Genomic DNA, 230,686 nt, shown 5'->3' with positions numbered 1-230,686 from the left:
AATTCCTCGCCCAGCCCAACTACGCCACGATCAGCTCACTGCGCCCGGACGGTCATCCGGTGTCCGTTCCGACCTGGTACGTCTTCGAGGACGGCCGCATCCTCGTCAACATGGACTCCACCCGCAAGCGCCTCGAATACCTGCGGAACGATCCGCGGGTGAGCCTGTCGGCGATGGATCCGCAGGACTGGGTCACGCACGTGAGCCTCCAGGGACGGGTCGTCGAACTCGCCGACGATCCGTCCCTGGAGGACATCGATCGGATCGCTCGCCACTACACGGGCAAGCCGTACCACGCGCGTGACGGCAAGCGCGTGAACGCGTGGATCGAGATCGATCGCTGGCACGCATGGGGTCGTCTGCGCAACGCCTGAGATCGATCGGGGAGAAGACCGGCGGTCAGATGACGCCGGCCTTCTTCGCCGCGCTGCGCGCTTGGAACGCCAGGATGATGAGCAGCACGCCGAACAGGATCGCGTAGATGCCGAGCAGCACGATCAGGCTCAGGATGCCCTCGCCGGGGAAGATCAGCAGCACGATGCCGAACAGGACGGCGACGACGCCCGCGAGCACCGACCACACCCATCCGGACTCGGGGACCTTCCGGAAGCGGATACCGCCGACGATGCCGGTGATACCGAACAGGATGGCGTAGAACGCGATCACGTACAGCAGTGCCAGTGCGGTGATGCCGGGCCAGAACAGCGCGACGAGACCGGCGAGGACGGAGACGACACCCATGGCGAGCCACCAGCCCCAGCCCTCGGGCTTGTCTCGGACCGACTGGACGACCAGCACGATGCCGTCGATGATCGCGTAGGCCGCGAAGACGACCACCAGAGCCCAGACGGTGATGCCGGGCCAGACGAGTGCGACGACACCGAAGAGGACGGCGAGGATGCCGCGCAGCAGCACCACCCACCAGATCTGCTTCAGCAGTGATCGGAACGGATCGTTGGAAGAAACCGAGCTCGTGGACATGACGGCTCCTGGCGTGTGATGTGATCTTGTAGCCCAGAGGATAAGCGCGGTTGTGGTGCTGCGCGTGCCGAATCGAAGCCGAGGTTACGCTCGGAAACGTGGCCGCGGCGAGGATCGGGATATCGGGATGGCGCTATCCGGGCTGGCGCGGAGACTTCTACCCGGAAGGACTCGTCCAGCGCCGGGAGCTCGAATACGCCGCCCAGCGGTTCGGATCGATCGAAATCAACGGCTCGTTCTACTCGCTGCAGCGCCCGAGCAGTTATCTCGCGTGGCGGGACGCCGCACCCGACGACTTCGTCTACGCCGTCAAGGGCGGGCGGTTCGTCACCCATATGAAGCGGCTCGCGGGTGTCGACGACGCCCTCGCCAATTTCTTCGCCTCCGGCGTACTCGCGCTCGGCCCGAAGCTCGGTCCGGTGCTGTGGCAGCTCCCGCCGACCCTCGGTTTCGAGGAGGCCAGGTTCGCGGAGTTCTTCGACCGGTTGCCCCGCACGACGACGGCCGCCGGCGAACTCGCCCGCCGGCAGACCGACAAGCTCGCCGACGACCGGGTGTGGGTGGAGGTGGACGCCGAGCGTCCGTTGCGTCACGCCGTCGAGGTGCGGCATCCCGACCTCGCGAGCCCGGAGGCCGTGGAGTTGCTGCGCGCGCACGACATCGCGCTCGTCGTCGCCGACACGGCCGGAAAGTTCCCGTTCCTCACCGACGTCACGAGTGATTTCGTCTACGTGCGGATGCACGGCGACAAGGAGCTGTACGCGAGTGGATACACCGCCGAGGTCCTCGACGTGTGGGCCGAGCGGATCCGCGGATGGCTCGGCGACGGCAGGGACGTCTACGTGTACTTCGACAACGACATGAAAGGCTATGCACCGCACGACGCGCTCGCATTGCAGGAACGTCTGTGACCGGGCGTCCGGAGGAAGGACAGGAGATCGCTGTGTGGCCCGACCACTGGCCGAGAACGCCGCGGGAGATCGCGACGGCCACCGCCGATGCGCTCGCCGCTGCCCGCAGCGAGTCGGCCGAGCCCTTCGGCGAGGCGGTCGCGGTACTGGTCGACCTGCCTTACGAGCAGGTCACAGCCGTGCACGCGGGCATGGTCCGGGAGTTGCTCGAGGAACTGCATCCCGACGGACTCGCCGGTGAGGACGTACAGGCCGTGCTCGAACGCTCGGTCCGCTCCGGGCTGCGATGGTTGCCGTCACTCGAGCCCGACGCCGTCGTCGCCGTGCTCACCGGTGCACTCGGTGTGTCCGATCCCGACGCCGAACGCCCGAGAATCCGTCCCGAGCAGTATCTGGCCGCGGGTCTGCTCGTCGTCGACGATCTCGTCGCTGCGCGCCGCGTGGCTCCCGAGGCGTATCTGCGCCGCGCCGTGAGCGAGATCGAACGGGCCGAGACGCAGGAGATGCCCTGACCTGTTCCGGGGATCAGGCCGGATAGTGGTTCTCGACGTTGCGGACGACCTTGCGCAACAGGTCGGACAGGACCTGCACTTCGTCGTCGTCGAGTCCGTCGAGCATCTGCCGCTCGCGTGCCAGGCGTCGCGGGAATTCCTTCTCGACGAGTGCGCGCCCGTCGTCGGTGAGGGTGAGCAGCACGACGCGGCCGTCGCGTTCGAGTCGTTTGCGTTCGACGAGACCGAGTTTGGCGAGTCGCTCGGTGTGCTTCGTGGTCGACGCGCCGGAGATGCCCGTGATCGAGGTGACCTCGCTGGCGCGTAACGGATGGTCGCTGCGGGCGAGCGCGCTGAGGACCTCGAACTCGCTGCGGCTGATGCCGCTCGCTTCGAGTTCCCGATCGAAGTAGGTGAGCGCGAGCGACCCGATGCGGGTGATGCGGCCGATCACGTCGATGGGGCGGAGGTCGAGGTCGGGGTAGTGAGCGGTCCATCCGAGACGTACGCGATCGACGTAATCGGGCTGGGGTGTCTCGGAGGGCATGTGGCAAGTCTAACGGCAGCGGACGAACAATTTCATAGATATTTTACCAGTGAAGTAATATGGTGGACGGATGCTGGACCGCCGACTCGACGACCGCCCTCAGCTCCGTCACACCCGGGGAGCGCTCGCGCATCCGCTGTCGGCGAGCGCGTGGAAGGACGCCCTCGAAGTGCGGCGCGGCGACCCGACCGTGGCCGTGGCGCTGCGTGTGGGGTTCGCGACGATGCTCGCTCTCGTCGGCGGCGGTCTGCTCGGTTACGGACAGGTGGCCGGCTTCGCCGCCCTCGGCGCACTCACCAGTGCCTTCCTGCGATACGAGCCGTATCCGCGTCTGGCCGTGCGCCTTCCGTGGGTAGGCCTCGGCATCGCCGGTTACACCGCCTTCGGGGCTGCACTCGGCGCCATGGGCGCCCCGCTGTGGGTGCAGATCGTCGTGCTCTCGTTGGGTTCGGCCGTCGCGTACTGGGTGTTCACGGCCTTCTCACTCATTGGCCCCGGCCCGGTGATCCTCATCTTCGCGGCCGCGGGCGCCGCCGGTTTCTCCGACACATGGGGAGACGCGGGCCTGGTCACCGCCGCGGCGACCATCGGTGCGCTGCTCGGTTATGTCATTGCGATGCTGCCTGCACTCTCCCATCCCCACACGCCCGCCCGTCTGGCGGTCGCGCGTGCCCTCGCGGCGGTCTCCGCCGTCGAAATCCACGGTGCGGACGCCGTTCCCGCTGCGCGACAGAGCATCCGTAGGGCGCGTGAGACCGTCGCGCTGAACGCCCCGCGACGTCCGGGCGCCCATGTCCACGAATTGGCCGCCCTGCTCGATGCGGCCGAGACGGTGCTCGACAGCGGGGCGCACGACACCTCCCGCACCCGCCGCGACGATTTCGCCCGATTCGAGAAGGAACTTCGGAAGGCGCGGCGCGACATCGAGATTCCGCGTGTCGATGCCGAGGGACAGCCGGTGCTACCGACGCCGCCCGGCTTCGTCCGCGAAGGATGCGGTCGTCTGCTCGACCGTCTCGTGCTGATCGGAGCGGCCCGGATCTTCGTGGCGTCGTTGCTCGCCGCGTCGTTCGCCGCACTGATCGGGCTCGACCATCCGCTGTGGGCTGCGATGGGTGCCATGGCTGCGCTGCAAGGATTGAACTACCGCAACACCGTTCAGCGCGGCATCCAGCGGCTGATCGGAAATGTCGGCGGCGCGATGATCGCTGCCGTGCTGCTCGCGCTCGACCTGGGCTACTGGCCGGTGGTCGCGGCCGCCGCGCTGTTCCAGACGCTCACCGAACTCACGGTGACCCGGAACTACGGGCTCGCCTCGGTCGGGGTGACGACGATGGCGTTGCTGCTCACCGGTCTCGGGCAGCACGCGGGTCCGGGTCTCGCCGTCAACCGGGTCGCCGACACCGTCATCGGCGTGGTCGTGGGCGTGATCGTCGCTGCGGTGACCATCCGACGCGACGACCGGCACCATCTCGTCGCGTGACGAGGCGGCACCGGTCGTCGGTGGCGTTCATGGCCTGCCGCGGAGGCGGCGGGGTGATGCTCAGGAGTGAGCGGCTTCGAACCGCTCGAGGATGTGCCGCGGGATCCGGCCGCGCGAGCTGACGTCGTAACCCTTGTTACGGGCCCAGTGTCGGATCGCGGCCAGTTGCTCCGGCGATCGGGTGGGCGGAATCGCCTTGTGGGTTCCCGCCGTCCGTGTGCGGGCCTTTGCCACCGTCTGCTTCGGCGTGATGGTGCGGGTGCTCGATGCGGGCTTCTCGGGTGCCTTCTCGTGCAGCCACGGGCGGAGTACCGCCAGGAACTTGTCTGCGTTCGCCGGCCGCAGGTCGATTTCGTACTCGTCGTCGTCGACCGTGATGCGGAACGACTGTGCCAGACCGTCCATGATCGGTTGGCCGTCGATATCGTCGAAATATTGGACGCGCACTTTCTGTGCCACGTTTATCTCCTTGTCCCCGAACTGTGCGCTGTCGACGCTAGTTCTTACTCGGGGGTAGGTTCAAGTCGCGAATGTACGATCCCACCCGCTCGACGAAATGATCGAAGAACTCTGCCGGACGGGTGCCCGCCACGATATCCGCGTTCGGCGTCCTCTGCCACATACCGGACAGATCGGCGACCGTCGTTCCCCGGGTGAGCCGTCCGTCCAGTTCGACGTCGACCGCCGCGGGCCGGGAGGTGTAGGGAACCGTGCCCAGCGCGACCGCTGCGGCGAACGGGTCGTGCACGTGCGCGAGGAAGCCCAGGCCCTGGTCACGGTGGAATTCCATGTAGAAGCGCAATGCATCGGAGATGTGGCGGACGAGAGGGACATCGGCCGTCGATCGCGTACCGCGCGGGGCGTCCGGGCAGAGCTCCCCGGAGCGAGGCACACCGACGACGTCCCCGATCCGCGCGACATGCTCGGGATGCATCTCGATCGACTCCGTGACGTCGAGCGGGCACACGATCGGCCGCCGGTCCGGAGGGACGATCGAGAACGCGTCGAACACGACCTTGGCGGCCTCCGGATCCACCGCGACGTTCCATTCCGAGGTCGGCGTCGTATTACCCGGATGATGGAAACACCCACCCATGATCACGAGGCGACGCAACCGCGACGGCAGTTCCGGATCGATGCGCAGGGCGAGGGCGAGGTTGGTGAGTGGGCCGGTGACGAGCCCGGTGAGCTCTCCCGGATGCTCGCGGGTGAGATCGACCCACGCCTGCGCGGCCGATCGCGACGACCGCGACCGCGACGCGGCGGGGAGTTCCGCATACCCGATCCCCTGTGGACCGTGGGTGTCCTCGGTGGTCATCAGCGGCGCGACCAGCGGAACCTGCGATCCGGCAGCCACTTCGATATCGGGCCGACCGCACACCTCGAGCCACGACAGCGTGTTGGCGGTGACCTGGTCCACCGGTACGTTCCCCGCCGTGCACAGGGCGGCGACGATCTCTGCTTCCGGACTCGCGACGAGATAGAGCAGGGCGAGAGCGTCGTCGATGCCGGTGTCGACGTCGACGTCGACGATCAGGCGGGTACGGGCGGCCGGAACATCGGGTTCGTGTACGTGCACGATCCCATCTTGGGGCATCCCGATGAGCGCGCCGCGGCCGGTGCTGGGAGAATTCCCGAATGCACGAGCGCAAGAACCGCGGTTATTTCACCGAGGACGACGGTGTCTACCTGCCCACGAAGTACGCGTCCAGCCCGTGGTCGGACACGATGCTCAACGGGCCGTGTGTGAGCGGTCTGGTCGCACGCGAGCTCGAGATCCACCATGCCGTCGAGGGTTTCGTCCCGTCCCGGTTCACGCTCGATCTCTTCAGGCCGGTCCGCAACGAACCGATCACCTTCACCACCACCCGGGTGCGCGACGGCAACCGCATCCGCGTCGCCGACGCGAACCTGATGCAGGGTGGCGAGGTGTCGGCGCGCGCGACGCTCACCTTCCTCCGCAAGTCGGCACCGCCGCCCGGATCGGTGTGGATGCGTGGTGAGTCCCCGACCCCGCCTCCCGGTTCCCTGGAGACGCAGCCCGGACCGCTCGAGCACTCGTCCTGGTACGGCAGCGACGGCCCGGGGTGGACGCGGGTGCGGTCGGAGCACCAGAACTCCGATCGCAAGCGGTTGTGGTCGCGGCAGCTGCCGATCATCGTCGGCGAGGAACTGTCGCCGTTCGTCAACACCGCGACCGTCGGTGAGGGCACGTCGTTCGTCACCAACTGGTCGGACAAGGGCGTTGGCTACATCAATTCCGATGTCACCCTGGCGCTGTCCCGCCTGCCGGAGGGACCGGAGGTCGGTATCGAGGCCGACAACCACATCAGCAGCGAGGGTATTGCGGTCGGGACGGCGGTGCTGTTCGACCGTCTCGGTGCGTTCGGCACCGGTGTGGTCACCGCGCTCGCGAATGCACAGCGGCAGGTCGATTTCGGCTGACCCGAACAGGAGTGATGGCATGCGCGTACGACGGATCGTCGACCTGACCCACGTCGTCTCCCCGGACATCCAGGTCTATCCCGGGGATCCGGCACCGACCTTCACTCCGCACGCCACCGTCGAGACCGACGGTTTCGACCTGATGCGCATCGACATGGGTTCGCAGACCGGCACCCACGTCGACGCGCCGCGACACGTGCGCAGCGGTGGCACCGCGATCGATGCGGTGCCACCGGAAAACTTCGTCGGACGCGGGGTGGTGCTCGACGTGCGCGCCCGCGTCGACGCCGGTGCGCTCGTCACCGCCGACATGTGGGGTGAGCCCGCGATCGGTCCCGGCGACATCGCGCTCGTCCTGACCGGCTGGTCGCAGTATTTCGGCACCGGCCGCTATTTCGAGCATCCGGCCCTGAGCGTCGACGCGTGCCGGTGGTTGCTCGACCGCGGCGTCCGCACGGTCGGAATCGACGCGCCGAGCGTGGATCCCACGGGCGACGAGACGCTCGCAGCGCACCACGTGCTCGCCGACGCGGGCACGATCATCTGCGAGAACCTGCGCAATCTCGACGCGATCGACTTCGCGGATCCGCTCGTGTCCTTGCTGCCGATCCCGTTCGCGGGCGTCGACGGGGCCCCGGTGAGGGCAGTCGCGATGCAGATCGAGAAGTGACCGTCCCGCACCCGGGAGGTCGAGAACCGTCCGCAGAGAACCGGCCCGGCTATCGGCCGAGTGCCGTCGTGAGCGAGGACAAGTGGTCGCGGGTGACGGCGGCGGCGGTCACCCCGTCACGGTCCGCGATGGCGTCGTAGATGCGTCGGTGGGTATCGTGGTCGGCGTCGTCCCCGTGGGTGCCGCGCGTGCGGAGCATTTCGATCATGGCGTGACGGTTACGGGGTGTGAAGCCGTCGAACAGGTCGAGAAGGATCGGGTTGTGTGCGGCGACCACGATGGTGCGGTGGAAGACGATGTCGGTGTCGACGTGTTCCTCGATGGCCGTGCGATGGGTTTCGCGTTCCCGCAGTGACTTCTTCAATGCCCGCAGTTCGGCGGGGGTGCGGCGCGCGGCGGCAAGCGCCGAGGCCTCGACCTCGACGGCGATGCGGGCCTCGATCACGGCGAGGATGTCGGCGCGCGCGACCGTGCGCGTCCAGTCCTCGGGTGCGTCGAGAGCGGTGACGAACACGCCGGCGCCCTGCCGGGTGGTCAGGATGCCGCGTCCGGCGAGCTGACGGATCGCTTCGCGGACGGTGGAGCGGCCGACGCCGAGCTGCGGAGCCAGCGTCGTCTCGCCGGGCAGCTTGGCGCCGAGCGGCCATTCTCCGGATCGGATGCGCTCGAGGAGCAGTTCGGCGGCCTGGTCGGCGAGAGGCTCGCGGCGGACGACGGTCATGGTTCCATCATCGCAGAGTCGCCTACTCCTCTACTTGTCTGAGGAGTTATGTTAGCCTTCGGGGCATGCGCTCCTTCGCGTTCCTTCTCCTTCGCCGCCACGGCGGGGCCTAGCCGGACCGGCTCCCCGTCGTGGAGTCGAACACGCGCCGGTCCCTCGTAACGACGATCGACGAAGGACTTCTCCGATGAGCACCAGCACGTTCCCGCGTATCTCCACTCCTGCCGGTCCGGTTCCTGCCGACGCCCCCGTCTGGAACAGGCAGCGGCACTCCGCCATGTCCTCACATCGCTACCGCGATGTGTACTCCCGCGTGGAGGTTCCACTGACGCAACGGAACTGGCCCACACAACGCCTGACCGCGGCCCCGCTGTGGGTGCCGGTGGACCTGCGCGACGGCAACCAGGCACTGGCCGAACCGATGGATCCCGGCCGCAAACGCCGCTTCTTCGAACTGATGGTCGCGATGGGGTACAAGGAGATCGAGGTCGGTTACCCGTCCGCCTCGCAGACCGACTTCGACTTCGTGCGCCTGATCGTCGAGACCGACATCGCGCCGCCGGACGTCACCATCGTGGTGTTCACCCCGGCACGTCGCGACCTCATCGAGCGGACGGTGGAATCCGTCCGGGGTGTCCGCAACGAGGTCGTCGTCCACATGTACACCGCGACCGCTCCCACCTGGCGCGAGGTCGTCCTCGACCGCGACCGTACCGCGCTGACGGAACTGATCGTCGCCGGTGGCCGCGACGTCCTGGAACTGGCCGGCGACCTGCCGAACGTGCGGTTCGAGTTCTCACCCGAGGTCTTCAACCTCACCGAACCCGACTACGCGCTCGAGGTGTGCGACGCGATCACCGAGTTGTGGGACGCGACCCCCGAACGGCCGGTGATCGTGAATCTTCCGGCCACCGTCGAGATCGCGACCCCGAACGTCTATGCCGACCAGATCGAGTACATGCACACCAACCTGGCGCGACGCGACGCGGTGATCCTGTCCGTGCACCCGCACAACGATCGCGGCACAGGTATCGCGTGCGCCGAACTCGCCGTCCTCGCCGGGGCGCAGCGGGTCGAAGGGTGCGTGTTCGGCAACGGGGAACGCACCGGCAACGTCGACATTGCGACACTCGCACTGAACCTCCACGCACAGGGCATCGATCCGATGATCGATTTCTCCGACATCGACGAGATCCGCCGCACCGTCGAATACTGCAATCGCATCGAGATCCACCCGAGGCACCCGTATGTCGGCGACCTGGTGCACACCGCCTTCAGCGGCACTCATCAGGACGCGATCAGGAAAGGGTTCGCCGAGCACCGGGCACGCGCCGTCGCCGAGGGCCGTTCCGAGTCCGAGATCGATTGGCGAGTACCGTATCTGCCGATCGATCCCGCCGACATAGGACGTACCTACGACGCGGTGATCCGTGTCAATTCGCAATCCGGTAAGGGCGGGGTCGCCTACCTGCTCGAGAGCGAATACGGCATCGAAATTCCGCGTCGGCTCCAGATCGACTTCACTCGCCACGTGCAAGACCACACCGACACCAGCGGCGGGGAGGTCACTGCGACCGAACTGTGGGAGATCTTCGACACCGCATATCTCGCACGGCCGGACGTCCCGGGTGCACCGGTGCTGCGCGCCTTCGACGTGACCGACGCGGGCACCACGATCACGCTGGGTATCGGCGGCACCGAACACCGCAGTGTCCACGAGGGCGTGGGTCCCGTCGAAGCATCGACCGACGCTCTCGCCCGTCTCGGCATCGATATCGAGGTGCTCGGCCTCCATCAGAGCAGCGTCGGCACCGACGCACTCACCCTGATCGAATTCCGCAGCGGCGACGACACACGGTGGGCAGCGGGGCGTCACCGCTCCGTGCTCACCGCGAGCCTGCACGCGGTCGTCCGTGCTGCCGCCTGCATCCCGAGGCCACTCAGGACAGTTGGGTCACCACGATCCGTGTGACGCCGTAGAAGGCGGTACCCGCCGTGACGATCGCGAACAGCGCGATCCATACGGCCGCCGGAACGCGGGTCAGTCCGCGCAACTGGTCGGCGTCCGAACCCCGGCCACGACCGCGCGAATGGGTGCGGGCGAGTTCGAGGACCGGGCGGGTCGCGCCGAGGAGCAAGACCCATGTGATCAGGTACGCCGCGGTGTACCGGACGATCGGGTCCCCGAGATAGGCGGCCGCACCGACGAGCGCACCCGCGATCACCACCGAGACGAATCCGTACAGATTGCGGATCAGCAGCAACAGGACGGCGAGCGCGGCGAGGATCGACCACAGCACCGCGGCGGGCCGATCCAGGGTCAGCAGCGTCGCCGCCGCGAATCCCAGCACGGCCGGACCGGTGTACCCGGCGAAGGTGGTCGCGACCATGCCGGGGCCTCGCGGGTTGCCGGACGACACCATCACCCCCGAGGTGTCGCTGTGCAGACGGATGCCCGACAGCTTTCGGCCCACGAGCGCCGCGACCAGCGCGTGCGACCCCTCGTGCGCCTGCGTGACGACATGGCGGGTCTTCAGCCACAGCGGCCGAACGGTGACGAGCACGAGTGCGACGATCGCCGTTCCGACGACGACCATCGTCGGAGCGGGCTGGTCGACGGTCGACACGGCCTGCCAGGCGGAGGACACGACCTCCGTGAACGAGGTGGACACAGATCACCTTCCTCCGGGCCGGGCGCCGAGACTTCCGGCCCGGCGATAGCCTGATGAGCATGCCCGACCGTCGTACCCTCGAGATCCGCGCGGGTATCAAGGACTCCTGGGCCGTCGGGCTGGGACTGATCCCGCTGGGGCTCGCGTTCGGTGTGGTTCTCACCCAGGGCGGGTTCGAATGGTGGTGGGCGCCGATCTTCTCCACCGTCATCTACGCGGGGTCGATGGAGTTCCTCGCGATCGGTCTGATCGCGGCGGTCACGCCGCTCGCCTCGGTCGCCGCGGCGACGCTGCTGGTGAACTTCCGGCACGTCTTCTACGGCCTGTCGTTCCCGCTGCACCGCATCCGCAGCCGGCTCGGGCGTCTCTACGGCGTCTATGCGCTCACCGACGAGTCGTACGCGATCGTCGCCCCCAAGGCACGTGAGCCGCTCTCGGGTACCCGCATCCTCACGGTCCAGGTGCTCTGCCAGCTGATGTGGGTCGTGTCGGGCACGATCGGCGCGTTGATCGGGGCAGTGCTCCCCGACGGGCTCGCCGGACTCGAGTTTGCCCTCACGGCACTGTTCGCGGTGCTTGCGATCGATGCCTTCCGCGCTAACCGCGACGTGCCGGCGCCGGTGCTCGCGCTGGTCTGCGGTCTCGTCGCATTGCTGGTCGCGAAAAGCCAGATGCTCGTCGTCGGGCTCGGGTTGTTCGTGGTGTGCCTGTTCGTGCGGTTCGTCTACCGGAACAAGGTGGCCCGTGCCTGAGTCGGTGCCCGGCGCCGGATATGTCCTCGGCGCTCTGGCGGTGATGTTCGTCGTGACGGTCGCGTTGCGCGCGGCGCCGTTCCTCGCGTTGTCGGCGCTGAAGAACTCCGCCTTCGTCGATTTCCTGGGCCGTACGATGCCCGCGGGCGTCATGGTGATCCTGGTGATGTACACACTGCGTGACGTGGGGGAGTCGACCTGGCTACCCGCGACCGTCGGTCTCGCGGGCACGATCGCGGTGCATCTGTGGCGACGCAACGCCGCGCTGAGCACCGTTGTCGGGACGGGTCTCTATCTCGTCGCGTCGGCGTTCTGGACCTGAGCCGGCGCGGCGACGGTCTCCTCGCGCTCGACGGCGTTCTCGGCACCGGGGCGACGATGGCGCGCGGCGACCATCGCGGCGACGAAGACTGCGATCGCGGCCAGGCACTGCGAGGTCCCGAGGACTTCGAGGAGCAACTGCTCGACCCAGCCGCCGGAGGACGCCTCACGCAGCAGGTGGTTGGGTCCGATGAGGAAGACCACGGTGGCGGGCCCCAGCACGGGCCACCAGCGGCGGTAGGCCGGCGCGACGAGCAGCGGCACGAGGAACAGCGCGTACACCCAGTGGTGGGTGACGGCGATCGGAGCGGCGAGCAGCGACGCCAGGCCCACCAGGGCCACCGCGACCACGGGCTCGTCGGCACGCAGGAAGCGGTAGGCGGCCCACGCGGTACCGGCCACGACGACCAGGGCGCCGGCCAGCCACAGCGCCTTGGCGGTGCCGTCGGAGAAGTCGAAACGGGCGATGAGACCGGTGAGCGCCTGGTTGCGGAAGAACGACGGGTCGCCGGCGCGGTCGGTCGCGAAGAACTCCGTGGTCCAGAAGTAGACGGTCGAATCGGGGCGTAACCAGTAGCCGAACGCGACGGTCGCGGCAAAGGCGCCCAGCGCGCGGAATGCCGACGGCCAGTCGCGGCGCAGCAGGAAGATCAGGCCGAAGGCGGCCGGGGTCACCTTGATGGCGGCGGCCAGTGCGATGCCGACACCGCGGAAGCGCTTCGGGATCACACCGAGCAGGTCGGCGACCACCAGTGCCATGAGCACGATGTTGATCTGGCCGAACGTGAAGTTGGAGCGGAACGGCTCGAGCCACAGCACCGGTCCGAGCGACGCGGCTGCGATCAGGCTCGGGTGCGACATGTCGAGTCGCTGGTAGACGACCTTGAGCACCCACCACACGAGAGCGATGAGTCCGATCGTCCACAACACCTGCAGGGCGGTGCTGCCCACCAACGCCATCGGGGCGAAGAGGAACGCCGCGAAGGGTGGGTAGATGAACCGGAAACCGGAATGGCTGAAGAACCCCTCGGTGTACAGCGGGGTGTGGTGCAGGAAGGCCCAGCCGGCATCGCGGAAGACGTCGAGATCCATGAGGTACTCGTTCAGCGCGTCGCGCAGGTATCCCGCGACTGCCAGCGCCGAGACCGTCAGACCGATGGCGATCAACAAGGATCGAACAGGTCGGGTACGGACTTCGGTCAACAGCACGGGCGGTACCTCCCGGTAGGAAACAGGTGCGTCGCCACGTTACACAATCGTTGTCTTCGGGATCAGGCGACGAGAGTATCGCCTCCCCAACCGTTTTGGTCGGGATATCCGTTTCGCGAACTTGAAGAGTGAGGCGGATCACGTTGCGGAAGGATTTCGACCGGCCGGATGTGAGGGGACTATTCGGCTTTCTAGCTCCACAGCTAGAAAGCCGAATACTCCGGTAGCGGGGTCAGGCGACGCCGCTGATCTCGTTCGGGGTGTGCGGCAGTTCGGCAGAGCGGATCTCACCCGAGGTCACGTCCACCGCGTACAGGGAATCGGTGGCGGGATCGGTGACGAACGCCGTATCGCCCCGCACCTCGAGTGCGGGCCGAGGTGCCTGCCACTCGTCGGGCTCGGTCCACGGCTCGAGCACCTCGATCCGCCGGACGATCTCGCCGGAGTCGGGATCGATCACGTGGAGGTTGCCGTCGGTGCCGAGAACGAGTGCTTCCCCTGCCGGTCCGCGACCGAGGGAGCGGAAGGTGTAACTCGTACCGAGGTCGACGAGACGCACCGACGCCGTGCGGGTGTCCACGAGCGCGACGCGCTCGGGACGCTCGAGCTCGGCGTCGGGATCGGTCTTGTAGTCGCCGAGGACGACGGGCGAGTCCTCGCTGCCGGCCTGGTTTCCGATCCGGCCGTAGGGGTCGGGCACCGGCGCCTTTGTGAACGTTCCGTCGCGGAAGATCACCATGCCGTCCTCGCATCCGAAGGCGACGACCCCGTCGGCCGCGACCGTCTCACCGTGCACACCCGGGCATTGTTCGGTGCGCGTGATCTCGGTGCCGTTCTCGTCGAGCAGCGCTACACCGGTCCGATCCTCGGAATCGCCGAGGGTGACGAGCATGCCGCCGTCGGGCATCGGGACGGCCACGCCGTGGTGGGCCTCGGGGAGCGCGCGACTGTCGAGATCCGGCAGGTCGGTCGCCGAGGCGAGATCGGCGGGGTCGAACACGTCGATGCGTCCGGTGGCGTCGTCGAACAGGGCGGTGACCCCGGCGTGCGGCACGACGTGTCCGGGCTTCTCGGCGGCGAACGTCAGGTCGGTGAGCGTGGGTGCGCCGGCGTAGTGGTGACCGTGGTCGCCGTGGGCTTCCGTCCAGCTGCCGGTGTCGAGCACGCGGAATCCGCCTTCGGTGGAGATCAGCACGTGGCGTCCGTCGCCGGCAGGGGAGAGGCGGTTGAAACCGTCGAGTGCGAAGTCGTCGACGACGGTGAGTTCTCCTTCCTCGACGACGAGGACGCCGCCGTCGTAGGTCAGGGCGAGGCGCGGCTGCGCCGTCGCCACTTCGGAAGCGGCGGCGGAGGTCGTCGTCTCGGGGGTGTCGGCCGCAGTGGTGTCGGCCTCGGTCGTACCGCCGCAGGCGGCGGCGAAGGTCGCAGCGACGACGGTGAGGGCGGCGCCGCCGTAGCGGGAGAGCGTTGTCATGGGGAAAGAAATAGCCACTATCGAAAATGAATGTCAAAGTCTGAAATGCGCATGCGTGCATGTCGCTCCGGGCGGCCGAGGTTGCAGTTGTTGTCGAGAAATCGCCGAAATGTCGACAACAACTGCGGTTTCGAGCTCGGACATACGCGAATACGGCCGTCTACGACACGCACTAGATGAGCTCAGAATCCGATGAGTTCGCCGTTAGCATCGACGGATGGATCCTGTCCGCAACCCGTACGCCCCGGGCGCGGGACAGCGCCCGCCCGAGCTCGCCGGCCGCGAGAAGCAACTCACCGCGTTCGAGGTGGTCCTCGAACGGATCGCCCGGGAACGACCCGAACGCAGCGTCGTCCTCACCGGCCTCCGCGGTGTCGGCAAGACCGTCCTTCTCAACCATCTGCGCTCCGCCGCCATCGCGAAGAGCTGGGGCACCGGCAAGATCGAGGCCCGTCCCGATCAAGGACTGCGACGCCCCCTGTCGTCGGCGCTGCACATGGCGGTCCGCGAGATCGCGGCCGCGCATCCGGATCCGGAATCGGTGGAGTACTTCCTCGGGGTGCTCAAGTCGTTCGCGCTGCGGGCTACCGCCGACAAGGGCATGCGCGAACGCTGGCAACCCGGCATCGATGCTCCGGCCGTGAAAGGGCGGGCCGACTCGGGCGACATCGAGATCGACCTCGTCGAACTGCTTGTCGACGCAGCAGGACTCGCACGCGACGTGGGCGTGGGCATCGCGTTGTTCATCGACGAGATGCAGGACCTCGGCTCCGACGACGTCTCAGCGATCTGCGGGGCCTGCCACGAGCTGAGCCAGGACGCCGCGCCGCTCATCGTCGTCGGGGCCGGTCTGCCGCACCTGCCCGCGGTGCTGTCGGCGTCGAAGTCCTACTCCGAGCGGCTGTTCACCTACCACCGCATCGACCGGCTCGACCGTGCGGCAGCGGATCTCGCGCTCATCGCGCCTGCGGCACGAGAGGACGTCGAGTTCACGCAGGACGCCCTCGACCTGCTGTACGAAACCGCCGACGGCTACCCGTATTTCGTGCAGGCCTACGGCAAGGCGACCTGGGACGTCGCGGCGGATTCGCCGATCACCGCCGACGACGTGCGGGTCGCGGCACCCACGGCGGAAGAGGAACTCGCCGTCGGCTTCTTCGGCTCCCGCTACGAACGGGCGACCCCCGCCGAACGCGAATACATGCGGGCCATGGCGGATCTGTCGGGCGACGACGGGCCGGTCGCGACCTCGAAGATCGCCGTCGAACTCGGACGGAAGCCGGCCTCCCTGTCACCCGCGCGCGACGGACTGATAAAGAAGGGCCTGATCTACTCCGCCGAGCGCGGGTTCATCGGGTTCACCGTTCCGCACTTCGGGCGCTATCTGCGCGCCCAGAACGACTGACCCAGCCGGGGCAACCGAAAGTTCAGTCGACCCACTCGACGGTCTCGTCGAGCGACGCGCGATCGGTGCGACACGCATTGGCCGGGTGCGCCTGGTCGGCGTAACCGAACGAGATGGCGCAGACGATGTCGCGGTCGTCGCCGATGTTCAGTTCGCGTCGCAGCGCGGTGGCCGTCATCGCGACGGCGGCCTGCGGGACGGCGGCGATGCCGAGCGACTCGGCGGCGAGCAGCAGCGTCGAGACGTAACCACCGCAGTCGACGGCGCCGTACACGCCGAGGGCCTTGTCGGAGGTGATGATCGCGACGTGCGGTGCGCCGAAGAAGCGGTAGTTCTCGAGCATCTGCTCGGTGCGGCGCTGGTAATCGTCGCGCGCGATGCCCAGCGCGTTGTACAGGGCGTAGCCGGCGCCGCGGCGACGCTCGGCGTAGGCACCGCGGTATTCGGCCGGTCCCGGGATGTCGGGATCCATGTTCCCCGAGGTGGCCTGCGCGTAGACGGCGTCGCGCAGGCGGTCGGTGGCGTCGCCGCTGACGATGTGCACCTGCCAGGGCTGCGAGTTGCACCAGGACGCGGTGCGCTGACCCATCTGCAGCATGCGTTCGATGTCCTCGCGCGGGACCTGCTTGGTCAGGAACGCGCGGCAGCTGAAACGGGTGTCGAGCAGGGACGACAGCGTGTCGGCGGCAGAAGTCATGCCACCACGATGGCACATCACTTCACCGAGCGTTCGTTCAGCCGGTCGCGAGCACACGACAGATCAATATTCGGCTTTCTACGATTCTCCCGAGAAAGCGGTAGAGAAAGTCAGACGATGTCCTTCTCGTCGCCGGGCGTGACGCGGCGCAGTCCCCGATAGGCGTCGGTGGGGGTGCTCTTCCCGGTCACCACGGCCGCGACCTCGGCGGCGATCGGCATCTCCACCCCGTACTCGCGGGCGAGTTCCATGACCGTCGGCGCGGTCTTCACCCCTTCGGCGACCTGCCCCAGTGCCTCGACGGCCTCATCGATGCTGAGCCCGCGCGCCAGCGCCTCACCGACCCGGCGATTCCTCGAGGACGGGCTCGTGCACGTCGCAATGAGATCACCCATCCCCGTGAGGCCCGCGAACGTCCGCGGATCCGCGCCCATGGCCTCACCGAGACGCGTCATCTCCGCCAGCCCGCGGGAGAGGACCATCGCGCGGGTGTTGTCGCCGACGCTGAGCCCCTCGGCCATGCCGGCCGCGATCGCCACGATGTTCTTGAGGATCCCGCCCAATTCGCAGCCGAGCACGTCGGTGTTGCGATAGACGCGGAACAACGACGTGGCGAACAGCGGTTGCAACGCCGCGCTCACCGCTTCGTCCTGCATCGCGACCACCGACGCGGCGGCCATGCCGTCGGCGATCTCCCCGGCGATGTTCGGACCCGCGAGCAACCCGACGGGGTGCCCCGGAAGGCATTCGGCGATCACCTCGGTGGGCCGGAGGCGGGTGCCCGGTTCGAGGCCCTTCACGAGCGAGACGACCGGAACCCACGCGCGGATCTCGTCGACGACCTGCTCGAGTGTCTTGCGCACTGCATGCGACGGCACACCGACCACCAGGACGTCGGCTTCGCGGGCGGCCTCTTCGAGATCGGAGGTCGCGCGCAGGCCCTGCGGCAGTGGCCGTTCGCCGAGATATCGACGGTTGCGGTGCTCGGTGTCGATCTCACGCGCGATGTCGTCGTTGCGGGCCCACAACGTCGTCGGGGTGTTGCGTGCGGCCAACGACGCGATCGTGGTTCCCCACGATCCCGATCCGAGAACGACGACGCGAACCGCACGAGCCATCGGTGACCTTTCGTCCGTACGAGCAGGTATCGACAGAGTGTCAGTTTTCCGGGCCCGGCGGGTCCGGTTTGTGGTCCCGGGATCCTCGCGGGGCGGATGTGCTGTGGAGGCGCACGACGACAGGATCGAGGCGGCGCATCGTGGCACGATCGGACCCGTGCCCGGTAAACCCGTCACCGATCAGCGCCTGCGCGACCTCGCGTTGCTGCGCCGCGTCCGCGACCGCATCGACCGCGAGTACGCCCAGCCCCTCGACGTCGAGGCCCTCGCCCGCGGCGTGAACATGTCCGCCGGCCATCTCAGCCGCCAGTTCAGGCTCGCGTACGGCGAGTCGCCCTATTCGTATCTCATGACCCGGCGCATCGAGCGGGCCATGACGTTGCTGCGACGCGGTGACCTCACCGTCACCGAGGTGTGCTTCGAGGTGGGCTGTTCGTCGCTCGGCACCTTCAGTACCCGGTTCACGGAACTCGTCGGTGTGCCCCCGAGCGTGTACCGCAAGCAGGCGGCCGAGGAGACGAACGGCATCCCGTCGTGCGTGGCGAAGAATGTCACCAGACCGATCAGGAATCGAGAAGCGCGGACGGGTCCGCCGGTCATACCGTGATCGGCATGGACATCACCATTCACCAGACATTCCTTCCGCACACCGATCCCGAGGCGTCCCTCGCGTTCTACCGCGACACCCTCGGCTTCGAGGTCCTCAACGATGTCGGTTACGCCGGGAAGCGCTGGATCACCCTCGGCCGCAGCGACACTCCGGGTACGTCCCTGGTGCTGTACCGGCCGGACGCCGACCCCGGCATCACGGAGGAGGAGAACGCCACCATCGCCGAGATGATGGCCAAGGGCACCTTCGCGTCGATCATCCTTGCGACGAAGGATCTCGACGGGGCGTTCGAGCAACTGCAGGCCGGCGACACCGAGATCGTCCAGGAACCCACCGACCAGCCGTACGGCGTCCGCGACTGCGCCCTCCGTGACCCCGCGGGCAACATGGTCCGCATCCAGCAATTGCGCTGACCGATCCCACGATCGGCCTTACTCTCCGATCGTCGCACCCGTTCCGCCCGCATCCATACGACCACTGGAGTCTTCGAACATGACCTCGACGAAGGACACACCGGCACACGCAGCGCACGTCGCCGACAACCACGACGCGATCCGGGTTCACGGAGCGCGCGTGAACAACCTCCGCGACATCAGCGTGGAGATCCCCAAGCGGCGATTGACGGTGTTCACCGGTGTGTCCGGCTCGGGCAAGAGTTCGCTCGTGTTCAGCACGATCGCCGCCGAGTCGCAGCGTCTGATCAACGAGACGTACAGCGCGTTCGTGCAGGGATTCATGCCGACCCTGGCCCGCCCGGACGTCGACGTGCTCGACGGCATCACCGCGGCGATCATCGTCGGCCAGGAACGGATGGGGTCGAACCCGCGCTCGACGGTGGGCACCGCCACCGATGCCAACGCGATGCTCCGCATCCTGTTCAGCCGGGTTGCGGAGCCGCACATCGGTCCGCCCAACGCCTACTCGTTCAACGTACCGTCGGTGCGGGCCAGCGGTGCGGTGACGGTGGACAGGGGCGCGGGGAAAACCCAGGCCGAGAAGGTGACCTTCAACCGGCTCGGTGGCATGTGCCCGCGATGTGAGGGCAAGGGATCGGTCTCCGATTTCGACCTGACCGTGCTCTACGACGACGGTCTCTCGCTCAACGAGGGTGCCCTGAAGATCCCCGGTTACAGCATGGACGGCTGGTACGGCCGGATCTACCGCGGCTGTGGCTTCTTCGATCCCGACAAGCCGATCGCGAAGTTCACCAAGCGGCAACTCCACGACCTGCTCTACAAGGAACCCACCAAGATCAAGGTCGAGGGCGTCAACGTCACCTTCGAGGGTCTGATCCCGAAGATCCAGAAGTCGTTCCTGTCCAAGGATCTCGACGCGATGCAACCCCACATCCGCGCGTTCGTCGAGAAGGCCGTCGTCTTCTCCACGTGCCCGGACTGTGAAGGGACGCGTCTCGCTCCTGAAGCACGGTCGTCGAAGATCGACGGCAGGAGCATCGCGGACGTGTGCGCGATGCAGATCAGCGATCTCGCCGAATGGGTTCGCGGACTGGATCTTCCGCAGGTCGCTCCGCTGCTGAAGAACCTCCGGCATCTGCTCGACTCCTTCGCGGACATCGGCCTGGGATATCTGTCGCTGGATCGCCCCACCGGCACCCTGTCCGGCGGAGAATCGCAGCGCATCAAGATGATCCGCCATCTCGGATCGTCGCTGACCGATATCACCTACGTGTTCGACGAACCGACGATCGGCATGCACCCGCACGACATCGCGCGGATGAACAACCTGCTGCTGCAGTTGCGCGACAAGGGCAACACCGTGCTCGTCGTCGAACACAAACCCGAGGCCATCGCGATCGCCGACCACATCGTCGATCTCGGCCCGCGCGCCGGCACCGAGGGCGGGCAGGTGGTCTTCGAGGGCACCGTCGACGAACTGCGGTGCGCCGACACCCTCACCGGTCGCCACCTCGACGACCGGGCGGCGCTGAAACCGGCGGTGCGCACCCCGAACGGTGCCCTGGAGATCCGCGGCGCCGACACGCACAACCTGCAGAACGTCGACGTCGACATCCCGCTCGGCGTGCTCGTCGTGGTGACCGGCGTGGCCGGTTCGGGCAAGAGCTCGCTGATCCACGGCTCGGTGGCCGACCGCGACGGCGTGGTCACGATCGACCAGAGCCCCATCAAGGGCTCGCGTCGCAGCAACCCCGCGACCTATACGGGTCTTCTCGAACCGATCCGCAAGGCGTTCGCGAAGGCCAACGGCGTCAAGCCGGCCCTGTTCAGTTCCAACTCCGAGGGCGCCTGCCCGACCTGCAACGGTGCCGGCGTCGTCTACACCGACCTCGGGGTGATGGCCACCGTCGAATCGGTCTGCGAGGACTGCGAGGGCAAGCGCTTCCAGACCGCCGTGCTCGAGTACACCCTGGCGGGGAAGAACATCGCCGAGGTGCTCGGCATGTCCGTCGCGCAGGCCCAGGAGTACTTCGCCGACGGCGAGGCACGCACCCCGGCGGCGTCGAAGATCCTGCAGCGACTGTCCGACGTGGGCCTCGGCTATCTGCGGCTCGGCCAGCCCCTGACCACCCTCTCGGGTGGTGAGCGGCAGCGGCTCAAGCTCGCCACCGCGATGGCCGAGAAGGGGGAGACCTACATCCTCGACGAACCCACCACGGGCCTGCACCTCGCCGACGTCGAACTGCTGCTCGGTCTGCTCGACCGACTCGTCGAGTCCGGCAAGTCGGTGATCGTCATCGAACACCACCAGGCCGTGATGGCCCACGCCGACTGGATCATCGACCTCGGTCCCGGCGCCGGCCACGACGGCGGACGCATCGTCTTCGAGGGCACCCCCAGCGAACTGGTGGAGCAGCGGTCGACGCTCACCGGCGAGCACCTCGCCGAGTACGTCGGGGTCGGTGTCAGCGGCTGAAGTCCGGACGCTCCATCAGCCACGACACGGCCACACCCGCGACGAGCCCCCAGAATGCCGCGCCGATATTCCAGACGGTGATGTTCGAGGCGGTGACCACGAATGCAACGAGCGCACCCATGGTGTGTTTGCTCGCGAACCCGGCCACGAAGGCGCCCTGCAACGCCTTGAGCATCGCCAGGCCGCCGAGGGTCGCGACGAAGGAGGCGGGCGCGGCGATCATCCACCGGACGAACAGCGGTGCGAACAGTCCGAAGACGATCGCCAGCGTCCCGCACGTGATCGCCGCGGTGTACTGACGGGACCGTTCGCCCGACGACACGAGCAGCGCGTTGGTCGGTCCGGTCAGGCAGGTCGACACGGCGCCGACGCATGCGGCAGGGAAGGACCACAGTCCGCACGCGATCGCCGAGACGTTGACGGGCGGGTTGTGGCCGGTTGAGCGCAGCACCGCGATGCCCTGCCCGTTCTGCACGACCAGCACGGTGATCGCGAGCGGCACGACGAGTTCGAGGATCGCCGACCACGTGAACTGCGGAGCGGTGAACACCGGTGCGGCGAAGACCGCGCTGTCGGTCCCGGACGGTGAGAACCGGCCCGACAGCGCGACCGCACCCACGCCGGCGAGCAGGGCACCGAGGATGGGTGGCATCCACTTACCGAGGACCGCAACGGAACTGAGCAGGAGGAAGACGATCACCATCGGTGCGGCGATCGCGACGTCGGAACCGAGTGCCGAAACCAGATCGATGCCGAACTTCAGGAACACCCCGGCGACCATCGCCATGACGATGGGCATGGGCAGCGCTTCCATCACCCGCCGCACCAGTCCCGAGGCTCCCAGCACCGTCACCAGCGCCGCGGTCACGAAGAACGCGCCGACCACCTCCGCCCAGCTCAGATGGGTGAGCGACCCGCCCACCAGCACGGTGCCGGGGATGGTCCAGAAGAACCCGAGCGGTTGCCGGTAGGCGACGCTCATCACGATGGTGAGCAGCCCGTTGAGGACGAACACCCCGAAGATCCACGACGCCAACTGCGGTGCGCTCAGCCCGCCCGCAGCGCCGGCGGCGAGTATCACCGCGACCGGTCCGGTGCACGAGAAGATGAGTCCGATCAGACCGTTCGCGGCGTATCGCGGGCCGAGATCCCGGAGTATTCCGCGCGGTCCGACGACGGGACGCACGGGGCGTTCGAACAGATCGGTCTCGGCGGTGGGGCGATCGTCCACGGCGGTCAATGGTCAACCTCGATCCTGTTGTCGGAACTTCGCGGCGAGCTCGCTGCGCGAGCGGATGCCGAACTTCGAGTACACGCGGGTCAGGTGGTATTGCACGGTCTTGACGGACAGGAACAGCTCACCGGCGACCTCCTTGTTGGTGCGGCCCGACGCGACGAGTGTGGCCACGGCGCGTTCCTGCGGAGTGAGGGTCGTGAAATCCGAACGCGGGGTCTCGGTCTCGCCGTCGCCGGTGCGAAGACCACCGGCCTTGAGTTCCCGGTCGCAACGTTCGACGTACGAGACGGCGCCGAGCGACGAGTACAACTCGCGGGCGGTGCGGATCACCGCGTCGGCGTCGCGGCGACGCCCCGCGCGGCGCATCGTCTGGCCGTACGCGAAGTTGATGCGTGCACGGTCGTAGGGCAGTGGCAGCGTGTCGATCTCGTCGAGTGCGCGTTCGAAAGCGTCGCGGGCGGCGTCGATGTCGCCGCGGGCTCCGAGGATCCGACCGCGCACGTAACCGAGGCGGGCCTTGGCGGAGCGGTGACCGCGTTCGGCGGCGAGTTCCTCGTGAGGCCGCAGGAATTCGTCCGCTTCGTCGACGCGTCCGGTGATCACGAGGGCGTTGCCGTAGAGATCCGGCCACGGCCAGTGGCCGGGTTCGTCGACCGCGCCCCGCTCGCGCATGGTGACGATCGGTTGCAGATAGCGCAACACGCTCGTGTAGTCGGAGACCACCTCGGCGCACTGCGCCAGGCACAGGCAGGCCGGTACGAGCATGAGCGGGTAGTCGTTGTTCCCGGCGCGGGCACGGTGAGCGTGTTCCCGTGCCGCGGTCCAGTTCCCGCGCAAAGCCTGGACCTGGGCGCCGGTCCAGTGGACGAGCGGTCGGAGCAGATCGAGTTGCGTTGCGTCGAGTTGTGCCGCCGCGCGATCGACGGTGCGCAGCGCGTCGGACCACGCACCGAGCGCGAATTGTGTTCGTGCGAGCCACGCCTGCGCCCACAGCGAGATACGCAGCGACCCGCCGCGGAAGGTGGTGGGCTCGGCCGTCTCGAGTTCGGTCCGTGCGAGATCGGGCCGGTCGAGCACCAGCGCGAGCCACCCCTCGGCCATGCGGATGCGCTGGCTCTGCGCCCCAAGCCGGATGCCATCGGACAGGGCCGAATACGATTCGACCGCCTCGTCGACGCGACCGGTCATCGCCAGCCCGAGTCCGCGGATGGCCCGCGACTCGACGACGGGTGGAGCCGTCTCGGGGAGGGTGTCCGCCGCGCGATCGGCCCACAGGACGAGATCGTCGCCGCGCAGCCGCGCCAGCGAGTGCAGCACCATGCGCTGGGAGATCGTCGCGGCGAGTTCGGGTTCGGATTGCGGATCGTCGAGCATCGACCACGCTTCGGTGAGCAGGTGGTGCGCTTCTGCGGCCCGCCCCCGCTGGATGGCGAGATAGCCCAGCACGGCGTTGCGCATCGGTCCGCTCGGCACGCTCTCGATCTCGGGCACGAACGTCTGGGCCTGGGGGAGGTCCGCGGCGCCGGTCAGCGCGTCGACACCGCGGATCATCCTGCGGGTCCGCAGTTCTCGGTCCAGGGTGATGCGGCTCGCGGTGATGAGCGCTTCGGCGGCCTGGGACCACGCGCCGTCGGCGGCGCACCGCCGGGCGTAGGCGTCGAGGTCGGCAGCGAGTTCCTCGTTTCCGGTCGGTGTCGCGGACACCAAGTGGAACAGCCGGGCACCCTCGTCGTCGACGAGCGAAGCGGCCCGCGCGTGCAGGCTGTGCCAGCGCGCCGGGCCGATCTCGTCGGCCACGGCGGCGCGGGTCATGGGATCGGGGAACGACAACGACACCACACCCCGTTGCTCACGCATCGTGAGCAGACCGAGCCGGTGTGCCTCGTCGAGCGGTCCGGTCGTGTCGCCGACCTCGGCGAGTTCGGCGACGAGCGCGAGGGATTCGGTGGCTCCCCGTGTCGCGGCGGTGTCCAGGACGGCGACCGATTCGACGAGCGCGCGCGTGTCCGGTGAGCACCGGTCGAGGATGCGACCCACCTTCCCCGCGTGTTGTCTCGGTGCCGGGAAACGTGCCTGCCAGCGGTGCCATTCGTCGCGGGGGATCTCGTCGAGGAGCTGCAGGATCGAGCGGGTGTTCCCGAGGGTGTGTTCCTGCAGGCGACGTGCCGTCCACGCGGACAGGGCGACGCCGATGCGATGCAGTGCGAGTTGCGCGACGTCGGGTGGCGCCAGCGCGCCGACGTGGAGGGTGTCCACGCGGTGGCTGTTCGAGAGGAGGTCGGCGGTCGCCGGGGCGACATCGTCGGGAAGCACGTCGGGCACGATCCAGATCATGAGCAGGGGACGTCCGTGCGCTCGCCTCAGCGACGACGACAGCGACTGCAACGACTCGACATCCGCGTAGTGCGCGTCGTCGACGACGATCACCGTCGCGTCGTCGATCCGGTCGAGGAGCGTGTGTGCCGCCTCCACCGGGTCGCCGGCCGTGACGGTGTCACCGAGCAGTTGTTCGAGCACGGACCAGGGATGGCCGGCCTCCCAGCGGGCGCCGGTGGCGTCGTGTACGGCGAGGTCGTCGTGGCGTGCGACGAAATACGAAACGAGGGAGGATTTTCCGACACCGGGCGCCCCCTCGACGAGGACCAGCGAGGGAACACCCGCGCGGGCTTCGTCGAGGAGGCGTTCGAGTTGCATCAACTCGGAGTTCCGGCCGATCAGCACAGCGTTGTCCGTCACACATCCACGGTAGTCGGCACGGGGCGATCGGAACCGCGGACCGGCGAGACGGACTGGACCGGGCGGGGCACGAACCACGTGACCAGACCACCGGCGAGCGCGATACCCGCGAAGATGTAGAAGTTCACGTTGTTCGCGAAGCCCGCGCCGATGAGCAGACCGCCGATGACCGGGCCGACGATGCCGCCGAGGCGACCGAAGCCGGCGCACCACGCCACGCCCGCGGCGCGGGCGGGGGTGTCGTAGTAGTTGGACACGAACCCGTAGATGAGCACCTGGGTGCCGATCGTGCCCGTACCGGCGATCGCGACGGCGGTGAGCAGCACCGGCAGCGGGAAACCGAGCGTGAGCAGCACGAGGGCCACGGCCGCGAGGAAGAAGGTGGTGACGATGACGGACTGCGGTCCGCGGCCGTCGGCGACCTTCGAGGCGAGCAGGCCGCCGATGATGGCGCCGCCGTTGAGGACGAGCAGGAAGGCGAGCGAGCCGTTGGCGTTGTAGCCGGCGTCGGCCATGATCTTCGGCAGCCAGGTGTTGAGGCCGTAGGTGAGCAGCAGACCGGCGAAGCTCATCATGCCGAGCAGTCCCGTACCGAGGGCGTACTTGCGGGTCGCGAGTGCCGCGAAACCGATCTTCTCGGTTGAGGCGACAGGTGCTGCGGACGGCAGCGGGAAACCGAACTTCTCGCACACCTGCTGCGCCTCGTCGGAGCGTCCCCGCGACTGCAGCCAGGCCGGCGACTCGGGAAGTTTGACCAGCGCGAGCGGGAGCAGGACGATCAGCGGCAACGCGCCGATGAGGAACAGACCGCGCCAGCCGATCGTGTCGCGCAGCAGGATCGCGAGCAGCGAGGCCATCACACCGCCGGCGGGGACACCGCTGTAGACGATGGCGTTGAACAGGTTGCGTTTGCCGGGCGGAGCGAACTCGGCGACCACGGCTCCGGCGGTGGCGACGAGACCGCCGACGCCGATGCCGGTGAAGAAGCGGAGCGCACCGAACATCGTGATGCTCGTGGAGAAGGCCGCCGCACCCATGCCGACGGAGAACCAGACGATGTTGATCAACATCATCTTCCGGCGGCCGACGCGGTCGCCGAACGCACCGGTCAGCAGCGCGCCGACCATGACGCCGATGAGCGCGTAGGAGCCGAGGGCGCCACCCTGCTGGGCGGAGATCTCCCCGAGCTGGGTCGGATCGGCCATCAGGGTGGGGAGGACGGTGCCGTACACGACGAGGTCGTAGCCGTCGAAGATGATCGCGAGGGTGGCGAGCGCGACGATCCAGACGACGCTGCGCCGATGTTGTGGACTGGCCCAGGTCTGCGTGGCGTGGGTCATGCGTTGCTCCGGTCTGTGAGGGGAGTCACAAGCGAATTCGGGGAGAAAAGTGGCCTCACCGGAGGGACTGGCGCCTCCGGTGAGGCCGAGCGAGGGGCGGTCAGCCCAGATCGCCGCCGGCGACGGGAAGAACCGTGCCGGTGATGTAGGAGGCCTCCTCGGAGGCCAGGAAACAGATCGCGGCGGCCTGCTCGTCGAGCGTGCCGTACCGCTTGAGCAGGGAAGAATCGACGGTCTGGTCCACGATCTGCTGGTACCAGGCCTTCTCCTGCTCGGACTGCGGCGAGGGACCGCGCGCGATCCGCCGCTCCGGGGCGACGGTGCCGCCCGGGGCGGTCGCCACCACGCGGACCCCGTAGGGGGCGAGTTCGAGGGCCAGCGACGCGGTGATCGCGTTGACCCCACCCTTCGCCGCCGAATACGGCACGCGGTTGACGCCGCGGGTCGCGACCGACGAGACGTTCACGATCGTGCCGGCGCGTCGTTCGATCAGATGGGGAGCGGCGGCGCGGCACGTCCACAGGGTGGGGAACAGCGACCGCCGGATCTCCTTCTCGATCTCCTCCGGCGCGTAGTGCTCGTACGGTTTGGCCCAGATCGTGCCACCGACGACGTTGATCAACACATCGATGCGACCGGTGGTGCGGACCGCGTGGGAGATCGCCTCCTCCGCGCCCTCGAAGGTCTCGAGATCCGCCGTCACCGAATGCGCCTTGCCGCCGGCCTCGCGCAGCTGCTCGGCCACCTCGTGGACGAGATCCGCGCGGTCGACGAGCACGACCTCACCGCCCTCGGCGGCGATGCGTGTCGCCACCGTGAGGCCGATGCCCTGCGCGGCGCCGGTGATCGTCAGACACCGGCCGTCGAACCGGCCCGGGAAGATCTTCGTCTCGGTCATGAGGAGGCACCTGCCGGGGCACCGCTGGCGATGGCGCGGCGCATCGTCTCCTTGGCGTGCTGGGAGTGGACGACGATCAGGTCGCGCGCGGCGGCCTTGTCGCCCTTCTCGAACGCCTCGACCAGCTGGAGGTGCTCGTCGACGATGTGCTCCTCGATCCACTGCGCGTCGCGCAGGACCTGCTTCATGAGGCGGGTGACCTCGAGCTTGTTGTAGGCCTCGAGCAGCACCGGGTTGGTGTAGCAGCGGAAGAGGAATTCGTGGAAGGCCGCATTGGTGTCGGTGAACGCTGCGGCGTCGGTGAAGTGGTCGCCTTCGACCGAGGCGCCGGACGCCTCGGCAAGGATGCGGAACTCGACGAGCTGCTCCGGCGTGAGCCGGCCGATCGTGAGTTCGACGACGCCGAGTTCGAGGGCCATGCGGGCGTCGAACTGCTCGTCCGATTCGGCGACGGGCGGATGCTCCTCGCCGATCTCGTAGTTGCCGGGCTCGGGGTTCTCGAGCACCACGGGACGACCGGTCTCGGCGGCAGCCTTCTCCGCTGCGGCCTTCTCGGCGTCGGTGGCAGCGGGTGCGGTGGCCCCACCCGGGGTTGCCGAGGTGTTGAACTTCTCGAAGTAGAAGTTCGTCGGCTCGATGCCGTTCTCGGACAGGTGGTTACGCACTGCCTCCACCATGGGCGGCGGACCGCACAGGTAGATGTCCACATCACCGTCGTTGAGATGCGATGGCTCGAACAGACCCGTCACGTATCCCTTGTTCGGGGCGGACGACGCCTCGTCGGCGACGCAGTAGTCGAACGTGAAGTTCGGCAGCCGCTTCGTGTACTCCTCGAGCGCGTCGAGTTCGACGAGATCGTGATCGAAGGTGACGCCGTAGATCAGGTGCACCGGCTGCTCCGAGCCGTCGGCCTCGATCTTCGACAGGATCGACAGCAGCGGCGCCAGGCCGGTACCGCCGGCGAGCAGCAGCGACGGGCGCTTGCGCTCGCGCAGGAAGAAGCTGCCGAACGGGCCGGTGAACTCGAGGGTGTCGCCGACCTGCGCGCGGTCGCGCAGGTACTCGGACATCAGACCGCCCTCGGTGATCTTCACCAGGAACGCGAGCGAATTCTCGTGCGGGCCGGTGCTGAACGAGTACGAGCGGGTCGCGGCCTTGCCGGTGCCGTCGTCGCTGCCGGGCACGCCGATGTTGACGTACTGACCGGGCAGGAACACCAGATCGTCACGGTTGTCGATCTCGACGGTGAACCCGACGACGCTCTCGGAGTAGCGGCGCAGATCCGTGATGGTCGCGCTGTACGAGGCGGCCGCGGTCTTCGCGACATCGGAGGTGCTCGCGATCTGCACCACCAGATCGGATTCCGGCATCATCTGGCACGGCAGGCAGTAACCCTGTTCGGCCTCTTCGTCGGTGAGGGCGTCCTCGATGTAGTCGCCGCCGTCGTAGCTGCCCGATTCGCAGAAGGCCTTGCAGGTTCCGCACGCGCCGTCACGGCAGTCGAGCGGAATGTTGATGCGTGCCTTGTACGAGGCGTCGGCGACGGTCTCGTTCGGGTTGACCTTGATGAAGCGGGTGACCCCGTCCTCGAAGCTCAATGCCACCTGGTAAGCCATGGCACGTGCCTCCTTTCGTGATCGGGGTGGAACTAGACGACGTAGACGTCGACGATGTGGTGGATGTAGTCGTTCTTCAGGACGATCTTCTTCTTCTTGATAACCGGCTGTGCGCCCGAGACGTCGAGGGTGAGGAAGGTGGTCCCGAAGTAGGTGTCGGTGGTGTTGTAGCGGAAGTACAACGAGAACCAGTTGTGTCGCAGGTCGATCTCGGTGCCGCGACGCTCGAGGATCTCGACGTTGGTGATGTTGTGCCCCGTGCGGGGTTCGGGCAGCGAGGTCGCCGACGAACGGTCGGTGCGGATGCGGAACACCCGGTCCTCGAGGCCACCGCGGTTCGGGTAGTAGATCAGCGAGATCTCGGTCTGCGGGTTCTCGGTGAGACCACCGTCGTCGTCCCAGGCCGGCATCCAGTACTCGGCGTCGGGGTGGTAGCACTCGAGCCACTGCTCGAACTCGCGGTCGTCGAGCAGCCGGGCCTCACGGTAGAGGAACTGTTCGATGTCGGTCTGCGTGAATTCGTGTACGGCAGTCATGATTCCGGTTCCTCTCAGAGCGCGGACGGGTCGGCGGCGGAGCTCTCGGTGGCGATGGCCTCGCGCATCGTTTCGAGCCAGTAGCCGTGCTGGATCGGGTACAGGCCTTCGTCCTCGGTCTTCACACCGCTCGACAGCACCTTCGTCATGCCGAGATCCTGTGCGACCTCGTCGGGTCCGTTGAGGATGTGGGTTGCACCGCGGCTCATGTCGTTCCAGGGCGCAGCCGATGCGAGGTAGGTCTTCTGGCAGGAGCGGAACTCCTCGAGATCGTCCGGGGTGGCCATGCCGGTCGCGTTGAAGAAGTCCTCGTACTGACGGATCCGGTTGGCGCGGGACTCGGCGCTCTCACCCTTCGGTGCGATGCAGTAGATCGTCACCTCGGTCTTGTCCACGGAGATCGGGCGGAAGTGCCGGATCTGCGAGGAGAACTGGTCCATGATGTACACGTTCGGGTACAGGCACAGGTTGCGCGACGCCCCGACCATGAACTCGGCCTTCTTCTCGCCGAACTCCTTCGCCAACTCGTCCTTGCGCGGGTACAGCGGACGGTCCTCGGGGTTGCCCCACCACATCCACAGCAGCAGGTGGCCGTGGTCGAACGAGTAGTAGCCGCCGCCCTGCTTGCCCCAGGTGCCGGCGTCCATCGCCTTGGTCTCGTTGCTGGACTCACCGGCGGTGCGACGCGCGGTGGTCGCCGCGTAGTTCCAGTGGGTGGCCGAGACGTGGTAGCCGTCGGCACCGTTCTCCGCCTGCAGCTTCCAGTTGCCGTCGTAGGTGTAGGTGGACGAACCGCGCAGCACCTCGAGGCCCTCGGGTGACTGGTCGACCAGCATGTCGATCATCTTCGTGGTGTCGCCGAGGTGATCCTCGAGCGACTTGACGTCGGGATTGAGGCTGCCGAACAGGAAACCGCGGTAGCTCTCGAAACGAGCGACCTTCCGCAGGTCGTGGCTGCCGTCGGTGTTGAACTGCTCGGGGTAGCCGGCGTCGCGGGGATCCTTGACCTTCAGCAGCTTTCCGTTGTTGCGGAACGTCCAGCCGTGGAAGGGGCACGTAAAGGTGGTGCGGTTGTCGGTCTTGCGACGGCACAGCATCGCGCCGCGGTGGCTGCACGCGTTGATCAGGCAGTGCAGCTCGCCTTCCTTGTCGCGGCTGATGACGACGGGCTGGCGGCCGATGTACGTGGTGAAGTAGTCACCGACGTTCGGGACCTGGCTCTCGTGGGCGAGGTACACCCAGTTGCCCTCGAAGATGTGCTTCATCTCGAGTTCGAAGATCTCCTCGTCGGTGAAGACGTCACGGCGGATCTGGTACCGCCCGGTGCTCGGGTCTTCGACGAGTGCGCCGTCGAGGCGAGTGCGCACGTGCTCCACGATGTCGGTCATGGGATCCTCCAGGTATCGGCTTCGTTCCCGGGACGGACGGGGCGGTGTCCGACGCGGCCGAGCCTGTACTGAAGATTCGTGGTGACCGGGTTCTTCCGGTCCGGCTCGACGCGATGTGTCCGGCGATATCTCCACGATGACAGCCTGTGGCTACGGTCACACCAGGCAAATGCCTAGGGATACCTAGGACCCCTGGGCGGAGGGCCGAAAGGCACTCGGAGTCCGGAGGCGGAAAGACCCCTCGACACGGCCGTACCGCTCGTGCGCATCGCGGTGCCGGAGCAACGCGGGCGCACGAGCGGTACGAGGAGACGTATTCAGCCGGCCGGGGTGAACCGTTCGCGCCGGATGCGTCGCGGCGACATGCGGCGACGCTTGAACGCCTTCACCGACGCCTCCACGAACGCGTCCGATCCGCAGATGTAGCCGGTGAACTCCTTCGCGGACGCGACGTCCTCGAGGAAGGCATCGGTGACGTAACCCTCGCGGTCTCCGCCGCTCTCCCTGCTCACACAGGTGGTGTAGCGGAAGCCGGGATGGCGGGTCTCCAGTTCGCGGAGGAAGTCGACGTCGTACAGGTCCGCGCAGGTACGGACCCCGTGGTAGAGCAGGATCTGCCGGTCGGGGACGAGGGAGAGCGCCTGCCGGACGATCGCCTCGAGCGGGGCGAGGCCCGTCCCACCGCCGAGCAGGACGATCGGGCCGGTGCCCTCCGGATCGAAGGTGAAGTCGCCGTACGGGCCGGTGACGGCGACTCGTTCACCCACCTCGATGCGCTCGAAGACCCATTCGCTCGCGACTCCACCGGGTTGCCGGCGGATGTGCAGTTCGAACTGCTTGGCCTCGGAGGGCGGATTCGCGAGCGAATACTGCCGGCGGATCTCGGTCCCGGGAACCGTCACCTCCACGTACTGCCCGGCCGAGAACTCGAGCGGTTCGTCGGCGGTGAGCAACACCTTGCGCGTGTCGGCAGCGATGTCGCGCACCTCGGCGACCGTGGCGACGACGTCGCGCAGCACATGCGTGCCGGCGGATTCCTCCGTTGCGGGGGTCTCGAAGACGACGTCGCCGCGCGGGGTGGCCTGGCACGCGAGGACGAATCCGGCCGCGAGTTCGTCGGCGGTGAGCGTCTCCTCCGGCGAGTTCCGATGCTCGAGTTCGCCGTCGAGGACCTTGATCTTGCAGGTGCCGCAGGTGCCCTGGTTGCAGGAGTTGGGCATCCAGTTGCCGTTGCGCAGGAACGCTTCCAGCACCGTCCGGCCGGGTTCGCAGGGAACGACGCCGGTGCCCGCGGTCAGTGTGTACGACATGGTCAGATCTCCCACCGGGCGTGCAGGGTCTTCGGGCCGCGGAAACCCCAGCCCCAGAACTCGACGTCCTCGGAGGTGTCCCGTTCGAGATTGGGGATGGTCTCGAGCAGTTCTTCGAGACCGATGCGGCTCACGTTGTTCGCGAAGTAGATTCCCGCGCAGGCATGCTTGCCGGCACCGAAGGCGAGGTGGGGGAGCGGCGGGCGGGTCAGGTCGTAGCGGCTGGGGGCGTCGAACACGTCGATGTCGTGGTTCGCCGACCCGTAGGACAGCATGACCACCGATCCTTCGCTGATCTCGATTCCCGACACGACGGTGTCGCGCTTGGCGATACGTGCGGTGCCGGACCAGATCGGGGAGGTCCAGCGCATCCCTTCGGCGATCGCGCGGGGGATGAGCCCCGGTTCGTCCACCACGGCCTCGAACTGTTCGGGGCGGGTGAACAGGCCGGCCAGGGTGGAACTCATCGCGTGTCCCGGTTCCTGCATGGCGCCGAGGAGGAAGACGTACAGCGTCGGGTAGATGTAGTCGCGATCCCGCGTCTGTCCTTCGGGCATCCCGTCGTGCAGCCAGTGCGAGATGGCGCTGTCGTCGGGATGCTCGATCCAGTGGTCGATCAGCGGATCGACGACGGAACGGATCTCCTCCTTGGCGCGGTCGCCCTCGTCGAAACGTTCCTGGTTCAGAAAGTTTCCGTCCTCGTCCATCGCTGCGTTGGTGAACGAATCCGACAGTTTGTGGAACCATTCGCGCAGTGTGTCCGAACTGACGTCCTTCAGTCCGAGGAGATCTCCGAGCGACCGCACACTCACCGGCTCGCAGAACTGGGCTACGAGATCGGCTTTGCCGTCGGCTTCGAACGCCTCGACGTAGCGTCGTGCGATCGGACGGACGAGATCCTCGATCCAGCGGTCCACCTCGGCGGGCTGGAGGGCGGGTTCGACCATCGACCGCAGGTCGCGGTGGATGTCGCCGTTGACGCCGATGATCGCGGGATGACCGAAGGTGCGGCCACCGGCGGGGGTGATGATGCCGTCGAAGTCGTCGCCGGCCGCGACCGCACGGCACGCCTCGGTCGTGGACGCCACGTAGGCGCCGAGGACGGGTACGAAGGCGATCGGAGCTTCGGCGCGCAAGCGCTCGTAGACCGGGTACGGATTGCGCTCGAGTTCTTCCATGGTGATCTCGTCGAGCCACGAAAGGGTGCTGGTCATCGGTGTACCTCCGGGTCGGGAGCCGTCCGGCGACGGCCGGACCGTTGTTGGCGTGGCCAGGACCATACGAGTCGGCCGACCGGCCGGTCGATGCACATTGCGCGGTCCCTGGACGGATCACGCGACTATGTGATCCAGGTCTCGGCAGCGGTTAGTCTCGAAGGCGTGAGTGTGCCCGAGATCGAGGACTGGGACGATGCCTCGCGCGTCGTGGCGGACGTGTACTTCCCTCACCGGCTGACGGACCTCGGAAAGGTGGATCGTCCTGAGCTCGAACTGGTCTCGGCCGATCTCGGAGGCGTCACGATCGGCCGGATGAGCTGGGGAGCAGATGTCGCGATCGAATGCGACTATCCCGGTGCCTACGAGGTGAACATTCCGCTGAGCGGGCGGCTCGAATCGCAGGGGCGCTCGGGCACCGTCGTCTCCGAACCCGGCTCGGCGACGGTCTTCCGCGCGGACACCCCGTCGCTCATCACACGGTGGGACGCCGAATGTTCGGTCCTCGGAATCAAGTTCGATCGAGATCATCTCGAACGCGAAGCGGACCGCATCCTCGGTGGTCCGTTGCGGTCGCGCCTCGAACTCCCCGACCGCCTCGATCTGCGGGGGTCGGCGCAGGAATGGCACCGCCTCGTGGCATCGCTGAGCGAGCAGCTCGCCGGGCCGACCCGGGTGCTCACGAATCCTCTCGTGTCGGCCCAGCTCGGCGGTGCGGTCACCACGGCCTTCGTCCTGGCGGTCGCGCCGGCCGACGAAGTGTCACCGGCACCCCGCCCGGGCATGGTCCGGCGGGTGTTGAACGCTCTGCAGGAGGATCCGGGTCGTGTCTGGACGGCAGCCGACATGGCGGAGATCGCCGGAACCAGTGTGCGCAGGTTGCAGGAGGCGTTCTCCGAGTACGTGGGCAGCAGTCCGTCCGCGTGTCTGCGCGACATCCGGCTCGATCGCGCCCACGCGGATCTCGCTGCTGGGGGAATCACGGTGGCAGATGTAGCTTTTCGGTGGGGTTTCAGCCATCCGGGACGTTTCGCCGCCGCCTTCCGGAAGCGGTACGGCGTCACCCCCACGGAAGTCCTGAGGGGTTGAGCGCGTGCGGACACGGACGCACGGAGGCGGGTGACGACTCGTGGTCGTCACCCGCTCGTGCGTCCTCCCCGGACGGCCCAGCCGAGCCCGAGGGATCGGCCGAATTGATCAGCCGAACCAGAGGATCGGTGTGGGCCGATCGAACGACAACTCGGGGAAGTCGTCGTCCGCGACCGGCGTCCGCAGCCGCCGCTCGACGTAGTCCAGACCGTTGCTGCGCATGTACTCGATGCAGGACACCGTGTACCCGACGGGGTCCGTGCGCGTACCGACGATGGGGCGGAACAGATTCGGGAAGCCGTGCACCGTCAGGGCATCGCGCTCGAGCGCAGCGCCGTCTCGGCCCTGCAGTGTGAGGCCGCCGTGCCCGTCGACGACGAACTTCGCCCGGCCGACGACGGTGCCGCCGATGAGGATCTCCCACCGATGGTCGATGTCGTCGTAGCGGACGGCGCTCGCGGTGCCGATCTCGTGGACCGCCAGCCGTAGTTCGTCGCGCAACCGGGCCGAGACCCGCTGGGAGGCGAAGGAGCGTCCGAGGACCACTGCGTCGAATTCCGGTGCAGGGGGATGGGACACGGAGGTCGAAGCGGTCGTGGTCATCTCGGACGCTCCTTCGCGGTGGGTGGATGTTGGGGGCCGCGCGCGGACGGGCAGGGGAACGGAGATCATCCGCCCGCGCGCGGGAGTCGGTTACTTGTAGAACGCGCTGACGTCGGAGTTGCCGATCATGTCGGGCACTGTCCAGCCGTCGAGGTCGTACTCGCTCATGAACTGTTCCGCGAAGCCCTTCATGGAGGCGACGTCACCGCGACCCTCGGCCGCGAAGAGGAGCTCGGCCTTGACGTTCTCGTGGTTGCCGGCGTAGTTCCGCTCGTAGAGTTCGTGGCGGCCACCGAACTCGGAGCCGATCGAATCCCACAGTGCCTTCATGACCTTCACGCGATCGACGGCCTGGATGCCGTCCGAGCCGCGGACGTACTTGTCGAGGTACGGGCGCACGTCGGGGTTCTTGAAGTCGGCGGCGGACGAGGGCAGGTAGATCAGGCCCGAGGCGACGTCCTGTTCGATGATCTCCTTGATGCGCGGGTAGCCCTGCATCGCGAACATGCGGTAGGTGAGGCCGTATTCGAGCTTGGGAATGACGGTGCCGTCGATCCACTGCTCGGGGTTGTTGACCATGGCGTCGGAGAGCGACCAGAACAGGTTGCGCCATCCGATGACCTCACCGACGCGGGTCTGCACGCCGCGGAATCCGCCGGCGCCGGTGGCGTCGAGGGCCTTCATGAGCAGACCGGCGATGAAATCGAGCTTGACCGCGAGTCGCGTGCAGCCCTGCAGCGTGAAGCGCTGGAGGAAGCCGGAACCACCGAGGAAGTTGTTGATCTTGTCGACGTCCCCGTACATGAAGACGTTCTCCCAGGGCACGAGGACCTTGTCGAAGATGAAGATCGCGTCGTTCTCGTCCAGTCGCGAGGACAGGGGGTAGTCGAACGGGGAGCCGGCGACGTTGGCGTTCTGCGAGTAGGAGGCGCGCGAGATCAGCTTGATGCCGGGTGCGTCCATCGGCACCGTGCAGATCAGCGCGAATTCCTTCTTCTTGATCGGCAGACCGTAGTGGGCGATGAAGTTGTAGTTGGTGATCGCCGAGCCGGTGGCGACGACCTTGGCGCCGGAGACGATGAGGCCGGCGTCGGTCTCCTTCTCGACCTTCATGAACACGTCGCCGACCTGGTCCGGCGGCAGCGAGCGGTCGACCGGCGGGTTGATGATCGCGTGGTTCCAGTACAGGACCTTCTCCTGCGACTCGCGGTACCAGCGCTTCGCGTTGTCCTGGAAGGGGGAGTAGAACTCGTCGTTCGCGCCGAGGGTGCCGAGGAAGGAGGCCTTGTAGTCGGGGCTGCGGCCCATCCAGCCGTAGGTCATGCGGGCCCAGGCGGCGATGGCGTCGCGGTCGGCGCGCAGGTCGTCGGCGGACTTCGGGGTGCGGAAGAACGGCATGGTCACGCCGCCGTTGCCCGTGTCGGTGGGGGTGGTGAGGGTGTTGACGTGCTCACCGGTGTGGAGGGCGTCGTAGAGGCGCGCCGTCATCCGGATGGAGTTGCGGAAGGCCGGATGGTTGGTGAAGTCCTTGACTCGCTCACCGTGCAGGTAGATCTCGCGGCCGTCGTCGATGGAGGCGATGTACTCGTCGCCGGTCATCGGGCGGGAGGCGAAGTTCTTCTGCTGGTTGGCCGGGTGGTCTGCGGCGACGTTGACCTTGGAGCGGTCGACGGTTTCCGTGGGCCGGGGCTCGGTGGTGGTCATGGAGTTTCTCCTTGTCCGGTGGGGATGAAGAGGGTTCGGGCGGGCTGTGTCTCGGGCGCGGACCGGGCTCAAACGTGAGCCGGGGCGAGTTCGAACGGCACGAAGCGGGTCTGGGAGTCGAACCATCCGCTGTGCGGGTCGTCCAGCGAGCCGTTCCACGCGGTGGACGTGCTCGGGGCGCCGAGATCGTGGAAAGTGCTGCGGTAGAACAGGAGCGGGTCTACCGTTTCGTCGAAGGTGGCGTCGACGATCTCGCCGATGTAGATGATGTGGTCGCCGCCGTCGTATTCGCGCCAGGGCGTGCACGACAGTGTCGCGGCGGTGCCGGCGAGGATCGGGGCGGTGGGGCCCTGCTCCCAGACCGGTTCGGGCGACTGGGGGCGTCCTGCGAAGTGCAGTGCGGTGTCGAGCTGGTTTGCGGCGAGGATGTTGACCGCGAACGGCGCGTCGGACAGGAACCGGCAGGCCTTGGAGGTGCGGGTCAGGGTGACCTGGCACAGGCGGGGTTCGAGCGAGACGGCGGTGAAGGCGGTGACGGTCGCGCCGTGGGGCTCTCCGTCGCTGTTCGCGCAGGTGATGACGGTGACGCCGCTGGCGAACTGTCCGAAGATGTTGCGGAGTGTGCGCTGATCCATGTCTGCGTCCTCCTGTCCGGTGCGGGTTGTGGTGGACTTCGATTCGATGTGACACAGACCATATGGACGTCGTGGAGCTTGTGCGATCCAGTGAGCGCGGTCACTATCCACCTAGCGCGGTGGGTGGGCCGAAGGGCCCTGTTTGCCTGGGACCGTGTTCCGCATCACACTGGATCGCACGCGCTCGAACCACACGGATGCGCAGGTCGGAGCGCCGACGACGAGTTGGAAACGAAGGTGAGGGGCCGATGGCAATGGAGCCGACTCCGGGGCCGGTCGATTGGGAAGAGGTGGAAGAGGTTGTCTCGAATGCCTATTTCGAGCACGAACTGACGCCGCTCGACGACGTCGCGCCCTCGCTCCGGCTCCGCACGCTGCCGCTCGGGCCGATCCGTCTCGCACGCATCGGCTGGGGAGCGGCGGTGTCGATCCGCAGCGAACATCCCGGGGCGTACGCGGTGAACATTCCGATCGCCGGTCGGATCGCCGCCGGCAACGGGTTGGTGTCGGAGGTCGGGCACGCCGCCGTCTTCCGTCCCGACACCGCAGCTCCGGAGCAGAAGTGGACGAACGACTGCGAGATCGTCGGGATCAAGCTCGAACGCGACTATCTGCAGCGCGAGATGTCGCGCATTCTCGCCCGTCCCGACCTGCAGCTCCCGAATCGGGTGGATCTGACGACGCAGGCGGGGCAGAGCTGGATGACGCTGTTGCGCTCGGTCGTGGAACAGCTCAAAGCGGACGAATCGCTCTGGCGGAATCCGCTTGTCGCGGAGCAGTTGTCGGGCGCTCTGACCACCTCGTTCATCCTCGCGGTCATGCCGGAGGACGCGGATCCGACCGGCGGTGCGCGTCCGCGCATCATCAAGCGTGTCCTCGACCGGTTGCACGAGGATCCCGCCTCGGCGTGGACCACCGCGGAGATGGCCGAGGTGGCCGGTGTCAGTGTGCGGCGCCTGCAGGAGGGCTTCCGCGAATATCTCGGGGTGTGCCCGCGCGACTACCTGCTCGACCTGCGTCTCGAGCGCATCCACGAGGAACTCGCGGTGGGCGATGCGGCGGAGCTGTCGGTCACCGATGTGGCTCTGAAGTGGGGTATCACCCATACCGGCCGGTTCGCGGCGGCCTACAAGCGCAAGTACGGGGTGGCACCGTCGGTCACGCTGCGTGGGTGATCGAGGGCCGTCAGTTGTGGCGGTAGCCGAGCTCGCTGCTGAGCCTTTCGGCGCAGTTCACGACCCTTTTCGCAGCGAGATCACGGAACGAGTCGAGGGTGTGCCGGCCGGTCGACGTCGAGCACGCGAGCACTCCCACGGCATAGCCGGAGGGGTCGAAGACGGGAGCGGCGATCGTGATGAGCCCTTCCTCGAGCTCGGCGGAGGTGATCGCGTAGCCGCGGTTGCGCACGTGGGCCAGTTCGGCGCGCAGATCGTCCGGGTTGTCGATCGTTGCGCTCGTGAGTCGCTCGAACTGCGTCCGGTCGAGTACGTGATCGACCAGTTCACGTGGTGACCAGGCCAGGAGTGCCCGGCCCATCGACGTGGCGTAGGCGGGGACGCGGGTGCCGACGGAGACGTTGATGCTCATGATCCGGCGGACCGGGACGCGTGCGGCGTAGACGACCTCGGTGCCGTCGAGCACGCCGAGCGACGCCGATTCGTTGGTGTGTTCGGCGATCTCGACCAGTTTCGGTAGCGCCGAGTCCACGAGGGCGTGGGAGGCGGTGTAGTGCTGACCGATGCTGAGCACGCGCGGAGTGAGCGACCACCGCGTCCCCTGCGAGGTGACGTACCCGAGCTTCTGCAGGGTCAGCAGGATACGTCGAACCGCAGGCCGGGACAGGTGGGTCTTGGTGGCGAGTTCGGCAAGGGTGGGATTGGGGTCCTTGTCGTCGAAGGCGTGCAATACCGCAAAACCGCGTTCGATGCTCTGGATGAAGTCCCGTTCGTTGCTAGGACCATTACCTAGGTCGATGCTCGGCATCCTGCCTCCTACCTGCGTACTTGTTGATACTGCCCGATCCGGTGTTGACAAGCTGTGTGACACCACGCACAGTATGTGTTGTACGCACTGCGATACACAAGTACGCACAGCGTACTGACCGGTGATCACCGCAGCCCCCGTGTCGCACCGGCCCCACACTTCCCGATAGTTCAGTCCCCACGAGGAGAGCCATGACCACCATGGAGAACCCCACCGCCCACGGGTCCGGCAACGCTGCGACCGACAAGTTCAAGTCCGAGCGGGTCACGTCCGACACCTCGGTCGAGCGCGCGTCGGCGATCTACCAGGACGTGATCGGGGCTTTTGCCGACATCATTCAGAAGCACCAGGTCACCTACGACGAGTACCGCGTGCTCAAGCAGTGGCTGATCGACGTGGGTGAGTACGGCGAGTGGCCGCTGTGGCTGGACGTCTTCGTCGAGCACGAGATCGAGAAGGTGCACTACAACCGCAAGGGCTTCTCCGGCACCAAGGGCTCCATCGAAGGCCCCTACTACGTGCCGAACAGCCCGAAGCTCCCGGCCAAGTGCACGATGCCGATGCGCGAGAAGGACAAGGTCGCCCCGCCGCTGGTCTTCAAGGGGCAGGTCACCGACCTCGAGGGCAACGGCCTGCCCGGCGCCACCGTCGAGCTGTGGCACGCCGACGAAGAGGGCTTCTACTCGCAGTTCGCCCCCGGCATCCCCGAGTGGAACCTGCGCGGCACCGTCGAGGTCGACGAGAACGGCAACTTCGAGATCACCACGCTCAAGCCGGCTCCCTACAAGATCCCGGCCGACGGACCGACCGGCTGGTTCATCAGCTCCTACGGCGGACACCCCTGGCGCCCGGCCCACCTGCACCTCATGGTGAAGGCTCCCGGCAAGCGTGCCATCACCACCCAGCTGTACTTCAAGGGCGGCGAATGGGTCGAGGACGACGTCGCCACGGCCGTCAAGCCCGAGCTCATCCTGGATCCGCAGCCCAACGCCGACGGCATCGACGAAGTGACCTACAACTTCGTGCTCGACCCCGAAGCGTGATCCGCACCGCGGAAACCGCCCGATCCGGCCCCCGCGCGCGAGTCGGTTCTGCGTAACGAATGCCGGTGCCCCACTGGGGTACCGGCATTCGTGCTGAATGCAGGGTCGACGTATTCCCCGTCACACCCCGATCCGATTGTGAGCAATTCCGATGTCCGACCCCGATCTGAAGATCGCCTCCGTCACCACGACGATCATCGACGTACCGCTGATCCGACCCCACAAGTTCGCCACCACCACCGCCGAAGCGCAGCCGATCCTGCTCGTCGCGGTGACCACCGAGGGCGGCGTCACCGGTTACGGTGAAGGCGTCGTGCCGGGCGGGCCGTGGTGGGGTGGCGAATCGGTCGAGACGATGCAGCAGATCGTCGATCGCTACATCGGGCCCTACATCATCGGACGCGGAGTCGACGAGATCAGCGGCGTGATGGTCGATATCGAGCGCATCGTCGCCAACGCGCGATTCGCGAAGGCCGCCGTCGACGTCGCGATGCACGACGCGTGGGGACGCGCGCTGGGTGTGCCGGTCGCGTCGCTGCTCGGCGGTGCCTTCCGGACCGGCGTCGACGTGCGGTGGGCGCTCGGCGCCGCGCCGCTCGAAGAGATCGTCGAGGAGGTCACCCACAAGCGTGAGCAGCGCCTGAACTACTCCTTCAAGCTCAAGATGGGTGCGCTCGACCCGGCAGTCGACACCGATCGTGTCGTCAAGATCGTCGAGGCGTTCGGCGGCGAGGTCGGATTCAGCATCGACGTCAACGCCCGCTGGGACCGCTTCACCGCGCTGCGCCACGTCCCGCAGCTCGTCGACGGTGGAGTCGAACTCATCGAACAGCCCACTCCCGCAGATCAACTCGACGTGCTCGCCGAGATCAACCGACGCGTCTCGGCGCCGGTGATGGCCGACGAGTCCGTGCAGACCCCGCACGACGCGTACGAGGTGGCCAAGCTGGGCGCCGCCGACGTCGTCGCGCTCAAGACCACCAAGTGCGGCGGACTGCAGCGCAGCAAGCAGGTCGTCGCCGTCGCGAAGGCGGCAGGCCTGCGCTGCCATGGTGCGACCTCCATCGAAGGTCCCATCGGGACCGCCGCGTCCGTCCACTTCGCGTGCGCCGAACCGGGGATCGATTACGGCACCGAACTGTTCGGTCCGCAGCTGTTCGCCGTCGAATTGCTGCAGAAGCCGCTCGACTACTCCGAGGGCCAGGTGCACCTGCCCGAGGGACCGGGACTCGGCGTCGACCTCGACATGGATGTCGTGAACAAGTACGCGCGCTCCTGATCCGCATTTTTCGTCAGAACAGAAGAAGGAGAAACATCATGGCACTGTTCCACGTTCGGATGGACGTCGACATCCCCCGTGATCTCGACCCCGACGTGCGCGCCGAGACCGTCGCCAAGGAGAAGGCCTACAGTCAGGATCTGCAGCGCCAGGGCAAGTGGCGTGAGATCTGGCGGATCGTCGGTCAGTACAGCAACATCTCGATCTTCGACGTCGAGTCGGCGGATGAGCTGCACGAGATCCTGTGGAACCTGCCGCTGTTCCCCTACATGAACATCGAGGTCATGCCGCTGACGAAGCACGGCTCCGATATCAAGTGACCCTCGGCGCCGGCGAGTAGCTCATACTCGGGTTATGAGCCTGCCGCTGCGCGACGTCTACGCCGAGCCGACCCTCGCCGACCTGATGCCGTCGGTGCTCTCGTCCGCGGGGGTCGCCGGTGAGACCAACCGACTCGATCTCACCCCCGTCGATCACACCGTCGTCCTGCTCGTCGACGGAATGGGGTGGGAACTGCTGCAGCGCAACGCGAAAGCAGCCCCGTATCTGACACAGGCACCGGGGAGCCCGATGCGTGCCGGCTTCCCGACGACCACGGCCGTCAGCCTCGCCTCCCTCGGGACGGGGTTGCCGTCCGGCCTCCACGGCATCACCGGTTACCAGTCGTACGTCGACGAGATCGAGGCCCCGGTCAACTGGCTCCGCTGGACCCTCGCCGGAACCGCGATCGACCAGCGCGACGATCTCGTCCCCGAGACCGTGCAGCCTCACCCGACGGTGTTCGAACGCGGCCGCGAGGCGGGCCTGACCGTCACCACCGTCGTGCCGAAGGCCTTCGAAGGGAGCGGCCTGACCCGGGCCGTGCTGCGCGGTGGCAACTTCGTCGGGGTCTCCGCGTACGGCGATCTGCTCGCCCAGGTCGTCGCCGCGGTGAGCGCCGGCGACCGCAGCCTCGTCTACTGCTACATCGGCGAGGTCGACACCCTCGGGCACGTCTACGGGCCGGAGTCCGCGGCGTGGCTCGCGCAGCTCACGGTGGTCGATCGTTTCGTCGAGCAACTCGCCGGCGCGCTGCCGGCCGGCACCCGCTTGCTCGTCACCGCCGATCACGGCATGGTCGACGCCTCGCGGGGTCGCCGCATCGACTTCGACCACACCCCGGGTCTCGGTGAGGACGTCACCGTCATCGCGGGGGAACCGCGGTGCCGTCACATCTACACCGACCACGTCGACCGGGTTCTCGAACGCTGGCGCAATGAACTCGGCGACCACGCGTGGGTCGGCACCCGCGACGACGCGTTCGCGGCGTGCCTGTTCGGATCCGATCCCGATCCGGCGTTGACCAAGCGGATCGGCGACATCGTGGCCGTCGGCCGTGGCGAATCGACGGTGATCCGCAGCGACGGCGAGCAGGTCATGTCGAACCTTCCCGGACAACACGGGGCGTTGACCGATGAGGAACTGCTCGTGCCGCTGCTGCAGATCGGGTGACACGATCGAGGTCCGGGGCCGCCGGGTGTCGAAACTCTCGATGCCCGAAACGTATCGGTCACATAGTGTGTGCACATGCGTACCGATGCGGTGACCTGGCACGACCGCAGCAGTAGGGTCGCGCTGATCCTCCTGTGGGTGGTCCGGATCCTCTTCAAGCCGATTCTGAGTCTCTGGCCGAGCAACGACTTCGGCATCGCCGTGCTCGGCCGGCTGTCGTGGGTGGTCGACAGGATCACGCCCACGCCGCGCGCCGTGCACGTCACGCAGACCGAACTCGGCGGAGTGCCCGGTGAGCGGATCATCTCCCCGAAGCCGGTCGACGACCCGCTCGACGACGCCACGATCCTCTACTTCCACGGCGGCGGCTTCATCTTCTGCGGCCCGTCCACCCACCGTCAGCTGTGCGTGCAGCTCGCGCTCGATTCCGGCGCCCCGGTGTACTCGATGGACTACCGGCAGGTGCCCGCGGTGCCGATCGCCGGTTCGGTGCAGGACGCGATGAACGCGTACACGGCTCTGCTCGAGGTGGCCGACGACCCGACCCGCATCGTCGTCGGCGGCGACTCGGCCGGCGGTTATCTCGCGGCGAAGGTCGCCGAACTCGCCGCGCGTCGCGGCATCCAGCGACCGGCCGCTGTGATCGGCTACTCGCCGCTGCTCAACCTCGACCTCGACAAGCACGACCCGAAGTACATGGCGAGAGACGCCTACCTGCCCATCAAGGCACTCGGGAAGATCAGTCCGCGCTGGTTCGCCGGGGAAGAGGCGATCGAGGGCGAGAGGAACCCCGTCGACGCCGATCCGGCGCTGTTCCCTCCGATGTTCATGTGCGCCGCCGAATACGAGCTGACCAGGCCGGACGTCGAGATCATGACCGAACGACTCGCGTCGGCGGGACGCACCGTGGAGACACATCTGTGGCGCGGGCAGATCCACGCGTGGCCGGTCCTGGCCCGCGCGATCCCCGAGGCCATGGAACTGATCGGGCTCAGCACCCGGTTCGCGCGACGCGCGATCGTCGCAGTGGACGACGCTGCCTGAGCGCTCACAGGTTGGTGTCGGGCGGTTCCGGGCTCTCGGGCAGTCCGGCGCCGTGGCCGTCCCCGTCGCGCGGCGGACAGTTCCCGCCGACGGCGTACGACGTCATCGACAGCGATCCGTACTCGACACCGTCGACGAGGGTCTCCGGTTGCTCCCCGGACTCGGCGGCCAGACCCGCGACGTACAGCAACGGCAGGAAATGATCGGGGGTCGGCACCGCGTGGCGGTAATCGGGGTGCTCACCCAGCGCCGCGGCATCACCGGGACGGTCGCGCAGGACGGCGAAGGCGTCCTCGTCGAACCGATGTGCCCAGTCGAACCCCGCGCCCGGGCGTCGCGGATCCATCGCGCCGAGGTTGTGGACCACGTTGCCGCTCGCGACGATCAACACCCCACGGTCGCGGAGTCCGGCGAGACGGGCCCCGAGATCGACGTGATAGTCGAGCGACTTGTAGGCGTTGAGGCTGAGCTGCACCACCGGGACATCCGCCTCCGGGAAGGCGTGGGTGAGCACCGACCAGGTGCCGTGGTCGATACCCCACGAGTCGACGTCGGCACCCACCCATGTCGGATGGACGAGGTCGGCGATCTCCTCCGCCAGTTCCGGAGCACCCGGCGCCGGATACTCGACGTCGAACAACTCCTGCGGGAACCCGAAGAAGTCGTGGATCGTGCGCGGTGACCGCATCGCGGTCACCGCGGTGGCATTGATGAACCAGTGGGCGGAGATCGCCAGGATCGCGCGGGGCGTCGGCACGGATCGTCCGAACGCCGCCCAGGCCTGCGTGTACCGATTCGATTCGAGCGCGTTGAGCGGACTGCCGTGGCCGACGAACGCGACCGGCATGCGTGACGACACGACCCCTCCTCCCGGTTGTCGAGCCTCAGTTGTCGAGTCGTGCCTTCAACCAGGCCGTCAGGTCGTCGAGCACGCGGTCCTTCTCCGGTTCGTTGAACACCTCGTGGTACAGCCCGTCGTACAACTTCAACGTCAGGTCCTTCGAACCCGCACGATCGGCGATGAGCTGCGCCCCGGCCGGATCGGCGAGAGCATCGGCGGTTCCGTGCATGACGAGCAACGGCAACGTCAGGTTCGGGAGACGCCGCTCGAGGCTTTGCTCGTTGAGCACCAGCACCCGCGCGAGCCCGGCGGGCACGAGACCGTGGTGCACGAGCGGATCGGCGTCGTACGCCGCGACCACTGCAGGATCGCGCGAGACCGCCTTGCTGTCGAGCTTCTGCACCGGCACACCCGGCAGGAAACGCCCGATCAGCTTGCCGATCTCCACGACCGGTTTCGGCGTGCCCGACGTGACGATCACCGCCGGCCCCGACAACACGAGCGCGTCGAGCCGGTCCTGATGATCGAGCGCGTAGGCCAGAGCGATCGCACCGCCCATCGAGTGACCGAGCATGAAGACCGGCAGGCCGGGATGCGCATGGGTCGCCAGATCGATCAGGCTGTCCAGGTCGTCGGTGAACTCGCGCATCTCCTGGGCGCGCACACGCTTGCCGCCCGACCGTCCGTGACCGCGGTGGTCGGGGGAGTACACGACGAGGCCGAGATCGGTGAGCCGCGCGACGACGTGGTCGTAGCGACGTGCGTGCTCACCCAGCCCGTGGCTGAGGATCAGCACGCCGGTAGGGGCCTCCGGCGACCACACGTCGTACACGATCGGGATCGCGCCGACGCCGGTGAACGACGATTCGGTGTGCTCCATGAGCGCCTCCTGCGGCCTCGTCGACAGCTGTTCCTCGCATCCTCGCACGACTACGGGTTCGGAGGCTTGTGTCCGGCCGGAGACGGGAGCACGCTCGAAAGAAGGGGGGTGCGACCGAGGAGACCTGTGATGGAAACCGAGATCACCGAGATCGCTCCGGATGTCTACCGCGTGTCCACATTTCTCGACGCGGCGAATCTGACGATGAACCAGTTCCTCGTGGACGGTGACGAGCCTCTGCTGTTCCATACCGGTTACCGCGCGCTGTTCCCATCGGTGTCGGAGGCGGTGGCACGGTTGATACCGCTGGATCGGTTGCGGTGGATCACCTTCGGACACGTCGAGGCCGACGAGTGCGGCTCGATGAACTCCTGGCTCGAGGTGGCGCCGGCAGCCGAGGTCGCCCACGGCGCGATGGGCTGTTTCGTCCAGGTCGCCGATCTTGCGGATCGTCCACCGCATCCTCTGCAGGACGGGGACGTCCTGGATACCGGGCGTCGTCGGGTGCGGCACATCGATACCCCGCACGTTCCGCACGGATGGGATGCGGGTCTGATGTTCGAGGAGACGACATCCACCCTGCTGTGCGGTGATCTGTTCACGGCGTTCGGCAGGTATTCGGCACGGACGACGAGCGAGATCGTCGGCCCCGCTCTGCAGGCGGAGGACCTGGGTCGTGCAACGTGCCTGACCCCCGAACTCGGACCCACCATCCGCGCACTTGCGGACCTGCACCCGAGCACTCTCGCGCCCATGCACGCCCCGGCCTACGACGGTGATTGCGCCGCGACCCTCGAGGAACTCGCTGCGGCCTACGAGGAACGGTTCGCCGCCGAGGCGGACATGCGCCGTGGCCGAGGGCCGAAATTCGATTGACGGTGGTCGGGCGCTCGGTACCCTGGAGATCATGATCCAGGCGCTCTACTTCCACTGACGACACCCCCTCCGCGACTCGGGACGTACTCCGAGGTCGCGGTTCGAGCCGTACCCGAATACGGCCGAGTGTCCGGCCGTTCGTCAGCGAGCGCATCCTCCCACCCGTGATCCCGGGACGAGTGTGCCTCCGCACGGAGGAAACCACATGACCATCAGCATCACCCTGCCCCGGCGCTCCCGCGCCCAACTCGGCGCCGTCGACGTCCACCTCGCGCGGGACGGCCATCCCGTCCTGCGCGGCGTCGACCTCGCGGTCACGCCGGGGTCCCGGCTCGGCGTCGTCGGAGAGAACGGCCGCGGCAAATCCACGCTGCTGCACGTCCTTGCCGGTCGCCTCGAACCGGACTCGGGGACGGTGCGCCGGTTCGGTTCGTTCGGTATCGCCGAGCAGGAGATGACCGTCGCGCAGGGGCGCACCGTCGGTGATCTCGTCGATATCGAGCTGGCGCACGTCCGCGCCGTGCTGCGGGCGCTCGACGAGAGCACCGCAGCGCTCGCCGACGAGCGTCCGGGCGCCGCCGACGCGTACGCCGACGCCCTCGAGATCGCCGAGCAACTCGACGCGTGGGACGCCGACCGTCGCGTCGACACCGCCCTCGAAGCGCTCGGTGCCGTCACCGACCGTTCGCGACCGCTGGCGGAGATGTCGGTCGGGCAGCGCTACCGCGTGCGCCTGGCCGCACTGCTCGGCGCCGAACACGATTTCCTGTTGCTCGACGAGCCGACCAACCATCTCGACGCGTCGGGGCTCGACTATCTCACCGAACGCCTGCAGCAGACCCGCAGCGGCGTGGTCCTCGTCAGCCACGACCGCGCCCTGCTGACCGACGTCGCCACGTCGATTCTCGACCTGAACCCGAGTCGCGACGGACGTCCGCGCCTGTACGGCGGGGGATACGCCGGCTTCCGGACGGGACGCGAGGCCGAATACGCCCGCTGGGTCAGCGAATACGCCCGCGAGCAGGCCGAGCGGGCCCGGTTGGAGTCAAATCTCGAATCCGCTCAGGATCGGCTCGTCACCGGCTGGCGACCGGAGAAGGGCACCGGCAAGCATCAACGAGCCACCCGTGCGCCGGCGCTCGTCCAGTCGGTGCACCGTCGTCAGGAAGCGCTGGACGATCATGCGGTGGCGGTACCGGTACCGCCGCTCCAGTTCTCGATGCCGGCGCTCGGCGCGGAGGCCGACGGGATCGACCCGGACACACCCTTGGTGCGCGTCGAGGACGTCATGGTGCGCGGCCGGCTCGACCGTCCGGTCAGCCTGGCCGTCCTCGCCGGTTCGCGGCTCGTCATCACCGGACCCAACGGCGCCGGCAAGTCGACGCTGCTTGCAGTACTGGCCGGCGAGGTCGAACCGACGGCGGGAACCCGCGAGAGTGATCCCGTCGTGCGGATCGGGCGGCTCGCCCAGGAGTCGCCGGCACCGTCGGCGGCGCGGGTGCAGCAGGTCTACGACGCGCACGTCGGCGAACTGATCGTCGCCGGCCTCGTCCCCGACCAGGGAGCCGTCGATCTCGACGAACTCGGACTGTTCACCGAACGCGACCTCGGCAAGCGGGTGCGTGACCTGTCGATGGGACAGCAGCGACGCCTCGACCTGGCGATGGTGCTCGCCGCGCGACCGCATGTGCTGCTGCTCGACGAGCCCACCAACCACCTGTCGATCACGCTGGTGGACGAGTTGACCGACGCCCTGGGCGCGACCGACGCCGCGGTCGCCGTGGCCACCCACGACCGCCAGATGCGACGCGACATCGCCCACTGGCCGCACCTGGCGTTGGGGCTCGCCCCGAAGGAATGCACCCGGAAAGGACCGAAGCCATGAACGTTCGGGTGCGCGCGTTGGCACCCCTGCGGCACCGCGACTACCGCCTGCTGATCGGCGCCGTCGCGGCGGAGTTGTTCGCGGCCGGGATGTGGACGGTCGTGATGGTCTTCCAGGTGATCGCCATCCGCGACACCCCGACCGCCCTGTCGATGGTCGCGGCGTGCCTGAGCGCCGGCCTGCTCGCGTTCGCGCTCGTGGGCGGGATCGCGGCCGACCGGTTGCCGAAACGGGCCGTGCTGGTCGCGGTACAAGCGGTGAACCTCGTAACCGTTTCTCTCGTGACCGCGCTGGCGTTCTCCGACGCGATCGCGCTCTGGCACATGGCGGTTGCGTCGGCGGTGCTGGGTGCGGGTACGGCGTTCTTCTTCCCCACCTACACCGCGCTGGTGCCGAACGTGCTGCCCGCGGAGGAACTTCTCGCCGCGAACGGGCTGGAAGGAGCACTGCGGCCGACCCTCCAGCAGGGCGCCGGACCGGCCGTCGCCGGAATGGTGGTCGGGGCGTTCATTCCTGCGACGGGCGCGTTCGTCGTCGCCGCCTTCCACGCGTGTGCGCTCGTCCTGTTGTTGTGCGTGCGCGTCCCCCGAGAACCGGCGGAAGAGACGGAGTCCCACGAGAAGACGAGTGTGCTCGCCGATCTGAAGGAAGGTATCTCCTTCACGATCACCACACCGTGGCTGCTGTGGACCCTGATCGCCGCGTGCGTCATGACCTTCGTCGTCATGGGGCCGGTCGAGGTGTTGCTGCCGTTCATCACCCGCGAGTTGTTCGACAACGGGGAGCAGCGGTTCGGCACGATCCTCGCGGCGTTCGGTGTGGGCGGAGCCCTGGGCTCGTTGGCGGTGTCGTCGCGACCTCTGCCGCGTCGCTACCTGACCGTCATGCTGATGTGCTGGGGTGTAGGGACTCTGCCGTTGGCCGTCTTCGCCTTCACGACGTCGTTCACGGTCATGATCGTCGCGACGTTCGTCATCGGATTCGCCGACGCCGCGGGCATGGTCCTGTGGGGGACCCTGCTGCAGAGGCGCGTGCCGCTCGGCATGATCGGCCGGGTGGCGAGCCTGGACTTCTTCGTCTCGCTCGCCCTCATGCCGGTGTCGATCGCGGTGACGGGACCGTTGTCCACGGTGGTGCCGCGGTGGGTGTTGTTCACGGTGGCCGGCGTGGCACCGCTGGTGCTGATGCTGATCGCTCTCGTCGCCGGCCGGATGTTCGCGGATGAGATCGCGAACCCCCTGGACACCGGCAACGAGCGCGTCGACATCGTGGTGGAATCAGCTCAGCGTGCCGGGTCGGTGGAGACGGCGGCAGGCACCGGCTCGGACGAGGCGTCCGCCGAGCGTGCCGGGCGCAGCGCGAACAGTGCCACCGCGGCGAGCACGACCACGCCGGCCACTCCGAAGTAGAGCTGTTCGGGCGTCCATCCCGCATCGAGGAGCACACCGGCCGCGGTCGGTGCGAGGATGGCACCCGCTCGGCCGATACCGATGGCGGAACCGACACCGGTGGCCCGCACCTGCGGTCCGTAGAGGGACGGCGCGAGGGTGTACAGGCCGGCGATGCACCCGTTGATGAGTCCGCCGATCAGGATGCCGAGCGCGAACGCCAGCGTCAGGGTCGAGATCGACATGATGAAGACGGTCATGGTCGCGGCGGCGGCGATGGTGAAGGTGAGCAGGACCGATCGGGTGGCCCAGCGGCTGGCGAACACTCCGAAGAGCACCGAACCGACGGTGCCGCCGAGGGTGAGCATCATGCCCGCCGTGGCGCTCTGGTCCTTCGTGAGACCGGCGGTCTCGAGCAGCGACGGCGTCCACGAGTTGACGAAGTAGAAGCCGAACATGGTGGCGAAGAAGGCCGCCCAGAGCAGGACTGTCGAGCGGGTGTTGCTTCCGGAGAACAGGTCCGAGATCCGTCCTGCCCGCGTCGCCGCCTTGTCACCGGAGCGGGTGAGCTCGGAGACGGGGTTCTGGCCGATGCGTCGCGCGATGGTGTTGATCCGGTCGAGATCGCCTGTGCGTCCCCGGCTGGTGAGGAAGTCCAGGGATTCGGGCAGCAGGACGACGAGGAGGGCGAGCACCAGACCGGTGAGGCCGGCACCGGTGACGAAGACTGCACGCCAACCGTATTCGCTCTGCAGACCGACGGCGGCCATACCGCCGATCGTGGCACCCACACCGTATCCGGCGGTGTAGATGCTGATCGCCAGACCACGCCAGCGGGCCGACGAGTATTCGCTCGCGATGACGGTGGTGCAGGCAAGGACGCCGCCGATGCCGAGTCCGGTGAGGACCCGCCAGATACCGAGTTCCCACGCCGATCCGGCGCTCGCGGACAGCCCCATCCCGGCGGTGGCGAGCGCGACCGACATGAGGATCAGAGGCCGTCGGCCGATCCGGTCGGCCATCGGAGCGAGAGCGAGAGCACCGACAGCCATGCCGATCAGACCCGCGCTGAGCAGCACGCCGAGTTCCGATCCGCCGAGGCCGAAGTCGCTGCCGATGCTCTTGGCGGTGAACGCCAGGGCCATGACGTCGAACCCGTCGAGGATGTTCAGCACGACGCACAGGGCGACGACCATCCATTGGTAGGGATGCATCGGCGAGGCGTCGATGCGTGCGCGAAGATCCATCGTGTTTCCTCGTGGTGTGAAATGCGCGGTGGTCTAGGGAAGGTCGAGCGTGACGACACCCGTCGTCGAACGGGGCGACGCCGAATCGCGCACCACGCGTGACACGCAGGCGCACATCCGACGCGAGGAGCGCTTCTGCTCCTCGCTGAAGAAGACATCGCGGTGGTCGACGCGACCGTCGAGCGAGGCGACGGAGACCTCGCACAGGCCGCATTCGCCCTTGCGGCAGTCGAACATCATGTCGACACCGGCACGCCGGAGGGCGTCGAGCATCGATTCGTCGGAGCCGACGGTGGTGGTGACGTCGAGTTCGGGCACGGTGACCGTGAACTCCTCGGCGTCGAACCACCCACTGTTGCCGAAGGTCTCGTAGCGGAGGTTCGGCATCGGCAGGTCGCGGTCGTGCCACCGGCGCCGCACGGCGTCCATGAGGCGGATCGGACCGCACATGTACAGCTCGGTGCCGTGATCGACGCCGTCGACGAGCGCGGTGACGTCCAATCCCGTTCCTTCGTCGTCGATGTGGACGTCGATACGGTCGCCGTGGAGAGCTTCGAGCTCGGACAGGAAGGCCATCGCGGAACGGCTGCGACCGACGTACACGAAGCGGTAGTCGGCACCGAGGCGGCGGAGCACGGCCCCCATTGCGCGGACCGCGGTGATGCCGATGCCACCGGCGAGCAGGACGTAGCGCGGTGCGCCGACCCGCAGCGGGAAGTTCTGGAGCGGCTCGGTGATCTCGAGTTCGTCGCCGGGACGCAGCGAGTGCATGTATTCGGAGCCGCCGCGCGAGGTGGGGGAGCGGTGGACGCCGAGTGTGAGGCGACCGTCCGGACCACCCGCGGCGAGGGAGTACGAACGCGTGTCGCCAGAGGGGAGACGCACGTCGATGTGGGCGCCGGGTTCGACGCGGTGGGCGGTGTCGGCGGCGAGGGTGATCTCGGCGATCGAATCGGCGGCCCGCTCGACACTCACGACTCGGGCCCGCTGCCAACGGATCTGGTTGTTGCTCATGTCAGTGGGCTCCCTCGGGAACGGCAGGGGCCGAGGCAAGGTTCCGCTCCGCTTCGACCATGCGCTGGATCAGGCGTCGCACCCACATGCCGCCGGCGTCGATGTTGAGGTTGTAGAACTCGTGATCCGGGTTCGCCTCGATGGCCTTCTGTTGCGCGGTGAGCATCGCCTCGTCCTCACCGAACACGCCGTGCACGCCGTCGCGCAGCTGCGTGGTGATGAGCTGGCTGTCGAGGCGGTAGTTGCGCATGAACGCCCAGAAGTACAGCGCGGTGCTCTCGTCGACGGGCGAGATGGTGTTCATGACGAAACCGTTGACGCCCTGGCTGCGGTCGCCCTCGGGGGCACCGGTTCCGGCCTTGGCCACACCCACGTCGATGCGGATCGTGGACGGTGCCTGGAATTCGATGATCTGCCAGCGGTCGACCTTGCCCTCGAAGCCGGGGAACTTGTCGCGCATGTTCTTCAACCAGAACGGCGGTGCATCGATGTCGCGCATCCAGCGGGTGACGGTGACGGTGCGGTCGTCGTGGGTGACGACGAAGTCGGACTCGCTCAGTTCGTCCTGGCCGATGGACGACGAGTGCACGAACTCCTCGTGGGTGAGGTCCATGAGGTTGTCGAGGACGAGCTGGTAGTTGGCCTGCACGTCGATCGTGCGTCCGTCGCCCGCCCAGTCGGGGGAGTCCATCTGGAACATGTCCGGGACGAGATCGGGATCGGCCTGCGTCGGGTCGCCCGGCCAGACCCACACGAAGCGGTGCCGCTCGACGACGGGATACGACGCCACCATCGCGGACGGATTGATCGTCTGCTGGGCGGGCATGTGCGTGCAGCGACCTGCGGAGTTGTACTGCAGACCGTGGTAGGGGCACTGGATGCCCTCGCTACCGATGAGCTTGCCCATCGACAACGGCGCCAGGCGGTGCCAGCAGGCATCGGCGAGGGCGACGGGACGGCCCTCCTCGGTGCGGTAGAGGGCCATCGGCTTGCCGGCGATGGTGCGGGCGAGGATCTCGCGGCGACCCACCTCGTGATCCCAGGCGACGACGTACCAGGCGTCGAGCGGGTAGGCCATGTTCTTCGCGGTCGCCCCGGTGGGGCCGAGATCGGTCATGTCGGATCCTCCGAACACTGAGGGTGAAATAACTATCTACATAGATAGTTGGTGAGCTGGGGCACACACTATCTATCGATATAGTTATTCGCAAGAGTGGAATACTCGCCCGGGGAAAGGTGGTGGTCCATGAGCCTGCGATACGCGCTGCTCGCATTGCTCACCGCCGAGCCTCTGACCGGCTACGACGCGGCGAAACGGTTCGGCGGGTCGGTCGGGCACGTCTGGCATGCACCCGACTCGCAGATCTACCCCGAACTACGCCGGATGGAGCGCGAGGGCCTCGTCGAAGGAGAGCAGGTGCGTTGGGGGCCCAACAGCACCAAGACCCGGTACTCGATCACGGACGAGGGCATCCGGGCCTTCCGCGAGTGGATGTCCACTCCGCTGGACTACGCCCCGGTGCGCGACGCCGCCCACATGCGCGCGGCCTACTTCGAATGGACCGACCCGGACAGCGCTCGCGAGTGCCTGCAGCGGCACATCGACCACTACGCCGAGCAGATCGCCCAGTGGGCCACGGTGCGCGACGCGATCCTCGACCTCAGCAACGCGACCATCGCACGACGCGCGCAGAAGTATCCGGCCGAGGACCACGAGCGGATCATCGCGTTCAAGGCGTTCGCGTACGACGGTCTCATCGGCCGGGGCGAAGCCGAGATCGCGTGGGCACGTCAGGGCCTCGAACTCCTCGACAAGCTGTCGCCGCGCGACTGAGCCGCCCGGGACCGCTGCAGCGACGCGCGAAGTGGTCAGCGGAGCGCGGAACTGCGCACACCGATGACCGTTTCGCGCTCCGATGTCGGCGGTCGGATCACGGCGTGCTGTCCGTCGGCGGAACGATCGAATGCGCGAGCGCCCGCATGAGGAACTCGAGTTCGGGATTGGGTGTCGCGTTGCTCCGCACCACCCCGCACACCGGCACCTGCAGCCGGTGCTGGATCTCGCGCATGAACTTCAGTCCCTTGCGGGGTGTGTCGGCCGCGGTGCCGGCGTAGAGCACGGTCCACGCCCTCGGGTTGGTGAGCACCTCGAGAGTCGCGGTGTGGTCGCTCGCGATCGGGGGTCCGAGGCGCACGCGACGACCGACCTCGACGAAGGCGTCCTCGACCACACGATGCAACAGCACCTGGTTGCCGCGCGGCGGCAGCAGCAGCGGATAGTGGGCGAGATCGCCGAGGTCGACGGTGGAGAACGCCGACAGCGGGTGCTCGCTCGACGTGACGATGACGAGTTCTTCGATGCCGAGACGGATCGCCTCCAGGCCCGGGCGGTCGACGTCGCCGCGGATCAGTGCGAGATCGGCATCCCCGGACGCGACGGCGTTGACGCGGTCGGTGAAGTCCTTGATGACGAACTCCACGTCGATCTTGGGGTGACGCTCGCGGACGCTGGAGATCGCGTCGAGGCTCTGCGACGCGAAGCTCATGTTCGCCGTGATGCGGATGCTCTCCCGCGGTTCGTGGCCCACTTCCAGGGCCTTCGCCTCGAGGCTGAGCACCTCGGCGGCGATCGGTATCAGGCGTCGGCCTGCCGAGGTGAGCTTGACCGAACGGGTGGTGCGGTCGAACAGGGTGGTGCCCAGTTCGTGTTCGAGCTTCGCGATCTGATGGCTGATCGCCGACTGCGAGATGAAGCAGCGCTGGGCAGCGCGGGAGAAGCTGCCCTCCTCGCCGACGGCGAAGAAGTAGCGCAGCTGACGGAAATCCATGGCTCCTCCCGGGAATGTGTCATCTGCATTTATGAGCGAAACAGATAACAGTTTTTCGAATGTCCCAGGTTAGTGGATAACAAGGGTCCTTCGTACCTACCTTGGGAGTCATACATCAACGGAGATGACAAGTACGTGGAGGTTTACGACAGCATGGACGATGCGGACACAGTGACCCTGGTCGATCGGACAGATGTAGTCATCGTGGGTTCCGGCTTCGGAGCGTTGGCCACCGCCAAGAAGCTCGCCAAGGCCGGCACGCCCTTCGTTCTCATCTCGGAGACCACCGAGCATCTTTTCCAGCCTCTGCTCTACCAGGTCGCGACCGGTGTCCTCTCGCCCGGTGAGATCGCCCCCTCCGTGCGCGCGATCCTGGCCGAGTACCCCAATGCCGACGTCCGCCTGGGCCGCGTCGTCGACGTGCTCCCCGAGGAGAACACGGTCGTCTACGAGGCCGGCGGTCAGCGTCTGCGCCTCGGCTTCAAGTACCTCGTCGCCGCGACCGGCGCGCGCCAGGCGTACTTCGGACGCGACGAGTTCGCCGACCTGACGTACGCGCTCAAGACGGTCGAGGACGCCGAAAAGCTGCGTCGCCAGATCGTGCGCTGCTTCGAGGAAGCACACGTCACCACCGATGCGGAGCGTCGGAAGAATCTTCTCAGCTTCATCGTCGTGGGTGCCGGCCCGACGGGCGTCGAGCTCGCGGGACAGATCAAGGAACTCGCGCAGCGCTACTTCGCCGAGAACATCGGCAACATCCGCGCCGACGACGTCACCGTCACACTCGTCGAGGGCGCCGACAAGGTGCTGCCCCCGTTCGGCGGCAAGCTCAGCGAGTACTCCAAGGAGTCGCTCGAGAAGAGCGGTGTCGACGTCGTCCTCGGGACGATGGTCACCGACATCGACGAGCACGGTGCCACGCTCACCACGCCCACGACCGAGGAGACCCGCCGCCTCACCGCGGAGACCATCATCTGGTCGGCCGGGATCCAGGCCAACGACTTCGCCGACGTGCTCGCCGAGCGCACCGGCTGCGAGACGGTCCGCGGCGGACGCCTGCTCGTCGACCCCGACTTCACCGTCGGCCGCAGCGACAACATCTTCGCCATCGGCGACATGGTCACCCTCGACAACCTGCCGGCGCAGTCGCCGTTCGCCATGCAGGGTGGCCGCCACGTCGCGAAGATGATCACCGGCAAGGTCGCGATGGGCACCCCGTTCCAGTACAAGGACAAGGGCAGCATGGCGATCATCAACCGGTTCCGTGCCATCACGCGGGTCGGGAAAATCGAGCTCACCGGCTTCATCGCGTGGGTGCTGTGGCTCGCCGTCCACCTCGTCTACCTGGTCGGCTTCCGCAACCGGTACATCGCGGTCATGTCGTGGTGCGGTTCCTTCCTCGGAAGCCGCCGCCCGCACTTCTACTACGCGCAGGACACCGTCCCGGTGCCCGCCGCGGAGAAGGAGGAGCCGGCCACGAAGGACGAGCCGGAGAGCGACAAGGAACCCGTGCGGACGTCCGCATAACTACAGACCCCCGAAAGGCTCCGACCACCCGGTCGGGGCCTTTCGTCGTTCGCGCGCCGAACCGGGATGGACGCGGCGTGTTGCGGTAGCGAGCCCCGGTTCACCGCGCGAACTGCCGCGACCGGCGGGTGAAAGTCGGGGTGATTTCCGGGATGTCCTGCGAGCCAGGACCGTTCGAGTGGTGTACATCGACCGACCTGCGGCTAGCGTGTGCAGCGCATCCCGAGGAGTGACCCATGAACGATGGCAGCGGCCCCCGCGTCGCGACGACACGTGTCGGCTGCGATGTCGTCACCGTCCGCGACATCGCGTCGAGCATCGATCGCTTCGGCGACCGCTACCTGCAGCGCGTGTTCACCCCACACGAGCTGGAGATATGCACCGGACCGGGTCGCGCCCAACGCCTCGCGGCGCGCTTCGCCGCGAAGGAAGCCGTCATGAAGGTCCTGCGTCCACGCGAGCACGCGGTTCCCTGGCGGGCCATCGAGATCCGCCGCGCGGACTGGGGCGGATGCACTGTCGTACTGGCCGGTAACGCGGCCACCCGGGCGCGAGATGAACAGGTGACCGACATTCAGGTCTCGATTTCTCACGAGCCCGAATACGCCATCGCGACGGTCGTGGCGACCCGCGTCGACGAAGCAGAAACTGGAGAACATCCATGACGGAGCAGGTGATCCGCAAGGTCCTCGGTGAGCACGCGAAGCTGTCGGTCGACAGCACTGCGCTCGATCCCGCCGCCGACCTCTACGAGCTCGGCCTGACATCGCACGCCAGCGTGAACGTGATGCTCGCCCTCGAGGACGCCTTCGACGTCGAATTCCCCGATGAACTGCTGCGCAAGAGCACCTTCGCGAGCGTCGGCGCCATCAGGTCGGCGTTGACGGAACTGGGCGTCGCGTGACATCCACGTCCGCGCCCCTGGCCGTCGCGGAGAACGCCGGGCTGTCACTGCTCGCCCGTGCCGAACTCGTCGGACGCGAGAGCGCCGGCCCCGCGGCCGCCGAGGTGGATCGTGAGGGACGCTTTCCGCACGAGGCCGTCGACGCGCTGCGCGCCCACAAGCTGCTGAACTGCGCCGTCCCCGTCGATCAGGGTGGGGAGGGAGCGTCCCTCGGTGAGCTGTGCGCCGTCGCCCGCATCCTCGGCCGGTACTGCGCCTCCACCGCGATGATCTTCGCGATGCACCAGACGCAGATCCTGTCGCTGGTGCATCACTCCACCCCGGGTGTGGCCGCCTTCGTCGCCGAAGCGGTGGCGAACGACTACCTGATCGCTTCGGCGACCACCGAACTCGGCACCGGCGGCGACGTGCGCAGCAGCGTCTGCGCCGTCGCCCGCGACGGTGACACCGTCACGCTGACGAAGAACGCACCGGTCATCTCGTACGGGGAGTACGCCGACGCGATCCTGGTGACTGCGCGTCGCACCGCCGACAGCCCGCCCAGCGACCAGGTGCTCGTCGTGTGCCGGCGCGACGACGTGACCCTCGAGCCCACCGGGAACTGGGACACCCTCGGCCTGCGCGGAACCTGCAGTCCCGGCTTCCTTCTCACCGCCACGACGTCCGCCGATCTCGTCGTCGGTACGGCCTACGCCGAGATCTCGTCGCGCACCATGCTTCCCGTCTCGCACAGTGTGTGGTCGGCGGTATGGCTCGGAATCGCCGACGCGGCGATGGAGAAGGCCCGCTCGTTCGTGCGGTCGGCGGCCCGCCGCAGCCCGGGCGTCACGCCGCCCGGTGCGCTGCGACTTGCCGAAGCAGCCGCCGTGCACCAGCAGTTCTCCGATCTCGTCGCCGCGTCCGCCGCCCGGTTCGACGCCGCGTCGGCGCAGGAGGAATCGGTGTCGGGCATGGGTTTCTCGCTCGCCATGAACAACCTCAAGGTCACCGCGTCCACGCTCGTCGTCGATCTGGTGAACCGCGCGATGCTCATCTGCGGGATCGCCGGATACCGCGAGGATTCGCAGTACTCGCTCGGCCGCCACCTGCGCGACGCGCACGGTGCCGCCGTGATGGTCAACAACGACCGCATCATGAACAACTCGGCCCAGTTGTCGATCGCCTACCGGGGGACGCTGTGACAAGTACAGCCATTACCAGCATCGCAACCGACGAGCTGTCCGAGCTCGAGCGCGCCCGCCTCGACTTTCAGCAGCAGCTGCTCGAGGCCGAACTGCTCGTGGAGACCGGTGTTCCCGGCCTCTACGGACGGTCGGGTGTTTTCGAGGACATCGTCGACGGCATCGACCGCGTGGTGGTCGCGGCGGGTCCGGGCCGGGCCGCGACGCGTCTGCGCTTCCCTCCGGTCTTCCCGCGGACGAGTTTCGAGCGCACCGACTACATCGCCTCGTTCCCGCACCTGACCGGAGCGGTGAACACCTTCGCGGGCAGCAACGCCGAGCACGCCGAACTGCTCGCCGCGCGGTCGCGGGGCGAGGCGTGGGATCCGTGGCTCGAACCCGCCGACACCGTGCTCGTCTCCGCCGCATGTCATCCCGCCTACTCGCGGTACACCGGCACCCTGCACGAGGGTGGCGAACTGCTCGACGTCCTCGGCTACTGCTTCCGGCACGAACCGGCCGTCGACCCCGCCCGCATGCAGGCCTTCCGAATGCACGAGTTCGTGCGCATCGGCACCGAGAACGACGCTGCCCAGCATCGTGATTCCTGGGTGGAGCGAGGACTCGAGGTGCTCGGCTCGCTGGGTCTCGACGCGACCGCCGTGCCCGCCAACGACCCCTTCTTCGGGCGGGCCGGACGCATGCTGGCCGTCAACCAGCGCACCGAGAACCTCAAGACCGAACTGACCGTCCGGCTCTACGGCGACCTCGACGACGGCACCGCTGTGGTCTCGTGCAACTGCCACCGCGAGCACTTCGGCGAGACCTTCGAGATCCGCACCGCCGACGGCGAAGTCGCGCACAGCGCGTGCGTCGGATTCGGCATGGAGCGGATCGCCCTGGCGCTGTTGCGGACCCACGGACTCGACGTCGACCGCTGGCCCGCTGCGGTACGCGACAGGATGTTCCCGTGAACGATCGGCTCATCGACGTCCGCGTCGACGGGTACTCACGGCACTTCGTGCACGCTGCCGACCGGATCTGGACCGAGACCAACTGCTACGTCGACCTGTGGGTCGAGGTACTGCATTCGCTCGGCCACGACCCGGTCCCCGCGGCGGCGTGCGCGTTCTCGGCCCGGTTCGACGGCGCCCAGTGGACCTTCCTCAAGTTCCGCCCCGAGGATCTGTTCGCGCTCTACGGGATCGACGTCGCGGAGATGAACGTCTGGCGCCGCCCGGTGGACCACCTCGAGGACAACGCAGCCGCCGGCCTGCTGTCGACGATCGAGGTGGACGCCTTCTGGCTGCCCGACACCGAGGGCACCGGATACCGGGAGAGTCGTTCGAAGACGACGATCGTGCCCAATCTCATCGACCGCGACACCGAGACGCTCGAATACTTCCACAACAGCGGCTATCACGTCCTCACCGGTGAGGACTTCCGCGGCGTGTTCGGCCTCGACGAGCCGGTACCCACCTGGCCTCCCTATCTCGAACAGGTGCACCTCGATGTGGCGCAACCGCAGTGCGATGCCTTCGACACGGTGGTGCTCCGTCACCTGCGCATGCGTGCGGGCTCGAATCCGGTGCGCGAGCTCGGCAAGCAGGTGCTCGCCGACATCGATCCGATCCGCACCGGCGGGATGGACGTCTTCCATCCGTGGACGTTCGGGGTGCTCCGTCAGTGCGGTGCCACCGCCGAACTCGCCGCGGACGTGAGCGTCTACATGAACGGTCGCGGATATCCCGGCGCGGCTGCCGCGGCCGACGGATTCCGCGCAGTCGCCGAGGGCGCGAAGAGCGTGCAGTTCCGGATGGCACGTGCGGCACGCGGTCGCAGCGTCGACCCCGGCGACCAGCTGACCGCGATGGCCGACGCCTGGGACGACGCCATGGCGACCGTCGTCCGCACCGCCGGGGTGCGGTGACGGGACTCGACGCACATGGATCTCCTGCATGATGCGCGATGGCGTTGTCTCCGTGCCGCTCCCGGGGCAGTCGAGCATCCCGGTGACCTTCCGGAGGATGGCCCTTGGCTGCCGGTCCGCATACCTGGGACGGCGGCAGGCGCGATCTGGGAGGCCGACGGAGTCGCGGGGGCCCGGGCGTCGTCACCCGACAGCGACGACTGGTGGTTCGTCACCGACGTCGAGGTGTCCGGCGTCGGACCGTGGCATCTGACCTTCGACGGGCTCGCGACCCTCGCGGAGGTGTGGGTCTACGGCACGCTCGTCGCGACGTCGGAGTCGATGTTCGTGCCGCTGACCGTCGTCCTCGACCACCTGCCGTCGACGACACGGATCGCGATCCGGTGCGCCTCGCTCGACGCCGCGCTCCGCAAGCGTCGGCCGCGCGGACGGTGGCGCTCGTCGCTCGTGTCGGCTCAGGGATTGCGGTGGTTCCGCACCACGATGCTCGGGCGCGCCCCGGTCTACGCGGGAGCTCCGGCGCCGGTCGGTCCGTGGCGTCCCGTGCGTCTCGTCGATTCCGGTGAACCCGTCGTGCTGGAACGTGAGATACGAACGCATGTGCGCGGATCCGATGGCATGGTCGACGTCGACCTCGTGTTGGCCGGCGCTGCCGTCTCCGAGGTCGCTGTGGAGATCGGCGGGTCGACGGCCCACGCCCGGCCCGAATACGGAGCCGACGGGACAGCACGCGTGCGGATGCAGGTGACGCTCCCCGAGGCGCAGCGGTGGTGGCCACATACCTACGGCCACCCGAACCTCTATGCGGCACAACTGATTCTGGATGAACATCGGATGGAATTGGGCACCATCGGTTTCCGATCGGTGGAGCAGATTTCGGGCGACGGATTCGGCCTGCGGATCAACGACGTCGACGTCTTCTGCCGCGGACTGGTGTGGACACCGGCCGATCCGGTCGCGCTGAACGACCCGGCCGGAACGCGGCGCATTCTCGAACGCTGTGTGTCGGCGGGCGTGGACACGATCCGTATCCCTGGCACGATGGTCTACGAGGACGACGAGTTCTACTCGGCGTGTGCCGAACTGGGCATCATGGTGTGGCAGGACGTCATGCTCGCCACCACCGATCCACCCGACGACCCGCAGTTCCGCTCGCTGCTCGAGGATGAGGTCCGTGCGCTGGCGCGCCGATGGGGCGGGAACCCGGCACCCGTCGTGATGTGCGGGGGCAGCGAGACCGAGCAGCAACCGGCCATGCTCGGTCTGACGGAGGCATCCATCCCGGCACTCGACGACTGGTTGCCCGCGATCGTCGACCGCGAGTTACCGGGCACGGTGTGGGTGTCGTCGTCACCGTCCGCACCCCCGGGTAGCGACGCACTGCCGATCGCGGTGGGTTCGGGTGTGGCGCACTACTTCGGCGTCGGGGGTTACCGCCGTTCTCTCGCCGACGTGCGTGCCGCCGGCGTGCGCTTCGCCGCCGAATGCCTTGCGTTCTCGATTCCGCCCTCCGCCACGGCGATCGAGGCCGAGTTCGGCAGTGTGAATGTTGCCGGTCACCATCCGCGGTGGAAGTCGGCTGTGCCGCGCGACAACGGCGCGTCGTGGGACTTCGAGGATGTACGAGACCATTATGTGCGCACGATCTTCGGGGTCGACCCCGTCGAGGTGCGGTGGTCCGACCCCGCGCGGTACCTCGCGCTCGGGCGGGCGGCGATCTGCGAAGCGTTCACCGAGGTGCTGCAGTACTGGCGACGATCCGGATCCGGATGTCGGGGTGCCCTGGTCCTGTCCGCCCGCGACCTGCAGCCGGGTGCCGGATGGGGCGTGCTCGACGCCGACGGGAACCCGAAGGCTCCGTGGTGGGTGCTGGCACGGGTGTTCGCGCCCGTCACCGTCCTCCTCACCGACGACGGCCTCGACGGCCTGCGTGTGGACGCGATCAACGACACCGCCGACGGTCTCGACGTCACGCTGCAGTTGCAGGCCCACACCCCGTCGGGTGCGGTACCGGTGGACGCGTCCGTGCCGCTGCATCTCGACCCGCACGAGATCCGGGTGTTCTCGTGGGCATCGGTGACGGGCGGTTTCACCGATGTCAATTTTGCGTATCGATTCGGGCCGCGCACTTTCGACACCGCGACCGCCCGGTTGGTGGATCACACCGGTGCGGTGCTGGCGGAGTCGGTGTATCTCGTCGGTGGTCCGGCGCGGCCCGTCGAGCGCGGAATCGGTCTCGCGGCGACCGCTCGACCCGTCTCGGGCGGGTGGAGTGTGGAGGTGCGAACCGAGGGCGCGGCGCAGTACGTGCACCTCGACGTCACCGGCGGTGACCTGCAGGATTCCTTGTTCCACCTGCCTCCCGGAGGTTCTCGCACGATCGCCGTGCACGCCTGTGATCCGGCCGCGACGCTGAGCGGTCGGGTGGGGGCATTGAACTCGGCCACGAGCGCGCCCATCCGGGTGCTTCCCGCCTCCGACGGCCACGAGGTCGACGGGTAGCTTCCCGGGACTGCCGGCTGGGCGGTGTGCGGCGCGCCGAAATCGACAGGTGCATATCGGGCATCGACGGGGTATATGTATCTCCCAAGGGGTCGCTCACCCGATTTGCACCTTCTGTACGGTGCCGGTGGCCACCTCTCCCCGCCTTCCGAGAGGAGATCGACATGGCGATCCGCTCCACGTCGCAGATGGGTGCCTCGCGCACCGCTTCGTCCACTCGCCGTCCTGCCCGGGTGGAGCAGGACGGACCGTCCTTCACCGAGGTCATCCACTCGCAGCTGTTCTCGAACTACCAGGTGCCTCGCGGACAGGTACAGCGCAGCGCCTGATCGGGAGCGTCTCCGGCCCGACATCGTGCCTGTCGGTGCCCGCGCACGGCGTTTAGGACACCTGCGTGTGCGGCACACTGTCGGCATGAGTGAAGCCACGACGAGTCAGAGCACCCGCATCGTTCTCGCGTCGCGCCCGGAGGGGGCGCCCACTTCCGACAACTTCCGATTCGAGACGGTGGATCTGCCGGAGGTCGGCGACGGCCAGATCCTCCTGCGCGTCGTCTACCTGTCCCTCGACCCGTACATGCGCGGTCGGATGAGCACCGCGAAGTCGTATGCCGCGCACGTCGAACTCGGGGACGTGATGGTCGCCGGAACGGTGGGCCAGGTCGTCGAATCGCGGTACGAGGGTCTCGAGCCGGGCGACTACGTGCTGGCCGGAGCCGGCTGGCAGTCGCACGCCGTCCTCGACGGCTCCACCGTCCGCAAGCTCGATCCGCAGGCCGCACCGATCTCCACCGCGGTGGGCGTGCTCGGAATGCCCGGCTTCACAGCCTATTCCGGGCTCCTGAAGATCGGACAGCCGAAGGAGGGCGAGACCGTCGTCGTCGCTGCCGCCACCGGGCCGGTGGGATCGGCCGTCGGGCAGATCGCAAAGCTGAAGGGCGCCCGCGCGGTCGGTATCGCCGGCGGACCGGAGAAGTGCCGCGCACTGATCGAGGAGTTCGGTTTCGACGCGGCGATCGACCACCGCGACCCGGACTTCCCCGACAAGCTGGCGGAGGCCGTGCCCGACGGCATCGACGTGTACTTCGAGAACGTCGGCGGCCCCGTGCAGGAAGCGGTGTGGCCGTTGCTCAACACTTATGCGCGAATCCCGGTGTGCGGTCTGGTCGCGCAGTACAACGGTGCGGACCTGAACCGCAAGGACCGCCTTCCTGGACTGTTCAATTCGATTCTTACCAAGAGCCTCACGATCCGCGGCTTCATCCAGAGCGAGTTCGTGAAGGAGATGTACGGCGACTTCCTGCGCGAGGCCTCGGCATGGGTCCGCGACGGAAAGCTCGCGTACCGCGAGGACATCGTCGACGGACTCGAGAACGCCCCGGAGGCGTTCATCGGCATGCTCGAAGGGAAGAACTTCGGGAAGATGCTCGTGCGGGTCGCGCCGGAGTGACGGACACCGGTCCGCCCTCCGACGCCGGCCGCGTCAGCGTCGGGGGATTCCGGTGGACCACAGGGCCCACAGGATGAGCACGGGCTGGAAGAACAAGCGGATCAGGCGCTTACGGTCGGTGTCGAGACCGAAGGCGCTGCGCTTGCCGAGATACTGGGCGATGTTGCCCGGGAAGACGGCGGCGAAGAACAGTGCCGCCAGGCGGCCGACACGGACGCGGTCGCGGTTCGCCACGGCGAGTCCGGCGCCGAGCATGATCTCGACGCCGCCGGATGCCATGACCACGCCGTCCTTGTCCATCGGCACCCAGTCGGGCACCTGGGCCTGGAAGTCCTTGCGGGCCCAGAAGAGATGGCTGAGCCCGGCGAAGACGAGTGAGGCGGCCAGGAGATAACGCGCGAGGGTCCGGGCTCGTGTCGTGGGAGGAGCAGGGGCTTCGGTGGGTGGAGTTACCTGTACATCGCTCATGATCACGAGCGTACGGACTGTACGGTGCTCGCGACGAGGGATCGCGTCGCGAGCACCGTAGGTCACATCAGACGATGCGTTCGAACGGCGTCGGTCGCCGTCAGGCGATGCGCTCGAATACCGCAGCGAGCCCCTGGCCGCCGCCGATGCACATCGTCTCGAGCCCGTAGCGACCCTCACGGCGGTCGAGTTCGCGCAGCAGTGTGGCGAGAATACGTCCGCCGGTCGCGCCCACCGGGTGTCCGAGCGAGATGCCGGAGCCGTTGGGGTTCAGGCGCAGGTCGTCGGCCTCGATGCCCCACGAGCGGGTGACCGCGAGAGCCTGGGCGGCGAACGCCTCGTTGAGTTCGATGACGTCCATATCGGCGAGGGTCAGTCCGAGTCGGCCGAGGGCCTTCTCGCTGGCGGGCACCGGGCCGATGCCCATGGTGCGCGGCGGCACACCGGCCACGGCCCAGCTTGCGAGACGGGCGAGCGGACGCAGACCGAGCTTCGCCGCCTTCTCGGCGGTGGTGACGATCGCGAGGGCGGCACCGTCGTTCTGTCCGCTGGCGTTGCCGGCGGTGACGGTCGACTCGGGATCGATCTTGCCGCGGATCGGGCGCAGCTTGGCGAGGGTCTCCATCGAGGTGTCGGCGCGGGGGTGCTCGTCGGTGTCGACGACGAGCGGATCGCCCTTGCGCTGCGGCACGGTGACGGGCACGATCTCCTGCGCGAAGACGCCGTTCTTCTGGGCGGCGACGGCGCGCTGGTGCGACTGCACGGCCAGGGCGTCCTGGTCCTCGCGGCTGATGGAGAACTCGGCGCGCAGGTTCTCGGCGGTCTCGATCATGCCGCCCGGCACGGGGAAGTCGCGGCCACCGGCGGTGACGCGGGCACGGGCGAGGCGATCGGACAGGGCGACGGCTTCGCCCTTGACGCCCCAGCGCATGCCGGTGGCGTAGAACTCGGCCTGGCTCATCGACTCGGCGCCGCCGGCGAGGATCAGGTCGCTCGCGCCGGTCTGCACCTGCATGACGGCCTGCACGATCGCCTGCAGACCCGAGCCGCAGCGGCGGTCGACCTGCAGGCCCGGAACGTCCACGCCGAGACCGGCGTTGAGGGCGGCGACGCGGCCGAGGGCGGGGGCCTCACCGTTGGGGGAGGCCTGGCCGAGGAAGACGTCATCGATGTCGGAGCCGGCGATGCCGGTGCGTGCGACGAGCTCGCGGATGAGGGTGGCCGCGAGATCCTCGGGGGCGATGTCCTTCAGGACACCGCCGAACCGGCCTACCGGGGTGCGCAGGGGTTCGCAGATCACTACGTCGGTCATGATGTACCTCGATCGGGGTTGTTCACTGGTGGGTCTGGGTGCGGGCGAGATCCGTGGAGATCGCCTCGGCGGTAGCGAGCAGCGCCGGAACGAGCTCGTCGTGCACGGTCTCCATCCGGTAGCGCGCCGCGTGGGTCGACAGGTTCACCGACGCCACAACGGTTCCCGACGCGTCGCGGATCGGTGCGGCAAGTGATCGCAGGCCTTCTTCGAGTTCCTGGTCGACCACGCAGTATCCGTTGCGTCGTACCGTGGCGATCTCGGCGCGCAGCTCCCCGGCGGTGGTGACGGTGTTGCCGGTGATGGGTGCGAGATCGGCCCGGGCGAGATAGGCCTCGAACTCGTCGTCGGTCAGGCCGGCGAGCAGCACTCGTCCCATGGAGGTCGCGTAGGCGGGGAAGCGGGTACCGAGTGTGATGGTGACGGTCATGATGCGACTGACAGGGACTCGCGCGACGTAGACGACGTCGTCTCCGTCGAGCACCGACACCGAGGTCGATTCCTTGACCTTCTCGGCGAGCGCTTCGAGATGCGGCCGCGCTACCTCAGGAAGCGTCAGCGCGGACAGATAGCTGTATCCGAGTTCGAGCACCCGTGGGGTGAGCCAGAACTGGGAACCGTCGGTGCGGACGTAGCCGAGTTCGATGAGCGTCAACAGGAATCGGCGGGCGGTGGCGCGGGTGAGGCCGGTCGCGCGAGCGACGTCCGAGAGCGACTGCCGGGGGGTGTGCACACCGAAGGCCTTGATGACCGACAGGCCGCGGGCCAGCGACTGCACGTAATCGGGCGACGCCCCGGGGTTCTCGCGTGCGACCTCCGGCGCAGTGACATCGGGAGTGGTCACGACCCGGTGCCCCCTTCGGTGTCGGCGAGTGCCTGCTTGCCGAGCGCGAACGCTCGGTTGCTGTTGGGGACACCCGCGTAGACCGCGGTGTGCAGGAACACCTCGACGAGGTCGTCGGGGTCGATCCCGGCACGCAGGGCGGCGCGGATGTGCATGTCGAGTTCGTGTTCGTTGCCGACCGCGGTGAGGATCGCGAGGGTCAGCAGCCGGCGGGTGCGATGGTCCAGGCCCGGACGCGCCCAGATGTCGCCCCATGCGGTGCGGGTGATGAAGTCCTGGAAGGGGCGGGTGAATTCGGTGGCCGATTCGATGGACCGGTCGACGTGGGCATCGCCGAGGACGGAGCGGCGCACCCGCAAGCCCTCCTCGAACACCGCGGTGCGGTGCGCGGCGGACGGAGTGGCGCGCGCGATGTGGTCACGAATGAGCTTCGTGATCCGTCCCGCCTGTTCCACATTGGCGAGGTGGGCGCCGGGGGAGACGACGTGGAGGGCCGAGTCGGCGATCCCGTCGGCCAGTTGCTGCATCGTCGACGGCGGGGTGGCCGGATCCCGCTCACCGGCGATCACCAGCGTGGGCGCGACGATCCGGGCGAGGTCGGGACGACCGTCCCAGGTCGCCAGTGCCTCGCAGCATGCGGCGTAGCCCTCGTCGGTGGTGCCCTTCACCATCTCGACGTGGCGGGCGACGAGCTCCGGATCGTGTTCGGCCAGTTCGGGAGTGAACCACCGCGAGACGATCGAATCGGCGATCGAGGCCAGGCCGTCGTTGCGGACGGATGCGGCCCGGTCGTACCAGGGCTGGGCAGGCTGGAAGGCCGGCGAGGTGCACAGCAGCGTCAACGTGCGCACGCGTTCGGGGTGATGCGCGGCGAGCCATTGCCCGACGGCACCGCCGAGCGAGAGTCCGACGTAGTGCACGGCGTCGAGTCCGAGAGAGTCGAGCAGAGCGACGACGTCGCCGGCGAGTTCTTCGATCGTGTAGGGACCGGACGGCGCGGGCGAGGCGCCGTGTCCGCGGTGATCGACAGCGACGACGCTCCAGTCGGTCGACAGAGCGTGGATCTGCGGCGTCCACATCGACAGGTCCGAACCCAGCGAACCGAGGAACAGGACGGTCGGCTTCGTGGGGTCGCCGTACTGTTCGTAGTTGAGCGTGACGGTCATCGGGCATCTCCTGTGGTTCGGTTCGTGCTGTCGTGACGGGCGAGAACGCGATCGACGATGTCTGCGGCATGGCCGAGATAGCGCGTGGGATCGAGAAGTTCGCGCACGTCCTGCGGGTCGAGATGTGCGGTGATGGCGGGATCCTCGTCGAGCGACCTACCGGCGACCGCCGCATCGGTGACGATCGAGCGGGCGTCGTCGGTGTGTTCGGCGAGTGCGGCCGTGACCTTCTCGGCGAGGATCGCCCCTCCGGTGAGCGCGAGATTGCGGTCGAGCGCGTCGGTGTGGACGTGCAGACCGTTCAGGCTCGTCGAGAGTTGGTGCGCGGCACCGCCGGTGAGGCGCAGGATATCGGCGAGGGTCTCCCATTCGGCGTGCCAGGCGCCGGCGGCGCGCTGGAACTCGTGGTCGGTCGACGACAGGATCGTCGAGACGAGACCGGGAACGCGCCGGGCAGCAGCACGAGCGGTGATCGCCGCGACCGGATTGCGCTTGTGCGGCATGGCCGACGACCCGCCGGGCGCATCCTCGCTCACCTCACCGAACTCGGTGCTCGCCATGAGTACGACGTCGGTGGCGGGCTTCGCGACCGCGCCGGCGGCGACACCGAGCGTGCTCGCGAGGATCGTGATGGGAGTGCGGGCGGTGTGCCACGGGGCGACGGGGCGCGCGAGTCCGAGCATGTCGGCGACGGTGTCGGCGAACGCGAAGCCGTCGGGATGGACGGCGGCGAGCGTGCCGGCGGCCCCGCCGTACTGGGCGGGCAGGACGGATAGGACGCGCTCGAGTTCGGTGGCGGCGTCGTCGAGGGACAGGAGCCAGCCGGCCGCGAGTGCGCCGAAGGTGGTGGGCAGCGCCTGCTGGCCGAGCGTGCGCGCGACCATCGGTGTCTCACGATGGGCGGCAGCGAGACGCGCTGCGCCGTCGGCTGCGGAGCGCAGGTTCGCCAGGGCGATCCCGCCCGCGCGACGGGCGAGCAGCATCAGAGCGGTGTCGAGCACGTCCTGGCTGGTCGCGCCGACGTGCACGGCCCGCGCGGGAGTGTCGGCGCGCTCGCGCAGCAGGGAGACCAGGGGGATGACGGCATTGCCGCCCGCCGCGGACCATCGACCGAGGTCGGCGGGATCGAGTTCCTCGGCGAGGGAGGTCGCGGCTGTCGCGACGGCGTCGGCGTGGGTGTTCTCGACGCGGCCGAGTGCGGCGGCCGCGCGCGTCAGCGCGACCTCCACGTCGAGCAGGGCACCGATCCACGCGCGATCCGACAGGGCGACGCCGAGTTCGTCCGCGCCGAAGACGGGATCGAACAGCAGGCCCCGATATCCGGCGTCGGGGGATGAGGGAGACACGGACCTCCGATCCGAAACGTTCGCTATGTGGACGGATGGACGCTATGCGAACAGGCTAGTGCGACCGTTCTGTGCTCGCAACGATCCTACGCGGATTTGTTCGCATTGCGGACGGGAGTTCACATGACGTACACCTGAGGGTATCGTGGCACACATGGACAAAGTCGTTGCCTCCGCCGCCGAGGCCGTAGCCGACATCCCCGACGGCGTCACGATCGCCGTCGGAGGGTTCGGCCTGGTCGGCATCCCCGAGATCCTCATCAACGCGTTGCTCGAACAGGGCGCCACCGACCTCGAAACCGTCAGCAACAACTGCGGTACCGACGGCTTCGGGCTCGGTCTGCTGCTCGAGAAGGGCCGCATCCGCCGCACCATCTCGTCGTACGTCGGCTCCAACAAGGAGTTCGCGCGCCAGTACCTCGCCGGCGAACTCGAAGTCGAGCTCACCCCGCAGGGCACGCTCGCCGAGCGCCTGCGTGCCGGTGGCGCGGGCATCCCCGCCTTCTTCACTCCCGCCGGCGTCGGCACGGCCGTCGAGGAAGGCGGACTCCCGCTGCGCTACGACGGGCACGGTGGCATCGCCCTCGCGTCGCAGCCGAAGGAGACCCGGGAGTTCGACGGCGAGACCTACGTGCTCGAACGCGGCATCGTCGCCGACTACGCGCTCGTGCACGCCTGGAAGGGCGACCGCCACGGCAACCTCGTCTACCGCGCGAGCGCCCGCAACTTCAACCCGCCGGCCGCCGCCTCGGGTCGCATCACGATCGCGCAGGTCGAGCACCTCGTCGAACCCGGCGAACTCGACCCCAACGAAATCCACACGCCCGGCATCCACGTGCAGCGTGTCGTACACGTCGGCCCCGTCGAGGTCGGCATCGAGAACCGGACGGTGCGCTCATGACACAGGCAACGAAGAAGGGGCTGACCCGCGAGGAGATGGCGGCACGCGTCGCCAAGGAACTCGAGGACGGCCAGTACGTCAACCTCGGAATCGGCATGCCCACCCTCGTGCCGAACTACCTCGAGCCCGGCGTCGAGGTCATCCTGCACTCCGAGAACGGTGTGCTCGGCGTCGGTCCGTACCCGACCGAGGACGAACTCGACCCCGAGCTCATCAACGCCGGCAAGGAGACGATCACCGCGATCCCCGGTGCGTCGTACTTCGACTCGGCACAGTCGTTCGGCATGATCCGCGGCGGTCAGATCGACGTCGCCGTCCTCGGCGCGATGCAGGTCTCCGCCAAGGGCGACATCGCCAACTGGATGGTGCCCGGCGCGATGGTCAAGGGCATGGGCGGCGCGATGGACCTCGTCCACGGCGCCAAGCGCGTCATCGTGATGATGGATCACGTCACCAAGAAGGGTGATCCGAAGATCCTCGAGGAGTGCGCGCTGCCGCTCACCGGTCGTGGATGCGTGCAGCGCATCATCACCGACCTCGCGGTCATCGACGTCACCGACGAGGGTCTGAAGCTCGTCGAGACGGCGCCCGGTGTGACCACCGAGGACGTCGTCGCTGCGACGGCGGCGAAGCTGATCGTCTGATCGGACGACGACGGGGCCGGGCACGAGGAGATCTCGTGCCCGGCCTCTCGTCTCTCAGTCGTAGTCGTCGTTGTCGGCCGTGAGCTCGGGAGCGTCGGGTTCCGGTTCCTCCCCACCCACCTCAGGGATCAGTTCGTAGCGGTGCCCGAACGACTCGGCGAGCGCCTGCAGGATCGCCACCACCGGCACGGACACCAGCGCCCCGACCGGGCCGAACAGGGTGGCACCGACGATCACCGAACCGAACGCCACCGCCGGGTGGATCGACACCGTGCGGGCCGTGATGCGCGGGTGGAGCACGTAGTTCTCGACCTGCTGGTAGACCGTGCCGAAGGCGATCACCCACACGCCGTCGAGCGGGTGCTGCACCGCGGCGATGAGCGCGGGGAGGCCGATCGCCAGATAGGTACCGAGGGTCGGGATGAACTGCGAGACCACCCCGGTCCAGATCGCGAGGGGCAGCCAGTACGGAACCCCGATGATGAGGAAGAAGATTCCGGTGAAGATCGACGCCGCGGCGGCGAGGATCAACCGGGAGACGACATAGCCGCCGGCCTTCTCCACCGAGGTCTCCCACACGTTCGCGATCAGCTGCTGCTGCCGGGCCGGGAACCAGCTCGCGATCGTCCGGCGCATCTTCGGCCCCTCGGCCGACATGTAGAAGACGAACAGCAGCATCGTCAGGATCTGGAACAGGGCACCGACCAGAGTGCTGAGGACGCCGAGGACGCCGGGCGTGAACCGTTGCGCTAGATCTCGAACCGTATCGGGCGTGATCTTGAACAGTTCGTCCCCGGTCTTGAAGTTGGTGTCGAAGGTGCGGTTCGCCCAATCGGTGATGCGTGTGAGCGCATCCGGAAGTGTGGTGAGCAACTGGGCGATCTGGTCGAACAGGAGCGTGCCGAACACCGCGAAGAACCCGATGGTGAGTGCGATCAGGGAGAACAGCACGAGGCCGGTGCCGGCACCGCGACGCATCCCGAACCGTTCGAGGCGGTCGACGATCGGTTCGATCGTGATGCTGAACAACCACGCCAGGAACAGCAGGCCGAGGAAGCCCTTCAGATTGTGGAAGAGCCAGCCCGACATCTGATAGAAGGCGACGGCCAGCAGAACACCGACGATCGTGGGCCGGAGCCAGCGGGGAGTTCGTGGACGATCGGCGACGGTTGCGCGCTTGGCCATCACACCCTCCCGCTCTGCAGAGACTCTGCCGCGAAATCTACTCGGTGAGCGCGGCCGGGGGAGCCGTACCGAGGCCGAGGAGCATTCACAGAAGAACCGGCCCGGACTCGTGTGAGTCCGGGCCGGTCGGTGGTAGCGGGGACAGGATTCGAACCTGCGACCTCTGGGTTATGAGCCCAGCGAGCTACCGAGCTGCTCCACCCCGCGTTGCATGTCCAACCATACACGACTTCCGAGGGTGCTCTGACCACCCCTCGTCCGGGCCACCGAATCCAGGGGGAGGTTGTGCGCGAATTTCGCGGGCGGTTTCGGCGCACACAACCTCCCCTCGTTTCGACTCCCGAAGCTTTCCCTTGTGCCCGTTGATCTCGATCAGCGGGACCTGCAGGGTGTGCCGCGTCACAGACCCATAGGTTCGGTCGGTATTCAGGCGGCCGTGGCACGGCCGCCTCGAAATCGTTCTGCACGAATATTTTCGAGAGAGGGGGCGGCATGACTGTTGCGTCGAGAAGGTCGCCGATCCGTTTGTGGGGTGCTGTGATCGGGACCTGCGCGATACTGCTCACCGCGTGTGGGTCGACTCCCCCCGAGAACTCCGCATTCGGTGATCCTGCAATTCCGCTGCACTATGCCACCGTCTTCGGCGTCTCGTCGTTCGATCCGCACAAGACGCGAATCACCAGTGACGCCACCATGCTCAACATGGTCTACGACCGCCTCGTCCACCGTGACGCAGCCGGCCAACCGATTCCAGGGCTCGCCGAGTCGTGGGAGATCGATGACACCACCCTGACACTCCACCTGCGTGACGGTCTGACTTTCTCCAGTGGCGCCGCCCTCGATGCCGATGCTGTGGTCGCCAACCTCCGACGTGCTCTCGAGCCGGACTCGATCACGGCACCGATGCTCGCCGGCATCGTCGGGGTCGACGCAGCGGACGATCGCACGGTCGTGCTGACCTTCGACGGTCCGGGCGCACAGTACGTGCTCGCGTTGTCCGATCTCGCCGGAATGATCGTCGACCCCGCCGCATTCGGAAGTCCGGAGAAGGACGCCCAGCTCACACTCGCGCCCGCCGGTGCGGGACGTTACGTCCTCGCGGCGTCCCGACCGGGTGCCGAGTACGAGTTCACTGCCAGAGCGGACTATTGGGACCCGGATGCGATCGGCACCGAAACCTTCGTCTGGACGGTGATGACCGATCCGCAGGCGCGTCTGAGTGCCGTGTCGGCAGGGGACATCGATGTCGCCATCACCACGCCACTGACGATCGACGCAGCCGAACAGCAGGGTCTTCGGGTGGAGACAGCGCTTCGACTCGACCACATGGCGCTCAACTTCAACCGGAACCGTAGCGAGTTCGGCAACCTCGACGTGCGCAAGGCCATTGCTCACGCGATCGACCGACAGGCCATCGCGGACACAGCGATGGAGGGTCACGCCGAAGCTGCGACGCAGAACTTCCCGAAGGACTACTTCGCGTACGACCCGGATCTCGCCGACGACTATCCGTACGATCCCGAACGGGCACGGCAGTTGCTGTCCGATGCAGGGCTGCCGGAAGGGTTCTCGTTCACGGCCATCCTGTTGAATCTGCCCGAGAACGTGCAGGTGGCGCAGATCGTGCAGCAACAACTGGCGCAGGTCGGCATCGAGATGAAACTCGAACCGTTGCCTCCGTCGGATGCGTCACCGACCTTCTACCGGGGGGACGCCGACGCATTCCTCACGACCTTCACGGGACGCTCCGATCCCGCGCTGTTGCTGTCCGCTCTCTACGGTGAGAATTCGCCCCAGAACCCCTCCCGTACCACTGCGCCGGGATTCCAAGAGGCACTCGACTCCGCGAACCGTGAGACCGACCTGCAGGCCCGTGGGGACAAGCTCGGAGAAGTATCGAAGACCGTAACGGACAACGTTCTCGCCGTGCCCTTGGTCTTCTTCGAACTCGGCTCGACGCTCACCGACCAGGTCGTCGGATACGAGACGAACCTGTTGATCGACGAATGGCGCGGCGTCGGCATCGCCGCCTCCTGACCGGACGACCGCCCAGAAACGAAGGAATTCCATGTCCCGTAAGTCGTTGACCTCGGTTGTCGCTGCCGTCGCGACCGCACTGCTTCTCGCCGGCTGTGGAACGTCGGCCGCAACCGACAGCACTGCAGAGATCGATCCGCAGGCGACCCTGCGTTATGCCACAACGTATGGCGCGTCGTCCTTCGACCCCCACAAGACCCGGATCACCAGTGACTCGACGATGCTGAATCTCGTCTACGACCGACTGGTACACCGTGATCGGAATGCAGATCCGGTGCCCGGGCTTGCCGAATCCTGGGAGTTCTCCGAGGACGGATCGACTCTGACGTTGAACTTGCGCCAGGATGTCACCTTCTCGGACGGCACGCCGCTCGACGCATCCGCCGTGGTGGCGAACCTTCGCCGCGCACTCGAACCCGACTCGATCACGGCTGCGATGCTCGACGGTGTCGAATCGGTGGAGGCGACCGACTCGCACACCGTGGTGCTCCGCCTGAAGGGCCCCGGCGGGCAACTCGTCCTCACGCTGTCGGATCTTCCGGGAATGATCGTCAACCCCAACGCTTTCGGAGACCCGGACAAGGACGCCGCACTCGTGCTCGACCCGGCAGGGGCCGGCCGGTACACGGTGGTCGAATCTCAGCCGGGGGCTCAGTACCGTTTCGCTGCGCGCGACGACTACTGGGACCCGGAAGCGGTGCAGGCCGAGGGATTCGAGTGGGTCGTCATGACAGATCCGCAGACGCGCGTCAACGCCGTCGCCTCCGCTCAGCTCGATGCCGCGATGGCGACGCCGATGTCGCTCGACCCCGCCGAGCAGCAGGGCCTGCAGACGTATGTCCAGACGAGCCTCAACAACTACGTCCTCAATCTGAACCGAACCCGGAGCGAGTTCGGCAAGCTCGAAGTGCGGCAGGCGCTTGCTCACGCAGTGGACCGCGAGTCGGTGGTGGAGACGGCGCTCGAGGGACACGGTGAGCCCGCGAGCCAGAATTTCCCCGTGGGCTACTTCGCCTACAACGAGGTCCTCGACGGTCAGTACGCCTTCGATCCCGACAAAGCGAAGCAATTGCTCGGTGAGGCAGGCGTGCCGGACGGATTCTCCTTCGTGGCCGGCGTTTCCAACCTTCCCGAGAATCAGGTGATCGGTCAGATCCTGCAGGAACAGCTCGCACGTGTCGGCATCACCATGGAGATCCGCTCCATGACACCGACGGACCTCAATCCCGCGTTCAATCGCGGCGAACTCGATGCCATCCTCACCACGCTCGTCGGCCGTGCGGATCCTTCCCTGCTGTTGACCTCGTTCTACGGCCAGGAATCTCCTCAGAACCCCTCCCATGACGCGATCCCCGGCTTCCGGGAAGCCATGGAAGCGGCCAACCGCGCCACCGACCCGGATGAACGCGCTGTGCTGCTCGGCGAGGTGAACGCCGTGGTGATGAACCACGCGGCGATGCTGCCGATCGCCTTCGCCGAACTCGGTGCCGTTGCCTCGGACCGGTTGGTGGGTTACGAGCCCAATCGGGTGGTCGACGAATGGCGCGGTGTCGGCGTGGCCGCCCCGTGACGTACCGCCCGACGGACAGCCTCGCGGCCGTGATCACACACGGATCGTGAATCGAAGGAGCACAGAATGTTTCGACTCATCGGACAGCGGCTGCTGGCGGTCGTCCCGTTGCTGATGATCGCCACGGCCATCACCTTCGGTCTGATCTTCCTGATTCCCGGCGATCCGGCACACCGGATCGCCGGGGAGTCGGCGACACCTCAGCAGATCGAGACGGTCCGTGAGGAGCTCGGCCTCGACCAGCCGGTCCTCGTGCAGTACTTCGACTTCCTGTTCGGACTGGTGCGCGGCGATCTCGGTACGAGTTTCACGTACCAGGCCCCAGTGCTGGAGATGATCGTCGATCGTCTCCCCGTGACGTTCTCGTTGGCGATGGTGGCCGTGGTCGTGGCGCTTCTCGTGGGTATTCCGGCAGGAATCATCGGAGGAAGCAGGCCCGGAAGTTGGCAGGACCGTGCCACCGGCGTGGGGTCGACACTCGGCGTCGCTACACCCAACTTCGTCCTGGGTCTGCTCCTCGTGCTCGTCTTCTCCCTGACGCTGCGGGTTCTTCCCGCCACCGGATACACCCCGCTCGCGAAGGGGTTGTGGCCGTGGCTCAGCCACCTGCTGTTGCCGGCGATCGCCCTGGGGTTGGCCGCGGCCGCCGAGATCGCACGCCAGCTACGCAGTTCCATGATCGAAGTGATGCAGCAGGACTACGTTCGCACCGCCACCGCCAAGGGCCTGAGTCGTCGCAGTGTCCTGTGGAAGCACGCCTTGAAGAATGCCTTCATTCCGACGGCGACGGTCCTGGGCATGCAGATCGCGTTCCTGCTCGGCGGCACGGCCGTCATCGAGTCCGTCTTCGGCCTGAAAGGTCTCGGAGATTTCGCGGTGCAATCGGTGCTCTCGGGAGACCTTCCCGCCATCCAAGGAGTCGTGATCTTCGGCGTGTTCGCCACTGTGATCATGAGTCTGCTCGTCGACATCTCCTACGGCTACCTCAATCCGAGAACAAGGAGCGCCGCATGAGCGACATCACCGTCTCGACGAAGCCGGTAGACGACAGGATCGTAGCCGTCGGCGAATCCCCACGTCACAGGTTCTTTCGCCGATTCCGGAACCGTCCGGGAGCCGTAGTCGCTGCCGTCTTTCTCGTCCTCATCGCGGTTCTCGGACTACTTGCGCCTCTGATTGCTCCGCACGACCCGATCGTGCAAGAGCTGACCGCACGTCGGCTGCCTCCGCTGTCCGACGGATATCTGCTCGGCACCGACAATCTGGGTCGTGACACGCTGTCCCGGTTGCTCTACGGTGCGCGTGTCGCAGTCTCGGCGGCGCTCATCTCGGTGTCGGTCGGACTGCTCATCGGTGTCGTGCCTGCCCTGATCGCCGGGTTCCTCGGTGGCTGGTGGGACACGATCCTCTCTCGGGTCGCCGATGCATTTCTCAGCTTCCCCCCATTGCTGCTGGCGATGGCCATTGTCGGCGTGATGGGCACCAACCTCACCAACGCGATGATTGCGATCGGTATCGTCTTCGGCCCCAGATTCTTCCGCGTGGTACGCGGCGCCGTGATCGGAGTGCGCGAGAGCACCTTCATCGAGGCCTCACGCAGTATCGGCACTCCGACAGCGCGGATCGTGCGCATGCATGTATTGCCTCACACTCTGTCTCCCCTGATCGTCCAGATCAGTCTGGCATGCGGTTTCGCGTTGCTCGCCGAGTCGTCGCTCAGCTTCCTGGGGTTGGGTGTTCAACCGCCCGAGGCTAGTTGGGGCCGCATGCTCGCAGAGGGACGCGAAGCGTGGAACTACACGGCGTGGCCGGTGGTGATTCCTGCCCTGACGATCATCCTGGCCGTACTGGCCTGCAACACCCTCGGCGACGGCATCCGTGATTCGGTGGGCCGCGAGAACCGGAGCGGACAATGAGCGAACCCCTGTTGAGTGTCGACAATCTCGGCGTCGAGTTCGCGACCGGATCCGGCTGGATGTCGGTCCTGCAGGACGTCTCCTTCGACGTGGCGGCCGGTGAACTCGTCGGTCTGGTCGGCGAATCCGGCTCCGGCAAGTCCGTCACGTGTTCGTCGGTCCTGCGACTGCTGCCGGCGAACCAGTCCCGTACCGTCTCCGGAAGCATCCGGTTCCGAGGCCGCGATCTGCTGGGGATGCCGGATCGCGAACTGGCGGACGTACGCGGCAACGACATCGCGATGATCTTTCAGGAACCGATGACGAGTCTGAACCCGGTCTTCACGGTCGGGGACCAGATCTCCGAAGTAGTGCGGCGACACCGAGGCGTGAACCGGAAGGCGGCACTGGCGCGCGCCGTAGAGGTGCTCGACCTCGTCGGTATCCCGAATGCGACCCGCCGAGTGCGTCAGTACCCGCACGAATTCTCGGGCGGTATGCGCCAGAGGGTCATGATCGCGATGGCGCTCGCGTGTGAACCGTCTCTTCTCATCGCGGACGAACCTACGACGGCACTCGACGTCACCATTCAGGCTCAGGTGCTCGACCTGATCAGAGACATGGCAGAACGGTTCGAGATGGGCGTGCTGTTCGTGACACACGATCTCGGGGTGGTGGCCGACCTGTGCACCGAGGTGGTCGTCATGTACGCCGGGCAGGTGGTCGAGAAGGCCCGCACCGAGGAACTCTTCGCGACGCCGAAACACCCGTACACACAAGGTCTGCTGCGGTCGGTCCCGACCATCGACGGTCGCAGCGATCTGCACACCATTCCCGGTTCGCCACCCGTACCGGGGTCGATGCCGATGGGCTGCCGCTTCGGGCCGCGTTGTGAGCACCGTCGCAACGAATGCGACACGGTGATACCGCTCCACCCGCTGGAGAACGAGCGCGTCTCGCGCTGCGCGCGGGTGACCGATCTGATGTTGGAGGGAACCCGATGACCGCAGAACTCGCCGACATCGGCACCAGGAAGCCGCTGCTGACAGTGCGTGGGTTGCGCGTGGAGTTTCCCGTGGGCCGGCGGATGTCGCGTCGTAAGCAGTTGGTGCGCGCGGTGGACGAGGTGGACTTCGATATCTTCCCCGGTGAGACGTTCGCCCTGGTCGGTGAATCAGGTTCGGGCAAGTCGACCACGGCACGGGGAATTCTACGGCTCGTCGATGTTGCCGAGGGGACGGTCGTTCTCGACGGAGTCGATGTGACCGCGCTGAGCAGAAGTGATCTGCGCAGCGCGAGACGCCATATGCAGATGGTGTTCCAGGATCCCTATTCCTCGTTGGATCCCTCGCACACGGTCGGGGATGCGATCGCCGAGCCCCTGCAGGTACATACCGACCTCACCGAGGACGAACGACGACGGAAGGTCGGTCGGTTGCTCGAGCAGGTCGGGTTGCGCGCCGAGCACGCCGATCGGTATCCCTACGAGTTCTCCGGCGGGCAGCGTCAGCGCATCGCCATTGCACGGGCCATCGCCGTGGAACCGAAGTTGGTGATCGCGGACGAGGCCGTCAGCGCGCTCGACGTCTCGACGCAGAATCAGGTCGTTGCGCTGCTCGAGCAACTGTCCGCGGAGCTGGGCATCGCCTACCTGTTCATCGCACATGATCTGGCGGTGGTGCGTCACATCGCCCACACCACAGCGGTGATGTATCTCGGGCGAATCGTCGAATGGGGACCGACGGAACGTCTGTTCACCGAACCGGCGCATCCGTACACGCAAGCATTGCTGTCCGCGGTCCCCGTCCCGGACCCGGCACGGCAACGCCGCCGAGAGCGCATTCGCCTGAGCGGAGAACTGCCCGATCCGGCGAACCCGCCGGCTGGGTGCGCCTTCAGCACCCGTTGCCCACTGGTCATGCCGGTGTGCCGGGAGAGTCGACCGGCTGTCACAGAAGTGGCAGGAGGGGGACAGGTCGCCTGCCACTTGCACCCATCAGAACAACGGCCCGCCTCCGAAGATGTCCCGGTGTGAATCGGGTTGGTTGCCTTCGACGTCCGCGATGCCGTAGTCGAGTGCGGTCTCGGCGGTGATGAGGGTGCGACCGCTGCGCGCGTTCACCTCGGGATCGGCCGCGAGCGCGACGATCACCCGTCCGATGAACTCCGGTGTCTCGGCGTTGGCCAACGAGAAGCCCTCGAAGTTGTCGATGCCGCGGGCGAGCATGGCCTCGTTCTTCACCAGTCCCGGCCACAGCGACAGGGTGGTCACCCCGGTGCCCCGGAGTTCGACGGCCATGTCGGCGGCCATCTTGTCCAGGCCCGCCTTCGACATGCCGTACAGCACCGAATGCAGGTAACCGCGGGTGCCGAACGACGAGATGTTGACGATCATCCCGCTGCTGCGCGGCACCATCAGTTGCGCGGCTTCGACGGAGGCGACGTAGTGCGCGCGGAGGCCGACGCCGATCAGGCTGTCCCAGTCGCTGATCGGGCGCTTCCAGAACGGCTCGGAGAATCCGGCGAACCCCGGCGGTGATGCCCACACGTTGTTGACGAGCAGGTCGAGGCGGGAGTCCTGCTCGTCGGCGATCCGGCCGAACAGTTCGTGGATCTGTGCGTCGTCGCGGTGGTCGCACTGCACCGCGATGCCGTGCCCGCCGCGTTCGGTGACCTCCGCCGCGGTGCGGTCGAGTGGTCCGTCGACGCCGACGGGCCCGCGGGCGGTGACGTAGACGGTCCAGCCGTCGGAGCCGAGCGCGCATGCGATGCCCTTGCCGACGCTGCGACTCGCGCCCGTGACCAGCGCGACCTTTGCTTCTGCCATTACTGCACCACTTCCACGTCGTCGGTGAGAGCCCGCTGGATCGACCACAGCACCTTCACGTGGCAGCGGGAGATCTTCCATTCGTCGTTCTCGACCACGTAGTCGTCGTCGTAGTCGAGTCCGGTGACCCGTTCGGTACGGGCACGCAGATCCACCTGCCGGAATCGCAGCGTCCAGGCGCCGGTCGCGGTGTCGGGCCCGGTCAGGTGGATACTCGGATGCATGCCGTGATGCATGTCGAGCACGACGTAGCGGTCGTCGACCCGTTCGAGAGCGATCCGGGAGTAGATGTCGACCAAGGCGTCGGCGTCGTCGAAACTACCCAGCGCCGGTCCGTAGTAGATGTCGGCTCCGTGCGCGACGAAGCACCTACGCATCGCCTCCGGATCCTTGGCGTCGCACGCCCGGAAGTAACGATGCTTGAGCATCCTGATCTCTTCGAGAGCTTCGAGCCGGGCCAACCGTTGTTCGACGGTGTCCATCGGGGTGCCTTCCGGTCGGGGACGAACGGTGTCCCGGACCCTAGCCCGCAACCACGAGAACGGAAGAGCGATATTCCCACTCACCGGGCGGACGCACGCGTCTCAGCCCTTCAGCTTCCATTCCGCGAGATCGACTGCGGTGGAGATCGCTTCGAGCAGCACGGCCATGCGTTCGGCCGGACCCGGTGCGGCGAGAACCGCGTACCGGTCCGCTTCGCCCATCGGTACGTACCGGGCGAGCGCGAACAGTCGTGCCCCAGGATCCTCCGGTAGTTCGGTGGTGGCGGGAGGCAACGGAGCCCGGCCACCCGTGAGGCGGTCGAGCACCCCGTACAACCGGCCCATCGGTCCGGTGACCGCGGCGAAATCCACCGGCCCCGAATCGGTGTCGGGCCAGGGCTCCACCTCGGCGATGGGGTAGGGATCGTCGGGCAACCATCGGGTGACGCGAATGCGTTCCTCCGCAATGCATTCGAGTTCGCGGCGACCTGCACCGACCTCGGCGTCGACCATGATCCGCGCGACGGTGCCGACGTCGTGTCGCTGCTCGCCTCCGCCCACCTCGTGTCCCCGGGCGATGAGGACGACTCCGAAGCGGGGGCCGTCCGGCGATGCCGTGCAGTCCTGGACGAGTTGCTGGTATCTCGGCTCGAAGATGCGCAACGGCAGGTCGGACCCGGGAAGCAGTGCGGTGCCGAGCGGGAACATGGGAAGTGTCGGCATCAGGGCATCCTCAGGCGCGGGGTCGGGGGAGCGGGGATCGGTTCGTCGCGAGCGATCTCGGTGAGCAGATGATCGGCCCAACTCGCCAGGCCGTCGATGTCGAGTCGGTACGGCGGTTCGTCCTCGTAGTGCCGCACCCGTGTCTGTCCCTGCTTCAACAGCGATGCCGCGCCGGTGGGGTTGCCCCGGAGCAGGTGGGTCAGCCCCACGGCGAGCTGGGCGAGGCCCTGCCACAGGGGACGTTCCTCGGGTGGCGCCTTCTTCCACATCGCTTCGAAGACCTCGTGGGCGTGGAACGGATAACCGTGGTCGAGGAGACGCTGACCTTCGGCGATGGTCTCCTCGACATCCAGATCGAGGTCTTCGGGAACACGTTCGACGCCTTCTTCGCCCGGCGGCAACGGACGCCCCAAGGCGTCGCGCGGACGCGCGTTCTGCGGCCTGCCGTCGGGTGTGCGGTCCCGGTCCGTCATGTCGCCAGCCTAGACGAACGGCCGCTTCGGGAAGGGATCACTGGCGTCGCAGAACGCCGCTCCGACCCTCGTGCGAGGGCCTGCGCATCCGGGACAGTTGCGCCGACAGTTCCCGGACGAATGCGTCGACGGTGCCCGGTGCGACGCGGAGGTCGGGACCGGGGACGAAGAGGTACCGGCCGTCGCCCACGACGTCGAACCAGCCGATGTCGGCGACGGGCGTGTACCCCGGATTCGAGTACCGCAGGACGCGGATACTGCCGGTGGCCGAGCGTTCGCGACGCAGCAACCGGCGCAACGACTCTGCGTGCGTGCCACCCGCAGGGCGGCGGACCGTGCCGAACTCGGATGGCTCGAGCACGTCGCGGCTCGAGGCGGTGCGTGCGTGTTCGCGGCCCGCTGCCACAACCGGAAGGTGCCCGAGGATCGCACCCGCGAGGTCGGTGGTCGTGGTGATGCGAATGTCGCCTGCGGCAGGCGCCTGACGGGCGAGGACGGCCTGCTCGCCGGTCGCGGCGGCACGGACGAAGACCTCGCAGGCCGGGTCGGTGGAGCGGCCGTAGACCTCCACCGCGACCTCCCCGATCAGCAGGATCCGCATCGCGTCGTCGAGGGCAGGGTCGGGTCTCTTGTGCAGCCACGCGCGAGCGGCCTGCAGGTTCGCGGCGTGCTCGTCTTCCCACATCGCCGAGGTGCGATAACGCAGGGGGAAGGGGAACTCGTCGCCACCCGCGGCGGTCCACGACGCCAGGAATCGGTCGGGTGTCAGATGCCGGTCCACAGTGCTCAGGCCCCCAGAACCGGCGGGGCGGTGTCGGGCAGCGACCCGATCAGTTCGTTCCCGTTCTCGCCGGTGACGAGATAGCCGGCCGCGCGTTTGTCCTGTTCGTCGCCGCGGGAGGAGGCGGGTGCCATGCCGGGCATCATGCCGAACGGGCGCACACCGGCACCGCGAGTCGCGGCGGCACCGGGCTGACCGGCAGCGCCGCCGGTGGGTGCGACTCCCGCGACGAGCGGAGCGGGTCCCGCCGCGGGCGATGCGCCACCGGCCGACCCGACGCCACCGGCGCCCGGTAGGCCACCTCCGAAACCCGCCCCCGCTCCGGAGGACGGTGAGCTATACGACTGACCGGTCGGGCTTCCCAGGGCGCCGCTCGCTGCCGGGGAGGTGGATGCAGGAGTGGTCGCCGCAGGATCGTTCGGGACCGCCCTACCTGCCGAATCCGATCCTTCCGACCGGCCGTCCGGGCCTTCACCGGACGTCGATGCGTTCGTACGGTTCTCCGCCTCCGTGGCGGTCTGCCCACCCGGACGTTCTCCGTCCCCGTTCGGGATTCCCGTCGGGTCGCCCGCGGTCCGGACGCTGCCGACACCTGGTGTGCCGTAGCCCTGGGGAACGAATGCCTCGTTGGCACGACTTGTCGTGGCGGCATACGGGGAGGGCAGGACCGGAACCGCCGTGCCGGAATCGCGGTAGTACGGCTTGTAGAGGGCTTCCATCACCCGCACGGCTTGGGCGCGAACGGCTTCCTCCTGCCGGGCGGCAGCAGCACCCGCGACGGGATCGAGCGCGTACAGGACCGACGATGTGTTCACCGTGGGTGGAGGCACAGATGCTCGCACCCGTTCGCCGACGTCGGCAGCGATGCGGAGTTTCTCGGACGTCGCGCGTGCGGCATCGGACAGTTGTTGTGCGGATTCGCCGAATCGCACCGTCGCGTCCATCGCGGCCTCGGCCGCCGGGCCCTCCCAGTGCTGGCCGATGAGCTTGCGGATCATCAGCGTCCCCCACGCGACCGTGAAGCTGAAACCCTTTCCGAGTTCGGCCCATTCGGTGGCCAGGGTGGTCATTGCGACGGGGTTGATGCTCTGGGCGAGCCGGTGGATGTCGGCATGTTCCATGCCGTGGAAGTTCTCGAATGCCGCGATGTATTCGGGATCGACTCCCGCGTCGATGCGCGCAGCGAGCGTGTCGTAGTTGGACTCCCGGCGGGAGACGGAATCGGGGACCGGGGCGTCGACCCCGAGCGACACCAGTAGTCGGTCGACGGCGTTGTCATTCGTGGACATGGACGACAGCTCCCCCTCGATGCTCTCGCGTCTCGAGGAGCCGACGGCGGCGCGATATCCCCCTGCCACGTAGATCCCCCGATCCGATGGTGGCGACGATGCTAACGCACGGCACCGACCAGACGCAGGGCAAGATCGGCATACAGGTCGCTGATCGTCGCGGCGTCGTCGTAACGGCCCGAGGGGTACCAGCGGCAGACGTCGACGCAGAGCGACATCAGCGCGAGGGTGACACCTTCGGCGTCCGGGAGGGTGAACTCGCCCGAGACGTGGCCGGCGTCGACGACACTCCGCACGACCTGCGTGGTCCGCCGTCGTAGTCCGACGATCGTGCGGTAGTGCTCGCGGTGGAGCGCGGCCAGCTCGTACTGGATGACCCGGCTCCACCGGTGGTTCTCCGCCTGCCAGGCGGCGAAGCGTCCGATGATGGAGGCGAGCCGGTCGGACGGCTCGGCATCGGGGCAGTCGGCGCTTTCGACGACCTGCAGGGCGAGGGCGTGGCCTTCGTAGGCGATGGCGAAGAGCAGCTCCTCCTTGGACGCGTAGTGCGGATACATCGCGGCGGGACTCATGCCGAGTCGCGCCGCGATCCGGCGCGTCGTGGTGCCGCCGTAGCCGTGCTCCGCGAACTCTTCTATCGCGGCCGTGCGGATGCGAGCAGCGGCCTTGGATCCGCCGACGACGTCGTCCCATGCATCACTCACGAGGGCGCTTCCGTTCTGTCCGGTTGGTGTTGACAAGCCCGCTACGGCATCGCACGATAAGCGAGCGCTTAGAAATAAGCCAGTGCTTATCGACTTGGTAACGGTGGGTGCGACGCGGGGGCCTCTCCGCGCTGCCACGCCTGCGGCAACATAGGATCCGCCGAAGAGAAGAATAGGACCTGGCTCTGAAAGGTAGTGCTGTCCAATCAAATTGGATACAGGCTGTTTGGTGGATGAGAAGGCGGTCGGCTATACAGTTCCTGTAGGCCCCGTCACAGCGAGGAGATGACGTATGTCCGTGCTCGACCGCTTCCGTCTCGACGGCCGCGTTGCCATCGTCACCGGTGCCTCTTCGGGCCTCGGTGTCGCATTCGCCCGAGGGCTGGCCGAAGCAGGGGCCGACGTCGTGCTCGCTGCACGCCGCGTCGACCGTCTCGAGAAGACCGCCGAGCTGGTCCGGGAGGCCGGACGGCGGGCCGTCACGGTCGAGACCGACATCGCCGATCCCGCACAGGCGCAGCGCATGGTCGACCATGCGGTCGAGCAACTCGGCCGGGTGGACATCCTCATCAACAATGCCGGTATCGGCACCGCCGTCCCCGCCACCAAGGAGACCCCCGAGCAGTTCCGGCAGGTCATCGACATCAACCTGAACGGATCCTATTGGGCGGCACAGGCCGTCGGCCGTGTGATGCAGCCCGGTAGCTCGATCGTCAACATCTCGTCGGTCCTCGGCCTCACCACGGCAGGCCTGCCGCAGGCCGCGTACTCGGCCAGCAAGGCAGGCGTCATCGGCCTCACGCGTGACCTGGCGCAGCAGTGGGGAGCGCGCAAGGGGATCCGCGTCAACGCCATCGCACCCGGGTTCTTCCACACCGAGATGACGGACGAGTACCAGCCCGGATACCTCGACTCGATGAAGCAGCGAATCATCCTCGGCCGTACCGGCGATGCCGAGGAGATCGCAGCCACCGCAGTCTGGCTGGCGTCCGACGCCGCCGCCTACGTCACCGGTCAGATCATCGCCGTGGACGGCGGACTCACCATCACCTGACGGCACCACCCATCCCCCTACGGAGGAACGCTATGAGCACACAACCCCGCACTGCCATCGTCACCGGAGCCGCACGCGGCATCGGCGCAGCCGTCGCCAAGCGGCTCGCCGGCGACGGCTACCAGGTCGCCGTCCTCGATCTCGACGAATCCGCCTGCAAGGACACCGTTTCGGCCATCGAGTCCGCCGGCGGCAAGGCACTCGCCGTGGGTGCCGACGTCTCCGACGAGAAGTCCGTCGCCGCTGCCGTCGAGAAGGTCGCCACCGAACTCGGCGAGCCCACCGTCCTGATCAACAACGCCGGCATCACCCGCGACAACCTGCTGTTCAAGATGACGGTCGAGGACTGGGACGCCGTCATGAACGTGCACCTGCGCGGCGCCTTCCTCATGACGCGTGCCGTCCAGAGCTACATGGTCGACGCCAAGTTCGGTCGCATCGTCAACCTCTCGAGCACCTCGGCCCTCGGCAACCGCGGCCAGGTCAACTACTCCGCTGCCAAGGCCGGCATGCAGGGCTTCACGAAGACCCTCGCGATCGAGCTGGGCAAGTTCGGTGTCACCGCCAACGCCATCGCCCCAGGCTTCATCGCCACCGAGATGACCGCCGCGACCGCCGAGCGTCTCGGCCTGTCGTTCGACGACTTCAAGTCGAACATCGCGTCCAACATCCCGGTCGGCCGTATCGGCGAGGTCGACGACATCGCCCACACCGCATCGTTCCTCGCGTCCGAGGGTGCGGGCTTCGTGTCCGGTCAGGTCATCTACGTGGCCGGTGGCCCGAAGGCCTGATCCTCCTCCGTACGTCCGCGGCGCCGCGTCCCCTCCGGGACTGCGGCGCCGCGGACGGTTTTTCTGCGGATCGAACGGAACGGCCCGACCGTGTCGGTTGCCGCGGTTAATCTCTCCGGCATGAGCGAGAAGGTCAAGGGACCCGAGTCGTATTTTCCGTCGATCGAGCAGAAGTACGGACGCCCGATCGAGGAGTGGAAGAACATGATCCGCGCGTCGGATCTCGCCAAGCACATGGAACTCGTGAACTGGCTGAAGCAGGAACACGGGATGGGTCACGGGCACGCCAACGCTCTCGTCGCCCACACTCTGAAGGAACAGAAGTCCGAGTGACGAGAGCGTCCGACTACGCCAACCGCGGGGGTGCGGTGCGGTAGGTGGCGGGGGTGGCGCTGAGCCGGATCGGGTTGGCGATCTGACGAAGCGGAGCGTTCCGGTCGGGATCGTCGATCGACACCACCGGCGACAGGCCGAGTCGTTCGGCGAGCGCGACCGCGTCGGCGATGTCGTTGAGCGGACCGCACGGCACCCGGGCTGCGGTCAGGGCGTCGAACCACTCGTCGGCCGTCTTGGCCGAGAGCAACTCGTCAACGATCTTCGTCAGTTCCTCCCGGTTCGCGACACGGGCGGTGTTCGTGGTGAACCGGTCGTCGGTGGCGAGTTCGGGAGCGCCGAGAACCTCGACCAGCGAAGCGAATTGACGGTCGTTGCCCACGGCGAGGACGAACGGCCGGTCGGCGGTGTGGAACACCTCGTAGGGGGCGATGCTCGGATGACGATTGCCCATGGCCTTCGGCACCACTCCCGCCGCGACATAGCCGGACGACTGGTTCGCCAGCGCCGACAACAGAGACGACAGCAGGTTCACCTCGACGCGCTGGCCCTCGCCGGTGCGGTCGCGGTGCCGCAGCGCGGCGAGGATGCCGAGCGCAGCGTGCATTCCGGTGATGATGTCGACCACGGCGACACCGACCTTGGTGGGTGTCGCAGGATCGGGCCCGGTGATGCTCATCAGACCGCCGACGGCCTGGATGAGCAGGTCGTAGCCGGGCAGGTTGTTGTGCCCACCGAAGCCGGTGATGGAGGTGTAGACGATGCCGGGGTTGAGTCCCCGGACCTGCTCGTATCCGAGCCCGAGCCGAGTCATCGTGCCGGGCAGGAAGTTCTCGACGACGACATCGGCGCGGGCGGCGAGATCGCGTGCCTGTTCGAGTCCTTCGTCGGTGGTCAGGTCGATGGCCACCGACTTCTTGTTGCGATTGACGCCGAGGAAGTAGGTCGACTCGTCGCCGACCCAGGGCGGTCCCCAGTGCCGGGTGTCGTCCCCGAAGCCGGGTCGTTCGATCTTGACGACCTCCGCCCCGAGGTCGGCGAGCAGCATGGTGGCGTAGGGGCCGGCGAGCACGCGACCGAAGTCGGCGATCACCAGCCCTTCGAGCGCACCGGGAAGGGTGTTCACCGGAAGGCCGCCTCGCCGGTCAGCGCCTTGCCGATGGTCAGCTGGTGGACCTCGGAGGTGCCCTCGTAGGTCAGCACCGATTCGAGGTTGTTGGCGTGCCGGATGACGGGGTATTCGAGCGTGATGCCGTTGGCGCCGAGGATGGTCCGGCACTCGCGGGCGATCGCGATGGCCTCGCGCACGTTGTTGAGCTTGCCGAGGCTGACCTGCTCCGGGGCGATCTCGCCGCGGTCCTTGATGCGGCCGAGGTGGTAGGCGAGCAGGTGGCCCTTGCCGACCTCGAGTGCCATGTCGGCGATCTTGGCCTGGGTGAGCTGGTAGCCGGCGAGCGGCTTGTCGAACACCTCGCGGGACTGCGAGTACTCGATGGCGGTCTCGAGGCAGTCGCGGGCGGCGCCGATGGCACCGAAGACGATACCGAAGCGGGCCTCACCGAGGGAGGTCAGCGGTCCGCGCAGGCCCTTGGCCTTCGGCATCATCGCCGAGGCGGGCAGACGCACGCCGTCGAGGACGAGCTCCGAGGTGACCGAGGCGCGCAGCGACAGCTTGGAGTGGATCTCCGGTGCGGAGAAACCGGGGGTGTCGGTGGGGACGACGAAGCCGCGGATGCCCTTGGCGCCTTCTTCGAGGTCGGTCTGCGCCCAGACGACGGCGACGTCGGCGATCGAGCCGTTGGTGATCCACATCTTGGTGCCGTTGAGGATCCAGTCGTCGCCGTCGCGCTTGGCGTTGGTGCGCATTCCGGCGGGGTTGGAGCCGAAGTCGGGCTCGGTCAGGCCGAAGCAACCGATGGCCTCACCGGCGGCCATGCGGGGGAGCCATTCCTGCTTCTGCTCCTCGCTGCCCCAGTGGTGGATGGAGAACATCGCCAGCGAGCCCTGCACGGACACGAGGCTGCGGATGCCGGAGTCGACGGCCTCGAGTTCGAGGCAGGCCAGGCCGTAGGCGGTGGCGCTCATGCCGGCGCAGCCGTAGCCGTCGAGGTGCATGCCGAGCACCCCCAGCTGTCCGAGTTCCTTGGCGAGCTCGCGTGCCGGGAGCTTCGCCTCCTCGAACCACTGGGCCACGTGCGGGCGGATGCGCTCGTTGCCGAACTTGCGAACGGTGTCGCGGATGTCGATCTCCTCCTGCTCGAGCAGGGAGTCGAGGGCGAACAGCTGGGTGAGCGACTGAGCGTTGGACATGGCCTTCTCCGGTGGTCGAGGAAACGTTTGTCAGAACGATTGCGAGAACGTTTGCACGATCGATTGCATGGCCTACGCTAAAGGCATGCTCCGGGCGAGTCAACCCGGAACACGAATTCGATGCCGGACAAGCAGGAGAACCGCATGCCCCGTCCCGACCGCGCCCCGACGCTCAAGGAGATCGCCGAGCGCGCCGGTGTCCACGTCTCGACGGCATCCCGGGTGCTGCGCCAGCCCGAACCGGTCGACGGGTGGTCGGACTCGGCCCTGCGGGTTCGGGAGGTTGCGGCCGAACTGGGATATCGCCCCAATCTGTGGGCGGCGAGCCTGCGGACCCGCAAGACCACGACCCTCGGTGTCGTCATGCCGAGACTCACCGACGGCGTGGTCGCCACGACCTACCAGGGCATCGAGGAAGCCGCCACGAAAGCGGGCTACTCGGTGCTGCTGTCGAGCCCGCCCGACGATCTCGAGGCGCAACGTCGCGCCATCGCGCTGCTCGTGGGCCGGCAGGTCGACGGCCTGTTGCTGAGCAGCATGCACCTTCCTGGTCGTTCGTTCGTCGAGTCGTTGGCACTCGGATCGCTGCCCATCCTCGCGGTCACCCGGCACGCCGACGCGGGGTTGCCGTTCGTGGTGGGCGACGACTACCGAGGTGGTGCGCTGGCCGCCCGGCATCTGCTCGACCGCGGTTACGACGACCTGGCGATCATCGCCGGCCCCGACCACGCCAGCACCGCCCGCGACCGACGCGACGGCTTCGTCGACACCGTGAAGGAAGCATCGGTGGCACTGCCGCCCGAGCGGATCGTGCGGTCGAGCTTCGACGTCGCCGGGGGTGTGAAAGCAGCGCGTGCGCTGCTGGATCGCCCCGATCGTCCCCGCGCGATCTTCGCGGTCAGCGACACCATTGCCATCGGCATCCTCGGTGTCGCCCGCGACCTGGGTCTGTCCATCCCCGACGATCTCGCCGTCGTCGGCTACAACGACATCCCCGTCGTGGCGCAGCTGCCGGTTCCGCTCACCACCGTGCGGTCGCCCGCGCACGATATCGGGGTGACGGCCATCGAGCGTCTGCTCGAACTCGTGCGAAACGGAGAAACGGAATCGACGCGACTTCCCGTCGAACTCGTGGTGCGCGCCTCGAGCTGAGCGACCTCACCCGTTACCGCGGCCGCTGTTCCCGTTGCCGCTGTTCCCGTTCCCATTGCCGTTGTTGCCGTTGTGGTTGCCGCTGTTCCCCCGCGAATTGCCGTTCCCATTGTTGTTGCCGGGTCCGCTGTTCCCGCGGGACTCGGGTTCGGACCTCGTGGACCCGGCATCCGCAGGCGGTGCGACGGGAGCGGTCTCCGGAGCGGGCACGACGGGCGGAACCACGGCGGTCTCGTCCGCTGTGCGCGCCGGGACTACCGTGGATTCAGGGGTCGCAGGAAGCTCGGTGGTGGCCGGTACCCGTTCGGGCGTCGATGCGGACATGCCCGGCGTCCGGGTCTCCGGTGTGGCCGCCGGCGGGGAGTCGCCCCGCCCGAATCCGAGCGCGAGACCGCCCACGGCGAGCGCTCCGACCAGCGTCAGACCCGCCGCGACGAGAACTCCACGGGAACGGTCCGTGCCTGCAGTGGTCGTCGGTCCGCCGATCTCACTCGCCGGCAGGAGGGCCGTCACCGCATGGGCTCCGTCGGAATTCTGCAATGCCGTGAGCATCTCGTGCGCACTGCGGACCCGGTCGAAAGGCTCTCGTGCCATGGCCCGTTCGATCACTGCGACGAGCCCAGGATGTGCATCCGGACGGAGTTCGGTGAGTGGCTGCGGCCGGTCGTGCGTGATGGCCCGTGCCAGCGCGAGGATGTTGTCCTCGGCGAACGGCCTCCGCCCGCACAGGGACTCGTAGCCGACGACGCCGACCGCATACAGATCGTCCGTCACGGACGCGGGATGACCGGTGATGCGGTCCGGACTCAGATAAGCGACGGTCCCCACGAGTTCACCGGTGCGGGTGAGGTCGTCGCCGACGCTCTTCGCGATACCGAAGTCGGCGACCTTGATCTCGCCGTTCTCCGCGATGAGTACGTTTGCCGGCTTGATGTCCCGATGGAGGATCCCCGCACCGTGCGCGGCGACGAGTGCCTCGAGAATTCCGGCGAGCACCGTACGCACCCGGTCGGCGGGTAGGGGTCCGCGGGCGATGTCGTCGGCGAGCGTCCGCCCGGGGAGCCGTTCCATAACGATGTAGGGACGTCCGTCGTGTTCACCCGTGTCGTACACGGCGACGATGCGAGGGTGGTTCAGGGCCGCGGCGGCCCGGGCCTCGACCTCGAAACGACGTCGTACGTCCGATCTGCTGCCGACCTCCCGTCCGAGCAGTTTGACGGCGACGGGCCGGTGGAGGCGGGTGTCCCAACCGTCGTGGATCTCGCCGTTGCCGCCCACGCCGAGCAGACCGCTCAGCTCGTAGCGGCCGTCGAGAACTTTGTGGACGGTCACAGGTCGACGGTAGCCGTTCGAAGGGGGGAGTAAACAAAATGCGCTGGTGGGAGGACGTGCATGCGAGCTTCATCCGTGATCTTCACCCGGTGCTCGTAACGCGTTTGTAATTCGTGCCGATCTCATGCCCGGGAGAAACACGCTGCCGGAGGGTCTGGATGAAGACGATTGTGCGAGCCGGGATCGTCGCCGGCATGGCAGCTGCATCGATGGTGTGGCCGGTATCCGCGATGAGCGACCCGGGCAACGAGCAGGGCATCCGCTACGTCGCGCTCGGCGACTCGCGCGCCGCCGGACCCTACCTCGACGCAGCGGCCATGCTCAGCGGATGCGCCCGCGCGGACGCGGGATATCCGAACCTCGTCGCGGGTTCGTTGCAGACCGTCAGCTTCGTCAATGTCGCGTGTTCGGGTGCGCGCACCGAGCACATCACATCCGTCCCGCAGCAAACGTCGACCGGATCGGTCCCGCCGCAGATCGATTCGCTCACGCCGGACACGAATCTCGTCACGTTGAGCATCGGCGGCAACGATGTCGGCTGGGCGGGGCTCGTCTCGGCCTGTTACACCGAGCTTCCGGGTAGCGACGCGCACTGCCGCACCGATCCGGGCACCACCTCGCGCATGGACGCCGCCCTGAGCGCGCTCGGACCGAAGGTCACCGCGACACTCACCGCCGTCCAACAACGCGCACCGCGCGCACGGGTCCTGCTGGTCGGACACGGTGGCGTCTTCGGCAACCGGGGTTGCTGGCCCAACATCCCCACCAGCGATGCCGACGCCTCCTTCGTGACGAACTTCTTCGTGCGGATGAACCGAGTACTCGCCCGGTCCGCCGGTGAGGCCGGTGCCGAGTTCGTCGACGTGATGGCCGGGTCGGAAGGGCACGACGCGTGCGCGCCCTCCGAGCAGCGCTTCTACGAGGGACGGCAGTCGCTGTCGCTGGCGAAGGCGCTGCATCCCACCGCTGCGGGGATGCGGCACATGGCGCAGCGGGTGACGAACGTCTGGTACCAGCAGGGCTAGGCAGACAACCGAAAGATGAGGCTCACAACCCTCATGGTCGACCACCAGGGTTGTGAGCCTCACTTCTGCGTTGTAAACCTCGAGCGACGACCAGCGGCGTTTCGTTCGTGACACTCGCCGGACACGACGGCGGAAAAGTGGAATGCTGCACTCCACTGCGTGCTCACATCCGTCGAACCGGTCCTGCGCGGGAGGCCTCGATGACGATCTACCGACAACAGCTCGGCGGAACCGGTTACGAGTTCGACGGCCTCGTCGATCTGCTCGGGAAGGCCTCCCCGCGCCGCTCGGGCGATGAACTCGCCGGATGCGCTGCCACCTCGGACGCCGAACGTGCCGCGGCACAGCTGGCCCTCGCCGACCTCCCGCTCTCCACCTTCCTCACCGAGGCGGTCGTGCCGTACGAGACCGACGAGGTCACCAGGCTGATCGTCGACACCCACGACGCGACGGCCTTCGCGCCGGTCTCGCACATGACCGTCGGGGAACTGCGCGATCACCTTCTGGAGGTCGCGGCCCGACCGGACTCGGCCGACGTGCTCGCGGCACTCGCGCCGGGACTCACCCCGGAGATGGTCGCGGCGACCAGCAAGATCATGCGCAACCAGGATCTCATCGCGGTCTCCCGCGCTGCGACGGTGACCAGTGCGTTCCGCACGACCATCGGGTTGCCGGGCCGGCTCGCGACGCGCCTGCAACCGAACCATCCCGTCGACGATCCGCGTGGGGTCGCCGCGTCCGTCCTCGACGGTCTGCTGATGGGATGCGGCGATGCGGTGGTCGGCATCAATCCGGCGAGCGACTCGCCGCACGCCGTGTCCGACCTGCTGCACCTGCTCGACGAGATCCGGCAGCGATTCGAGATCCCCACCCAGTCGTGCGTGCTCACCCACGTCACCACCACCATCGACCTGATCGAGAAGGACGCACCCGTCGACCTGGTGTTCCAGTCCGTCGCCGGCACCGAAGGCGCCAACCGCAGCTTCGGGGTGGACCTGGCAGTGCTGCGGGAGGGCAACGAAGCCGGCAGGTCGCTGCGACGGGGGACCGTCGGCAGCAACGTCATGTACTTCGAGACCGGGCAGGGCTCGGCGTTGTCGTCGGGCACCCATTTCGGGACCGGGGGCAGACCGGTGGATCAACAGACCCTCGAAGCGCGCGCGTATGCCGTTGCGCGCGAGTTCGATCCGCTGCTCGTCAACACGGTCGTCGGATTCATCGGACCGGAATACCTCTACGACGGCAAGCAGATCATCCGCGCGGGTCTCGAAGACCAGTTCTGCGGCAAACTCCTCGGCCTGCCGATGGGCGTGGACGTCTGCTACACCAACCACGCCGAAGCCGACCAGGACGACATGGACACCCTGCTCACCCTGTTGGCCGTTGCCGGAACAGCATTCGTCATCACCGTCCCGGGCGCCGACGATGTGATGCTCGGCTACCAGTCGCTGTCGTTCCACGACGCGCTGTACGTGCGGGAGGCCGCCGACCTGCGACCGGCACCGGAATTCGAGGACTGGCTACGCAGGCAGGGCATGGCGGACGACGTCGGTCGCATTCTGCCGGTGGACGTCGGCGCCTCCCCGCTGCGCGCACTCGGAGGTGCCCTGTGAGCGACTTGTGGGACGAACTGCGCCGGCACACCCAAGCCCGGATCGGACTGGGACGCACCGGGAACAGCATCCCGACACGTCGTCATCTGGAATTCGTGACGGCCCATGCCGAGGCGCGCGACGCTGTGCACGTCCCGCTCGATGTGCCCGGGATGGTGCGGCGGACGAAGGAACTCGGATTCGGCGATCCGTTGGTCGTGGAAAGCGCAGCGGAAGATCGCAGTACGTATCTGCGACGTCCCGACCTCGGCCGGCAGCTCGCCGAGGGAATCACGCTGCCGCGAGCGGAGGCCGATGTCGGCATCGCGCTGTGCGACGGATTGTCGTCCACTGCCCTCGACGCCCACGGACCCGATCTGCTCGCGGCGATCGTCGCTGCCCTGCCGGGGCTGACGGTGGCGCCGCCGGTGATCGCGACGCAGGCGCGCGTCGCGTTGGGCGACCACATCGGTGAGCAGCTCGGCGTCACGACGATGCTCGTGATCATCGGCGAACGGCCCGGCCTGTCGGTGGCCGACAGCGTCGGCGTGTACCTGACGCACCACCCGAGGCCGGGACGCAGTGACGCCGAACGCAACTGCGTGTCGAACATCCACCCGCCCGGCGGGATGACCTACGAGCACGCGGCGCGCGTCGTCGCAGCCCTCGTGAACGGGGCGCGGCAGTTGGGGGCGTCGGGGGTGGCGTTGAAGGACACCTCGCGGGATCCCGCACTCACCGACCCCGGCAGCGGAGCGCGAAACGGTCATCAGAGCGCGTAATAGCGCGCACCTGTGACCATTTCGCGCTCCGCTGTTTCAGTCGAGGGTGGTTACCGGAGGAAGTGCGCGTAGTCCGCGCGCCGCTCCGCCTTCAGCGTCGTGTTGAGCACCAGCCGGGTCTGGAGGCGGATGTAGTCGTCGAGGGTGTAGATGGACCCGAAATGCCAGTGCTTGAGCGCCCACCCGTGGGCGAGCAACAGGATGTCGAACACCATCAGGTCGACGTCGATGGGCTCCATGATTCCGGCGGCGATACCGTCGTCGAGGGCGGAGCGCAGCGGCGCCGACGTCTCGACCTCCAGTTCCTTGATCCGGGCGCGACCGTCCGCGTCGAGCGTGCGGCTCTCCCGGTAGGTGAGGACGGTGGCGTCGAGGTTCTCGTCGACGATCTCGATGTAGCGACGGATGCCGGCGGCGAGCCGTTCGACCGGGTCGTCGCCGGCGGCCTCCATCGCAGGTTCGATCTGGTCGCGGAAAGTGTCGAGGATCGAGACGATGGTGGCGAGGAGGATCTCCTCCTTGCCACCGAAGTACTTGTAGATCAATCCGACGCTGACACCGGCCTCGTCGGCCAGCGCCTGCATCGACATCTGGTGGAAACCGGTGCGCTGCATGACCTGCACGGCGGCGTCGAGGACCTGCTTGCGGCGGGAACTGGTACGAACTGCCCGCACGGCCTCTTCCACGGGAAGTGCATCGTGGTCGGTGGTCATAGGGGCTCCTCGTCGCTTTTCGGTCCGATTCACAGTACCGAGTGCTCAGCGGTGTGAATCGTGCAGCTGGGACGGTCGTCAGATCCCGAGATCCTTCGCAACGATCGTCTTCATGATCTCGGTGGTTCCGCCGTAGATCGTCTGGATGCGGGCGTCGACGAAAGCGCGTGCGACGCCGTATTCGCGCATGTAGCCATAGCCGCCGTGCAGTTGCAGGCAGCGATCGGCGACACGCACCTGCAGTTCGGTGGCCCACCACTTCAGGCGCGCGGCGCGGGCGGCGGTGAGCTGCCCGGCCACGTGCTCGGCGATGCAATCGTCGAGGTAGGTGCGGGCGATGTCGAGCTCGGTGGCCAGCTCGGCGAGCACGAACTGGGTGTTCTGGAAGCTCGACACCGGCTTCCCGAAGGCCTTCCGTTCGCGGACGTAGTCGAGGGTCTGCGCGAGGACGCCTTCGGCGGCTGCCACCGCGCCGATGGACAGCGACAACCGTTCCTGCGGGAGGTTGTGCACCAGCTGGTAGAAGCCGCGACCTTCGTCGCCGAGCCGGTTCGCGACCGGCACCCGCATGTCGGTGAACGTCAGCTCGCTGGTGTCCTGGGCATGCAGACCGATCTTCTCGAGATTGCGTCCGCGGGAGAAGCCGGGGGTGTCGGCCTCGACGACCAGCAGCGTCAGGCCCTTGTGCGGGTCGTCGGAGGTGCGGGTCGCGACGACGAACAGGTCGCCGTTCTGACCGTTGGAGATGAACGTCTTGGCTCCGTTGACGACGTAGTGGTCGCCGTCGCGCACCGCGGAGGTGCGGATGCCGGTGAGGTCGCTGCCGGTGCCGGGTTCGGTCATGGCGATACCCAGCACCGTCTCGCCGCGGACGACGCCGGGCAGCCACCGCGCCTTCTGTTCGTCGTCGGTCAGCTCGGTCAGGTAGGGCAGCACCACGTCGTTCTGCAGGGAGAACGCAATGCCGGCTGCGGCGTTGCCGGCGCGGTTGACCTCCTCGATGAGGATGGCGTTGTAGCGGAAGTCGTCGACACCGGGACCGCCGTACTCCTCGTCGACGGAGAAGGCGAGCAGTCCGAGCTTGCCGGCCTCGGTGAACAACGACCGGTCGAGGCAGCTCGCGTGCTCCCAGTCCTCGTGCACGGGAGTGATCTTGCTGTGCACGAAGTCGCGTGCGACCTCTCGGAACTGGTTGTGCTCGGTCTCGTATTCGAGGCGTGCATTCATCGGGTGATCCTCGAGTCGGTGGGTGCGGTGAACAATCCTGCGGCGAACTCGTCGGCTGCCGTTCGGGTTGCCTTGTAGTGCAGTTTCTTTCCGGTGGCAGAGACCGGCAGCGACTCGACGAACCGGTAGGCACGCGGTCGCTTGAATGTGGAGAGCATCGGATGCTCACGGCAGTGCGCGTCGAGCGTGTCGGCCGTGACATCGGAACTTCCGGCGACGATGTATGCGACGACGATGCGTCCCCAGCGCTCGTCGGGCACGCCGACGACGAGGCAGTCGGACACACCCGGATGCGAGTTGAGCGCTTCCTCGACCTGCACCGGATGGACGTTCTCCCCACCGCAGACGAGCATGTCGTCCTTGCGTCCGACGATCGTGACGAACTCTTCGGCGTCCCATGTGGCGAGGTCGCCGATGTGCAGCCATCCGTTGTTGAACTTGGCCTTCTCCTGGTCGGGGGAGTCGAAGTAGGCGTTCGAACCCTTGGGGGAGCGGACGATCACCTCTCCGACCTCTTCGCCGTCCTTGGCGACGACGTCGTCGTGGTGGGCGAGCCGGTCCTCGTAGATGTGGACCACGCGCACATCGTCGTCGGTGCAGGCACGACCTGCGGTGCCGGCATGCTCGGGCAGATCGGCGGGGCGCAGGAAGGTGTTCCAGAACCCTTCGGTGCTGCCGTAGCCGTTGAAGATCCGCGGGTTGAGAACCTGCTGGTAGCGCAGTGCCGCTTCACGTTCGAGCGGCGCACCCATCGTGACGATGCCGCGCAGCGACGACAGGTCGCGCGGACGGGCCTCCTGCGCGGCGGCGAGCATCGCGAGGTTGGTGGGCGCTCCGATGAGGAAGGTGAGTCCGTGCTCGGCGACGAGGTCGAGGACGCGGTCGGCGTCGAAGCTGCGCAGCGGCACCACTTCTCCACCGATGTAGAAGACCGGGTTGGGTCCTCCGGAGTACAGGCCGCCGCGGTGGAACCACGGCGTCATGTTGAGCGTCTTGTCCTCGGGGCTCAACGGGAAATGCATGATGACGTCGTGCGCGCTGAAGATCTCGATCATGCTGTTGAGCGGCACACCCTTCGGCATACCGGTGGTGCCCGAGGTGTACAGGCGGGTGGTCTCGTCCCACACCGTCCGGTGCAGCGGCGGGAGCGCGACCCGCTCGGCCGCCAGGTGCCGGTACCGCACAACGGTGGCACCGGGAACGGAGACCGGATCGCCGTCGCCCACCGCGACGATCACCTTCGGGGTGTGCGCCGAGCGTTCCAGCGCCTCCGTCACCATCGGGGTGAGCTCGGTGTCGTAGACGAAGACCGTGGGTGCGGACTTGTCGAGGATGAACGAGGTTTCGCCGGAGGCGAGCCGGAAGTTGATCGGCGAACCCACCGCGCCCACCGCCTGGGTGGCGAGATACAGCTCAGCGAACTCGACACTGTTGAACAGCTGATAGGCGACGACATCCCCGGCCTGCACGCCTGCATCGGCCAGACCAGTGGCGACTCGGTCGACGCGTTCGCCGAGTTCGGCGTAGGTCAACCGGGTTCCGGTGTCGGGATCTGTGATGGCAACGCGGTTCCCGTACCGTCCCAGGTTGCGCCGGAAGCCGTTGAGATACGTGAAGTCGTTCTCGAAGTACTCCCGGTAGGCCCGGGCGTTGTACGACGCGCTCATGATTCGATCTCCCCTGACGATGTCGATCAGCCGGCCATGGTGAGGCCGCCGCTGACGCTGATCACCTGGCCCGTGATGAACGATGCGGCCTCGGATGCGAAGAACAGGACGGGTGCGGCGACCTCCTCGGGTCGCGCGAGTCGCCGGAACGGGATGGCCTTGATGAGAGCAGCTTTGAGCTTCTCCTCCTGGGCCTGGAACAGCGGTGTGTCGGTGGGGCCGGGGCACACGCAGTTGACGTTGATGTTGTGCCGGGCCATCTCGCGGGCGAGCGACTTGGTGAGGGCGATGACGCCGCCCTTCGCTCCCGCATAGATGGATTCGCCGGAGCTGCCGACCCGGCCGGCATCGCTGGCGAGGTTGATCACGCGACCACCGTTGCCGGCGTCGATGATGCCGGGCAGGAAGGCACTGCAGATGTGCACCGGGCCGAGATAGTTGATCGCGACGACCTTCTCGGCGAACTCCGGTGTGGCGTTGAGGAACTGATCGGTGCGGTCCCAGCCGGCAGCGTTGACGATCACGTTGGGCACGCCCACTTCTGCGTGGGTGCGGTCGCGGAGTTCGTCGACCTGGGCGCGGTCGGAGATGTCCACCGGCAATGCGGTGATCAGCTGGGGGTACTCCTTGGCCGTGGCTTCGGCAGCCGCCAGGTCGAGATCGGCGGCGACGACGCGATCACCCTGCGCGGCGAAGGCGAGAGCGATGGCCTTGCCGATTCCGGAACCAGCGCCGGTGACCAGTGCGATGTTGCTCATGGGAGGTCCTTACGGGTCTGGGAAATTCGGATCAGGCCTTGACGTACTTCGCGAAGTCGGCGGGTCGCTTCTCCGCGAACGCCTTGGCCCCTTCGAGTCCCTCCTCGGACTTGCCGAACAGGTCGAGGGCCGACATCGCGAGATTGCTCAGGCCGGCCTGGTGGTCGGTGTCGGCATTGAACGACTGCTTGAGGAATTTGATCGCGGTGGGGCTCTTCTCGGCGATCTCGGCAACGACCGCCTTCGCCTCGTCGAGCAGTTTGTCTTGCGGGACAACCCAGTTCACCAGTCCCCAGCGTTCGGCGGTGGCGGCGTCGTACTGGCGGCACAGGTACCAGATTTCTCTCGCGCGCTTCTCCCCGACGACGCGGGCGAGGAAGGCAGAGCCGAATCCGGCGTCGAACGAGCCGACCTTGGGTCCGGCCTGGCCGAACCGGGCGTTCTCCGACGCGATCGTCAGGTCGCACAGGACGTGGAGAACGTGTCCGCCGCCGACGGCGACACCGTTGACGGCTGCGATGACCGGCTTGGGGATGTCGCGGATGAGCTTGTGGAGGTAGCCGATCTCGAACATGCCGCTCTCGGTGGGCCCGTAGTCGCCGGTCTCGGCGCGCTGCTTGACATCGCCGCCGGTGCAGAAGGCCTTCTCGCCGGCGCCGGTGAGAATGATCGCCGCGACCCGGCTGTCGGCCCAGGCCGATCGGAACGCCTTGATCAGTTCCTCGACGGTCTTGCCCCGGAAGGCGTTGTAGCGATCGGGCCGGTTGATCGTGATGATCCCGGCTGCGCCGTCGATCTCGTACGTGATGTCTTCGAAGTCGGTCATGGGATCCCCTTCATCGATGCAGGTAGGAGCCTGATCGAACAGCCATTCCCTGCGGGTGAATGACTATTCATTTTTCATGAAGCTACATTCACGAACGCAATGTGTCAACCGTCACATGGGCACTCCCCCCACTTGGGTGGATCTGACCCCGGATTCCGGGGCTGAACCCACCGAAATCGGCATCCGTGCGTCGTAACGACGAGGGGTGGCGCTCCGACACCAGTTCAGGAGGGCGCTCAGCACGTGTGCGGTCGGGAAAGTAGCGGCGCACGGAGCCTGGTGCCGGGTTGAAGGAGAAACATGAAGTTCGTCGTCCCCTACCTGCGCGTCGTAGCGGGGATGTTCGCCGCCATCACGCTGTGGCTGGCGATCGTAGAAGTACTCAACGGCAACGTGGCCGACGCCATCCCGTTCCTGGCATTCGCGGCCGGCCTGGGATATCTCGCGATCGGCAAGCCCCTGCGCGACCGCCGCAAGCGGATCAAGGCCGAACAGGACGCGATCGCCGCCCGCGCCGAAGCCGGTCACCGCGCATTCCTCGCGGGGGACGTGCGGGCCGCGATGGCGCCGCCGCCCGCGCCGCCGAAGCCTCCGAGGGTCCGCCGCGGGGTGCTCATCGCCGCTGCCGTTGCCGGGCTGTTCGTCTTCATGGGCATCATCAACGACATCTCGGACGGGCTGGACTCGCCCACGAAGGACGACGCGAGTACCACCCCACAGGCCACTCCTCGTGCCGCCGCACCGACGACCACCACGCCATCCACGACGTCGGCTGCCACTACGGCGCGGACCGTCGCTCCGGAAACCGTTCCCACAACGAGGGTTTCCACCACGCAGGTCGCTGCTGTGGCGCCCGTTGCCGTGATGCCGAACGTCGTGTGCATGAATCTCCAAGCGGCACAGGACATCATCCAGGCTGCGGGAGTGTTCTATTCCACGAGCGTCGACGCGACCGGTCAGGGACGAGCACAGGTATGGGACCGCAACTGGGTCGTCGTCGACCAGACTCCTTCGGTGGGAGCATCGATCGGTGAAGGCGACCCAGTGCTGTCCGTGTTGAAAGAAGACGAATTCAGCGGGTGTTAGGTCATCGGCTGTTCCGTGCGGGAGAGCTGTTCGGTGATGGCGGTGTTCGACGGATGACGGCCACCCCTGGGGAATCCCACCGCTCCCGGACGTAGGGCTTCGACCCGTAGGCCCGCCATCGCGGCCTTCAATCCGAGATCCTTGATCGTCGAGGCGATCCGGCCGGAATAGGCCCGTTCCTTCGGGGTGTCGTCGCGTTCGTGGAACTGGACGACGCCGACACGTCGGCCCAGGCTCACACCGACGCCGTTGAACCCGAAATCGAGGTTTGCAGGCTCTTCGCCGGCAATTCGGCTGAGAACCGTGTCGGCCGCAGCCAGGCCGGTGGGCAGGGCGGACTGGCATGCCATCCGCACCGGCTCTCCCGATGGTGCCGCGCAGTCACCGGCGGCGATCACACGGTCGTCGTCGATGCTGGTCATCGTTTCGTCGGTGAGGATGCGGCCGAGCGCATCCGTCCTGAAGCCGCTCGACCGGGCCAACTCGGGTACGCCGAATCCGGTGGTCCACACGGTGATTGCACTCTCGAGCACGGTGCCGTCGTCGAGTGCGAAACCGTCCGGTCCGACTCGGGTGACGCACGCGTTCTCGATGATCTCGACCTGCAGATCCGCGAGCCGTTCGTAGGTTGCGGCACGGGCCTTCTCGGACAGCATCGACCCGATGACACCGCTGCACACGAGGCGCACGCGACGTCCTTGTTCGGCCAGCTCGCCGGCTGTTTCGAGCCCAGTGAGACCGGCGCCGACCACCGTGACGACGGAATCGGCGTCGAGGCTGGTCAGCGCGAACTTCAGGCGCTCGGCATGCTCGAATTCGGCCACCGGGAACGCGAATTCCTCGACACCGGGCACGGTGGACCGCCTCGTGGCGGTACTTCCGACGGCGTAGACGAGATAGTCGTAGTCGACCGTTTCGCCGGACGCGAGCTGGACGGTGTGCGTGCCGGGTTCGATGCGGGTTGCGGTATCGACCAGAAGGTCGACTCCTTTCGCCAGAAGTCTGCGGTAGTCGCCGGACGCGTGGTGGTTGCCGACCGCGAACTGGTGCAGCCGGGTTCGCTGGACGAAGTGCGGCCGGGGGTTGATGACGGTGACCGCAGCCTTCCTGCTCATGCGGTTGGCGGCAACCGTTCCGGCGTATCCACCGCCGATGACGACGACGCGGGGGCGTGTGTTGGACATGGCTTCTCCGATCCGTTCGTTGGCTCTGTCGAGAGCCCTCGTCATTCAGGACCGGACAGCTACGTCGTTTGTGACATGCCGGGGCGAACAACCGGCGGGATTCAGGGTCGTTGCAGGTCGCGGAGCTTCTGGGCAAGCACGCGAACATCGGCCACTCGCCCCAGGTGGGCGAGTTTGTCCGGGTTGATCAGCACCCGGATCGCGCCGGTCTTCCCGTCCGTCACGTCGAACGTCATGACCTGCACGATGGCGCCGTCGGCGTCCCGCACGATCAGGCCGGGGAGCCGGTTGATCTCGCGGAGTTCGAGTGTCATGCCGAGCTGACCCATGGGCGAGACGAACGAGGCCAACAACCGCATGACCTTCTCGCCGCCGACCACGACCTTGCGGACGGCGGGTGCCTTGCCACCGCTGTCGGCGACGAGTTGCACATCGGCGGCCAGTAGGTCGCGCAGACCGTCGACGTCACCGTCTTGGAAGGCCGTGAGAAAGCGAGCGGTGAGCTGTTCGTGGGCCTGCGGATCGGTGTCGAATCGCGCCGAACCTTGATCGACGTGACGCCGTGCCCGCACGGCGAGCTGCCGGCACGCCGCTTCGGAGCGGTCGACGATCTCGGCGATCTCCGAGAAGCCGAACCCGAATGCTTCGCGCAACACGAAGACGGCCCGTTCGAGCGGACTGAGGCGTTCGAGCAGCACGAGCGCTGCCGTCGAGATCGACTCCCGCAGTTCGGCCGAGCGCGCCGGATCGTCGTACGGCTCCTCGAGTATCGGTTCCGGCAGCCACTCGCCCACATATCGTTCGCGCCGCGCCCGCGCCGATTCGAGCATGTTGATCGATACCCGGGTGACGACTGTCGACAGGAATGCTCTGGTCGAATCCGGTTCGACACCGGAGGTTTCGTATCGCACCCAGGTCTCTTGGACCGCGTCCTCGGCTTCGGTCACGCTCCCGAGGATGCGGTAGGAGATGGCGAACAACAGTGGACGCAGGTTCTCGAACTCTTCGACACCGGTCACGTCGGCCCCTCCCGTAGACCCGTGCTTCGATCACAGCACTCCACCCGGGGTTCACGCAATGAGGAGGAAGTCGATCGGGAACGAAGCGGGCGCCCTGCGGGCGGCTGCGCTCGACCGATCGGAGACCCTTCGGGTCCCTGAGTCGTCGTCCCCCTTCCCCAAGGCTGCCCGGTCGCCATGCCCCGATAGACCGTCTCGGCCAGCACGGATAGCCCCACGTCGCGGAGGACGTGCGGCTCGTACTGGACCCGGTCGTTCGTGTCGACCCGCACGATCGGGTGCTCCACCACCAGCTGTGGAGACGAGGGATACTGGTGCCCAGTCGGTTTCGAGACAGGGAACGGCCCCGGCTCGCAGCGTCGGTGCGCTGACGTCGGACTGTGGGAGACGAGCGACGAGCTGCGTCGACGCGCCTCGGCTACCGGAACGGCCCTCGTGCGCGACGATGCAGGTGAAACGTCTCGAGCCCTCCGATCGCGGTGGATCGGAGGGCTGGAAAGTCAGGACGTCGGGTGTGAGCCCGGGGGAGCGGGTGTGTATCGGCCGGCGCGGAAGAATGCGCTCGCGGCTCGTTGCTGGAGTACGCCTCTCGAGGGCGTGTGGATAGACTCCACCCTACGGTGCATGACAGTCCCTATCTGTCTTGTGCCCAGACCCCGGTCCGGTGTTGGCGCACCTGCCGGGGTCGACCTGTTTTCAGGTCGGTGGAGGGATGGTCGCACGGGTGTGCGAAGTCGTCAACTCGAACACACGTTCTGGATTTGCCGTTCTGGAAAGGGTAGGACGCGCAGCGCTACGTCCGAATAGCGCTTCTTGCAACGATTGTCGCGCTTGTTCATGGATAGACCAGTGGTTCGGATGTAAAACCGATTGTCAGCCGTCATCGAATCCGACGCGGCCTATGGTGAGACTTCTTCGCGTCGAGCCCCAACTTCCCACAAGTGCGCGTCGAGATGGCACAGTGCGGCACGGCCGACATCCGGGAAGAAGGGGGGCTCGCGTGGGAGCTGTGCGACGCACGGTGGTAGCGACCGCAGTCGCGGCCACGGCCGCGGTAGGTGTATCGACGGGGCAGGCAGGGGCGACTCCTGCAATCGACACCGTGGTGAACGGTGCACTGTCCGTCACCCCGCTGTGCCAGGGAACCATCGACGCGCTGATCATCGCGTGCACCGAGCTCGAGAAGCTGACGCCGCACTTCCCGCTGATGCTCGACCTGAATCCGCGGGGTACGCACCTCGTCGTGCTCGGGGCCGGGCTCACCGAGGACGGCAAGATCCGGCCGGTGCTCGAAGAACGGCTCGAAGCGTCTCTTCGTGCAGCGCAACGCTATCCGGAGTCTCCGATCGTCGTCACCGGTGGCGTGCCGCGCAACGGCGTCACCGAAGCGCAGGCCATGAAGGACTGGCTGGTCGCGCGAGGCATTCCGCCGGAGCGCATCACCGAGGAATCGCAGTCGACTTCCACCGTCGAGAACGCACGCTTCACCAACGACGTTCTGCTCGAACGGCGAGCGACGGGCGCTGTGCTCGTGACGAACCGCGACCACCTCGAACGCGCGATGATCAATTTCCGGCAGGCGGTCGACGCACGCATTCCGGTCGCGGGCATCGTCGCAGCGTGAGCGCCGGAAGTATCAGCCCGGCGTGTTCGCTTTCCGAGTCAGCACCTGGCTGATCTCCGAAATATTCTTCGCCAGTTCGAAGTTGACCCACCCGGCCACTTCCCACAGGGGTGAGGGTTTGGGCATGAGTCCGACGATCGTCTTCTCGATGCCGGCAGTTTCGAGAAGCGCGACCCATTCGGTGTGAAGAGTCCGGATGCGGTCGGTCGAGCCGGACCACTCGTAGGCGTCCGGCCCGACCGCAGTTCCCCCACTGCAGACCGCCACGGTATTCGTCCACCACCACTCGATGTGCCAGAGCAGCCACGCGATCGTGGGCTCGGGAAGGACCTCGGCCGTCTCGTCCGGCCAGTCGGCGACGAGGCGACCGTCGACCCGTCGAACGCCCACACAGTTCGACGACGGCTCCCAGTGCACAGCAGCCTCGTCGATCCGCGGCAGCACGTGTTGCTCCGTGAAGAGCCAGACCAGGTCGAGTTGCTTCAGCAGCGTGCGGGTCGCGAGTGGCAGGGTGTCCGAGGGCATGCATGCAATCTTCGCGGAGATAGCGGACACATGCTCGATGTCGACACCGCGCATCTGTCCGCGGAGGTGTGCAAACGTTGCTGTGCAGTTATCAGTCTTCACGCGGCCGGTGCAGCCACCCCCAGCGACAACGCACCGAAGAACTTCGGCGTCTTCTCCTCGTAGAAGGTGTCGAGTTCGCGGATCTCGAAACCAGCACCGCGGATGAGGTCGGCGATCCGCCGTGTCAGATGGCAGCCACCCGCGACGCGCTTCTGGATCGGTTCGAGCCGGTGCTGCCACCGTCGGACGTTCTCGTCCGGGGCGAGCCCGTGTTCGACGAAGTGCAGGGTGCCGCCCGGTGCGAGGACACGACGTACTTCGCGCAAAGCCGCGTCGGCATCGGGGATGGTGCACAGGGTCCACGTCGACAGTGCGCTGTCGAAGGTGTTGTCCTCGAATGGGAGTGACTGCCCGTCCAGGCCGGATCGTTCGATGCGCACGGGGGAGCCCTCGATGCGCGGACGTGCGAGCTTCCATCCGAGGTCCGCGGGTTCGACGGCGCTGACGGACTCGACGGTGGTGGGGTAGTAGGGAACGTTGAGACCGGATCCGAATCCGATCTCGACGACGCGGCCGCTGAGGCCGGCGCACACTCGTTTGCGGTTCGATTCAGTGAACGACGGTGCACAGGCGATGTTCACCAGTCGCGGTACGACGTGATCGTTGTAGAGGCCCATGGCAGTCCCTTCGCCTCGTGGCGTCTCGATCTGCTCGATCCATCATGACACCTGCCCGGCCGAACGGAACGCCTCGTTTCCGCTGCGCCGAGGAAGCTGTTAAGTTACCTTTACATGTAAAGCACGCTTTACGGCGAAAGGGGCGATGATGGACAGCGGGGGTGCCGGATCGGCGGTGGCGCGGAGCAAATGGGGCAAGGTTCGAGTGGGCACACGGTGGATCGCCGCCGTACCGCCGGCCATCGTCCTCGGCATGGTGGCGGCGGTGGCACTCGGAGTGGTGGGCGCACTACTCGAACTGGTGCCGGAACATCCTGTCGTCTCGGGCATCGCCGTGGCGTTGGCGACAGTGTCTCCGCTGGTCGGTCTGGCATGGGTGCTCCTCGTGGATCGGTCGACTCTCGAAGGTGCAACGGACCGGCCGGAGGATTCGGTCGAGGCGTCCTGGTACGAGAAAGCCGCCTCGGGCGCATTCACCGACATTCTTCTCGTCACGGGCCTGGGATGCACCGCTCTGGCGTTCGCTCCGATCGAGGTCGAGGGTCTGCACGCGCTGATGGCGGTCGTTCTCGTGGCCTTCGCGTCGTTCGGTGTGCGCTACGCCGTGCAGCGTCGGAAGGGCTGAGGGTGCACAACTCGCTCGCGGGCCTGCGCGCGGAGAACGGATGGTCGCAGCAGAGGCTCGCCGACGAACTCGGCGTCTCGCGGCAGACGATAATCTCGATCGAGAAGGGACGATTCGACCCGTCCCTTCCCCTCGCGTTCCGCATTGCGCGCCTGTTCGGGCGTCGCATCGAGGACATTTTCGTACCCGACGAGGAATAACGGAGTGGCCGAGCGGATTCCCCGACAGAACCCGCTCGGCCACTTGCCCGATCACTTGAGCGTACTACCGGCGTCAACCGTGAGCGTGAGTCCGGTGACGTAACGGGACTCGTCGGATGCCAGGAACAGGACGGCATTACTGATGTCTTCCGGTTCCACCCACCCCACGGGCAGGACGTGCATGAACTGCGTAGCCGCCTTCATGTCCTCCGGACCCGGGTTCTCGAGGTCGGGACGGAACATCTTCATGGCACCCTCGTTCATGAACATCGGTGTGTTCACGTTGGTGGGGTGCACGGTGTTGACCCGGATGGAGTGCTGCCCCAGTTCGACGGCGAAGGTGCGCATCATGCCGACCATCCCGTGCTTCGCGGAGATGTACGGCCCCATGGTGGGGTATGCCTTCAATCCTCCGACCGAGCTCGTCAGGACGATCGATCCACCGTTCCCGCCCGCAATGATGTGCGGCACTCCGGCCTTGATCGACTTCCACACGCCGGACAGGTTGATGTCGAGCATCTCCTGCCAGTCGAACTCGTCCGTCTCGTGCAGCATCGCGCCACCGGTGCCGATGCCGGCGTTGGCGACGATGATGTCGAGACGGCCCAGTTGTTCGACGCCGTTGTCGACGGCGGCCTTCACCGCGTCGAAGTCGCGGACGTCGACTTCGGCCGTGACGATCCGTCGGTTGAGACTCTTGACGGCTTCGACGGTTTCGGCCATGTCTTCCGGGGTGGACGGTTCGATCTGCGCGTTCTCCCGGATCGGGCCGCAGATGTCGAGTGCGATGATGTCGGCACCCTCCTGTGCCAGCCGGATGGCGTGACTGCGCCCCTGTCCGCGTGCGGCTCCGGTGATGAACGCGACCTTGCCTTCGACTCTTCCTGCCATTGAACACCTCTCACTTCGTGCACCGTCCAGTCGGGCGATGCAGAGCCATGGGATTGCCGGGTTACTGCGTGCTGCGGGTGAACTCGATATGCAGATCGACGAGCCCACGAAGGAGGAAGGTGGGTTCGTAGGCGAACACGCGGTCGTTCTCCGGGCCGTGTGCCTGCTCGCTGAGGCGGATGTCCTCCATCCGATCGAGCAGGCGGTTGAGGGTGACGTGCCCTTCGATGCGTGCGAGCGGTGCACCGGCGCAGGTGTGCAGACCGCGGCCGAATGCGATGTGATCGTGCGAGTTCTTCCGATCGAGCCGGAACTCGTTGGGATCATCGAACTTACGCGGATCACGGTTCGCAGCGGCGAGGCTCAGCATCACGACGGTCCCGGCCGGCACCTCGACGTCGCCGATGGTCGTGGACTTGCGCGCCAGGCGGAAGTCCACCTTCGTGGGGCTGTCGAAGCGCAGCGATTCCTCCATGAACGGTTTGATGAGACTGCGGTCCTCGCGCAGGATCTTCTGGTACTCGGGACGTTCGCATAGGACCCGCAGCGACGAACTGAGGAGTTTCGTCACCGTCTCCTGGCCGGCGGCGAACAGGAACGTTGCAGGTCGGACGACCTCGAGGAGTTCGGGTATCGAGCCGTCCGGATAGGTCGCTGCGGCCAGACCGCTGAGGATGTCGTTGCGGGGTTCGCGACGCCGGTCGGCGAGATACTTCTCGAAACGTCCGTCGAGGAATTCGAGGGGGTTGATCCCGACGGGTTCGTGATCGAGTGCGCCGACCCGCGTGCCGGGCCGTTCACCTGCGCCGAGTACCCACCGGAACTCCTCGCGATCCTCTTCCGGCACGCCGAGCAGGTCGGTGATCGCCATGGTGGCAAAGGGTTTTGCGTAATCGCCGAGGAACTCGCATCGGCCCTCGCCGATGAATTCGTCGATGACGTCGTCGGCCAGTCCCCAGAGGTACTCCTCGTTCTCCTTCAGTCGTTTCGGGGTGAGGAGTCGTCCGAGCAGCGACCGGGCGCGCGTGTGGTCGGGTGGGTCCATCGTCACCATGTGCTCGAAGATCGGGAACTGGTGACGGTGGGCCTCGATCTGTTCGGTGATGTCGTCGCCTTCGGGTTCGAAGGGCAACGGCGGGAACGGACCTCCGATCGAGTTGACGGCCGACAGTCCCTCGCTGTTCTTGAATCCTTCGACCACCTCCTGATAGCCGGTGACGACCACGACCCCGTAGTGGGGTTCCCGGTACACCGGGTTGCGACTGCGCATGTGGTCGAAGTACTCGAACGGACTCTGGGCGATCTCTCCGTCGGTGAAGTAGTCGGAGGATGCGAGATCGGTCATCGGATCACTGACCTTTCGGGGAGGAGGGGAGGTTCTCGACGATGCCGATGGCCTGCCGAGGACAGGCGGTGGCAGCGGAATATGCCTTGGGCCATAGGCTTTCCGGAGTGTTCTCGTCGCAGGTTGCGATGTCGTCGTCGGAAAGGTCGAAGATCTCGGGTGCGATCTCGATGCACAACGCGTGGGCTTCGCACAGGTCCCGGTCGATGTGCAGACGCTTCGGTGATCCCGTCATCGGCGCTCCAGAAATGGGATGTGGGCTCGAACGGTGGCGGTGTGGCCGGGCTGGGTGTTCGCCACCGGGGTAGGGTGTAACCGTGTTACCTGGGTAACGATAACGCGGTTACCGCTTGACGGCAAGGATGTTTTCGGAATGAGTGGTATCGCTATCCCGAACGAAGCGGACGAGGCGCGATCACGCCTGCTCGAGACCGTGATCGAACTCCTGGAGGAAGGTGGCTACGACGCCGTCCAGCTGCGCGAGGTCGCGCGCCGGACGCGCATGTCGCTGTCCACCGTCTACAAACGGTTCGCGACACGCGAGGAACTGATCCTCGCCGCCATCGAGCACTGGATGAAGGAGAACCACGCCGGCCTCGTCGAGCAGCCGCGTGCGCCGGGTGAGCGCCTGCATCCGGCGATGATGCGCGTCATCCGCGCCATCTTCGAACCGTGGGAGAAGAACCCCGCGATGCTCCTCGCCTACTTCAGGGTGAGAACGGCACCCGGTTGGGAAGGGCTGCACACGCGAGGTTTCGACGAGGTGATTCCCGTCGGCATGGCCGTTCTGGAGGATGTGGATCCGGTCTTCGTCGAGGAGTCGAAATCGATCCTGTCGAGTGTCGTCTTCGGCCTCGTCGGCCGGTGCATCGAGGGGCAGATCGGGATCGCCGAAATCATGCCGACGATCGATCGCACGGTCTACTGGCTGACCACGGGGTACGAGGCTGCGCAACGCGAGGGGCGCGGCCAGGACTCCTGACCGCGCCCCTCGTTGTCGGGGTCACTCGACTTCGGCGAGTCCGTACTCGGGTCGCCCGGCCGGCCGGTACACGGTGATGAGGACACCGGACGAGGTGGTGCGCGATTCGACGAGATCGAACTTCGTGTCGCGACCCCCGACGGGGAACAGTCGCCGCCCCTGACCGAGGACGACCGGGAACGTGATGAGGCGGTACTCGTCGACGAGATCGTGTTCGAAGAGCGTGTGGACGAGACGGATGCTGCCGTGCACCTGCAGTTCCCGTCCCGGCTGCTTCTTCAGTTCCGCGACCGCGGTGGGCACGTCGCCCTCGAGGACGGTCGTGTTCTGCCACTTCGGGTCGGTGAGCGTCGTGGAGGCGACGTATTTCGGGAGGGTGTTGAGTGCACGGGCGACCGGGTCGTCGGGATCGGTCGAGTTCGGCCACGACGCAGCGAAGACGTCGTAGGTGTTCCGGCCCAGCAGGAACGCATCGACCTTCGAGAACACCTCGTCGATGAACTTGCCGGTGTCCTCGTCGAACAGCGGCATCACCCAACCGCCGCGTTCGAAGCCGTCGCTGCGGTCCTCGTCGGGACCGCCCGGTCCCTGGGCCACACCATCGGCCGATACGAAGGTCGTCACAGTGAGCTTCATCGTTGTCCCCTTCCGAAGGTTGTCGCCGAGTACCGACCCGGGGATCGTGGAAAATTCATCGCTTGCATCCCTCGGGCACGGAAGGTATCTCTGGACGCAGCGTCGCGTGTCGATGACGGACTGCGTCAGGCATGGAGGCGTGGGACCACAAGGAGTTCTCCTTGAGTATTGCGTTCAACCACACCATCGTCGCGGCCGACGACAAGCAGCATTCGGCCTACTTCCTCACCACCCTGTTCGGATTGCCCGACCCGGTGCCCGCCGGGCACTTCCTCGCCGTCGAACTCGCCAACGGCGTCACCCTCGATTTCGCCGAACCGCCACCGGACGTGGAGTATCCGCCGCAGCACTACGCATTCCTGGTGTCGGAGGAGGAGTTCGACGAGATCTACGCCCGGATCCTCGAGCAGAAGATCGAACACTGGGCCGACCCCCGGCAGTCGGCGCACGGCATCAACAGAAACGACGGGGGTCGAGGAACCTACTTCCTCGACCCCGCCGGTCACTTCATGGAGATAATCACGCGTCCCTACGGTTGGCGCTCCTGAGCCGTCTCGACCCGAGCCGTCCCGGCCGCAGCGCGTCGCCGTGCCAGCACCGTGCAGGTACCGGCGATCGCTGCGGTCAACGCGCCGGTCGCGAGCAGCTGCGTGCGGGCGGCGGTGTCGAACAGGGCGAGCACCGCGATGCCGGCGAGCAGACCGAGCGTCGCGTACGACAGGTACGGAAAGCCCCACATCTTCAGTGGCAGTGCATCCTCGGTGCCGTTGCGGCGTGCGCGACGACGGAGCACGAGGTGCGAGACCGCAACGAACGTCCACAGCACCAGGATCGTGGAGCCGACGGCGTTGAGCAGCAGCGGCAGCACCCGGTCGGGGTAGAGATAGTTCAGTCCGACCGTGACGAAGCCGAAGGCCACCGAGGCGAGCACCGCATTACGGGGAACGCCGTTGGACGACAGTCGCCCGAAGACAGGGTGCGCCGATCCGCGGTGCGACAGCGAGAAGATCATCCGGGAAGCGCTGAACAGCATCGCATTGAGCGACGAGAGCAGTGCGACCACGACGATCACGGTCATCACCGCGGCAGCGCCCGGGACGGCCCCGGCCTGCAGCACGGCGACGAACGGACCGGTCGCGAGATCCTCGGAGGTCCACGGCAGGATCGTCACCATCACGAGTACCGACCCGATGTAGAACACGAGGATGCGCCACACCAGGGTGCGCACCGCGCGGCCCACGTTGCGCCGGGGATCGGCGGTCTCCGCGGCGGCAATCGCGATGATCTCGGTGCCACCGAAAGCGAAGACCACGATGAGCAGGCCGGCGGCGATACCGGCGATGCCGGTGGGAGCGAACCCGCCGTGCGCAGTGAGGTTGGAGAAGCCGGTCGTCTCGAAGGTGGGCATCCACCCGGCGATCATCGCGACACCGATCACGAGGAAGCCTAGGATCGCGACGATCTTGATTGCGGCGAACCAGAATTCGACCTCGCCGAAGCGGCGCACGCCGACGAGGTTCACGCCCGTCAACACGACCATGTAGAACAGCGCGGATGCCCACTGGGGGATGCCGGGCAGTGCCACTGCGGTGATCGCGGCGGCACCGGTGGCCTCCGCGGCGATCACGATGATCACCTGCACCCAGTACAACCAGCCGATGGTGCGCCCCGCGACGGGACCGAGCGCGTTCTCGGTGTGCTCGGAGAACGCACCGCTGGCGGGGTTGGCCGCAGCCATCTCGCCCATCATGCGCATCACGAACACGACGAGAACGGCCGCCACCAGGAACGAGATCAGGATCGCGGGGCCGGCGACGGCGATACCCGCCCCCGACCCGACGAACAGGCCGGCCCCGATGGCGCCGCCGAGGCTCATCATGACGAGCTGGCGGGGCCGCATGGCGCGATGCAGACCGGCGGTGTTCTGGGCGCCGGTCGTCGTCCCGGCGGTGTTCTGGGCGCCGGTCGTCGTCCCGGCGGTGCCATGGGCGCCGGTCGTCGTCGCCAGGGTGTCAGTCATCGATGCGCTCCCCGGCCGGGACCAGCTGGTCCAGTGCGATCTCGAAGGCCGTCGCGGCGAGTCCGGTGGGCTCGGTCGACCGGTCGTGGCAGCGGCGCAACGCCGTCTCGATGGTGGTGGACACATCGCCGAAGATCGCGGCGTCGGAGACCTCCACGTCGCCCTCCATGAGCTGGGCGAAGGCCCGGGCCATGCCGCAGTTGGCGATGAAGTCGGGGATCACGGAGACGGATTTGTCGGCGTGCTCGTAGGTGGGGCCGTAGAAGATCTCGTCGTCGGCGAACGGGACGTTGGCGCCGGAGGCGATCGACTCGAGTCCCGCGGCGACCATGCGGTCGACCTGCTCGCGGGTGACGAGGCGGCTCGCGGCACAGGGCAGGAAGATCTCGGCTCCGAGATCCCAGATGCGGGCGTTCACCTCGTCGAAGGGGATCATGCGGTCGCTGCGCAGGGCGTTGCCGTCGCGCTCGAGCAACAGGGTGCGGACCTCGTCGAAGGAGAGACCCTCGGGTGCGAGGATGCCGCCGTCGCGGTCGATGATGCCCACGATCGAGGCGCCGGCCTGGGCGAGATAGTAGGCAGCGGCAGCGCCGACGTTGCCCCAGCCCTGCACCACGACGCGCTTGCCGGCGAGGTCGGTGCCCCGGTAGACGAGCTGGTGGTGGCGGACCGACTCGGCGACGCCGTAGCCGGTGATCAAATCGGCGACAGTGTATTTCGTGCTGGTGGCGGGAGTGAACCGCGCGTCCTCGACGACTTTCGCGACGCCGAGCCGCAGCTGACCCACCCGCTGGATGCGCTGGCGCTCGTCCTTGCCGAAGTGTCCGTTGACGACACCTTCCTGCGGGTGCCACAGGCCGTTGGCCTCGGTGAGCGGAACGACCTCGTGCATCTCGTCGACGTTGAGGTCGCCGCCGGTGCCGTAGTAGGCGCGCAGCAGGGGAGTGACGGCCGCGAACCAGCGGCGCAACACGCCCTCCTTGCGGGGGTCGGACGGATCGAAATCGATGCCGGACTTGGCACCGCCGATCGCGGGTCCGGAGACGGTGAACTTGATCTCCATGGTCTTCGCCAGCGACTCGACCTCGCGCCGGTCGAGGCCGCGGCGCATGCGGGTGCCGCCGCCGGCCGCGCCACCCCGCAGCGAGTTGATGACGACCCAGCCCCGGGCAGTGGTCTCGGTGTCGTGCCACTCGAAGACGATCTCGGGGGCTTTTTCTTCGAATCGCGTCAGCAGGTTCTTCATGGCGAAAGACTGTGACGGCAGTAACAAATGCTGCGCAACTGTGGCTCGTCGAACTGTGCAGCGTGCGGAGGGTCCGGATGCCCGTAGCGCTTTTTTCTAGGCAATCCGGCTAGTCGGAAACGGATTGTGAACGTGATCGGTTCAGCGGCGGTAGGCCGGTGCCTTCGCGGATCGTTCGGGCTCGAGGGTGCGAAGCAGCGGCATCGCCCGGTAGTGCACCACTTCCGACAGCACCATCACACTCGTGGACCGCGCGACGATCGAAGAGCGGTTCAGCTCGATGAGGGTCTGCTGGAGACCGAGATGCGATTCGGCCCCGATTCGGCACAGCACGTCGCCCGCGCCGGTGGTGGCGAACGCCTCGAGCACACCGGGGATGCGCTCGAGGACTTCGGTGACGTCTTCGAGCGCGCCCTGCACGATCTCCATCGTCACGAACGCCTGCACGTCGAAACCTGCTGCGGCGAGGTTGATCCGGGGTTCGTAGCCCGCGATCACCCCGGTCTCCTCGAGGCGCCGCAGGCGGGCCGAGACGGTGGCACGCGCGACCTTCAACCGGCGGGACAATTCGAGCGCGCCGATCTTCGGGTCGGCGTGCAAGGCCTCGAGGAGAGCGAAATCCAATTCGTCCAGCTGCACGGGCTCGCGCATCGCGGTTCCTTCCCATCGAGCGCCGAAAACTAGTCCGATTGTATAGGTGGGTGTGCGGATTCCGGCGGATTCCAGTCAGTCGGACCAGTTGCCGAAGGCGACGTTGCGTCGCACCGACGGGTGGGTTTCTCCTGGTGACACACGACACAACGACTGTGCCGCAGTGAGCGGCAGGAGGTTGCAGCGATGACTCTGGAATACACCCTGACCGACAGCGAACGACTCGCTCAGCTCGACGCCGAGGAGCTCCGGCGCCTGGTCGGTCTCGTGGAGTACGACAGCGAACGGGACCCCTTCCCCGTCAGCGGCTGGGACGCCGTGGTGTGGGTGGTCGGAAACGCCACGCAGACGGCGCACTACTACCAGTCCGCCTACGGCATGGAACTCATCGCCTACTCGGGACCCACCACCGGCAACCGCGACCATCACGCCTACGTACTGCGCAGCGGCGCCGTGCGATTCGTGATCAAGGGTGCGGTGGATCCGGACAGCCCGCTGATCGAGCACCACCGCCTCCACGGTGACGGCGTCGTCGACATCGCCCTCCAGGTCCCGGATGTCGACAAGTGCATCGAGCACGCCCGGAAGCAGGGGGCAACCGTCCTCGAGGAGCCCTACGAGATCAGCGACGAGAACGGCACCGTCCGCATCGGCGCCATCGCGACCTACGGCGACACGCGGCACACGCTCGTCGACCGGTCGCGCTACAACGGCCCGTACCTGCCCGGCTACGTCGAGCGCACCTCGACCTACCGCAAGCGCGAGGGTGCGCCCAAGCGCATCTTCCAGGCGCTCGACCACGTCGTCGGCAACGTCGAACTCGGACGCATGGACGAGTGGGTCGACTTCTACAACCGCGTCATGGGTTTCACGAACATGGCGGAGTTCATCGGCGACGACATCGCGACCGACTACTCGGCGCTCATGAGCAAGGTGGTGTGCAACGGCAACCACCGCGTGAAGTTCCCGCTCAACGAGCCCGCCATCGCGAAGAAGCGTTCGCAGATCGACGAGTACCTCGACTTCTACCGCGGACCGGGCGCCCAGCATCTCGCGCTGGCCACCAACGACATCCTCACCGCGGTCGACCGGTTGCGCGAGGAGGGCGTCGAGTTCCTCGCGACTCCCGATGCGTACTACGATGATCCGGAGCTGCGCGCCCGTATCGGTGAGGTCCGGGTGCCGATCGAGGAGCTGAAGAAGCGGGGCATCCTGGTCGACCGCGACGAGGACGGCTACCTGCTGCAGATCTTCACCAAGCCCGTCGGCGACCGCCCGACCGTGTTCTTCGAGCTGATCGAGCGCCACGGCTCGCTCGGCTTCGGCAAGGGCAACTTCAAGGCGCTGTTCGAGGCGATCGAGCGGGAGCAGGCCGCGCGCGGCAACTTCTGAGTCCGGTTCTAGACGAGCTGACCGAGCCGCGTGCGCAACGCGTGCTCGGTCTGCCGGATCGCCGTTCCCACAATGGGTTCGATGAGCATGCCGAGTGTGCGGCCGGCGATCCCGCCGGGCAGCCGGTAGCCGAAGTCGACGTCGAGCCGCGTCGCGTCGCCGAGGTCCGTGAAGGTCCACGACGACGCGGCGCGGAATCCTGCGATCGAGTCGAGGACGATCACGCGATTGCGTTCCCATTCGACTACTTCCACGCGCGAGTCGAGATCCTTGGGGCCGATCCGCATGGTCGAGTCGTAGACGGCACCGAGGCCGGAGACCTGTTCGCCCACGGGTTGGAAGCGGGCCACCCCGAACATCCAGTCCGGGACGTTCCGGTAGTCGTCGACGTAGGAGAACGCGAGGTCGACAGGGATGTCTGCGACGGCGCTGTGGCGGACGTGAATCATGGCTGGAGCCCTTCACGAGAAGTTGTCTGTTACTCAATGTAGCGGGTAACTGCGCGCTCCGGAAGACGTTCGAACCCGTTGCTCTAACGTCCGATAAGTGCTTGAATGCCGTGACGCACGTCACACACACTTTCGGTTCAGGAGGCTCGGGTGAAGACGAAGGCAGCAGTCGTCAAGGGAATCAACCAGCCGTGGGAGATCGAGGAGATCGATCTCGGCGATCCCGTCGCAGGTGAGGTGCAGATCCGCCTCGCGGCCTCGGGTCTGTGCCATTCCGACGAGCATCTGCGCTCGGGGGCGACACCGCTTCCGTCCTTCCCGGTCCTCGGTGGTCACGAGGGCGCGGGCGTGGTCACCAAGGTGGGCCCGGGAGTACGGGGTCTCGAGGAGGGCGACCACGTCGTCCTCGCGTTCATCCCCGCCTGCGGCCGCTGTCGGGCTTGCGCCAAGGGCATGCAGAACATCTGCGACGAGGGCGCCGGTCTGCTCACCGGCCAGGCGATCTCCGACAAGACCTACCGCGCGACGCTGAACGGCGACCCGGTGCTGCAGATGTGCCTGCTCGGCACGTTCGCGCCGTACGTCACGGTCAACGAGGCGTCGGTCATCAAGATCGAGAAGGACATCCCGCTCGAGAAGGCGGCACTGCTCGGATGCGGTGTCGCGACCGGCTGGGGTTCGGCCACCGAGATCGGCGGCACCAAGCTCGGCGACACCGTGGTCGTCATCGGTGTCGGCGGTGTCGGCATCAACTCCGTCCAGGGTGCGGCACACGCCGGGGCGCGGTTCGTCGTCGCGATCGACCCGGTCGAGTTCAAGCGGCAGAAGGCCAAGGAGTTCGGCGCGACGCACGTCTTCGCGTCGATCGAGGAGGCCGCACCGGTGATCGGTGAGATCACCTGGGGCCAGATGGCCAACGTCACCGTCATCACCGTCGGTGAGATCACCGGCGACATCATCGGCCCCGCACTCGGTCTCACCGCCAAGGGTGGCCAGATCGTGGTCGTCGGCATGGGCCACGCCACCGACTCGCAGGTGACGATGAGCCTGTTCGAACTGACGCTGCTGCAGAAGCGCTTGCAGGGGGCCATCTTCGGCGGCATCGGCCCGCGCTCGCAGATCCCGAAGCTGCTCGAGCTGTACCGCAACGGGCAGCTCGACCTCGACAACCTCGTCACCAAGACGTACAGGCTCGAGGACATCAACGAGGGCTACGCCGACATGCATGCCGGCAAGAACCTCCGCGGCCTCGTCCTCTACGGCGAGGACGATTACTGATCCTGCGAGCGGCTACTGATCCGGCGAGCGCCGGCGCCGCCGGAACCGTCCCTTACGGTGTTGAGCATGGACACGCGTGAGGATTCGGTTTCCGGCGACGTCGGCTCTTGGCGGGACTACGGCCCGACCGACCTGCCCAAGCCGCTCGCCGCTGCGCTCGAGGCGTTCGCCGAACGCGGCTACGACGGCACGTCCATCCGCGAGGTCGCGTCGCGGTCCGGTCTGTCGGTGCCGGGGCTGTACCACCACTACCCGTCGAAGCAGGCGCTGCTGGTCTCGCTCACGACCACCGTGCTGCACGACCTGCTCGCCCGCAGCCGGCAGGCGATCGATGAAGCCGGACCCACCCCTTCCGAGAAGTTCGACGCCGTCGTCGAGTCGCTGCTGCGCTTCCACATGTTCCGCCGCGACCAGGCGTTCGTGGCGTCGACCGAGATGCGCAGCATGGAACCCGAGGCCCGTCGCGCGTTCGTCGCCCTGCGCGACGAGCAGCAGCGCATGATCGACGAGATTGTCGAGGCCGGAGTCGCCGACGGCACCTTCTCCACGCCCTTCCCGATGGACGCCAGTCGCGCGGTGACGACGATGTGCGTCGCGGTGGCGAGCTGGTACCGGCCGGACGGCTCGCTGTCGCCCGACGAGATCGTGCACCGCTACCTGCAGGTCGCGCGGAACGCGGTCGGAGCGAAGTAGCCGAGCACCCCTTCCGGGCTTGACCCGATGGCGGGGATATGCCACCGTGAACTCGACCGAGCGATCGATCGGTCGGTACGGAAGGAGTTCAGCATGGCGGTCGACCTGTCCTACTCGGACCACATCCGGGACCTCATCGCGCGGACCGAGCAGTTCGTCCGCGACGAGGTGCTTCCCGTCGAGGACGCCCACGGTGGCGACATCACCGCGGCCGGTGGCGACGCGATCCGGGCAGATCTGCAGAAGGCCGCCAAGGCTGCCGGTGTCTTCGCTCCGCACGCGCCCGTCGAATACGGCGGCCACGGCCTGAACATGTCCGACCGCGCCCCGGTCTTCGAGGCCGCGGGCTACTCGCTCTTCGGCCCCACCGCGCTCAACATCGCCGCCCCCGACGAGGGCAACGTGCACATGCTCGCGCACATCGCCAGCGACGAGCAGAAGCAGCAGTTCCTCGCGCCCCTCGCCGCCGGCGACGTGCGCTCGGCCTTCGCGATGACCGAGCCCGCCCCCGGTGCCGGTGCCGATCCCAACGCTCTGAACACGCGCGCCGAGAAGGTCTCCGGTGGCTGGAAGATCAACGGCCGCAAGCACTTCATCACCGGTGCCGACGGTGCCGGATTCTTCATCATCATGGCCCGTACCTCGGGTGAACCCGGCCAGCGCGGCGGCGCCACGATGTTCCTCGCCCCCGCCGACACCGCGGGCCTGAAGGTCGGCCGCCACATCAACACCCTCGACCGCTCCATGATCGGCGGTCACTGCGAGGTCGACTTCGAGGACCTGTTCGTCCCCGACTCCGCCGTGCTCGGCGAGGTCGATCAGGGCTTCGCCTACGCGCAGGTGCGCCTCGGCCCTGCCCGCATGACGCACGTGATGCGCTGGCTCGGCGCCGCCCGCCGCGGTCACGACACCGCCGTCCGCTACGTCGCGGAGCGTGAAGGCTTCGGCTCCCGCCTCGGCGATCTCGGCATGATCCAGAAGATGATCGCCGACAACGAGATCGACATCGCCGCGACCCGCGCGCTGCTCGTGCAGGCGTGCTGGGAACTCGACCAGGGTTCGCACGCGTCGAACGCCACGTCGATCGCCAAGACCTTCGCCGCCGAGGCGATCTTCCGCATCGTCGACCGCTCCGCTCAGATGTGCGGCGGTCTCGGTGTCTCCGAAGACCTTCCGATCGCACGCCTCACCCGCGAGGTCCGGCCGTTCCGCGTGTACGACGGCCCGTCCGAGGTGCACCGCTGGGCCATCGCCAAGCGTGCCGTCGGCGCCGTCCGCAAGGCAGCCCGCGAGACCGCGAAATGACCGCCGTGCACGAGGGACTCGACCTCGCCGTTCTCGAGCGTTTTCTCGCCGATTCCGGTGTGACCGTTCACGGTGAACTCCGGGCGGAGCTCATCTCGGGCGGCAAGTCCAATCTCACCTACGGGTTGCGCGACGAGAAGTCCCACTGGGTGCTGCGTCGACCCCCGACCACGGGTCTGACCCCGTCGGCGCACGACGTCGCCCGCGAGTTCCGCATCACCTCGGCGTTGAAGGGCACCGGTGTGCCGGTCGCGCCCACCGTCGTCCAGTGCGAGGACGATTCGGTGATGGGTGCGCCGTTCACCGTCGTCGAGTTCGTCGACGGACGTGTGGTGCGCAGCAAGACCGACCTCGACGCGCTCGGCGACGACGAGATCGACCGCTGCGTCGGTGAACTCGTGCGCATCATCGCCGAACTGCACAACGTCGACTTCGAGACCGTCGGCCTCGGGGGACTGGGCCGGCCGGACGGCTACGTGACCCGGCAGGTGAAGCTGTGGGCGAGCCAGTGGGGCCGGGTGAAGACCCGCGAATTGCCGGATCTCGAACGGCTGCACGCCGCGCTCGCCGAATCGATCCCGGAGTCGCCCGCGCCGTCGATCGTCCACGGCGACTACCGCATCGACAACACCATCCTGGACCCGAACGACCCGGCACGCGTCGTCGCCGTGGTGGACTGGGAACTGTCCACCCTCGGCGACCCGCTCACCGATCTCGCCATGATGTGCGTGTACCGGCATCCGGCGCTCGACGACATCCTGGGCTTCCCGGCGGCATGGTCGAGCGACCGCCTGCCTGCGGCGGACGATCTGGTGCAGCGCTACGCCACGGCGTCGGGTCGCGACATCGCCAACTGGAACTTCTACATGGGCCTGGCCTACCTCAAACTCGCCGTCATCGCCGAGGGCATCAACCATCGGTGGCGTGCCGGGGCGACCGTCGGCGACGGTTTCGACCGTGCCGGTGAAGCCGTGCCGGACCTGGTGGCAGCAGGACTCGCAGCACTGAAGGGAGCCCACGCGTGACCAGCGCGCTCGTGACCGGAGCATCGAGGGGAATCGGCCTCGGTATCGCAACCCGTCTCGCCGAACGCGGCTATTCGCTGACGATCAGCGCCCGCGGCGCGGAACGCCTCGAGAGCGTCGCCGAGCGACTGCGGGAGGCGGGCGCCAAGGAGGTACGGGCCGTTGCAGCCGATCTCGCCGATCCGGAAGCCACCGCCCGCGTCGTGGAGACGCACCGCGAGGCGTTCGGTTCCATGAAGGCACTGATCCTCAATGCCGGTGTCGGCACGGCAGGTCCGATCGCCGAGTTCCCGGCCCGGCGGTTCGACAAGACGGTCGCCGTGAACCTCAACGCCCCGTTCGCGCTCATCCAGGCGTCGCTGCCGTTGCTGCGCACCGAGGCGGAGAGCGATCCGGCCCGCGGATCGAAGATCGTTGCGCTCTCGTCGATCACGGGTGTCTACGCCGAGGCCGGTCTCGCCGCCTACGGTGCGACGAAGGCCGCGTTGATCTCGCTGGTGGAGACCCTCAACGCCGAGGAGTCCGGCAACGGAATCTCGGCGTCGGCGCTCGCCCCCGCCTACGTCGACACCGACATGTCCGACTGGATCAAGGACAAGATCCCGGCCGAGTCCATGATCGAGGTGAACGACGTCGTCGAGATCGTCGACGCGCTGCTCAAGCTGTCGTCGCGGGCCGTGGTGCCCAAGCTCGTGCTCAGCCGCGCGGGCGCGGGTCTCTACACCGCCTGATTGTCTGCACGGCCTGACTCTCTACACGGCCTGACGGTCGGGGTCGGTCGACCGCAGTCGCAGGTCGACCGGCTGCCCGTCGGACGGGAACGGCAACGACGTGAAGTCGAGCGGGGCGACGTAGCCGGGGTCGACGTGCCACTCGAAGCGCAGCAGCAGTTGGTGGACGATCGCCTTGACCTCGACCCCGGCGAAGTGCATGCCGAGGCACTTGTGTACGCCCCCACCGAAAGGCTCCCACGCGTACCGGTGGACCTTGTCCTCGCGTCGATGGTCCGCGAAGCGTTCGGGATCGAAACGTTCTGGCTCCGGCCAGTATTCCGCCATGTGGTGCGTGAAGTGCGGTGCCACGGAGGCATACGTGCCGGCAGGCACGAAATGTCCTCGAACCTCGGTGTCGTGCATGGCTCGTCGTGCGAGGACCGGGACCGGGGAGACCAGCCGGAGGCATTCCTTCATCACCAGGTCGAGGCTGCCGAGCGCATCGAGATCGGCGTGGCTCGGCGCGGCGGTGCCCAGCGCGAGCGACTCGGCCCGGCACCGGTCCTGCCACTGCGGGTATTGCCCGAGGTACTGCATCATCGTGGAGATCGTGATGGTCGACGTGTCGTGCGCGGCCATCAGCAGGAAGATCATGTGATCGACGATCTCGTCGTCGCTGAACCGTTGTCCCGCTTCGGATTCGATGTGGCACAGCACGGAGAAGAGGTCGTCCGTCTCGCGCGAGCGTCGCGCCGGGAGATAGTGCCGGAAGAAGTCCTCGAGCACCCGGCGTCCGTCGAGTCCGCGCTTCCATCGGGTGCCGGGGACGGGATACCGGACGATCGAGGTCGCCGCCTGCACGCAGTCGATGAATGCTTTCTTCACCGCTTCGATCTCGGCCGGTGTGGAGTCCTCGGCGCCGCCCATGAAGATGTCGGTGGCAAGGTCGAGGGTGAGTGTCTTCAGTGCCGTGTAGGCGCGGAATCCGTCGGTGGGAACCCACTTGTCGAGCTTCTGGGCGATCGACGGATTCATGGCATCGACGGTCTTCTCGAGGCGTGATCGGGTGAACGTCTGCTGCATGATGCGGCGGTGTCGGAGATGTTCCTCCGAGTCGAGGAGCATGAGGCCGCCGTGGAAGAACGGCCCGATCAGTGCCGACCAGCCGTCGCCGTTGGCGAAGGCCCGGTCCTTGTTCTGCAGCACCTCCTGGCAGGCGTCGGGTCCGAGGACCGAGATCCAGCGTCGGCCGGCCGCCGAGAAGCAGGAGACCTCGCCGTAGCGGTCCCAGTGCTTCTGCATCATCGCGAGTGGATCGCGGATGTATTCGAGGACGTGCCCGATACCGGGTATTCCCGACCGTCCCGGGACCGGGCGCAGATGGGAGTGGGCGGGGGGAGCCGCCAGGATCCGGGTCACGACGAACCTCCAGTTCTGCGGATATCTGACAGAATCCCCTGTCAGATTGGGGTGTAGTCTGCGTCACATCGATCCGGTCTGTCAAGATCGGTCCTATGACTTCCCCTGCGTCCCGCCGCTATGCCGGTCTGAGCGGCGAACAGCGCGTCGCGCTGCGGCGCGAAGCCCTGCTCGAAGCAGGACTGGAACTGTTCGCGGCCTCGGGGAAGAGCGGCGCCACCATGACCGCCATTTGCGCCCACGCCAAGCTGACGGAGCGGTACTTCTACGAGAATTTCACCAGCAGGGACGATCTGCTGCAGCAGGTCCTCGACAAGATCGCCGACGAGGTGCGCGAGGCCGTGCTCGCCGCGCTCCGCACCGGCACGGGCACACTCGAAGACCTCGTGCGGAACGCCATCGCGTCGTTCGTCGCGATCCTCACCGACGACCCGCGCAAGGGCCGGGTCTCACTCATCGAGTCCGCCGGCTTCGAACCCCTGCGCACCCACAGACGAGCGTCGCTACGGAGTTTCGCCCAGATGGTCGCCGACGAAGCGACCCGCATGTACGGCGACCGGGCGTGGCCGCCCGAACGGGGCGAGATCAACGGACTGCTGTTCGTCGGGGGTCTGGCCGAACTGGTCACCGCGTGGTTGAACGACGAGATCGCCATCTCGCCCGGCGAGATCGTCGACGTGGCAACGCACCAGTTCCTCTCCACGGCCCATCAGTAGAGCCGTCCGGGGGCGGTCAATCATCACCGACCGCGGTGCGGTCAATCATCACCGACCGCGGTGCGGTCAATCATCACCGTTGGTTTCCTTCTCCTCGCCGCGTCGGCGCAGGAAGTTGAACCCGGGCACGCCCACGATGGCCTGGCGGACGTCCTTGGCGACGAGGAGCAGTTCGTGGATCTCGGGGGAGACGGTGTCGAGTGTCGCCATGATGGGCAGGACCGCGTCGACCCGCTCGGTGATCTCGGGGAGCCGGTCGATGAGCTTGATCGCGGCGCGCAGTTCTTTTGGTGAGAACTCCTCGACGAACTGGGTGGCGAGGGGAGCGGCACGTTCGGCGAGGGGTTTGTAGGTCTCGAGCAGTTCCCCGGCGGCGTCGGAGCTGCGGCCGGCGGACTCGACGACGATCCGCGCGTCGGCCGCGACCACCGTCGCGTCGCGCACGACCCCGCCCGTCGAGTCGATGATCTCCGTGGCGCGCGTGACCGCATCGGCGGCTTCCTCCACCACACCGATGGTCGAGGCGATCACCTGCGTGGCCTGCGCGACGGCCACCGACGCTCCCTCGACGATGTCGGTGGCGTCGGTGACCACGCTGTCGATGCGGCGGATCAGCGATTCGACCGAGTCGATGAGAGATTCGGCCTCGTTGAGCAGGCCTTCCACCCGCGTCGGGAGCGACAGCGCGAACTCGGCGGTCTCGCGGGTGCGTCCGAGCACGGTCCGGGTGACGTCGACGATGGAACCGGCGACCGAGAGTCCGAGCGCGGGCACAGGCAGCGAGATCATGTCGTCATAGTGCAGTACGTCCGATCGTCGTGATCACGGACCTCACATTTTCGGCGTCCCGTTCGTCTACCCGATACAGAGCACACACCGGATGGAAGGATCGAGGCCGTGACCGCATTGCGCACCCACACCGTCATCGACACACCGATCGGCGAGTTGACGTTGGTGAACACCGACGGCGTCCTGAGCGGCGTGTACATGGCCGAGCATCACCCCGCGCCCGACCGCACCGGTTTCGGCGAGCAGGTCACCGAGGGGTTCGACGAGGTGATCACCCAGTTCGACGAGTACTTCGCGGGTCGCCGTACCCGGTTCACCGTCCCTATCGCTCCCGTCGGAACCCCGTTCCAACGGGAGGTGTGGGAGGCGCTGATGACGATCGAGTACGGCACCACGCGCACTTACTCGGAGATCGCTCTCTCCCTCGGCCGGCCCACGGCGGTACGGGCAGTCGCTGCGGCCAATGCCCGTAACCCGCTCTGCATCATCGTCCCGTGCCATCGCGTCATCGGTAGCAGCGGCAAGCTCACCGGTTACGCCGGTGGCCTCGAGCGCAAACGCTTCCTGCTCGACCAAGAGGCACGGGTGCTGAGTTCCGCCGAGCCCGATGTCGCCGGCGATACCCATGTCCCTGCCTGATCACCTACCGCGGGCGAGCCTGCCTCCTTTCGAGGAGGTGGTCGCCCGCCACGGCGCGACGGTCCTCCGGGTCTGCCGCGCACTGCTCGGAGCCGTCGACGCCGACGACGCCTGGTCCGAGACCTTCCTCGCGGCGTTGCGCGCCTATCCCGACCTGCCACCGGGCAGCAACATCGAAGCGTGGCTCGTGACCATCGCGCACCGCAAGGCCGTCGACATCCACCGTGTGCGTGGGCGGACGCCGGTGCCCACCGAGAACCTTCCCGAACCCGCGTCGGCCACGGGAATCCCCGGTGAGGGCGACGACGAACTGTGGAGCGCGGTCGCCGAGCTTCCCTTCACGCAGCGCGCGGCGCTGGTCTACCACTACGTCGGAGGCCTGCCCTACGCGGAGATCGGCACCATCCTCGGCAACAGCCCGGCCGCGGCACGTCGCGCGGCGGCCGACGGTCGGGCTGCGTTGCGTCGTCGGATCGAAAACGGAACAGGATGTCGCTCATGAATTTTCCACAACCCTCGGTCGGATCGGCCGATCTCGCGTGGTTGCGGGAGAAGCTCGTACTCGACGCCGAGGCGGCCGGCTTGCTCGATGTCGCGTTCCGCGTCGTCGACACCCCCGTCGGTCCGCTCCTGCTGGCCACCACCACCGTCGGACTCGTGCGGGTCGCCTACGTTGCCGACGGATCCGACGCCGTGCTCGACGAACTCTCCCGCCGGATCAGCCCGCGCGTGCTCGACGCGCCGCGGCGACTCGACCCGGTGGTCCGGCAGCTCGACGAGTACTTCGCCGGTGCGAGGACACATTTCGACCTTCCGCTCGATCTGCGTCTCGCCGACGGATTCCGGCGCGAGGTGATCACCCGTCTGCCCGAGATCGAATACGGGCGCACGGCGAGCTATGCCGAGATCGCGGCCGCGGCCGGAAGTCCGCGGGCGGTGCGGGCGGTCGGTACGGCGTGCGCGAAGAACCCGCTGCCCGTGGTGGTGCCGTGCCATCGGGTGGTGCGCAGCGACGGCAGCATGGGGCAGTACGTCGGGGGAGTCGAGGCGAAGAGGGCACTGCTGCAACTCGAGTCGGTGGCATGATCACCACCCTGCGGCTCCCGGTTGCCGAACCCGTTGCGGTGGGGCCGATGCTCGCGTCGCTGCGGAGCCACACCGTCCCCGACTACGAACACCACGACAGCGCCACCGGCACCCATCACCGCGCGATCCGCACGAACGGCGGCGCCGCGCATGTCGCCGTCCGCTTCGACGACCCGGCGACACCCGACGGCGGGAGACGCGGGGATGCGCGACAGCTCGAGGTTCACGTCGAGACCGCAGGTCGGGTGGATGTCGAGGAGGTCGGCGAGACGATCCGAGAGTGGCTCGATCTCGACGTCGACCCGTCCGTCGTCGATGCGGCATTCGAGCTCGATCCCGTGCTCGGGCCTCTCGTGCAGACCCATCCCGGTCTGCGCGTGGTCGGCACCACCGACTGGTTCGCCACCGCCGTGTCGACGGTGCTCGGGCAGCAGGTGAGTGTCGCAGCGGCATGCACATTCTCAGGACGACTCGTCGCGGCCTTCGGCGACGACGCACCCGGCGGGTTGCGGTGCTTCCCTACGGCGCACCGACTCGCAACGGTGGAGCAGAGCGACCTGCGTGCCGTCATCGGCACGACGCAGTCACGTGCCCGCACCGTCTCCGAACTGGCTCGGGTCGCAGCCGACGGGGTGGCGCCGGAGCAACCCTCGTTCGCGGCAGACCTTCTCGCGCTCCCCGGGATCGGACCGTGGACCGTCGACTATCTCGCTCTACGACTCGGCGACCGCGACGCGTATCCGTCCGGCGATCTCGTTCTCCGACGAGCCCTGCAGGTGGAGAGCGCACGCGAAGCCGCCGAGCGCGCCGAACAATGGCGGCCGTGGCGCGCCTATGCCGTCACCCACCTGTGGACGCATGCCACCTACTCGCCGCCCCCATCCTCGGCGTAGACGCTGCGCACGGCGGTGTCCATCGGGAAACGAACCTGCGTGTCGCCGAACATCAGGCGCGTCGCCACCTCGACGGAGGCCGTGATGTGCGACGACGCGAGTTCCGGATTGCCGGTGTGCACCACCACCTCGTCGTGCTGGAAGAACACGAGATCGCCGGCAGTCGGGTCGGGATCGGTGGTCAGGCGTCGTCGCAGTTCGGCGAGCACGCACAGCGCCCACTCGGCCGCGGTGGCCTGCACGACGAAGTTTCGCGTGAACCGGCCCCGCGCATGCGCATCGCCGTGCGAATGGAATCCCTCCGGAGCGGGCGGGCACGCACGGCCCAGCCACGAATGCACCACCTCGCCACGCTCACCCGCCCGTGCGGCACGTTCGACGAAGTCGACAGCGGTCGGGAAGCTGCGTCGCAGCACCGTCAGCAGGGCACGCGCGTCGCCGGACGTCGCGCCGTAAAGGACGCCGAGGATCGCAACCTTCGCCTTCGCGCGGTCGCCGGCGAAGGACGCAGCGGCAACCGGGGCGTACAGATCGTCCGTACCGGCGGCCGCCACCATGCGCCGATCACCCGTCATCGCCGCCAGGATCCGCGGTTCGAGTTGGCCCGCGTCGGCGACGACGAACGACCGGCCCGGATCGGCGACCACGCTCGACCGCAGCGCCTTGGGGATCTGCAGGGCGCCACCGCCGCGACTCGCCCACCGGCCCGACACGACGGCGCCGGGAACATAGACCGGGCGGAACCGGTCGTTGCGGACCCAGGTGTCGAGCCAGTGCCAGCCGTTCGTGCTGTACAGCTTCGACAACTCGCGGTGCCGCAGCAACAACGGGACCACGGGATGGTCGATCCGCTGCAGCACGTGCTTGCGGGTCGACTCGACGGTGATGCCCTCGCGGCGGAACGCCTCGAGCACCTCGCTGTGCGAGGCCGGATTCACGGGACGGCCGAAGGCGGCGCTGACCTCCTCGACCACCTCGGCGATGCGGCTCGGCAGGTCGTAGCCGGTCGGGCGCGGCCCGAGGGTGTCCTCGAGGAGGCGACGATGCGCCTGCGCCGAGAACGGCAACCCGTCGAAACCCATCTCGGCCGCTGCGAGCGTGCCGGCCGATTCGGCGGCGGTGAGCAACTCGAGGCGAGCATCGCCGGAGATGCGGCGCCGCTGATCGGCGAACTGCGCGACCACCGCCTCGACGTCGATCGCGGGTGCCGCATCGAAGAGACCGGGCCGCTCGTCGACCGGCTCCTCCGCAGTGGGTGGGGGCAGGCCTTCCCGCACGGCGAGGATGGCGCCGGTGGTGGCGAGATCGTGGCAGCGCTGCACCCGCACCCCGGCGCGGAGCAACTCGGGATAGACCGTTGCCGTCGAGGTCCACACCCAGCGCGGTCGCGATTCGGCTTCGATCGCTGCGACGGCATCCGCGAATTCGGGGTACTCACGTACCGGACCGAGCGGCGCACCGGATGCGTCGACCTCGACGATGCTTGCACCGCGACGGCCCCGGCCGTCCGCAGGATGAGGAATGACGACCGTGCGCACCCATACAGTGTGCTCCATCACGGCGACAGACCCGACGCGCGGTAACCCCCCGATTCACCCTCGAATTCACCCGTATCGAGAGCGATCCCCGCGAGAACCGCCACTACCGTGGTAGTGGAGGGACTCCGCCGCTACCCCCGACGCGCGGCGGGGTCCCCCATTTCGTTCGTGGGCCCGTCGCTGTCGCCCGCATGCTCGGAGCTGCCGGAGGATTCGCCCGTATCGTCACGATCGTCCTCGCGCGTGTCCACGCTGTCGTTCGAACGAACCGTGTCGGTCGCGACCGCAGAATCCCGAACGTGCTGTCGCGACGGCCGCCAGGGCAGACGCACGGGTGCGTCCGCGGCCCGGTGGAAACCGACGCGGTCGTAGATCCACGTCACCAGGGCGCCGACGACGAGACCGAACACGACGCCGACGATCGTCATCGTCACGCCGTGGCCGAGCCCGGCATCGGGTCGTCCGTCGAAGTAGAGGATGGACCGCACCGCGAGATAGATCTGGTGCATCGGCTCGAAGGTCGACAACCATTCGAACATCCGCGGGGTGGCCTCGATCGGAATGGTGCCACCGGACGACGGAAGGCCGAGCACGATGAACACGATCAGATTCACCAGCAGGCCCGCCGCGCCGAAGATCGACATCACCGCGAGGGACGTGATGCCCACGGCCGAGATCGCGAGCGCCCCGTACTCCCACAGCAGCAGCGCGCGCGGCGCCGGCATACCGAGTGCGGTGGAGATCCACAGATACAACGCCGAGACGATCAACGACATGACCACCGTGATGCCCCACTTGAGTGCCAGCACCTGCAGGCGCGACATCCGGGTGGTCTCCCGCGCGATGTAGAGGGGGCCGTATTCGGTGGGCACGAAACCGAGGGCACTGTCGACGACCGCGTTGATGATCGTGGCGCCTGTGAAGCCGGCCAGGATCAGCAGCAGGGTGTAGAAGAAGGCGGACAGACCTGCGCCCGTCCCGTCGGGCAGCGGCTTGTGCTCGACGGTGAGTGCATCGATCGGTTGGGCCAGGACGAGGCTGGAGGCGCCGGACAATTGCAGGTCGGGTGCCGACTCGGCGAGCGTCGCGGTGACGGTCTCGGTGAGCTGCTGACCGACCGTGTCGTTCACCTGGCTCAGTGCGCGGTCGCCGACCGTCGTGACGATGCCTGTCGCGAACGCACCCGTCCGGGGGTTCGTGTACAGGGTGATGATCGGTTTCTCGATGTCACCGGGAACGACGGAGGCCTGCGCGAGGATCGAGATGCGTTTGGTGAAGTCGCTGGGGATGACGATCGCGCCGTACAGGCTGCCGTCGTCGAGACCCTGGTTGGCGGCCGAGATCCCCATCCGTTGCAGATCGATCTCCTCGGGATCGATGCCGTCGAGGATGCCCTCGGTGATCTGGTCGCCGAAGTTCTGTCGCTCGTCCGATCCGGGCAGCACATCGCCGACGTCCTGATTGACGATGGCCATCGGGAACTGTCTCAGGTTCTCGCTCGGATCGAGGAGTGCGCCGAGATAGAAGTACGCCAGGGCACTCATCACCGCTGCGACGACAGCGAAGGGCGCGAGCCAGAAGCGGGGGCTGCGCAGGGTGCCGTGGTGCGGATCGGTGGTCGATCGGTTTGAACTCACCTGTCGATTGTGCACACAGGTGTGTGCTGTCGGAGGGCTCGAGTGCTCGAACGCACGCGAAGTCGGGCTGCGTGATCTGTCACTCCGACCCGCTCACCATGCCATCGGTCACCGGAGCAACTCGCCGAGAGCCGCCGCCGCAGAGACCACGGCCGCCGCGAGTCGGGCTTCATCGGTGGCGTCGAAGACCGAGACACCTATCGCCGCCTGCGTACCCCCGGGACGGGTCGGCACTGCTGCCGAGATTCCGATAGTGGTCGATACGACCTCGCCGGCAGAGACCGCATAGCCCGTCTGTCGCGCTCGGGTCACTTCCGGGCGCTCGTCGGGGCGTGGCGGCATGGATCCGAGGATCGCCAGACCGGCCGAGCCTCGATCCAACGGATGGACCTGGCCCGGACGGAAGGCGATGTGGACATCGGATCGCCGGGGTTCGATCACCATGATCGCGCGCACCACGGTGTCGGATTCGCGGACGACGAGGTGGGCGGTGGCCTCGACGCCGTCGGCGAGATCCTCGAGGATCGGCCGGGCCAGAGTCCGTAGGTCCTGCTCGACGGATTCGGCCAGTGTCACCAGGCCGGTGCCCAGCGAGATGCGCTTGTGGTCGTCGCGGCGGCACAGTCGGTGCGCCTCGAGTGTCCGGACGAGTCGGTGGGCGACCGTGCGGTGTACGTCGAGGCTCTCGGCGATCTCGCTGACTGACAGACCATGAGGGTTCCGCGCGAGCAGTTCCAGGATCTCGAGACCGTTGTGGAGCGTCTTGGACATGCCGGCATCCGGCTCGATCCGCGGCAGATCCAGATCCCCCGTTTGTGCAGGTGCATCCCGCATTTGTGTCATGACCCCCGTTACCTCCCTTGACGTCTGTGAACTGTAACACCTAGTATTTCCGTTAATCGCACACTAAGTGCGATTATCGCACACACGGATGGTTTTCGTACGACATGACACGGACCGACTACGTGGACGCGGCGGTTCTCGCCCACATCCACCAGCTCTACGGGCGGCAGAGCCACCTCATCGACGAGGGCGCTGCGCGCGAGTGGGCCGAGACGTTCACCGCCGACGGTGAGTTCTGCTCGCCCAGCTACCCCGCCCCCGTGGCAGGAACCGACGACCTCGCGGCTTTCGCCGAGCGTTTCCACGCCGGCGCGCGGGCAGCAGGGGAAGTGCATCGGCACGTCGTCACCAACCTGGCCACCTATCGCGTCGACGAGGACGTCCTTCGTGTGCGGGCTTATCTGCAGATCGTGGCCACCGTTCGTGGCGGCGAATCCAGGCTCGTCCGGTTCACCACCATCGACGACCGCGTCGTGCGCACCGGCGGCGAATGGCGCATAGCCCGCCGCGTCGTCTCCCGCGACGACAGCTGACCGTCGCGTCTCTTTCCTATTCGTTCCACATTTTCGGAGGAATCACCCATGACCGTTGACGCCCAGAACCCGGGCCGTACCGTCACCACCCAGATCGTCGCCCTCTACCCGGAGATGGCCGGCAAGGTTGCCGTCGTCACCGGCGCGGCCCGCGGCATGGGTGCCCAGTTCGCGCGCGGTCTGGCCACGCGCGGCGTGCACGTGGTCGGCGGCGACATCAACGACGTGCAGATGAAGGAGACCGCGGAGCAGATCAACACCGATCTCGCCGTCGAAGCCCTCGTCGAGACACCCGGCACGGTGATCGGAGCACGTGTCGACGTGACCGATCCGGCGGAGCACGAGGCGCTCGCGCAGGTCGCGCTGCAGGAGTTCGGTCGCATCGACTTCTGGATCAACAACGCCGGCATCTTCCCGTTCGCCCTCGCCGAGGAGATCTCGAAGGATCAGATTGCCGCCACCCTCGACGTCAACGTCGAAGGCGTGCTCTTCGGCGCGCAGGCCGCGGCGCGTCACATGCAGCCCGGTAGTGCGATCGTGAACATGTCGTCGGTCTCGGCGCTGCGTGTGCGCAAGGGCCGCGGTGCGTACTGCGCCTCCAAGGCCGCCGTCGCCCATCTGACCGAATCGCTGGCAGTCGAGTTCGGCGACAAGGGAATCCGTGTCAACTCGATCGCTCCGGGTTACATCGACACCGAGATGACCCGGTGGGTCCAGGAGGACCCGGCCGCACTGAAGCACGCGCTCGACGTCGTCCCGCTGCACCGGCTCGGTGCCCCCGAGGAGGTCTTCGGACCGTTGCTGTTCCTGCTCTCCGACAGCGCCCGCTACGTCACCGGACATTCGATCGCCGTCGACGGTGGATCGCGTCATGTCTGACAGCGTCGTCGAATCCGTGTCGTACCCCTCGGTCGTGCTCGTCACGGGCGCGGCCGGGGGAATGGGCGCCAACCATGCCCGTGCGCTTGCTGCGCGGGGAACACATGTGTGCCTTGCGGATATCCACGACCCGTCCGAGGTCGTCGAACAGATCGAGGCGGCCGGTGGTTCCGCATCGGCGCACACGCTCGACGTGTCCGACGCCGCGGCATGGGAGCGAGTCGTCGACGAGATCCGCTCCCAGCGAGGTGAACTCGGCGGACTCGTCAACAACGCTGGCATCTCCCGACGTCTCGAATTCATGGACACCCCGGACGACGTCTGGGAGAAGACCATGCGGATCAACCTGTTCGGCCCGTTCTACGGGATGAAGGCGGTGGCTCCGCTCATGCGCGACAGCGGTGGCGGCTCGATCGTCAACATCTCGTCGATCTCGGGGCAGATCGGCTACTTCTCTCCGGCCTATTCGTCGAGCAAGTGGGGCCTGCGGGGCCTGTCCAAGTCGGCGGCGGGGAACTTCGCGCGCTGGGGTATCCGGGTCAATTCGGTTCACCCCGGCCTCGTGGGCACGGCCCTGCTCGGCGGCGCCGACGCGTTCGTCGGTGCCGCATTGAACAGCGTTCCGGCCGGCCGGATGGCCACCGTCGACGAGATCACCGACGCTGTGCTCTTCCTGCTGTCGGATCGTTCGAGCTACATGACCGGCAGCGAAGTGACCGTCGACGGCGGCATGACGTCCAACGGCCTCTATCACCGCATCATCGCGGAGACGGGAGATCAACTCTCATGAATGACGACATCATCGACGTCGTGGTGATCGGTGGTGGCGGTGCCGGTCTCGCGGCCGCAGTGTCCGCTGCCGAATCCGGCGCGAGCGTCCTGCTGTTCGAATCCGAAACCGAACTGGGTGGGTCGACACAACTCTCCGCAGGACTGTTCACCGCGGCAGGCACCAGTGTGCAGCGTGGTCTCGGTATCGAGGACTCAGCCGAGAAGTTCTTCCAGCACTACATGGATCTGAACCACTGGGTCCTCACACCCGGGTTGGTCCGTGCGTTCTGCGAGAATGCGGGCCCCACCCTCGAGTGGCTGATCGGTCTCGGTGTGGAGATCCCCGCCCGGGAATCGTCGAACGCGCACATGCCCGGTCTGTGCCAGGCCGGCGTCGAAGACGTGTGGCGCGGGCACGTGCCGAAGGACCAGGGTTACGGACTCGTGCAGACCCTCGACCGTGCACGTCGCGCACACGGTGTGGAAGCCGTGCTCGGCACCCGGGTCCAGCGGCTGCTCGTCGAGGACGGACGTGTGGTCGGTGTCGTCGCCGACGACATCGAGGTCCGTGCCCATGCCGTCGTGGTCGCGTCCGGTGGCTTCGCGCAGAACCGCGACCTGCTCGAGCAGTACTATCCGTATCCGCTCGGAGCCGGCGAGTCGCTCTTCGTCGTCGCCGCCCCGGGTAGCCGTGGCGACCACTTCCGCTTCGGCGAACAGGTCGACTCGGCGATCGCCGGCAAGGACTGGGGGCTGACCATGCCCACCGCCTACTTCCAGCGTTACCACCACTGGCAGGCAGGCTTCCCGCCCAAGTCGCGGGTGTATGTGAACAAGTCCGGCCGGCGGTTCATGGACGAGGACGCCTCGTACGCGGTCTCCGGTGGTCTCATGGATCGTCAGGACGGGCCGGTGTGGGCGATCTTCGACGAGAAGGCACGCACCGGGCTGCCCGCCGGTTACACCGACTGGGACGCCGACCGGATCGCAGAGGAAGCCGACGCCGGTCGTACCCTGCGGGCCGACAGCCTCCCCGAACTCGCCGACCTCATCGGCGTACCGGTCGATGCGTTGGTAACCACGATCGACCGTTGGAATACCCAGCTGCCCAACGGGATCGATCCCGACTTCCTGCGGCATCGCACCCTCGCCAACAAGGGATCGACCTCGAACCCCGACCCCATCGCGGAGGGACCGTTCTACGCGGCACGTATGCTGCCCGCCGAACTGGTCTGCACCCACGCCGGGCTCGAGATCAACCCGAACGCGGAAGTTCTCGACACCATCGGGAACGTCGTACCCGGCCTGTACGCGGCCGGAGAAGCGGGCGCCGGCATCCTCGGCCTCCGCTATGTGGGCGGCGGCAACGCCGTCGCCAACGCATTGACCATGGGCCGCATCGCCGGCCTCAACGCGGCCCGGTCGGCTGCATCCGGCGCCGCTCCACGCACCGCACTCGGCGCTGCCGGCGTGTAGCGCCACCTCCCCTCACATTCGAAAAGGACACGAACATGCTCGGATCGGACGCGGCATCCCCCGCAGTGAGTCCACCCCAGGTCGGCACTCCGCAGCCGAAGCAGTCGACGACGAAGGTCATTCGTGCTGCCGTCGTGGGCACCATCGTCGAGTACTACGACTTCGGTATCTACGGCTACATGGCGACGATGGTCGCCACCCTGTTCTTCGTCTCCGAAGACGAGACAGCTGCTCTGCTGGGAACGTTTGCGGCCTTCGCCGTGGCGTTCTTCCTCCGGGTGCCCGGCGGCATCTTCTTCGGGCACATCGGTGACAAGTACGGTCGGAAGAACGCACTGTCGTGGACGATCCTGCTCATGGTCGTGGCGACCGCGGCCATGGGACTGATGCCCACCTACGCCACTCTGGGCGTGTGGGCGACGGTTCTGCTCGTGCTCGCCCGCTGCCTGCAGGGCTTCGCGGCCGGCGGTGAACTCGGCGGCGCGAACGCATTCGTCTCCGAATCCGCACCGGCACGCTGGCGCGCGACGCAGACGTCCATGGTCAACTCGGGTACCTACCTGGGGTCGTTGGTGGCGTCTCTCGTGGCGCTCGGCATCACGTCCACCTTCTCGGAGGAGCAGATCCTCGAATGGGCATGGCGCATCCCGTTCCTGCTCAGCGTGGTCATCGGTGTCGTCGGCATCTGGATCCGTAACCATCTCGAGGACACCCCGCAGTTCGAGGAACTCGAGGAAAAGGGTGAGACGAAGAAGCTGCCCATCGCGGAACTGCTGAAGACGTCGGGCGGAAGCGTCGTCAAGATCATCCTGCTCGGTGCGCTCATCATCGGCGGCTACTACATCGCCTCCGTGTATGCCGCGACCTACCTCCAGACCACGGGTGGGCTGTCGTCCTCCGTCGCGTTCCTGTCGACCTGCCTCGCTCTCGTACTCGGTGTGATCACGCTGCCCATCGCCGGTTATCTCGCCGACAAGTACGGGCGCAAGCCGGTGCTGTTCGCCGGTAGTGCCGCATCCGCGATCGTCGGTGTCCCGATGTTCATGCTGATGTCCGGCGGCACCGTCTGGCAGGCCGTCGTGGGCCAGTCCGTGCTGTTCATCTGCGTGTCGGTGGTCAACGGCGCCTCCTTCGTCACCTATGTCGAGATGCTCAAGGCGTCCGTGCGATACAGCGGTATCGCTCTCGGGAACAACGTGACGAACATGTGCCTCGGTGGCACCGCACCGTTCATCGCGACGTGGCTGATCGACGTCACCGGGAACTCGCTGGCACCGGCGGGGTACTTCGTGTTCTGTGCGCTGCTCACCCTCGGTGCGGTCTTCTTCATCGAGGAGACGAAGGGCATCGAACTCCGCACCGACTAGTCCTGTGGTGCAGCCGGAATTGTCGGAACCCGTCGGGGGCCGACAATTCCGGCATTCCCATATCCGGACCGCGTGGTCCGTGTTTCGATGTCCGGGAGGCACGGGTCCTCGAGACACGGGGTGGAGGGGAACGATGGCGAACGGATTTCGACGGGTACTGCGAGCCGGAGCGGTCGCCGCAGTGACAGGAGGGATCGTCCTCGGCGGCGCCGGCATCGCGGCGGCGCAGGACGAGTGGCCGGTCCAGCAGCCGAACAGCCCGATCTCCGTGTTCGAGGCGGACCCCGCCAACTGGCTCACCCCGGATGAACTCGCCTACTGGAACCCGCTGGTGAACGAGCCACGGCTGACCTCACCGTTCGGCACGAACACCCGCATCGTGTGTCAGGGCTTCCACGGCGTGACGACCGACTGCTGGCAGGCCGACCTCGAAGGCCGGCCACACAAGCTTCAGCGTCTGCCCGCGAACCTGCCCAACGTGACGGGGTCGAGCGCACCCGGCGGAGGCGTCGGGCACTTCGTGTATCCGCTCTTCTGATCCGCACGGGGCGTCAGCGGTCGTCCCGAGAGCTCGGGGTGCCCGTGCTCTCGAGATAAAGGAGCACCGCCCGTACCCGCCGACTACGGTCGGCCTCGCGTGGCAGGTCGAGCTTCACGAAGATCGAATTGACGTGCTTCTCGACGGCGCTGACCGACATGGTCAGACGATCGGCGATGCCGGTGTTCGTCAAACCCTGCGCGAGGGCCTCGAGCACCTCGCGCTCGCGTTCGGTGAGGGCGGCGATGGGGTCGGTGCGGCGGGTGTTCGCGAACAGTTGCCGCACCACCTCGGGATCGAAGGCCGTCCCGCCCGCGGCCACACGTTCCACGTCGGTGAGGAACGCCCCCACGTCCGACACGCGATCCTTGAGCAGATAGCCCACGCCACCCCAGCCGTTCGTGAGCAGGCCGGTCGCGTTCCGGTGCTCGACGTACTGCGACAGCACGAGCACAGCGACCTGCGGGTGTTCCTCCTTGATGCGCCGCGCCGCGTCGATGCCCTCCGTCGAGTAGGTCGGGGGCATACGCACGTCGAGCAACACGAGGTCGGGCACCTCGCGCTCGACGACGTGGTGCAACTCGACGGCGTTGCCCACACCGGCAACCACCTCGTGGCCTTCGTCCGCGAGCAACCGGGACAGGCCCTCGCGAAGAAGGGTCGAGTCCTCGGCTATCACGATGCGCACGGGATCCTCGCTTCCACGACGGTCGGCCCTCCGCGGGGGCTGTGTACGGAGAACTGCCCGTCCAGCGCAGCGACACGGCGCGCGAGACCTGTCAGCCCGGAGCCCGTCATCTCGGCCCCGCCACATCCGTCGTCGACGACCGTGACCGTGACGACGTGACCGTCCGCCGCGACGGTCACCGACACGTTGTCGGCGCCGGAGTGCTTCGTCGAGTTCGTGACCCCTTCCGCAGCAACGTAGTACGCGGCTGCCGCGACATCGTGCGGCGGTTCCGGGTCGATCGACAGATCCAGGTCGACGGGGAGGAAGGTGTGCGCGGACAACCCTTCCAGTGCCGCGGCGAGTCCGTGTTCGTCGAGCGCGGCCGGGTATATCCGCCACGCCACGTCGCGCAGTTCGGTGAGCAACGCCTGCGCCTGGGCGACGGCGTTGTCGAGGTCGGCGACGAGGTTCCCACTGCCGCGTTCGGCGGTGCGACGCGCGCGACCGACGTCGAGTGCGAGCGCGACGGCCCGCTGCTGGACGTCGTCGTGCAGGGCGCGTTCGATCCGCCGGCGTTCGTCGTCGATGGCGGTGACGACGTCGGCGCGGGTGCGCTGCAGGTCGCGGAGGCGATGCTGCGTGGCATCGTCGCCGAGCAGCCGCAGGGCTGTGCGGACGTCCCACTGGCCCACGATCATCGCCATCCGGACGGAGAGATAGATCATCACGGCGGCGACGAGGAGCGAGACGAGCCCGTCGGCGACGGAGATGCGACCGCCGGCCAGCAGGACGATCGCCCAGCCCCCGTAGCCGGTCGCGGCGATCAGGACGAGCAGGACGACGAGGCTGACGAGCGGACCGTAGGCCAGTCGGACGAGGAAGTATCCGGTCGGCTCGCGATCCGGAAGATCCCGGGCCGCCTCGGCGTCGAACCATCGCACGAGACGAGTGCGGTCGCGTTCGGCCGCGCGGCCCGGTCCGTCGGTGGTACGGCGAGCCGATGCCGCCGCACCCGTCACCGCGGTGACGATCCCGAGCAGGAGCCCGACGACGGCGCGGACCGAGGTCCCGAGTGAGCGCCGAAGGTGATCGATCACGGACCGACCCTAACGGGCGCGAATCGATCGGACACGGCGGACGACGAACACCGCCACTGCTGCGACCACCGCGACGATCACGAGTTTCTGCAGCACATCGGCATACGGTTCGACGACTCCCCAGTTCTCACCGAGGAGGTATCCGGCGAGTACGAAGATCGAGTTCCACAGGGCGTTACCGAGGGCGGTCAGGACGACGAAGCGGCCGACGGGCATGGCCTCCACCCCTGCGGGGACCGAGATCACGCTCCGCACGAGCGGCACCATCCGGCCGAGGAGCACCGACTTCTCACCGTGCCGGGTGAACCATTCTTCGCCGCGCCGCAGATCGGAGGTGTTCACCAGTGGGAGTCGCTCGACCACGGCATACATCCGCCGACGGCCGAAGGCGCGCCCGGCGAGGTAGAGCAGCAGTGCGCCGACGAGGGATCCGAGGGTGGTCCACACGACGGCCGAGACGAGGGAGATCTCCCCGCGGGAGGCCGCGAAGCCGGCGAGGGGAAGGATCACCTCGCTCGGGATCGGCGGGAAGAGGTTCTCCGCGGCGACCGCGAGGCCGGCACCGGGTGCTCCGAGCATCTCCATCAGCTGCAACGAGAGGCCTGCGAGGCCGTCGAGTTCATCGGTAGGTGACTGCGGGAGGGTCTGTGCGAAGTTCATGCCCGGAACGCTAGGAGCAACGAACGCGCAGGTCGCTGCGGTTTTCCGCCGACTTCACGGCATTCGGGGTGCGGTTTTCCGCAGTCCCGCCGATCTCCGGGTGATCCACCGGATAGTAAATGGATGAATTATCCCGGATCTGCGGTACTGTGACCGCATGTCCGGACCCCGCGACCTCGACTACTGGTCCTTCGTCGAACTCGCGCAGGAACGTCTGAACAGCAAGTTCGGCGAACATCACCGCAGCGCGACCGAAGTCCTGCTCACGCTCAACCGGGCGTCGGACATCGTCACCTACGACCTCGAGGCCGCCGTTCACCGTCCGCGCGGCCGGTCGTGGTCGGCCTACCGGCTCATGTTCGTCATCTGGCTCGCGGGCCCGATCGAGCCGAACGTCGCCGCGCGACTCACCGGGATGAGCCGCGCCGCCGTGTCGAACCTCGCGAAACCGCTGGTCGAAGCGGGGATCCTGGAGAAGACGCCGGTCAGTCACGACGCACGTTCGGTGCAGTTGTCGCTCACCGAAGCGGGGGAGAAGGAGATCCGCGACAGCTTCCGCGCCCAGAACGAGCGCGAGGAGGCCTGGGTGGAGGTGCTCACCCCCACGGAGCAGCAGATTCTCGTGATGCTCCTGAACAAGCTGATCACCAACCGCAGTCAGTTCGACGTGCGCGGACGCAACTGACACAGCCTCGTGACCTCTCTGTGGTTGCGCTCACGCCCTCCGGTTAGTTAATGTGTTTACTAATTCCAGGCGAGCGGCCTTCCCGCGCACGCCCGAGATCCGCGAGGAGTCAGATCATGGCGTTCTACCGACAGCTCGGCGTCATCCCGCCGAAGCGTCACACCCAGCACCGTGACGAGAACGGCAACCTGTACTACGAAGAGCTCATGGGCGAGGAGGGCTTCTCGTCCGACTCGGCGCTGCTCTACCACCGGTACATCCCGTCGGCGATCGTCGACGCCACCGAGTGGAAGCTGCCCGATCAGACCACCACGCCCAACCACCCGCTCAAGCCGCGGCACCTGAAGCTGCACGATCTGTTCCCCGAGACGATCTGGGCCGAGACGGATGTCGTGACCGGTCGCCGTCTGGTCCTGGGTAACGCCGACGTGCGCATCTCGTATGTCGTGGCGTCCAAGCCCTCGCCGCTGTACCGCAACGTCGTCGGTGACGAGATGGTCTACGTCGAGTCCGGTGAGGCCACCGTCGAGACGGTCTTCGGTCCGCTCGAGGCGAAGGCCGGCGACTACGTCCTGCTGCCGATGGCCACCACCCACCGCTGGGTGCCCAAGGGCGACGCACCGCTGCGCGCCTACACGATCGAGGCCAACAGCCACATCGTCCCGCCGAAGCGCTACCTGTCGAAGTTCGGGCAGTTCCTCGAGCACGCGCCGTTCTGCGAGCGCGACCTGCACGGCCCGACCGAACTCATGCAGGTCGAGGAGGAGAACGTCGAGGTGCTCGTCAAGCACCGCACCTCGCACGGCGTCGTCGGCACCCGCTACCTGATGCCGCACCACCCCTTCGACGTGGTCGGCTGGGACGGCTGCCTGTACCCGTACACCTTCTCGATCCACGACTACGAACCCATCACCGGCCGCGTCCACCAGCCGCCGCCGGCGCACCAGGCGTTCGAGGGCAACAACTTCGTCATCTGCAACTTCGTGCCCCGCAAGGTGGACTACCACCCGCTGGCCGTGCCGGTGCCGTACTACCACTCGAACGTCGACTCCGACGAGGTCATGTTCTACTGCGGTGGCGATTACGAGGCCCGCAAGGGATCGGGTATCGGCCAGGGGTCGATCTCGGTGCACCCCGGTGGTCACGCGCACGGCCCGCAGCCGGGTGCCTACGAGCGCAGCATCGGTGTGGAGTTCTTCGACGAACTCGCCGTCATGGTCGACACCTTCCGCCCGCTCGAACTCGGTGAGGGTGCGCTCGCGTGCGAGGACGCCGCCTACGCCGGCAGCTGGAACCGCAATGCAGGAGCAGCCAAGTGACTTTCGGACCTCTCCTGACCGGACTGTGCGACGACGCTGCGCTGTTCCCTCCGGGCAACGCCCCGCTGCCCGTCGCCGTCCCCGCCCACGCCGGGCACCGCTCGTCCGCGCACGCGCCGCTCGTCGAAGCGTTCGTCTTCCCGGCCGGTCGCCTCGGTGAGCTCGCGGATCACCTCGCGCAGCACCCGTATCCCGGTGAGCTGGCCCTGAGCCTGACCGCACCGACCGGCACCGCAGCCGTCCGGCCCGCACTCGAACAGGTCGACGCGATGGACTCGGTGTCCGTGGTGGCACTCGAGATCGCGGTCCCCGCAGAACAATCCGTCGACGAGCTGTTCGCAGCACTCGGCGAGATCTCCGCGGACCGCCCGGATGTCGATGTCTTCGTAGAGGTTCCGCGCGACGAGCGTCGCGCCGAGATCCTCGCCCGCATGGTCGGCACGCCCTACGCGGCCAAGTTCCGCACCGGCGGCATCGTCGCGGAGGCCTATCCCGACGAAGCCGAACTCGCCGCGGCGGTCGGCACGGTCGTCACCACGGGTGTTCCGTTCAAGGCGACCGCCGGTCTGCACCACGCGGTGCGCAACACCGACCCGAAGACGGGCTTCGAGCAGCACGGGTTCGTGAACCTGCTGGCCGCGGTGGACGCGGTGCTGTCCGGAGCAGACACCGACGAGGTCGCCTCCGTGCTCGCCGAACGCGACGGGGCAGTGCTCTCCGCCCGCCTCGGCGCCCTGTCCGACGACCGGGCCGCAGAGGTCCGGCGCCGTTTCCTGTCGTACGGCACCTGCAGCATCGCCGAGCCGCTCGAGGATCTGCTCGGCCTCGGTCTGGTGCCCCCGACCGTTTCCCCGATCACCGAAGGAACGAACGCATGACCACCATCGCCATTCCGGAGGGTTCGCTCTTCGGTCTCGACAACCTGCCGTACGGCATCTTCTCCACCGCCGACAGCGAACCCCGCGTCGGTGTCCGTGTCGGAGATTCGGTCCTCGACCTGAGTCGTGTCTTCGAGGACGACGTCGTCTTCGCCGAGCCGTCGCTCAACGCGTTCATGGCCCAGGGCCGCGCCCGGTGGGACGAAGTCCGCGCCGCGATCAAGGAACTCGTCGCCGGTGACGTCGCCGACGAGGCCGTCTTCGCCGTCGCCGACGTGACGATGCACCTGCCGATCGAGGTGGCCGACTACGTCGACTTCTACGCGTCGGAGAACCACGCGTCGAACCTCGGCCGGCTGTTCCGCCCGCAGAACCCCGACCCGCTGATGCCGAACTGGAAGCACCTGCCCGTCGGCTACCACGGCCGGTCGAGCACGGTCGTGACCTCGGGTGTCGATATCGTGCGGCCGTGCGGACAGCGCAAGGGCCCCAACGATCCTGCGCCGGTCTTCGGTCCGTCGATCCGCCTCGACATCGAGGCCGAGATGGGCTTCATCGTCGGTGTCGGTTCCCCGATGGGTTCGCAGATCACCCCCGACGAGTTCGCCGACCATTGTTTCGGTGCCGTCATCCTCAACGACTGGTCGGCCCGCGACATCCAGGCGTGGGAGTACGTGCCGCTGGGCCCGAACCTCGGCAAGTCCTTCGCGACGTCGATCTCGCCGTGGGTCGTCCCGCTCGCCGCACTCGAGGCCGCCCGCATCGACACCCCGGTGCAGGACCCGGAGCCGCTGCCGTACCTGAAGGGCACCGAGAAGTGGGGCCTGGACATCGATCTCGAGGTCGAGTGGAACGGGCACGTCGTGTCGCGCCCGCCGTACGCGCAGATGTACTGGTCGCCGGCGCAGATGCTCGCCCACACCTCCGTCAACGGTGCCGCGACCCGCACCGGTGATCTGTTCGGCTCCGGCACCATCTCGGGCCCGGAGAAGGACCAGCGAGGCGCCTTCATCGAACTCACTTGGGGTGGAGCAGAACCCGTGCAGGTCGGCGACGAGACGCGCACCTTCATCGAGGACGGCGACGAGATCGCCATCTCGGCCACCGCACCCGGCCCGAACGGGACCCGCATCGGCTTCGGTGAGGTCCGCACCCGCATTCTTCCCGCGATCGGGGAATAGAAGAAAAGGTCCGTGCGTCAGCCGGAGCGCCACCGGCCGGACCGTTGGCGATGCCCGGAACCCACGAGGTTCCGGGCATCGCCGTTTCTGTGCTCGGTCAGTCGACCGAAAGAATGTCGCCCACAGAGCAATCCAGTACGCGGCACAGGGCGGTGAGGGTCGAGAAGCGGATCGCGCGGGCGCGTCCGTTCTTGAGTACCGACAGGTTCACCACGCTGACACCGACCTTCTCGGCCAACTCGGTGAGCGTCATGCCCCGATCGGCCAGCAGCTCGTCGAGATGACACCGGACGGCATGCTCGGTTTCCGGAGGCATCAGACGAGTCCTTCGTTGTCGCGCGCCATGCGGCTGCCGATCCGCAGCACCACACCCACGGCCGAGATCACCATGCAGAAGACGTAGGCGTACCAGAACTCCGGTCCGAGAGGCGCGTTCGAGAGGACGTAATTCATGTCCACGTCACGGATCAGCATGTTGGTGCCCAGCGTACGGGGGATCATCGGGACGATGATGGTCGCGATCGCCACGATGGAGGTGATCCACACGAGCCGGATGGCACCCCGGTCGAACAGTCGGCCCCGGACGAATCGCACGACGATCCAGCTCAGCAGGGCCAGGGCTGTCAGGTAACCGAACGTCTGTACCGCCTCCCCGGCGCGGATGAGGCCGACGCTGACGGGTGAGAGGGTGTCGGTCGGAACGTCGATCACCGTCGTCGAGGTGGTCTGGAGGTCGACGCCGTTCGGGGTGGACAGCACCGGCGCCGCTGCCGCGTCGTCGAACCGGACCCGCGCGGTCACGATGCCGTCGCCGAGGGAGCTCGCGAGGTCGCGGACATAGGTGAAGAGCACGATCAGCGAGGTCAGCGCGAAGACGGTGAGGGACGCCCACAGATCGGTGCGGTCCTTCTTCGACGTCGCGGTGGGGGAGAGCGTGTCGGGCTCGGGGCGCGGGCCCTGGGGGCGGTCGGTGTCGTGGGTGGAATTCATGGTCGTCTCCGAACTCGCCGGACGGCGGACTTATCGATTGTCGATACCATCGATAATCGTTATACCTATCGACAAACGATATGTCCAGAGTTGGTGGGCTCCCGCGGTTCCTGCTCGGAGTGGATCAGGGCAGGCGACGCTCGATCGCGTCCCGCGCTGCCAGCGCCTTCGCGCCGTAGTCGGGGAAGAGGTCGGGTGTCAGCCGCGAGGCCGGGCCCGAGATGCTGAAGCAGCCACGCACGGCGCCACCGCGCCCGCGCAGCGCGACGGCGACGGCGGCGATGCCGTCGTGCAGCCCCTGTTCGGTCACGGCGTACCCGCGGGCGCGGATCTCGGCGATCTCCTCGCGCAGCGCCGCCGGGTCGGTGACGGTGTGCTCGGTCAGCGAAGGAAGCTCGGTCGCGAGGAAGTCCTCGATCCGCGCGTCGGGCAGCGACGCGAGATAGGCCTTGCCGGTGGACGCGGCGTGCAGGGGCAGGCGCGTGCCGAGCGCAAGGAAGGCGCGGAGTTGATGGGCACTGTCGAGTCGCTCGATCAGGACCAGCTCGTTCCCGTCCGGCACGGCGAGATGGATCGTCTCACCCGTCTCCGCCTGCAGGCGGTTCAGTTCGGGAAGCGCGACCTCGCGCAGGTCGTCGCCGGACGACATCGCACTGCCCAGGCTGAACGCGCGGCCGGTGATGACCCACTGCCCGGCGTTCGCCGTCGAGGGGCGCAGCCAGCCGGCTTCGGCGAGGGTCCGCAGGCACCGCTGAACGGTGCTCTTGGGGACGTCGAGGCGCTTGCTCAACTCCGAGAGTCCGACCGGTTGCGTGGTCGCGACCTCCTCGAACACGCGGAGTGCGGTGAGAACGCTGTTCATCGGAACCTTTCGCGCGTCGTTGACGGCAGGCAGCACGGGTTATAGGTTGATCCGGACCGCATCGTAGCACGGCGGTCCACAATGTGGACCAGGCGCTGCGCGACACCGTCCGGCAGGACGTCGAGAAGGGACCCACCGATGACCACCACCACGCCCGTGCCGTTGCTGACCTCGCTCACCGAATCCGGAGCAGGTGACGACCGCAGCGCCGTCCGCGTCGGAGACGTCTCGCTCACCCGATCCGAACTGATCGCGGCCGCCGCCTCGGTGGCCGACGAGGTCGCCGGTTCCTCACGGGTCGCCATCGACGCCACCGCGAGCATCGAGACGGTGATCGCCACGACCGGATGCCTCATGGCCGGTGTGGCCGCGGTGCCCGTGCCGCCGGATTCCGGCCCGGCCGAGCGCGCCCACATCCTGAAGGACTCGGGTGCACAGGTGTGGCTCGGCACCGCCCCCGACGACGTCACCCTGCCCGCGATCCCGATCGATGCGAGTGCGCGTTCGTCGTCCTCGCATGCCGAGGCGGACCCGAGCAGTGCCGCGATGATCATGTACACCTCGGGAACCACCGGTGCCCCCAAGGGAGTCGTGCTCTCCCGGTCCGCCGTGGCGGCCGGTCTCGACGGCCTCGCCGAGGCGTGGAACTGGACGTCCGACGACACTCTCGTCCACGGGCTTCCGTTGTTCCACGTCCACGGACTCATCCTCGGCGTCGTCGGCGCGCTCCGGCAGGGCTCCCCGCTCGTGCACACCGTGCGGCCGAAGCCCGAAGCCTATGCGGCAGCGAGTGGTTCGCTCTACTTCGGTGTTCCCACCGTGTGGTCGCGGGTCGTCGCCGACGAGTCCTCCGCTCGCGCACTGTCGTCCGCGCGCCTCCTCGTGTCGGGCAGTGCACCCCTGCCCGTCCCCGTCTTCGAGCGCATGCTCGCCCTCACCGGTTCCGCGCCGATCGAGCGGTACGGGATGAGTGAAACGATCATCACGATCAGCACTCGCCACGACGGTGAGCGCCGGCCCGGCTGGGTGGGTCTGCCGATTGCCGGGGTCTCCACCCGCCTGCGCGACCAGGCCGGCAACCTCGTGGCGCACGACGGCGAAACCCTCCGCCAGCTGGAGGTTTCCGGCGCGACGCTGTTCGACGGCTACCTGAACAACCCCGAGAAGACCGCCGAGTCGATGACCGAGGACGGTTGGTTCAGGACCGGCGACATCGCCGTGATCGACGACCAGGGCTTCCACCGCATCGTCGGCCGCGAATCGGTCGACATGATCAAGTCCGGCGGCTACCGGATCGGCGCCGGCGAGGTGGAACATGCGCTACTGAACCATCCCGGTGTGCAGGAGGCCGCGGTGGTGGGTGTGCCGGACGACGATCTCGGACAGCGGATCGTCGCCTACGTCGTCGGGGATCTCCGTGATCCGAGCGAACTGTCGGACTTCGTCGCGCAGACCCTGTCGATCCACAAGCGTCCCCGCGAGATCCGCACCGTCGACGCTCTTCCGCGCAACGCCATGGGCAAGGTGCAGAAGAAGATCCTCGTCGAGGACCACCTCGCCGGGAAGTGACCCGGTCTACTCGGCTGTGCTCGAGTAGTCGGCTCGGCCGACGCCGACTTCGTCGCCGACGGTGATGTCGCCGGGAGTCGGGACGGTCGCGTAGACGCCGATGCACGGCATCGGCTTGCCCTCCGGCACATTGGGCACCTGATGCGCGGTCATCACCTCACGCAGCATGTCGCGCCGCGCGGGAACCTCCTGATGGGGGAGCGTCACCATGACGCACCGCGCGGTGCGCTTGTGCGGTTCGAGGACTGCCGAGCCCACCGACACCCGTCGGCCGATCCATTCGTCCTCCACGAAACCGGTCGTGTCCGGAGTGTCGACGACCAGCTGCGGCCGGAACCGCCGCAACGCGACATCGGTGGGGTCGCCGGTGCCGAGCGCTTCGACCGCGGAGCGGGAGACGAGATGCACCGGCGCCTCGTCGTAGGTGCGGTCGCGCGGTTCGAGCCGCACGTCGTGACCGAGCAGCTTCGACAGCAGGTCGTCGACCTCGGGATCGTCGCCGCGCACCACCGTGCCGTCGGCGAGCGTGAGTTCGAGTGCCGCCGGATCGCGGGGGTCGTCGTCGTTCAGAAGTCGTGCGGAGCAGGTCAACAGCAGTCCGTAGCGTCGGAAACGCTTCGCACTCGCGATGTTTCCGGTTTCGGCGTCGACCAGCGCCCACAGGTGGTCGCCGCGCACACCGTCCGCTTCGATCGCTGCGGCGTCGATCCGTTCTCCTCCGAACGATTTCACCGGATAACGCCACACCTGATCGATACGCACGACTCGTGAGCATACGGGGAACTGGGGAAAATGTTACGTGCGATTCCAACTCGCGGACGAAAACACCCGAGTCTCCGCCATGTTCTTCAACGGCGCATTGCAGATGACCTCACCACTGTTGGAACCGATGAGCGAATCCACCGCACCACTGCTCGCGATCTACCCCAATCGCAGAAACATGAGGTGGACACGTGGATGCTGCGCCGTGCCGCGGTCGATGCACGCCGCCGACTCCCGAAGCTGGATGACCCGATTTCCTCGACCTTGCTGGCTCAACGGAAGCCGGCGTCGCGGCTGACCGCGCTACGCGCTGTCCATGTCCCCGCATCCAAACAGCACGCAGAAAAGGGACGGGACCGACAGGCCTATGACGAACTCCTGCGGTCGCAGCTTGCCCTCGGAGTGCTTCGAAACGCACATGCCGCAGAAGTCGGCATCGCCCACAAGCCCACCGGGCGACTGCTCGATGCATGGTTGGCCGGCCTGCCGTACACCCCACAGGTGCACAGCTGCGGGCGATAGCCGATATCCACACCGACATGACCGCCTCCCGGCCGATGAATCGGCTGCTGCAGCGAGACGTCGGCGCCGGAAAGGCCCCCGTCCTGGCAGCCACTGCGTTTGCGTTACTGGCAATCGAAGGCGGCTTTCAGGCGGTCCTCATGGCCCCGACCGATATTCTTGCTCGGCGCAACACTTCGAAGAGATCGCCGAAGCATTACGGCCTCTCGGCGTGACCGTCGACCTGCTGGTGTCCCGGACCTGCCTCTCCCCCGATCGACGCCGGTCGAGTTCGAAACCATCATGACCACACCAGTCGCACAGGCTGCGTGACCGAAACTGTCACCGAATCGTGCAGCAGTCCCCAACGTCCCACACGCATGTTGCGGTCTGGCTGTGGCTCCTTCTGTCGCTTGCCAGGGTGATGGGACCACCTCGTTGCCATGAGCATGGGACCACCCGAGAGTGCTCATCGAGCATCGGCCTCGCTTTCTGAACTGTCAACCACGGTCCGTCCGGGACGGCTGCGTTGCCGGTAGGACGGACCCTCGATCACCAGGGTGTGCGCCGCGGAAGTGAGCCGATCGACGGCGGACTGCGCCAGCAGCGCATCGGTGGTCATCGACAACCACTCCGAGGGCTCACGATTGGAACTGACGATCGTAGATTTGCGTTTGTGCCGCTCGACGACAAGCTCGTAGAAGTCGTTCGTTTCGGTTGCATCGAGCGGCCGCAACGCGAAATCGTCGAGGATCAACACGTCGACGGCGGTGATCCGCCGCATCTCCGCGTCGAGGGAATTGTCGAGGCGGGCGGCGCGCAGGCGGGCGAAGAGTTTGTCGGCGCGGGCGCAGAGCACGCTGCGTCGTTGCCGGATCGCGATGTGACCCAATGCGGTGGCCAGATGCGTTTTACCCACGCCCACGGCGCCGAGGACCAGGACGCAGTGGCCGGCGTCGGCGAACCGCAACGACACCAGATCCGACAACAACGCCCGGTCGTAGTGCAGGTCCTCGAGTGCATCCCAGGTGTCGATGCGCATGTTCGGATCCAGCCCGGCCTTGGCCGAACGGAGGGCTGCCGACCGTGATTCGCGGCGTGATACCTCGTCGGCCAACAACAGTTCCAGGAAGGCGAGGTGGCTGAGTTGATGCTGGCGGGCCAACGCGAGTCGCTGCGGCAGAGTGTCTTTCAATGCGCCGAGTTTGAGGGCCTTGAGGATCGCGATCAGGTCGGCGCCGATCGGATCGACCGGGCCGGTGGTTGTGGTGGTCATCGGGGCTCCTTCGCGTCGGTGCCGTCGTCGGGGACGACCGTCAAATGGGGGGTCCTGTCGGTGGCAGAAGCGGTCCTCTCACCGGCAACGGTGGTCCCGCCGGTGGCGATGCAGGTCCTGGCGGTGGCGAACTCCGACGGGTCCCGGGCGAAACGAGCAGGGGCGGCGGCACCGGCCGCCGGCAGGACAGGTGGGGTGGTTTCGGTGCCACGTTCGAGCATCGAGGCGATCTTCGACACCGACACGACATCGAGGTCCAGCGCGAGGCTGCACGCCGTGTCGACCGGGTCGGGCCCGTAGCGACGCACCAACCCGAGCAGTCGGTAAACCGCTCGCATCCGGGTCCACGGCAGTCGGTCGTCGAGCAGACGCTGGGCGTAGATCCCGATGCACCGACCGTGCTCGGTGCAGGTGGCGATCAACCGATCCAGATCCCGCATCGCATATCCGACCTTCTCGGTGGGCAGATCCTCCGGATCGGTGCTGCGCCCACCGGGAGGCTGGCGGGGGTGCACCTTGACCAGGGTGCCGCGGGAGTAGAACTTCACCAGTTCGGAATCGGCGCGGGCATCGAGCACAGTCCCGATCCACTGCTGCGGAAGCGAATACAACGCCCGGGCGATCTCGGCATGGAAGTCGCGGTGCACCTTGATCCGTTTGAAGATCGGCACATCATAGGGTTGCGGAACCGCCAGCAGCATCGGCGCTTCGTCGGTGTCGAACGCCTCGGACGGGCGGGCCGCGGTGGTTCCGTGTATCCGGTGGCCCGCCACCTCACGACACCACTTCTCGGCATGGTCCTGCGCCTCGGTCAGGTCGGTGAATGTTTCACCGGCCCAGAAGTTTCCACGCACGTATTGCACGGCGCGTTCGACGCGGGGTTTGTCCTTCGGGGAGCGTACCCGAGCCGGGTCGGTGACGAATCCGACGTGCTGGGTGTAGTCCAGCCAGCCTTGGGACAGGCGCGGATTGACCGCGTCCGGGTCGGTGACGACGGCTTTCATGTTGTCGGGGATCAGGACCTTGAACACACCGCCGAAGAAGGTCCACGCCGCGTCGCAGCCGGCGATGATCGCCGTCAAGGTCTGGGAGTAGGTGAGCCAGACGAACATGTGCCGCGAGTACACGGCGGTGAAGATCAACGCGTGGACCTTGCGCCGGCGGCCGGTCTCGGGGTCGGTGAGCATCCCCAGGTAGCCGAAGTCGATCTGGCATTCGCTGCCGGGTTCGCCGTCGAGGATCCGCACGGTGGTGTCGGTGCGGCCGAATCCGCATCGCTGCGTGGCGAATCGGTGCAGGGTGCGATACGGCACCACACATCCCTGCCGCGCCAGCAGGGTTTCGATCTTGGTGATCGTCAGGGGCGGATGATCCTTGCCGCCGGTCACCCATTCGCGGATCTGGTTCTCGAAAGGCAGCAGTGTTTCCCAGGCTGCGCCGTGGCCGTGCGGGCGTGCCGGGCGCACCGCGTCGATCACCGCACCGATCAGTGTGTCGTCGAGTGCCTCGATGCTGTCGGTGCGAGCCAGGCCGGCGGCTCGAGCGGCCTCGATGTAGCGGCGGACCGTTTTGCGGTCGACGCCGCAGTGCGCTGCGATGGTGCGCAGTCCTGCGGGTCTGTCGCCGGGGCCGGTGAGCCAGATCCGGAGTACTTCTTTGACTTCGTTCACGTTGACCTCCCGAAACGCCATGCTCGCCTGCCTTCGTGTTCGGAGAACTCCGACACGAGGTATCAAACGAGCTGTTCGTCGGGACCTCGGCGCGACGCGCCGGGTGGTCCCATGACTGGCAATCCGGGTGGTCCCATCTACCTGGCAAGAATCAGGTCAAAGTGGTCCCATTCTCATGGCAGGCGACACCTTCGACCGGGCTGCGGTGACGAATATTCAACTCCGTTTCTGGAGTGGTCGAGTCCTGGCAGGCCGCTCACCCCTCGAAGCTGCCCGCCCTGTGCCCCGGAGTTCTTCGATTCCGGGGCACGGCGACTCGAGGAGCGAACGCTGTGCATCACTATGGGCTGATCGACCGTCTGCTCGAGTCGGCGAGGGGGATCATTGCGGAGGCGATCACCCTGGTCGACAGCCCTATCGAGGTAGGGATCGATCTTCGCTGGCCGACTACGAGAAGGTGTTGGCGACGCCGTCCCCGGTCCGGGGTGTCGTGGTTTCTCGCTGGAGGGGGCCCGTGGTTGCTGGGACGCGTTGTGCAGAGTCCTTGTGGCTGCCGGGATGGTGCTACATCGACAGGATTCGTCAGGGCGTAGCTGCCCGGCCGAGTTCGCTAGCATGTATTTGCGAGCATAAATGATCGCAAATCAGGAAGTCGTGGTGAGTGAAGCAACGACGGAGAGTCGCTATCTGCGAGGCGACCTCAATTTCGAAGATGCCTTGCGGGAAGTGACCGGAGTCGACATCGGCCGTGATCAACTCGTGCAGATCCTCAAGAGCCTCCATACGGCGAACCCCGCCGGGCCCGCACTGTCCGAGCACGACGCACGCGTGCTTACCGATGCCGGATTCACCGCGAGTCTCGCCGCTGCCACGGCTGCGCGAGTCGATCGCGATATTCGGATGGCCAACCTCGTCGCGACCTCGTTGTCCATTGCAGACGCTGCAGTCCGCCTCGGCGTCACGCCGGCTCGCATCAGGCAACGAATCGCCGACGGCACCCTGTGGGTATTCGACTCCGGTCGTAACCGCTTGTTGCCTCCGGCGCAGTTCACCGACAGCGGGGCCGTGCCCTACCTCGACAAAGTCATGCCCCACATCCCGAAGGACCTGCACCCGCTGACGGTGCAGACATTGCTCACGCAGCCGCAGTCGTCATTGGTCGTCGATGGCCGGCCGGTCTCGATTATCGCGTGGTTGACCGGCAGCGCAGGCACACCCGAAGAGATCGAGATTGTGGTCGGCGTGCTTGCCGCCGTCGAGTGGGAATCGGCGTAGATGGGGGCAATGCTTCCGCCACCGCCCTCCATCGCGCATCTTCGTGCGGCAGGTCTGCTGCCGAAGGAAGTACTCGCGTGGCAGCCGAGCGAGATCGTGTGGCGCGTGCACCGTACGACCGGTTCACATGTTCTCCCGTGGAATGCGTTGCGTGAGTTCGGGCCGATTCTGCGGTTCGATCAGCATCCGCTCCCGCGTGGGGATCATCCCGGCTACGGCGTGTGGTACGGCGCGTCCAGCCCCCGAGGTGCATTGGCGGAAGCGTTTCAATCGGTGCGGGTGATCGATCGCCATCGCGGTGACCCTTATCTGACCGGTGTGCGCTTCACCCGCGTTCTGCGGTTGCTCGACGTGTCCGGTATCGGTGGAGGTGCATGGGCCACTCGGGTGGGAGGCAGCCAGGCTCTCGATTCCGCGCCGCACCGTCTTTCGCAGCATTGGGCCCGCACGATCCATCGCGCTCACACCGGACTCGACGGGGTCATCTATCGCGGCCGGTTTGCCGGCAGCACGTCCGTGGTGGTCGTCGAACGTGCTGCCGATGCGTTTCCGCAGCGTCCTGTGCTGTCGCTTCCCTTGTCGCATCCTGGTCTTGCTGATGCCGTTGATACCGCGGCGCACGAACTCGGCTATGTCGTTATCTGATCCGGTTGCGAGACATGGCCATCACCGACACGCCTGCTGAACGCGGGGAGACTGCCGATGACGAGTGGCGTGCCGGCTGTAGAGGGAGGCGGGCTGGTCTCGGTTCCGATGTTGAGCGGTACGTCGCGTTGCCCACCCTCATAGGAGCCGATGAGGGTGCCTCGCGCCCTTGTTGAGCTCGGGACACGACGCTTTCGAACGCGCATTGGGGACTGCCCCCAATGCGGTGCGCATGTGGTCGGCGATCGACCACCCCACCACTCGACGCGAACAGATGTCGATCACCGTCGCCAGATCTCCTGCGCGAAATAGGCAGCTGCCCGGCGCAGAATCTCACGTTCGAGCTGCCATTCCTTCTCCGAGCTGCGCAGCCGGGCGTTCTCTGCCCGCAGGCGCCAACTCGTCCGCCGCAGTCTCACTGCCGCCGCCCGATGCGGCCGCTGAGCCCCGGTCCGAGGCGTTGTCCTTGCGGACCCAGGTCCGTAAGGTCTCGCCGCTGATGCCCCGGTCCGAGGCCACCGCGGCGTAGGTGCGGGTGCCGCCGCCGGCGCGATACAACGCGATGGCGTCCCGGCGGAACTCCTCCGTGTACTGAGACTGACGTCCCATGTGAACATCCCTCCTGGTTCTTCTACGAACCACTGTCAGGGTGTCCACTCCCAGGGGGCAGCCTCAGTCGCACGCGGCCTCAACGTGCCCATCGACGAAGGACTCGCTGTCGAGGCCGCATGGTTCGCAACCGCCATTCCCACCGCGAGCGTGAGGAAAGGGCTCAACGGATTCCTCGGCCGACGGACAGTAGCCCCGATGTAAGTACGCGTTTCGGGTAGGGGACGTCGAACACTCGCACACGGGCGCATTCCGTGCGAAGTGCGGCGGGTCACCTTCCCCGTGGTCGGGAAGGTGGCTCCAACCGGGCGCGGGGCTTCTCCAGTCCTGATCCGTTGAGAGTTCGATGCCCTGCACGAACCGATCATCACGAACTGAGGTGGTGAATTGGAAGGCTCGGTATTCAGCGACACTGATGGAGCATCGCTGCCAACTCGCGTGTTGCGGCCGCTTCGGTCTCTGCGCCCCACGCGCTCAGAGCATCGGCTGAGACCATCAGAGATGTGGACGAATCAGCGGGGATGCCGTCGCCGAGCGGTAGTCCGATTTCCTGGCGGAGTTCATGCATAAGGACAGTGGGCTTCATGAGACTTTCTTTGTTCGGTTGATTGGAGCGGGGATGCAGTAGGTGTTCACGGCGTCGTTGTCTCGATCCACTCTTCGTAGAACGGCGGCATGGCTGAGGCCTTGTCGTGGAACTCGGGTGGGCGTTTGTCGCGGAATGCCTGCACTCCCTCGGCGCCGTCGCCGATGCTGGTGTAGAACATGGCCAGCGAATCGACGCGGTGGGCATCTGCGGGGTGAGCAGCGGCCGCGTTTCGCAGCAGCATCTGGCGCATCAGGGCCACCGAGACCGGTGAGCGGTCGCGGGTCCAGGCATTCGCCAACGCGCGCGCTTCGCTGAGCAACATCTCGGGTTCATGGACCGCCTGCGCCAACCCGTCGATGTATGCGACCTCGGCGTTGAGGATCTCTGCCCTATAGACCAGATTCAGCGCAGTGGGCATGCCGACGAGCCGAGGAAGGAACCATGTCGAGCACGCTTCGGGCACTATTCCGAGTTTGCCGAACACCAGGCCGAACCGCGCTCGGGTCGACATCAGGCGCGCGTCCATCGCCAGCGTCATGGTTGCACCGATTCCGACGGCCGCGCCGTTGATTGCGGCGATCACCGGTTTACGGCAGGCATGGATTGCGAGGGTGACGCGGCCGCCTGTGTCGCGGATCCGGCGCAATTCGGGGTCGTCGAGATTCTTCATGTCGGCAAGAGTGGGGCGTTTTGACTCGTCGAGCCCGAACACATTCCCTTCACTCGACAGGTCCATGCCGGCGCAGAAAGCGCGCCCTGCTCCGGTGACGATCACGGCCCGGACCGTGTCGTCGTCGTTCACCGACACGAAGGTGTGCTCGAGTTCGTCGGCCATCTCGACGGTGAACGCATTGAGACGGTCGGGGCGGTTGAGGACCACGGTGAGGATGCCGTCCTCGACTTCGTGGCGAAGGGTGGTGTATTCCATGACTTCTCCCGTCTGCCTGTCAGGCGAGGTCGGCGGCAATCCTGCGGATGGCGGCTTCGGCATCGCTCACGATGTCCGAGATGATCGTCTTGCAGGGAAGCACGGCATCGATGAGACCTTGGGATTGACCTGCCCACCACATGCCGTCTTCCATGTTCCCCTTCTCCAGCACTTCCGTTCGGCCGCGTACCCCGGAGGCGAGGTGTGCGACGTCGGAGAACGTGGCGTCAGGGCGGGCGGAGAGGGCTGCGATCGTCTCGGAGATGGAGTTGCGGGCCACACGTGCGGTATTACGGAACTCTCGGAACACGAGGATGGTCTGGCGTTCGTCGTTGGCAACGATCTGGGCCTTGACGTTCGGATGCACCGGAGCTTCGTCGCTGGCCACGAACCGGGTGCCCATGTTGATTGCGGATGCGCCGAGGGCCAGTGCTGCGGCCAATCCGTCGCCGGTGGCGAATCCGCCACTGGCGATGATCGGGATGTCGAGCACGCGCGCTGCGGCGGGGATGAGGATCAGGCCGGGGATGTCCTCGTTGCCGGGATGGCCGGCGCACTCGAACCCGTCGATACTGACGGCGTCGACACCCATGGACTGTGCTTTGATCGCGTGCCGGACCGCTACCGCTTTGTGGATGACCTTGATCCCGGCGGCTTTGAACGCCGCCACATGTTCTTGGGGGTTGCTGCCGGCGGTTTCCACGATGGTGATACCGCTGTCGATGATCGCGGCCCGGTAGTCGTCGTACGGCACGGGAGTGACGGTGGGCAGCAGGGTGAGATTGACACCGAACGGCTTATCGGTCATTTCCCGGCACCGGGCGATCTCAGCGACGAGAGCTTCGGGGGTGGGTTGCGTCAGCGCGGTGAGAAAACCCAAACCCCCGGCATTGGCCACCGCGGAGATCAGCTCCGCGGTGCCGACCCCGGTCATGCCACCGCACACCACCGGGTGCTCGATCCCGAAAGTGTCGGTGAAACGTGTGCGCAGCACGATCACGGCCTCCCTGCGTGCGGAACGTCGACTCTCGTCGAGAGGACCTTGGCTTCACGCGCAGCGCTGCGCTTGGCTTCGTCGAAATCCGGTGCGACCGAGAGAAATAGTGTGCGACCGTCATCGCCACCCAGCGCGACCGCGAACACTCCCAGCGGAGCCGTACTCACCTCGTTCAGGATGGTTCCGCCTTCGGCCAGGCGTACGGCACGTTGGTTGACGCAGTCGGCAATCCAGATGGCACCTTCAGCGTCGAGGGCCTGACCATCAGGTGCAATCGTGCACGCTGCAAGCCGCTTCTCCACGCTCGGCTCGTCGCCGAGATCGCCGAACGAGGCGAAGTCCCGACGGGGGCCGAGTGTGCCGTCCGGTTCGATATCGAATCGGGAGACGCGGTTGCCGAACAGTTCGTTGACGTACAGCGTTCTTCCGTCCGGGGAGATGCACATACCGTTCGGGAAGGACAATCCTTCGGCTGCGACTCGGGAAGTGCCGTCGGTGTCGACGAGGACGACAACGCCGTGCTCGTGGTCGGCTCCTCCCATGAGATCGAATCCGAACTCGCCGACGTATGCCTGCCCGTTCGCGGCGACCACCATGTCGTTGGCGTGACCGTGGCAGTGTTCGGAGATGTCGGCGTGCTCGACGAGTGAGCCGTCGGGTTCGCGGCGCAGGACTTTGCGGTCCTTCATCGAGACGACGAGCATGCGCCCGTCGGGAAGCCATCCGAGTCCGGACGGCTGGTGTTCGACGGTGCAGACCTGTTCGATGGATCCGTCGGCGTTCACGGCATTGACCGAGTGGGTGTAGAAATCCACGAACCACAGTCGGCCCTCGTGCCACCGAGGTCCCTCGGTGTAGGTGAATCCTGTTGCGACTTCCGTCATTGGACGACTTGTCATGGGAGTACCTTTCTTCCGGCGCTCGTTGCCCGCTGGGCTCGGCCGGTGTCGGCCGGGCGCCTATGCGGGTGAGGTGGCTCCAGTCTCGGGATCCTCACGGCGGTCGAGGTGTCCCACAACGCAACAGTGCGGACGAGTTCATCGGGCGCTGTCGCAAATTCGGACGGTTCGGTGCCAGGGTTGGTGTGCAGGCTGGTCGTACCCTCGCTCACCTGATCCGGAGGAATGCGCCATGCTCACCACGATGATGGATCGTCCACTGCTGATCAGCTCGCTGCTGTGGCGTGCTGAGAACGTCTTCGCCGACCGGGTCGGAGTCTCGTGCGACGCAACCCGCGGAGACCGAGAGTTCACCTACCGTGACCTCGGCGCGACCGCACGCCGGTTTGCTGGCTCCTTCGAGAACTTGGGCATCGGGTTCGGAACCAGGGTTGCCACGTTGGCCTGGAACACCTTCGAGCATCTTGTCGCCTACTACGCAGTTCCTGCGTGCGGGGCAGTGCTGCACACGGTCAACCATCGGATGTCACCCGAGCACATCGCCTACACAATGGACAAGGCCGAGGACGAGGTTGTGCTGATCGACGCTGATCTGTTGTCCGTTCTCTTCGAGATTCTCCCGCGCCTCCCGCGGATCCGGCATGTGGTGGTCATCGGTGATCTCGAGCAGGCCGAGTGTTCGGTATCTGCAGAGGTGACCTGGTGGTCGTTCGACGGATTGTTGCTCGATGCCGTGCCGATCGAGGAATTCCCGGAGTTCGACGAGACGACCGCATCGTCGATTTGTTTCACCTCGGGTACCACCGGGCTGCCCAAGGGGGTCGTGTACAGCCATCGAAGTACGGTGCTGCACGCGATGGCGATCAGTGCTTCCGGGGGCGTCGCGATCGACGGTCGGCACTCGTACCTCCTTGCCACGCAGATGTCCCACGTACACAGTTGGGGTGTTCCGTACGCGGGGGTGCTGCAGGGCGCACGTCTCGTCCTCCCCGGGCCGCACCCCTCGCCCGCGGAGTTGCTGCGCATCATCACAGATCAGACACCCGATGTCTTCGTCGGCGCCCCGGCCGTGGCGGCGCTCATGCGTGCACAGTTCGATGCCGATCCCGAGCGTTACGACCTCGGAAGTGTGCAGACCATGTGGTTGGGCGGGCAGGTGCTGCCACCAGTGCTGGTGAGGTGGTGGGCGGAGCGGGGAGTGGCGACCGTCAACGGGTGGGGGATGACCGAAACCTCCCCTATGGGAACTTTCAGCAACTCGGCCGATTGCCAAGGCAGACCCTTGCCGTTGTTCCAGGTGCGTGTCGTCGACGAAGAGGGTCGGAAGCTGCCGTGGAATGGCTTCACCACCGGCGAGCTGGAGGTTCGTTCGCCATGGGTGACCGGGACGTACCTCGACGACGACCGCGCCGCCGAGGCGTTCGACGCCGGCTGGCTGCGCAGCGGCGACGTCGCGGTGATCCACCCGGACGGCCGGCTGGAGATCCGCGACCGGGTCAAAGACCTCATCAAGAGCGGAGGAGAATGGATCTCTTCCGTCGAGGTCGAGAACCAGCTGCTCCTGCATCCGGCGGTGGTGGAAGCCGCTGTCATCGCGGTACCGCACGAAACCTGGCAAGAGCGCCCCGTGGCGTGGGTTCGGACAACGGCGGAGGTCTCCGATGATCAGCTTCGGGCCCACTTGGCGGTCACCCTGCCGAAGTTCTGGCACCCCGACACGTTCGTGCGGGTAGACGAGGTCCCCAAGACGTCAGTAGGCAAATTGGACAAGGTGCGCATACGCCGGATGTGGGCTCAGAAGTCTGCGGTGTAGCGTTCTGGGACACCCATGGCTCATGTGACCTCTATTACATAATGTTCGTACTGACCGTGAGGTGTTGGAGGTGGTGACGACGTGACCGAGCGGCTTCGCATGCACGTAGACGATCGCAATTCCGATAGGTATGACTCCGACAGGTATGACAATGCTTCGCCACGAGTGCGGCCGGAGATCGAGCAGTCCTGGCGCCGCTGCCGTGCCATCGGGGCGGCTTCGGACGGTTCTCGTCTGCGCTACATCGATACCCCCACAGACTCGAAGCTTGTGCGTGCGGCGCGGCCGGTCCTGGATCGGTTGGCCGATCAACTCGCCGATGCGCCGGTGACGATCCTGCTCGCCTCGCAGGATGCGACCATCGTCGACCGGCGGGCCGGGCAGCGGTCACTGCTCGGCCGTCTCGACCGTGCCCAGGTCGCCCCGGGGTTCATCTTCGCCGAGGAATGCGCCGGAACCAACGGGATCGGCACCGCCCTCGAAGAACGCAAAGCGTTCCGGGTCCGCGGGGAAGAGCACCTGCTCGAGGCGTTGCATCCGCTGGCCTGTGTCGGCTCCCCGATCGTCGATCCGGTCTCACGCGCGGTGACCGGCATCGTCGACATCACCTGCCAGGTCGACGATGTCAACGAGCTGATGGCACCGCTGGTGCTCTCGGCGGTACGCGATATCGAAGAGCGATTGTTCGCCCTGTCCGCCCGCAGCGAGCAGAACCTGCTGCGCGAATACATGCGCAGCAAACGCCGCGGCCACGCCGCGGTGGTGGCGATGAGCCGGGACACGGTGATCGCGACCCCGACGGTGTCACGGTTGATGGACTCGACCGATCAGATGATGATCTGGGACTGGATCAGCACCCATCTGGCCGCCAAGGACGAATGGGAAGGACCGCTGCGTTTCGCCGACGGGATCGACGTGCGGGTCCATGCCCGCCGGGTCGGTGAGTCCACCGATCCGCTCAGCGCGATCCTCGAACTGCGCCCGCTGGCCTCCCCGGCTCCGCCGCGACCGCGCGCCCGCCTGGCCCCCGCCGCGCCCGCCGGTGCGGCGCCGGCGACGCGTATCGCCGGCCGCAGCCTGGCCGCGCACCGACTCCAGGACCGGGTCGACGAGATCACCGCGACCGTCGCGCCGGTGTTGATCGTCGGTGAGTCCGGTGTCGGCAAAACCCATCTGGCGCGGCAGATCCAGCACCGCTGGGGCCGGCACGACCCGGTCCCGAGCGTCGATGCGTCGACGTTGACCCCCTCGGCGGTGGCCGAGTTGCGGGCGCGTCTGTCCGGCAGTTTCGCGTGCATCATCGAGCACCTCGACGAGGTCCCCGACGACGCTGTGGCTTCTACCCGGCGGTTGCTCGACGCTGCCGTCGAGCTGGGTGCACCGGTGATCGCCACCGCCACCTCGAGCACCCCCGACGATCTGCGGCATCAGGTGCAGACCCATGTGCGGCGCAGTGTGTGCATCCCGCCGCTGCGCCAGCGCATCGAAGATCTCACCGATCTCGCGCGGGAGTTGCTCGCCGCCGAACTCCCCGACCGTCCGACCCCGCAACTGCAACCGGCCGCGCATCGGGCGTTGATCGACCATCACTGGCCCGGCAATCTGCGCGAACTCGCCTCGGTGCTCAGTACCGCGGCGGCGCGGTCGATGGGATTCGACATCAAACTCGAACATCTGCCCGCCGACTACCGCACCCTCGGCGCCGGTCGCCGGTTGACCTCGCTCGAACGCACCGAACGCGAAGCGATCGTCCGCGCCCTCGACGAGTCCGACGGCAACAAATCCCTCGCCGCCCACCGGCTCGGTGTGGCACGCTCGACCCTCTACCGCAAGATCCGCGCGCTGGGCCTGGAAAACGAAACATTCGGTTCCTGACCCCTGAAACACTCTGTCGCATAACGAGACATCCTCGCCGCTGAGTCTGCGGGGACACCCTCTTCCTCACGCCGAGCGGACGTCTTCCCACCTCTGTTCGGGACAGCAATGATGCCGTTTGTACCTCGTCGTCGTGCACGGACGATGTTGCAAAATAGGACACTCGCTGCGGCATCCGACGCCCTACCGTTCTCGAGTACGTATTCCATGAGGAGTACGCGCGTCGTTTCATGACCGTATCCCCCGAGGAGTGACCATGGCCCTGTTCGCTGTTATCTGGTCGTACACCACTGACGCATCCGTCAAAGAGGCCGCCCATGCCGACCACCTGGTCTTCGTCAAGGACGCGGCCGCCAAAGGCGTGCTACAGGAAGCGGGCGCCTGGGCCGACGGAGCCGGCGCCCTGCTCGTGTTCAAGGCGGACAGCGAAGACGACCTGCAGGCCCTGCTCGCCAAGGACCCCTATGTCACGCAGGGTGTTGTCGTCGACCAGACCATCTACCAGTGGAAGCCCGTCATCGGACCCCTCGTGGGAATCTGACAACGAAGCGGCATGCCTAGCTTCTGTTGGTCACAGCATGCAGCATTTTTGCAGTGGACCAGACGATGGGACGCACAGTGTGTGCATTCGACGAAGGCGCGGATCGTATGTGGGGCCAGGAATTGCGTCACGTGACGTCCTGAGGCGCCCGTCGATACATGGTGGAGTGAACGCGCAGACGGAGATGCAGCCGGCCGATCGAGTGCTCGCTTGATCGGGTCCAACCAAATCCACGGGTTCGAGAGACAATCAGCGCAGGGTGAGACTGTCGATTCACACAACCGACGTGTCAACGGAAACCGGTGTGACACGGCACTCTTGGAACGGATCTCTCTATCCTTGACGTGGACGCTACGCCGGAAGTCAGCCACGACTGTTCCCGCGCCCTCACACTCGGTTTCTATGCCCCCACCGCCCTTCAGAATGTCGCGCCCAGCGATCGCCGGGTCCTCGAAGCCTTCGGGATACCTGGGCGGGAGATCCGGGAGGCTCTGGCCAACGGAAACTGGACGTGTTCAGTAGATGTGCGCGGATGGTGCACGGCGAGGCCTTGGCCACCGAGTATATGGTCGAGACTCGCGCAGGAACTGTGCTCCACGCTCCGAGGCCACTGAACGAGCATCCAGAAATGATGGGGTGGCAATGTCGCGCAGTAGTGAACAGTACTGTTACATATATTGATTGAGCAGGTATCTTCCGTCGACAGTCATGCGGTCCAGAAACAGCGAGCTACCTGTTGACGGTTCGTCTCATGAGTATCCACCGAAAGCCACGTGTCGGCCGATGGTGCGTATGCGGCATGGGCAAGGCGGCGTGCCTCCGCCACTGGGCACGGGCAGATCCCACCTGCTGCCTGCACTCGGGCTGCCGGGACCCTGCTTCGGTGATCAAAGGCGATGATCGAAGCAGGGTTCTCCGTCCTCGATAGAACACCCCTTCGCCGGCGAGCTGTTTGCAGCATGTCGACGTAGCGACGGATCGCCGCAGTGCGCGCTGTGGTGTTCGTACTGGCCCATCCACGACCTGAATCGCTGACGCCGGTCAGAGTGAGGTTTTCTCACCAGAGAGTCACCGACGACAGCAAAGACATCCGAACGGTGTGGCGTGAAAAGAGGACGTGGGGTCCTGCCTGGTAGGGATTGTTTCGAGCAAGAAGCAACCCGGAGCAGGACCCCACGTGATTACCTATCGTGCCACGCTCGACGTGCCCGAGCACACCCTGACCTTCGTCGCCCGTATCCTCGCTGCCCACCGCCGCAGGACCGATCGCCGGCCGTGGCAGCGGGCCGCGACCGTCTACGTCCAGGCTCTGATGGTGCTGCGGTGGTTCCGCGACGGCACCGACGTCGCCACCCTGGCGCGCGATGCCCGCATCTCGCAGGCCACCGCCTACCGGTATCTCCACGAAGGTATCGACGTGATCGCTGCGCACGCCCCGGACCTGCACGACGTGCTCGAACGTGGGATCGAGTCCGGCTGGGAGCATGTCTGCCTCGACGGCACCCTCATCGCCTCGACTCGCTGCCGGGAGCGTTCCGAGTCCGGGCACGACGTGTGGTACTCGGGTAAACATCGCCGCCATGGCGGCAACGTCCAGGTCCTGACCGATCCGACCGGCTACCCGATCTGGGTGTCCGAGGTTGCCCCCGGTTCGGTGCACGACCTCACCGCTGCTCGTCGGGGCGGGATCCTCGGCGCCCTCTACCACGCTGCCGCCGGCGGGATGCCCACCCTCGCCGACAAGGGGTACACCGGTGCCGGGATCGGCGTCCACGTCCCGACGAAAGGCCGTGATCTCGATATCGGCACTCGTTGCCGCAACACGCTGCTGTCTGCGATGCGTGCTCCGGCCGAACGCGCGAACGCGCTGCTGAAGACCCGGTGGAAGGCGCTGCAGCGAATCAGTCTATGTCCGTGGAGGATCGGCTCGATCGCTGCTGCGGCTCTCGTTCTTCTTCACCTGCAAGCACCGGCCTGGTGAGAAAACCTCAGTCGTCCTACCGATACCCATCGAGGGGGGGTAGCCCCTGGGTGGTGAACACGCTGACACTGGCCCATACTGGGCCGGAGAATGCAGGACATCACCATGACGAAGAAGAAATACTCTGACGAGTTCAAGGCCGACGCCGTGCGACTCTACGAGAGTCGCCCGGAAGTGTCGTACTCGTCGTTGGCCGCGGATCTGGGAGTCGCTCGGGGGTCGTTGAAGACGTGGGTGCATTTGGCGCGTAAGAAGGCCGCGATGGCGCGGTCTGCGCCCGAGAAGAGCGTGGATGCCTCGGAGACACCCGAGGAGCAGTGTGCGCGGATGCAGGCCGAGATCGAGCAGATTCGGGCCCGCAACCAGGCTTTGGTCGCGGAGAACGACAAGCTCAGCGAGGAACGAGACATCCTGCGCAAGGCCACGAAATATTTCGCGGCAGAGACGAACTGGTGATCCGCTTCCGGTTCGTTGACGACCACCGGGACACCCATGAGGTGAAGCGGATGTGCACGGTGCTCGGCATCCACCGGTCGAGCTACTACAAGTGGCGAGCCGGAAAGGCGGCTCGGCGTGCCCGCCAGCAGGCCGATGCGGCGCTTGTCGACCGAATACGTGCCCACCACCAGGAATGGGACCACACCCTCGGTTACCGGCGGATGACCGCCGAACTGGCCGATGATGACGCGGTGCCGGGCACGGTCAATCACAAGCGGGTAGCCAGGTTGATGCGACAGAACAACATCGTCGGTGTGCACCTGCGTAAACCGAAGAACACGACGATCAAAGATCCTGGGGCGCAGGTCTTCGAAGACCTGGTCAACCGTGATTTCACCGCTGACGAGCCTGGACGAGTATTCGTTGGTGACATCACCTATCTTCCGCACAGCAGCACCGGTGAGTTCCTCTACCTGGCGACCGTGATCGACGTGTGTTCCAAACGGCTCGTCGGCTGGTCGATCGCAGATCACATGCGTACCGAGCTCGTGGAGAACGCGCTCGACAATGCGGCGGCGGCCCGAGGGTCGCTGGAAGGAGCTATTTTTCACTCCGACCACGGCCGTCAATTCACCTCCTCGGACTACCAGGCGACATGTCGCCGGCACGGCGTGCGGCAATCGATGGGGATAGTGCCCCGTGGAGTGGTGGACTTCGGATCGGCTCTGCAGTACACGTAGCGATCAACGAGTCGCTGTGAATACTATGCTGTTTCGCTCGAGCCGGTCAACGACAGCACCGACTCGGTGGCCTGTTCCTTCGCAGCGATCACCGCCCGGAGCTCGTCCATACTCACGTCCGAGACGTAGCGGCGGGTAACCTGCCACTCGTCGTGCTGCTCGATGACCACCGCGGTCGCCAACCGGAGGAACGCGGCCGGGTTCGGGAAGATCTCCACCACATCGGCTCGACGCTTGATTTCCTTGTTCAACCGCTCAATTGGATTGTTGGACCAGACTTTTTGCCAATGCGCCTTCGGAAACGCGGTGAACGCCAGTACATCATGCTTGGCCGACTCCATCAACGCCGCGACCTTCGGAAACGACCCGGCGAAGGTATCGGTGACCTGATCCCACTGCGCCGCCACCTCGACCGGATCGGTGTGGGCGAAGATCGTCTTGACCGCAGCCATCACCGGCGGAACATGCTTGGCCGCCACTGCCGCTCGGAGGTTGCGCATGAAGTGCACCCGACACCTCTGCCACGACGAACCCGCGAACTGCTGCATCACCGCAGCTTTGAGCCCACTGTGCGCATCGGAGATCACCAGATGCACCCCCGACAGACCCCGGGCCTTGAGGCTGGTGAGGAACTCGCGCCAGAACTCGAACGATTCACTGTCGCCGACCGCGGTGCCGAGCACCTCCCGGCTGCCGTCGATCGACACCCCGGTGGCCACCACCAGCGCCTGGGACACCACGTGCGCACCGACCCGGACCTTGCAGAACGTAGCGTCGAGGAACACGTACGGAAAGCTCGTGTGCGTCAAGGTGCGCTCCCGGAACCGGGCGATCTCGGTGTCCAGACCTGCACAGATACGCGACACCTCCGACTTCGAGATCCCGGAGTCGACTCCGAGGGCGCCGACCAAGTCGTCCACGCTGCGAGTCGATACCCCGTGCACGTAGGCCTCCATCACCACCGCGTAGAGAGCCTTGTCGATCCGTCGACGCCGCTCCAGCAAGGATGGAAAGAACGACCCGGACCGCAACTTGGGGATCTTGACCTCCACATCACCACTGGTCGTCGAGAGGGTCTTGGATCGGTGCCCGTTGCGATGGGTGGTGCGGGTGTCGGTGCGTTCGTAGCGGCCGGCGCCGAGCTTGTCGGTGGCCTCGGCCTCGATCAGCGCCTGCAGGCCGGTGCGGATCAGTTCGGCGAACACACTCGCGCTGTCGGCGCCCTTGAGCGCGTCGAGCTGGGCAAGCAGTGCAGAATGGTCGTGGGTCATCGCGTAGATGCTTTCTGTGAGTCACTTTGGTCGGTAACTCGTTGATCACTACGCGATGGCCCACCCGCAGAATGGGAACGACACGCTGCGAACCCGGCCGGATGCCTCAGCCGATTCCCACCACTCCCCGGGACTTACCCTCGATGGGCCGGATCGGGTCGAGCGCCGACAACGCGATGGCCGAGTCCTTCAATGCGTCGTTGAAGCGGGAGACGCTTCAGGGCGCGAAACGCTGGATCGACGAAGCGCAATGCCGCACCGAGGTTTTCCGCTGGATCACTCGATACAACACACGCCGACGGCACTCATCACTGCGGAACCGATCACCACTTGACTTCGAGGTCGACCATGGGTCTACCCTCGATCAGGCCGCTTGACGTACACACCCAGTGTCCACTATCCAGGGGCCACGCCCAGGTATACGTTGCTGTCGTCGGCTCCGTATCGATGTGCTTACCCGAATCCGGCTTCATATCTCCAGTCAGAGAAGGTATTCGCGCCGATTCCAAGCAGACCGAACACAAAGTGATCCGAGCTCGCCGGCCCGTCGCCGGAGATGGCGCTGAGTCAGTAACGACAGGAGGTCGTCCACACGATCATATGACAGGGGTCGTAGTGAAGGAGCAGATGCACGATGACCTTGTCCGGTCCGCACCTCGGGGTAATGCCTTCGGTTTGTCGTTCTCAACCTGAGTCCGGTTCCGACACCGCACCTGTCCATACGGCGGCGTCCCAGCGGAGCAGGTCGGACGCCGCGGACCCGCGCGCAATTGCGTCCAACATCAATCCGGGAGAAGCTGAGTCGAATTCGGATATTCGGCGAGAGTCGGAGTTCGATGCTGCAGGGTTTGTCGAGTTCGCCGAACGTCACCTCGAGTGGCTCGATCGGGTCGACAGCGCCGAAACCGCAGCATGGCGCGAGGTGAGGTCCCGCGGTGGTCGGATATACACGTGTGTGCCTATGAACCCTGATGCTGAAGTCACCGAGCCGATCTGTATCGACCTTTTCAATGGGGGCTTGTTGACATCACCGGCGCGTGAACACATTCAGGTTGCCACTTCTTCGCCGGCGATCAGGAAAACCTACGATCGCTGTGTCGCCACGATCGAGGCCGAACTTCCAGCCTATGACGTGCCCGATGCACTCGGGTTCTCCACGATACTGAACACCTATTTCGGGTACGCCTGTCAGACCGACCTGATTTCCCTCCTCGCGCGTATCCCACCTGCAGTGCGCCCGAATCCCGCATAAGCACCGGGGTCGACTCGGCCGAGATCAGCCCTTGGACCCGATACTTCTGCGGCAGTCCTACTCACATTGCCGGGCTGCCCTTGTAACCGACGTTCGCAGTCGCGACTACCGAAGTCGACTTGCCGTCGTGAAACTCCTCGAGCGTGGTCACATTGCACGCCATGTACAGGGTGCGGAGATCGTCACCGCCGAATGCACAGGTGACCGACCAGGCCCCATCGATCGCAACCCTGTCGGTGATCTCTCCTCCCTCGACAACTCGGTAGAAGCCACTGTCCGACTCGAGGGTCAACGCGTTGCCGAACCACACACCGCCGTCGGCGTCGAGTGCGATGCCATCCGGGTGAACGGAATCGTCGAGCTGGGCCCAGATTCGCTCGTTGGCCAAGCTTCCGTCTTCCTGGATGTCGAACGCCGTGATGCAGTGCCGCCATGTCTGGGCGGTGAGAAGAACTCTGTCCGGGGTGATCGCCATGCCGTTCGGGAACAGAACTTCACCACCGACGGGGTTGACGGAGCCGTCTGCGGACACATGGACCAAGCGTGTTGTCTTCGGGTCTTCCTCCCCGAGAGCGAAACCGAAGTTTCCGACGTACGCATCACCTTTGCCTGTGACGATCATGTCGTTGCCGATGCCACCGGCGTACTGGCTGAAGTCAGCGTGCACCGACTGTGTACCGTCGGGTTCGATCCGCACGACGGTTCGATCCATCTGTGACACGACGAGGACCGAACCGTCATCCAGGAAGCCCAGTCCCGATGGCGAGCCTTCGACCTCGGCGACGTCGGTGTACGAACCGTCGGCGTTGAACGTCTTCACCGTCTTGCTGAAGAAATCACTGGCCCAGAGCTTGCCATGGTGCCAACGAAGACCTTCGAGGAACTGGTGACCGGTCGAGAAAACGGCCGAGCGGTGCTCTCTCATGATGTTCTCCATCCCGCCGCGAGGGATTCGCGGCGATGGTCATTGCTCGAGGAATGAAGGGTGCTTGTGTCCGGTGTGTCGGGTCCACTCAACGGTGGACTGTGCCTTTGGCGCGGTCCGCCGCGAGCTCCCGCAATTTGAACTTCTGGACCTTCCCGCTTGCCGTCCGCGGCAACTCGTCGACGACGATCAGGCTTTCCGGGAGCTTCTGCCGTGCGATGTTGCGTTCGATCAACCATCCGGTGAGATGCTCGAGCTCGATGTCGACTTCGGGCTCCGGTACAACGATCGCGCAGACTCGTTCTCCGAGGACGGGATCCGGCGATCCGACGACCGCGACGTCGGCAATCATCGGATGGGCGAATAGGTGGTCCTCTACCTCTTTGGCACTGAGATTCTCGCCGCCGCGGATGATGATGTCCTTCTTGCGGCCAACGATCTCGAGGTAGCCCTCGGTGTCGAGACGTCCGAGGTCACCGCTGCGGAACCAACCGTCCGCGGTGAACGCACTGTCGTTGAGTCGGTTGTCGAGATATCCGAGGAACATTTCCGGCCCGCGCAGCAGAATCTCGCCGGGAATCCCTGGGGTCACGTCCTGCATGTCGTCGTCGACAATTCGGATCTCCGCAGACTTGATTGCTCGGCCATCTGTCGTTGCTCGTTTGGTCAAGGGATCGTTGCGCTTGCCGGCCGATGCCGTCGGAAACTCCGTCGATCCGTAGACACGCGCAACCAGTGCATCAAGGGTGTCGGTGGCCTCGATGACCAGGTCAGGGGGAACATCGGCGCCACCACAAAGGAAGTTCCTCATCGAGGAGAGGTCATGTGACGAGCCGGACGGGTCGTGGACGATCCCGTGCAGGAACGGAGTCGCAGCGACCGTCGTGGTGCAGCGGTACTCGTCGATCAGACTCATGCCCGCCTGCGGACTCCAGACATCGAGCAGTGCCACGCCGCTGCGCAGCATCGGTGGTAGCTGGATCCCGTACAGGATTCCGGTGATGTGTCCGACCGGCGACGGCATGAAGATCACATCGGATTCGCTCAGTTCGAGAAGGTCGGCGATGCTGCGGTTCTCGTAGTTGAGAGTGTTGTGGCTGTGCATCGCGCCCTTGGGATCGGATGTGGTTCCCGAGGTGTACAGCAGTAGCACCACATCGTCCGGTGAGCGGTCGACACGGTTCGGCTTTTCCGCACCGTCGACGAAGGCGTCGTACCGAATGCCGCCGGCTGGGCTCCCCTCACCGACTACTACGACGGTAGGTGGTTCGTCCAGTTCACGAGCGATCTCGCAGGCCATCGCCGCGTAGTCGAAGTTCCGGAAGACCGACGGGACAAAGACGATTCTCGAAGCAGACTGTCGCAGAATGAACGCGGTCTCGGTATGCCGGTAGATCGGGATGATCGGGTTGCTCACAGCACCGATACGTATGGCAGCCAGATGGACCACGCACGCTTCGATCCAGTTCGGTAACTGCCACGAGACGACATCGCCAGGCGCAATGCCATGCGCTTGCAAGGCGCTTGCCAACGCGTTCACTGCTGCGTCGAACTCGGCGAAGGTCAACGATCGGGTTGGCTCGGCGAGTGCCATCCGGTCCGGTACCGCGGCGGCTGCGGTCGCCAGATAGTCGTCGATGAAGGCGCCGTCCCAATCCCCGGACGCCACGTAGTCGCGAGTGGGAGCGACATTTCCACCTCGTGGGATCATCAGACCGCCTTCGCCGTGCTCGCGTGTTCTGTGGTCTGCGCCAATGCTGCCGCACCGACCATCTCTTCCAATGCCCGGGTATCGCCGTACCAGGGCCGTAGGGCGAGCGCTCGCTTGTAGAACCAGTGCAGATCGACCTCGGCGGTGAATCCGATTCCACCGTGCACCTGGATCGCGTCCTGGCAGACCTCGACGGCCACCTTGGAAGCGTGCGCCTTCAGCACAGCTGCGTCGACCGCTGTCGGCGCCTCGCTGTTCACCAAGTCCGCGAGTACGGAATCGCAGAGATTCCGGACCGAGGCGGCATGTACATGCATATCGGCGATGATGTGCTTGATCGCCTGGTAAGACCCGATCGGGCGACCGAATTGCTCACGCTCCTTCGCATAATCGATCGTGGTGCGTAAGCAATGGGCGGCGATTCCACTCAACTCACATGCGACGAGCGTTCTGACCCACGAACGGATCTCTTCGATCAGCCTCGGCGCTGCAGACGGATCAGCGAGCGGCGTGCCGGCGACGTCGTCCAGACCAACCGAGGCGAAAGACGAGAGCGGATCTGCGTTGGCATCGGCCTGGATCATCTCGAGGCCTCCCGCATGGGGATCGACGAGCCATAACTGCTGATCATCCGAAACGACGACCAGCTGCGTCGCATCACCACCGAACCGAACGAGGTGACAGCGTCCGAAGAGTCTGCCGTTGCGGACGGTGATCGATCCGCCGTCCCAGTCTCCGGTGGCGTGCGGATCGACGAGGGCCAACTGTCCGTCACCGCTCATCGCTGCCTTGAACGCTGCGCGGGCGGTCTCCGGTGCATCAGCGGCCAGAACAGCCGGAAGTAGCGAGTTCTCCAGCAATGGCCCCGGTACCAGGTACCTGCCGTACAGGGTGAACAACGGTCCGAGCGACGCCATCGGAAGCCCCAGCCCGCCAAACACCTCGGGTACAGAGGTAGCGAACACTCCCATCTCGCCGAGAACACCACCGAGCTCGGTGACCCTCCTCTCCGAGAGCACTGCGCGTCGGGTGGCGGAATCGTAACTGCGTGCGAGGAAGTCTTCCAGGCTGTTGGCCAGTTCTGCAGTAGTGGTGTCGTCAGCCACGAGGGAGTCCTAGCAGTCGTTCCGAGATGATATTTCGCTGAATCTGAGAGGTGCCGCCATAGATGGAGGTCGCCCGCGAATAGAGGTGGTCATGTGCCCACCGATCTGATGCCAGCCCCAACGGCCGACTTTCCTCGACGGCCCGGTATGGACCGAGAAGCTCGGCGATCTCCCCGAAAACTATCTGCTCGACCTCGTTGAGCAGAAGCTTATCGACGGAATCCTCCGGAGTCGGGACCTGTCCCGCAGCGAGTCGCGCGACCGTTTTCTGCGTTTGCGCGCTCAGGACTTTCAATGCAACGTGCGCCTTGCCGATCGCTATGCGTACACGGCGTCCGAGCCCGGTTTCCGGCGCGGGAAGCCCATGATCTCGAAGCGCAGCGACGGCGTCTTCGAACGCGACTTCGTAATCGACTCGCCGGCGCAACGTGTAGGCAGCACGCTCGATACCGAGAGTGTGCGTCGCAACAGCCCAACCGCCGTTGAGCTCTCCGACAAGATTCCGCCGCGGAACGCGCACTTCGTCGAAGAAGACCTCACAGAATTCGCGGTCGCCCGTCATCTGCTCAAGGGGCTTCGGCGTGATTCCCGGCGTGGACATATCCACTAGCAGGTAGCTGATTCCGGCGTGCTTGTGTGCAGCAGGGTCAGTCCGAACGAGCAGCGCACACCATTGCGCCTTGTGCGCCCAGCTGGTCCATACTTTCTGTCCGGAGATCACGAACTCGTCACCGTCGAGCACGGCCCGGGTGCGCAGCGAGGCAAGGTCCGACCCGGCCTCGGGTTCGGAGAAGCCCTGGCACCAGATGTGCTCACCGGAGAGCAGCTTCGGTAGGAGTTCTTCTCTCTGCCACTGCTGGCCGAACTCGTCGATCGACGGTCCGACTACGTCGAGGCCGATCAGACCGATAGGCATCGGCGCCCGGGCATAAGCCAGCTCTTCAGCGAACGCCAGTTGGTGCAGATGGGACAACCCTTGGCCGCCGGCCTCCTTGCTCCAGCTGATGCCCAGCCCTCCGGCTTCGAACAGCGCTCGCTGCCAGTCGCGCAGAACATCGAATCGCTCGTCGAGATCGAGGGGAACGGTGGGAATGTCCGCGTCGGCCAACCACGCGCGGACCCCGGACCGATATTCGGCCAGATCCGTCGTCATCGTGGTCACCTGCCCGTGTAGTGGGGAGTACGACGTTCGAGGAAGGCGTTGACTGCTTCCTTGGAGTCCTCGTAACCGGACAGTTCACCGGTGAGCGACTGCTCGTACTCGTAACCGGACTCGAGGTCCATGTACTCGATGGTGTTCATACTCAGCTTCGCGAAGCGCAACGCGGCCGGGCTGTGTCGAGCAAGTGAATCGGCGAGTGCCTGGGCGCGAGTCATCAGCTCGTCGTTCGGCACGACCTCGACGATCCCACCGAACTTGTAAATGTCTGCGGCCGGCACCATGTCACCACTCAGATGCATCAAGCGGACCATGCCTTGTGGGACGAGACGCGAGAGATGCTTGGCGCCACCCATAACCCCCACGTTCACTTCCGGCAATGAAAATCGCGCGTTCTCCGCAGCCACGACCAGGTCACACGAGGCTGCAATACACAGGCCCGTACCGACCGCCGCACCCTGCACCGCTGCCACCGTCGGCTTCGCACTGTCCCGGATCGAGAAGAAGGCCTCGCGTACCTGCTTCATGCGTGCGGGCGAGTTCTCCGGCGACAGGGTCTTGAATTCTTCCAGGTCGTTGCCACCGCAGAAATGCTTGCCGCGGCCTGCGACGACGACGACACGCGCGTCGGGAAGGTACTTGTCGACATTATCGAAGAACTGCTTCAGTTCGACGTACATGTCCTGGCTGACCGCGTTGGCCGGCGGGCGATTGAGCCAGACCGTCGCAGTCGGGCCGGACTCCTCGAACTCGATAAACTCGAACGTTTCCATGCTGGTCCATCCTGTTCTGAACACCGTGAGCAAGCCCCGAGCTGCCGACATGAAGTCTATGAACGCTAATCTCGAACAGGTCACTTGCTCTCGTGAGATGAGAGCACACTATGGACCTTATCGGTGATTTGTCAACGGGCACTAATCTCTCGCCCCGAGCCGGAGCGCAGATGCCGCCGACATCTCCGCACACCTAGCTCCGGATCGGAATGCCTGTTTGCCCAGAATCTTTCGCCTATGGGCCGCAATATCCACGTCGGACACGCAGCGCACCAGAGCAGGCCGCGCAGTGACACATGCAGCCATCGGTCGGGTCGCCCCTTCCTCACCGGACCGCCCCGACCCCCCACCACAACCCCCCACACAGCGTTACCCACGTCACAGTGCGATGTCAAGGGCTACTAACTACAAGCCCTCGCGCGGCACTACACAATGGATCCCCCCATGTCGACGCAGACACCCAAAGCGACCCGCAAAGGACCAGTGGCACCCGATAATCGTCGAGAACCTGCCCCCGCCAGCAGCGATTCGCAAACCAACTCCGTCCCACCAGTGACAACAAGTCACCGAAGGCTGAGAAGATCTCCCGATCCGAACCCCTCACCTCGGCCCGAGAAGTGCACCGCTCGCCGGTCACGCAACGGCACACGTTCGGCATCGAAGAGGCGTGTCCCGCGACCGACGCCAGCGGTCCTCACTCGCAGCCTGCGACGATCCGTCTCGCTGCACACCTACGACCATCCTCGGCCCGTCGAAATCTCGGACACCTTGCAGAGAACCATGAATCACTCGTCGGACACGGCGAACCGATCAGCGTCCATGCCCTCCGAACGATATCTGGAGGTTGTGCAGAGCATCGACGAGGCCGACCGACGGAAGACCAACCATTGACGCATCGGCGATACGCGGCGGGCGCGAAGAAATCCGGGGCAGGCCGACGCATCCCATCCGGCACCATCACGGGTCGACTCGGCACAACCTACGCGGGTCACGCCTGGCGCAAGGCCTCTCACCGTCCCAGTGAACGCCGGTCGCCACCTCGGCATCTGCGAGTCGAGCATGAGCTCGATGAAGTTAGCGTCGGTTTCCATCAGCAAACGTCGTACCATCCGCACTCCGAGCCTGAGACCGTCGATTCCCCCACTCGACCTGACCAACACTTTTGTGGAACACCTCTTTTCATATCGGTCACATGTACGCGCTCGGTACGCCCGCGTACCAGATCATCGCGAACACGAATTAGTGATTCTTGACATATTCTGACGACGAGGGCACCATCGTCCCATTCGGAGAGTGTGCGTTAGCGCTCGATGACATTCGTGAACTCGGGGCATCGAAGGGTGCCCGCTGCGGCGTCCGACATCGACTTTGTCCAGACCAGCGATCGATCAAATGAATCGAACAGCCCGAGGCTTCAGATCCAAGGTGCGAAAGGAATACACAATGGTCTCCCTACTCGAGGACACTCGTCCCGTAACCGAGGAGCTCGACGTACTGGTAGTCGGCGGCGGGTTCGCCGGCGTCTACGCGCTCGAACGCCTGCGCGCGTTGGGGTTCACGGTGAAGCTGTACGAAGCAGGCTCCGAGGCCGGCGGTGTCTGGCACTGGAATCAGTACCCCGGCGCCCGGGTCGATACCGAGGCCACGGCGTACCAGTTTTCCGACGAGCGCATCTGGAAGGAGTGGGACTGGTCGGAGATGTTCCCCGGTCAGGAGGAACTGCAAGAGTACTTCCGCTTCGTGGTCGACAAGCTCGAACTCGGTCCGGAGATCAGCTACAGCACTCGCGTGGTCGCAGCCCGATTCGACACCAGTCACGATCAGTGGGTTGTCGAGTCCCGCAACGAGAATACCGGTGAAACCTTTCTGACCCGGGCACGGTTCTTCCTTCCGATGCTCGGTACGGGTTCCAAGAAGCTCATCCCGAACATCGCTGGGCGCGACACCTTCAAGGGCGACATCTTCCACACCGCCGAGTGGCCCAAGGGCTACGATATGCGGGGCAAGCGCGTCGCGGTGATCGGAACCGGCGCCAGCGGTGTACAGGTCATCCAATCGATCGCCCCGCAGGTGGAGTCGATGACGGTCTTCCAACGCACGCCGTCGATGACGCTACCGATGTATTCGGCCAAGCTCGATCGTGCCGCGAACGACGAGCTACGCAAGAGCTACCCGAAGTTCTTCGAGTTCCGCAACCAGACATTCGGTGGTCTCGCCTACGATCTGGTCTACAAACCGACAGCCGAGATGACCGACGAGGAGTTCACCGAAGGACTCGAGAAGCTGTACGCCGAAGGAGGCCTGCAGATCTGGCTGGGCGGTTACGCCGATCTGTTCTTCGACGTCGAGGTCAGTAACCGAATCTACCGTTTCTGGCGCGACAAAACCCGCGGCCGGATCAAGGATCCCGTCCTCGCCGAGAAGTTGGTTCCGACCGAGCCTCCGTATCCCTTCGGCTCCAAGCGATGCCCGCTGGAGTACACATACTACGAAGCCTTCAACCAAGACAACGTCGAGCTCGTGGACGTCAACGACAACCGCATCGATCACATCTACGAGAACGGCATCGTCACCGCTGATGGTGTCGAGCGCGAATTCGACGTCATCGTCCTGGCGACCGGGTTCGACTCGTTCACCGGTGGCCTCTGCGACATCGACATCGTCGGCACGAACGGTGAGACCTTCGGCGAGACCTACGCGAACGGTGTTCACACCTTCCTCGGCCGTGCCACCTCGGGTTTTCCGAACATCCTCTTCGTCTACGGACCGCAGAGCCCGTCGGCTTTCTGTAACGGACCGACCTGTGCAGAGCTCGAAGGAGACTGGGTGATCGACTGCCTGGTCAGTATGCGTGAGCGGGACCTGACCCGGATCGAAGCGACGCCGGAGGGCGAGAAGGAGTGGCAGCAGCACTTCGAGGAAGTCACCGCCGCCACGATCTTCCCGCTCGCGGACTCCTGGTACATGAATGCCAATGTGCCCGGTAAGAAGCGGGAACTGCTGGCCTATCCCGGTGGTCTGGCCCAGTACCTGAAGAAGAACCAGGAGTCGGCAGAAAACGGTTACGCCGGTTTCGTCCGCACCTGAACACAGTGATGTGATGGCACGGGCGCTCGGGTCGGACAACCCCAGCACCCGTGCCGTCACTGTTGAAGTAGATGGATGCGTTGCTCCACTGTGCGAGCTCGACGTTCGAGCCCGAGGTCACCGAATACTCGCTCATGGCGATAAACACTGCGCTCGAGCAGTTTTCGGAACCTCGGCAGGTCCTCCGAGCCGAACGACACAGTCGGGGCCTGGCCGGCATCCGACCGACGTCGACTACGCCCTCAGGTCCGAACACACCAATATGGACGACGTCGACGCCGATCTGTCACGTACGGCCCACCAGGCGGTCGTCTCCAACTCCGGTGCTCCGACCGGTCGAGAGCGGGAGAAGGGTCCGGTTCGAAAACAGACCTACAGATCGGAAGGCAGAGGCGTGCCTGACCCACGCGTCCCAGCACGCCGGTCGACATCAGTCTGCAAACAGGGCACGCACTACCCGATCGAGCTCGGATTCGAAGTCCGGGGAGCGGAGGAAATGGGGAATCCGCACCAAGTCGTGCACCACGGTGACCGCGATGCTCACGAGCGACTGCGCGGCCGCCGGGTCGACATCCGGCCGGACCGAGGAGTACCACCGGCGCAGCTCGGAGACAAAATCGTCATTGATCCGCTCGAAGCGCTCACGATCCTCGTCTGGAAGGTAGTGCCCTTCGGTCAGTGCCACGGCGAGGAGATCCACGGCCTCGATTCCGAGACGCACGTACCCGGAAATCAACGCGGACAACACTTCGGCCGGATCAATGGAGGTGCGCAGCGCTCGAACGACCTCCAATGCTCGCCACTCGGCGAATCGCTCCATCAATGCGACGAGGATGCTCGATTTGGTCTTGAAATACCGGTAGATCGCCGGACCGGCGAACCCGACATCCGCTCCGATATCGTCGATGCTGACGCCGGCATATCCACTGCGACGAAAGGCTGCCGCCGCGGCCGCAAGCAACTGTTCGCGCCGCGCCATCGGCACGTTCTCGACAGTCGGCGTCTCCCGGCGACGCACAGGTTCGACTGTCGGCGCAGCGATGATCCGTTCGCATGCCGTTGCCATCACGGTAGCGAGACGAGACCGCGAAAGCGCGCTGTCGTAGAACGCCGGGCTGGTCAAGACGCTGACAACCGCCCAACTGCGAACATCGGTTGCGAACGCGCCGAGGCCGGGGTGGCACGGACGGATCAGTCGACCGGCAACGTTGTCCGAGATCCACACTGCCCTGCTTCGTACGGTTCGGAAATCATCCTCGTCCAGATGGCGCGCTTCACGCTGCCACAGCACCGACAGCCGGCGACTTTCGATACCGACACGCGCCAGGTAGTCGAGATGCCGGGCCAGCTCCTCATCCGACTCGACCTCTGAGATCGAATCCAGAGCGTCGATCCAACGCTGTTGATCCTCATCGATGATGCGGGCGAGGAGTTCCTGCTTGTTCTTGTAGTGCCGATACACCGCACGCGCGGTGACTCCACTCGCCTCGGCGATATGGTCTACGCGAACGGCGTGAAAGCCCCTGAGTGCGAACAGCTCGCGTGCATTGTTCGCGATCTGCACATTGCGGTCTTTCGGCCGACGTGACGTCGGTGCGATTCGGGCTTCAGCCCCCATGGGTCTCTCCGTTCGTGACGGACTCAGCTCCGGACCTCGCCTCCGGTAGACACGTCGCGTCGCTGTTGAGCATGTCGGTCCAACTACGCCCCAGCCAGGGCGCTCCCCCGTCGGGTCGTGCGAGACTGCTACGTCGCTCCGGTTGAACGAGCACAGACTTCCTCCAATCTTCCGGAGACACTTCGCAGCCACACACCGACCACGACAAGTTGTTACCTCAGGTTACCTAATTTGCGTCTGCGACCCGACATGAACCACCCGCAAGCACAGATCATGCAGGTTGTTTATCTCAGATGAGAGGTCAAACCGCCATCTGGTGACGATCACTGACAGTTATGGACCATTGACTTACCATCCTGCCGATCGGTAGGATCGGCCGAATGGACGTCCGAAGACCGAAGGCTGAAAAGTGAAGAGCTGCCCGGTATTCCCACACCGTCCTGGTCCGTCCGTTCCCAAGACAGACAAGATGCCGGAGGCGTCCTTCCACCGCCACAGCCATCCGAGCGGCACGCGAATCAGCGTGAATCACCGCCCTGATCCGGCGCCCTCAGATCCGGATTCTCGCTGACGATGTCGAGAAGAATCTCGATGACGGCCTGCACCCGTGCCAGGCGAGCCAGTTCTCGCGGAACAACCAACCAATAGGTTCTCTCGGCCACGAACTTGTCCGGGAGTACGGGCACGAGATCGGGGTCGGCATTACCGATGTAGGTCGGGAGCGGTGCGATACCCACTCCGTACCTGACCGCCTGATAGTGGCCGGTGATGTTGTTCGTCTGGACTTGCGCGCGATCTTCGGGCAGGAGACGCTCGAGTCGACGTAGCGGCTCGACGTCCAAGATGGCGTTCACGTACCACACCAACGTGTGGTCCTCGAGGTCGTCGAGGGACTCGATGGCACTGTGCGAGTCGAGGTAGCGACGTGATGCATAAAGACGCAGGTCGTAGTTGGCCAGCTTGCTGACGGACACCGATCGTGGTGACGGCCGTTCGAGAGTGACTGCGAGGTCGAAGTCGCGACCGGTCACCAGATCGTGCGTGGTCGACGTACGCAGCTCGGTGAACAGGTCAGGGTGTCTGTCGCGCACCATGCCCAGTCCCGGAACCAACACATAGGCGCCGAAGCCGTCCGGGGTGAGAATCCGGACAGTGCCGTGAAGACTGCCGGATCCAGCGGACGATGTCGCGTCGAGTGCAGCCAACAGAGTCGATTCGACCGCTTCTGCGTACGGCACCAGACGCCGGCCGGCCTCGGTCAGTTGCCATCCCGACGATCCCCGGTCGAACAGTCGCGCTCCCATGTCTTTTTCGAGTCGGGTGATCCTGCGCGACACCGTGGTCTGATCGACGTCCAGCCGTTTGGCCGCGTCCGCGATCCGCCCGGTCCGTGACAACTCCAGCAGAAAACGCATGTTATCGGCGGTGAACATCCCACTCCCTCGCTGCTGCAAAGTTGCAGTTATCACTGCGAAGATACTCGTTGACCGCGGCACATCTGCACCGACAGACTCGAGAAAACCACAGAGTCGCAGGAGCACATAACCATGACCGTCATCCCACACTGGTTGGACAACAAGCCCTTCACCGGCACCAACGGCACATCGGCCCCGGTCACCAACCCCGCCACCGGCGCAGTGACTGCAGAAGTTGCACTTGCGAGCACAGACGACGCCCGCGCGGTGATCGAGGCAGCCGCGGCGGCGTTCCCCGCATGGCGAGATACCTCGATCGCCAAGCGCACACAGATTCTGTTCTCATTCCGTGAACTGCTCAACGCCCGCAAGCAGGAATTGGCTGCGATCATCACCTCCGAGCACGGCAAGGTGCTCTCCGACGCGCTCGGTGAGGTCTCCCGCGGCCAGGAGGTCGTCGAATTTGCCTGCGGCATCGCTCACTTTCTCAAGGGTGGGATGACCGAGAACGCGTCGACCAAGGTCGACATGGCGTCGATCCGCCAGCCCATCGGGCCGGTTGGCATCATCTCCCCGTTCAACTTTCCCGCCATGGTTCCGATGTGGTTCTTCCCCATCGCGATTGCCGCCGGGAACACCGTGGTCCTCAAGCCGTCGGAAAAGGTTCCCACGGCAGCGCTGTGGATCGCCGAACTGTGGTCCGAGGCGGGCCTACCCGCCGGCGTGTTCAACGTCCTGCAGGGTGACAAGACAGCCGTCGATGAACTACTCACCAATCCGGCGATCAAGGCCATCTCCTTCGTCGGGTCGACCCCCATCGCGAAGTACGTCTACGAAACCGCAACCGCCCACAGCAAGCGCGTCCAGGCACTCGGCGGCGCGAAGAACCACGCCGTTGTTCTGCCGGACGCCGACCTCGATCTGGCCGCCGACGCGATGGTGAACGCGGGCTTCGGCTCCGCCGGTGAGCGCTGCATGGCGATCTCCGCACTGGTCGCGGTCGGGGACATCGCCGATGAGCTGGTTGCAAAGATCAAGGATCGCACCCTGAGCCTGAAAACCGGCGACGGCACAAAGGACTCGGATATGGGTCCATTGGTGAGCAAAGCACATCGTGACAAAGTGTCTTCCTATATCGACGCCGGCGAAGCTGCCGGCGCCACCGTCGTAGTCGACGGCCGGGCCGTGCAGGCCGATGGCGGAAGCGACGGATTCTGGCTCGGACCGACCCTTCTGGATCACGTCACCACCGATATGAGCGTCTACACCGACGAGATCTTCGGCCCCGTCCTGTCCGTCGTACGGGTCGGGACCTATGACGAAGCCCTCGAATTGATCAACTCGAACCCCTACGGCAACGGCACCGCCATCTTCACCAACGACGGCGGCGCAGCCCGCCGCTTCCAGAACGAAGTCGAGGTCGGCATGGTCGGCGTCAACGTCCCCATCCCCGTCCCCACCGCGTACTACAGCTTCGGCGGCTGGAAGAACTCCCTCTTCGGTGACACACACGCCCACGGCACCGAAGGTGTGCACTTCTTCACCCGCGGCAAGGTCGTCACCACCCGCTGGCTCGACCCCAACCACGGCGGCATCAACCTCGGCTTCCCTCAGAACGACTAAGGACGGCACCATGAGTATCCAGATCGCCTTCCCACGGTTCCTGCGAATCGGCGGGGGCACCATCGACGACATCGGGGACGTGATCCGTCAACTCGGATTGCAGCGCCCGGTAGTGGTGACCGACAAGTTCCTCACCTCGACTGGCGCGTCCGAACGGATCTTGACCCTCCTGCGCGAAGCACGCATCACACCAGCCCTGTTCGACGACACCGTTCCCGACCCCACCACCGACTCCCTCGAAACAGGGCTCGCCCTGCTCGCCGATCACAACGCCGACTCGGTGATCGGCTTCGGTGGCGGCAGCCCGATGGATACTGCGAAGGCGCTGGCCGTCCTCGGGGTCCGCGGGGGCCGGATGCGGGACTACAAGGTCCCGCACGTCTACACCGGACCAGCGCTTCCCGTCGTCGCGATCCCGACCACCGCTGGCAGCGGCTCGGAGGCTACGCAGTTCACCATCATCAGTGACAGCGTCACGGACGAGAAGATGCTCTGTCCAGGCCTGTCCTTCCTGCCCATCGCAGCAATCGTGGACTTCGAACTGACAATGTCCATGCCCCCTCGCCTGACTGCCGATACAGGAGTCGATGCACTTACCCATGCGATCGAGGCGTATGTAAGCCGAAAAGCCAACCCTGTCTCCGACGGCCTCGCGCTCGCAGCCATGCGCACCATCGGCCAGAATCTGCGCACCGCGTATGAAGACGGTGAGAACAAGCAAGCGCGAGAAGCCATGATGCTCGCCGCCACCCAGGCCGGCATGGCGTTCTCGAACGCAAGCGTGGCCCTCGTTCACGGAATGAGCCGACCCATCGGCGCGCACTTCCATGTCGCGCACGGACTGTCCAACGCCATGCTGCTCCCGGCGATCACCGCATTCTCCGTCAAGGGCGCCGAGTCACGGTACGCGGACTGTGCCAGGGCCATCGGTGTGGCCACCGAAGCCACCGGTGACGGTATCGCCGCGCAGTCCCTCGTCGACTCCCTGGCCGAACTATGTCATGACCTGGCTGTTCCCACTCCCCGCGACCACGGCATCGACCGAACTCGCTGGAACGATCTGATCCCACTGATGGCGCAACAGGCGCTCGATTCGGGTTCGCCGGGCAACAACCCGGTTGTGCCCACTGTCGACGAAATCGCCGAACTGTACGTCGAGGTCTACGACTAGCGTGGATGCAATCCACACCCCGCGTCCTCCGACAAGTCAGAGGTGAGAGCTCGAGCGGCAGGACCCTTTCGGTCCTGCCACTCGGCCGCCCCATCGCCGGGGAGCTCGCACCCCGGCGATGTCACCGTCGTCAGGAACTCATGCACTCAGTCAGGACGTGAACGTCCCGAAACAGCATCGAGATAGGCAGAAGCTGGACCCGTGATCCGCGTACCCTCGACGATCATCGGCCAGGTCCCGTCCATACCGGCGTCGACAGCAGCACAGCTGAGCTGACGCTCCCAGAACGCAGCGGACCCGAATTCCGAACGCCACTGCAACGCAGGCAGGGTGAGCCGATGGAGGGTGTGCTCATGGGTGGTGCCGATTGCGCCGTGCACTTGGTGAGTGTTGCGCACCGCCACAGCCAGCGCTTGCGAGACCACACTGCGGGCCACTGCGACACGAAACGCCGAAAAGTCGCCGGCAAGATCGTCGGTAACAGCATCTGCGAGAGCAGTGTCGACGGCGGCACCTGCAAGGACGGACTCGGCCGCAGTGTCGACCACGAGGTTCTGCACGGACTGGAACCGCGCCAGAGGGCGCCCGAACTGAGCGCGGTCGGTGGTGTGCGCAACCGCCGAAGCCAGCATGCCCTCCATAGCGCCGACACATTGGATAGCACGGATGAGAGCGCCGCGCAGGACATAGCCCTCGACGGCACGAGTGTCCACCGGTGACCAAGTAACGTCACCGTCGACCTGGACCGACCCGAGGGGCACCTCGGAGATCCCCTCGACCGCCTCGACGGTCAGCCGATCGGTGGGCACGTCCGCGAGTTCGTAGCCCGCATCGACCCGACGCACGCATACAACGGACCCGGTGACACCAGCCCACGGCACACGTCGCGCGAGGCCGTCCGCCCTCAGGACGGCGACGGTCGCTGTGTCCGACGATGAGTCGTCGAGGCCGGCCGCACGCCGCAAGGGACCTGCCAACAGATCGGTCTCGGCGAAGGGCACGGCCACGCCGCCAGCGGCGGTCGTGCGCAACAGAGCAGCGGCCTCGACCCAACCCGCGCCGCTGCCCCCGGTCTCCTCGGGTGCGGTCAGCCTGGCGAGTCCGACCGCACCCAAGGTGGCCCACACAGCGGCCGGATCCGGTTCGATGTCCGGCCCCGAGTGCCCAGCGACAAGATCGTCCATGAGGTCCTGGAGATCTCGGTCTACGGCAAGATCGATTGTGATCGCGGTCGTGGTCATCAGCGCATCCCCAGCCCCCGCGCGATCACGCCGCGCAGGATTTCGTTGGTACCGCCGCGGAGTGTGAACCCCGGACGCTGGTGTAGTCCGGCTCTGCACAGAGCCCCGATTTCTGCCTGCCCGTCCATGCTCTCGTCGCCCAACCGATCAGAGACGTACTCGACGAGGTCGCCTTCTATGCTGGTACCGAGGAGCTTGACCAGGGCGGCGGCGGTGTCGGCCTTCTCGCCACGTTGAAGGGCTCCGGCGATGTTCTGGCTCAGTGCGTGCAGTCCGACCATCCGGGCCACAGAACGTCCCAGATCGGTGCGCTCGGGCAGCAGTCCCTTTCGGACCGCGCCGATCTCGGCAGCCAGGAGCCGGAAGGTCGAAAGGAAACGCTCGGGTCCACTGCGCTCAAAGGAAAGCTCCGAGTTGACCTGTTCCCATCCATTGCCCAACGTGCCGAAGACCATGGCGTCGGGAACGAATACCTCGTCCAGAACCACCTCGTTGAAGTGGTGGTCGCCGGAGAGGGAAATGATCGGCCGGATCGTCACGCCTCGGGAACGGAGGTCAACGATGAACTGGCTCAGTCCCGCGTGGCGGTGTGCCGTGTCGAGTGGTTCCGTGCGGGCCAGCACGATGAACGCCTCAGCGTGGTGGGCGCCCGAGGTCCACACTTTGGTGCCGGTGACGGTCCAGCCGCCGTCCACGCGGGTGCCGCGGGTCCGGACACTGGCTAGGTCCGATCCTGAGTCGGGCTCACTCATTCCTATGCCGAAGAAGCACTCACCTGCGGCAATTCGGGGAAGGTACTTGTGCTTCTGCTCTTCGGTGCCGTACTTCAGCAACGACGGCGCAATCTGGCGGTCTGCCACCCATTGCGCTGCAACCGGTGCGCCTACTGCGAGCAGCTCCTCGGTGACGACGAAACGCTCGAGATGGGTCCGGCCGTGCCCGCCGTACTCGGTCGGGATGGTCATTCCTACCCAACCGTGCTCGGCAAGGCGGCGGGTGAAGTCCTCGTCCCACCGGGTGAGCCAGGTGTCGATGCCCGGCGTGAGTGTTCCTGCCGCAGTTTCGTTGTCGATAAAGGTGCGTACCTCGGCGCGTAGAGCATCCATTTCATCAGTGGTCACCGTCGTCGGCGGCGCGACGGAGGAATTCATAGTGCCTCCATAGGAATTTCCGGCTGGGGCGACGCCCGACATGCTCGCGTGAGTTTCGCCGCCGAGTAAGTGGCGGTCGGATCGGGGGCGAACGCCGACCCCCTCTCGGGGGACACTATCCAGTTCTCGACATCTACGCAATAGCGAATTATCTTACGTAGTTATGTATCGGTTGGAGGGGTTCTCCCTGTTGATAGGCTCACGAAATGGCTGACACTCCTGGGCCCCCCGGAGCCGTGCCGGTCGAGAAGGTTCCCGGCCGTCCCCGGCACCGCATGGTCGATCGGGTGGCTTCGATCCTCGAACTCGTAGCCCGGTCCGAAAACGGCCTCACCCTCACCGCTATCGCACGGGCACTCGCCGCGCCCGTCAGTTCGGTCCAGGGCCTGATCAACGGCCTCGTCGCCGTCGGCTACCTCGACGAGCGCGACCGGATCTACACCCTCGGCACCGCACCCTATCTTCTCAACGTCATCGCCGGCCGACCTCCGGTCACCTCGATCAGCCATGATCAGCTCGAGCAGGTCCACGCCGAGACCGGGTTGACCACCACACTGTCCACATCTGTCGGCGACGACCTGTTCTACGTCGATCACGTTTCTTCCGACCCGCATTACGCATACCTGGCAGAAAACCGGGTGCGCCGATCCCTCCTGCGCACCTCTGCAGGATGGCTCTTGCTGGCCGATCGCGATCAACGTGACATCTGGGCGTACCTCAACTCTCGACCACCCACCGACGCCGACTTCGTCGAGCGCTTCCTGCACTCACTCGATGAACTCGAGAACACCGGCGTATGCGTGGCACCCGGTGTGGCCGTTGAACATGCAGACGGGGTATCGGTCGCCCTCCGAGAACGCGGCCGGACCATCGCCACCCTCGGCGTGGTCGGGATACGGGAAACCATCGTCGAACGGCAGGACGAACTCGTCGAGATCTGTCTGCGGTACGCCACCAAGTGGGGCTTTCGCTAACCTGCACCATGGACACTGGCTCCTCGACGAGTAAGTCGACCCTGCTCGACGTCCGTGTCGACCGACGCCGCACCCCATCATCCCCGGCTTACGCAAGAACGGACGAGGGTCGTCGCGGCCACTCGGTAAGCGACCGCATCCGTGAGCAACACGCGACGGTCAGGCGGCCGCCTCTCGGACGAGCGTGACCCTCACATCGCGATCGGACCCGCCTGCTCGATCTCGCCACCTGACCTAACAGATGATCGATTCCCGGTGTGCCGCTCGGTCGCCGGATCCATCGGAGGGCGCGCTTCCACGCGGCGCGACTTCCGGATCGAACGCTGCAGACCGTAGCGGTCGGCAGAATCCTGCAGACGCCTTCGACCACAGCGGAGGAACCGAGGGTCCGCACTCGTCGATGTGCCGTCGACACCAAGGAATTCCGCCTGCACGCGCCCGAGTGTCAAACTCCCCCATTGACAACGAACACCCCTTGTCCCGACATGGTCTCCCCTCGACTTCAGAAGACGCGCGAACCTCGCCGCAGAGCGCCTATCTACTTATTTACGTATTTTTATTCCTAGTTGCGGATTCTTTGGTGGGTCGTTATTGTCGATTCATTCCATCTCCGTGACCCATGCCACACCCCATACGCAACGAGGTCGCAACTCCGACAGGCCGTTTGACTTTCGGAAAGCAAAGCCAGACACAACGCCCCGGAATTCTGCCCGCACGTCAGCCTCGGAAAGGTCTAGGCCCATGACATCAACCCATCTCCCTGAGCACGCCACGACGGAAACGCAGGATTGCGACGTCATCGTGGTCGGCGGCGGTTTCGGCGGGATCTACCAGCTGCGCCACCTTCGGGACAGAGGGTTCTCCGTAATCCTGCTCGAAGCCAGTGGAGGCTTCGGTGGGGCCTGGAGCCTCAACCGCTACCCAGGTGCACGAGTCGACAGCCATGCACCCGTCTACCAGTTCACCGATGAATACCTTTGGAAGGACTGGAACTTCTCACAGATGTTCCCGGACCACGAGGAGATGCGCAGTTACTTCGACTACGTCGACTCCAAACTGGACCTGAGCAAGGACTCGCGCTTCAACACCAAGGTCGTCAGCGCGACGTTCGACGAGGACGAGCGGATGTGGACTCTCGTCTCACAGAACGACGAGAGCTTCCGCGCACGCTTCGTCGTGTTCGCAACGGGATCGACTACCGAACCCTACATCCCGAATATCCCTGAAATGAACGCCTATCGAGGTGAACTCGTCCACACCGCGCGGTGGCGAGACGATATCGACATGACCGGAAAACGAGTTGCCATCATCGGTACGGGCGCCAGCGCAGTCCAAGTAGTCCAGGAAGCCGGCCCTGTCGTCGAGAAACTCACCGTCTTCCAGCGCACGCCGAACCTCTCGTTGCCCATGCACCAGGAGCACCTCACCGAGGAGAGGCAGGCGGTCCTGAAGGAGACCATGCCGGATGTGGCGGACAAGTGTCGCGAAACCTTCGCCGCGATCGACTACGAGTTCGATCCCCGAAACGGCGTCGACACATCCGAGGAAGAGCGTCTCGCACTGTTCGAACGTCTGTGGAACCAAGGCGGATTCGCATTCTGGCTCGGGAACTTCTCCGATTATCTCTTCAGCGAAGAAACCAACTCGATGGTCTACGAGTTCTGGAAGAGCAAGATCAAGCCGCAGATCCTCGACCCGGTGAAGGCCGACCTGCTGGTGCCTGACGTAGCTCCGCATCCGTTCGGAGCCAAGCGGCCGGCCCTGCACCAGAACTACTACGAAGTGATGAACCAGGAGAACGTCGAACTCGTCTCCATCCAGGAGGCACCGATCACCGGGTTCACAGCAACCGGAATTCGCACATCCGATGGTATCGAGCACGGAGAGTTCGACATCATCGTACTCGCAACCGGATTCAACAATAATACGGGTGCGCTCACTGCAATGGAGGTCCGCAACTCCGCTGGCGTCACCCTTGGTGAGAAGTGGCGCAAGGGCGTCGACGCATACCTCGGCGCATTCACCTCCGGTTTTCCCAACGCCATGTTCGTGTACGGTCCGCAGAGCCCCGCCGCCTTTGCGAACGGGTCCACGAACGCGGAGCTTCAAGGTGAGGTCATGGTCGAGTTCCTCGAATTTCTTCGGTCGGAGGGCTTTACCCGGTTCGAATCGACTCCCGAAGCTGACCAGGCCTGGACCGATCACATCAACGGTACCGATGACATGGCACTGTTCAAACATGCAAAGTCCTGGTACAACGGCAGCAACATCCCCGGCAAGAAGCCTCAGATGCTTCAGTATCTGAATGGGCTGCCCATGTACCTGGATTTCTGGCACAAGGAAAAGGCGGCAGGATACACCGACGGACTGCGGGTATCGTGGCTCTTCGCACTTGGTAGGGGCGGGTGTCGATCGACCCCGTTGCCGTGTCGGTGATTGAAAAAGGGCCCGCGCCCTTGTGAGCTGGGTGTTCTCAGGCATCCAGGACAGCAAGGAACGCGGGCATGCACCACGGTAGTTCATTGCTGCTCGATCTCGACGGCGTCATCGTCGAATCGGTGCAGCGCACGGTCGAGGGCAGCCGGATCGTGCAGATCGCGACGGCACCCGAATGGGTCGGGGTCTGTCCGGAGTGCGGGCAGAAGTCCACGCGTTCGAAGGGTTGGGTCACCACCAGACCGCGGGATGTGCAGGTCGGACCCGACCGTCCGCTGTTGGTGTGGCGGAAACGGAAATGGTTGTGCACCAATACCTCCTGTGCCCGTAAGGTGTTCACCGAGTCGACGCCGGGGGTGCCGTCCCGGGCGCGGGTCACGCCCCGAGCGAAGGCGCTGCTGGTCGAGGCGGTCCTCGACGGGGACCGGTCGGTGTCCGCGGTCGCGGGCGACTACGGGTGCGCCTGGCACACCGTCCACGGCCACCTCGTCGTGGTCGCCGACGCCGCCCTTGGCGACGAACCCGAACCGGTGGTCGTCCTCGGGATCGATGAGACCCGACGCGGGAAGGCGAAATGGGAAACTTGCCCCGAGACCGGGGAACGGAGATGGGTGGACCGGTGGGACACCGGACTGGTCGACCTGACCGGCGATCAAGGGTTGCTGGCGCAGGTCAACGGGCGCACCTCCGCCGTGGTGATCGACTGGTTCGACGCCCGCGACGAGGCATGGAAGGCGCAGATCACCCATGTCGCGATCGATATGTCGTCGGTGTATGCGAAGGCGGTGCGCGAGGCATTGCCGCACGCGCAGCTGGTGGTGGACCGGTTCCACCTGGTCAAGAAGGCCAACGAGATGGTCGATACCGTCCGGCGCAGGGTCACCCAGGCCGAGCGGGGTCGGCGCGGCCGCAAGAGCGATGTCGAATGGATCAATCGACGACGGCTGCTGCGGGCCGCGGAGCGCCTAACCGATGAGCAACGATCGACACTGTTCGAGAAGCTGACCTCCGCCGACCCGCACGGGGACATCGCCGCCGCATGGATAGCGAAGGAACTGCTGCGCGATGTGTTGCGCTGCACCGACCGTGGTGGTCTGCGATACGAGATCCGAGATGCGCTGCACCGGTTCTACACGTTCTGCGCGGCGTGCCGGGTCCCGGAGATCGGCAAGCTGGCGACGACCATCTCGGCGTGGCAGGAACCGATGATCCTGGCGATCACCTCCGGCCTGTCGAATGCGCGCAGTGAAGGCTACAACCGCATCGTCAAGCACGTCGGCCGCATCGCGTTCGGATTCCGTACCCCGGAGAACCAACGCCGCCGGGTACGGTGGGCCTGCACTCGACGGTCACGTCGGGTCGCACCCAGCCGGCACCAGTACCACTGCTAACTGCGAAGAGCCGGTATCGTGAGGTTTCGCTCAATCGGATTCAACCTCGGAAGAAGTGAATAATGCCTGTCATCAACAGCATTGAACGTGAACTTTTCTTCATCGACGGCCAATGGCGCAAAGCGAGCACCTCCGATCTGGCACCGGTGTTCGAGGCAGCAACCGAGCGCCCCCTGGGTGTTGCTGCGATGGGCGGACCCGAGGAGATCGATGCGGCTGTGCACGCCGCACGGGCCGCACTCCAGAAAGGACCGTGGGGGCGCAGCACCCCTCACGAGCGAGCTGCAGTGATGCGGCGCTTCGCCGACAGCCTCGAGCGTCGAGGAAGATCGACTGCAGAGCTCGTAAGCCGGCAGACCGGAATGATTTCCTCCTTGTCGGTGAGCACAAGCGCAACAGCTCCGGTAGCAATCCTGCGGTCGATGGCAGATCTCATCGAGAAACGTACATTCGAGACACGCCGTCCCAGCAGCATGGGCTCTACCATCGTTCGAGAAGAACCCGTAGGAGTCGTCGGCGCGATCACTGCCTGGAACTATCCGCAGCTCTTGGCCATGGCCAAGATCGGGCCGGCACTGGCTGCAGGATGCACTGTAGTTCTCAAGCCGGCGCCGGAGACGTCACTCGATGCGTATGTACTTGCAGAGGCAGCCGAGGAGGCCGGTCTACCACCTGGCGTCCTCAACATCGTTGCCGGTGGCGTTCATGCAGGCAAAGCTCTTGTAGCCCATCCCGATGTCGACAAGATCGCCTTCACCGGATCTACTGCAGCAGGTCAAGCGATCGGTGAGGTCGCCGGCCGCAGTTTCAAGAGAGTCTCCCTGGAGCTCGGAGGAAAGTCCGCAGCCATTGTGCTCCCCGATGCCGACCTCGACGTCTTTGCCGGAGGCCTCAAAGACGCCGTGCTCAAGAACGGGGGACAGACATGCACCACCAATTCCCGCATCTTGGTTCCCCACGGTAGGTCCAGCGAGATCATTGACGTTCTGGCGTCCTACGTAGACGGATTGGTCATGGGAGACCCACTCGACGAGTCGGTAACCATGGGCCCCATGGTAAGCGAGCAGCATCGGGAGCGGGTGAGGAGTTACATCCGCCTGGGTCAGTCCGAGGGATTCCGAACGATCCGTGGCGGAACCGACTCCCCTGAGCAATGTCCCCGCGGCTGGTTCGTGTCTCCCACCATCTTCGAGGGTGTCGATAATCGCAGTCCGCTGGCACAGGAAGAGATTTTCGGACCTGTCATCTCCGTCATCCCTTATGAGACCGAAGAGGACGCCATCAACATGGCGAACGACACACCATTCGGTTTGGGAGGAGTCGTCTTCACGGAAGACACCGAACACGGCTTGGACGTCGCGTCGCGTATTCGATCCGGAACCGTGGGAGTGAACTACTACTCCCTCGATACCGGCTCCCCGTTCGGTGGCGTGAAGAACAGCGGAGTCGGCCGCGAATTCGGACCCGAGTCCCTGGACTTCTACCTCGAGTACAAGTCGATATACGTCTAGGGTTCGCAACGCCCGCAGACTCTCCATATCGCCCCGACAGTGCGCCCAGCCGGAGACTTCATCCCGATGGAAGGACCGAGTAGCAACACGGGGCATGCCCGTAGCCTTCAGACTCGCTGACTATGGGCAACTACCGGCGGTCGATGCAGTTCAGCGATGGCTGAAGATCGCCGTTCATGCTTTGTCCTTCCCTCCGGAGGCCAGCGACTTCCAACCGCACAGAATGAGCAATCATGCCTGAATCCTCATCTGCCATCCTCCCGGCCGAGACTCGAGAATCCGCATCCGAGACTCTACGTCCGCGGACCGGCGCACTCACCGACATCCGGGTCGTCGATCTTTCGCGGGTGCTGGCCGGCCCGCTGTGTGCGCAAGTGCTTGCCGATCACGGTGCCGACGTGATCAAGGTGGAGCCACCGACTGGTGATGACACACGCAGCTGGGGACCACCTTTCGTCAAGGATGACCACAGTGCCTACTTCGATGGCTTGAACCGCAACAAGCGGAACATCAGTGTGGATCTGCGTACCGAGGCCGGCCAACAACTGCTGCGCACCATGCTTGCCGAAGCCGACGTCGTCATCGAAAACTTCAAGGCAGGCACACTTGCGAAGTGGGGACTTGCCGACGACGTACTCGCCGGTCAATTCCCACAACTCGTGCACTGTCGAATCACCGGGTACGGAGTCGACGGGCCGCTCGGGGGTGCTCCCGGCTACGACGCAATTCTCCAAGCCCTGTCGGGGCTGATGAGCATCAACGGTGAGCCCCACGGTGATGCCATGCGGATCGGGATCCCTCTGGTCGACATCATCACGGGTCTCAACGCTGTGAACGGCATCCTCATGGCACTCCACGTGCGGCACAAGACCGGACGCGGGCAACTCGTGGATCTGGCACTACTCGACAACGCTGTGTCGATCCTGCACCCACACGCCGGCAAGTGGTTTGCCACCGGCGTCGCGCCGGAGCGGACGGGCGTGGCACACCCGACGATCTGTCCCTATGAAACGTTCACCTGCGCCGATGGCCCCTTCTTCATCGGTGCCGGCAACGACCGGCAATTCCGCGCTCTGGTCGTGGCGCTCGACGCTTCAGACCTGGCCGACGACCCGAGATTCGTCACCAACTCCGACCGGATGGCAAACGCAGCTCAACTGCGCGACATCCTCGGCGGCCTCGTCAAGGCCTGGCAGCGCGAATCTTTGGCGGCTCAGTTGCGTCGGGCCGGGGTGCCGTCGGGGTCGGTCAACAATGTCGGAGAGGCCCTTTCGCTACCGCAGGTCCGTCACCGCAAGATGGTGGTCGAGTGCGACGGCTACCGAGGTCTCGGCGTACCTGTCAAACTCGCTGAGTCCCCCGGTGCTGTGCGGTTCGGGCCGCGCGACCGTGGCGCCGATACCGATTCTGTACTGACAGAACTCGGTCTTCTCGAGGACGATATCGAGCGACTGCGCGCTATCGGGGCACTGCCCGAGTAGCGGCCACCTACACGGCGGTCCTCGGCCACCTCTACCAGCAGAGCCCGTTCCACACACAGCTACCGGCAAGGGCACCGACCGTATGCAAGTCACACCGTCGTCCAACCGTTGAACGCCGATCGCGTTCTCTCCGTTCTATATTCGCTGTCGTTCACCAACAGGTGTTGCAAAATAGGACACTGGTGACCTCATCCCTGCTTCTAGCGTTCTCAAGTGCGCATTCTCCTGAATATCCGCACCGTTCCACATCCCGTATCCCACTCAAGGAGTGACCATGGCCCTGTTCGCTGTTATCTGGTCGTACACCACTGACACATCCGTCAAAGAGGCCGCCCATGCCGACCACCTGGTCTTCGTCAAGGACGCGGCCGCCAAAGGCGTGCTGCAGGAAGCGGGCGCCTGGGCCGACGGGGCCGGCGCGCTGCTCGTGTTCAAGGCGGACAGCGAAGCAGACCTGCAGGCCCTGCTCGCCAAGGACCCCTATGTCACGCAGGGTGTTGTCGTCGACCAGAGCATCTACCAGTGGAAGCCCGTCATCGGCCCCCTCGTAGGGATCTGAGGACGACCCGGCTGCTCCACCTCGGTGGAAGGAAGTTGCAGCATCTCTACATCGAGTTGCAATCAGCACTCTTCCAGTAGCTTCGGCACAAACGACCCGCACAACTTGCATCTGTGCGTTCGCATAGTGAGCGACGGATGCAAAGAGTTCGATCAGCGACATCCCGGAACCATCACATCACCGCCTCGACGCCGAACCGATGTGGCGATCGATGGGTACCGACATTTCGACAAACCGAGGCAATCGTTGACCTTCCCTAGCGGCCTTTCCGTTCAGCCGACTGGGTGGGATGACACCGTGCGTACGCGATACACGAGCTTCACACCTTCCTGATCAGGCAATCTCCTTCTCGACCGGTGATGAAAGTGAGCAACACATGTCCGTGAGCAAAGAATCGCTGTTCCTCAACGACCTGTACTCGTCCTGGCTTCGACGGTCCGAAGGTATGGATCTCGCAGGTCAGCGAGACATGTTCGAAGAATGGCATCTTCCCACCATCGATCCCACCGATGTCACGTATGAAGAAGTGACAGCCAACGGTGTGCCGGCAACATGGGCCAAGCCGCTGGGCGCCGCCGAAGACCGGGTGATCGTCTTCACGCACGGCGGCGGATTCGTGACAGGTTCACGCTTCTCCCATCGCAAGCTTGCAGCACACCTCGCCAAGCTGGCAGGAGTTCACGCACTCGTGGTGGACTACCGGCTCGCGCCGGAGGCAAAGCATCCAGCACAGCTCGAAGACTGCATTGCGGTGCACAAGTGGCTCCGTACGCAGGGCTACAAGGCAGAACATACGGCGACGGTCGGCGACTCGGCGGGCGCACATCTCGCCATCTCGACAGTGTTCGAACTTGCGGGTATGGCACTACCCATTCCGGCCGCCGTTGTCGCTCTTTCGCCGTGGCTCGACATGGAGATCAAGGGGTTGACGATCGAATCGAACGACGCAGTCGACGTCCTGGCCAAGAGGGCAGTCCTCGAGATGATGCGGGAGAATTTCCTGACCGACCTCTCGGAAGCGACGGACCCGCGGGCAAACCCCCTGCTCAGGGACTACACAGACTTCCCTCCCGTCTATGTATCGGTCGGCGGCTATGAGACTCTGCTCGACGACTCGCGCCGGGTCGTCGAGTTGATCGAAAAGGCAGGGAGCGAAGGCGTGCTCGACGTGGTCGACGAACAGCAGCATGTCTTCCACTTCAACGCGGGACGAGCACCCGAGGCGGATCAGGCACTGAACCGGATCGCTCAGTGGCTACGGCCGAAGTTGGGGCTCGACTGAACACCGCATGTAGGGCGTGCAACTGAAAGCAAAGCGCGCCGACGAAAGAGGACGTGTCTCGACGGCGGTCTGCTTCGACCAGACCGCCGCCGAGTCCGTTCGCATGCGAGTCAGCAGTGCACTATCCGAACCATCGATTGCAGTGAAGATCGGGAAGACACATACATGGAAAATCCAGTTCTCGTAGAACGCGACGGATTCATCGAAACGTGGACGATCAATCGGCCGGCTGAACGTAACCCAGTCTCAGGGATGGATGTCGTCGACGCATTGATCGCATGCGTGGATGCCGTCAACGCCGATTACGGAGTACGCGCTGTCATTGTCACCGGCGCGGGATCGACCTTCTCCGCCGGCGGCAACGTCAAGGACATGGCGAATCGCCAGGGACTGTTCGGCGGGAAACCTCACGAACAACGCGACGGCTATCGCGCCGGGATACAACGGATCCCACGAGCGATGTACAACTGCGACGTACCTTTGATTGCAGCCGTGAACGGTCCCGCAATCGGTGCCGGGTGCGACCTCGCCCTCATGTGCGACCTCCGAATCGCCAGCGAAAAAGCGTTCTTTGCTGAAAGCTTCGTCAAGCTGGGCATCATCCCGGGTGACGGGGGTGCGTGGCTGTTGCCGAAAGCGGTCGGTATGGCGCGGGCGGCCGAGATGATCCTCACGGGCGACCGTGTCGACGCAACACAGGCTCTCGAGTGGGGATTGGTCTCGAACGTCGTTCCTCCCGATCAGCTGCTCGACGAAGCTCGTGCTCTCGCCAACAGGGTGGCCGCCAATCCTCCGCACTCGGTACGGATGGCCAAAAAACTCCTGCGTGAAGGGCAGCACCAGAGCCTCGACAGTCTCCTCGAACTGTCCGCTGCTCTGCAGGCGCTGGTTCAACAGACCACCGATCACACGAGAGCAGTCAACGCCCTCATGGAGAAGCGCCCTGCCGCATTCACCGGCGAGTGACGATGCCTCACGTAGCAAGCTCCTCGATCAGCGGTGCGGACACGTGGACGTTCGGCACGGCAATCGCATCAACAGGAACGATGTCGAGAAGTTCGACGAGTCCTCTTCGATCGAGCACTGGTCTACTGACTGTTACCTCAGTGCCAGGGGCAGGACGAGGAGCATGTTGTTCACCCGCCCGAGTTCAGACGTCTCCACCTCCCCTGAGTTGCCCGAAGAGGAACCGGACGACCGTATGCATGTCTCGTGCACATCCAGCGCTCGAAGATCGTGTGCCGGCGGGCCCGCCACTTCGAGGAGCCCGCGGCTGGACCAGGCATGGGCTCCACGAGGACCTGAGTGCAACACGCCGGCGGGCACGCGCTGAGCGAGCAACGGGCGGCTGTGCTCGTAGCACATGACTGCGGCACAGCCAGCGGTTACTCGTACTCAGCGAGCGAACTGTTTGCCGAGGAATTCGACAACCGCGCTGTGCAATTCAGCGCTGCGCGGAACTGCACCGGTCATCCAGTACACGCCATGGACAAGACCGCTATACAGTTCGACCTGGACCGGGACACCCTGTTCGGTCAGCATCCGCCCGTAGTTCAGGCATTCGTCGCGGGTGACCTCGTACTCGTTGACCAACATCAGCGTGGGAGGAAGCCCCGCCAAGCTCTTCGCCTTGGCCGGCGAGGCGTACGGGTTCTCGGCGTCTTCCAGTGTGGCCAGGTACTGCTCCCAGAACCAGCCGATTGCTGCCGCGGTGATCAAATATCCCTCGGCATTCTCCTCCCATGACGGGAAGCGTGCCGTGCCGTCGATAACCGGATAGACCAAAACCTGAGCACATAGGGCCGGTGAGCCGGTATCACGTGCCCGAAGGGCGGTGACGGCGGCGAGATTGCCACCGGCACTGTCGCCCATGATGGCGACACGCGTCGCATCACCACCGAAGTCGGCGACGTTGTCGACTACCCAATTCAGAGCAGCGAACGCGTCTTCGGGTGCGGCAGGGAACTTGTGTTCGGGAGCGAGCCGGTAACTCACGGCGGCCACGATGACCCGGGCGTCCGCGGCCAGCGCGCGACACGGCTGCTCGGTAACGTCGAGGCTGCCCGCAACCCATCCGCCGCCGTGGATATACACCACAACCGGCAGGGGCGCATCGGACTCCGGAATGTACAGACGCACGGCCTGATCGCCATCCGGTCCGGGGTAGACCGTGTCGACGACACGAGCAAGATCCGCTTTCGGCGCCTGCAGTTCGCTGAAGGATTCGATGACCTCACGGACTTCAGCGACACTCATCTGCTCGAACGACCTCAGTCCCTGCTCGTTCAACGTATCTATCAACTGCTCGACTACAGGATCGAGTGCCATGGTGATCTCCTTGATGTGATAGGCGGACTGGTCCATCGCCGAGTCGGTGGAGTCACACTACGAGGAGGCCCGAGCGGACGAGTGTCCGAAAACAACACACCTGTCCGTCTGTCCCTGTTCTCGGAGATGTGTGTTGCACAATCGGACACACCGAAGGTCCATCACTGTTCTACCGTCACCCACGTGACCCACAGACGGCCAGAATCTCCCCATCACCGTTCGATGACGGGCCGGCACCGCGAGGGACCCACCGGAGAACGGGTTCACCCCCGAGGCGCTCTCGAGAAGTGGGTTCCCCTGTACGTCCGCGGACTGTGGGGAGGGATGTTCGGTCGCCGCACGTCATGGTGAGGGCACATCAGCGGCTCTGAAAAACGTGCCGCTCACTTCGGGTGTCGAGCTCGAATTATGCTTCCAGAGAGGGATTATCATGTTGCATCATGTCGTAACATTCAGTTGGAAGAAGGACATCACCGACGAGCAGGTCGAATCGTTCCACAAAGCTCTTGACGCGATATCGGCGAGCATTCCCCAGGTCGTCGAGTTTCGTTACGGAAGGGACCTCGCCCTCAAGCCCGGGATCGGCGACTATGCAATATCTGCGATCTTCGAAGACGTCCCCGCCTTCCGCGCATATCTGGTCCATCCCGATCATGTGCGCCTCGTTGAAGAATTCATTTCGGTGATGTCCGAATCGTACTCGTCGATCCAGTTCGAGTTTGCCTGACGGCAGTGCCGGCCGCACGCGCACGAACGAAGTGCCGGTCGACATGGTCGCTCGTTGCGGAAGGTTGTGATCAATGGTGAACGCTGACGGTGTCGGGGGTGCTCTTCCTGGTGATGCCTTGAGTCGCCCTGTGGCGCTACGTGACGATGCGACCGTGCAGGCGAGGGCATGGCCGGATGCGCGGCTGCTTCGCGTGAACGGTGCCGGTCAGGTTCGTCTCATCGATGGACAACTGCTCCTCGAGTCGGCTGCCGACTATTGTTCCCAACCTCCGACACACGCGGTCTTGTTGGGAGTCGTTGGTACGGTGCATCAATGGGCTGTACGGGACGAGTTTCTCACGGAGGCCCCCACGGAGAGCGTGGGCATCGAGTTCGGTGACCTGCGGTCACACGGAGCGCTTCTCGATGCCGTTGATGCCGAACGGTATCTCACCGCGCAGGCCCTGCTGATGTGGCAGGACGAATCCCACTTCTGCGCCAAGGACGGGGCGCCGATGACGATCACCTCGGGTGGTTGGACGCGCGTGTGCACTGCGTGCGGTCGGGAGGAGTACCCGCGGACCGATCCTGCGATCATTTGTCTGGTACATGACGGGGCGGACCGCGTGCTGTTGGCGCGACACGCGGCGTGGCCGGCGCGGAACTTCTCGACGCTGGCGGGATTCGTCGAGGCCGGCGAGTCGCTCGAAAGCTGTGTGGCGCGGGAGATTGCGGAAGAGGTCGGTCTCGTTGTCTCCGACGTAGCCTACGTCGGAAGTCAGCCATGGCCGTTTCCGCGTTCCCTCATGCTCGGCTTCCACGCCGTCGCCGATCCTCGAGAACCGCTCATCTTCAGTGATGGTGAGATCTGCGAGGCTGTGTGGTGCTCCCGCGCGGAGGTGAAGGAGGCCCTCGCCGCCGGCGACTGGGCTAGTTCGGTCGATGCGCCCGTGTTGCTGCCGGGGAAGGTCTCGATCGCACGGCGCATGCTCGAGGCATGGGTGCGAACTGCTAGCTGAACGTCCGGATCGATCGCCGCCGACCTGACATCGTGATACAAGGGTCGCTTGTGGTCGACGATCCGGAGTCGCAAGGCGAGGGCACACGCTGCGGCAGTCCTGATCTGCATCGTGTGCCCTTTTCCTCGGGTGTGTCGGTGCTGAGTCCTGTCAGCCGCTGCCGACAGGACTCCCATCGGCGACGAATGGCCGCTCACCCGGGAGGAGGTGATGCAGCTCAGCGGAATGGCGACGGATACTGGTGTTGTATAACGGAATTAAGTATTATGTTCGTGTCGACAGTATTGTGGTTGCCGGCTGGCGCGGCCCACTTGTCGGCGGTTCGTCCCACGAGCATCCACCACGGGCAACATGGTCGCCCCGCGGTGTGCATGCAGTGGCGGCGAGGCGGCGTGCCTCCATCTCCGGGCACGGGCAGATCCCGATATCCCCCTGCGTTCGGGCTGCCGGGGTCCCGCTTCGGCGATCGACCGATAGTCGAAGCGGGGCCTTCCGTCCACTTGTCGATGCCGCCTTATCGGCGACCTCCGCTCGATCCCCCAACACGTCAGGGTCGTGGCTACACCCCTCCAGGTCCGTCATCGGTTCGGTTTGAACCAGAACTCTGGACAGTCGACGCTCTCGCTTGGGCGATCCACGTCGTGTTCGTGTGATGGCGTTTGATCAGCCTCGCCTACATCGTGACCGCATCACCGATGCTCGCGCCCCTCTCGTCTACGGCGACGTGCTCGAAGACAATGCTCTCGGTTCTATGATTGCCCCATCGACGCAGTCGATGTCCATCGGGGAGCAGGGCAGTGAGCCCCGTCGAACGGATGCTTGGGCTACTGGGGGACCCAGTAGCCCAAGCGTGTCCGTCTCGTCAGTCGGTCTCGTAGGTGTCGTAACCGTTGGACTTGATTTCTTCCCAACGAGCAAAGTACTGAGGGACTCCTCCTGAGTAGTTGAGCATCTGCGCCGGCTTACCGGGCACGTTTGCACCCCAGTACCACGAACGTGCCTTTGTGAACATCGAGTTCACGAAAAGCTCGTCGACGTGTGCGCGCCACTGCTTCTCGGACTCTTCGGTGTTCTCGAACCGTGTCGCCCCTTTCTCGCGCAGGTACTCGAGGAACTCGACGACGATCTCGCCTTGGTACTCGGCAGATGTCGGGCCGTTGCAGAACCCGGACGGGCTCTGAGGTCCGTACAGGAACATCATGTTCGGGAATCCGCGGGTTGACAGGCCCAGACACGTGTCGACACCGGACTTCCACTTGTCCTGAATCGTCAGGCCGTCGACGCCGGTGATATCGATGGCCATGATCCCACCACGGTTGTTGTCGAACCCTGTTGCCAGTACGAGGAGGTCGCATTCGATGACACCGTCGTCGGTTTCGACACCATGCGGCAGCACCCGTCGAATCGGCGTGACGTTGGAGTCGATGACATCGACATTGTCCTGATTGATGACATCGAAGTAGTCCTGTTCGAGGGAGGGACGCTTGACGCCGTAGGGGTGCGGAGGCGTCTCCGGTGCGACGATTGCCGCCTTCTTGGGGTCGGTGACCCGTTCGAGGACCTTGCCACGCCAGAAGTCGTAGAACGTACGGTTGGCCTCCTCATCTACAAGGATGTCCTGGAAGTTTCCGAGCCACATCTCGAAACCACCTTCTGCCCACATCTTCTCGTAGATCGCGTCGCGCTCTTCCTTACTCAGGTCGGTGGCGTTCTGCGGAATGAAATCGAAGTCGAAGCCGGCAAACGCCTTGTAGCGCGTAGCAAACCGCTCGGAAAGTCCCTTCCGGAAGTGCTCGTTGTCGTCATGGGTGAGTTTGCGTTGCTGCATCGGAAGTGCCAGATTCGGGGTGCGTTGGAACACGGTGACGTGTTCGGCCACATGACCTGCCTCCTGGACGACCTGCACACCGCTGGCGCCGGTACCGATGACGACAACTTTGCGGCCACTCATATCCACGCCCTCTTGAGGCCAGCGCGCAGTGTGGTAGCACTCACCGGCGAAGGAATCGAGCCCTTCGAGATTCGGATACAGCGGCTTGGCGCCGAATCCTGTGGCAACAATGACCTGCCGTGCCTTCTGGATCTTGCCGTCGGCGGACCGTACGGTCCACTGACGGGTTTCCTCGTCCCACGTGCATGCTTCGGCGAAAGTGTCGAACACGACGTCGCGGGTGAGGTCGAGCTGTGAGTCGACGTAGTTGAAGTACTCACGAACCCCTTGGTGGCCCGGATACAGTTCGGTGAAGTCGTACTTCTTCCACAGGTCCTTGTACGAGAACTGGTAGATCTGCCCGGTGCTGTCGGTACGGGCTCCGGGATAGCAGTTCCACCAACAGATTCCGCCCAATCCACCCGCGGCGTCCCAGACATTGACGGTGAAACCGAGATCGCGCAGTCGGTCCAATGCGTACAGGCCGGAGAATCCTCCCCCGATGATCAGAACATCGAGTACGTCATTGTTCGAGTGCGAGCCGCTGCGGGTCGCTGTGGCGACCTGGGATTCGGTCATGTGGTCCTCCTGGAGATTTCCCGGGACGGGTGCTTCCGCCCGGACATCTACGACGGTAGAAGCGAACATGTGATGTGAAGTGTCCGAAATCGAGTCAAGACATTTCAATACGGCACACGTATTGATAAGCAGCGCAAACTAATTCGCTTACCATGCGGCATTCGAACCTTCTGCACTCACGACAGAACGATCGGTACACGACGCCGAGATCAGAAGCCCAGATCGCGACCGATCAGTTCTTTCATGATTTCGTTCGATCCCGCCCAGATCTTCGTGACCCGGGCATCCCGCCAGGCTCGTGCCACTCGGTACTCGTTCATGTAGCCGTATCCCCCGTGCAGTTGCACACAATGATCGAGGATCCGGTTCTGGATCTCGGCAGTCCACCACTTGGCCTTGGCTGCATCGATCGGTGTCAACTTCCCCTCCGAGTGGGCTTCGATGCAGCGGTCGACGTACGCCTGTGTCACGTCGAGCTGTGTCACGAGTTCGGCAAGCAAGAACTTGTTGTGCTGGAACGTTCCGATGGACTGCCCGAATGCCTTTCGTTCTCGGCAGTAGTCGATCGTCTCGAGCAGAATCTGCGCAGCGTGCGCGAGATTGGCAATGGCGCATCCGAGTCGTTCCTGGGGCAGGAAGGACATCATGTGGATGAATCCTCGATCGAGCTCGCCGATCACGTCGTCATCGGTGACGCGCACCCGGTCGAGGAAGAGTTCAGCGGTGTCTGCTTCGTCCTGTCCGACCTTGTCGAGTTTGCGGCCACGCTCGAATCCGGGCAAGGAGGTGTCCACGCCGAAGAGGGTAATTCCCTTGGCCTTCTTCGATGGAGAGGTACGTGCCGGAATGATCACCAGGTCTGCAGAGTAACCGTTGGTGATGAATGTCTTGGCACCCGAGAGCAACCACCCGTTGCCGTCCCGCACTGCGGTGGTCTTCAGTGCGGCCAGATCCGATCCCCCACCGGGTTCGGTCATTCCGATGGCGGTGAGCACGTCCCCGGAACACAGTCCTGGGAGCCACCTCGCCTTCTGTTCGTCGGTGGTCAGGTGCACCAGGTACGGCGCCACGACGTCACAGTGAATACTCACGCTCGACGCCAACGCGGCATTCATCTTGGCCAATTCCTCGATGAGAACCGCATTGAAGCGATAATCCCCTGCCTCGACGCCTGAATATCGTTCGGGTACTTCGAGTCCCAACAGGTCATGCTTACCCGCGGCAAGCCAGAACTCTCGCGGCAATGCCCTGTTGGCACGAACGTCGGCGGCCAGGGGCTCGAACCATCGAGCGAGAAACTCGCGGACAGAGTGTCGGTAAGCCTCGTGATCATCGCCGTACACCGTTCGCTTCATGATGGGTCATCCTTCGGATCGGGTGGACGTCACCGTCCAGACGGACGATGTGAGGAGGCAAGGAGTGATTGCCTACCCCAGATCATCGTCTCGTTCACCGTGCCGTTGGAGATGTCCTGTTATGCGACAGAGTGTTTCAGGGGTCAGGAACCGAATGTTTCGTTTTCCAGGCCCAGCGCGCGGATCTTGCGGTAGAGGGTCGAGCGTGCCACACCGAGCCGGTGGGCGGCGAGGGATTTGTTGCCGTCGGACTCGTCGAGGGCGCGGACGATCGCTTCGCGTTCGGTGCGTTCGAGCGAGGTCAACCGGCGACCGGCGCCGAGGGTGCGGTAGTCGGCGGGCAGATGTTCGAGTTTGATGTCGAATCCCATCGACCGCGCCGCCGCGGTACTGAGCACCGAGGCGAGTTCGCGCAGATTGCCGGGCCAGTGATGGTCGATCAACGCCCGATGCGCGGCCGGTTGCAGTTGCGGGGTCGGACGGTCGGGGAGTTCGGCGGCGAGCAACTCCCGCGCGAGATCGGTGAGATCTTCGATGCGCTGGCGCAGCGGCGGGATGCACACACTGCGCCGCACATGGGTCTGCACCTGATGCCGCAGATCGTCGGGGGTGCTCGAGGTGGCGGTGGCGATCACCGGTGCACCCAGCTCGACGGCAGCGTCGAGCAACCGCCGGGTAGAAGCCACAGCGTCGTCGGGGACCTCGTCGAGGTGCTCGATGATGCACGCGAAACTGCCGGACAGACGCGCCCGCAACTCGGCCACCGCCGAGGGGGTCAACGTCGACGCATCGACGCTCGGGACCGGGTCGTGCCGGCCCCAGCGGTGCTGGATCTGCCGCGCCAGATGGGTTTTGCCGACACCGGACTCACCGACGATCAACACCGGCGCGACGGTCGCGGTGATCTCGTCGACCCGGTCCTGGAGTCGGTGCGCGGCCAGGCTGCGGCCGGCGATACGCGTCGCCGGCGCCGCACCGGCGGGCGCGGCGGGGGCCAGGCGGGCGCGCGGTCGCGGCGGAGCCGGGGAGGCCAGCGGGCGCAGTTCGAGGATCGCGCTGAGCGGATCGGTGGACTCACCGACCCGGCGGGCATGGACCCGCACGTCGATCCCGTCGGCGAAACGCAGCGGTCCTTCCCATTCGTCCTTGGCGGCCAGATGGGTGCTGATCCAGTCCCAGATCATCATCTGATCGGTCGAGTCCATCAACCGTGACACCGTCGGGGTCGCGATCACCGTGTCCCGGCTCATCGCCACCACCGCGGCGTGGCCGCGGCGTTTGCTGCGCATGTATTCGCGCAGCAGGTTCTGCTCGCTGCGGGCGGACAGGGCGAACAATCGCTCTTCGATATCGCGTACCGCCGAGAGCACCAGCGGTGCCATCAGCTCGTTGACATCGTCGACCTGGCAGGTGATGTCGACGATGCCGGTCACCGCGCGTGAGACCGGATCGACGATCGGGGAGCCGACACAGGCCAGCGGATGCAACGCCTCGAGCAGGTGCTCTTCCCCGCGGACCCGGAACGCTTTGCGTTCTTCGAGGGCGGTGCCGATCCCGTTGGTTCCGGCGCATTCCTCGGCGAAGATGAACCCCGGGGCGACCTGGGCACGGTCGAGACGGCCGAGCAGTGACCGCTGCCCGGCCCGCCGGTCGACGATGGTCGCATCCTGCGAGGCGAGCAGGATCGTCACCGGCGCATCGGCGAGTTGATCGGCCAACCGATCCAGGACCGGCCGCGCCGCACGCACAAGCTTCGGATCGGTGGGTGCGTCGTCGATATAGCGCAGTGGAGAACTGTCGGGTGTCACTCCCAGTGCGAGGCAGCGGCGCCAGGACTGTTCGATCTCCGGCCGTACTTTCGGTATGGGATTCTCACAGCTGTCGGAACCGTGTTCTTCTGCTTGCTCACGGAACCGGTCGGTTACCACACATCCACCTCCGAAGACCTCACGGCGAGAACGGACTCTATGCAAACGAGGTGACACCGGTTCGGAGTGTCCCAGAACGCTACACCGGGAGTTTCCGAACATGTCTTCGGTGCGTGCGCACCTTGTCCAGTGTGTTCACCGGCGTCTTGATGGCCTGTCGATCCGCACAGTGGCGGACCACGATGCTATTCGTCGTGCAGTGTTCCATCTCCTCTGCAGGACCAGGGCCGGTTCGGCCGATGCCATTCCGGCCGATCGGTCTGGCGGAGTCGGCGGAAGTGAACAGCGGGGAGGTGTGCGTTGGCATTGTCGGCGAGGCCGTGCGTCTGCGCGCGTCCGTTCGCACCGTGTTCCCCTGGAACGGCGCTGGTGCGTCACGAAAGCTGTTGGTTGGCAGTGTAACCCCTACTGTCGACCATCAATGCTCCGTGAACTGTATGTGTATATCACAGGGTTCCTGCGCGTGACCACGAGTTGCGTAGCTACCAGTGGGTTTCGTGGCCGGGCGGGGTTCGGGGACAGTGGGGTCGGCTGTGTGGCATTGATCCGGGCGTTCGGAACTCGTCCGTATCTGTCCGACCGGAACCCACGGTTGTGGGAGTGTGCTCGGCGCCGGACTCAGGGTGGTGGAGTCGTTCGTCGGCGGTGTTGGCAAGAAGATCCGGCCTGTCGGGAGATGGGAAGGGGACAGGATGTCACCGGTGCTCGTGGGCGGGTGCTCCGGTGTTGCGGTATCGGAACGGATGAAAAGCCATGTAATTTGCTGTTACGGCGAGTTTTTCGCTAGTCTTTTGGTGTTGGAGCGAGTCGCCCTATCGGGGAGGACGGGGCCTTGTTTCAACATTCTGTTCTCCGTGCTTGGAACCTCGCCCCTGCTGTTCCGAGTTGCTAGGCGACTATGTCCGAGTCGCTGCGCAGTACCGAGAACGAGAACCCCGTTTCGTCGCTCTGCGACGAACCGTCGCCGCCCCCTGTCGGCGACAGGTACGGGAGCCGTTGGTGCCCGCCTCGACGATGCTAAAGCGGGCACCAACGGTGCCTACCGATACGACCATTTCGACTTCCATTCAGAAGCGTTAGCGCGCAGATGAGTTCGGCATCGATCTCGGTTCGTGCGACCAAGGAAGGCGACTGCACGCGGTGGGGTGCTGCGCTCGGACACAGAGTACGGTTATCCGTGGTCGGCAGGCCCTTGTCATCTTCACCATAGTGAGGGTGGCGGAAGCCGGCCCGAGCAAGTGGTTCCGAGGCTTCCGGGACGACTGTCACCCCGACGTGCCGGCCCAGGGCGTGTCTGTATCTCAGCTGGGGCAAGCCGTGGATCGGGTCGAAGGGTCCGATGTCGTACGTGCATTCCTGTGGTCGAGGATCCGGTACGAAGGCCCACAACAGCGCCCGTCGTGTGATACCGGTCGATCTGGGTACCGACGCGGGTGGCGCGTTCGGCCAGGGGCAGGCAGCTTCCGGCGCGGATCCCGAACTCGGTAATGAGCACAGGTTTTTCGGTTTGTTCGAGTCGCAGTGGGAGGAATGCCGCATCGTCGAAGTCGTGGTACTGAACCACGTCCAGATAGGGCGAGGCAGCGACCAGGGCATAACCACCGTCGGCGAGACCGCACTACGCGCCCCCGAGTGGACCGAGCGTGAGCAGGTGTCGCTGATCGTGCGCACGAGCCACTGCCCCGGCCGCATCGACCCAGTCGCGCAGCACCTGCGGCGAGTCTTCCGGGCACCGGCGTTGGCGCAGGTCGCAGTCGGGGGTGGTGCAGACACCGACCTCGGGTTCACCGAGGAGTTCCCACGCAGCGATCGAAGGTGATCCGGCCCAGCGATCGACGGCGGCAGCAACCCACTCGCTGTAGCTCAGCGGCATGTCGGTAGGCTCCTGCCATCCGCCGAGATACCACTTGCGCGTTCTGTATTGCTCGTCCTCACACGCGCCGTCCTGGGCGGCGAGCACCGGGATGAGCAACTGTCCGTGCCGTTGCGTAGCTGTAAACACCGCATCGATCGGTTCGAAGTTCAGCTTGCCGTTGCGCTTGTCCACGGCCAGATTCTGAAAGGCGTTGAATCGGGTCACTGTCCCCGGTTGGCGAGACGCGAAGTAGGAGTCCAGATCCACCATCGCTCCGCAACCGGCGTTGACCGTCCAATCCGTAGCCAGTTGATAGGCGTTGAAGCCGGTCGGCCACCAGGGGTGACCGTCGAGGTGCAAAATACCGCCGGTGGTGGTCACCCGCAGCGGATGCGCATACGAGACCCACGGGGTGGAGGTCGGCGCACCTGTGTCCTCACCTGGCGATGCCGCGCCGGGTCCGGGGAGGGTGCACGCGCTCGTGAGGGGAACGGCCAGGAGCATCGCCGTCATACAGACGAGTCTCGCTCGTATCGGACCGTCGCGCTATGGACAGTCCGACAGCTGCTCGCTAGCCTGAGTTCAATTGCTGCGCACCCACTCTTCCCCCCAGCTGCGCTGATGGCAAGAAGATCGAGCGCACTGTTGCCCGCTTCGCGACTGTAAGGCGCTCGACGACTCCTGCCGGAAGGGATTGGGAGCGGTCTGCACTCGGAGCGAGCTCATAGATGCAGACTGTGGCCGGAAGTGCCGCAGCGAGAAGTCACCAAGAAAGAAGAGGAGAATGAAGGCAGAGCCACCCCCGAGAGGGCAACAGATCTCGCAGAAAATCTCGACCTCCGCATCCGGTCCCGATCCCACAGAGGAGGATCTGGCAGCGGTAATCGTCGCCCTGACCGGCATCGACATCGCGTCGAATGACGATAACGCGAGGCCTGGTCGTAACCGGAAACAATCCTGGCGACACTGATGCGCCGACGACTCCGAGTTGCACTCGCTGGTCGCACATCCGCCCGGCCGGGAACGAGGATGTAGACGGAGTGGCCACATCGATATGACCGAGATCGATGCCCTCGTCTTCTGTGCCAGCACGCGTGGTCTCGGCCTATCCGATGGCGGGATACAGTTCCGTGCCAGACGCTTTCGTCAAATGCAGCTGCTGTCCGAGTCGGTCCTCGCTCAAAGTGACAGTACCCCGCGGTAGCTGGAACTCCCCGTGACGCATTGCTGCGGCTATCCTCCGCTTTCCGGGCAGCCTGCCACCATATGTGAACTGCCTCGAACACAGACTCGCTCAACGTCGACAGTGGCGGTGTCCAAGGACCGAACTGTGCCTGGTACCTCCTCAGAAACGAGGCGTTGCTTTCCGTTTGTAATCCTTGGAAATACCCCGAGACGGAGTACAGACCACGGGCTGCTTCGTCGCTGATGTACGTCAGCATGGACTCTTCCGATGCCGGCGCCAGTGTTATGCACCGATCCCGCAATCCCATTGCATAACACTGACGTTCGAACTCAACAGCATCAGATCCGACGAGGGACGATGTCGGCTCCCGATTTCTGAATCGATTCGACGATCTGAGCGAAGTCTCGAGTCCCCATCGATGCGAACTCTTCACCGACGATTCGGGCGCCGTATCGGGGCAACAGTTGGCGAGCCAAGCCATGTGTCGTTCGCGGCAAACAATAATCGTTGCCGGCCAGAAACGATCGTCGCACCCCCTCCATCTGCGTGAGTGGTTTCGTAGCTGTTGCCAACTGATCGCCCGGCCGCTCCCCGAGTTGGAGACGGAGACGACCGCCGCTGCCTCCTTCGTTCATGACCGGCTGCACCAGCAGCACGGGTGCATCGCCGAGCGCCTCGGCAACTGCGGTATAGGTAGCCGATGTGGTGGCGATCAGGATGGTCCGGCAGCCTGCCTGAACGAGCCGCCGCGCTTCCATGACGCCGGTCTCCGGGTCTGAGGCGTCATCGCCCACGATCAACTCGACCCGTCGGCCATGAATGCCGCCCTCGGCATTGACTTCCTCGAGCGCCAGCATGGCAGCGTTGTCGATTGAGGTAGCGAAGGGGCTGCCTGGTCCGGATTTCGACGTCAACAAGCCCAGACGGGGATGGGACGAGGCGTTTGGAGCGGTAGGAAACCCTCGACGCCGCATCAACCGTTCCAATCCGGGCTGGTCGAGTTCGGCGATGAGCCGAACTCTCGTGCCTCCATCAGCGGCTCCGAAACGAAGTTTGATAAGCCCCCGCCAAGGCTGGTCGTGCACGATATCGAGGTACACATACGGACGCGCAGCAGCGATACGGCCGAGAATCTCGACCGGTTCTGCGCCGGAACCGCTGAGGTGGACCGCCATACGCACGGCAGCGCCGGGTTCGACCCGACCGCATACCCCGCCGAACAGCCATCCCGCCTCTTCGCCTGCTCCGAAAGGCTGTAGGCCACCGAGGGTGGGGATGCGGTCCACTCTTCCGCGTGCAATACAGCTGAGTCCCCGTGTTCCCTGGAAGCTATGCACGTCACAGAGATGTATCGGTGGCAGCGGTGCGATCGGCAGCCTCGACGGCATCTACCAGGGCTCCTCGAAACACTTCCTGCAACATCGCGATGACGTCCCGGGCGGGACCGGCCGGGACGATCGAGTAGAAACGGAAGCGTCCGACCTTGCGTTCGGTGACCAATCCCGCGTGCCGCAGGATCCGGAGGTGGTTCGAAACGCCGGTGCGTCCCACGCTGTCGATCTGGTCGACCAGTTCATTGACACTGCACTCATCGCGCTCTGCCAGCACGGTGAGAATGGCTCGCCGCACAGGGTCAGCGAGGGCATCGAAGGCCAGCTGTGCGGACAAGATCCCGAGCTCCTCGAGTCAACAGTCGATGACATTTAGAAGAGTACCTCCTCGTAGCTCGTACAGGACGGGCCGACTTCGCACCGCTCCGACGACCGGACCAGCTACATCTGCAGCGAGACGAGTCGGGTGTTAGGGTCTGTGACGTCCCCACGGGAGCCCCATTGCAGGGGCTGAGATCGGGCTGAGGCAGCCTGCGACCGTCGAACCTGCCCGGGTAATGCCGGCGAAGGAAGTAGGAACGATTCCGATGAGTGCATCCAATTCGCATGCCCTGAGCTATGTCCACGACGAGGAACACGACCTGCGTGTACCTGTCACAGAGATCCGCTTGAACGACTCTCCCGGCGGGGTGCCGAACCCGCCGCTGCAGGTCTACCGCACTGCAGGTCCCGGTAGCGATCCGCTGGTCGGGCTCCCGCCGACGCGCGCCGACTGGATTGCTGCTCGCGGCGACGTCGAGCACTACCCGGGGCGAGAACGGGATCTGCTCGACGATGGCCGCTCGGCTGTGCGGCGTGGAGAGGCGTCCCAGGAGTGGAAGGGGCCCCGACCTGTCCCGGTGCGAGCGAAGACAGGCCGGACGGTCACGCAGATGCACTATGCCCGGGCGGGGATCATCACCCAGGAAATGCGGTTCGTGGCGCTGCGGGAGAACTGCGACGTGGAACTGGTGCGCTCGGAGGTGGCGGCGGGTCGGGCGATCATCCCCGCCAACGTCAACCACCCCGAGTCCGAGCCGATGATCATCGGCAAGTCCTTCCTGGTGAAGATCAATGCCAACATCGGCAACTCAGCGGTGACCAGCTCCATCGTCGACGAAGTCGACAAGATGCGCTGGGCCACCCGTTGGGGCGCGGACACCGTGATGGACCTGTCCACCGGCGAAGATATCCACACCACCCGAGAATGGATCATTCGCAACTCCCCGGTGCCGATCGGCACGGTGCCGATCTACCAGGCTCTGGAGAAGGTCGCCGGCCAGGCCGATGCGCTGACGTGGGAGATCTTCCGCGACACCGTGATCGAGCAGTGTGAGCAGGGTGTGGACTACATGACCATCCACGCCGGAGTGCTGCTGCGCTACGTACCGCTCACGGCCGAGCGGCTCACCGGCATCGTCTCCCGAGGTGGGTCGATCATGGCCGGTTGGTGCCTCGCCCATCACGAGGAAAATTTTCTCTACACCCACTTCGACGAACTGTGTGAGATCTTCGCCCGCTACGACGTGGCATTTTCCCTCGGGGACGGGCTGCGACCGGGGTCGATCGCCGACGCCAACGACGCCGCGCAGTACGCCGAACTGGACACCCTTGCCGAACTGACCACCCGTGCCTGGGCTCACGACGTTCAGGTGATGGTCGAAGGCCCTGGCCACATCCCGATCCATCGGGTGCGGGAAAATGTGGAGCGTCAGCAGAAGCTATGTCATGGAGCGCCTTTCTACACCCTGGGGCCGCTGGTGACCGACATTGCTCCGGGCTACGACCACATCACCTCCGCGATCGGGGCCACCGAGATCGCCCGCCATGGCACCGCGATGCTGTGTTATGTCACCCCGAAGGAGCATCTGGGACTGCCGAATCGGGACGACGTGAAGACCGGGGTCATCACGTACAAGATCGCCGCTCATGCCGCCGACATCGCCAAGGGCCATCCCGGTGCCGTCGAGCGCGACGACGCGTTGTCGAAGGCGCGTTTCGAGTTTCGGTGGCGGGATCAGTTCGCTCTGTCGCTGGATCCGGATACGGCCGAGCAGTTCCATGACGAGACGCTTCCGGCCGAACCGGCCAAGACAGCGCACTTCTGCTCGATGTGTGGGCCGAAGTTCTGCTCGATGCGTATCTCCCAAGACATCCGGACCAGGTTCGGTGACGCCGCCGACCAGGCCGCCGTCGCCGGGATGCAACATATGTCCGACCAGTTCAGGGCCGCCGGCAGCACGGTGTACTTGAACGCGCCCACCGTTCCGGCCCTCGAGGATGTGGCGGGGCACGAGTCGATTGGAGCCGAAACGGGCGGTGTGCCCACGTAAGGAGTCGGGTGAGTTCCCAATGTCGCTGGCGGTCACAGTGCGACGGAGGAAACTCGCCAGCGCTGCATGACTGGACAATCGTCGACGCTATTGTCTGTCGGCTCCGGATTCGTGCCATGTTGATGTGCGCTGCCTCGAAGGCGCTCGTCGGAGTCGTACCTCGAACGAGGGGTAGTGAGCATCTGTCCCGGTGACATGGGGGCAATGGTGTCGTGCGGCGAGGACGAACTGTTCGAAGGACCCGTCGAGTTCGAGGTGGATCGTGTCGTTTGCGACTACCACACGGTGTGCGTCGAGACCGAGCAGTCGGGCGACGACGAAGGTTGCACTCAAGGTTGCGACATTCCTGGTGATCCCTAGCGGGAGGAGGGATCCGGTGTCGGTGAGGGCTTCGTGTTCGCCGGCTCTGAGGACGAGTCTGGCGTCGGGGTGCACTCCGTGGGCTGCCACGGACACGGCGATGTTGTCACGGTCGTCGGAGCCCACGGCGGCAAGGCATCGGGCCCGGTCGAGGCGGGCGCGTTCGAGGAGGGTTCTGTCGGTACCGTGCCCGACGATGGTGGGAATGTTCAGTGCTCGGGCCAGGCGCAGATTGCGGGCTCGATCGTCGCGTTCGATGGCGACGACGGGGATGCCGAGTTTGCGGAGTTCGAGGCACAACCGGAGACCGACCTGTCCCAATCCGACGACGATGACGTGGTTGCGGCGGGGGAGAACCCGTTGACCGATCAAGCCGATGAGGCTGGTTCCGAGCAGACGTTCGATTATCCCGGCGGTGAACATGGCGGTGAACACGATCGCCGCCAACATCGCCAGAGCCGCGAACACGTCATAGGTGTGGTCGCCGTGTGAGGCCGGTGCGGGACCGACGGTGGCGACGACCTGGACTGCTTCTTTGAGGGACTCGACCCAGTGGTGGCCTTTGCCGACAGTGAGCCATATCCAATCGATCAGGAGGATGGCGAGCAGTCCGATAAGGCCGGTGAGCAGCATGCGGGTGCCGGCGTCGTGGGATCGCAGTGTGCCTACGGAGTGGACGAATCGGCGGCGAATTCTGCTGGTGCGGCTGTGGGGTAGCGGCTGCCAGGTCGGTTGGTCACCGTGGGCGGATTGCCGGAGGACGCGTGTGGTGCCATCGGGCGCGGTGTGCGCGGCGTCGATCGTGGCAGCGATGCACGGGCCGGCCAGGGACGGTGTCGCGAGGTCTGCGGGGGAGGTTACCTGACAGTGGGGAATCAATCGGGTGAGCTGGTTGGCGATGGTGCGATCGAAGACGGTCACGACCATCGGTGTGTGGGGACTGATGTGGGCGATGGCGAGGGCATAACGGACGGCGACCGCGTCGTCGTGGGTGACGACGGCGACCCCGGCCGGGTCGTGCTGGGTGATCTGCAGAAGTTCCGGGTCGTCGGGTGCATCGAAGTGGACAACATCGAAGTGGCGTTGGGTGAGCGACGCGCACACGAGCCGGGCAACATTCGACGCGCCGATGACAACGAATGGGGACATCGGGCCGACGTCGATCACCGCACAGGTGCAGGGAACGAGGTGTAGGCAGTGAAGATGCCACCGGAGCCGATATCGGATGTTGGGTCGATCAGCTCCGGCAGCACCGCTTCGAGGCGTATCGGGGCAGCAGCGGTGACACTTGTCTCCGGAGTCGGGGTGGGTACCAGACGAATATTGTTGATCCGCAAGAAGTTACTGCCGAGTTCACGTCCGGCGGCGAGAGCGAAGGATTCGATTGCGCCGTCCATGGAGTCTCGCGCCGGTCCTCGATCGGTGTCGGTGATTCTGCGGAGCGTATCCAGGCCGGTGACGGTGACGATCGATCCGATGCTGCCGGTGCGGTGCAGGGATACTGCAGCACGTCTGGTCGTGTGGAACAACAACGCCATGTGGTCGTAGGTGAACCGGCCCCAGTCGGCGGGGCGGATCTCGCTCAGCGAGTGGCATGCTGTTTCCGGGCCGGGTAGCCATGCGGTGTGCACGAGCGCGTCGATGCCGCCATATCGTCGCTCGAGGTGGGTGAACATGTTGTCGACGTCGGATTCGAGGGTCAGATCGGCCGCGACCGGATGAGCGATCCCGTCGTCATCGGCGACTCGGCCGGCGAGGTGCTCGGCAGCATCGAGGGTGAAGCTGTGCGTGAACACGTGGTGTCCAGCTGCTGCCAACGTTCGGGCCACGTGGGCACCTTCGTTCTGTTCGACGCCGGTGACCAGGACACGCAGTGAGGTGGTGGGTAGAGCCAACGGGTGCAGCGACGGTTCGGCGATGCTCATCTGGACTCGTTTCGAGGGTGCCGGGGGCGCGGGGGGAGGAGTTCCGCGCCCCCGGGAATCGGGGTGGGGTGGATGTCTGTCGAGGTCCACGGCCGTGGGATCGTGTGCGGACGAATCGGCGGCTTGCCGAAGGGGGGGGTCCCTATGGTTTCCGTCAAGCCGCTGCAGTGGTTGGGTTGCGATAGAAGGTCTTGTTCTTGAGCATGGCGTAGAGCACGTCGCAGCGTCGCCGTGCGAGGCAGATCAGGGCGGCGTTGTGCTTCTTGCCTTCGGCCCGTTTGCGGTCGTAGTAGGCGCGACTGGTCGGGTCGTGCAGCGCAGCGAATGCAGACAGGAACAGGGCCCGTTTGAGTTTGCGGTTGCCCGACCGGGCGGGGTGCTCGCCGCGGATCGACGAGCCGGAACGGTGGGTCACCGGGGCGATGCCGGCGTAGGCCGCCAGGTGTGCCGCGGAGGCGAACGCGGAACCATCACCGACCTCGAGCAGGATGCGAGCTGTGGTCCTGATGCCGACGCCGGGCATCGACATCAGGACCTTCGAAAGAGGGTGGTCGTCAAGCACCCTCTCGACGTCGTCGGCGATGCTCTTGCGCTGTTGCAGAATCTCTTTCAACGAGTCGGCGAGCTTCGGCAGGACGATCTCGGCGGCGTTGCTGCCCGGCACCGTCACTGTTTGTGCATCGAGTGCGGCGAGGATTTCCTCGGCGAGGCGGGCGCCCATTCGCGGGGCGTGCTTGGTCGCGAGAGTGGTGAGCCGGCGTTTGCCGGCTTTGCGGATGCCGACCGGACCGCCGCAGCGGGACAGGATTTCCAGCACTGCCGGATGCGCGATCTTGGGGCCGAGCACGCGTTCGAGGGCGGGGTGGATTCCGGTGAGCAAGCCGCGGATTCGGTTGCTGATGCGGGTGGCTTCCCCGGCGAGGTCGTCGTCGAATCCGACGAGTACGCCGAGCTCGGCCAGCGCTTCGTCACCGACATCGACCCGGCGCAGGGTGTGCGGCATCGTCCGAGCGGTATCGGCGATGATGAACGCATCTCGGGCGTCGGTCTTGGCCTGGCCGGGGTAGAGGTCGGCGACGCGGCGCATCGTCAACCCGGGCAGGTACGCCACGGCATGACCGCAGGAGCGGGCGACGGTGACCGGCAGCGCACCGATGGTGTTCGGTTGGTCGACGATCACCAGTACCGGCCCGTGTTCGGCCAGGCGGTCGAACACGGACCGCAGTTTGGCTTCGTCGTTGGGTAGGGCTTTGTCGAACAGTCGGGTGCCGTTGGGATCGAGTCCGACGGCGTGATGTTCGCCTTTGCCCACGTCGATGCCGCAGAACACGGCGTAGGTCGGGTCCATGAAGCGTGCCTTTCGTTCCGCTCCGGACGGTCACCGATCCGACGTCGACACCCGGCACCCACGTTACGAGGAGACCTACCGCAAATCCGGTGGCCGTGTCCCTATCAGCGGTCCATCGACGTCACCAGGTTCGGCGACACCACCCCCCGGATCATTCGAGAGACAGGGGCAAGAAGTCATACCGAACTTGGCGACCGTGGCCCCGCGGGTGCGGGACTACGAAGAAGGTAACGGGCAGGGCGTCGGCGACCGGGGACCGGTGCGTGAGCGTGCTCAGTGAGAGGTCGGTGACAGCTGTTCCTGTCCGGAGGTTTCGTCGTTGTCGGACAGGTCCTGTCGGTAGGTCTCGCGCATGGCGATCACGCAGACGACGGAGACGGCGCACATTGCGACCATGAACAGCGCCACGGCGACGTACGAGCCGGTGCGATCGAGCAGGTAGGTGGCGACGATCGGTGCGGGAGCGCTCGAGGCGAGGGTGCCGATCGTGTAGCCGAAGGAGATCCCGGTGTAGCGGATGCGGGTGTCGAAGGCTTCGGCGAAGAAGGCTGCGAGGGGACCGTAGGAGGTGGCGAAGGCGAGGCAGAACACCACGAACCCGATCATCGCCAGCGCGAAGGATCCGGAGTTGACCAGCCAGAACCAGGGGAAGGTGAACAGCAGCATGGCGAGAACCCCGGCGAGGAAGACCGGCTTTCGGCCGTAGGCGTCCGACAGCTTGCCGAACAACGGTAGTGCGACGAACGTGACCGCCATGGCGACGAGGACGAGTGTCAGCATCTGGTTTCGGGTGTAGCCGACCTGCGTGACGCCGTAGCTGAGGCCGAATACCGTAGTGCCGTAGAAGGTGACGCCGATGGCGAAGTAGGCACCACAGGTCAGGAGGACCTGCTTGGGGTAGTGGCGAAGGACCACCCCGATGGGCAGCTTCTCCAACTGTGCGTTCTTCTTGACGCGGGCGAAGTTCGGGCTTTCGCCGACATGCAGTCGGACGAACAGGCCGATCGCGACGAATGCGCCGCCGATCAGGAAGGGAACGCGCCATCCCCAGGATTCGAATGCTTCGGGAGACAGTCCGGCCATCAACAAAAAGACCGTGTTACCGAGCATCAGTCCTGCCGGCACGCCCATTTGCACCCAGCTGCCGTAGTAGCCGCGTTTGTCGGCGGGAGCGTGTTCGACGGCCATGAGGATCGCCCCGCCGATCTCGCCACCGAGTGCGAGACCCTGCACGAAACGCAAGGTGACGAGGATGATCGGTGCGGCGACGCCGATGGTCTCGTAGCTCGGGAGCAGCCCGACTCCGAGAGTGGTCAAGCCCATGATGGTCAAGGTGATCACGAGCATGGACTTGCGTCCGATCCGGTCACCGAAGTGACCGAACACCACTCCGCCGAGCGGGCGCGCCACGAAGGCGGCAGAGAACGTGGCAAAGGCGAGCAGAGTGCCGATCAGAGAGTCGAACTCGGGGAAGAAGATCTTGTTGAAGACGAGTCCGGCTGCGGTGCCGTAGATGAAGAAGTCGTACCATTCGACTGTTGTGCCGACACCGCTGGCAAAGCCTACTTTCGATGTTTGGGACATTTTGGGCATGTGGGGCCTCCGTTGCCGCGAGCGCGAGATGATTTCTGCGGCTCAATATATGGGTGACCCAGAACACATAACATCTCCATGTGGAGAGGTGGAGTGCGCTCCGGGTATAGCGAATTCGATTCAGAGCAAGCGAAGTTCGTGAGCGCGTGCAATGGCTTCGACGCGATTGCGCGCGTTCAGTTTCTGCATGGCGCTCTGCAGATAGGTCTTTACGGTGTTGCGGGTGAGAGACAGTTCCTGAGCGATTTCGGGATTGCTGTGACCCATGGCCGCAAAACGCAGCACTTCGTACTCGCGCCGGGTCAGGCCGGCCCGGTACAGCGCCTCGGAGGTCACGACTTTTCGTGGTCCCGTCAACCTCGGGTCGACCACCCGGATTCCGCTGGACACACGGTGAATGGCTGTGGCGAAGTCCTGTCCGCTGATGTCCTTGACGAGGCAGCCGTCGGCGCCTGCTTCCATCAGTAGATCGATGGCACCGTGATCGGCGAACGCGGTGAACAGCAGTATCCGCGCGTGCGGCGCAACTCGACGAAGACGCGGAATCAGTTCCGGTGCAGGGATATCGGGGAGCCGAAGATCGAGGAGGATGACGTCGACGGGCAGGGTGCGGGCCAATTCGACCGCGGCAGAGCCGGTCAGTGCACCTCCCACGACTTCGAGGTCGGTGTCCTCGCGGGCGAGTAGTTCCACGCCGCCACGCACGATCGGATGATCGTCGACGACGAGGATGCGGATGGTCTTCGGTGGCGCGGTCATGTGCTCGGTCCCTCCAGAGCGTCTACCCAGCCGCGCACGGTGGTGCCGCTTTCGTCGTCGCTGACCACCGACATGCCGCCCCCGAGCCGCTCGAGGCGCCCTGCAGCCAATCCGAGCCCCAGCTGGCTTCCTCGCATCGGATCGTCGGTGCCGTCGACGCCCCGGCCGTCGTCGCTGATGACGACCGTCACCTTGCCCGACCGCGCCGACAAGCTGACCACCACAGTGGACGCGTCGGCGTGTTTCTCCACGTTGACCAGCGCTTCGCGAACAAGGCGTTGGAGTGCCTCGACGCGGCTGACATCGAGGTCGGGGGATTCGGTCAGTGGCACGAAACGGGCCGGGATACTGGTCCGGAGCGTGAATGCCTGGCAGTCCTCCTCGATGCCGACCGGAAGATTCCGTTCGGGGGGCCGCGCGGTGAGGTCGGTCAGCGATCTGCGGATGGAAGCATTGACGGCGTGTACCTGTTCGGTGATCTCCTGCAGGCGATCGTGGATCGCCTGCGCGTCAGCGAGGGCGCGCAGGCTCTGCAGTTCGGCACCGATCCGGAAAAGGACCGGGCTCACGGAATCGTGTAGGGATTCGGCGAGCCGTTTCCGTTCGGCTTCGAGGGCGAGTTCTGTCTGGGTGGCGGCCCTTTGGGCGCTGAGGAGAGTGACGGCGGCCGTTTCGGCGATTGACTGGATCTCTGCGATGACTCGATCACCGAAGGACGAATATTCGCGGGTGCCGACGTACATGGCGCCGAGTACATGACCTTCATAAGCCATGGGCACGGCAAGCATTCCTCGCAGTGACTCCTGTTCGACGAGCGCGTCGAAGTCGTGGGTGATTCCGGGATCGGACAGATAGTCCCGTACCCAGACGGGTTGTTGGAGCATGATGCTCTTGCCGCCGAGCCCGATCCCTTCCGGCACCACCAGTCGGTGCAGAGCGTTGCTCTTCGTGCCCTGCCAACTGCGGTGAACCATCACCCCATCGACCTCGACGCGCCCGATGAGCGACATGTCGAAGTCGCCGATCTCCCGGATCCGCTGGCCTGCTGTGGTCATCGCTGACGCTTCGTCGGTCAGAACCAGCAGCTCGGCGCGCGAAAGTGCGAGATTGTCGAGGATCGACGGTTTGAGGTCCGAGTGGGTGAACTCGTGAGCTGCAGTAGGTGTATTTTCCGACACCGGCTTTCCTCGATCTTCTTTCCGGGGTCTCGGGTGACCCGTCATGGTGGTTCGGTCACAACTTCAGCGTATCGGACCGGTTGTTCAGGTTGATCAGGCACTCGAGCAGGAAGTAGTCGCCCCAGATCAGTTCGTTTCGGGTCGCGAAGTCGCGGCGTTTGTCGAAGCAACCGTCCATCAGGATCCCTGCCGGTCTGCTGTCGTGTGGTCCGGTGGGGGTGAGGTGATCGAGGAGTGCCTCGACGTGGGCGACGGCCCGGTCCCGGAAGTCGGTCCGCTCAGGGACGAGCCGATCGAGCTTGAGCAGCGCGGCAGCGGCGATGGCCGTGGCGGAGGTGTCGATCGGTACGTCCGGACCGGTGCCGGCGTCGAAGTCCCAGGACACGACGCCGCCGTTCGGTGTGCGGTCGAGCCACCATTCGGCCAGTCGGACGGCGGTCGGCAGGAAGGACGGCGATGCCCACTGCGCAGCCTGGGCGTATGCCACCATCGCCCACGCCTGTGCCCGGCCCCAGGTACTGTCGGCGTTCATGCCCTTGTGGGTATAGCGATCCAGCAGTGCACCATTGGATGTGTCGAATCGTGCCGACTGACAGACCGAGCCATCGGTGCGGATGCACAGTTCGATGTGCCGCTGCGCGTGGCGGATCGCGGCGTCGAGGAAGCGTGGGTCGCCGGTATGTGCCGAGGCCCACGACAGCAGCGCGACGGTGCCCGGCACGGCGTCGATGTTCGCGGCGCCTTCTCCGACCGCCTCTGCTTCTTCTGCTTCTGCTCCGAGTGGGATGATGCCGGCGCGATCGTTGAAGCTGGTGAGCAGGCCGTGGGCACCTGCCAGAGCGGTCTGCGCCGCGTCGTCGCTTCCGGTGACGAGGTGGTTGACTGCGGCCCCGTACCAGAAGAGGAAGCCGCGGAATGCGGTGTCGGAATTCTGCCGGGGCAGGATCTGCGCGGTGATGTCGTCGGCGAGGTGCGCCAGGCGCTTGTCACCCGAGGCGGCGAAGCCGAGTGCGGCCAGGCCACCCCAGAATCCTCCCGTCCAGTTTCCGTCGGCGGTGGTGGTCCATTCGCCGGATTCGATGTCGCCGTAGTGCGGGAAGGTGCCGTCGGTCTGCTTGGCGGTCGAGTCGATCCGCTCGAGCATCGCCTCGATCGCCGCGGTGTACCGGGAGTTGGTCACGACCGGCCTCCGGTGGTGAGGACCGACTTGAGCGTGCGCCCGTCCCGCATATCGGTCATGGCATCGTCCGCCTCGGTGAGCGGGTATTCGGTGACCATCGACGCGAGATCGAAGTGGGCGGTCAGCCGGGGGAGGGATTCGACGTATTCGAGGTGGTTCTGCGGAGAGAACGCCCAGCTTCCCAGCACCTGCAGCTGCTTTTTGGTGATGTAGTGGGGGTTGATCGGGGTGGTGCCGTGGTCGGTGTACTGCCCGACGACGAGGTACTTGCCGCCGCGGCGGGCGAGGTCGATGCCTTCGGCTACTGCGGTCGGGACGCCGGTGGCCTCGATGACGACGTCGGCGCCGCGCCCGTCCGGTGTGTGCGCGAGGATCCGTTCCAGGCGGGCCTCTTGATCGGTCTCGGTGAAGATGTCGATGTGGATGTCGCCGATTCCGGCGGCCTGCGCGACCCCGAGACGGTTGGCCGGCCCGCCGACGATGATCACTTTCGCCGCGCCGGCGAGTGTGGCGTACATGGCGCAGGCCAGGCCGACCGGTCCGCTGCCCTGGACCACGACGACATCACCTGTCTGCGGCTTGGCTATATCGTTCACGGCGTGCACGGCCGTCGGGCCGGCGCAGCCGAGTGCGATCACCTGCTGCGGGGTCACCGAGGACGGGATGCGGATGATCGTCGAGCCGGGCTGGAGGTAGATCTGTTCGGACCACCCACCCGACAGATGGGGCCAGTCGGCCGACGACTGGTTGATGCCGTACACCTTGCGGGTCTCGCACAGCGACGGTTCGTGCTGGTCCTGGCAGTAGTAGCAGTGCCCGCACGGGATGTTGGACGCCCATGAGATCGCGTCCCCGACGTGCAGTTGCTCGCCCCGGGCATCGGTGGTGACTCCCTCGCCGAGGGCGTGTACGCGACCGACCGCCTCGTGTCCGAGGATGAGCGGTACCGGAATGGGCAGGCGACCTTGCTGCAGGTGGATGTCGGTTCCACAGATTCCCGCGTGCGTGACGTCGACGACGACCGCGCCGGCCTCGGGGGTCACGCGCGGAAACGTCGTCGCGGTCATGGTCTGTCCGAAGCCTTCGAGCACCATCGCGGTGGCGGTGCCGGTGGTCGGGCTCGTCGGGTCCGTCTGCATCGCATTACTCATCGGATCACTCCCTTATTGCGCAAGGTCTGGACATCGGACTCGGAGATACCGAGCTCATGGAGGATTTCGTCGGCATGTTCACTGACCGCCGGCACCCCACGGCGCACCTGGGCGGGGGTGCGGGACAACGTGACAGGGTTGCCCATCAACCGGGTGGTGCGCACACCCTCGATCTCGACGTCGACGAGCGTGCCGTTGTGCCGCGTCTGGGGATGATCGAGCGCTTCTTGCAGGGTGAGCAGCGGTGCGCACAGCAGATCGACCCCGTCGAACAACTCTGCCGCCTCGGCGGTGCTCAACTGTGCGACCAGCGGACGCAGAACCGCGTTGGCGGCCTCTTTGTTCTCTGCCTGGAGCTGTGGTGTGGCGAACGTCGGCTGGACGGACAGATCGTCGATGTCGAGAGCTTTGCATGCCAGACCCAGAGCGTTCTCGCGGAACAGGCCGAGTACCAAGAGCAGACCGTCGGTCGTTTCGAAGATGCCGCTGTACCAGTCGCTGACCCAGTTGGTCTCACGCTGGTACGCCAGCAGTGTGGAGCTTTCGAGAGTCTGCAGGGCCAGTGCTGTATCGAAGAGGTTGACGCTGACCTTCTGGCCGCGGCCGGAGCGCTCGCGTTCGAACAGTGCTGCCAAGATTCCCTGGGCGAGGGCCATACCCGAGGCGTAGTCCACGGTCGGTACCGGATGTACGTATGCCGAGATCGACGGGTCGCCGCACGCGCGTGCCATTCCGCTCAGTGCCTGCGCGAGCATGTCCTGGCCTGCTTTGTGGGCGTATGGCCCGGTCTCGCCGAATCCGGTCGCAGTGCCGTAGACGAGCCGAGGATAGCGCTCGTGCAGATCGTCGTAGGTCAAGCCCAGTCGTTCGACTGCCGCGGTCCGGTAGCTGTGGATGAGAACATCCGCCTCCGCGAGGAGCTGATGGAGAATGTCCTGCCCCTCAGAGGTTTTCAGGTTCAGTGCGATGCTGCGCTTGTTGCGGTTGACCGCGGCGAAGTAGGCACTGGGGCGACCTTCGTCGAGTGACTCGCGATCGAGGCCTCGCAGCATGTCTCCGTTGACACCGCGCTCGACCTTGATCACTTCGGCGCCGAGGTCGCCGAGAACCTGCGCGGCCACGGGCGCCTGCATGATCTCGCCGAGGTCGAGGACCCGGATGCCGCTCAGCGCTTGTTGTTGCTGGGGGTGGTGCACGGTGCGCCTACTTTCCGTATACCGACTTGGCGATGATGAGTCGCTGGATCTGGTTGGTGCCCTCGTAGATCTGGGTGATCTTGGCGTCGCGCATCATCCGCTCGACCGGATAATCACGGACATAGCCGTATCCGCCGTGCAGTTGGAGCGCATCGGTGGTCACCGACATGGCGGTGTCGCTGCACAGCAGCTTCGCCATGGCCGCCTTCGTCCGTCCCGCCGGTTCCCCGTCGTCGATGAGACGGGCTGCGTCGTACAGCAGCGTGCGGGCCGACTCGATCTTGACGGCCATATCGGCGACCATGCCGCGCAGAAGCTGGAAGCGGGAGATGGACTGGCCGAACTGCTCGCGGTCGGTCGTGTACGACACGGCGGCATCGAATGCGCCCTGTGCGATGCCGAGAGCCTGCGCGGCGATGAGTGCCCGGCTGACGTTCAGTTCCTCGGAGATGTACGCGAACCCCTGGTAGGGGTCGTTGACGACCCGGACGGCGGGCAGCCGGCACTCGTCGAAGTTCACGTCGGTCGTGGGGCTGCCGCGCATACCCATCTTCTTTTCGGGAGCGCCGAAACTGACGCCGGTGTCGTCCTTGTGCACCATGAAGATGCCGAGTGACTTCTCGCCGGTCTTCGCCAGCACGGCGTACCAGTCGGCCCACGGCGCATTGCTGATGAACCGCTTCTGACCGTTGAGGATCCAGTCGGACCCATCCTGGGTTGCGGTCGTTGCGATCGCCGACAGGTCCGAGCCCACGCGCGGCTCGGTCATGCACCATGCGGCGCCGGCGGCGCCCGATGCGACGTTCGGTACCACCAGTTGCTTGAGTTCGTCGGAGCCTTGACGGAGCACGGTGGAGGTGCCGGCCCAGTTGACCAGCATGACCAGTGCCGTGCTTGCACAGGACGCTGCGACTTCTTCTACAGCGATGACCTGGGCGAGCAGGTCGGCTCCACTGCCGCCGAGGCTCTCGGGGTAGGCGAGTCCGGGCAGGTCGTTGCTGCGCAGGGCTGCCCAGGATTCCGAGGGGAATCGTTCCTTGTCGTCCACATCGGCGGCGTGCGGTGCGATCTTGGTCTGCGCGAGTTTGCGGACGCTCTCGCGGAATTCGCGATACTCGATACTCATGAATTACTCCTGGTCTGTGTGGGGAAGGTGATGATTCGGAAGTTCGACGGTCACAGTGGGGGCCAGCTCAGACCCGTCACGGACGAGGGGATACCGGCTGCGGCCGCCCGGTGGGCGAGGTCTTCGGCGACACCGGCACGGCGCAGCACTTCCTCGGTCTTGACGTGGGTGTCGGTGGCGCGCCGTGTCGGGCCGTCGGAGAACACCGGGACCACGGGGACCGAATCCAGTGCGAAGTCCGGGTCCCGGGCGACGATCTGATCGAAGGTGGCGAGTTCGTGCGGTTCGAGTACCGGTGTCACGCAGGCATCGACATCGGCGAACACTGTGGTCCACTCCGCCATCGTCTTCGTCTCGAATGCTGTGGTCAGTGACTTTTCGATGTGGTCCCAGGTGGACTCGTCGAAATGGTTCGGAACGGCACCGAGGTCGAGGGTGGTCCACAACCGTTCGAAGAAGGCGGTCTCGAGGGCCCCGACTGCGACGTAGCGATCGTCGGAGCAGCGGTAGCACCGATAGAACGGCATCGATCCGGTCAGTACGCCGTGTCCACGTCCGGGCAGCGTCGGCGTCTGCCAGTCGACGAAGTTCATTCCCATCATCGACAGCACGCCGTCGACCATGGCGGCATCGATGTACCGGCCTTTGCCTGTACGCGTGCGGTCGTAGAGGGCGGACATGATGCCGAATGCCGACAGCAATCCGCCGCCTGCGAAGTCGGCGACCAGGTTCAGCGGCAGTGTCGGCGGGTGATCCGAGGGGCCGAAGGTCCCGAGGGCACCGGCGATGGCCAGGTAGTTGATGTCGTGCCCGGCGCGCTGCGCCATGGGCCCGTTCTGGCCGTAGCCCGTCACGCTGCAGTAGACGAGTCCGGGATTGAGGGCCGACAGTTCCGCGTAGCCGGCGCCCAGCTTGTCTGCCACTCCGGGGCGGAATCCTTCCATGAAGACGTCGGCTTCCGAAACGAGGGTGTGCAGGGCGTCGAGGCCGTCGGCGGTCTTGAGATCGAGCGAGATGAATTCCTTGCCTCGCGACAGCGCGGGCACCGGAAGCCCGGAACGACCACCACCGATTGCGATCACTTCTGCGCCGAGGTCCGCGAGCAGCATGCTCGCGTACGGTCCGGGCGCCAGACGTGTCATATCCAGTACCCGAACCCCCGCGAGTGGTCCTGTCGTTGCGGTCATCGTCGTCCTCCAAAGTCATCCGGTATCTCGTGTGATGCCCATCCTGGAGGCGGTGACTGCACTCACACCATCTCCATGTGGAGATGTCGCATCACATCGGTTCTCCCGCACACTGAGATCCACACACTCAGCACGGAATGCTCCGAATTCGACAGGACAGCAATGGAAACCACTGCGACAGACACTCTTCTCGACACCTCCGCGCAGGATTACGAGCGGATTCTCGACGCCGCCGAGGCCGCCGCGGCGCCTCTTGCTCGTACGGACCTGCACGAGCGAGCGCACCTTCTGCGGTCGGTGGCCGATGCGCTCGACGCCACAGCGTCGGAACTGGTGCCGCTGGCGGCCGCCGACAGTTCACTGCCCGAGCCGCGCCTGCGCGGCGAAGTCACGCGGACGACGACGCAGCTGCGGATGTTCGCCGAGGTCGTCGAGGAGGGCTCCTGGCTGGAAGCGATCATCGACACGGCCGATCCGGATGCGCACCCTGCTCCGCGTCCCGATCTGCGTCGGATGCTCGTACCCACCGGACCTGTCGCAGTGTTCGGTGCGAGCAACTTTCCGTTCGCATTCGGACTCGGCGGCGGAGACACTGCTTCGGCATTGGCTGCCGGCTGCCCCGTCGTGGCCAAAGCCCACCCTGCTCAGCCGCGATTGACCGCCGCTTATGCGCGGGCGATCGACGAGGGACTGCGGGCGGGCGGCGCCCCGGACGGCACCTTCGGGGTTGTGCAGGGCGCCGAGATCGGACGTCAGCTCGTCCAGGATCGGCGTATCACCGCCGTCGGGTTCACCGGCTCGACATCGGGTGGCCGTGCGCTGGCCGATCTGGCAGCCGGTCGCCCGGATCCCATCCCGTTCTACGGTGAGCTCGGCAGCACCAATCCGGTGTTCGTGACACCTGCGGCTGCCGAGGACCGGTCGGGCAAGATCGCCGGCGAGTTCCTCGAATCGTTGCTGCTCGGTGCGGGTCAGTTCTGCACCAAGCCGGGGCTGCTGTTCGTTCCCGAGCAGAGTTCGATCGAGTGGCTCGTTCGAACCGCGGTCGCCGATGATTCGTTCCGTCTGCTGCACGCAGGGATCAGGCAGTCGTTTCTCGAGGTGTCCCAGCAGATCCTCGACCATCCCGAGGTCCGGCCGGTGGCAGTGCCCGAGCAAAGTGGTCTGGACGAACTGTCGGTGCGCCCGGTCATCGGCGTGACCGACGCTCGGGCACTGCGTCGAAACCCTCAGGACCTGCTCGAAGAATGCTTCGGTCCGTTCGGGCTGATCGTGACCTACGCATCGATCGAGGAGCTGTACGCGGCGATGGCTGTCCTGCCGGGCACGTTGACAGCGACCGTCCACGGAACCGATGACGATCCCGATGCTGCGGGACTGCTCGGTGCGCTTGCGCGCCGTGCGGGGCGCGTCATCTGGAATGGATGGCCCACCGGTGTGGCCGTGGGTTGGGCTCAGCACCACGGTGGTCCCTACCCGGCCACCAACTCGGTACACACCTCCGTCGGAGCGACCGCGATTCGGCGGTTCCTGCGTCCGGTCGCCTACCAGTCGGTGCCCGAAGCGAACCTGCCGTCCGCTCTCGTCGATGCGAACCCGTGGGGTATCCCCCGCCGGGTGAACGGCCGGCTGTCGTAGGGCCATCGCTGCTCGCGATGTCGCCTCGATCCGGACTGGGTGCGCAGAGGACTACGTCTGTTGCGTGGCTCCGGACCGGGTTTGCATGTGGCGTTGTGTCACAAGACCTTCCGGAGCAGCGCGGGTAGTCACGCCCAGGTGTGCTGCACAACCAACGACACGGCGGTCTCCGGAGGGAGGCCGCCGTGTCGTTGGTTGTCTGCAACAGGTCCACGTCGGCTCGGGAAAGACTGTGACCGTTCGTGACGTCGAGCGGTACTCGCACGCTGAGCAATGGGTTCGGTAAGAAGGCACCAGTGATCGGAACGCTGATTCGAGGGGCCAGGAGAAGTCAGCCTGTCGTGCGGTGGGCACCTTCGGTGATCGAGTTGTGAGGCCGGGTGGACCATGCTCCGGGCACGGTGTGGAGCGAGGCCACAGCGCGTGCTGTGTCGATGAAATCCTGTACGGGTTTGGACGCGACATCCGTGCGCCAGGCGATGGACAGCGCCGTGGGCGGGATGTCGGTCACCGGAACGAATGCCAGGCTCGGTCTGCTGTAGAAGCGTTGCGTCGAGGCTTGTGAGAATGCCACGCCGCGCTCGGCGAGGATCGCTTCGAAGCATTCGTCGACGGTGGCGACGTCTGCGCCGACCCGCACCGGTTCGCCTTGGCGCGATTCTGTGGCCAGCCAGTAGTTTCGCCAGTTCTCGGGGGCTTTGCGTGCGACGAAGAACTCGTTGGTGACCTGTTCGACGCTCACCTCGGGCAACTGGGCGAGCGGATGATTCGCGGACACGACCATCACCCGGGGTTCGACGAACAGGGCTTCCATGCCCAGCCAGTCCTGCATCAACAGCGGGGGCCGAACGAAGGCGACATCGGAGGATCCGTCGGCCAACCCGACATACGGGTCGGAGAAATCGTAGGAATGCATCTGCACCTGGATGCCCGGATGCAGCGACTGGAACGTACTGAGAATGTGCGGTGTGAGCTCGGCAGCTGCGTTGCCTTGAAAGCCGATGACCAACTTGCGGGTACTGACGCCGTGGGCGGCTTCGCGGGTGAGGTTGACGGCTCGTTCGGCGTTCGCCAGCAACCGGCGGCTTTCGTCGAGCAGGATCTGGCCGGCAGGGGTCAGTTCGACATGCCTGCTGCTGCGCAGCAGCAGCACCGCGCCGAGGTTCTGCTCGAGTTTGCGGATCTGCACGCTCAGTGAGGGCTGAGCGATGTGCAGACGGGCGGCTGCGCGCCCGAAGTGCAGCTCTTCCGCAACTGCCACAAAATAGGACAGAAGTCGCAGGTCGAGCTGGGGTTGCATGTTTCCGAAGATAGCCAACACCACCCCGGGAGACCAGTAGTCATTGCCTATCGATCCGGGCCGGATAGGTATTGGACGCATCCGGCGGACACGAGGTGTGATGGCTGTCATGGCCGACACGGCATCCGGAGGCCAGCACTTTCCGGATTCGGGTCGGCATACCGGAGCGAGTGCTCGCACTCGGCCTCGCTGTCTCCCTCATCGAAGGAATCCCACATGACCGTCACTACGCGTGCCCTCGACACGGCCGACTGGGCTGCCTCGTTCACCGAGGCGAACAACACCGACCCCGAGATCCAGGCACACGGCAAGTACTTCACCTGCTCGTACCTGCTGGACATGACCGACCACACGTTCGTCATCCAGATGAGCCGCGGCAACGTGGTGGACATCGCGATCGACCCCGGTCCGCTGGATGTGCCGTACCAGTTCGCGCTGCGTGCCAGCGCCGAGACCTGGCGCAACTTCGGCGTCCCGGTGCCCGCCCCGATGTACCACGGCATCTGGGCCGCGAGCTTCCAGCGCGACATGAAGCTCGAAGGCGACATCCTGGTGCTGATGCAGAACCTGCGGTGCATCACCCGCCAGATCGAACTCCTGCGCACCGTCGGCGTCCCGGTCTGATCCTCCCACCCCCTTTGAGCCGTAAGGAACACTGATGAGCAAGATTTCCCCGGTCACCGGCCACTACGTCGACGTCGACGTCGACGGACTGCTGTACAAGGTCTTCTACCTCGAGAACGGCACCGGCCAGCCGCTGGTGTGCCAGCACACCGCCGGCTGCCACAACCACCAGTGGCGCGGTCTGCTCGAAGACGAGGAGATCACCGCCAACTACCGTGTCATCGCCTACGACCTGCCGCGGCACGGCAAGTCCGATCCGCCGGAGAACACCGAATGGTGGACCGAGGAGTACCAGCTTTCCGCGGACCACTTCGCCAATTTCATCGTGGCGTTGTGCGACGCGCTCGAACTCGAGAACCCGATCTTCATGGGATCCTCGTTCGGTGGGAACATCGCCCTGCAGCTTGCGCTTCGGCACCCTGACCGCTTCGCCGGCGTCATCCCTGTCGAGGGTGCGGACTATTCGCCGGGCTTCTACCTCGACTGGTGGCAGCACCCCCACGCCAACGCGGCACAGGTCTGCGCGAGCGGCGTGTGGGACCTGATGGCACCTCAGTCGCCGGAGGCGGATCGCTGGAAGACCTGGTTCTACTACAGCCAGGGTTCTGAGTCCTTCCGCGGTGACCTGCACTTCTACTCGGTCGATCACGACCTGCGCGGAAAGCTCGCGGACATCGACGGTGACCGGTGCCCGGTTGTGATGCTGACCGGTGACTACGACTACCTCACCACCCCCGAGGACAGCGCCCGGACCGCGGCGCAGATCCCGAACGCCGAGTTCATCGAGATGAAGGAGATCGGCCACTTCCCGATGAGCGAAAACCACACTGTCTTCCGTGGATATCTCATCCGGGCACTCGAAACCCTCCAGGACAAGGCACGCAAGTCCATCACCACCAGCTAGTACCCGCTCGCCCGCTCGGGTGTGGCCACCGAACGCGCGTGGCTACACCCGAGCGACCTGCATCGGCCTCGGCTCCCGGTTCGGGTGCCGACTGGTCGGGCGTGGCGATGAACCTTCACACACTCGGCAGGAGCTATGACCCACACTCTCCCCGCGGACGTCCCCACCCAACTCTGGGTCGGTGGAGAACTCGTCGATTCGTCTACCGGCACCACTTTCCCCGTAGAGGACCCCGCGACCGGTGCCGTGATTGCGCATGTCGCCGATGCCGCGCCCGAGGATGGACGCCGAGCTCTCGAACACGCCACTGCTGTGCAGGGGGACTGGGCGCGGACTCCCTCGCGTCGACGTGCCGAAATACTGCGCACCGCATTCGAACTCATCCACCAGCGGGCAGACGACCTCGCGCGCACCATCACTCTCGAGATGGGTAAACCGCTCCACGAGGCGTATGCGGAGATCGAATACGGCGCATCATTCCTGCACTGGTTTGCCGAGGAAGCGAACCGAATCAGCGGGCGAGTCTCGCCGTCCCCCTCGGGAACCGGCACCATCGTCGTCACCAGAGAACCGGTCGGGCCGGTACTGGCCATCACCCCCTGGAACTTTCCGTTGGCCATGGCCACGCGCAAGATCGGTCCAGCATTGGCGGCCGGATGTTCGATCATCGTCAAACCAGCGGCCGAAACGCCTTTGACGATGCTGCTCGTCGGTCAGATTTTCGCCGATGCGGGTCTGCCCGAGGGTGTGCTGTCGATTCTGCCGACCTCCGATGCTGCAGCGCTGACCGCACCACTGATCAGCAGCGCTGATCTGCGCAAGATCACGTTCACCGGATCCACCAGTGTCGGCAAGATGCTGGTTCGTCAATCAGCGGATCGGCTCCTGCGGATGTCGATGGAACTCGGAGGCAATGCCCCCTTCCTCGTGTTCGATGACGCTGATGTCGATGCAGCGGTCGACGGCGCGATGGCTGCAAAATTCCGCAACGGCGGCCAAGCATGTACAGCAGCCAACCGATTCCACGTCGCACGTAGCGTCGCAGAAGAGTTCAGCGAGAAGTTCACGGCACGCATCGGTGCCTTGCGCACCGGACACGGTCTCGACGCAGGAACCGATATCGGACCGCTGATCACCGCGAAGCAGTGCGCCACCGTCGATGCTCTGGTCGAAGACGCCGTCGCGAAGGGTGCGCGTATCCGCATCGGCGGTGGCCGTCCTGACGGGCCGGGAACGTTCTATTCCCCCACCGTTCTCGACGGCGTGAGTCCCGACGCGCGTCTGCTGCGTGAGGAGATTTTCGGCCCGGTAGCCGCGATCACCACCTTCGATACGGAGGACGAAGCGATCGCGGCGGCGAACAACACCGAATACGGCCTCGCTGCGTACTTCTACACCCAGAATCTCGACCGAGCGTCCCGAGTCGCCAACGCACTCGAGACCGGCATGGTCGGAATCAACCGAGGCATCATCGCCGACGCGGCCGCGCCCTTCGGAGGGGTGAAGGAGTCCGGCTTCGGCCGCGAAGGATCGGTCGAAGGTATCGACGAGTATCTCGCCACCAAGTACATCGCACACTGATCACCAGTGGCAGCATCCAGACCGGCGAATGCCCCTGCTCTCAACAAACACTCGTGCGCCGGGGGCTGGTGAAGGACCCGCCGAACGGTGGGTCCTTCACCAGAGAGGTGGTTACCGCACTCGTTCGTGTGGCACTACCTGCACATCACCCTTGCGAAGGGGGTCGGCAGGTCGACGCGGAACGTCTCGACGGGTGTCGAGTTCAGCTGTGGCCTCCTGCCCTCGGTCACCGGGGTAGGGGACAGCATCATTGATCTCCGCGCTCCACGTGGCGATCGCTTCGTCGACCTCGGTGTCGGCACTCTGACGAGCGAGCACCAATGCGACGAGCGGCGCCGCCAGTATGGTCGTGCCGAAAATGTATGCCTGAAGCATCGAATCGAGGAGCGTCGCGCCCTCCGGCGTGGTGGCGGTCGAGTCCAAGGACGCGTGAAATCCAGCCATGCCGCAGTAGGGCATCAGGCTCACCGCGAAGCCCATCATGGCGATGAAGTGGGTCATCCGGATCCCGACACCGCTGATGGACAAGGCTGCCATCACC

Annotated in this window: 210 protein-coding genes, 1 tRNA gene, 5 pseudogenes and 1 riboswitch (2 of these 217 running past the window's edge); of the genes and pseudogenes, 105 read left to right on the top strand and 111 right to left on the bottom strand. The window is 65.8% G+C overall.

Features of this window, described 5'->3' with window-relative positions; all coding sequences use genetic code 11:
- Positions 1–374, top strand: partial view of a PPOX class F420-dependent oxidoreductase gene (locus LPH33_RS24015; protein ID WP_229566401.1) — the 3' portion only. The gene continues 34 nt to the left of window position 1, outside the view; 374 of the gene's 408 nt are visible here — the last part of the coding sequence; its start codon lies beyond the left edge, outside the window; the stop codon is at positions 372–374.
- Between the two features lie 25 nt (positions 375–399).
- Here LPH33_RS24015 and LPH33_RS24010 read toward each other — a convergent pair whose 3' ends face one another.
- Positions 400–981 (bottom strand): HdeD family acid-resistance protein, encoded by a 582-nt coding sequence (locus tag LPH33_RS24010; RefSeq protein ID WP_041803490.1) that lies wholly within the window; start codon positions 979–981, stop codon positions 400–402.
- Between the two features lie 98 nt (positions 982–1,079).
- On the opposite strand from LPH33_RS24010, the gene LPH33_RS24005 reads away from it, so the two are divergent.
- Both LPH33_RS24005 and LPH33_RS24000 read left to right on the top strand, forming a co-directional pair.
- Complete coding sequence (locus LPH33_RS24005) at positions 1,080–1,892, top strand: DUF72 domain-containing protein (protein ID WP_229566398.1); 813 nt, start codon at positions 1,080–1,082, stop codon at positions 1,890–1,892.
- The gene (locus LPH33_RS24000; protein ID WP_229566397.1) at positions 1,889–2,404 is read left to right on the top strand and encodes a hypothetical protein; all 516 of its coding nucleotides are present in this window, start codon (positions 1,889–1,891) and stop codon (positions 2,402–2,404) included. The genes LPH33_RS24005 and LPH33_RS24000 overlap by 4 nt, the downstream gene beginning before the upstream one ends.
- Before the next feature lie 13 nt (positions 2,405–2,417).
- Here the strand turns inward: LPH33_RS24000 and LPH33_RS23995 are convergent, their stop codons facing one another.
- Positions 2,418–2,930: a MarR family winged helix-turn-helix transcriptional regulator gene (locus LPH33_RS23995; protein WP_016692600.1), complete on the bottom strand. Its 513-nt coding sequence runs from the start codon at positions 2,928–2,930 to the stop codon at positions 2,418–2,420.
- A gap of 70 nt (positions 2,931–3,000) precedes the next feature.
- Between LPH33_RS23995 and LPH33_RS23990 the strand changes: the two genes are divergently transcribed.
- On the top strand, positions 3,001–4,413 hold the full coding sequence (locus LPH33_RS23990; RefSeq protein WP_229566395.1) for an FUSC family protein: 1,413 nt from the start codon (positions 3,001–3,003) through the stop codon (positions 4,411–4,413).
- Positions 4,414–4,473: 60 nt separating this feature from the next.
- On the opposite strand, the gene LPH33_RS23985 is transcribed toward LPH33_RS23990, so the two are convergent.
- Together LPH33_RS23985 and LPH33_RS23980 are read right to left on the bottom strand one after the other, a co-directional pair.
- Complete coding sequence (locus LPH33_RS23985; RefSeq protein WP_229566393.1) at positions 4,474–4,872, bottom strand: histone-like nucleoid-structuring protein Lsr2; 399 nt, start codon at positions 4,870–4,872, stop codon at positions 4,474–4,476.
- 37 nt (positions 4,873–4,909) lie between these two features.
- The gene (locus tag LPH33_RS23980; protein ID WP_229566391.1) at positions 4,910–6,010 is read right to left on the bottom strand and encodes a nucleoside hydrolase; all 1,101 of its coding nucleotides are present in this window, start codon (positions 6,008–6,010) and stop codon (positions 4,910–4,912) included.
- Positions 6,011–6,051: 41 nt separating this feature from the next.
- Here LPH33_RS23980 and LPH33_RS23975 point away from each other — a divergent pair, with 41 nt between their 5' ends.
- Together LPH33_RS23975 and LPH33_RS23970 are read left to right on the top strand one after the other, a co-directional pair.
- Complete coding sequence (locus LPH33_RS23975; protein WP_060652613.1) at positions 6,052–6,858, top strand: acyl-CoA thioesterase domain-containing protein; 807 nt, start codon at positions 6,052–6,054, stop codon at positions 6,856–6,858.
- A gap of 19 nt (positions 6,859–6,877) precedes the next feature.
- Complete coding sequence (locus LPH33_RS23970) at positions 6,878–7,528, top strand: cyclase family protein (protein WP_229566390.1); 651 nt, start codon at positions 6,878–6,880, stop codon at positions 7,526–7,528.
- 49 nt (positions 7,529–7,577) lie between these two features.
- On the opposite strand, the gene LPH33_RS23965 is transcribed toward LPH33_RS23970, so the two are convergent.
- Positions 7,578–8,249, bottom strand: coding sequence for a FadR/GntR family transcriptional regulator (locus LPH33_RS23965; RefSeq protein WP_006553137.1), 672 nt, complete (start codon positions 8,247–8,249; stop codon positions 7,578–7,580).
- Between the two features lie 187 nt (positions 8,250–8,436).
- Here LPH33_RS23965 and LPH33_RS23960 point away from each other — a divergent pair, with 187 nt between their 5' ends.
- A complete protein-coding gene (locus tag LPH33_RS23960; protein ID WP_229566388.1) occupies positions 8,437–10,221 on the top strand; it encodes a 2-isopropylmalate synthase in 1,785 nt (594 codons plus the stop codon).
- Here LPH33_RS23960 and LPH33_RS23955 read toward each other — a convergent pair.
- Entirely contained in the window at positions 10,190–10,921 is a 732-nt protein-coding gene (locus tag LPH33_RS23955; RefSeq protein WP_064062433.1) for a M50 family metallopeptidase, read from the bottom strand. The genes LPH33_RS23960 and LPH33_RS23955 overlap by 32 nt on opposite strands.
- A gap of 53 nt (positions 10,922–10,974) precedes the next feature.
- On the opposite strand from LPH33_RS23955, the gene LPH33_RS23950 reads away from it, so the two are divergent.
- Complete coding sequence (locus LPH33_RS23950) at positions 10,975–11,673, top strand: AzlC family ABC transporter permease (protein WP_006553140.1); 699 nt, start codon at positions 10,975–10,977, stop codon at positions 11,671–11,673.
- Positions 11,666–11,995 carry a branched-chain amino acid transporter permease gene (locus LPH33_RS23945; RefSeq protein ID WP_059382666.1) on the top strand — a complete coding sequence of 110 codons (330 nt, stop codon included), beginning with the start codon at positions 11,666–11,668 and terminating at the stop codon, positions 11,993–11,995. Before LPH33_RS23950 ends, LPH33_RS23945 begins: the two co-directional genes overlap by 8 nt.
- Here the strand turns inward: LPH33_RS23945 and LPH33_RS23940 are convergent.
- Both LPH33_RS23940 and aztD read right to left on the bottom strand, forming a co-directional pair.
- A complete protein-coding gene (locus LPH33_RS23940; protein ID WP_229566387.1) occupies positions 11,965–13,203 on the bottom strand; it encodes a glycosyltransferase 87 family protein in 1,239 nt (412 codons plus the stop codon). The genes LPH33_RS23945 and LPH33_RS23940 overlap by 31 nt on opposite strands.
- A gap of 232 nt (positions 13,204–13,435) precedes the next feature.
- Positions 13,436–14,677: a zinc metallochaperone AztD gene (gene aztD, locus LPH33_RS23935; RefSeq protein ID WP_229566385.1), complete on the bottom strand. Its 1,242-nt coding sequence runs from the start codon at positions 14,675–14,677 to the stop codon at positions 13,436–13,438.
- Positions 14,678–14,894: 217 nt separating this feature from the next.
- Here aztD and LPH33_RS23930 point away from each other — a divergent pair, with 217 nt between their 5' ends.
- Positions 14,895–16,082, top strand: a complete 1,188-nt coding sequence (locus LPH33_RS23930) for an AAA family ATPase (RefSeq protein ID WP_229566384.1) — start codon at positions 14,895–14,897, stop codon at positions 16,080–16,082.
- A 22-nt stretch (positions 16,083–16,104) separates the two neighbouring features.
- Here the strand turns inward: LPH33_RS23930 and LPH33_RS23925 are convergent, their stop codons facing one another.
- Both LPH33_RS23925 and LPH33_RS23920 read right to left on the bottom strand, forming a co-directional pair.
- Positions 16,105–16,779 (bottom strand): nitroreductase, encoded by a 675-nt coding sequence (locus tag LPH33_RS23925; RefSeq protein ID WP_060652621.1) that lies wholly within the window; start codon positions 16,777–16,779, stop codon positions 16,105–16,107.
- A 110-nt stretch (positions 16,780–16,889) separates the two neighbouring features.
- Entirely contained in the window at positions 16,890–17,897 is a 1,008-nt protein-coding gene (locus LPH33_RS23920; protein WP_060652622.1) for an NAD(P)H-dependent glycerol-3-phosphate dehydrogenase, read from the bottom strand.
- A gap of 157 nt (positions 17,898–18,054) precedes the next feature.
- Here LPH33_RS23920 and LPH33_RS23915 point away from each other — a divergent pair, with 157 nt between their 5' ends.
- From LPH33_RS23915 to LPH33_RS23905, 3 genes are all read left to right on the top strand, one after another.
- Positions 18,055–18,504 (top strand): helix-turn-helix transcriptional regulator, encoded by a 450-nt coding sequence (locus LPH33_RS23915; RefSeq protein ID WP_026061046.1) that lies wholly within the window; start codon positions 18,055–18,057, stop codon positions 18,502–18,504.
- Positions 18,505–18,509: 5 nt separating this feature from the next.
- Positions 18,510–18,920: a VOC family protein gene (locus LPH33_RS23910; RefSeq protein ID WP_229566383.1), complete on the top strand. Its 411-nt coding sequence runs from the start codon at positions 18,510–18,512 to the stop codon at positions 18,918–18,920.
- 79 nt (positions 18,921–18,999) lie between these two features.
- Positions 19,000–21,399 (top strand): ATP-binding cassette domain-containing protein, encoded by a 2,400-nt coding sequence (locus LPH33_RS23905; RefSeq protein ID WP_229566382.1) that lies wholly within the window; start codon positions 19,000–19,002, stop codon positions 21,397–21,399.
- On the opposite strand, the gene LPH33_RS23900 is transcribed toward LPH33_RS23905, so the two are convergent.
- From LPH33_RS23900 to LPH33_RS23860, 9 genes are all read right to left on the bottom strand, one after another.
- Positions 21,389–22,630 (bottom strand): benzoate/H(+) symporter BenE family transporter, encoded by a 1,242-nt coding sequence (locus LPH33_RS23900; protein WP_229566381.1) that lies wholly within the window; start codon positions 22,628–22,630, stop codon positions 21,389–21,391. The two genes, LPH33_RS23905 and LPH33_RS23900, sit on opposite strands and share 11 nt — an antisense overlap.
- Positions 22,631–22,642: 12 nt before the next feature.
- Positions 22,643–25,372, bottom strand: coding sequence for a helix-turn-helix transcriptional regulator (locus LPH33_RS23895; RefSeq protein ID WP_229566380.1), 2,730 nt, complete (start codon positions 25,370–25,372; stop codon positions 22,643–22,645).
- Complete coding sequence (locus tag LPH33_RS23890; RefSeq protein ID WP_229566379.1) at positions 25,369–26,712, bottom strand: MFS transporter; 1,344 nt, start codon at positions 26,710–26,712, stop codon at positions 25,369–25,371. The genes LPH33_RS23895 and LPH33_RS23890 overlap by 4 nt, the downstream gene beginning before the upstream one ends.
- A gap of 100 nt (positions 26,713–26,812) precedes the next feature.
- The gene (locus LPH33_RS23885; RefSeq protein ID WP_016691752.1) at positions 26,813–27,610 is read right to left on the bottom strand and encodes a 1,6-dihydroxycyclohexa-2,4-diene-1-carboxylate dehydrogenase; all 798 of its coding nucleotides are present in this window, start codon (positions 27,608–27,610) and stop codon (positions 26,813–26,815) included.
- Positions 27,607–29,226 (bottom strand): benzoate 1,2-dioxygenase electron transfer component BenC, encoded by a 1,620-nt coding sequence (benC, locus tag LPH33_RS23880; RefSeq protein WP_229566378.1) that lies wholly within the window; start codon positions 29,224–29,226, stop codon positions 27,607–27,609. Before benC ends, LPH33_RS23885 begins: the two co-directional genes overlap by 4 nt.
- 32 nt (positions 29,227–29,258) lie before the next feature.
- On the bottom strand, positions 29,259–29,762 hold the full coding sequence (gene benB, locus LPH33_RS23875) for a benzoate 1,2-dioxygenase small subunit (RefSeq protein WP_060652629.1): 504 nt from the start codon (positions 29,760–29,762) through the stop codon (positions 29,259–29,261).
- Between the two features lie 14 nt (positions 29,763–29,776).
- On the bottom strand, positions 29,777–31,150 hold the full coding sequence (gene benA, locus LPH33_RS23870) for a benzoate 1,2-dioxygenase large subunit (RefSeq protein ID WP_229566377.1): 1,374 nt from the start codon (positions 31,148–31,150) through the stop codon (positions 29,777–29,779).
- A gap of 317 nt (positions 31,151–31,467) precedes the next feature.
- Positions 31,468–32,460, bottom strand: coding sequence for a 2Fe-2S iron-sulfur cluster-binding protein (locus LPH33_RS23865; protein WP_229566376.1), 993 nt, complete (start codon positions 32,458–32,460; stop codon positions 31,468–31,470).
- A 2-nt stretch (positions 32,461–32,462) separates the two neighbouring features.
- Positions 32,463–33,674 (bottom strand): cytochrome P450, encoded by a 1,212-nt coding sequence (locus LPH33_RS23860; protein WP_229566374.1) that lies wholly within the window; start codon positions 33,672–33,674, stop codon positions 32,463–32,465.
- 165 nt (positions 33,675–33,839) lie between these two features.
- Between LPH33_RS23860 and LPH33_RS23855 the strand changes: the two genes are divergently transcribed.
- Entirely contained in the window at positions 33,840–34,763 is a 924-nt protein-coding gene (locus LPH33_RS23855) for an AraC family transcriptional regulator (protein WP_229566373.1), read from the top strand.
- 108 nt (positions 34,764–34,871) lie between these two features.
- Here the strand turns inward: LPH33_RS23855 and LPH33_RS23850 are convergent, their stop codons facing one another.
- The 3 genes from LPH33_RS23850 to LPH33_RS23840 form a co-directional block, all read right to left on the bottom strand.
- The gene (locus tag LPH33_RS23850) at positions 34,872–35,366 is read right to left on the bottom strand and encodes a hypothetical protein (RefSeq protein WP_229566372.1); all 495 of its coding nucleotides are present in this window, start codon (positions 35,364–35,366) and stop codon (positions 34,872–34,874) included.
- Between the two features lie 90 nt (positions 35,367–35,456).
- Positions 35,457–37,070 (bottom strand): 4-hydroxyphenylacetate 3-hydroxylase family protein, encoded by a 1,614-nt coding sequence (locus LPH33_RS23845; protein WP_059382681.1) that lies wholly within the window; start codon positions 37,068–37,070, stop codon positions 35,457–35,459.
- Positions 37,071–37,138: 68 nt separating this feature from the next.
- Positions 37,139–37,705, bottom strand: coding sequence for a flavin reductase family protein (locus LPH33_RS23840; protein ID WP_059382682.1), 567 nt, complete (start codon positions 37,703–37,705; stop codon positions 37,139–37,141).
- A 254-nt stretch (positions 37,706–37,959) separates the two neighbouring features.
- Between LPH33_RS23840 and LPH33_RS23835 the strand changes: the two genes are divergently transcribed.
- Positions 37,960–38,880, top strand: a complete 921-nt coding sequence (locus LPH33_RS23835) for an AraC family transcriptional regulator (RefSeq protein ID WP_229568490.1) — start codon at positions 37,960–37,962, stop codon at positions 38,878–38,880.
- Positions 38,881–38,890: 10 nt separating this feature from the next.
- On the opposite strand, the gene LPH33_RS23830 is transcribed toward LPH33_RS23835, so the two are convergent.
- A complete protein-coding gene (locus LPH33_RS23830; protein WP_229566371.1) occupies positions 38,891–39,688 on the bottom strand; it encodes an IclR family transcriptional regulator domain-containing protein in 798 nt (265 codons plus the stop codon).
- A gap of 191 nt (positions 39,689–39,879) precedes the next feature.
- Between LPH33_RS23830 and catA the strand changes: the two genes are divergently transcribed.
- The 5 genes from catA to LPH33_RS23805 all read left to right on the top strand — a co-directional run bounded on the left by catA (position 39,880) and on the right by LPH33_RS23805 (position 44,545).
- Positions 39,880–40,731 (top strand): catechol 1,2-dioxygenase, encoded by an 852-nt coding sequence (gene catA, locus LPH33_RS23825; RefSeq protein ID WP_060652636.1) that lies wholly within the window; start codon positions 39,880–39,882, stop codon positions 40,729–40,731.
- A 151-nt stretch (positions 40,732–40,882) separates the two neighbouring features.
- A complete protein-coding gene (locus LPH33_RS23820) occupies positions 40,883–42,010 on the top strand; it encodes a muconate/chloromuconate family cycloisomerase (protein WP_229566370.1) in 1,128 nt (375 codons plus the stop codon).
- A gap of 38 nt (positions 42,011–42,048) precedes the next feature.
- The gene (gene catC, locus LPH33_RS23815; RefSeq protein ID WP_006553167.1) at positions 42,049–42,330 is read left to right on the top strand and encodes a muconolactone Delta-isomerase; all 282 of its coding nucleotides are present in this window, start codon (positions 42,049–42,051) and stop codon (positions 42,328–42,330) included.
- A gap of 34 nt (positions 42,331–42,364) precedes the next feature.
- Positions 42,365–43,501 (top strand): alkaline phosphatase family protein, encoded by a 1,137-nt coding sequence (locus LPH33_RS23810; RefSeq protein WP_060652638.1) that lies wholly within the window; start codon positions 42,365–42,367, stop codon positions 43,499–43,501.
- A gap of 75 nt (positions 43,502–43,576) precedes the next feature.
- Positions 43,577–44,545 carry an alpha/beta hydrolase gene (locus tag LPH33_RS23805; RefSeq protein ID WP_059382689.1) on the top strand — a complete coding sequence of 323 codons (969 nt, stop codon included), beginning with the start codon at positions 43,577–43,579 and terminating at the stop codon, positions 44,543–44,545.
- 4 nt (positions 44,546–44,549) lie between these two features.
- On the opposite strand, the gene ygiD is transcribed toward LPH33_RS23805, so the two are convergent.
- Positions 44,550–45,392, bottom strand: a complete 843-nt coding sequence (gene ygiD / locus LPH33_RS23800) for a 4,5-DOPA dioxygenase extradiol (protein WP_229568488.1) — start codon at positions 45,390–45,392, stop codon at positions 44,550–44,552.
- Positions 45,393–45,429: 37 nt separating this feature from the next.
- Entirely contained in the window at positions 45,430–46,266 is an 837-nt protein-coding gene (locus tag LPH33_RS23795) for an alpha/beta hydrolase (protein ID WP_229566369.1), read from the bottom strand.
- A 129-nt stretch (positions 46,267–46,395) separates the two neighbouring features.
- Here LPH33_RS23795 and LPH33_RS23790 point away from each other — a divergent pair, with 129 nt between their 5' ends.
- The 3 genes and pseudogenes from LPH33_RS23790 to LPH33_RS23780 all read left to right on the top strand — a co-directional run.
- Positions 46,396–47,142 (top strand): MBL fold metallo-hydrolase, encoded by a 747-nt coding sequence (locus tag LPH33_RS23790; protein WP_229566368.1) that lies wholly within the window; start codon positions 46,396–46,398, stop codon positions 47,140–47,142.
- A 205-nt stretch (positions 47,143–47,347) separates the two neighbouring features.
- Positions 47,348–49,027: an ABC-F family ATP-binding cassette domain-containing protein gene (locus LPH33_RS23785; protein WP_229566367.1), complete on the top strand. Its 1,680-nt coding sequence runs from the start codon at positions 47,348–47,350 to the stop codon at positions 49,025–49,027.
- A pseudogene (locus tag LPH33_RS23780) lies at positions 49,024–50,268 on the top strand (MFS transporter); the annotation flags it as partial. The gene LPH33_RS23785 and the pseudogene LPH33_RS23780, both read left to right, overlap by 4 nt.
- A 41-nt stretch (positions 50,269–50,309) precedes the next feature.
- On the opposite strand, the gene LPH33_RS23775 reads toward LPH33_RS23780, so the two are convergent.
- The 3 genes from LPH33_RS23775 to LPH33_RS23765 are packed head-to-tail and all read right to left on the bottom strand — an operon-like array spanning position 50,310 to position 53,793.
- Positions 50,310–51,662, bottom strand: a complete 1,353-nt coding sequence (locus LPH33_RS23775; protein WP_229566366.1) for an MFS transporter — start codon at positions 51,660–51,662, stop codon at positions 50,310–50,312.
- Positions 51,663–51,695: 33 nt separating this feature from the next.
- Entirely contained in the window at positions 51,696–52,676 is a 981-nt protein-coding gene (locus tag LPH33_RS23770; RefSeq protein WP_229566365.1) for a PDR/VanB family oxidoreductase, read from the bottom strand.
- 1 nt (position 52,677) lies between these two features.
- Positions 52,678–53,793, bottom strand: coding sequence for an aromatic ring-hydroxylating oxygenase subunit alpha (locus LPH33_RS23765; RefSeq protein ID WP_229566363.1), 1,116 nt, complete (start codon positions 53,791–53,793; stop codon positions 52,678–52,680).
- A gap of 129 nt (positions 53,794–53,922) precedes the next feature.
- Between LPH33_RS23765 and LPH33_RS23760 the strand changes: the two genes are divergently transcribed.
- On the top strand, positions 53,923–54,510 hold the full coding sequence (locus LPH33_RS23760; RefSeq protein WP_229566362.1) for a PadR family transcriptional regulator: 588 nt from the start codon (positions 53,923–53,925) through the stop codon (positions 54,508–54,510).
- Between the two features lie 97 nt (positions 54,511–54,607).
- Here LPH33_RS23760 and LPH33_RS23755 read toward each other — a convergent pair whose 3' ends face one another.
- Positions 54,608–55,504: a LysR family transcriptional regulator gene (locus tag LPH33_RS23755; RefSeq protein ID WP_229566360.1), complete on the bottom strand. Its 897-nt coding sequence runs from the start codon at positions 55,502–55,504 to the stop codon at positions 54,608–54,610.
- Between the two features lie 153 nt (positions 55,505–55,657).
- Between LPH33_RS23755 and LPH33_RS23750 the strand changes: the two genes are divergently transcribed.
- From LPH33_RS23750 to LPH33_RS23710, 9 genes are all read left to right on the top strand, one after another.
- On the top strand, positions 55,658–57,031 hold the full coding sequence (locus LPH33_RS23750) for an NAD(P)/FAD-dependent oxidoreductase (protein WP_229566359.1): 1,374 nt from the start codon (positions 55,658–55,660) through the stop codon (positions 57,029–57,031).
- Positions 57,032–57,267: 236 nt separating this feature from the next.
- On the top strand, positions 57,268–57,696 hold the full coding sequence (gene acpS, locus LPH33_RS23745) for a holo-ACP synthase (RefSeq protein WP_229566358.1): 429 nt from the start codon (positions 57,268–57,270) through the stop codon (positions 57,694–57,696).
- Positions 57,693–57,935, top strand: coding sequence for an acyl carrier protein (locus LPH33_RS23740; RefSeq protein WP_024102340.1), 243 nt, complete (start codon positions 57,693–57,695; stop codon positions 57,933–57,935). Before acpS ends, LPH33_RS23740 begins: the two co-directional genes overlap by 4 nt.
- Positions 57,932–59,116, top strand: coding sequence for an acyl-CoA dehydrogenase family protein (locus tag LPH33_RS23735; protein ID WP_229566357.1), 1,185 nt, complete (start codon positions 57,932–57,934; stop codon positions 59,114–59,116). Before LPH33_RS23740 ends, LPH33_RS23735 begins: the two co-directional genes overlap by 4 nt.
- Complete coding sequence (locus tag LPH33_RS23730; RefSeq protein ID WP_229566356.1) at positions 59,113–60,069, top strand: amino acid--[acyl-carrier-protein] ligase; 957 nt, start codon at positions 59,113–59,115, stop codon at positions 60,067–60,069. The genes LPH33_RS23735 and LPH33_RS23730 overlap by 4 nt, the downstream gene beginning before the upstream one ends.
- Positions 60,066–61,025 (top strand): DUF1839 family protein, encoded by a 960-nt coding sequence (locus LPH33_RS23725; protein WP_229566355.1) that lies wholly within the window; start codon positions 60,066–60,068, stop codon positions 61,023–61,025. Before LPH33_RS23730 ends, LPH33_RS23725 begins: the two co-directional genes overlap by 4 nt.
- A gap of 15 nt (positions 61,026–61,040) precedes the next feature.
- Positions 61,041–63,527: a glycosyl hydrolase 2 galactose-binding domain-containing protein gene (locus LPH33_RS23720; RefSeq protein ID WP_229566354.1), complete on the top strand. Its 2,487-nt coding sequence runs from the start codon at positions 61,041–61,043 to the stop codon at positions 63,525–63,527.
- Positions 63,528–63,691: 164 nt separating this feature from the next.
- Positions 63,692–63,856, top strand: coding sequence for a hypothetical protein (locus LPH33_RS23715; RefSeq protein WP_016695879.1), 165 nt, complete (start codon positions 63,692–63,694; stop codon positions 63,854–63,856).
- A gap of 85 nt (positions 63,857–63,941) precedes the next feature.
- Positions 63,942–64,976, top strand: a complete 1,035-nt coding sequence (locus tag LPH33_RS23710) for an NADP-dependent oxidoreductase (protein WP_060652652.1) — start codon at positions 63,942–63,944, stop codon at positions 64,974–64,976.
- 33 nt (positions 64,977–65,009) lie between these two features.
- On the opposite strand, the gene LPH33_RS23705 is transcribed toward LPH33_RS23710, so the two are convergent.
- From LPH33_RS23705 to pcaB, 5 genes are all read right to left on the bottom strand, one after another.
- Complete coding sequence (locus tag LPH33_RS23705) at positions 65,010–65,444, bottom strand: hypothetical protein (RefSeq protein ID WP_229566353.1); 435 nt, start codon at positions 65,442–65,444, stop codon at positions 65,010–65,012.
- Positions 65,445–65,544: 100 nt separating this feature from the next.
- A complete protein-coding gene (locus tag LPH33_RS23700; protein ID WP_229566352.1) occupies positions 65,545–66,756 on the bottom strand; it encodes an acetyl-CoA C-acetyltransferase in 1,212 nt (403 codons plus the stop codon).
- Positions 66,757–66,778: 22 nt separating this feature from the next.
- A complete protein-coding gene (locus LPH33_RS23695; RefSeq protein WP_229566351.1) occupies positions 66,779–67,600 on the bottom strand; it encodes an IclR family transcriptional regulator domain-containing protein in 822 nt (273 codons plus the stop codon).
- Positions 67,597–68,766, bottom strand: coding sequence for a 3-oxoadipate enol-lactonase (pcaD, locus tag LPH33_RS23690; protein WP_229566350.1), 1,170 nt, complete (start codon positions 68,764–68,766; stop codon positions 67,597–67,599). Before pcaD ends, LPH33_RS23695 begins: the two co-directional genes overlap by 4 nt.
- Complete coding sequence (gene pcaB, locus LPH33_RS23685) at positions 68,763–70,112, bottom strand: 3-carboxy-cis,cis-muconate cycloisomerase (RefSeq protein WP_229566348.1); 1,350 nt, start codon at positions 70,110–70,112, stop codon at positions 68,763–68,765. Before pcaB ends, pcaD begins: the two co-directional genes overlap by 4 nt.
- A gap of 154 nt (positions 70,113–70,266) precedes the next feature.
- Here pcaB and LPH33_RS23680 point away from each other — a divergent pair, with 154 nt between their 5' ends.
- Together LPH33_RS23680 and LPH33_RS23675 are read left to right on the top strand one after the other, a co-directional pair.
- Positions 70,267–71,013 (top strand): CoA transferase subunit A, encoded by a 747-nt coding sequence (locus tag LPH33_RS23680; protein WP_016695872.1) that lies wholly within the window; start codon positions 70,267–70,269, stop codon positions 71,011–71,013.
- Positions 71,010–71,657 (top strand): CoA transferase subunit B, encoded by a 648-nt coding sequence (locus LPH33_RS23675; protein WP_059382709.1) that lies wholly within the window; start codon positions 71,010–71,012, stop codon positions 71,655–71,657. Before LPH33_RS23680 ends, LPH33_RS23675 begins: the two co-directional genes overlap by 4 nt.
- Positions 71,658–71,711: 54 nt before the next feature.
- Here the strand turns inward: LPH33_RS23675 and LPH33_RS23670 are convergent, their stop codons facing one another.
- The gene (locus LPH33_RS23670; RefSeq protein WP_229566346.1) at positions 71,712–72,842 is read right to left on the bottom strand and encodes an AI-2E family transporter; all 1,131 of its coding nucleotides are present in this window, start codon (positions 72,840–72,842) and stop codon (positions 71,712–71,714) included.
- Positions 72,843–72,972: 130 nt separating this feature from the next.
- Positions 72,973–73,049, bottom strand: a tRNA-Met gene (locus tag LPH33_RS23665).
- Positions 73,050–73,334: 285 nt separating this feature from the next.
- Between LPH33_RS23665 and LPH33_RS23660 the strand changes: the two genes are divergently transcribed.
- From LPH33_RS23660 to LPH33_RS23630, 6 genes are all read left to right on the top strand, one after another.
- Complete coding sequence (locus LPH33_RS23660; RefSeq protein ID WP_229566345.1) at positions 73,335–74,879, top strand: ABC transporter substrate-binding protein; 1,545 nt, start codon at positions 73,335–73,337, stop codon at positions 74,877–74,879.
- A gap of 31 nt (positions 74,880–74,910) precedes the next feature.
- Positions 74,911–76,449: an ABC transporter substrate-binding protein gene (locus LPH33_RS23655; RefSeq protein ID WP_229566343.1), complete on the top strand. Its 1,539-nt coding sequence runs from the start codon at positions 74,911–74,913 to the stop codon at positions 76,447–76,449.
- Positions 76,450–76,515: 66 nt separating this feature from the next.
- Entirely contained in the window at positions 76,516–77,463 is a 948-nt protein-coding gene (locus tag LPH33_RS23650) for an ABC transporter permease (protein WP_060652660.1), read from the top strand.
- The gene (locus tag LPH33_RS23640; protein ID WP_267499180.1) at positions 77,460–78,365 is read left to right on the top strand and encodes an ABC transporter permease; all 906 of its coding nucleotides are present in this window, start codon (positions 77,460–77,462) and stop codon (positions 78,363–78,365) included. The genes LPH33_RS23650 and LPH33_RS23640 overlap by 4 nt, the downstream gene beginning before the upstream one ends.
- Positions 78,362–79,348, top strand: a complete 987-nt coding sequence (locus LPH33_RS23635) for an ABC transporter ATP-binding protein (protein ID WP_229566341.1) — start codon at positions 78,362–78,364, stop codon at positions 79,346–79,348. The genes LPH33_RS23640 and LPH33_RS23635 overlap by 4 nt, the downstream gene beginning before the upstream one ends.
- A complete protein-coding gene (locus LPH33_RS23630; protein ID WP_060652663.1) occupies positions 79,345–80,379 on the top strand; it encodes an ABC transporter ATP-binding protein in 1,035 nt (344 codons plus the stop codon). The genes LPH33_RS23635 and LPH33_RS23630 overlap by 4 nt, the downstream gene beginning before the upstream one ends.
- Here the strand turns inward: LPH33_RS23630 and LPH33_RS23625 are convergent.
- The 7 genes from LPH33_RS23625 to LPH33_RS23595 form a co-directional block, all read right to left on the bottom strand.
- A complete protein-coding gene (locus LPH33_RS23625; RefSeq protein ID WP_229566340.1) occupies positions 80,341–81,171 on the bottom strand; it encodes an SDR family NAD(P)-dependent oxidoreductase in 831 nt (276 codons plus the stop codon). The genes LPH33_RS23630 and LPH33_RS23625 overlap by 39 nt on opposite strands.
- Entirely contained in the window at positions 81,171–81,653 is a 483-nt protein-coding gene (locus tag LPH33_RS23620) for a nuclear transport factor 2 family protein (RefSeq protein WP_229566338.1), read from the bottom strand. Before LPH33_RS23620 ends, LPH33_RS23625 begins: the two co-directional genes overlap by 1 nt.
- 102 nt (positions 81,654–81,755) lie before the next feature.
- The gene (locus tag LPH33_RS23615) at positions 81,756–82,376 is read right to left on the bottom strand and encodes an LON peptidase substrate-binding domain-containing protein (protein ID WP_229566336.1); all 621 of its coding nucleotides are present in this window, start codon (positions 82,374–82,376) and stop codon (positions 81,756–81,758) included.
- Positions 82,376–82,849, bottom strand: coding sequence for a DUF309 domain-containing protein (locus tag LPH33_RS23610; RefSeq protein ID WP_071936033.1), 474 nt, complete (start codon positions 82,847–82,849; stop codon positions 82,376–82,378). Before LPH33_RS23610 ends, LPH33_RS23615 begins: the two co-directional genes overlap by 1 nt.
- 37 nt (positions 82,850–82,886) lie before the next feature.
- Complete coding sequence (locus LPH33_RS23605; RefSeq protein ID WP_229566334.1) at positions 82,887–83,630, bottom strand: ESX secretion-associated protein EspG; 744 nt, start codon at positions 83,628–83,630, stop codon at positions 82,887–82,889.
- 5 nt (positions 83,631–83,635) lie between these two features.
- Entirely contained in the window at positions 83,636–84,919 is a 1,284-nt protein-coding gene (locus LPH33_RS23600; protein ID WP_229566333.1) for a PPE domain-containing protein, read from the bottom strand.
- A gap of 101 nt (positions 84,920–85,020) precedes the next feature.
- On the bottom strand, positions 85,021–85,623 hold the full coding sequence (locus LPH33_RS23595) for a TetR/AcrR family transcriptional regulator (RefSeq protein ID WP_229566331.1): 603 nt from the start codon (positions 85,621–85,623) through the stop codon (positions 85,021–85,023).
- Positions 85,624–85,915: 292 nt separating this feature from the next.
- Between LPH33_RS23595 and LPH33_RS23590 the strand changes: the two genes are divergently transcribed.
- The 3 genes from LPH33_RS23590 (at position 85,916) to LPH33_RS23580 (ending at position 87,801) form a co-directional block, all read left to right on the top strand.
- Positions 85,916–86,677, top strand: a complete 762-nt coding sequence (locus LPH33_RS23590) for an SDR family NAD(P)-dependent oxidoreductase (RefSeq protein ID WP_229566330.1) — start codon at positions 85,916–85,918, stop codon at positions 86,675–86,677.
- A 32-nt stretch (positions 86,678–86,709) separates the two neighbouring features.
- Positions 86,710–87,468, top strand: a complete 759-nt coding sequence (gene fabG, locus LPH33_RS23585) for a 3-oxoacyl-ACP reductase FabG (protein WP_016695855.1) — start codon at positions 86,710–86,712, stop codon at positions 87,466–87,468.
- Positions 87,469–87,588: 120 nt separating this feature from the next.
- Positions 87,589–87,801, top strand: coding sequence for a DUF4287 domain-containing protein (locus LPH33_RS23580; RefSeq protein WP_024102323.1), 213 nt, complete (start codon positions 87,589–87,591; stop codon positions 87,799–87,801).
- A 13-nt stretch (positions 87,802–87,814) separates the two neighbouring features.
- Here LPH33_RS23580 and LPH33_RS23575 read toward each other — a convergent pair whose 3' ends face one another.
- Together LPH33_RS23575 and LPH33_RS23570 are read right to left on the bottom strand one after the other, a co-directional pair.
- Entirely contained in the window at positions 87,815–88,927 is a 1,113-nt protein-coding gene (locus tag LPH33_RS23575) for a CaiB/BaiF CoA transferase family protein (protein WP_229566329.1), read from the bottom strand.
- A complete protein-coding gene (locus LPH33_RS23570) occupies positions 88,924–90,111 on the bottom strand; it encodes an acyl-CoA dehydrogenase family protein (protein WP_016695852.1) in 1,188 nt (395 codons plus the stop codon). The genes LPH33_RS23575 and LPH33_RS23570 overlap by 4 nt, the downstream gene beginning before the upstream one ends.
- A 144-nt stretch (positions 90,112–90,255) precedes the next feature.
- Between LPH33_RS23570 and LPH33_RS23565 the strand changes: the two genes are divergently transcribed.
- On the top strand, positions 90,256–91,263 hold the full coding sequence (locus LPH33_RS23565; protein ID WP_420714466.1) for a LacI family DNA-binding transcriptional regulator: 1,008 nt from the start codon (positions 90,256–90,258) through the stop codon (positions 91,261–91,263).
- A 6-nt stretch (positions 91,264–91,269) separates the two neighbouring features.
- Here the strand turns inward: LPH33_RS23565 and LPH33_RS23560 are convergent, their stop codons facing one another.
- The gene (locus LPH33_RS23560; protein ID WP_229566327.1) at positions 91,270–92,595 is read right to left on the bottom strand and encodes a serine/threonine-protein kinase; all 1,326 of its coding nucleotides are present in this window, start codon (positions 92,593–92,595) and stop codon (positions 91,270–91,272) included.
- 158 nt (positions 92,596–92,753) lie between these two features.
- Between LPH33_RS23560 and LPH33_RS23555 the strand changes: the two genes are divergently transcribed.
- The 3 genes from LPH33_RS23555 to eutC all read left to right on the top strand — a co-directional run bounded on the left by LPH33_RS23555 (position 92,754) and on the right by eutC (position 95,994).
- Positions 92,754–93,620 carry an SGNH/GDSL hydrolase family protein gene (locus LPH33_RS23555; RefSeq protein ID WP_420714465.1) on the top strand — a complete coding sequence of 289 codons (867 nt, stop codon included), beginning with the start codon at positions 92,754–92,756 and terminating at the stop codon, positions 93,618–93,620.
- Between the two features lie 200 nt (positions 93,621–93,820).
- Entirely contained in the window at positions 93,821–95,233 is a 1,413-nt protein-coding gene (locus LPH33_RS23550; RefSeq protein WP_229566325.1) for an ethanolamine ammonia-lyase subunit EutB, read from the top strand.
- Entirely contained in the window at positions 95,230–95,994 is a 765-nt protein-coding gene (gene eutC, locus LPH33_RS23545; RefSeq protein ID WP_229566324.1) for an ethanolamine ammonia-lyase subunit EutC, read from the top strand. The genes LPH33_RS23550 and eutC overlap by 4 nt, the downstream gene beginning before the upstream one ends.
- Positions 95,995–96,044: 50 nt before the next feature.
- On the opposite strand, the gene LPH33_RS23540 is transcribed toward eutC, so the two are convergent.
- The 5 genes from LPH33_RS23540 to LPH33_RS23520 form a co-directional block, all read right to left on the bottom strand.
- Positions 96,045–96,707, bottom strand: coding sequence for a TetR/AcrR family transcriptional regulator (locus tag LPH33_RS23540; protein WP_229566323.1), 663 nt, complete (start codon positions 96,705–96,707; stop codon positions 96,045–96,047).
- Between the two features lie 78 nt (positions 96,708–96,785).
- Positions 96,786–97,934: an acyl-CoA dehydrogenase family protein gene (locus tag LPH33_RS23535; RefSeq protein WP_129975474.1), complete on the bottom strand. Its 1,149-nt coding sequence runs from the start codon at positions 97,932–97,934 to the stop codon at positions 96,786–96,788.
- On the bottom strand, positions 97,931–99,601 hold the full coding sequence (locus LPH33_RS23530; protein ID WP_229566322.1) for a class I adenylate-forming enzyme family protein: 1,671 nt from the start codon (positions 99,599–99,601) through the stop codon (positions 97,931–97,933). The genes LPH33_RS23535 and LPH33_RS23530 overlap by 4 nt, the downstream gene beginning before the upstream one ends.
- Positions 99,602–99,627: 26 nt before the next feature.
- Complete coding sequence (locus tag LPH33_RS23525; protein ID WP_129975478.1) at positions 99,628–100,359, bottom strand: SDR family NAD(P)-dependent oxidoreductase; 732 nt, start codon at positions 100,357–100,359, stop codon at positions 99,628–99,630.
- A gap of 31 nt (positions 100,360–100,390) precedes the next feature.
- On the bottom strand, positions 100,391–101,185 hold the full coding sequence (locus LPH33_RS23520; protein ID WP_229566320.1) for an enoyl-CoA hydratase-related protein: 795 nt from the start codon (positions 101,183–101,185) through the stop codon (positions 100,391–100,393).
- A 300-nt stretch (positions 101,186–101,485) separates the two neighbouring features.
- Here LPH33_RS23520 and LPH33_RS23515 point away from each other — a divergent pair, with 300 nt between their 5' ends.
- Positions 101,486–102,271 (top strand): PASTA domain-containing protein, encoded by a 786-nt coding sequence (locus tag LPH33_RS23515; RefSeq protein WP_229566319.1) that lies wholly within the window; start codon positions 101,486–101,488, stop codon positions 102,269–102,271.
- Here the strand turns inward: LPH33_RS23515 and LPH33_RS23510 are convergent.
- Complete coding sequence (locus LPH33_RS23510; protein WP_229566318.1) at positions 102,268–103,455, bottom strand: NAD(P)/FAD-dependent oxidoreductase; 1,188 nt, start codon at positions 103,453–103,455, stop codon at positions 102,268–102,270. The genes LPH33_RS23515 and LPH33_RS23510 overlap by 4 nt on opposite strands.
- Before the next feature lie 101 nt (positions 103,456–103,556).
- Positions 103,557–104,474 (bottom strand): RNA polymerase sigma-70 factor, encoded by a 918-nt coding sequence (locus LPH33_RS23505; protein WP_229566316.1) that lies wholly within the window; start codon positions 104,472–104,474, stop codon positions 103,557–103,559.
- 1,102 nt (positions 104,475–105,576) lie between these two features.
- On the opposite strand from LPH33_RS23505, the gene LPH33_RS23500 reads away from it, so the two are divergent.
- The gene (locus LPH33_RS23500) at positions 105,577–106,098 is read left to right on the top strand and encodes a YdcF family protein (RefSeq protein WP_229566314.1); all 522 of its coding nucleotides are present in this window, start codon (positions 105,577–105,579) and stop codon (positions 106,096–106,098) included.
- Positions 106,099–106,110: 12 nt separating this feature from the next.
- Here the strand turns inward: LPH33_RS23500 and LPH33_RS23495 are convergent, their stop codons facing one another.
- A complete protein-coding gene (locus LPH33_RS23495) occupies positions 106,111–106,623 on the bottom strand; it encodes a DinB family protein (protein WP_229566313.1) in 513 nt (170 codons plus the stop codon).
- 98 nt (positions 106,624–106,721) lie between these two features.
- Entirely contained in the window at positions 106,722–107,342 is a 621-nt protein-coding gene (locus LPH33_RS23490; protein WP_229566311.1) for a class I SAM-dependent methyltransferase, read from the bottom strand.
- Positions 107,343–107,487: 145 nt separating this feature from the next.
- On the opposite strand from LPH33_RS23490, the gene LPH33_RS23485 reads away from it, so the two are divergent.
- Together LPH33_RS23485 and LPH33_RS23480 are read left to right on the top strand one after the other, a co-directional pair.
- Positions 107,488–107,967, top strand: a complete 480-nt coding sequence (locus LPH33_RS23485; RefSeq protein ID WP_229566310.1) for a hypothetical protein — start codon at positions 107,488–107,490, stop codon at positions 107,965–107,967.
- A gap of 2 nt (positions 107,968–107,969) precedes the next feature.
- Positions 107,970–108,167 carry a helix-turn-helix transcriptional regulator gene (locus LPH33_RS23480; protein ID WP_229566308.1) on the top strand — a complete coding sequence of 66 codons (198 nt, stop codon included), beginning with the start codon at positions 107,970–107,972 and terminating at the stop codon, positions 108,165–108,167.
- Positions 108,168–108,218: 51 nt separating this feature from the next.
- Here LPH33_RS23480 and LPH33_RS23475 read toward each other — a convergent pair whose 3' ends face one another.
- The 3 genes from LPH33_RS23475 to LPH33_RS23465 form a co-directional block, all read right to left on the bottom strand.
- Complete coding sequence (locus LPH33_RS23475) at positions 108,219–109,058, bottom strand: mycofactocin-coupled SDR family oxidoreductase (protein ID WP_060652688.1); 840 nt, start codon at positions 109,056–109,058, stop codon at positions 108,219–108,221.
- A gap of 61 nt (positions 109,059–109,119) precedes the next feature.
- Positions 109,120–110,403 (bottom strand): cytochrome P450, encoded by a 1,284-nt coding sequence (locus LPH33_RS23470; RefSeq protein WP_060652689.1) that lies wholly within the window; start codon positions 110,401–110,403, stop codon positions 109,120–109,122.
- 4 nt (positions 110,404–110,407) lie between these two features.
- Positions 110,408–110,638 carry a ferredoxin gene (locus LPH33_RS23465; protein ID WP_229566306.1) on the bottom strand — a complete coding sequence of 77 codons (231 nt, stop codon included), beginning with the start codon at positions 110,636–110,638 and terminating at the stop codon, positions 110,408–110,410.
- A gap of 138 nt (positions 110,639–110,776) precedes the next feature.
- On the opposite strand from LPH33_RS23465, the gene LPH33_RS23460 reads away from it, so the two are divergent.
- Complete coding sequence (locus tag LPH33_RS23460) at positions 110,777–111,385, top strand: TetR family transcriptional regulator (RefSeq protein WP_229566304.1); 609 nt, start codon at positions 110,777–110,779, stop codon at positions 111,383–111,385.
- Positions 111,386–111,406: 21 nt separating this feature from the next.
- Here the strand turns inward: LPH33_RS23460 and LPH33_RS23455 are convergent, their stop codons facing one another.
- Complete coding sequence (locus tag LPH33_RS23455; RefSeq protein ID WP_229566303.1) at positions 111,407–112,021, bottom strand: dihydrofolate reductase family protein; 615 nt, start codon at positions 112,019–112,021, stop codon at positions 111,407–111,409.
- 131 nt (positions 112,022–112,152) lie between these two features.
- Between LPH33_RS23455 and LPH33_RS23450 the strand changes: the two genes are divergently transcribed.
- Entirely contained in the window at positions 112,153–112,569 is a 417-nt protein-coding gene (locus tag LPH33_RS23450) for a VOC family protein (protein WP_060652693.1), read from the top strand.
- Here LPH33_RS23450 and LPH33_RS23445 read toward each other — a convergent pair.
- The 3 genes from LPH33_RS23445 to LPH33_RS23435 all read right to left on the bottom strand — a co-directional run bounded on the left by LPH33_RS23445 (position 112,551) and on the right by LPH33_RS23435 (position 115,938).
- Positions 112,551–114,041 carry an amino acid permease gene (locus LPH33_RS23445; protein WP_420714464.1) on the bottom strand — a complete coding sequence of 497 codons (1,491 nt, stop codon included), beginning with the start codon at positions 114,039–114,041 and terminating at the stop codon, positions 112,551–112,553. The genes LPH33_RS23450 and LPH33_RS23445 overlap by 19 nt on opposite strands.
- Positions 114,034–115,287 (bottom strand): Glu/Leu/Phe/Val dehydrogenase dimerization domain-containing protein, encoded by a 1,254-nt coding sequence (locus LPH33_RS23440; RefSeq protein WP_060652694.1) that lies wholly within the window; start codon positions 115,285–115,287, stop codon positions 114,034–114,036. The genes LPH33_RS23445 and LPH33_RS23440 overlap by 8 nt, the downstream gene beginning before the upstream one ends.
- Positions 115,288–115,428: 141 nt before the next feature.
- Positions 115,429–115,938 carry an Lrp/AsnC family transcriptional regulator gene (locus LPH33_RS23435; protein WP_229566301.1) on the bottom strand — a complete coding sequence of 170 codons (510 nt, stop codon included), beginning with the start codon at positions 115,936–115,938 and terminating at the stop codon, positions 115,429–115,431.
- 186 nt (positions 115,939–116,124) lie between these two features.
- Between LPH33_RS23435 and hppD the strand changes: the two genes are divergently transcribed.
- Positions 116,125–117,330 (top strand): 4-hydroxyphenylpyruvate dioxygenase, encoded by a 1,206-nt coding sequence (gene hppD, locus LPH33_RS23430; protein WP_229566300.1) that lies wholly within the window; start codon positions 116,125–116,127, stop codon positions 117,328–117,330.
- Positions 117,331–117,338: 8 nt separating this feature from the next.
- Here hppD and LPH33_RS23425 read toward each other — a convergent pair whose 3' ends face one another.
- Positions 117,339–117,779 carry an SRPBCC family protein gene (locus LPH33_RS23425; protein WP_059382785.1) on the bottom strand — a complete coding sequence of 147 codons (441 nt, stop codon included), beginning with the start codon at positions 117,777–117,779 and terminating at the stop codon, positions 117,339–117,341.
- Positions 117,780–117,929: 150 nt separating this feature from the next.
- Between LPH33_RS23425 and LPH33_RS23420 the strand changes: the two genes are divergently transcribed.
- The 5 genes from LPH33_RS23420 (at position 117,930) to LPH33_RS23400 (ending at position 122,811) form a co-directional block, all read left to right on the top strand.
- Positions 117,930–119,057: an NDMA-dependent alcohol dehydrogenase gene (locus LPH33_RS23420; protein ID WP_229566298.1), complete on the top strand. Its 1,128-nt coding sequence runs from the start codon at positions 117,930–117,932 to the stop codon at positions 119,055–119,057.
- Between the two features lie 66 nt (positions 119,058–119,123).
- The gene (locus tag LPH33_RS23415; RefSeq protein ID WP_060652697.1) at positions 119,124–119,750 is read left to right on the top strand and encodes a TetR/AcrR family transcriptional regulator; all 627 of its coding nucleotides are present in this window, start codon (positions 119,124–119,126) and stop codon (positions 119,748–119,750) included.
- Between the two features lie 93 nt (positions 119,751–119,843).
- Complete coding sequence (locus LPH33_RS23410) at positions 119,844–121,055, top strand: acyl-CoA dehydrogenase family protein (protein WP_229566296.1); 1,212 nt, start codon at positions 119,844–119,846, stop codon at positions 121,053–121,055.
- A complete protein-coding gene (locus LPH33_RS23405; protein ID WP_229566294.1) occupies positions 121,052–122,080 on the top strand; it encodes a phosphotransferase family protein in 1,029 nt (342 codons plus the stop codon). Before LPH33_RS23410 ends, LPH33_RS23405 begins: the two co-directional genes overlap by 4 nt.
- Positions 122,077–122,811, top strand: a complete 735-nt coding sequence (locus tag LPH33_RS23400; RefSeq protein WP_229566293.1) for an SDR family NAD(P)-dependent oxidoreductase — start codon at positions 122,077–122,079, stop codon at positions 122,809–122,811. Before LPH33_RS23405 ends, LPH33_RS23400 begins: the two co-directional genes overlap by 4 nt.
- A 21-nt stretch (positions 122,812–122,832) precedes the next feature.
- On the opposite strand, the gene LPH33_RS23395 is transcribed toward LPH33_RS23400, so the two are convergent.
- The gene (locus LPH33_RS23395; RefSeq protein ID WP_229566291.1) at positions 122,833–124,212 is read right to left on the bottom strand and encodes a cytochrome P450; all 1,380 of its coding nucleotides are present in this window, start codon (positions 124,210–124,212) and stop codon (positions 122,833–122,835) included.
- A 95-nt stretch (positions 124,213–124,307) separates the two neighbouring features.
- Here LPH33_RS23395 and LPH33_RS23390 point away from each other — a divergent pair, with 95 nt between their 5' ends.
- Positions 124,308–124,928 (top strand): TetR/AcrR family transcriptional regulator, encoded by a 621-nt coding sequence (locus LPH33_RS23390; protein ID WP_229566290.1) that lies wholly within the window; start codon positions 124,308–124,310, stop codon positions 124,926–124,928.
- Positions 124,929–124,994: 66 nt separating this feature from the next.
- Here LPH33_RS23390 and LPH33_RS23385 read toward each other — a convergent pair whose 3' ends face one another.
- Positions 124,995–125,717, bottom strand: a complete 723-nt coding sequence (locus tag LPH33_RS23385; RefSeq protein WP_193902774.1) for a ribulose 1,5-bisphosphate carboxylase large subunit — start codon at positions 125,715–125,717, stop codon at positions 124,995–124,997.
- Positions 125,718–125,825: 108 nt separating this feature from the next.
- Between LPH33_RS23385 and LPH33_RS23380 the strand changes: the two genes are divergently transcribed.
- From LPH33_RS23380 to LPH33_RS23365, 4 genes are read left to right on the top strand one after another with little or no spacing between them, the layout of a single operon-like run.
- Positions 125,826–126,356, top strand: a complete 531-nt coding sequence (locus tag LPH33_RS23380) for a methylated-DNA--[protein]-cysteine S-methyltransferase (protein WP_229566288.1) — start codon at positions 125,826–125,828, stop codon at positions 126,354–126,356.
- Positions 126,343–126,858, top strand: a complete 516-nt coding sequence (locus LPH33_RS23375) for an RNA polymerase sigma factor (protein WP_229566286.1) — start codon at positions 126,343–126,345, stop codon at positions 126,856–126,858. The genes LPH33_RS23380 and LPH33_RS23375 overlap by 14 nt, the downstream gene beginning before the upstream one ends.
- Positions 126,846–127,442, top strand: coding sequence for a methylated-DNA--[protein]-cysteine S-methyltransferase (locus LPH33_RS23370; RefSeq protein ID WP_229566285.1), 597 nt, complete (start codon positions 126,846–126,848; stop codon positions 127,440–127,442). The genes LPH33_RS23375 and LPH33_RS23370 overlap by 13 nt, the downstream gene beginning before the upstream one ends.
- A complete protein-coding gene (locus tag LPH33_RS23365) occupies positions 127,439–128,335 on the top strand; it encodes a DNA-3-methyladenine glycosylase family protein (protein WP_229566283.1) in 897 nt (298 codons plus the stop codon). Before LPH33_RS23370 ends, LPH33_RS23365 begins: the two co-directional genes overlap by 4 nt.
- Here LPH33_RS23365 and LPH33_RS23360 read toward each other — a convergent pair.
- The 3 genes from LPH33_RS23360 to LPH33_RS23350 all read right to left on the bottom strand — a co-directional run bounded on the left by LPH33_RS23360 (position 128,308) and on the right by LPH33_RS23350 (position 132,281).
- Positions 128,308–129,873, bottom strand: coding sequence for a bifunctional 3'-5' exonuclease/DNA polymerase (locus LPH33_RS23360; RefSeq protein WP_229566282.1), 1,566 nt, complete (start codon positions 129,871–129,873; stop codon positions 128,308–128,310). The genes LPH33_RS23365 and LPH33_RS23360 overlap by 28 nt on opposite strands.
- Before the next feature lie 131 nt (positions 129,874–130,004).
- Complete coding sequence (locus tag LPH33_RS23355) at positions 130,005–131,510, bottom strand: YhgE/Pip domain-containing protein (RefSeq protein WP_229566280.1); 1,506 nt, start codon at positions 131,508–131,510, stop codon at positions 130,005–130,007.
- Between the two features lie 108 nt (positions 131,511–131,618).
- Positions 131,619–132,281, bottom strand: coding sequence for an IclR family transcriptional regulator (locus tag LPH33_RS23350; RefSeq protein WP_189637522.1), 663 nt, complete (start codon positions 132,279–132,281; stop codon positions 131,619–131,621).
- Positions 132,282–132,457: 176 nt separating this feature from the next.
- On the opposite strand from LPH33_RS23350, the gene LPH33_RS23345 reads away from it, so the two are divergent.
- The 6 genes from LPH33_RS23345 to LPH33_RS23320 all read left to right on the top strand — a co-directional run bounded on the left by LPH33_RS23345 (position 132,458) and on the right by LPH33_RS23320 (position 137,917).
- The gene (locus LPH33_RS23345) at positions 132,458–132,886 is read left to right on the top strand and encodes a nuclear transport factor 2 family protein (RefSeq protein ID WP_229566279.1); all 429 of its coding nucleotides are present in this window, start codon (positions 132,458–132,460) and stop codon (positions 132,884–132,886) included.
- Positions 132,887–132,934: 48 nt separating this feature from the next.
- Positions 132,935–133,765, top strand: coding sequence for an SDR family NAD(P)-dependent oxidoreductase (locus LPH33_RS23340; protein WP_060652710.1), 831 nt, complete (start codon positions 132,935–132,937; stop codon positions 133,763–133,765).
- The gene (locus tag LPH33_RS23335; RefSeq protein ID WP_026061203.1) at positions 133,758–134,555 is read left to right on the top strand and encodes an SDR family NAD(P)-dependent oxidoreductase; all 798 of its coding nucleotides are present in this window, start codon (positions 133,758–133,760) and stop codon (positions 134,553–134,555) included. Before LPH33_RS23340 ends, LPH33_RS23335 begins: the two co-directional genes overlap by 8 nt.
- On the top strand, positions 134,552–136,012 hold the full coding sequence (locus LPH33_RS23330; protein ID WP_060652711.1) for an FAD-dependent oxidoreductase: 1,461 nt from the start codon (positions 134,552–134,554) through the stop codon (positions 136,010–136,012). The genes LPH33_RS23335 and LPH33_RS23330 overlap by 4 nt, the downstream gene beginning before the upstream one ends.
- A 35-nt stretch (positions 136,013–136,047) precedes the next feature.
- Positions 136,048–137,379 carry an MFS transporter gene (locus LPH33_RS23325; RefSeq protein WP_016692514.1) on the top strand — a complete coding sequence of 444 codons (1,332 nt, stop codon included), beginning with the start codon at positions 136,048–136,050 and terminating at the stop codon, positions 137,377–137,379.
- Positions 137,380–137,512: 133 nt separating this feature from the next.
- The gene (locus LPH33_RS23320; protein ID WP_026061201.1) at positions 137,513–137,917 is read left to right on the top strand and encodes a hypothetical protein; all 405 of its coding nucleotides are present in this window, start codon (positions 137,513–137,515) and stop codon (positions 137,915–137,917) included.
- 13 nt (positions 137,918–137,930) lie between these two features.
- Here the strand turns inward: LPH33_RS23320 and LPH33_RS23315 are convergent, their stop codons facing one another.
- From LPH33_RS23315 to LPH33_RS23305, 3 genes are read right to left on the bottom strand one after another with little or no spacing between them, the layout of a single operon-like run.
- Positions 137,931–138,605, bottom strand: coding sequence for a response regulator transcription factor (locus LPH33_RS23315; protein WP_229566277.1), 675 nt, complete (start codon positions 138,603–138,605; stop codon positions 137,931–137,933).
- Positions 138,593–139,684: a sensor histidine kinase gene (locus tag LPH33_RS23310; protein ID WP_229566275.1), complete on the bottom strand. Its 1,092-nt coding sequence runs from the start codon at positions 139,682–139,684 to the stop codon at positions 138,593–138,595. Before LPH33_RS23310 ends, LPH33_RS23315 begins: the two co-directional genes overlap by 13 nt.
- A 9-nt stretch (positions 139,685–139,693) precedes the next feature.
- Positions 139,694–140,344, bottom strand: coding sequence for a DedA family protein (locus LPH33_RS23305; protein WP_229566274.1), 651 nt, complete (start codon positions 140,342–140,344; stop codon positions 139,694–139,696).
- 157 nt (positions 140,345–140,501) lie between these two features.
- On the opposite strand from LPH33_RS23305, the gene LPH33_RS23300 reads away from it, so the two are divergent.
- The 4 genes from LPH33_RS23300 (at position 140,502) to fahA (ending at position 144,407) form a co-directional block, all read left to right on the top strand.
- On the top strand, positions 140,502–141,029 hold the full coding sequence (locus LPH33_RS23300) for a MarR family winged helix-turn-helix transcriptional regulator (RefSeq protein WP_016692512.1): 528 nt from the start codon (positions 140,502–140,504) through the stop codon (positions 141,027–141,029).
- Positions 141,030–141,145: 116 nt separating this feature from the next.
- Positions 141,146–142,348 (top strand): homogentisate 1,2-dioxygenase, encoded by a 1,203-nt coding sequence (locus LPH33_RS23295; protein ID WP_060652716.1) that lies wholly within the window; start codon positions 141,146–141,148, stop codon positions 142,346–142,348.
- Complete coding sequence (locus tag LPH33_RS23290) at positions 142,345–143,226, top strand: hypothetical protein (protein WP_229566272.1); 882 nt, start codon at positions 142,345–142,347, stop codon at positions 143,224–143,226. Before LPH33_RS23295 ends, LPH33_RS23290 begins: the two co-directional genes overlap by 4 nt.
- The gene (fahA, locus tag LPH33_RS23285) at positions 143,223–144,407 is read left to right on the top strand and encodes a fumarylacetoacetase (protein WP_229566270.1); all 1,185 of its coding nucleotides are present in this window, start codon (positions 143,223–143,225) and stop codon (positions 144,405–144,407) included. Before LPH33_RS23290 ends, fahA begins: the two co-directional genes overlap by 4 nt.
- A gap of 97 nt (positions 144,408–144,504) precedes the next feature.
- Here the strand turns inward: fahA and LPH33_RS23280 are convergent, their stop codons facing one another.
- The 3 genes from LPH33_RS23280 to LPH33_RS23270 all read right to left on the bottom strand — a co-directional run bounded on the left by LPH33_RS23280 (position 144,505) and on the right by LPH33_RS23270 (position 146,259).
- Positions 144,505–144,723, bottom strand: coding sequence for a helix-turn-helix domain-containing protein (locus LPH33_RS23280; RefSeq protein ID WP_016932798.1), 219 nt, complete (start codon positions 144,721–144,723; stop codon positions 144,505–144,507).
- Complete coding sequence (locus LPH33_RS23275) at positions 144,723–145,397, bottom strand: hypothetical protein (RefSeq protein ID WP_229566269.1); 675 nt, start codon at positions 145,395–145,397, stop codon at positions 144,723–144,725. The genes LPH33_RS23280 and LPH33_RS23275 overlap by 1 nt, the downstream gene beginning before the upstream one ends.
- A 124-nt stretch (positions 145,398–145,521) precedes the next feature.
- Complete coding sequence (locus tag LPH33_RS23270) at positions 145,522–146,259, bottom strand: IclR family transcriptional regulator (RefSeq protein WP_060652753.1); 738 nt, start codon at positions 146,257–146,259, stop codon at positions 145,522–145,524.
- Between the two features lie 138 nt (positions 146,260–146,397).
- Here LPH33_RS23270 and LPH33_RS23265 point away from each other — a divergent pair, with 138 nt between their 5' ends.
- Positions 146,398–147,828, top strand: a complete 1,431-nt coding sequence (locus LPH33_RS23265) for an acyl-CoA synthetase (RefSeq protein ID WP_229566267.1) — start codon at positions 146,398–146,400, stop codon at positions 147,826–147,828.
- 6 nt (positions 147,829–147,834) lie between these two features.
- Here the strand turns inward: LPH33_RS23265 and LPH33_RS23260 are convergent, their stop codons facing one another.
- Entirely contained in the window at positions 147,835–148,590 is a 756-nt protein-coding gene (locus LPH33_RS23260) for an MOSC domain-containing protein (protein ID WP_229566265.1), read from the bottom strand.
- Between the two features lie 539 nt (positions 148,591–149,129).
- Here LPH33_RS23260 and LPH33_RS23255 point away from each other — a divergent pair.
- A complete protein-coding gene (locus LPH33_RS23255) occupies positions 149,130–149,327 on the top strand; it encodes a hypothetical protein (protein WP_229566263.1) in 198 nt (65 codons plus the stop codon).
- 233 nt (positions 149,328–149,560) lie between these two features.
- Here the strand turns inward: LPH33_RS23255 and istB are convergent, their stop codons facing one another.
- Both istB and istA read right to left on the bottom strand, forming a co-directional pair.
- On the bottom strand, positions 149,561–150,367 hold the full coding sequence (gene istB / locus LPH33_RS23250; protein WP_229564907.1) for an IS21-like element helper ATPase IstB: 807 nt from the start codon (positions 150,365–150,367) through the stop codon (positions 149,561–149,563).
- Positions 150,364–152,058 carry an IS21 family transposase gene (istA, locus tag LPH33_RS23245; RefSeq protein ID WP_229564906.1) on the bottom strand — a complete coding sequence of 565 codons (1,695 nt, stop codon included), beginning with the start codon at positions 152,056–152,058 and terminating at the stop codon, positions 150,364–150,366. Before istA ends, istB begins: the two co-directional genes overlap by 4 nt.
- Before the next feature lie 612 nt (positions 152,059–152,670).
- Here istA and LPH33_RS23240 point away from each other — a divergent pair.
- Both LPH33_RS23240 and LPH33_RS23235 read left to right on the top strand, forming a co-directional pair.
- Positions 152,671–153,312 carry a hypothetical protein gene (locus LPH33_RS23240; protein WP_060652722.1) on the top strand — a complete coding sequence of 214 codons (642 nt, stop codon included), beginning with the start codon at positions 152,671–152,673 and terminating at the stop codon, positions 153,310–153,312.
- Positions 153,313–153,957, top strand: a complete 645-nt coding sequence (locus LPH33_RS23235) for an RES family NAD+ phosphorylase (RefSeq protein ID WP_229566261.1) — start codon at positions 153,313–153,315, stop codon at positions 153,955–153,957.
- A 336-nt stretch (positions 153,958–154,293) separates the two neighbouring features.
- On the opposite strand, the pseudogene LPH33_RS23230 reads toward LPH33_RS23235, so the two are convergent.
- The 4 genes and pseudogenes from LPH33_RS23230 to LPH33_RS23215 form a co-directional block, all read right to left on the bottom strand.
- Positions 154,294–154,566, bottom strand: a pseudogene (locus LPH33_RS23230) (transposase); the annotation flags it as partial.
- Between the two features lie 632 nt (positions 154,567–155,198).
- Positions 155,199–156,083 carry a crotonase/enoyl-CoA hydratase family protein gene (locus LPH33_RS23225; RefSeq protein ID WP_060652724.1) on the bottom strand — a complete coding sequence of 295 codons (885 nt, stop codon included), beginning with the start codon at positions 156,081–156,083 and terminating at the stop codon, positions 155,199–155,201.
- Positions 156,084–156,102: 19 nt separating this feature from the next.
- Positions 156,103–157,077, bottom strand: a complete 975-nt coding sequence (locus tag LPH33_RS23220; RefSeq protein WP_170318582.1) for an NAD(P)H-dependent flavin oxidoreductase — start codon at positions 157,075–157,077, stop codon at positions 156,103–156,105.
- 2 nt (positions 157,078–157,079) lie between these two features.
- Positions 157,080–157,979, bottom strand: a complete 900-nt coding sequence (locus LPH33_RS23215; protein WP_060652725.1) for an SMP-30/gluconolactonase/LRE family protein — start codon at positions 157,977–157,979, stop codon at positions 157,080–157,082.
- 232 nt (positions 157,980–158,211) lie between these two features.
- Between LPH33_RS23215 and LPH33_RS23210 the strand changes: the two genes are divergently transcribed.
- The 6 genes from LPH33_RS23210 to LPH33_RS23185 all read left to right on the top strand — a co-directional run bounded on the left by LPH33_RS23210 (position 158,212) and on the right by LPH33_RS23185 (position 165,367).
- Positions 158,212–159,792 carry a long-chain-fatty-acid--CoA ligase gene (locus LPH33_RS23210; RefSeq protein WP_060652726.1) on the top strand — a complete coding sequence of 527 codons (1,581 nt, stop codon included), beginning with the start codon at positions 158,212–158,214 and terminating at the stop codon, positions 159,790–159,792.
- 270 nt (positions 159,793–160,062) lie between these two features.
- Positions 160,063–161,667, top strand: a complete 1,605-nt coding sequence (locus LPH33_RS23205) for a sigma-54-dependent Fis family transcriptional regulator (protein ID WP_229566259.1) — start codon at positions 160,063–160,065, stop codon at positions 161,665–161,667.
- Between the two features lie 256 nt (positions 161,668–161,923).
- Positions 161,924–162,208, top strand: a complete 285-nt coding sequence (locus LPH33_RS23200; RefSeq protein WP_006550534.1) for a YciI family protein — start codon at positions 161,924–161,926, stop codon at positions 162,206–162,208.
- Between the two features lie 1,177 nt (positions 162,209–163,385).
- Positions 163,386–164,189: an IS5 family transposase gene (locus tag LPH33_RS23195; RefSeq protein ID WP_145690968.1), complete on the top strand. Its 804-nt coding sequence runs from the start codon at positions 163,386–163,388 to the stop codon at positions 164,187–164,189.
- 105 nt (positions 164,190–164,294) lie between these two features.
- Positions 164,295–164,645 (top strand): transposase, encoded by a 351-nt coding sequence (locus LPH33_RS23190; RefSeq protein WP_060655111.1) that lies wholly within the window; start codon positions 164,295–164,297, stop codon positions 164,643–164,645.
- Positions 164,642–165,367 (top strand): IS3 family transposase, encoded by a 726-nt coding sequence (locus tag LPH33_RS23185; protein ID WP_229566257.1) that lies wholly within the window; start codon positions 164,642–164,644, stop codon positions 165,365–165,367. The genes LPH33_RS23190 and LPH33_RS23185 overlap by 4 nt, the downstream gene beginning before the upstream one ends.
- A gap of 23 nt (positions 165,368–165,390) precedes the next feature.
- Here LPH33_RS23185 and LPH33_RS23180 read toward each other — a convergent pair whose 3' ends face one another.
- Positions 165,391–166,638 (bottom strand): IS256 family transposase, encoded by a 1,248-nt coding sequence (locus tag LPH33_RS23180; protein ID WP_016695584.1) that lies wholly within the window; start codon positions 166,636–166,638, stop codon positions 165,391–165,393.
- Positions 166,639–166,778: 140 nt separating this feature from the next.
- Here LPH33_RS23180 and LPH33_RS23175 point away from each other — a divergent pair.
- Both LPH33_RS23175 and LPH33_RS23170 read left to right on the top strand, forming a co-directional pair.
- A pseudogene (locus LPH33_RS23175) lies at positions 166,779–167,015 on the top strand (integrase core domain-containing protein); the annotation flags it as partial.
- A 257-nt stretch (positions 167,016–167,272) separates the two neighbouring features.
- Positions 167,273–167,890 carry a hypothetical protein gene (locus tag LPH33_RS23170; RefSeq protein WP_153008489.1) on the top strand — a complete coding sequence of 206 codons (618 nt, stop codon included), beginning with the start codon at positions 167,273–167,275 and terminating at the stop codon, positions 167,888–167,890.
- 61 nt (positions 167,891–167,951) lie between these two features.
- Here LPH33_RS23170 and LPH33_RS23165 read toward each other — a convergent pair whose 3' ends face one another.
- From LPH33_RS23165 to LPH33_RS23145, 5 genes are all read right to left on the bottom strand, one after another.
- On the bottom strand, positions 167,952–168,827 hold the full coding sequence (locus LPH33_RS23165) for an SMP-30/gluconolactonase/LRE family protein (RefSeq protein WP_229566256.1): 876 nt from the start codon (positions 168,825–168,827) through the stop codon (positions 167,952–167,954).
- A 76-nt stretch (positions 168,828–168,903) separates the two neighbouring features.
- Entirely contained in the window at positions 168,904–170,484 is a 1,581-nt protein-coding gene (locus LPH33_RS23160) for an AMP-binding protein (protein ID WP_229566254.1), read from the bottom strand.
- Positions 170,485–170,525: 41 nt separating this feature from the next.
- Positions 170,526–171,632: an acyl-CoA dehydrogenase family protein gene (locus tag LPH33_RS23155; protein WP_039585265.1), complete on the bottom strand. Its 1,107-nt coding sequence runs from the start codon at positions 171,630–171,632 to the stop codon at positions 170,526–170,528.
- A complete protein-coding gene (locus LPH33_RS23150; RefSeq protein ID WP_039957847.1) occupies positions 171,625–172,785 on the bottom strand; it encodes an acyl-CoA dehydrogenase family protein in 1,161 nt (386 codons plus the stop codon). The genes LPH33_RS23155 and LPH33_RS23150 overlap by 8 nt, the downstream gene beginning before the upstream one ends.
- A gap of 5 nt (positions 172,786–172,790) precedes the next feature.
- Positions 172,791–173,648 (bottom strand): enoyl-CoA hydratase-related protein, encoded by an 858-nt coding sequence (locus LPH33_RS23145; RefSeq protein WP_229566252.1) that lies wholly within the window; start codon positions 173,646–173,648, stop codon positions 172,791–172,793.
- Between the two features lie 1,359 nt (positions 173,649–175,007).
- Here LPH33_RS23145 and LPH33_RS23140 point away from each other — a divergent pair.
- Positions 175,008–176,651, top strand: coding sequence for a flavin-containing monooxygenase (locus LPH33_RS23140; protein WP_060655108.1), 1,644 nt, complete (start codon positions 175,008–175,010; stop codon positions 176,649–176,651).
- Positions 176,652–177,081: 430 nt separating this feature from the next.
- On the opposite strand, the gene LPH33_RS23135 is transcribed toward LPH33_RS23140, so the two are convergent.
- Both LPH33_RS23135 and LPH33_RS23130 read right to left on the bottom strand, forming a co-directional pair.
- Positions 177,082–178,269: a TetR/AcrR family transcriptional regulator gene (locus tag LPH33_RS23135; RefSeq protein ID WP_081314887.1), complete on the bottom strand. Its 1,188-nt coding sequence runs from the start codon at positions 178,267–178,269 to the stop codon at positions 177,082–177,084.
- A gap of 518 nt (positions 178,270–178,787) precedes the next feature.
- Positions 178,788–179,702: a LysR family transcriptional regulator gene (locus tag LPH33_RS23130; protein ID WP_060655102.1), complete on the bottom strand. Its 915-nt coding sequence runs from the start codon at positions 179,700–179,702 to the stop codon at positions 178,788–178,790.
- A gap of 114 nt (positions 179,703–179,816) precedes the next feature.
- On the opposite strand from LPH33_RS23130, the gene LPH33_RS23125 reads away from it, so the two are divergent.
- Positions 179,817–181,307: a CoA-acylating methylmalonate-semialdehyde dehydrogenase gene (locus tag LPH33_RS23125; RefSeq protein ID WP_229566250.1), complete on the top strand. Its 1,491-nt coding sequence runs from the start codon at positions 179,817–179,819 to the stop codon at positions 181,305–181,307.
- Between the two features lie 10 nt (positions 181,308–181,317).
- Positions 181,318–182,478 (top strand): iron-containing alcohol dehydrogenase, encoded by a 1,161-nt coding sequence (locus LPH33_RS23120; protein ID WP_006550544.1) that lies wholly within the window; start codon positions 181,318–181,320, stop codon positions 182,476–182,478.
- Between the two features lie 146 nt (positions 182,479–182,624).
- Here the strand turns inward: LPH33_RS23120 and LPH33_RS23115 are convergent, their stop codons facing one another.
- Together LPH33_RS23115 and LPH33_RS23110 are read right to left on the bottom strand one after the other, a co-directional pair.
- Positions 182,625–183,719, bottom strand: coding sequence for an acyl-CoA dehydrogenase family protein (locus LPH33_RS23115; protein WP_006550545.1), 1,095 nt, complete (start codon positions 183,717–183,719; stop codon positions 182,625–182,627).
- The gene (locus LPH33_RS23110) at positions 183,719–184,870 is read right to left on the bottom strand and encodes an acyl-CoA dehydrogenase family protein (RefSeq protein WP_229566249.1); all 1,152 of its coding nucleotides are present in this window, start codon (positions 184,868–184,870) and stop codon (positions 183,719–183,721) included. Before LPH33_RS23110 ends, LPH33_RS23115 begins: the two co-directional genes overlap by 1 nt.
- 275 nt (positions 184,871–185,145) lie before the next feature.
- Here LPH33_RS23110 and LPH33_RS23105 point away from each other — a divergent pair, with 275 nt between their 5' ends.
- From LPH33_RS23105 to LPH33_RS23070, 8 genes and pseudogenes are all read left to right on the top strand, one after another.
- Positions 185,146–185,844 carry a helix-turn-helix domain-containing protein gene (locus LPH33_RS23105; RefSeq protein ID WP_085989293.1) on the top strand — a complete coding sequence of 233 codons (699 nt, stop codon included), beginning with the start codon at positions 185,146–185,148 and terminating at the stop codon, positions 185,842–185,844.
- Positions 185,845–186,585: 741 nt separating this feature from the next.
- Positions 186,586–188,280, top strand: coding sequence for a flavin-containing monooxygenase (locus tag LPH33_RS23100; protein WP_229566247.1), 1,695 nt, complete (start codon positions 186,586–186,588; stop codon positions 188,278–188,280).
- A 22-nt stretch (positions 188,281–188,302) separates the two neighbouring features.
- A pseudogene (locus tag LPH33_RS23095) lies at positions 188,303–189,671 on the top strand (ISL3 family transposase).
- Between the two features lie 62 nt (positions 189,672–189,733).
- Entirely contained in the window at positions 189,734–191,182 is a 1,449-nt protein-coding gene (locus LPH33_RS23090; protein WP_193902750.1) for an aldehyde dehydrogenase, read from the top strand.
- Positions 191,183–191,415: 233 nt separating this feature from the next.
- Positions 191,416–192,663: a CaiB/BaiF CoA transferase family protein gene (locus tag LPH33_RS23085; protein ID WP_193902751.1), complete on the top strand. Its 1,248-nt coding sequence runs from the start codon at positions 191,416–191,418 to the stop codon at positions 192,661–192,663.
- A 274-nt stretch (positions 192,664–192,937) separates the two neighbouring features.
- Positions 192,938–193,222, top strand: a complete 285-nt coding sequence (locus LPH33_RS23080) for a YciI family protein (protein WP_193902752.1) — start codon at positions 192,938–192,940, stop codon at positions 193,220–193,222.
- Between the two features lie 376 nt (positions 193,223–193,598).
- Positions 193,599–194,504 carry an alpha/beta hydrolase gene (locus LPH33_RS23075; RefSeq protein ID WP_229566245.1) on the top strand — a complete coding sequence of 302 codons (906 nt, stop codon included), beginning with the start codon at positions 193,599–193,601 and terminating at the stop codon, positions 194,502–194,504.
- A gap of 165 nt (positions 194,505–194,669) precedes the next feature.
- Entirely contained in the window at positions 194,670–195,470 is an 801-nt protein-coding gene (locus LPH33_RS23070; RefSeq protein WP_229566244.1) for a crotonase/enoyl-CoA hydratase family protein, read from the top strand.
- A 429-nt stretch (positions 195,471–195,899) separates the two neighbouring features.
- Here LPH33_RS23070 and LPH33_RS23065 read toward each other — a convergent pair whose 3' ends face one another.
- Positions 195,900–196,832, bottom strand: coding sequence for an alpha/beta hydrolase (locus LPH33_RS23065; protein WP_039584517.1), 933 nt, complete (start codon positions 196,830–196,832; stop codon positions 195,900–195,902).
- A 430-nt stretch (positions 196,833–197,262) separates the two neighbouring features.
- Here LPH33_RS23065 and LPH33_RS23060 point away from each other — a divergent pair, with 430 nt between their 5' ends.
- Positions 197,263–197,559: a Dabb family protein gene (locus LPH33_RS23060; protein ID WP_039584518.1), complete on the top strand. Its 297-nt coding sequence runs from the start codon at positions 197,263–197,265 to the stop codon at positions 197,557–197,559.
- Positions 197,560–197,632: 73 nt separating this feature from the next.
- Positions 197,633–198,559, top strand: a complete 927-nt coding sequence (gene nudC / locus LPH33_RS23055; RefSeq protein WP_229566242.1) for an NAD(+) diphosphatase — start codon at positions 197,633–197,635, stop codon at positions 198,557–198,559.
- Between the two features lie 862 nt (positions 198,560–199,421).
- Here nudC and LPH33_RS23050 read toward each other — a convergent pair.
- The 6 genes and pseudogenes from LPH33_RS23050 to LPH33_RS23025 form a co-directional block, all read right to left on the bottom strand.
- Positions 199,422–201,068: a flavin-containing monooxygenase gene (locus LPH33_RS23050; protein ID WP_229566240.1), complete on the bottom strand. Its 1,647-nt coding sequence runs from the start codon at positions 201,066–201,068 to the stop codon at positions 199,422–199,424.
- 209 nt (positions 201,069–201,277) lie between these two features.
- The gene (locus LPH33_RS23045) at positions 201,278–202,423 is read right to left on the bottom strand and encodes an acyl-CoA dehydrogenase family protein (RefSeq protein WP_060655078.1); all 1,146 of its coding nucleotides are present in this window, start codon (positions 202,421–202,423) and stop codon (positions 201,278–201,280) included.
- Between the two features lie 143 nt (positions 202,424–202,566).
- A complete protein-coding gene (locus LPH33_RS23040; RefSeq protein WP_229566239.1) occupies positions 202,567–204,231 on the bottom strand; it encodes a sigma-54-dependent Fis family transcriptional regulator in 1,665 nt (554 codons plus the stop codon).
- Positions 204,232–205,969: 1,738 nt separating this feature from the next.
- Positions 205,970–206,587, bottom strand: a complete 618-nt coding sequence (locus LPH33_RS23035) for a hypothetical protein (protein WP_194293859.1) — start codon at positions 206,585–206,587, stop codon at positions 205,970–205,972.
- Between the two features lie 341 nt (positions 206,588–206,928).
- Positions 206,929–208,366: pseudogene (locus tag LPH33_RS27025) on the bottom strand (substrate-binding protein).
- Positions 208,367–208,730: 364 nt separating this feature from the next.
- Positions 208,731–209,060: an ArsR/SmtB family transcription factor gene (locus LPH33_RS23025; RefSeq protein WP_060654673.1), complete on the bottom strand. Its 330-nt coding sequence runs from the start codon at positions 209,058–209,060 to the stop codon at positions 208,731–208,733.
- Between the two features lie 142 nt (positions 209,061–209,202).
- Positions 209,203–209,313: riboswitch (TPP riboswitch) on the top strand.
- On the opposite strand from LPH33_RS23025, the gene thiC reads away from it, so the two are divergent.
- Positions 209,311–211,095 (top strand): phosphomethylpyrimidine synthase ThiC, encoded by a 1,785-nt coding sequence (gene thiC, locus LPH33_RS23020; protein WP_064256491.1) that lies wholly within the window; start codon positions 209,311–209,313, stop codon positions 211,093–211,095. Its footprint overlaps the riboswitch before it by 3 nt.
- A gap of 87 nt (positions 211,096–211,182) precedes the next feature.
- Here the strand turns inward: thiC and LPH33_RS23015 are convergent, their stop codons facing one another.
- The 11 genes from LPH33_RS23015 to LPH33_RS22965 form a co-directional block, all read right to left on the bottom strand.
- Positions 211,183–212,604, bottom strand: coding sequence for a potassium channel family protein (locus LPH33_RS23015; protein WP_229566237.1), 1,422 nt, complete (start codon positions 212,602–212,604; stop codon positions 211,183–211,185).
- Between the two features lie 14 nt (positions 212,605–212,618).
- Positions 212,619–213,380: an SDR family oxidoreductase gene (locus LPH33_RS23010; protein WP_064256492.1), complete on the bottom strand. Its 762-nt coding sequence runs from the start codon at positions 213,378–213,380 to the stop codon at positions 212,619–212,621.
- A gap of 154 nt (positions 213,381–213,534) precedes the next feature.
- Positions 213,535–214,728, bottom strand: coding sequence for an IS110 family transposase (locus tag LPH33_RS23005; protein ID WP_229566235.1), 1,194 nt, complete (start codon positions 214,726–214,728; stop codon positions 213,535–213,537).
- Positions 214,729–215,001: 273 nt separating this feature from the next.
- Positions 215,002–216,321: an MFS transporter gene (locus LPH33_RS23000; protein ID WP_229566233.1), complete on the bottom strand. Its 1,320-nt coding sequence runs from the start codon at positions 216,319–216,321 to the stop codon at positions 215,002–215,004.
- A gap of 120 nt (positions 216,322–216,441) precedes the next feature.
- A complete protein-coding gene (locus LPH33_RS22995) occupies positions 216,442–217,080 on the bottom strand; it encodes a response regulator (RefSeq protein ID WP_019288290.1) in 639 nt (212 codons plus the stop codon).
- Positions 217,077–218,258: a GAF domain-containing sensor histidine kinase gene (locus LPH33_RS22990; RefSeq protein WP_229566232.1), complete on the bottom strand. Its 1,182-nt coding sequence runs from the start codon at positions 218,256–218,258 to the stop codon at positions 217,077–217,079. The genes LPH33_RS22995 and LPH33_RS22990 overlap by 4 nt, the downstream gene beginning before the upstream one ends.
- 55 nt (positions 218,259–218,313) lie before the next feature.
- Complete coding sequence (locus LPH33_RS22985; protein ID WP_006552212.1) at positions 218,314–219,438, bottom strand: glycoside hydrolase family 88 protein; 1,125 nt, start codon at positions 219,436–219,438, stop codon at positions 218,314–218,316.
- On the bottom strand, positions 219,435–220,589 hold the full coding sequence (locus LPH33_RS22980; protein WP_229566230.1) for a zinc-binding dehydrogenase: 1,155 nt from the start codon (positions 220,587–220,589) through the stop codon (positions 219,435–219,437). Before LPH33_RS22980 ends, LPH33_RS22985 begins: the two co-directional genes overlap by 4 nt.
- Positions 220,586–221,785: a CaiB/BaiF CoA transferase family protein gene (locus LPH33_RS22975; RefSeq protein WP_229566229.1), complete on the bottom strand. Its 1,200-nt coding sequence runs from the start codon at positions 221,783–221,785 to the stop codon at positions 220,586–220,588. The genes LPH33_RS22980 and LPH33_RS22975 overlap by 4 nt, the downstream gene beginning before the upstream one ends.
- Positions 221,786–221,792: 7 nt before the next feature.
- Positions 221,793–222,911: an acyl-CoA dehydrogenase family protein gene (locus LPH33_RS22970; protein ID WP_024102239.1), complete on the bottom strand. Its 1,119-nt coding sequence runs from the start codon at positions 222,909–222,911 to the stop codon at positions 221,793–221,795.
- A 50-nt stretch (positions 222,912–222,961) separates the two neighbouring features.
- Complete coding sequence (locus LPH33_RS22965) at positions 222,962–224,098, bottom strand: CaiB/BaiF CoA transferase family protein (protein ID WP_071936074.1); 1,137 nt, start codon at positions 224,096–224,098, stop codon at positions 222,962–222,964.
- Positions 224,099–224,260: 162 nt separating this feature from the next.
- On the opposite strand from LPH33_RS22965, the gene LPH33_RS22960 reads away from it, so the two are divergent.
- Positions 224,261–225,736, top strand: coding sequence for an aldehyde dehydrogenase (NADP(+)) (locus LPH33_RS22960; protein ID WP_229566227.1), 1,476 nt, complete (start codon positions 224,261–224,263; stop codon positions 225,734–225,736).
- A 331-nt stretch (positions 225,737–226,067) separates the two neighbouring features.
- Here LPH33_RS22960 and LPH33_RS22955 read toward each other — a convergent pair whose 3' ends face one another.
- Positions 226,068–227,147, bottom strand: coding sequence for a LysR family transcriptional regulator (locus LPH33_RS22955; protein ID WP_301850874.1), 1,080 nt, complete (start codon positions 227,145–227,147; stop codon positions 226,068–226,070).
- 105 nt (positions 227,148–227,252) lie between these two features.
- On the opposite strand from LPH33_RS22955, the gene LPH33_RS22950 reads away from it, so the two are divergent.
- From LPH33_RS22950 to LPH33_RS22940, 3 genes are all read left to right on the top strand, one after another.
- Positions 227,253–227,660: a hypothetical protein gene (locus LPH33_RS22950; protein WP_006553284.1), complete on the top strand. Its 408-nt coding sequence runs from the start codon at positions 227,253–227,255 to the stop codon at positions 227,658–227,660.
- A gap of 34 nt (positions 227,661–227,694) precedes the next feature.
- Positions 227,695–228,564, top strand: a complete 870-nt coding sequence (locus LPH33_RS22945; RefSeq protein ID WP_019288297.1) for an alpha/beta fold hydrolase — start codon at positions 227,695–227,697, stop codon at positions 228,562–228,564.
- A gap of 135 nt (positions 228,565–228,699) precedes the next feature.
- Positions 228,700–230,145, top strand: a complete 1,446-nt coding sequence (locus tag LPH33_RS22940; protein ID WP_229566226.1) for an NAD-dependent succinate-semialdehyde dehydrogenase — start codon at positions 228,700–228,702, stop codon at positions 230,143–230,145.
- Positions 230,146–230,256: 111 nt separating this feature from the next.
- Here LPH33_RS22940 and LPH33_RS22935 read toward each other — a convergent pair whose 3' ends face one another.
- A protein-coding gene (locus LPH33_RS22935; protein ID WP_229566224.1) for an MHYT domain-containing protein crosses the window boundary here: on the bottom strand, positions 230,257–230,686 show its 3' portion. Its footprint extends 134 nt past the window's final position; only the last 430 of its 564 coding nucleotides appear in the window; the start codon falls outside the window, past its right edge; the stop codon is at positions 230,257–230,259.

It is taken from the genome of Rhodococcus sp. RDE2 (genome assembly GCF_020885655.1).
Taxonomy (GTDB): domain Bacteria; phylum Actinomycetota; class Actinomycetes; order Mycobacteriales; family Mycobacteriaceae; genus Rhodococcus; species Rhodococcus pyridinivorans.
The sequence above is the reverse complement of the archived record's forward strand: the minus strand, read 5'-3'. Positions and strand labels throughout refer to the sequence as shown.

Bases quoted from the DNA above. Each gene is read 5' to 3' on its own strand.
- LPH33_RS23525 (WP_129975478.1), bottom strand. From the start codon at position 100,359: ATGAGCAACATCGCACTGGTCACCGGCGCTGGTTCCGGAATCGGCAAG.
- istB (WP_229564907.1), bottom strand. From the start codon at position 150,367: ATGACCACCACAACCACCGGCCCGGTCGATCCGATCGGCGCCGACCTG.
- LPH33_RS23795 (WP_229566369.1), bottom strand. From the start codon at position 46,266: ATGGAGCACACCGAATCGTCGTTCACCGGCGTCGGCGCGATCCCGATC.
- LPH33_RS23720 (WP_229566354.1), top strand. From the start codon at position 61,041: ATGGATCTCCTGCATGATGCGCGATGGCGTTGTCTCCGTGCCGCTCCC.
- LPH33_RS23650 (WP_060652660.1), top strand. From the start codon at position 76,516: ATGTTTCGACTCATCGGACAGCGGCTGCTGGCGGTCGTCCCGTTGCTG.
- LPH33_RS23670 (WP_229566346.1), bottom strand. From the start codon at position 72,842: ATGGCCAAGCGCGCAACCGTCGCCGATCGTCCACGAACTCCCCGCTGG.
- LPH33_RS23110 (WP_229566249.1), bottom strand. From the start codon at position 184,870: ATGAATTCCTCCGTCGCGCCGCCGACGACGGTGACCACTGATGAAATG.
- LPH33_RS23340 (WP_060652710.1), top strand. From the start codon at position 132,935: ATGACCGTTGACGCCCAGAACCCGGGCCGTACCGTCACCACCCAGATC.
- LPH33_RS23600 (WP_229566333.1), bottom strand. From the start codon at position 84,919: ATGTCCACGAATGACAACGCCGTCGACCGACTACTGGTGTCGCTCGGG.
- LPH33_RS23120 (WP_006550544.1), top strand. From the start codon at position 181,318: ATGAGTATCCAGATCGCCTTCCCACGGTTCCTGCGAATCGGCGGGGGC.
- LPH33_RS23115 (WP_006550545.1), bottom strand. From the start codon at position 183,719: ATGACCACGACCGCGATCACAATCGATCTTGCCGTAGACCGAGATCTC.
- LPH33_RS23910 (WP_229566383.1), top strand. From the start codon at position 18,510: ATGGACATCACCATTCACCAGACATTCCTTCCGCACACCGATCCCGAG.
- LPH33_RS23555 (WP_420714465.1), top strand. From the start codon at position 92,754: ATGAAGACGATTGTGCGAGCCGGGATCGTCGCCGGCATGGCAGCTGCA.
- LPH33_RS22955 (WP_301850874.1), bottom strand. From the start codon at position 227,147: ATGACAGCCATCACACCTCGTGTCCGCCGGATGCGTCCAATACCTATC.
- LPH33_RS23680 (WP_016695872.1), top strand. From the start codon at position 70,267: ATGGACAAAGTCGTTGCCTCCGCCGCCGAGGCCGTAGCCGACATCCCC.
- LPH33_RS22960 (WP_229566227.1), top strand. From the start codon at position 224,261: ATGGAAACCACTGCGACAGACACTCTTCTCGACACCTCCGCGCAGGAT.
- LPH33_RS23235 (WP_229566261.1), top strand. From the start codon at position 153,313: ATGGGGGCAATGCTTCCGCCACCGCCCTCCATCGCGCATCTTCGTGCG.
- LPH33_RS23335 (WP_026061203.1), top strand. From the start codon at position 133,758: ATGTCTGACAGCGTCGTCGAATCCGTGTCGTACCCCTCGGTCGTGCTC.
- LPH33_RS23550 (WP_229566325.1), top strand. From the start codon at position 93,821: ATGACGATCTACCGACAACAGCTCGGCGGAACCGGTTACGAGTTCGAC.
- LPH33_RS23655 (WP_229566343.1), top strand. From the start codon at position 74,911: ATGTCCCGTAAGTCGTTGACCTCGGTTGTCGCTGCCGTCGCGACCGCA.
- LPH33_RS23905 (WP_229566382.1), top strand. From the start codon at position 19,000: ATGACCTCGACGAAGGACACACCGGCACACGCAGCGCACGTCGCCGAC.
- LPH33_RS23865 (WP_229566376.1), bottom strand. From the start codon at position 32,460: ATGTCGTACACACTGACCGCGGGCACCGGCGTCGTTCCCTGCGAACCC.
- LPH33_RS22940 (WP_229566226.1), top strand. From the start codon at position 228,700: ATGACCCACACTCTCCCCGCGGACGTCCCCACCCAACTCTGGGTCGGT.
- LPH33_RS23240 (WP_060652722.1), top strand. From the start codon at position 152,671: ATGATCGCAAATCAGGAAGTCGTGGTGAGTGAAGCAACGACGGAGAGT.
- LPH33_RS23000 (WP_229566233.1), bottom strand. From the start codon at position 216,321: ATGCCCAAAATGTCCCAAACATCGAAAGTAGGCTTTGCCAGCGGTGTC.
- LPH33_RS23570 (WP_016695852.1), bottom strand. From the start codon at position 90,111: ATGTCCAACGCTCAGTCGCTCACCCAGCTGTTCGCCCTCGACTCCCTG.
- LPH33_RS23715 (WP_016695879.1), top strand. From the start codon at position 63,692: ATGGCGATCCGCTCCACGTCGCAGATGGGTGCCTCGCGCACCGCTTCG.
- LPH33_RS23365 (WP_229566283.1), top strand. From the start codon at position 127,439: ATGATCACCACCCTGCGGCTCCCGGTTGCCGAACCCGTTGCGGTGGGG.
- LPH33_RS22995 (WP_019288290.1), bottom strand. From the start codon at position 217,080: ATGACCGCGCCACCGAAGACCATCCGCATCCTCGTCGTCGACGATCAT.
- nudC (WP_229566242.1), top strand. From the start codon at position 197,633: ATGGTGAACGCTGACGGTGTCGGGGGTGCTCTTCCTGGTGATGCCTTG.
- aztD (WP_229566385.1), bottom strand. From the start codon at position 14,677: ATGACAACGCTCTCCCGCTACGGCGGCGCCGCCCTCACCGTCGTCGCT.
- LPH33_RS23980 (WP_229566391.1), bottom strand. From the start codon at position 6,010: ATGCCCCAAGATGGGATCGTGCACGTACACGAACCCGATGTTCCGGCC.
- LPH33_RS23330 (WP_060652711.1), top strand. From the start codon at position 134,552: ATGAATGACGACATCATCGACGTCGTGGTGATCGGTGGTGGCGGTGCC.
- acpS (WP_229566358.1), top strand. From the start codon at position 57,268: ATGAACGATGGCAGCGGCCCCCGCGTCGCGACGACACGTGTCGGCTGC.
- LPH33_RS23150 (WP_039957847.1), bottom strand. From the start codon at position 172,785: ATGACGACGGATCTGGCCGAATATCGGTCCGGGGTCCGCGCGTGGTTG.
- LPH33_RS23225 (WP_060652724.1), bottom strand. From the start codon at position 156,083: ATGGAATACACCACCCTTCGCCACGAAGTCGAGGACGGCATCCTCACC.
- LPH33_RS23140 (WP_060655108.1), top strand. From the start codon at position 175,008: ATGGTCTCCCTACTCGAGGACACTCGTCCCGTAACCGAGGAGCTCGAC.
- LPH33_RS23755 (WP_229566360.1), bottom strand. From the start codon at position 55,504: ATGGATTTCCGTCAGCTGCGCTACTTCTTCGCCGTCGGCGAGGAGGGC.
- LPH33_RS23370 (WP_229566285.1), top strand. From the start codon at position 126,846: ATGTCGCTCATGAATTTTCCACAACCCTCGGTCGGATCGGCCGATCTC.
- LPH33_RS23760 (WP_229566362.1), top strand. From the start codon at position 53,923: ATGAGCCTGCGATACGCGCTGCTCGCATTGCTCACCGCCGAGCCTCTG.
- LPH33_RS23130 (WP_060655102.1), bottom strand. From the start codon at position 179,702: ATGTTCACCGCCGATAACATGCGTTTTCTGCTGGAGTTGTCACGGACC.
- LPH33_RS23710 (WP_060652652.1), top strand. From the start codon at position 63,942: ATGAGTGAAGCCACGACGAGTCAGAGCACCCGCATCGTTCTCGCGTCG.
- LPH33_RS23975 (WP_060652613.1), top strand. From the start codon at position 6,052: ATGCACGAGCGCAAGAACCGCGGTTATTTCACCGAGGACGACGGTGTC.
- LPH33_RS23615 (WP_229566336.1), bottom strand. From the start codon at position 82,376: ATGCCGACACTTCCCATGTTCCCGCTCGGCACCGCACTGCTTCCCGGG.
- LPH33_RS23995 (WP_016692600.1), bottom strand. From the start codon at position 2,930: ATGCCCTCCGAGACACCCCAGCCCGATTACGTCGATCGCGTACGTCTC.
- LPH33_RS23590 (WP_229566330.1), top strand. From the start codon at position 85,916: ATGTCCGTGCTCGACCGCTTCCGTCTCGACGGCCGCGTTGCCATCGTC.
- LPH33_RS23080 (WP_193902752.1), top strand. From the start codon at position 192,938: ATGGCCCTGTTCGCTGTTATCTGGTCGTACACCACTGACACATCCGTC.
- LPH33_RS23705 (WP_229566353.1), bottom strand. From the start codon at position 65,444: ATGAGCGATGTACAGGTAACTCCACCCACCGAAGCCCCTGCTCCTCCC.
- LPH33_RS23465 (WP_229566306.1), bottom strand. From the start codon at position 110,638: ATGACGGGATCACCGAAGCGTCTGCACATCGACCGGGACCTGTGCGAA.
- LPH33_RS23750 (WP_229566359.1), top strand. From the start codon at position 55,658: ATGGACGATGCGGACACAGTGACCCTGGTCGATCGGACAGATGTAGTC.
- LPH33_RS23950 (WP_006553140.1), top strand. From the start codon at position 10,975: ATGAGCATGCCCGACCGTCGTACCCTCGAGATCCGCGCGGGTATCAAG.
- LPH33_RS23475 (WP_060652688.1), bottom strand. From the start codon at position 109,058: ATGGCAGGAAGAGTCGAAGGCAAGGTCGCGTTCATCACCGGAGCCGCA.
- LPH33_RS23990 (WP_229566395.1), top strand. From the start codon at position 3,001: ATGCTGGACCGCCGACTCGACGACCGCCCTCAGCTCCGTCACACCCGG.
- LPH33_RS23445 (WP_420714464.1), bottom strand. From the start codon at position 114,041: ATGACTGACACCCTGGCGACGACGACCGGCGCCCATGGCACCGCCGGG.
- LPH33_RS23275 (WP_229566269.1), bottom strand. From the start codon at position 145,397: ATGAATTCCACCCACGACACCGACCGCCCCCAGGGCCCGCGCCCCGAG.
- benA (WP_229566377.1), bottom strand. From the start codon at position 31,150: ATGACCGACATCGTGGAGCACGTGCGCACTCGCCTCGACGGCGCACTC.
- LPH33_RS23210 (WP_060652726.1), top strand. From the start codon at position 158,212: ATGCTCACCACGATGATGGATCGTCCACTGCTGATCAGCTCGCTGCTG.
- LPH33_RS22945 (WP_019288297.1), top strand. From the start codon at position 227,695: ATGAGCAAGATTTCCCCGGTCACCGGCCACTACGTCGACGTCGACGTC.
- LPH33_RS23455 (WP_229566303.1), bottom strand. From the start codon at position 112,021: ATGAAGCTCACTGTGACGACCTTCGTATCGGCCGATGGTGTGGCCCAG.
- LPH33_RS23075 (WP_229566245.1), top strand. From the start codon at position 193,599: ATGTCCGTGAGCAAAGAATCGCTGTTCCTCAACGACCTGTACTCGTCC.
- LPH33_RS23050 (WP_229566240.1), bottom strand. From the start codon at position 201,068: ATGACCGAATCCCAGGTCGCCACAGCGACCCGCAGCGGCTCGCACTCG.
- LPH33_RS23270 (WP_060652753.1), bottom strand. From the start codon at position 146,259: ATGAACAGCGTTCTCACCGCACTCCGCGTGTTCGAGGAGGTCGCGACC.
- LPH33_RS23060 (WP_039584518.1), top strand. From the start codon at position 197,263: ATGTTGCATCATGTCGTAACATTCAGTTGGAAGAAGGACATCACCGAC.
- LPH33_RS23010 (WP_064256492.1), bottom strand. From the start codon at position 213,380: ATGAGCATCGCCGAACCGTCGCTGCACCCGTTGGCTCTACCCACCACC.
- LPH33_RS23630 (WP_060652663.1), top strand. From the start codon at position 79,345: ATGACCGCAGAACTCGCCGACATCGGCACCAGGAAGCCGCTGCTGACA.
- LPH33_RS23840 (WP_059382682.1), bottom strand. From the start codon at position 37,705: ATGGATCAGCGCACACTCCGCAACATCTTCGGACAGTTCGCCAGCGGC.
- LPH33_RS23775 (WP_229566366.1), bottom strand. From the start codon at position 51,662: ATGGATCTTCGCGCACGCATCGACGCCTCGCCGATGCATCCCTACCAA.
- LPH33_RS23620 (WP_229566338.1), bottom strand. From the start codon at position 81,653: ATGGACACCGTCGAACAACGGTTGGCCCGGCTCGAAGCTCTCGAAGAG.
- LPH33_RS23770 (WP_229566365.1), bottom strand. From the start codon at position 52,676: ATGAGCAACAACCAGATCCGTTGGCAGCGGGCCCGAGTCGTGAGTGTC.
- LPH33_RS23405 (WP_229566294.1), top strand. From the start codon at position 121,052: ATGACCGCCGTGCACGAGGGACTCGACCTCGCCGTTCTCGAGCGTTTT.
- LPH33_RS23135 (WP_081314887.1), bottom strand. From the start codon at position 178,269: ATGGGGGCTGAAGCCCGAATCGCACCGACGTCACGTCGGCCGAAAGAC.
- LPH33_RS23785 (WP_229566367.1), top strand. From the start codon at position 47,348: ATGACCATCAGCATCACCCTGCCCCGGCGCTCCCGCGCCCAACTCGGC.
- LPH33_RS23490 (WP_229566311.1), bottom strand. From the start codon at position 107,342: ATGGGCCTCTACAACGATCACGTCGTACCGCGACTGGTGAACATCGCC.
- thiC (WP_064256491.1), top strand. From the start codon at position 209,311: ATGAGTGCATCCAATTCGCATGCCCTGAGCTATGTCCACGACGAGGAA.
- LPH33_RS23100 (WP_229566247.1), top strand. From the start codon at position 186,586: ATGACATCAACCCATCTCCCTGAGCACGCCACGACGGAAACGCAGGAT.
- LPH33_RS23070 (WP_229566244.1), top strand. From the start codon at position 194,670: ATGGAAAATCCAGTTCTCGTAGAACGCGACGGATTCATCGAAACGTGG.
- LPH33_RS23425 (WP_059382785.1), bottom strand. From the start codon at position 117,779: ATGATTCACGTCCGCCACAGCGCCGTCGCAGACATCCCTGTCGACCTC.
- LPH33_RS23740 (WP_024102340.1), top strand. From the start codon at position 57,693: ATGACGGAGCAGGTGATCCGCAAGGTCCTCGGTGAGCACGCGAAGCTG.
- LPH33_RS23805 (WP_059382689.1), top strand. From the start codon at position 43,577: ATGCGTACCGATGCGGTGACCTGGCACGACCGCAGCAGTAGGGTCGCG.
- LPH33_RS23305 (WP_229566274.1), bottom strand. From the start codon at position 140,344: ATGAACTTCGCACAGACCCTCCCGCAGTCACCTACCGATGAACTCGAC.
- LPH33_RS23495 (WP_229566313.1), bottom strand. From the start codon at position 106,623: ATGCCCTCGGACACCCTGCCACTCGCGACCCGCACGCTGCTGAAGCAA.
- LPH33_RS23675 (WP_059382709.1), top strand. From the start codon at position 71,010: ATGACACAGGCAACGAAGAAGGGGCTGACCCGCGAGGAGATGGCGGCA.
- LPH33_RS23065 (WP_039584517.1), bottom strand. From the start codon at position 196,832: ATGGCACTCGATCCTGTAGTCGAGCAGTTGATAGATACGTTGAACGAG.
- LPH33_RS23835 (WP_229568490.1), top strand. From the start codon at position 37,960: ATGGAGCCGACTCCGGGGCCGGTCGATTGGGAAGAGGTGGAAGAGGTT.
- LPH33_RS23165 (WP_229566256.1), bottom strand. From the start codon at position 168,827: ATGGAGAACATCATGAGAGAGCACCGCTCGGCCGTTTTCTCGACCGGT.
- LPH33_RS23535 (WP_129975474.1), bottom strand. From the start codon at position 97,934: ATGAATGCACGCCTCGAATACGAGACCGAGCACAACCAGTTCCGAGAG.
- LPH33_RS23845 (WP_059382681.1), bottom strand. From the start codon at position 37,070: ATGACCACCACCGAGCCCCGGCCCACGGAAACCGTCGACCGCTCCAAG.
- LPH33_RS23390 (WP_229566290.1), top strand. From the start codon at position 124,308: ATGACTTCCCCTGCGTCCCGCCGCTATGCCGGTCTGAGCGGCGAACAG.
- LPH33_RS23125 (WP_229566250.1), top strand. From the start codon at position 179,817: ATGACCGTCATCCCACACTGGTTGGACAACAAGCCCTTCACCGGCACC.
- LPH33_RS23470 (WP_060652689.1), bottom strand. From the start codon at position 110,403: ATGACCGATCTCGCATCCTCCGACTACTTCACCGACGGAGAGATCGCC.
- LPH33_RS23530 (WP_229566322.1), bottom strand. From the start codon at position 99,601: ATGAGCGCGTCGTACAACGCCCGGGCCTACCGGGAGTACTTCGAGAAC.
- LPH33_RS23170 (WP_153008489.1), top strand. From the start codon at position 167,273: ATGACCTTGTCCGGTCCGCACCTCGGGGTAATGCCTTCGGTTTGTCGT.
- LPH33_RS23410 (WP_229566296.1), top strand. From the start codon at position 119,844: ATGGCGGTCGACCTGTCCTACTCGGACCACATCCGGGACCTCATCGCG.
- LPH33_RS23970 (WP_229566390.1), top strand. From the start codon at position 6,878: ATGCGCGTACGACGGATCGTCGACCTGACCCACGTCGTCTCCCCGGAC.
- LPH33_RS23540 (WP_229566323.1), bottom strand. From the start codon at position 96,707: ATGACCACCGACCACGATGCACTTCCCGTGGAAGAGGCCGTGCGGGCA.
- LPH33_RS23450 (WP_060652693.1), top strand. From the start codon at position 112,153: ATGGAGGCGTGGGACCACAAGGAGTTCTCCTTGAGTATTGCGTTCAAC.
- fabG (WP_016695855.1), top strand. From the start codon at position 86,710: ATGAGCACACAACCCCGCACTGCCATCGTCACCGGAGCCGCACGCGGC.
- LPH33_RS23090 (WP_193902750.1), top strand. From the start codon at position 189,734: ATGCCTGTCATCAACAGCATTGAACGTGAACTTTTCTTCATCGACGGC.
- LPH33_RS23850 (WP_229566372.1), bottom strand. From the start codon at position 35,366: ATGACCACGACCGCTTCGACCTCCGTGTCCCATCCCCCTGCACCGGAA.
- benC (WP_229566378.1), bottom strand. From the start codon at position 29,226: ATGGCTTACCAGGTGGCATTGAGCTTCGAGGACGGGGTCACCCGCTTC.
- LPH33_RS23440 (WP_060652694.1), bottom strand. From the start codon at position 115,287: ATGAAGAACCTGCTGACGCGATTCGAAGAAAAAGCCCCCGAGATCGTC.
- LPH33_RS23085 (WP_193902751.1), top strand. From the start codon at position 191,416: ATGCCTGAATCCTCATCTGCCATCCTCCCGGCCGAGACTCGAGAATCC.
- LPH33_RS23510 (WP_229566318.1), bottom strand. From the start codon at position 103,455: ATGTCCAACACACGCCCCCGCGTCGTCGTCATCGGCGGTGGATACGCC.
- fahA (WP_229566270.1), top strand. From the start codon at position 143,223: ATGACCACCATCGCCATTCCGGAGGGTTCGCTCTTCGGTCTCGACAAC.
- LPH33_RS23660 (WP_229566345.1), top strand. From the start codon at position 73,335: ATGACTGTTGCGTCGAGAAGGTCGCCGATCCGTTTGTGGGGTGCTGTG.
- LPH33_RS23830 (WP_229566371.1), bottom strand. From the start codon at position 39,688: ATGCCGAGCATCGACCTAGGTAATGGTCCTAGCAACGAACGGGACTTC.
- catC (WP_006553167.1), top strand. From the start codon at position 42,049: ATGGCACTGTTCCACGTTCGGATGGACGTCGACATCCCCCGTGATCTC.
- catA (WP_060652636.1), top strand. From the start codon at position 39,880: ATGACCACCATGGAGAACCCCACCGCCCACGGGTCCGGCAACGCTGCG.
- LPH33_RS22950 (WP_006553284.1), top strand. From the start codon at position 227,253: ATGACCGTCACTACGCGTGCCCTCGACACGGCCGACTGGGCTGCCTCG.
- LPH33_RS23580 (WP_024102323.1), top strand. From the start codon at position 87,589: ATGAGCGAGAAGGTCAAGGGACCCGAGTCGTATTTTCCGTCGATCGAG.
- LPH33_RS23345 (WP_229566279.1), top strand. From the start codon at position 132,458: ATGACACGGACCGACTACGTGGACGCGGCGGTTCTCGCCCACATCCAC.
- hppD (WP_229566300.1), top strand. From the start codon at position 116,125: ATGACTCTGGAATACACCCTGACCGACAGCGAACGACTCGCTCAGCTC.
- LPH33_RS23190 (WP_060655111.1), top strand. From the start codon at position 164,295: ATGACGAAGAAGAAATACTCTGACGAGTTCAAGGCCGACGCCGTGCGA.
- LPH33_RS23375 (WP_229566286.1), top strand. From the start codon at position 126,343: ATGTCCCTGCCTGATCACCTACCGCGGGCGAGCCTGCCTCCTTTCGAG.
- LPH33_RS23350 (WP_189637522.1), bottom strand. From the start codon at position 132,281: ATGTCCAAGACGCTCCACAACGGTCTCGAGATCCTGGAACTGCTCGCG.
- ygiD (WP_229568488.1), bottom strand. From the start codon at position 45,392: ATGCCGGTCGCGTTCGTCGGCCACGGCAGTCCGCTCAACGCGCTCGAA.
- LPH33_RS24010 (WP_041803490.1), bottom strand. From the start codon at position 981: ATGTCCACGAGCTCGGTTTCTTCCAACGATCCGTTCCGATCACTGCTG.
- LPH33_RS23105 (WP_085989293.1), top strand. From the start codon at position 185,146: ATGGTCGATCGGGTGGCTTCGATCCTCGAACTCGTAGCCCGGTCCGAA.
- benB (WP_060652629.1), bottom strand. From the start codon at position 29,762: ATGACTGCCGTACACGAATTCACGCAGACCGACATCGAACAGTTCCTC.
- LPH33_RS23200 (WP_006550534.1), top strand. From the start codon at position 161,924: ATGGCCCTGTTCGCTGTTATCTGGTCGTACACCACTGACGCATCCGTC.
- LPH33_RS23045 (WP_060655078.1), bottom strand. From the start codon at position 202,423: ATGAAGCGAACGGTGTACGGCGATGATCACGAGGCTTACCGACACTCT.
- LPH33_RS23790 (WP_229566368.1), top strand. From the start codon at position 46,396: ATGGAAACCGAGATCACCGAGATCGCTCCGGATGTCTACCGCGTGTCC.
- LPH33_RS23860 (WP_229566374.1), bottom strand. From the start codon at position 33,674: ATGACCAGCACCCTTTCGTGGCTCGACGAGATCACCATGGAAGAACTC.
- LPH33_RS23520 (WP_229566320.1), bottom strand. From the start codon at position 101,185: ATGACCGACTTCGAAGACATCACGTACGAGATCGACGGCGCAGCCGGG.
- LPH33_RS23610 (WP_071936033.1), bottom strand. From the start codon at position 82,849: ATGACGGACCGGGACCGCACACCCGACGGCAGGCCGCAGAACGCGCGT.
- LPH33_RS23885 (WP_016691752.1), bottom strand. From the start codon at position 27,610: ATGACCGAGACGAAGATCTTCCCGGGCCGGTTCGACGGCCGGTGTCTG.
- LPH33_RS23515 (WP_229566319.1), top strand. From the start codon at position 101,486: ATGAAGTTCGTCGTCCCCTACCTGCGCGTCGTAGCGGGGATGTTCGCC.
- LPH33_RS23635 (WP_229566341.1), top strand. From the start codon at position 78,362: ATGAGCGAACCCCTGTTGAGTGTCGACAATCTCGGCGTCGAGTTCGCG.
- LPH33_RS22965 (WP_071936074.1), bottom strand. From the start codon at position 224,098: ATGACCGCAACGACAGGACCACTCGCGGGGGTTCGGGTACTGGATATG.
- LPH33_RS23565 (WP_420714466.1), top strand. From the start codon at position 90,256: ATGCCCCGTCCCGACCGCGCCCCGACGCTCAAGGAGATCGCCGAGCGC.
- LPH33_RS23180 (WP_016695584.1), bottom strand. From the start codon at position 166,638: ATGACCCACGACCATTCTGCACTGCTTGCCCAGCTCGACGCGCTCAAG.
- LPH33_RS23820 (WP_229566370.1), top strand. From the start codon at position 40,883: ATGTCCGACCCCGATCTGAAGATCGCCTCCGTCACCACGACGATCATC.
- LPH33_RS23385 (WP_193902774.1), bottom strand. From the start codon at position 125,717: ATGATCTCGCTGCCTGTGCCCGCGCTCGGACTCTCGGTCGCCGGTTCC.
- LPH33_RS23280 (WP_016932798.1), bottom strand. From the start codon at position 144,723: ATGCCTCCGGAAACCGAGCATGCCGTCCGGTGTCATCTCGACGAGCTG.
- LPH33_RS23325 (WP_016692514.1), top strand. From the start codon at position 136,048: ATGCTCGGATCGGACGCGGCATCCCCCGCAGTGAGTCCACCCCAGGTC.
- LPH33_RS23255 (WP_229566263.1), top strand. From the start codon at position 149,130: ATGACCGCCTCCCGGCCGATGAATCGGCTGCTGCAGCGAGACGTCGGC.
- LPH33_RS23300 (WP_016692512.1), top strand. From the start codon at position 140,502: ATGTCCGGACCCCGCGACCTCGACTACTGGTCCTTCGTCGAACTCGCG.
- LPH33_RS23320 (WP_026061201.1), top strand. From the start codon at position 137,513: ATGGCGAACGGATTTCGACGGGTACTGCGAGCCGGAGCGGTCGCCGCA.
- istA (WP_229564906.1), bottom strand. From the start codon at position 152,058: ATGGCGTTTCGGGAGGTCAACGTGAACGAAGTCAAAGAAGTACTCCGG.
- LPH33_RS23295 (WP_060652716.1), top strand. From the start codon at position 141,146: ATGGCGTTCTACCGACAGCTCGGCGTCATCCCGCCGAAGCGTCACACC.
- LPH33_RS23435 (WP_229566301.1), bottom strand. From the start codon at position 115,938: ATGCGCGAGCCCGTGCAGCTGGACGAATTGGATTTCGCTCTCCTCGAG.
- LPH33_RS23415 (WP_060652697.1), top strand. From the start codon at position 119,124: ATGGACACGCGTGAGGATTCGGTTTCCGGCGACGTCGGCTCTTGGCGG.
- pcaD (WP_229566350.1), bottom strand. From the start codon at position 68,766: ATGACCGTCACGCTCAACTACGAACAGTACGGCGACCCCACGAAGCCG.
- LPH33_RS23460 (WP_229566304.1), top strand. From the start codon at position 110,777: ATGAGTGGTATCGCTATCCCGAACGAAGCGGACGAGGCGCGATCACGC.
- LPH33_RS23965 (WP_006553137.1), bottom strand. From the start codon at position 8,249: ATGACCGTCGTCCGCCGCGAGCCTCTCGCCGACCAGGCCGCCGAACTG.
- LPH33_RS23640 (WP_267499180.1), top strand. From the start codon at position 77,460: ATGAGCGACATCACCGTCTCGACGAAGCCGGTAGACGACAGGATCGTA.
- LPH33_RS23960 (WP_229566388.1), top strand. From the start codon at position 8,437: ATGAGCACCAGCACGTTCCCGCGTATCTCCACTCCTGCCGGTCCGGTT.
- LPH33_RS23925 (WP_060652621.1), bottom strand. From the start codon at position 16,779: ATGACTTCTGCCGCCGACACGCTGTCGTCCCTGCTCGACACCCGTTTC.
- LPH33_RS23015 (WP_229566237.1), bottom strand. From the start codon at position 212,604: ATGTCCCCATTCGTTGTCATCGGCGCGTCGAATGTTGCCCGGCTCGTG.
- LPH33_RS23005 (WP_229566235.1), bottom strand. From the start codon at position 214,728: ATGGACCCGACCTACGCCGTGTTCTGCGGCATCGACGTGGGCAAAGGC.
- LPH33_RS23700 (WP_229566352.1), bottom strand. From the start codon at position 66,756: ATGACCGACGTAGTGATCTGCGAACCCCTGCGCACCCCGGTAGGCCGG.
- LPH33_RS23765 (WP_229566363.1), bottom strand. From the start codon at position 53,793: ATGACCGATCTCGGCCCCACCGGGGCGACCGCGAAGAACATGGCCTAC.
- LPH33_RS23265 (WP_229566267.1), top strand. From the start codon at position 146,398: ATGACCACCACCACGCCCGTGCCGTTGCTGACCTCGCTCACCGAATCC.
- LPH33_RS23890 (WP_229566379.1), bottom strand. From the start codon at position 26,712: ATGACCCACGCCACGCAGACCTGGGCCAGTCCACAACATCGGCGCAGC.
- LPH33_RS22980 (WP_229566230.1), bottom strand. From the start codon at position 220,589: ATGAGTAATGCGATGCAGACGGACCCGACGAGCCCGACCACCGGCACC.
- LPH33_RS23485 (WP_229566310.1), top strand. From the start codon at position 107,488: ATGATGGACAGCGGGGGTGCCGGATCGGCGGTGGCGCGGAGCAAATGG.
- LPH33_RS23810 (WP_060652638.1), top strand. From the start codon at position 42,365: ATGAGCCTGCCGCTGCGCGACGTCTACGCCGAGCCGACCCTCGCCGAC.
- LPH33_RS23920 (WP_060652622.1), bottom strand. From the start codon at position 17,897: ATGGCTCGTGCGGTTCGCGTCGTCGTTCTCGGATCGGGATCGTGGGGA.
- LPH33_RS23625 (WP_229566340.1), bottom strand. From the start codon at position 81,171: ATGGCAGAAGCAAAGGTCGCGCTGGTCACGGGCGCGAGTCGCAGCGTC.
- LPH33_RS22970 (WP_024102239.1), bottom strand. From the start codon at position 222,911: ATGAGTATCGAGTATCGCGAATTCCGCGAGAGCGTCCGCAAACTCGCG.
- LPH33_RS23930 (WP_229566384.1), top strand. From the start codon at position 14,895: ATGGATCCTGTCCGCAACCCGTACGCCCCGGGCGCGGGACAGCGCCCG.
- LPH33_RS23215 (WP_060652725.1), bottom strand. From the start codon at position 157,979: ATGACAAGTCGTCCAATGACGGAAGTCGCAACAGGATTCACCTACACC.